Here is a 226168-nt window from a genome sequence, read left to right as displayed (position 1 = left end):
GGGTGACCGTCGCCCGGTGGATCTTGGCGTAGAGCATGAAGCGCTGCATCGTCAGGCCCCGGCGGAGTCGACGTCGGAGAAGACCTCGAGGGCCCCGCCGTTCGGACCCACCGAGATCGGCAGGTTGTCGATCAACCGGGTGGTGCCCACGCGCCCGGCGACGGCCAACAGCGCCTCGCCGCGATACCACTCGGGCACGTCCTCCAACGTGTAGGGGTGCACGAGGACGAGGTAGTCGATCAGGGCCAACGGCTCGCGCACGAGGACCGTGCGGGCGGCCCTGCGGATCGCCGAGGGGCCTTCGGCTGCGGCTGCCGCGCCGGCTCGCAGCGCCCGCGAGAGGCACAGCGCCGTCTCGCGGTCGGAGTCGGTGAGGTAGGTGTTGCGGCTGCTCATGGCCAGCCCGTCGGGCTCGCGCACCGTCGGCACCGACACCACCTTCACGGGGAAGTCGATGTCGCGGACCATCCGGCGGATCAGCAGGAGCTGCTGGGCGTCCTTCTGGCCGAAGTAGGCCGAGTCGGCCCGGGTGAGGTGGAACAGCTTGGCGACCACGGTCAGCATGCCGTCGAAGTGGCCGGGACGGGCCTGGCCCTCGAGCACGTTGCCCAGCGGTCCGGCCGAGATGCGCACCCCGGGATCGCCGTCGCGGTAGATCACGTCGGGGGTGGGCGCGAAGACGAGGTCCACCCCCGCGCGACGGCAGATCTCCATGTCGGAGTCGAAGGTCCGCGGGTAGCGGGACAGGTCCTCACGGGGCCCGAACTGCAGGGGGTTGAGGAAGATCGTCACCACCACGTGGGCGGCCCGCTGCCGGGCGGTCTCGATCAGGGTCGCGTGACCCTCGTGGAGGGCGCCCATCGTCATGACGACCGCGACGTCGCCGTCGGTCAGCGCCCGCCGGGCGACGTGCAGCTCCTCGCGGGTCCTGGCGACCACCGGCTCGACCTTCCCGGAAGGCGGCAGGTCGGTGACGGTCGCGCCCGCGGGTGCGGACGGCATACCGGGCTGTTCGCTCACTTATCGCTCCTGGTCGGTGGCGAGGATGTCCAACAGGGGTTCGGCCACGTGCGGCTTGAGCCGGCCGCTGGCCAGCGCCCGCTCGGCCGTCGCCCGCGCCAGCGCCACGTAGGTCGGACGGATGTCGGGGGTGAGGCTCTGGAGTTGTCGCAGGTGCTCGGCAACGGTACCCGCATCCCCCCGCACTACCGGCCCGGTGAGGGCAGCGTCACCTGCCCGCAGGGCGTTGTCGAGCGCGGCGGAGACCAACGGCCCGAGCACCCGCGAGGGCGACTCCACACCGGCCGCGCGCAGCGCCTGCAACGACTGGGCGATCAGGGTGACGAGGTGGTTCGCGCCGTGGGCGAGCGCCGCGTGGTAGAGCCCGCGCGCCGACTCCTCGATCCAGACCGGCTCGGCGCCGATCTCCAGGACCAGCGCCTCGGCCACCGGTCGCAGCGGCTCGGGCGCGGTCACCCCGAAGCAGCACTCGACGAGCCGGTCGAGGTCGAGACCGGTGCCGGTGAACGTCATGGCGGGGTGCAGGGCGAGCCCCAGGACGTGCTGGTCGAGCGCCGGGGCGTAGACCTCGAGCCCGTGGCGCCCGGAGGTGTGCGCGACGAGCTGGCCGGCCTGCCAGGTGCGCGTCGCCGAGAGCCCGGCGACCAGGTCGGCGAGCGCGTCGTCGGGCACGGCCAGGACCACCAGCTCGGCCTGCCGCACGACGTCCTCCGGCGCGAGCACCGGTGTCCCCGGCAGCAGGTGGGCGGCGCGGTCCCGCGACTCCTCACTGACCCCCGAGACGGCCACGACGCGGTGCCCGACGCGCTGCAGGGCCGCACCGAGGACGGCGCCGACCCGCCCGGCACCGACGACACCGACGTCAAGGCGGGCGGGACGCTCGTCGGCCGAAGTCACCGGCCCAACCTATCTCCCGAGCCGGCTGCCTGAGACGGGCCCGTGCCTCCGCCTCAGGCACACGACGCGCAATAGGTTGGGCGGGTGACCCCAGTGGCTTGGCAGGAGGCGTGGCAGGAGGCCCTCTACGGCTCCGCCGGCTTCTACCGGTCGGCGGCCGGCCCGTCCGGCCACTTCAGCACCGCGACCCACGGTGGCCCCGGTGCGGTCCTGGGCGCGGCGCTCGCCCGACTGGCCCGGGAGAACGGCCTGGGCCACGTCGTCGACGTCGGCGCCGGCCGCGGCGAGCTCCTCGACCACCTGTATGCCGCGGAGCCGGCGCTGCGGCTCACCGGCGTCGACGTCGTGGCCAGGCCGGAGACGCTCGCCGCGTCCGCCGCGTGGCTCGTCGCCCCCGGCGGGCCTGACCTCCCGGACGAGCTCCGCGACCTCGACGGGGTGCTCGTGGTCGCGCACGAGTGGCTCGACGTCGTCCCGTGCCCGGTCGCCGAGGTCGACGACCGGGGCGTCCTGCGCCACCTGCTGGTCGACCCGGCGACGGGTGCCGAGTCCCCCGGCGAGCCGGTCGAGGGCGACGACCTCGGCTGGGCGACCACCCACTGGCCGACCGGCGCTCCCGGCGAGCGCGTGGAGGTCGGCCGCCCCCGCGACCTGGCCTGGGCCGACCTCGTGAGCCGGGTGACCCGCGGGGTGGTCGTCGCCGTGGACTACGGCCACCGCGGGGGCGACCGGCCCACCGCCGGCACCCTCACGGCATACCGGCGGGGGCAACAGGTCGCTCCTGTGCCGGACGGCTCGTGCGACCTCACCGCGCACGTCGCGATGGACTCCCTCGACCACGACGAGCTGGTCGACCAGCGGACCGCGCTGCGCGGCCTCGGCGTCGACGGCCGCACCCCGCCGATCGAGCTCGCGGACAGCGACCCGCACGCCTACCTGAAGGCCCTCGCCTCCGGGTCCGCGGCGGCCGCCCTCGTGGCGCCGGGCGGCTTCGGCGACTTCCTCTGGGCCGTCAAGCGCGTGGGCTGACCGCTTCCGGGTCGGCCAGGTCGAGGAAGTCGGCAGCATCGACGGCGGGCTGGGTGGGCACCTTGGCAGCCTGCCGCAGATGAGCGAGTTTTGTCAGGCGCTCCGTGGAGGGCAGACTTGAGTGTTGCTGCCCCTCGAAAGGACCCCCGTCCCCATGAAGCTCCAGCACCACCTGCGCGCGACCACCGCCGCGGGATCCCTTGCGGCCCTCGCCGCTGCCGCCCTGCTGTCGGCTTGCGGATCCGACACCCCCGGCTCCGGCGGGAACGTCACCGTGACGGTCACCCCGACCGTCACGGCGAGTGCCCCGAGCGCGACCAAGACGTCGGGCCCCACGACCCCCAAGTCCGATGTGTTGGGCCGCAACTACGACTTCGGGGTCGTCACCAAGACGGGCGAGGTCGGCGGGGCCGCGTACCTCGAGCTCGACCGCTGGACCTGGAAGAAGCTCGACGACGGCAAGCTGGCCAAGGACGGCGTCCCCACCGGACCCTTCAAGGGTGAGGTGCCGTACGAGAACCAGAACGCCAAGCTCACCTACACGATCCCCCTCGCCGACGGCGCGCGGATCCTCTACCACCACTGCATCGCAGCCGACCAGCCGCTGCAGACCAAGTCGGTCGACGCCGGGGCGCTCAAGGGTCTCGCCAACCGCGAGAACACCGTGCTGGTCCAGATCGACGACAAGGGTGCTGCGACCACGGTCCAGAACATCCCCGGCTGCCCCGGCTGAGGGACGCCCCACCCAGCCACGGCCACTGACCGGGCGAGCCACGCGGCATACGGCAGACTGACGGGGTGACCACGACGGAAGGCCGGCGCGAGCTCACCGTCGGCATGGGCGCGGGCGGCCTGGCCACCGCCGACATGGTGCTCAACATCGGTCCGCAGCACCCCGCCACGCACGGCGTCCTGCGCCTGCGGATCGTGGTCGACGGCGAGCGCATCCTCTCCGCCGAGCCCATCGTCGGCTACATGCACCGCGGTGCCGAGAAGCTCTTCGAGGTGCGCGACTACCGCCAGATCATCGTCCTGGCCAACCGGCACGACTGGCTGTCCGCCTTCTCGTCCGAGCTCGGCGTGGTGCTCGGCGTCGAGCGGATGCTCGGCATGGAGGTCCCCGAGCGGGCAGTCTGGGCGCGGACCCTCCTGGCCGAGCTCAACCGGGTCCTCAACCACCTGATGTTCCTGGGCTCCTACCCCCTCGAGCTCGGTGCCATCACGCCGATCTTCTACGCCTTCCGCGAGCGCGAGGAGCTCCAGGCGGTCATGGAGGAGGCGTCCGGCGGGCGGATGCACTACATGTTCAACCGCGTCGGCGGCCTGAAGGAGGACCTCCCGGCCGGTTGGCTCGACCGAGTCGCGTATGCCGTGCAGGCCGTCCGCGGGCGGCTTCCCGACATCGAGGCGCTGATCGTGGGCAACGAGATCCTCGAGGCGCGCACGCGAGGGGTCGGCATCGTCACGCCGGAAATCATTGCAGCGTATGGCGTTTCGGGCCCGATCGCACGTGCCGCCGGGGTCGACATGGACCTGCGGCGCGACGAGCCGTACCTCGCGTACGGCGAGCTGTTCGCGGACGGTGGCCCCGGCCGAGTGGTGACCCGCACCGCGGGCGACTGCCTCGCCCGCCTCGAGGTGCTGCTCGAGCAGGTGCACGTCAGCCTCGACCTCGCCGAGGCCTGTCTCGACCGGTTGCGGACGCTCCCCCAGGGCCCGGTGAACGTCAAGCTGCCCAAGGTGCTGAAGGTCCCCGAGGGGGACCTCTACACCGCGACCGAGAACCCACTCGGCTTCAACGGCTACTACCTGGTCTCCCGCGGGGAGAAGACCCCGTGGCGGCTCAAGCTGCGGTCGGCGTCGTTCAACAACGTGGCGGTGCTGGCGGAGGTGCTGCCCGGCAACCTCATCGCCGACATGGTGGCGATCCTCGGCTCGATGTTCTTCGTGGTCGGCGACGTCGACAAGTAGCCGTCAGGGGCGTGGGTCGCGGTCGCGCTCCCGGTCACCGGGCGGGTCGACGCGGCACATCCGCTGGGTCAGCATCCCGGCTGCGGCGAGCACCAGGGACGCCACCGTGAGGGCGAGCAACCGCCACAGGAGGGCGCGGTAGCCGGGCAGGTCGACGTCGGCGAGGGCGTGCGCGACCTGGGCGGCATACCAGCCCAGCACGGCCGATCCGGTCAGCGCTGCCGCCTGGGCGAGCACCAGGGTGCGGGCGGCGCGGATCGGGCTGAGCGTCTTGCGGGCCTCTCCCCGCAGGAAGCGGCGCACCGGCAGGCCGGCTCCGATGACCAGGATCGCCATGGCGACGATCAGCACCGCGGAGACCCAGGAAGCCGGGCCGAGGAGGTGCCCCGCGTTGAGGTAGAACCGCCACCCGATCCAGGACACCAGGCCGACCACGAGGGCGAGCCCCACGAGCTGCGACCAGCGCAGACCCCTGCCGTCGTTCACCACGGGCCCTCCAGGAGGTCGACGTCGGGTCCGGGCCGGACGCCGGACACGTCCAGGTCGCTGACGAGGTCGGCGACCCGGCGCACCTGGCCTTCGACGCGCAGCACGGCCTCGCCGTCCGCCGCGAGCCACGGCACGAGCACGAACCCGCGCTCGTGGGCCCGGGGGTGGGGCAGCGTCAGCGTGGGGCTGTCCATCACCACGTCGGTGTCGAATACCGGGTCGCCGTACTGGATCAGGTCGAGGTCGAGGGTGCGCGGGCCCCAGTGCACCTCGCGGGTGCGGCCGTGGGCCCGCTCGATGTCGTGCAGCCCGGCCAGCAGAGACGAGGGCGCCAGGTGGGTCGTGCCCGTCACGACCGCGTTGAGGAAGACCGGCTGCTCAGGTCCGCCGACGGGGTCGGTCTCGACGGGGGCCGAGACCTCGATGATGTCGATCAGGCCGTAGAGCGAGATCGCGGCGTCGTGGAGGGTCTCGATCGAGTCGCCGATGTTGGAGCCCATCGCGATCACCACGTGGGACTGCCGCTCCCTCGTCACCCGGACCTGCACGTCGGTGAACGGATGTCCCACCGGTGCCTCTGGCTTGTGCACCACGACCTCGACCGCCTCGACAAGTGGCCGAGCCAGCACCCGGTCGGCGATGCGGGACGCCAGGGCCTCGATGAGGTCGAGCGGGTCGCCTTCGATCAGCGCCACGACGTCACCGGCCACCTCGGCGTAGTTGACGGTGTCGGCGAGGTCGTCGCTGGCACCGGCCGGCGCGAGGTCGACGTGCATGGTGACGTCGACGACGAACACCTGCCCGTCGCGTTTCTCGAAGTCGAGCACGCCGTGGTGGCCCTTGGCCGCAATGCCCTTGAGCACGATCTGGTCGGTCACTGCAGCGCCTCTGTCCTGGTTGTGGTCGTCACGGGGCGACCTCGCCGGCCGACGCCTCGGCCGAGTCGATGGCCTGGGCGACCCGCATCGCGTCGAGCGTCGACGGCACGTGGTGCACGCGCACACCCCAGGCTCCCAGCCTGGCCGCGTGCATCGACGTGGCGGCGGTGGCGATGTCGCGGTCGAGCGGCGGCCGGGGGTCACGGCCCGGAGCGACGCCAAGCCGTCCGAGGAACGTCTTGCGCGACGTGCCGACGAGGAGGGGGTGCTCGAGCTCGAGGAGGCGGTCGAGGCCACGCAGCAGCGACCAGTTGTGGGCCGTCAGCTTGGCGAACCCGAACCCGGGGTCGAGCACGATCCGGCTCGGCTCGAGACCCGCCGCGACGAGCTCCCGCGCTCGCTGGGAGAGCTCGGACACCACGTCGGCGACCACGTCGTCATAGACCGCCTTGGACTGCATGTCGGCGCTGTGCCCCCGCCAGTGCATCGCGATGAACGGCGCACCGGTGCCTGCCACGACACCCACCATGTCCTCGTCGGCGAGGCCACCGCTGACGTCGTTGACGATGGCGGCACCGGCTCGGAGGGCTTGCGCCGCCACCTCAGCGCGCATCGTGTCGACCGAGACGAGCGCACCCTCCTGGGCGAGCGCCGACACGACCGGCAGCACCCGACGGAGCTCCTCGGCCACCGAGGGGCGCTCGGCCCCGGGGCGGGTCGACTCGCCGCCGACGTCGAGGACGTCAGCCCCTTGGGCCAGCAGCTCCCGGCCGTGCTCGATCGCCGCCGCCGGCTCGAACCACTGGCCGCCATCGCTGAAGGAGTCGGGGGTCACGTTGACCACGCCCATGACGACCGGGAGCCCGTCGGCGCGCTGGAGGGGCCACTCGAGGGTGCGGGCACCCGGTGCGACGGTCACGCGCCACCCCCGAGCCGACCCAGCTTCGGCCAGGTCAGGAACGCCTCGGCCTCCAGGGCCGCGAGTCCCACCCGCGGTAGGTCCGACCCCGACGGGTAGACGAGGAACCGCGGCTGCCACTGCGGCTGGAACTTGGCGTTGAACCGGTAGAGGCTCTCGATCTGCAGCCACCGCGACGCGAACAGCAGCACCCGCCGCCAGGCCCTGAGCACCGGCCCCGCCCCGAGCTTGCCGCCGCGCTCGAGCACCGAACGGAACGCCGCGAAGTTGAGCGAGACGCGCTGCACACCGAGCCCGGCAGCCGCCGCCAGGGTCTCGGTGATCATCAGCTCGTTGACGCCCGCGTCGGCCGTCGCGTCGCGACGCATGACGTCCAGGGACATCCCGTCGGAGCCCCAGGGGACGAACTGCAGGAACGCGCGCACGACCCCATCCTGCCGTGCCGCCACGAAGACGCACTCAGGATCGCTGTCCTCCAGCAGCCTGCCGAGCGCCATCGAGAACCCGCGCTCGGTGGCACTGGACCGCCACGCCGCGGCGTCGGCCAGGGCCTTGTCCCGCACCTCGGCGGTGACGTCGCGGACGCGGCACACCTCCACGGCATACCCGGCACGCGCGACGCGGCCGACCATCTGGCGCACGTTGCGCATGGGGCGACCGGTGAGGGTGAAGGCGGAGGCGTCGACGACGGCCTCGTCGCCGAGCTCGAGCGCGGTGAAGCCGGTCTCGCGCACCCAGACGGTGCCGGCGTGCTCGGAGCAGCCGAGGACGGCGGGCGTCCAGGCGTGCGCGCGCGCCTCGGCCAGGAAGGCCTGGACCGCGCCCGGCCACGCCTCCGGGTCGCCCACGGGGTCACCGCTGGCCAGCATCACGCCCGAGACGACGCGGTAGGCGACGGCCGCCTTGCCGGACGAGGACCAGACCACCGACTTGTCCCGCCGGGTGTTGAAGTAGGCGAGCGAGTCACCGTGCAGCCCGACGAGCCGGCGCAGCGCCACCTCGTCGGCGTCGGTCAGCGCGGGCCTCGGCTCGGGTGGGCGCAGCGCGAGGTAGGCGGGCGTCAGGAGCGTCATCAGCCCGAGCCCCAGCAGCAGCGACCCCACGATGTCGGCCGCCCGGTCCTGGGTGAAGACCAGCGGTCCGTCCAGCCCGACCATCCCGAGCCCGAGCTCCCGCACCAGCGCACCAGGACCCGGGAACCCGCCCACGAGGTCGCGGCGGTTGAGCCACAGGACGACGCCGCCGATGGCGACGGAGACGACCAGGAGCAGCACGAAGGCCCGCACCGCCCGCCACCTCGTCGACGGGTCGCCGAGCGCCCGGAACTCCGCCCGGTGCCGCACGAGCAGCGCCAGCCCCACGAGGGAGATGACGGCCGAGGCTGGTTCGGTCTTGACGGCGTGCAGGACCACCGACAGGGTCAGCAGCGCGACGGCCGCTCGCCAGGCCCGCCGCTTGCGTCGCTTGAGCGAGTGGCCGAGCACGATGAGGAAGATGCCGGAGACGACGGTGGCCGCCGCGGCCGCGTCCGAGAGGGCACCGGGCAGCAGCTCGGTGAGCCCCTGCAGGTGCACGCGCCAGGAGTGCAACAGGCCGGTCAGCAGGTCGAGGGTGCCGACGACATAGGTGAGGCTGCCGAGCAGCCGTGGCGCCCGCGAGGCCGTGAGTATGCCGGGGAGCTTGGTGGTGTGGGGGCGCGCGAGATCGCGTCCGGTCACCGCTTGCCACCCAGGAGCAGCGCCATGGCCTCGGCCCGGGTGGCGCCGTCACGCAGCTGCCCGCGGACCGCCGAGGTGATGGTGCGGGACCCGGGCTTGCGGATGCCTCGCATCGACATGCAGAGGTGCTCGCACTCGACGATCACGATGACGCCCTGGGCGCCCAGGTGGGTGCACAGCGCATCGGCGACCTGCGTCGTGAGCCGCTCCTGCACCTGGGGCCGCCGGGCGTACATCTCCACGAGCCGGGCGATCTTCGAGAGGCCGGTGACCCGGCCGTCCTTGGCGGGGATGTAACCCACGTGGGCGACGCCGTGGAACGGCACGAGGTGGTGCTCGCACATGGAGTAGACCTCGATGTCGCGCACCAGGATCATCTCCTCGTGGTCGATCTCGAACGTCTTGGAGAGGACCTGCGCCGCGTCGAGGGACAACCCGGCGAAGAACTCGCCGTAGGCGCGGGCCACCCGGGCCGGCGTGTCGACGAGCCCATCGCGGTCGGGGTCCTCACCGATGGCGATCAGCAGCTCGCGGACCGCCGCCTCGGCACGGGCCTGGTCGACCACGTGCGTCCCGCGCTCAGTGGGCATTCGGATCGACCTGGCCACCCTCGGGGATCTCGATCACCTGAGTGGCTGGGTGCTCCTCCGGAGCCTTCACCGCGCCGGCCTCGGCAGCCTTGTCGATCGCCTCCGCGGTGGCGCGGTCGGTGCCCGCGGCCTCCAGGGGCGCCGCCGAGCCGTTCTGCGCGGCCTTCTCCGCCGGCGTGAGCACGGGGGGCTGGTCGGACAGGAAGCGGGTCTCGCTCGACAGCCAGGTCGGGCGCAGCGGCCGCTTGCGGATCGGGGCGAAGATCGTCGCGAGCTCCTTGGCGTTGAGGGTCTCGTGCTCGAGCAGGTCGAGGACGAGCTTGTCGAGGATGTCGCGGTTGTCGTTGATGACGTGCCACGCCTCGTCGTGCGCCGCGTCGATGAGCTTGCGCACCTCCTCGTCGACGACCCCTGCGACCTCTTCGGAGTAGTCGCGCTGGTGGCCCATGTCGCGGCCGAGGAAGACCTCACCCTGCGGCTGGCCCAGCTTGATGGCGCCGATCCGCTCGCTCATGCCGAACTCGGTGACCATCTTGCGGGCCATCCCGGTGGCCTTCTCGATGTCGTTCGAGGCGCCGGTGGTCGGGTCGTGGAAGACGACCTCCTCCGCGACGCGCCCGCCCATGGCGTAGGAGAGCTGGTCCAGGATCTCGTTGCGGGTCGTGGAGTACTTGTCGTCGGTCGGCATCACCATCGTGTAGCCGAGCGCCCGACCGCGGGGAAGGATCGTCACCTTGGTCACCGGGTCGAGGTGGTTCATCGCCGCGGCGACGATGGCGTGCCCGCCCTCGTGGTAGGCCGTGATCTTGCGCTCCTTGGCCGACATGATGCGCGTGCGCTTCTGCGGGCCGGCGATCACGCGGTCGATGGCCTCGTCGAGCGCGGCGTCGTCGATCAGCTTGCCGTCGCTGCGGGCGGTCAGCAGCGCCGCCTCGTTGAGGACGTTGGCGAGGTCGGCGCCGGTGAAGCCGGGCGTGCGCCGGGCGACGGCGAGCAGGTCGACGCCGGTGGCCATCGGCTTGCCCTGGGAGTGCACCTCGAGGATCCGGTGCCGGCCGATCATGTCGGGCGCCTCGACCGCGATCTGGCGGTCGAACCGGCCGGGGCGCAGGAGCGCCGGGTCGAGGATGTCGGGGCGGTTGGTCGCCGCGATGAGGATGACGTTGGTCTTGACGTCGAAGCCGTCCATCTCGACCAGCAGCTGGTTGAGGGTCTGCTCGCGCTCGTCGTGGCCACCGCCGAGACCGGCACCACGGTGCCGGCCGACGGCGTCGATCTCGTCGACGAAGACGATCGCGGGGGCGTTGACCTTGGCCTGCTCGAACAGGTCACGCACGCGGGAGGCACCCACACCGACGAACATCTCGACGAAGTCCGAGCCGGAGATCGAGTAGAACGGCACGCCCGCCTCGCCGGCGACGGCGCGCGCGAGCAGGGTCTTGCCGGTGCCGGGAGGGCCGTAGAGCAGGACGCCCTTGGGGATCTTGGCCCCGACGGCGAGGAACTTGGCCGGCTCGGCCAGGAACTCCTTGATCTCGTGGAGCTCCTCGACGGCCTCGTCAGCGCCCGCGACGTCGGCGAAGGTGACCTTCGGGGTGTCCTTGGTGGCGAGCTTGGCCTTGGACTTGCCGAACTGCATGACGCGGGAGCCGCCGCCCTGCATCTGCGTCATCAGGAACCAGAACAGGCCCAGCAGGATGATGATCGGCAGGAGGGAGCCGAGCAGCGAGAGCAGCGGGTTGGTGTCCTTGTTGACCTGGTTGATGCGGCCGGGCGGGGTGTTGTCCTCGAGCAGCTTGATGAAGGAGGGGCCGGCAGCCTCGACGTACTGGGTGCGGACCTTGGTGGCGTTCTTGACGTTCTTGCCGTCGGAGTAGGACTCGCCCTTCTTGAGGTCGAGGTCCACCACCTCGTTGTTGGTGACGACCGCCCGCTCGACCTTCTTCTCGGTGATGAGCTGCTGCGCCGCGGAGGTGTCGATCCGCGTGTAGCCACCGGCGTCGCTCAGGCTGAAGACCATCAGCGTGATCGCGATGACGGCGACGACCCAGAACAGGGGTGCCCGAAGGATGCGCTTGAAATCCATGTGTGTAGCGGGGCTGGGCGCCCCGTTCCTCCTGCTCGCTCACGCTCTGTGCCGTTGCCCGGCCTGGGCACGGCTCTGCCACGACGGTACTACGCAGTACCCGGGTGGTTCGTGCTGGACAACGACCCGGATGGGCCCGGTGTTCCGACTACGCCTCAGGCGTAGACGTGGGGCGCGAGGGTCCCCACTACACGCAGGTTGCGGAACTTCTCCGCGTAGTCGAGGCCGTAGCCCACGACGAACTCGTTGGGGATGTCGAAACCGACCCATTTCACGTCGATCTCGACCTTGGCCGCCTCCGGCTTGCGCAGCAGGGTGCAGATCTCGACCGAGGCCGGGGAGCGCGACTCGAGGTTCGACCTGATCCACGACAGCGTGAGCCCGGAGTCGACGATGTCCTCGACGATCAGCACGTGCTTGCCGGTGATGTCGGTGTCGAGGTCCTTGAGGATGCGCACCACGCCGGACGACTTGGTGCCCGATCCGTAGGACGACACCGCCATCCAGTCGACGGGGGCCGTGCCTGGCAGCGCGCGCGACAGGTCGGCCATCACCATGACGGCCCCCTTGAGCACCCCCACCAGCAGGAGGTCCTTGCCGTCGTACTCCGCCCAGATCTCCGCAGCCAGCTCGTCGAGCCGGGCGAGGATCTGTTCCTCGGTGATGAGGACCTTCTCGAGATCGGCTCCCATGTGGGCAGCGTCCACGGCTCAAACTCCCTCAGTTGTCGGCTCGGGGTGCGGGGCTATTCAACCCGAGCGGGTGGGGCGATGGATACCCGGCCGTCGGAGCGAGTGGCCTGCAGCGGTCCGGGGAGGCTCACCGGCCCCTGTCCGTGCCAGTCCGTGAGCAGTGCGTCGCACGCCTCGGTATGCCGCGTGCTCACCTGTCCGGCCGGCGCCCCGGCCGCGACGGCGAGCCTGCGCCACACCCGTGTCCGCACCGGGCGCGGCAGCGCGAGCAGGTCCTTGGTCGGCCACGGCCCCGCCCCCAAGGTCGCGACCGCGTCGTCGGCGAGCGCGTCGAGGTGGTCGGCGTCCTCGCGCAGCTGGTCCGCCGTGCGGGCCAACGCCGGGGCAACCCCCGGACCCAGGTCGCGCTCGAGGTCGACCAGCGCCCGCCGGGCCCGCACCCTCGTGAACGCGGGGTCCTCGTTCATCGGGTCGTCCCACCACGTCAGTCCTTCAGCGGCACAGGACGCACGGGTCTGCTCCCTCGTCACGCCCAGGAGGGGACGTCGGAAGCGGTCGCGGGCCCGCGGCATACCGGCCAGGGAACGGGCGCCGGAGCCCCGGGTGAGGCCCAGGAGGACCTGCTCGGCCTGGTCGTCGAGCGTGTGGCCGAGGAACACCAGTCGGGCTCCATGGCGCAGGGCTGCTTCGTCGAACGCCGCGTACCGGGCGGCGCGGGCGGCTGCCTCGAGCCCGTCGGCCCCGGCGCGGACCTCGACCGGGACGGTGCCCACGGGCGCCAGCCCGAGGGCCGCGCACTGCTCACCGGCCTGGTGCGCCACGACCGTCGAGTTGCGGTCGAGGCCGTGGTCGACGACGACCGCGCCGGGGCGGACGGCGAGCTTCGGGGCCTCGAACGCCACGGCGGCGGCGAGCGCAAGCGAGTCCGCTCCCCCGCTGCAGGCCACCAGGACCAGGTCGCCGGGGTCGCACTCGCCGAGTGTCTCGCGGACGGCGAGCCTGATCGCCGCCGTCGCCGGGTGGGGGCCGGTCACGAGGTCAGCCGTGGACCCGTGCGACCCAGGCCGAGGGCGTCTCGATCTCGGTCGGCTTGGGCAGGGTCTGCGGCGACTCCCAGACCCGGTTGAAGCCGTCCATGCCGACCTGGTCGACCACTGAGCGCACGAAGACGGCGCCGTCGCGGTACTGCCGCATCTTCGCCTCGAGGCCGAGCAAACGGCGCAGCACCCGGTCGAAGGCACCGACGCCCTTGCGGCGCTCGTTGAACCGGCTGCGGATCTGGGCGACGGACGGGATCACCTGCGGACCGACCTCGTCCATGACGACGTCGGCGTGACCCTCCAGGAGGGACATCACGGCCGTGACCTGGGCCAGCTGGGCGCGCTGCTCGGGCGTCGCGATGAGGTCGGTCAGGCCCGCGCCGCCACTCTTGAGCGACTCCGGCAGCTGCTTGCCGAGTCGCGACAGGGTCTCCTGCAACGACTCCGGGTCGGGCACCATGTCGGCCGCGAGCGTGCGCACCCGCTCGATCATGTGGTCGCGCAGCCACGGCACGGCGGTGAACTGCACGCGGTGGGTCTCCTCGTGCATGCAGACCCAGAGGCGGAAGTCGGCGGGGTCCACCTTGAGCTCGCGCTCGACCTGGACGAGGTTGGGGGCGACCAGCATGAGCTGGGGCGTGCCGCCGGGGGCCAGGTCGTACTGGCCGAGGACCTTGCTCGACATGAAGGCCAGCAACGCACCGGCTTCACCGCCGGTCACCTTGCCACCGATGGCCTGCACGGTCGGGTTGGGGGCGGATTTCTGGGCGTCGACGAGCTTGCCGAACACGGGGTCCATCAACGCCGACATCGAGTCGGCGTTGAGCGAGATCCAGGTGCTGCGGTCGACGACCACGGGGCCGGGGGCGTCCCCGGGCGCGTGGAGCCGGGCGGTCTCGGCGACCGGCTGCTGGGCGGCCAGCGCGGCCGCGCGCACCGAGGCGACGACCTCGGCGGCCTCCGCACCGGTCACCTTCGGTCCGGCCGGGACGAGCCGGGCGCCGGTGGTCTTGGCGAACTGCCAGTCGACATAGCGGGTGACGTGCGGTGCTGCGGCGTCGGACACGGTCATCCCCTCACGGTAGGTCAGGGACACCCGCAGGTCGCGAGCACCGCCACGAAGCGGTCCAACGCGGCCCGTGCGTCGAGGGTTCCGACGCCGCCGGGGAGCCCGTCGGCCTGCACCACGTAGGACAGCACCCGGCCGTCGGCGTCCATCACCGTGCCGGCCATCGCGCTGGTCCCGGTGAGGGTGCCGGTCTTGGCCCGGGCGAGCCCGGCCACGGCGTGGGTGTTCTTCGCCTGGAACCGGGTGGCGAGGGTGCCGGTCAGCCCGGCGACCGGGAGCCTCGAGAGGGTGTCCTGCAGCGCGGGCACGGAGCCGTCGGCCCCGAGCTGGAGCACGTCGGACAGCACCTGGGGCGGGATCGCCTGGCCGGCGGTCAGCCCGCTGGTGTCCTTGAGCCTCACCCCGGTCAGGTCCACCCCCTCCGCCTGCACCGCCTTCCGCACGAAGGCGACCGCCGCGGCGAAGGTGGCCGCGCCCCCTTCCTTCACCGTGGCCTGACGCGCCAGGCCTTCGGTGAGGGCGTTGTCGCTCTCGTCGAGCGCCAGGGCCAGGAGGTCAGCCACGGGCGCGGACTCCACGCGCCCCAGCTCGGTGGCGCCGGCCGGTACGGGCGTCGACCAGGAGCTCTCGCGGGTCAGCGTCGCGGTGATCCCCACCTTGGCCAGCGCGGCCACGAACGCCGCACCGGTGGCCGCCTCCGGGTTCCGCGGGGCCGGGCGATAGGGAATCGCCCGCTGGCCGGCGAGGCCGAGCATGGACACGCCGCCCGTGAAGCCCGCGTTGACATCGGCCTGGCTCCAACCGGGAGCCCACCGAGCCCCCTTGGCGTAGGTGGTGTCCAGCCGCAGCGTCACCTTCGTGGTGCCGGCGGCCTGCAACGCTGCGCCGACCTGGGCGGCGAGGTCGCCGAGCCCAGCCCGTCCCTCGACGGCGGTGGGTGAGCCCTTGCCCTTGGCGAGCATCGTGTCGCCGCCCGCCACCAGGACCACCTGGTCGGGACCTGCCCCCTGGACCACCCTCGTGGGCAGGGTCGACAGCGGGTCGAGTGTGGTCCCCACCGCCAGCGCGGTGAGCAGCTTCGCGGTCGAGGCGGGTATGCGCGGGGTGGTCGCGGCCTTGCTGAACAACGTCTGACCCGTGAACGCGTCGCGGACCACGACCCCCGGGCCCGGGCGCAACGCCGGGTCGGCGACGACCGGGGCGAGGACCGTGGCCAGCCCTGCCGGGCTCGGGATGGGGGCACTGGCCGAGGCCGGCTGGAGCGGCTGCGCGGCGTCGTCGACCGTCGGGACGGCGACGCTGGTGGGCGTCGCGGTGCCGGTCCGCGTGGGGGTGGTCGGAGCCGCCTGCGGCTGCTCCCTGGTGAGGATCCCCGGCACGACGTCGAACACGTCCAGCGCGGCGTACGCGACGGCGAGCAGCACCACCACCAGCAGGGCGGCCAGGAATCGACGCACTCGACCCCCTCAGCGCTGGACTTGCGTCATACGGAACACTTAGCCGCGAGCCTAGGTCATAGGCGCGCGCAGCACGTCTCAGGTATGCGCACTACGGAAGGGACATCGTCGTGGAGTTCGACGTCACCATCGAGATCCCGAAGGGTCATCGCAACAAGTACGAGGTGGACCACGAGACCGGTCGGATCCGGCTGGACCGGCTGCTGTTCACCTCCACCCGCTACCCGGCTGACTACGGCTACGTCGAGGACAGCCTCGGCGAGGACAGCGACCCGCTCGACGCGTTGGTCCTGCTGGAGGAGCCCACCTTCCCCGGCTGCCTGGTCAGGGTGCGCCCGATCGGCATGTTCCACATGCGCGACGAGGCCGGCGGCGACGACAAGATCCTCTGCGTGCCGGCCGGAGACCCGCGCCAGGCCCACCTCGTCGACCTCGAGCAGGTGAGCAGCTTCGACCGCCTCGAGATCCAGCACTTCTTCGAGACCTACAAGGACCTCGAGCCCGGCAAGTCCGTCGAGGGTGCCCACTGGGCGGGCCGCGAGGAGGCCGAGCGCGTGGTGCGCGAGGCGATCCAGCGCGCCAAGGAGGCCGGCATGACGACCGCTCGCTGGCGTATGCCCGACATCTCCGCGGAGCCGATGTCCGAGGCCAAGCCCCCCACCGAGTGAACCCGCGCGCTTCGGCGCGCACGCGGCATACCCGAGCCCCAGGCGACCTCGCGTCGTCATGGGGGCTCGGTGCGTCGCTCCTGCAGCCAGCTAGTCGTTGTCGTCCCAGGTGCGGTAGAGCTTCGGGACCAGTTCGTCGTCCGCGTCACGTTGTGGCCAGGGAGGGTCGTCGTCCTGGGGATTGTCGGTGGCGTCGATGGGCTGCACGGTGTGGAGGTGGCGGTGCCGGTGCGCGAGGTGGTCGGGGAGGATCTCGATGTCGTGCCAGCGGGCGCGCTCGCCGGTCGGTGGTTGGTATGCCGCCGCCCCGGGTGGTGCGGGCGGGTCGCCGCCCGGTGGCGCGGCGAGCTCGACGGCCGTCGGGGGTCGCACCGGCAGTCCGTGGCGGGTGGTGACGACCAGGCCGTCGGGGCGGGTCGGGTCGCCGGCGATGGTGTAGTCGCCTCGGCCGACCGCGTCGTGGTGGAACGGGCAGAGGCTGACCTGGTTGTCGTCGTCGGTGGCGCCGCCGCTGGCCCACTCGTGCAGGTGGTGGATCTCCACGAACCGGGTGGCGGTGCAGCCGGGGAACCGGCAGCCGCGGTCGCGGTCCTCGATCAGCCGGCGGGACCGGGCCGGCAGGATCCGCATGGCCCGGCCGACGCTGACCGGCCGTCCCTGGGTCTCCCAGACCGGCTGGACCACGCCGTCGGAGAGGAACCGGTCGAGCAGCCGCCGAGGGATGGCTGCGCCGCCGTTGACCCAGCCGCCGTCGGTCGACAGGTGCAGGTAGACCCGGTAGTGGCTGGCCCGGCCGGTCGAGGTCACCGACGACAGCGACCGCTGGGCCAGCTCCTCGAGGGCGTCGGCGTAGGTCGGGCGGTCCGTGGCCGCGATGTGGTGGAGGGCGGGTGCGTCACCCGCACCGGTTGCCTCGCCCTCGCCGGCGGCGGACGCCGCGAGGAACAGCGCGTCCTTGGCTTCCTTGAGCGCCTGCTCGACGAGCGCCCCGACCGGTGCGGGGGCGCTGTAGCGCAGCTGGAAGCGGCCGTCGTGGTCGTAGTGCATCGACAGGTCGGGGCGCGCGCAGGCGCGGCGCTCCGAGTCCTCCTGCCCGGGCAGGCCGGAAGCGGGCACCTCGGGCGGGGTAGCGGCGAACGCGTGGCGGCTCAGCGCCCGGCGCAGCTGGGGCACGGTGGCGTGCTGGGCGAAGTCGGCCGCGGACTGCTGGTGGCTCGCCGGCGCGTGGTGGGCCACGACGGCGGTCTGGTCGAGCGACAGGAGTCCGTCCCGCAGGGCCTCGGACACCGCAGGCAGCTCATGACGACGCTTCGCGATCGCGACCACGTCCCGCGCGTGCGAGGGCGACAGCCCGGCCCGGACGACGAAGTAGTGCTCCGGAGACCGGAACCCGCCGTCACCCCAGTGCTCGCCCTCGATGAGCTCGACAGCGAGGTCGACCAGCTCGCCCTGCACCCGGTTGAGCCGTCCCGCGACCTCGGCCGTGCGCGTCCAGAGGTCACGCTGCGCCTCGTCTCGCTGCACGGCCGCCGGGCTGATCGACATAGCCTCATCGTACACTTGTTCGAATGCGTGGTGCCAGTCATCCACAAGGGAGAACCATTGGCACGCAATGGTTTTCGCCCGGAGTCACCCGCAGAGCAGTCCTCGGGCGGACGGGCGTCGCGCTCTCGTCAGGAGCGCGCCCCGGCGGTCTGCCGGGGCTGTGCCGTGCTCAGGGACGGCCGCCATAGGGCACGAGGTCCGAGCGGTAGATCGAGGCGTAGCGGACGTTGGCGCCGGTGTAGGGCGCCTCGATCATCTGGCCATCGCCGACGTAGAGGCCGACGTGGTGGCTGTCGGCGCCCGAGCTGCCGTAGAAGACGAGGTCGCCCGGTCGCAGGTCGCTGATCGCCACGCGGGCGGTCTCGCCCCACTGGGCGCCGGTGTAGTGCGACAGGTTCACGCCGGCCCGCTGCCACGCACGCATCGTGAGGCCGGAGCAGTCGAAGCTGTTCGGGCCGTCGCCGCCCCACTGGTAGGGCTTGCCGACCTGGGCGCGGGCGTAGGCGAGGACCGCGGACACGCCACCATTCGTCGAGGGCGGCGGGGGCGGCGGGTTGTCCGGCTGGGGCGTGGGCCGGGGATGGTTCTGCGAGGCGGCCAGCTCGGCAGCCTCGGCGGCGGCCTTCTGGCGCGCGGCCTCCTCGGCAGCACGGGCGGCGGCGGCGCGGGCGGCCCGCTTCGCGGCTGCCGTCCGGGCGGCCTGCGCGCGCTCGGCGGCCAGCCGGGCCTGGCGGGCAGCCTCGGCGGCGGCGGCGCGAGCTGCGGCGGCGGCAGCCAGTCCGTCCTGGCGCTGCCTCTCGAGCGTGACCGATGTCTTGCGCAGGGTGGCGAGCTGCGTGGTGAGCGAGCTCTGCTGCTTCTGGATCTGGGTGGCAGTCGCCTTCGCCTCGTCGGCCTGCGACTGGGCGGCGTTGCGGGCCGCCTCCGCGGCGCGGGCGGCCTTGGCCTGAGCGGCCTCGGCCTGCGCCGCCTGCTGACGCATCGTGTCGGCCACGATCGAGGCGGCGGCGGCCTTCTGGAGGTTCTGTGCGCGGGCGTCGCTCACGGCCTCGAGCGCGGTGGCGCGGTCCATGAGGTCCTGGGGACCCGTGCTGGACAGGTACGCCTCGAGCTCACCGAGGTTGCCGCCCTGCTGGTAGACGCTGGCGGCGTAGCGGCGCACCTGCAGGCCGGCGGAGTCCGCGACCTGCTGGGCCTGCGCTGCGCGCTTCTTGGCTGCGGTGGTCTCGGCCGAACGCTTGTCGAGCTCGTAGCGAGCCCCGTTGTAGGCCTCCGCGGCCGCTGCGGCCCGGTCCTGCACCTGGGCGAGGCGAGCGCTGGCGGCCACGTACTGCGCGTCCAGGCTGGCGATCTTGCCGCTGGTCGTCGCGACCGCGCTCTTCGCCTTGGCCACCTGCGACTTCGACGGGTACACCGGGTCGGCGGCAGCGGACAGGGACAGGGACACCGCGAGGACGCCGACCATCGACAGCGTCGCGCCGGTGCGCAACACGCGGCGTACGGGGAGGGCGTTCGGCACGGGGGGATGCCTCTCGAGTGGGGTGTCCGGGGTCAGTAGGTGGCAGCCGCACGAGACTAGAGCCGCCTTTTCACTCGAAACCCTTTCGTCACACAAATCCCACGCCTTACAGACCATTCCGGGAAATGACAGGCTTGTGATTACCCGAGTTACACGAATGTCTTTCAGCAGGTGATGACGCTGCTTCGATCAGGTGTCCAGAGTTGGTCTCGAATCGGTAACGAAATCCGCATTTTCGCAGGTGAGAGCACCTGAGGACCGGGTTTGGCCGAATCCCGCACTCGCCGGTTTGACCCGGTTTCCCGGCCGTCCGGGTCCACCAGCCACCAGCTCCCGGCGGGCTCCCCTCGAGCCGCGGCGAGGGCCCGGGTCAGGGGGTGATGGTCTCGCCGGAGCGCAGGGCCTCGTAGGCCTCCGGATCGCTCTCGCGCAGCCCGCGCCGGGTCTTGCGCCGGTAGCGCAGGATCTGCACGACGCCGGCCCCCCAGACGAGGTACTGGACCGACATCGCGGCCCGGAAGGTGTCCACGTCGTAGGTGCTCGGACCACCCGGCGCGACCCGGTCGAGGATGATGCCGATCAGCGTCACGGTGGACAGCGAAGCGAGGAAGCCACCGACGTTGACGATGCCGGTCGCACTCCCGAGCCGGGTCGGCGGGTTGAAGGTCCTCGCCAGGTCGAAGCCGACCAGCGAACCCGGACCCCCGACCGCCGTGATGACGACGAGCAGCACCAGCAGCGGCAGCGGGGCCCGCCCTGGCCACAGCAGCACCACCGCCCAGACCGCCATGATGGCGAAGACGATCCCGAGGATGAGGGTCGAGCGCGAGAACGGGTACTTCGTCACGAACCCGCCGATCAGCGGGCTCGACACCACGGTCGTCACCGTCATCAGCATCAGCAGGGTGCCCGCCGTGGAGGGCGAAAGCCCTTGTCCCGCAACGAGGAACGGGTAGCCCCACAGCAGTGCGAACACCGTCGCGCCGAACTGGGCGGAGAAGTGGGACCAGAGGCCGAGCCTGGTGCCGGGGGTGCGCCAGGCGGCCCGGACGCTCCGGGCGAGGGCCCGGACCTTGATCTGGTCGAGCTCGTGGTCGGGGTTCGGGGAGTCCCGCACGACGACCAGGACGATGGCGCCGAGGGCGACCCCGAACAGGGCGGCTACCCGGTAGGACGGCGTCCAGCCCCAGGTGTGCAGCGCGTAGACCAGTGGCGTGGCCGCGACCAGGGCACCGAACTGGCCGAGCAGCCCGGTCAGCTGGGACACCATGGGGATGCGCAGGGGCGGGAACCACAGCGCGACGATCCGCAGCAGGGGGATGAAGATCATGGCGTCGCCGATCCCCACGAAGACGCGCGCCAGGATGCCGATGGCGAACGAGTCGGCGTAGGCGAACCCCAGCTGGGCCACCGTCATCAGCGTCACGCCACTCAGCAGCAGCCGCTTGGACCCGAAGCGGTCGAGCAGCGCCCCCACCGGGATCTGCATGGCCGCGTAGACGAGCAGCTGCACCATGGTGAACACCGACAGCTGGGTGGCCGCGATGTCGAAACGCTCGGTCGCAAGGAGACCGGCCACGCCGAGCGAGCTGCGGTGGAACACCGCCAGCACGTAGACCGACACCGACGCGGCATACACGATCCAGGCCCGCCGTCCACCGAGGGGGAACTGGGGGGCGGGCTTGGTCACACCCCATTGTCCCGCACCCCCGCGCCCCGTCTGGCCGGGGGTGAGCGCCGGGTAGGTTCACGGGGTGCAGGAGTTCACCAGAGACGGCCTGGTCTTCGACGTCAGCGACAGCGGCGCGGACCGCGGCACGGGCGACCCTGCTTCAGAGGTGGTGCTGCTCCTGCACGGCTGGCCGCAGGACCGCCACACGTGGTCGCAGGTGGCGCCGCCGCTCCTCGAGGCCGGGCTGCGGGTCGTCACGTTCGACCAGCGCGGCTACTCGCCTAGGGCGCGGCCCGGTGGACGCCGGGCGTACCGGATGGAGGAGCTGGTCGCCGACGTCCTTGCCCTGCTCGACGAGCTCGGGACGGCGCGGGTCCACCTGGTCGGCCACGACTGGGGCGGCTCGGTCGCCTGGGCCTTCGCCGAACGTCACCCGGAGCGGCTGCGCAGCCTCACCGTGCTGTCGACCCCGCACCACCACGCCCTCGCGTGGGCGATGCGACATGCGGACCAGGCCCGGCGCAGCTGGTACCTGGCCGCCTTCCAGCTCCCCGCCCTCCCCGAGCTGGTCCTGCGGCGCCGGTTGGTGTCGGTCCTACGCCGCTCCGGGCTGCCCGAGTCCCACGTGCAGAGGTATGCCGCGCGCTTTCGTGAGCCCGGCGCGGCCAGTGGCGGCTTGGCTTGGTATCGAGCAATTCCCTTGCGGCGCAGCGGATCCGGCGACTACGTCTCGCGCCGGATCTCCACCCCTACCGCGTACGTCTGGGGTCGGGACGACCCCGCGCTCGGACGGGCGGCGGCCGAGCGGACCCGCGCTCACGTCGCCGCCGACTACACCTTCACCGAGCTCGACGCCGGCCACTGGCTCCCCGAGACCCACCCCGGAGAAGTTGCGGCCGCGATCCTGGAGCGGCGACGCACACTCCCGCAGTAGATTCTCGCCAGGAGGTGGGTGATGACGGCTGGCACGGGCCTGGCCCAGGTGGCCCAGTACGCGCAGGACCTCGACCGGGCGGCAGCGTTCTACGAACGCCTGCTCGGCACACCGCCGCTGGCCCGCTTCGACCCCCCGGGGCTGCTGTTCTTCGGCCTCGGAGACGGCACCCGGCTCCTGCTCGAGGAGGGCGCGAGCTCCGCGATGCTCTACCTCAAGGTGGACGATGTCCCCACCCGCATCGAGGAGCTCCGGGCCGAGGGCGTGGTCATCGAGGCCGAGCCGCACATCATCTTCAGCCACACCGACGACAGCCTGGGGCCGGCGGGGCAGGATGAGTGGATGGCGTTCATCCGGGACAGCGAGGACAACCTCGTCGGGCTCGTGAGCCACGCTCCGAGGGCAGAGAGCTGACCGCAGCGGGACCCGGTCCCGACCATGCGCTGGTCGTGCTGGTCGGGCCCAGCGGTTCGGGCAAGTCGACCTGGGCCACGCAGCACTACCGGCAGCAGGAGATCGTGTCGTCGGATGCGCTGCGGGCGGTGGTGGGCAGTGGCGAGTTCGACCTCGATGCCTCGGCCGACGCCTTCGCACTGCTGCACCAGATCGTGGCCGGCCGGGCCCGGCGTGGTCTCACCGTGGTCGTCGACACCCTCGGCCTCGACCCCGACCTGCGCGACCGGCTGCGGGAGCAGGGTCGCATCGCCGGGCTGCCCTGCGTCGCAGTGCTCTTCGAGACGCCAGAGACCGTCTCCCGCCAACGCAATGCGATGCGTGACCGACCGGTGCCGGCCAGGGTCCTGGGCCAGCAGCACGCCGCGTTCGCCCGGGCGCGCGAGGCGGTGGCCGCCGAGGGCTGGGACGACGTGCAGGTCGTCGTGGACTCTGCTGCGCCGGCGCAGGGACCGGATGTCGCGGGCGGTCCGGCACCACGTCCCGCGCCCGAGCCGGACGGCGGCCGGCGGCAGGCCGGACCGGAGGTCGTGCTCCAGGTGTCCCGGTTCCCGTGGGGCGACGACCCGGCCGGCTGGCTCCGCTCGATCGCACTCGCCGCGGACCACCACGGCTTCGCGGGGATCGCGCTGATGGACCACCTGATCCAGATCCCCCAGGTGGACCGTGCGTGGGAGCCGATCCCGGAACCATGGGTGACGCTCGGGATGCTCGCCGGCCTCGACACCGACCTGCGGCTCGGGACCCTCGTCTCACCCGTCACGTTCCGCGCGCCCGGGATCATCGCGAAAACCGTTGCCACGCTTGATGTCCTGTCCGGCGGACGGGCCTTCGTCGGGCTGGGCGCGGGGTGGTGGGAGCGCGAGCACCAGGCGTTCGGCCTCCCCTTCCCGCCGGCCGCCGAACGGCTCGACCGGTTGGAGTCCTGCATCGAGACGCTCCACGCGCTGTGGGACAAGGGGACCAAGGCGTACGACGGGACCCGCGTCACCCTGCCCGAGACCACGGCATACCCACGGCCCGTGGGGCGACCACAGGTGATCGTGGGCGGCTCCGGGGAGCGACGCACGCTGCGGATCGCGGCGGCCCAGGCCGACGCGTGCAACCTGCCCAGCGACGAGGAGGTGCTAGCACGCAAGGTCGCAGTGCTGCGGGCGCACTGTGCGGAGGTCGGCCGCGACCCCGAGGAGGTGGCGGTGACCGTGCTCGACCTCCCGGTCGTGGGGACCGACCGCGACGACACCTGGCGCAGGGTCGAGCGGTTGCGGGGTCGGACGGCCGCAGCAGCGTTCGCCAGGCGTCACCACGCCGGCGAGGCCGTGAGCCACCGCGACCGGTACCGCCGCCTCGCTGACGAGTTCGGGGTCAGCACCGTGTTCGTCGGGCTACCCGACCTCGAGGGCCCGGACGACGTCGCCCGCCTTGCCGCGGTGCTCGACCCGGGCTGAGCCGTTCCACACACGACGGAGCCCGGCAACCCCTCGGGCGGCCGGGCTCTGTCGATGGTGCGGGGTCAGGCCGAAGCCTTCACCCCGGTGAGCTGGGTCAGGGCGAACTCCGTGATCCGGACGAGCGCCTGCTTGGCGGACTCACGGTCGCGGGCGTCGACCTCGATGACAGGGATGTGCGACGGGATGGCCAGCGCCTCCCGGATGTCGTCGGGGCCGAACTCCTGCGAGCCGTCGAACTGGTTGAGCGCGACGATGAACGGCAGGCCCTTGGCCTCGAAGTAGTCGACAGCGGCGAAGCTGTCGTCGAGGCGACGGACGTCGACCAGCACGACGGCGCCGATGGCGCCCTTCACCAGGTCGTCCCACATGAACCAGAAGCGACGCTGACCTGGGGTGCCGAACAGGTAGAGCACCAGGTTCTCGGCCAGGGTGATGCGGCCGAAGTCCATCGCCACCGTGGTGGTGTGCTTCTGCTGCACCTTGGAGATGTCGTCCTGGCCCTCGGACTCGTTCGTGACGAGAGCCTCGGTGCGCAGGGGGTCGATCTCGGAGACGGCACCAACGAAGGTGGTCTTGCCGACGCCGAAGCCGCCGGCCACGACAATCTTCGTCGAGGCGCTGTTGCGGTTAGAGGGCGCGTAGTCCACTGAGTGTCCTTTCAATCAGTTCACGTCGTTCGTCGGATGTCGTGTTTTCGGAGATGGTGGTGCGCGTCTTCAGGTGACCCGCGGTGACCAGGTCACCGAGGAGCACCCGGGCGACGCCGAGCGGGACGTGCAGTTTTGCCGAGACCTCAGCCACCGACTCGGTGTCCGCGCAGAGCTCGATGATCCGGCCCGAGAGGTCTCCCTCAGGCCAGGTTGCGGTGCGGCCGGACGGCAGCACCTCGAACGTGGCCTCGATGGGGAGATCGACCACGGACTCGGTCCGTCCTGACGTCAACGCGTATGGCCGGACCAGGCGGGGGCCTGCCGACACGTCGCGTCCGTCCGGGGCCATGGGACTAGCCCGTCATGGGGGTCCGGGCAGACGCGTCGATCATCTTGCCGACGCGGTCAACCAGAACCGCCATCTCGTAGCCGACCTGACCGATGTCAGAGTCGGTGCTGGTGAGTGCCGCCAGGTGCGAACCGTCTCCGACACTCATGAGGAGCAGGTAACCCAGCTCCATCTCGATGACGGACTGGAGCACCGTGCCACCCTGGAACAGGCGAGCCGCACCAGAGGCGAGGCTGGCCATGCCCGAGGCCACGGCTGCCATCTGCTCGGCCCGGTCCACGGGGAGCTGCTCGCTGGCGGCCATGGGAAGCCCGTCGGCCGAGACCAGGATGGCGTGTGACACGCCAGGGGTCTCCGTCGCGAACTTGGCCACGAGCCAGTCGTACTCGCCCTTGGGCTGGGCCATGGCGTCAGTGGTGAACATCGGCTTCCTCTCGGTGTGTTCCATCTTGTGCCTCGGTGCGAGCGGAGCTCACACCGTTCTTGTGGCGGTTGAGGTTGCGGCGGATCGCTTCGGGATCGCGTCGCGATGCTGCGGGGGCAGCGGGCTTCTCGTCGGTCTCGTCGACCGCACCGGGGATCAGGTAGTTCCCGGGGCGTCGCTTGGGGAGACCGGCTGCTGACTCTTCCAGGGGTTGGGTCTCCTCGATCCGTGCTGCGGCAGACCAGGCCTGGTCCGCTTCGTTGGTGGACCACGACGTCCCTGCGGCTGCCGAATCGGTGTCATCGGTCAGCCAGCGCGACATCATCGCCCGGAAGATGGGGGTGTCGTTGAGGTTGCCGCTCGGCGCCTGCGCCGGCTCGGCCTGCGTGTCGACGTCAGCGTGGGCCACGACCGGCTCGACCTGCTCAGCCTCGACCTGCTCAGCCTCGACCTGCTCAGCGTGGACGTGCTCAGCCTCGACGTGCTCAGCGTGGACGTGCTCAGCCTCGACGCGCTCCGGCTCCGCCAGCTCGGCCGCGACCGGCTCGACCTGCTCGGGCTCGACCTGCGCGGGCTCGACGGCGGCGAGGACCTCGGTGGACTCCTCGGCGACCTCGGCGGCGGGCGCCACGGTCTCCTCGACGGCCACGGTCTCCTCGACGGCCACGGTCTCCTCGACGGCCACGGTCTCCTCGACTGCCACGGTCTCCTCGGCGAGCTGAGCCGACTCGGCGACCTCGGTGGCGGGGGCCTCGACCACCGGGGTGGGCTCGGTAGCCGCCACGTCGCGGGCCCGGCGCGCGCCGAAGAACGACGTGTTGTGGGCACGCACCCGCGGGCGGGAGCTGGGCGCCTCGGTCTCCGGCAGACCAGCCGTCGCGGAGGCGGTCGCCCCGGGGATGCGGGTCGGGAGGTGACCGGCTTCCTCGGTGACGGGGGCCTCGAGGACCTCGGTGCTGTCGACGGACGCCGCGACCTCGGTCTCGGCTGTGTCGACCACAGCCTCCACGGCGTCAGCGACCACGACCTCGTCAGCGGCGACCTCCGGGGTGGCCTCCGCAGCGTCGACCTTGGCCTCGGCGACCCACTCGGCGGGCACGTGGATCTCGGTGCCCGAGTCGGTCGCAGCGTCAGTGGAGTCGGTGGAGTCGGTGGTGTCGGTGGTGTCGGTGCTGCCGCTGGTGGCGCTGGCCTCGGCCGGCGCGTCGGCCCCGAGCTCGCGAGCCTTGGTGGCCTCGACGATCTTGGCGCGGTGGTCCAGCCAGGCAGACAGGTTCGACGGCATCTGGCGGGGCTCGTTGGCCTCCGCCTCAGCCTCGAGGCGGGCAGCCTCGGCCGCCGCCTTGGCGCGACCCGGGAGCCAGCTGAGCCGGCCACCCTTGGCTGCGGGCGCGTCGGCCTTCCCTGCGGCCTTGTCGGGGGTCGCGTCCTGCTGCTCGGTGGACGGGGCGTCCTCGAACTCGCGGTACTCGGTGATCCCGGTGGCGCGCGGCTTGCGGACCGGCAGGCCGGCCGCGGAGCGCTTGGGCTCGGTCGTCTCGGCCTGGGGAGCGTCAGCCTTCGTGTCGGCCGGCAAGTCAGCCACGTCGACCGTGGGCTCCACCGGAGCGTCGGACTTGGCCTCGGGGGTGGCGTCGACCTTCGAGTCCGCCTCGGCGTCCTTGGCGTCGGCGTCGTTGACCGTGGCGTCGTTGACCGTGGCGTCGTTGACCGTGGCGTCCTTGGCCTCGACGGCGGCCGGCGTCTCCGCGGGGGCGGAACCGTTGACCTGGGTGTCGGAGGCCTGGTCGGCCTTGGCCGCGTTGCCGTTGACCGCGGGGGTCTCGGCGTGGCCGTTGGTGGCAGCCTTCTCCTCGGCGGCCTCGGAACCCTCGATGACGGGCTTGGCCGAGGGCGCCTGGATGGCGTTCGCGGCGGTCGGGCCATGGGCGCCCGGCGTGCGGGTCGGGAGCTTCTTGGCGGCGTCGGCGACCGGGCTGGGCGTGGCGCCACTGGCTCCGCGGACCCGGGTGGGCAGGCCGGCCTTGGTCGTGCCACCCACGGCGGACGTCGGGGTCGTCGGGGCGGGGGCAGCAGACGCGGGGGCCGCGGCAGCAGCCGGTCGGACCGGACGCTCGCCCTTGGTGCTGTCGGCCAGCAGGCCGGCCGGCAGGTGCACCGACACGGTGACGCCCTGCTTGTCGTCGCCGTTGCGACGCAGGCGGACGGCGATGCCGTGCCGCTTGGCGAGGCTTCCGACCACGAACAGACCCATGCGGCGCGCCGTGTCGGCGGTGATGTCCCCGCCGTGCGCGAGCTGGTCGTTGAGCGCCGCGAGGTCCTTGGGCGGCATACCCAGGCCACGGTCGGCGACCTCGATGAGGAGCCCGCCCTCGGGGGTACGGGCACCACGGATGGCCACGCGGGAGGTGGGCGGGGAGTAGGACAGGGCGTTGTCGACGATCTCCGCGACCAGGTGGATGAGGTCGGAGCCGACGGCGCCGAGCACGTGGTCGTTCGAGGTGTCGCCGATGTCGATGCGCTCGTAGTTCTCGACCTCGGACACGGCCGCGCGGACGGCGTCGGAGACCGAGACCGAGCCGGACATGCCGCGCCGGGTCGAGGTGCCGGCGAGCACCAGCAGCGAGTCGCTGTTGCGGCGCATACGGGCGGCGAGGTGGTCGAGGCGGAAGAGGCTCTGGAGGCGCTTCGGGTCTTCCTCGTCGCTCTCAAGGCGCTCGATCAGGCTGAGCTGCTGGTCGATGAGGGAGGTGCTGCGGCGCGACAGGGTCTCGAACATGTGGCCGACCTGGACCCGGAGGCGGGCCTGGTCACCGGCCAACGTGCGGGCCTGGGTGTGGAGGTCGTCCACGGCGCGGGCGAGCTGGCCCATCTCCTCGGTCGTGTGGACCGGGATCGGCACGAACTCGGGGAGCTCCTCACCGTCACGCATCGCGGCAACGGCCTCGGGGAGGCGGGTGTTCGCCACGTCGAGGGCACCCTGACGCACGGCGCGGATGGGGACGAGCAGGGAGCGCATGAGCGCGAGGACGAGGACCAGGGCGAGGGCCAGCGCGATGACCACGATGGCGGCGTTCAGGATGGCCTCGGCGCGGTGCTGGGCGGCCCGGTCACGCAGGTTGGTCTCCAGGGCCCGGAGCTGGCCGTCCATCAGCTTGGCGTAGCCGGCATTGCTCGACTCGATCACGACGCCGAGCCCAGCGATCTGGGCCTTGTCCGGGGGCTGCTGCTGGAGCGTGTAGTTGCGGCGGCCGTTCTCGTTGAGGAGCTGGCGGGCCTGGCCGACCTGGTCGCTGGGCGCGGTCGACAGGAGTCGCGTGAGGGCCGCGGTCTCGGCTCCGACCTGGCCGATCGCGCGCAGGCTGGCGGACGCGTCGTCGGTGTTCGAGAGGTTGAGCTGCTCACCGGTCATGGCGCGCTGGGCGGCGATGGAGTCCTGGAGGGCGACGACGATCTTGGCCGAGGCCGAGTCGTCGCTCAGGCCGAGGTCGCTGACGGCCGCGGACATGAGGGTCGCGATGTTGCCGGACTTGTCGATGACGATGTCGGAGAAGGGACTCTGGGTCTTCGCGTTGCGGACGGCCTGGCCGAGGGACAGGGCGCTCTGGCCGCTGGCCCTCACGGACGCCGGGACCCCGTCGGCCTTGAGGGCGATACGGAGGTCGGCCGCTGCGGACTCGTACTTGGTGATCGCCGCGATGACACCGCCGCCACCGACGCTCTCGGCCGCGGCGAGCCGCTGGACGGCGAGGTTGTAGTCGACGACGGGGCGGATGACCAGGACCGTGTCGGCTGCCTGGGAGAGCTGGCGTGAGGAGTCGAAGTCGTTCTTGACGCGCAGGCCGCCGAACACGAAGGCGAGGACCACGGGCAGGACGATCGCGGCTGCAAGCTTCCGACGCAAGGGCCAGTGACCGAACGACCAGCGTTGGGGGACACGGCCAGCCGCCGACTGCAGTCTGGACACGGAGCCACCTTTCCTCACGACACGAAAACTTGAATGAACGGAAACATACGGGTGCCCACACAGAGGCTGGATAGCCCTGAAGGGGCACTTGGCACGTTTGGCCTCCGCACAACTGACCGAACGGACTAGACCACCTCGGAGAGCCAAACCAGCCTGCCATCGGGGTCGGCGGTATAGGAGGGGTCGGCCACAAAAAATGACGGCCCGGCTGTGCCGTTTGACTTCGGTTGCCTGCGACGGGTTCCGGTGGACAACGGGACCGCCCGCGCCGGCACCCGCGCGGGTCACTCGACGGGCACGACCAGCCGATACCCCTGGCCCGGCTCGGTGACGACGTAGCGCGGGACGGCGGGGTCCGGCTCGAGCTTGCGGCGGAGCTGGTTGGCATACACCCGTAAGTAGTTCGACTCCCGACCGTAGCCGGGGCCCCACACCTCACGAAGCAGCTCGCGCTGCGACACCAGGTGTCCTGGTCGCCGGGCCAGGACCTCCAGCAGGCTCCACTCGGTGGGGGTCAGGCGCACCTCGGCCCCGGCCGCCACGGCACGTCGCTCGGCGAAGTCGAGGGTGAAGTGCGGGGTGTGCACCGCCGCCACCGACGACCCACCCCCCTCGGCACGGCGACGGAGCGCCACCCGCACCCGTGCGAGCAGCTCGTCCATCGCGAAAGGCTTCGTGACGTAGTCGTCAGCGCCCAGGTCGAGCGCCTCCACCTTGTCCACCGAGTCGGTGCGAGCGGACAGCACGATCACCGGCACGTCCGAGACCTGCCTGACTCGTCGCAGCACCTCCACCCCGTCGAGGTCCGGGAGTCCGAGGTCGAGGACCACCAGGTCGGGAGGCGCATCGTGGAACGACTGCAGGGCGGTCCGCCCATCGCCCGCCGTCTCGACCGTGTAGTCGCGCGCCCGCAGGTTGATCGCGAGCGTGCGCACCAGGTGGGGTTCGTCGTCGACGACGAGGATCGAGCTCACGGCGCCATCCTCGCAGCGGTGTCGGCCGGGCCACCGTCCTTCGGCCCGACACCGTGGCCGTGCCGCCCGAGCTCGATCACGACGGTCAGCCCTCCGCCGGGAGTGTCCTCGGCGAGGATCGACCCGCCCATCGCCTCCATCAGGCCCCGGGCCACCGCCAGCCCCAGCCCCACGCCGGTGCCACGAGGCGTGTCACCGAACCGCTGGAACGGGGCGAAGATCGTCTCCTTCGCGCCCTCAGGCACGCCCCTCCCCCGGTCGACGACACGCAGCTGCACCCGGCTGCCGGTCGCCGCCGCCTGCACGACGACCTCTGCCCCGGAGTGCTTGAGGGCGTTCTCGAGGACGTTGGCCAGCACGCGGTCGAGCAGACCGGCGTCGGCCTCGGCCGGCGGCAGTGCGGCGTCCATGCTGATCCGCACGCGGTCGGCATCGAGGAGGGGCGCAGAGGCGAGCGCGACCGCGCCCTCGACGTCGACCGCACCCAGCCTCGGCACCACCGAACCGCTCTGCAGCCGCGACATGTCGAGGAGGTTGGCGACCAGCCCGGTGAGGCGGTCGGTCGACTCCTCGATGGTCTCGAGCAGGTCTGCCCGGTCGTCCGGGCTGAACACGACGTCAGGTTGGCGCAGGCTCGACGCCGCAGCCTTGATGCTCGCCAGCGGGGTGCGCAGGTCGTGCGACACGGCCGCGAGCAGGGCGGTCCGGGCCCGGTTGTCCTTGGCGAGCACCTTGGCTTCCCGGGCCAGCTCCACGAGCTCGTCGCGGTGGAGGATCGCCCCGGCCCGCGAGGCGAACGCCGACACCAGGCGACGATCCGCCCCTGACAGGGTGCGACCGGTGAGCACCAGCACCCGGGTGTCGTCCACCGGTGCCCGCACCGAGGCGGTGGCCACCGACGCCAGCTCGAAGCCCTCCGTCGCCGAGACCACGGTCCACGGCGAGCGCACGTCGTCGCGCGCGACGACCGCGGCGGTGTCGACCGCGAAGAAGTCGACGGCCTGGCGCAACAGGGCGGGCATCGGGTCGCGTTCGCCCAGGAGGGTCTCCGCGGTGGCCGCGAGCGCGTCGGCCTCGCGCCGGGCTGCGCCGGCCGCTGCTGCCCGCCGCTCGCTGACGTGCACCACCGAAGACACGGCGGCCGCGACGACGACGAAGACCAGCAGGGCGACGAGGTTCTGCGGGTCGCTGATCGTGAGCGTGTTGACGGGTTCGGTGAAGAACCAGTTGATCGCGAGGCTCCCCAGGACCGCCGAGGCCAGCGCCGGCCACAGCCCACCGACGAGGGCGGTGAGGACGGTGACGAGGAGGAAGAGGAGCACCTCAAGGGGCAGGTCGTGCCACCCGGGCGTGGCCCGGAGTATGCCGGCCAGGGCGCCTGTGCCGAGCACCGCCAGCGCCCAGCCGAGCGCCGAACGCTGCGCACCGAGCGCAGGCCCCAAGCGCAACGGTGCGCGCACGGTGCGGGTCAGCTCGTGGGTGACCAGGTGCACGTCGATGTCGCCCGAGCCCTCCACCACGCGCTGACCGACGCCAGCTGACAACAGCTCCTGCCAACGTCGGCGACGCGAGGCGCCGATGACGACCTGCCGGGCGGAGACGCCCCGGGCGAACTCGAGGAGCGCGGACGCGACGTCCTCCCCCTTGATGGTGTGGAAGGTGCCGCCGAGCTCGACGGTCAGCTGGCGCAGGTCGGCCAGGCCCTCGAGCCGGGCGTCGACCAGGCCGTCGGGCGGGGTGACATAGACCGCGAGCAGCTCACCGCCGGCCCGCGAGGCGATCTGGGCGCCGCGACGCAGGAGCGTCCGACCCTCCTGCCCACCGGTGAGGGCGACGACGACGCGCTCCCGGGTCGGCCACAGCTCGGTGATCTCGTGGTCGGCGCGGTAGCGGTCGAGGCCCTCCTCCACGCGGTCCGCCACCCACAGGAGCGACAGCTCGCGGAGGGCCGACAGGTTGCCTTCGCGGAAGTAGTTGGCGAGGGCGGCGTCGACCTGTTCGGCGGCATACACGTTGCCGTGGGCGAGGCGGCGGCGCAGGGCCTGCGGCGACATGTCGACCAGCTCGATCTGGTCGGCCGACCGGACCACGTCGTCGGGGACCGTCTCCTGCTGCCGGACGCCCGTGATGGCCTCGACGACGTCGTTCAGTGACTCGAGGTGCTGGACGTTGACCGTGGAGATGACGTCGATGCCGGCGACCAGCAGCTCCTCCACGTCCTCCCAGCGCTTGGCATGGGGGCTCTCGGGGGCGTTGGTGTGGGCGAGCTCGTCGACGAGCACGACCTCCGGTCGCCGGGCCAATACCGCTGGGACGTCCAGCTCCTCGAGGGCGCTGCCGCGGTGGGTCACCGAGCGCAGGGGGATCCGCTCGACCCCCTCCATGAGGCCGGCTGTGAACGAGCGGCCGTGGCTCTCACACACACCGATGACCACATCGGTGCCGCGTGCGCTCCTGCGCCGGGCCTCCGACAGCATGGCGACGGTCTTGCCGACGCCTGGTGCGGCACCGAGGTAGACCCGAAGCACTCCCCTGCTCATGAGCCGATTGTCGCCCCTCGGTCGGACCGCGTCGCGGACGAGCGGGTCATCGTGCGGCAGCGTCCTGCACGGCCAGGTTGAGCTCGAGCACGTTGACGCGGGGTTCGCCGAGGAAGCCGAGCGAGCGGCCCTGGGTGTGGGTGGCCACGAGGCGCAGGACCTCGGCCGGGTCCAGGCCGTTGGCCTTGGCCACCCGACCAGCCTGCGCGCGGGCGTTCGCCGGCGAGATGTGTGGATCGAGGCCGCTGCCGGAGGCGGTGAGCGCATCGGCCGGCGCCTGGCCCGAATCCGTTGCAGCATAAGCGGCCCTGCGATCCCCCACGGCTTTGAGCTGGTCGTCGGAGTCGCTGGCGAGGTTCGAACCGCCACTCACCCCACCGGCATACTCGCTGGCCGAGGGGCGGCCCTGGAAGAAGCGCGGGTCGGTGAACTTCTGGCCGAGCAGGCTCGAGCCGACGACCTGACCGTCGCGACTGACCAGCGACCCACCCGCCTGGTCCGCGAAGCCGACCCGTCCGACGCCCCACACGACCGCGGGATAGAGCACGCCGAGGAGCACCGTGAGGACGAGCAGCATCCGCAGGGATGCCACGAGCTGACGAAGACTTGAGGACATGTGATCAGGCCAATCCGGGGAGGAGGGAGACACCGAGGTCGATGAGCTTGATGCCGATGAACGGAGCGATCACGCCACCGATCCCGTAGACGACGAGATTGCGGCGCAGCATGGCGGCCGCGCTGGACGGCTTGTAGCGAACTCCTCTGAGCGCCAACGGAATCAACGTCAGGATGACGAGCGCATTGAAGATGACTGCGGACAGCATCGCCGACTCTGGTGACGACAGCCGCATGATGTTGAGGCCATCCAGGCCGGGGAACAATGCGATGAACATCGCCGGGATGATGGCAAAGTACTTCGCGATGTCGTTGGCGATCGAGAAGGTCGTCAATGCGCCACGGGTGATCAGCAGCTGCTTGCCGATCTCGACGACCTCGATCAGCTTGGTCGGGTCGGAGTCGAGGTCGACCATGTTGCCCGCCTCCTTCGCCGCCGAGGTGCCGGAGTTCATCGCGACACCCACGTCAGCCTGAGCCAGGGCCGGGGCGTCGTTGGTGCCGTCGCCGGTCATCGCCACGAGCCGGCCGCCCTCCTGCTCCTTGCGGATGAGGCGCATCTTGTCCTCGGGAGTGGCCTCGGCGAGGAAGTCGTCGACACCTGCCTCCTTCGCGATGGCTGCGGCAGTGAGCGGGTTGTCGCCGGTGATCATCACCGTGCGAATTCCCATGGCACGCATGACATCGAAGCGCTCACGCATGCTCGGCTTGACGACGTCCTTGAGGTGGATGACCCCCAGCGCACGAGCCGGCGCCACATCGCCGGAGGACGCGTCCTGGCGGGCGACGACCAGGGGGGTGCCGCCGGAGGAACCGATGCCGTCGACCAGGACCTGGATCGCGTCGGGCACCTCACCACCGGTGTCCGCGACCCACGCGCGGACCGCCGACGCCGCGCCCTTGCGGATGCGGGTGCCGTCTGGGAGGTCGACTCCGGACATGCGGGTCATGGCGCTGAACTCGACGAACTTGGCACCTTCGCGCCCCAGGGTCTCAGCGGTGCGGTCACCGTCGACCCCGTATGCCGTGTGGGCCAGCTCGACGATCGACTTGCCCTCCGGCGTGGAGTCCGCGAGCGACGACAGGTATGCCGCGTCGGCGAGGTCGTCCCCGGGCGTCCCGTCCACGACCCGGAGGAGCTCCGTGGCCCGGCGGTTGCCGAACGTGATGGTGCCGGTCTTGTCGAGCAGGAGGGTGGAGACGTCGCCCGCGGCCTCGACCGCCCGGCCGGACATGGCCAGGACGTTGCGCTGCACCAGGCGGTCCATGCCGGCGATGCCGATGGCGGAGAGCAGCGCGCCGATCGTGGTCGGGATGAGGCAGACGAGCAGGGCGACCAGGGTGACCACCGGCTGCGTCTGGCCCGAGTAGGACGCCAGCGGCTGGATGGCCATCACGGTGACGAGGAAGACGATCGTGAGGGTGGTGAGCAGGATCGTGAGGGCGATCTCGTTGGGGGTCTTCTGGCGCTGCGCTCCCTCGACGAGGGCGATCATGCGGTCGATGAAGCTCTCGCCCGGCTTCGTCGTGATCTGCACGACGATCCGGTCGGACAGGACCGTCGTGCCGCCGGTGACGGCGCTGCGGTCTCCGCCGGACTCGCGGATGACGGGCGCGGACTCGCCGGTGATGGCGGACTCGTCGACGGTGGCGACACCGTCGATGATCTCTCCGTCACCCGGCACGACCTGGCCTGCCTCGACCACCACGGTGTCGCCAATGGTCAGCTCTGATCCGGGGACCGACTCCTCGGTGCCGTCGGCCCGCAGCCGGCGAGCCGTCGTCTCGCGCTTGGCAGCTCGCAGGCTGGCGGCCTGGGCCTTGCCGCGTCCCTCCGCGACGGCCTCGGCGGCGTTGGCGAAGAGCACAGTCGCCCAGAGCCAGCCGGCGATGGACCAGCTGAAGACGCTGGGATCCTTGATGGCCAGCCCCGTGGTCAGGACCGACCCGACCCACACCACGAAGATCACAGGTGAGCGGAAGACGTGGCGAGGGTCGAGCTTGGCGAACGCCTGGGGTACGACGTTCATCAACGAGCGGGTCATGACAGTGCCTCCGCGATGGGACCGAGAGCGAGTGCCGGGAAGAACGTCAGACCGGCGACGATGACGGCGATGCCGGTCACGAGACCGACGAAGAGTGGCGTGTGGGTGGGCATGGTGCCGACCGTGGCGGGCCGCGCGCGCTGCTCGACGAGCAGCCCCGCGAGCCGGAGCACGAGGAGCATCGGGAGGAACCGTCCCAGCAGCATGCAGACCGCGAGCGTCAGGTTGTACCAAGGGTTGTCGGCAGTCAGGCCGGCAAAGGCGCTGCCGTTGTTGTTGGCGGCCGACGCATAGGCGTAGAGCACCTCCGTGAGTCCGTGCGGGCCCGACGCGAGCATCGTGGACCGCGGTCCCTCGCTGGCCAGCGAGATACCTGCGAAGACGAGCACCAGCACGGGCATGACGAGGATGTACAGCGCGGCGCAGGTCACTTCGCGCCGGCCGATCGTCTTGCCGAGGTACTCGGGTGTCCGCCCCACCATGAGGCCGGCGACGAACACCGCCAACAGGGCCACGATGACGATGCCGTAGAGACCTGAGCCGACCCCTCCCGGCGAGATCTCGCCCAGGGCCATGTTGGCCAGCACTGCGCCGCCGCCGAGCGGGGTGTAGCTCTCGTGCATCGAGTTGACGGCGCCGGTGGAGGTGCTGGTGGTGGAGGCCGCGAAGAGCGTCGAGGCCCATACTCCGAAGCGCTGCTCCTTGCCCTCCATGGCCCCCGTGACCGCGCCGGAGGCGTGGACCTCGGCCCACGCCGTCGCGGCGACACCACCGGCCCAGAGCAACCCGGCGAAGCCACCGAGCGCCCAACCTTGTCGTCGGTCGCCGACCATGAGGCCATAGGTGCGCGTGAGGGCGAACGGGATGACGAGCAGGAGGAAGATCTGGAAGAGGTTGGTGAGGGGGTTCGGGTTCTCGAAGGGGTGTGCTGAGTTGGCGTTGAAGTAGCCGCCGCCGTTGGTGCCCAGCTCCTTGATGGCCTCCTGGGAGGCCACGAGGCCGCCACGGACCACCTGCTCGACACCCGAGAGGCTGCGGATCGTCATCGGTGCGCTGAAGTTCTGGATGACCCCGCCGGCGAGGAGGAGCACGGCGGCGACGACGGAGCCGGGCAGGAGCACTCGGACCACGCCCCGGACCAGGTCGACCCAGAAGTTGCCGATGGCGGTGGCACTGTGGCGTGCCAGGGCCCGGATGAGGGCAACCGCCACGCCGAGTCCGACGGCGGCCGACACGAAGTTCTGGACGGTGAGACCCGCGGTCTGGAGGAGGGGTGTGGCGCCCACCTCACCGGCATACGACTGCCAGTTGGTGTTGGTGACAAAGGAGATTGCGGTGTTGGCCGCGGTGGTGACGCCCATGCCGCCCGAGCCCTGTCGGCCGGGAAGGTGCGTCTGGGCGACGATCAGGGCGAACAGGGCGACGATGCTCACGACCGAGAAGGCGAGCACGCTCGTGGCGTAGGCGCGCCAGCCCTGCTCGGAGTCGGGGTCGACCCGGACGAGGCGGTAGACCACGGCCTCGGCCCGCCAGTGGCTGGTGTCGGTGAACACCTTCGCCATCCACACACCGAGGGGGTGGTAGCAGAGTGCGAGGAGGATGACGAGCAGGCCGATGGTCAGGAGACCGCTGAGGGTGTCGGACATCAGAACCGATCCGGACGGATGAGTGCGTAGACGAGGTAACCCAGCAGGGCGAGGCCGAGGACTGCAGCAACGAGGTTTTCGATCACGGTGTCAGTCAACGACTTCCGTCGACGTTCAGGACTTCCCTTGACGCGGCCCTGACGACGCTTGACGCGATCTTGACGGCGCGGCGTTCAGATCGCGTCAAGGACCTTGACCGGGGCACCTGGCGAGAGGCGTGATGCAGACATGCAGATCGACCAGCTCGCGTACCGACGTCGGCCCTGGGTGGTGACTGCGGCGGCCGTCGCCCCTCTCGTCCTCTGCGCGGCGATCGGCGCGGCCCCCGACAGCGTGCCCGATGCAAGCGCTGCGGTGGGCCTCGTCCTCGTCATCGTCGCAGCCGCGGCGACCGGGGTCCGTGCCGCTGGCCTGGTCGCCGCGGTGTCGAGTGCGGTGGGGTTCGACTTCTTCCTCACCCAGCCCTACCGGAGCCTGGCCATCGACAGTGCCGAGGACGTCGAGGTGGCGGTGCTGTTGCTCCTCGTCGGGGTCGCCGTGACCGAACTGGCCCTCTGGGGTCAACGACAGCGGGCCGACGTGGGGCGGCAACGGGGCTATCTCGACGGCGTCATGGCCACGGCCGAGTCGGTGGCCCGCGACGGCGACCTGGCGAGGGTGACGACCTCGGTGGCCGCGCGCATCCGGGAGGTGCTCGACCTCGACCGGTGTGAGTTCGTGGCCAGCGCCCGGCTTCCCGGTGGGCCGGTCCTCGAGCGCGATGGATCGGTCACCCGTGGCGGCACGCCCCTCGACGTCGAGCGCTCCGGGCTCCCGGTCGACCGCGCGGTCCTCCTTCCCGTGCACGGAGGGCCCGCGCCGCGCGGCTACTTCGAGCTCACCAGCGCCTCGCACGTGGCGCACCCGACCCGGGACCAGCGACGAGTCGCCGCCCTGCTCGCCGACCAGGTCGCCGCGGCGCCCCCTGCCTGACATCGCGTCGCGTCACGGTTTTCCGCGCGCCGTGTCTCTTCCGGTGACCGGTCACCCTCCGGTCGAACCCACGGCACCCGCCGGCGGAGCACCTCCACGTCCACCGCCGGCGGGTGTCACCTCGGTGTCACCCCGGCTCCACCAAGATCGCCGGCGCGCCTCGGCTCCTGCCCGAAAGAGACCGCCATGAAAGACCACCGCACACCGGCGCAGGTGTGGCGCCAGCGCCGACTCCGTCAGGTGCTGCTGTTCGTCACCGTGCCCGGGGTGCTGCTCGGGACCGCCAGCATGACCGCGGCCTACTCGGCCGGCTGGATGGACCCGCCGACACCGACACCGGCGTGTCGGCCGGTCGTCGCACCGGCGCCCGCGCGGGCGTCGTTCACGGTCAACGTCATGAACGCCACTGGCCGCGACGGTGTCGCCGCACGGGTCGCCGCCGGGCTGGCCAGGCGGAAGTTCTCGGTCGGCGGGACCAGCAATGCCCCCGAGGCCTGGTACGTCACGCAGTCGGCGGTCGTGCGCCACGGCCCCGAAGGCCTCGACCAGGCCCTGCTGACCGCGGCACAGATCCCCGGCGCGAAGCTGTTCACCGACTCGCGCACCGGCACCTCGGTCGACGTCGTCGTCGGGCTCGGCTACCAGGCCCTGGCGCCGCTGCCGTCCGAGGTCGCACCAGCCTCGACCGGACGCAGGTCGGCCGGCAACGCGGTCGTCACGGTGACCCGCCCCTGTCCGTGACCGCCGTCGTTCGGCGCCTCAGGCCTTCATGAGCGTGCCGATGAGCCAGACCGACTCGGTGCGCAGACGATCCGCGGCGCCGGTGTCGCCGGCGAGGTGCCGGATGAGGGAGTTCTCGAAGAGCCCGTCGAAGACCGAGTAGGCGGTGACCGACGGCACGGCCGGCACGGTGTCACAGAGCTCGGCGTGACGGGAGACGACCCGCCAGATCATCTCCTCCAGCTGGCGGTCGAGGTCGACGACAGTCGGCTGCAGGGCGACCTCGAACATCGCCTGCGAGCGCATGTCGTACCAGAGCCGGTGCATCGCGGTGTCTTCGAGCATCGTGCCCACCAGCGCGTCGGCGAAGAGCGCGGCGAGCTCCTCGCCGCTGGCCGCCTGCTCGACGATCTCGTCGTAACGCGTGACGCAGTGCTCCTTGTAGCGGCGCACGCAGAAGGTGATCAGCTCGATCTTGTCGCGGAAGTAGTAGTGCAGGACGCCATGGGAGAAGGCGGTCTTCTGGGCGATCTCGCGCAGGCTGGTGCGGGCGAACCCCAGCTCACCGAGGGTGGCCAGCGTCGCATCGGCCAGCTCGCCACGGCGTGCCTCGAACTTGTCGACGCGGACCCGGTCGAAACGGTCGGTCTGCGGCTCCACGACCTGCGTCACGCCCACCCCTCCTTCCGTGTCGGACCATCCTGGCGACCACCGCGCGAGCCCCCTGAGGCGCTCCGCCTGGCCCCCGAGCATAGCGATTGCGGTGTTCTTGACGAGTGTCAAGGAAACTCTTGACACTCGTCAAGGGGGAAGAGCACGCTGAGCCCACGTCGGCCGGCTGCAGTCCCTGATGCGCAGCCGGCCGGCGTCCCACCCGGGCGGTCGACCCGCGCCGCCCCGCAGGCAAAGGAGCCCGCCATGACCTCGATCGACCTCACCGGCCGCAAGGCGCTCGTCACGGGAGGGGCCCAGGGCCTCGGAGAGGGCATGGCGGTCGCGCTGGCCGCGGCCGGGGCGACGGTGATGATCGCCGACATCCAGGACGAGGGCGAGCAGACCGCCAAGCGGCTGGGCGACCAGCACGGCTTCGTGCGGCTCGACGTGACCGACGACGCGAACTGGGAGGCGGCCGTTGCGGAGACGGTCGAACGCCTTGGCGGGCTCGACATCCTCGTCAACAACGCGGGCATCGAGATCACCAGCCTCATCACGGAGGTCGACGCCGACGACATCCGCAAGATGCTCCACGTCAACATCCTCGGCACGACCCTCGGCCTCAAGCACGGGCTCCGCGCGATGCGCCCGGGCGGCGCCGCCGGTCAGGGCGGCAGCATCACCAACGTCGCCTCGGTCGCCGCCACGATCGCCTTCCCCGGCATCTCGGTCTACTCCGCCACCAAGTCCGCCGTCGACCGACTCACCCGCGTGGCGGCGATGGAGTCCGGCAAGCTCGGCTACGGCGTGCGGGTCAACTGCATCTACCCCGGACTCGTCCCGACGGCCATGGGTGCCGGACTGGCCAACGACGTCGCGGCGCTGGGCCTGTTCCCGTCCCCGGAGGCCGCGGTCGGCGCGGTCATCGAGCTCACGCCCGCGGGTCGGCTCGGCCAGGTCGACGACATGGCCGACGCCGTCGTCTTCCTCTCCTCCGACGCCGCGAAGTTCATCACCGGGGCCGGCCTGCCGGTCGACGGAGGCATGGGCATGTAGTCGCGCACACGGCATACAACTCTCCGAAACCCCTTGCCCTGAAAGGAATTCCCATGAGCGACAAGCCCGTCATCGTCTACGGCGCGTCCGGATACACCGGCCGACTGATCTGCGAGTACCTGCGCGAGTACACCGTCCCCTTCACCGCGGCCGGCCGCGACGCCGGGAAGCTCAAGTCGTCGATGGAGACCAACGTCGCGGGGATCGAGACCGCGCAGTACGAGGTGGCGACGACCGAGCACACGGTCGAGGCGCTGACCGAGCTGTTCCGCGGTTCCTCGGTCGTGTGCAACACGGTCGGTCCGTTCGCGCGGTACGGCCCGGAGGTCGTCGAGGCTTGTCTCGCCGCAGGCGTCCACTACCTCGACACCACGGGCGAGCAGGACTGGGTCATCACCTGCGACGAGAAGTACGGCGCCGACTTCGCGGCGGCAGGCCTGCTCCTCGCGCCGGGCGTGGCGCAGATGTACACCACCGGTGAGATCGCCGCCCAGCTCTGCCTCGAGAAGCCGGGTCTCGACACCCTCGACATCGCCGTCTTCTGGGGCGGCAGCCCGACCATCGCCTCGACGCAGACGATCCTCGTCAACGCAGCCATGTCAACAGCGCACTACCTCGAGCAGAACACCTACCAGGCGTGGGACCCCGAGGCAGGCCTCTACAGCCTGTCCATCCCCGGCCAGCACGAGCTCGCCCTGGCCCTCCCGTGGGGCGGCACGTCGCATCCGGTGTGGTTCAGGAAGGACCCCCGCGTCGCCACCGTCCGCGCCCTCGGCGGTGTCTTCAACCGACCGCTCATGCTCGGCGTGCCGCAGATCGTGGCAGCCGCCCTGGAGGCCACCAAGGACATGGACCTCGACGCCAAGTACGACGCCCTCGACGCGACGGCGGCCCAGGTGATGAACCAGATGCCGCCGCGCGAGAACCCCCGCCTCAACAAGTCCCTCGACTCGGTGCACGCCTCCGGGCCGCTCGGGCGCGCGCACTGCGTCATCCACGGCAACAGCAACTACAAGCAGACCGGGCTCCTCCAGGCGTACGCCGCCTACTCGCTGCTCCAGCAGCCTCCGCTCCGAGTGGGCTTCGCCTCGGCCTCGCAGGCCTTCGGCCACCGCGAGCTGCTCGGCGCCCTGCGCGCCTTCGGCCTGGTGATGGAGCCGGTCCTCACGGTCGAGAGCTGACCCGCATGCGGGTCGTCGACTACCTCGACAAGGGCGCCTCTCTCGACCCCGAGGCGGCCTGCCTCACCACCGACGGCCAGACGATGACGTATGCCGCGGTGCAGGCGTTGTCGCACCGCGTCGCCTCGGCGCTCCGCGCCAGCGGGGTGGAGCCGGGCGACAAGGTCGCGATCCTGTCGGCCAACGACCCGGTCGCGTTCACCTGCGTCTTCGGGATCAGCCGGGCGGGCGCGGTGTGGTGCCCGATCAACCCGCGCAACGAGGCCGCGGAGAACCGCGAGCTGCTCGACCTGTTCGACTGCTCGGTCGTCGTCTTCCAGGAGTCCTTCGCCCCCCTGGTCGACCGGATCCGCGCCGACCTGGCGAAGGTGCACACCTGGGTGTGCCTCGACGCCGCGCCAGCTGCGTCCGACGGCGCCATCGACGGCGCCATCGACAGGGCCATCGACGGGGCCCTGAACTGGGACGAGTTCCTGGCCCGGGGCGCCGACGCCTCGGAGGTCGACGGCGAGCTCGACCTCCCGGCCGTCGACGACCTGGCCATGATCGTCGGCACGGGCGGCACCACCGGACGGCCCAAGGGCGTGATGCTCACCGGCACCAACCTGGAGACCATGACGGGGTTGACCTTGATGGGCTACCCGTTCGAGGGTCGGCCGGTCTACCTGGCCCTCGCCCCACTGACCCACGCGGCAGGCGTGCTCTGCTTCCCCATCCTGTGCCGCGGCGGCGAGGTCGTCATCATGCGCCGCCCCGATGTCGGCGGCTTCCTCGAGCTGCTCGAGCGGCACCACGTCACGCACACGTTCCTCCCGCCCACCCTGATCTACATGGTGCTCGGCCACGACGCCCTCGACACGACGAACCTCTCGTCGTTGCAGTGCTTCTGGTACGGCGCGGCACCGATGTCGGCCGCGCGGCTGGAGGAGGCGCTGACCCGCATCGGGCCGGTGATGGCGCAGCTCTTCGGCCAGACCGAGGCGCCGATGATGGTGTCGATGATGCCGCCGGCCGACCACTTCAGGTCCGACGGCTCGGTGGCCGTCGAGCGGCTGTCCTCGGCCGGCCGCCCCGCACCGCTCGTGACCGTCGCCATCATGGACCTCGACGGACGACTGCTCCCCCGAGGCGAGCGTGGCGAGATCGTCGTCCGGTCCTCACTCGTGATGCCGGGCTACTACCGCAACCCGGACGCGACGGCCGAGGCCTCGCGGTTCGGCTGGCACCACACCGGCGACATCGGCTACCTCGACGCCGACAACTTCCTGTTCATCGTCGACCGGGCCAAGGACATGATCATCACCGGCGGCTTCAACGTGTACTCGACGGAGGTCGAGCAGGCGCTCATGCAGCACCCCGACCTGCAGGAGTGTGCCGTCATCGGGCTCCCCGACGAGAAGTGGGGTGAGCGCGTCGAGGCAGTCGTCCAGGCCCTGCCCGACCGCACGGTCGACCCTGCCGAGGTCATCGCCTTCGTCAAGGCGCGGATCGGAGGGGTCAAGGCCCCCAAGGTGGTCCACGTGTGGGCCGACCTGCCACGCTCCAGGGTCGGCAAGGTGCTCAAGAGCGAGATCAAGGCCGACCTGAGGACGCAGGGCGACGGTCAGCAGGCGGTCACCTGAGGGTCGCGGCCACCACCGGGCACTGTCACGATCGAGCGGGTGCCGGGTCTCTTGGTGCATGCCCGCACACCAGACCACGACGCACGCCAGCGCACCGCGCCCTCGATATCAGTCGCCGTCCCAGGCGCGGCGCATGCAGGGCATCGGCGACATCGCCCTGACCCCGGACACGGTGGCCACCCCGAGCGGTCTGTCGTCCACCACGCAGGTCGAGTGGCAGATCGACGACGGCAGCACCCCGTCGGACTGGTCCGGGTCGGAGACCGACCCCAGCGCAACCCCCGGCGTCGTCGGGGCCGTCCGCGTCACCGCGACCGCCCCCGGATGGAAGCACGTCACCGCCGTGCCGGTGTCCACGCTGGCCGAGGTCACCGCCATCTACGCCAAGGTCCTGCACGCGCGCCGGCTGGCCCACCAGCGCTGAGCCGACCTCGTCCGCGGCCAGCACCACGACGAATCGGGCCAGCTGGCCAGTCACGTCTCGTCACGTCCCAGCCGTTGCCGCGTCTCACCAGGAACGGAAGACGACGAGAGGAGCGGGAGTGCGCGCCGTGGGCGACCCAGGGGTCGACAAGGTGGACTGGCCCCCCGAGCTGCGCGTCTTCAAGACCGCCGACACGACGCACTACGTGGTCGCCACAGCGACCTCGGCCCGCGCCTGCGCCACGTGTGCGAGGCCGTTCGAGGTCGACGACCGTCGGTCCCTGACCGTCGAGGTGAGGGTCCCCGACCCACCACCGCCTGCGCCCGGGTTCCGGTACCGGCAGTTCGCGGCCGAGGTCCACCACCGGTCCTGCCAGCCGCCCCGGCTGCGGGTCGTCACCGCGGCCATCGAGGCGACCACCGCGGACCCCCACACCGGGGATTCGGACGTGCACTACGTCCTGATCGCGCCCTCCGGCGACGACGACCTGCCGGGCGTCGTCTTCACGACGCCCGACCCGATCGTCGTCCGCGAGCTGGAGCAGGCGGAAGGTCGCTCGGCCTGGATCTCGACCTACCTCGAGCTCGGGTTCGAGCTGTTCAGCCTCGACGAGCTCGGCTGGATCGCGGCGCACGCGCCCATCGCGACCGCGGTCCAGGGCACGCTCGACGGCGCGCTCTTCTCGCTGACGGGCACCGTCGACGGCCGGGAGGTGTCGCTCCTGGAGTGGACCCGCAACGCGGACCACCCGGCATACCGGCGCTGGCGGCGAGCGGTGGCCGTCTCCGGGGCGCTCTTCGTGCTCTACGGCGAGTACGTCCACGTCGACCCTGAGTCGGGGGCCGTGGACCTGGCGCCCGGAGGCCGGCTCGGGGACATCGCGGCCGCCGTGGTGCGCGTCGCGTCACACTCTGGCCGCTGAGCCGTCTCCACCATTGACCTGTCATCGGGGGATGCGGGTTGCCGGAAACGGCGGGCGGGCCTGCACCCGCCCGCCGTTTCCTACCCCGCTCAGGGGACCCGTAGCGGGCCGTCGACCAGACGCGTGCCTGAGACCCCACCAGCGGCGTCACGAATCGCCCGCTGGGGAGTCTCCATGCATGTAGGGCAGGCTTTTCGGCGATCGAGGATGTGGGTAGGTAGTGAGCGAGTCGCAGTGTCCGCACGGCGCGGGCGACCTGGAGCGCATTGCGCGAGTCATGTACTCGATGGAGATCGACGAGATCGACATGCCCCACGTCGTCGTCACCACCATGTCCGGGAGCAGGCTGGCCACCTACTCCGGCCCCTACGCCAACGGCCTGGCCGCCCTCGTGGTCGCGGAGGCCGAGTGTCGTGCAGACCTCGCGGCGGGGGGAGCCGGCGACGTCCACTTCAGCGTGGCGCCGCTCTATCCCGGTGTGGACCTCCACGAGCTGCAGGAGCTTCCAGTGGCCCACGCCGAGCCCGAGGTGGGGCCCGACCGTGGATGACCCCGAAGACCAGACTCCCGACGCGGTCCTGCTGGACCGACTCCGAGCCGGGGACCGCGAGGCTGCCGTAGACCTCTGGACGAGGCACTACCCGTCCGTGCTGCTGGCCGCCCGACGCGTGACGCGGCAGCCGCGCGACGCGGAAGAGATCGCCTCGGACGCCTTCTCCGGGATGCTGGCGGCCCTGTCCGGTGGTTCCGGACCCACGACATCGGTCCGCGCCTACCTCGTGACCTCGGTGCGCAACCTGGCGGCGAGCCGGGCCACGCGCTCGTCGGCCGGCGATGTCATGACCGACGACGTCGCCCTCTTCGACAAGCCGACCGCCGACACGACCGCCCACATGAGCGAGCTCCAGCTCGTGCGGGTCGCCTTCGCCGAGCTGCCCCAGCGGTGGCAGATCGTGTTGTGGCGCACGGCGGTCGACAGGGACAGCAACATCGAGGTCGGTCGAGCCATGGGGCTGTCCGCCAACGGTGTCGCGGCGCTGGCCAAGCGCGCCCGACGCGGCTTCCGCGTGTCCTACCTGCGTGCCCACCTCTCGGACCGGGGGGTGGAGGTCCAGTGCAAGCCGTTCATCGACGGGCTCGCAGACCTGTCCATCTCCGAGGTGGCCTCGCCACCCGCACTGGTGGCCCACGTGGCGAGCTGTGTCGCCTGCACGCACCGCGTCGACGAGCTCCGGGCGGTCAACCTCAACTTCGCCGGCGTCCTCGGCCCGGCAGTCTTCGGCCTCGTCCCGTCGAAGCTGCTGCTGGGCGCGGCAGGCGTGGGCGCAGGCGGTGGCGCAGGCACGCTCCTCGGCGCCGGCGGGCGGTCGGTGAATCGCCTGGGCTTCCGGCCGGGCGCTCGATGGGCGCTGGGCTCAGCCGCCCTCGCCGCAGTCGCCGTCGCGATCCTGCTGGCCGCGGGACCCGAGGTGACCCCGCCGGTGGCGCAGACCCTGCCGAGCTCACCACAGCCATCAGTCACCTCGTCGTCCACCACCGCTCGCCCCAGCCCCGCCACGAGCACGACGACACCCCCGAGGTCGTCGACCATCGTGCCGTCCGTCGTGCAGCCCACGACCAAAGCACCGGCGCCCACCAGGACCGTGGCCGCCCCCGCACCCGCACCCAGGACCACCACCGCGCCTCGGACCAGCCCGCTGACCGTCGACCTCGGGATCACGGGCCCTCGGTCCGACACCTCGATCGAGGTGTCCGCGGCCGCCCAGGGCATCGACGGTCCCCTTCGCCTGACGCTCCAGCTACCCGGCGGTGTGACCGTGGCGGCGGCCGCCGGCGACTGGGGCTCGTGTGCCCAGAGTCAGGCCGTCGTGACCTGCACCGCCAGTGCGGCCTCAGACGGCCGATGGAGCGGCGTGATCCACACCGTGTGGGCGGCCGACGCTCAGGGCCTCGTGCGCGCCACGGTGGAAGGCAGGTACGTCAACGGGTCGCCCGCGACAGGCACGGTCGGGACCACGTGGCCTCCGTGAGGTCCGGCTCCCGGCGCCCACCGTCGGCGCGATCCTCGTCTCGCGGCATGCGTCGCCAAGAAGGAGGGCGCCATGCCGGCAGCTGAACGCACCTCCGTGTCGACCCAGGACCTGGAGTCCCTGAAGCAAGCCGTCGAGTGGGCGAACTTCCTCAACGCCGACTCCACCGGGACCGACCTCTTGGACCCGTGCTGCATGCTCGAGGCCCTCTCCGACGTCTACCGAGCCGCCCACCACCTGGTGCGCGAGCGCAACCAGTGGCCGGCCAACCTGGCCTCGGACTCCGCCCCCTGAGCTCTCCCCGTGGCGCGAGGGTCAGCCCGGCTGACGCGCGGTGTACCGACGCAGGGCCAGCGCGGCGACGTCGTCGTCCTGCGTCTCGTCCCGCACCTGGTGCACCAGGGCGCCCAGGGCACCCTCCAAGTCCGGCTGCGCGAGGGCGTTCAGCGCCCCGCTGAGACGGTCGCGGCCAGCGTCGATGTCCTCGGTGCGTCGTTCGATCAGCCCATCCGTGAAGAGCAGGACCAGGTCACCTGGGCAGAAGTCGATGCGGTGGTGCCGACGAGGGCCACCGGCGATCCCGAGAGGGCCTTCGTCCGCGCACGGGAGGTGTTCGACCGAGGAGTCCGCCCTGAGCAGGACTGGCGCCGGGTGCCCTGCGTTGGCCACGAGGAGCTCGTCCCTGGACCGGTCGACGAGCAGGTAGACCAAGGTCACGAGCTGGTCCTCGCCGGAGGCAGACATGAGCATGTCGAGCTTGGTGAGCACCAGGTCCGGCTGCGGGTCGACGGCGATGTAGGCCCGAACAGAGGCGCGCATCTGGGCCATCGAAGCCGCCGCCTCAACGCCCCGGCCCATCACGTCTCCGACGAAGAGCGCGACCCGTCCATCGGGGAGGGCGAGCACGTCATAGAAGTCGCCACCCACCCCGGTGCGGCCCGAGGGCGAGTAGTGCGCGGCCGCGTCGTAACCGTCCAGCTCAGGAAGGGCGAGCGGGAGGACCGCGTGCTGGAGCCGGACTGCGACGGCCAGGGTCTGGCTGTGCAGATCTGAGTTGTCGATCGACACGGCCGCCCTCCGCGCGAGCTCCTCGGCGAACTCGACGTCGTCCTGGGAGTACCGGATCTGGGACTCGGCCCTGACCCACGAGATCACACCAAGCGTCCTCCCCCGCGCGATCAGCGGGACGGTGATCGCACTGTGCAGCGCCAGCTCCCGAGCGATGCGAAGGTGTTCGTCGTCGCGCGCGGCAGCGACGAGCATCTCGTCGGTGATCTCGGCGATGAGCTCGCTACGACCGGTTCTCATCACCTGCCACGGGCCAGCGCCCGAGTCCGGGTCGCTGGGGTATCGCTGGGCCAGCTCGTGCGCGTACTCGACCTTGGCGGGGTCGACGTGGGCCACTGCCAGGCGGCGCAGGCGGTTGTCCTTGACCAGGTCGATCGCACACCAGTCGGCAAACGTCGGGACGGCGAGCTGTGCCACCCGCGCCAGGGTCGACTCGTAGTCCAAGCTGCTCGCGAGCTCGGCTGAGGCCTCCGCCAGGAAGGACAGCTGGGCCTGTCGCTCCGATGCCTTGCCCTCGGCCTGGATGCGAAGGAGCGCTTGCGCGCAGCTGTCGGCGAGGATGTCGAGGAAGTCCAGCTCGGCTGCTTCGAACTCACGCCGCCCCGGAAAGGACAGACCGATGGCTCCCAGAGTTCCGTTCGCGGTGTTCAGGGGGAGAGCGAGGATGGAGCGCTCACCTCGGTCGATCCGCGGCAGGTCCGGATAGGCCCGGAGGATCTCCTCACGACCGACGAGGATGAGGCGGCGTCGCGAGCGGATGACATCGGTGGCGGGGGTGGAGGTGCTCAGCGGGTACGAGGCGTAGGCCTCCGCATCTCCGTCCATCCCGCCCCACAGTCCGGCGAGACGAACCTGGTCGGGTTCGACGCGCAGGCTCAGGGAGGCGATGGTGGCCCCCACGGCCGCGGCGCTGTGCTCGACGACGATCTTCGTGACGGCCTCGGCGTTCGACGCCTCGATGAGCTCGGCCGTGACTCGGGCCAGCCCGGTCAGCCGGTGGCCCAAGGGGTCGTCTGGTGCCGAAGTCATGCCGCATGATCGCACCCCCGGCACCGAAGGATCTGACCTTTCGCAGAACTGTGCCGGCCACCGATCTCGCGAGCCTCGTGGGGTCCGCCGCGGGGTCGGCAACAGCGCGCAGGTGCACCCGTGGCCAGCGAATCCAGGGACTTCCGACCCTCCCCCTTTCCCGCGCGCAGCCGAATGCTCTGAGCAGGCCGGACGACAGTCCAGCAGTCCGGCGAACCAGCTGACTCACAGCCTCGGAGGCGCGTCATGGTCGACCAGTCAACGAACCACCAGCCCAAGGGGATCGTCGTCGGGTACGACGACTCCCCCAGCTCCGTTGCAGCCGTGGAATGGGCTGCCGCGACGGCACTGGCGTGGGGCACGACCCTGACGGTGCTGCACACCGTTGACGTCGCGTCACCCCTCGCACAGGCATACGACGTCTCTCGGCTCCCTGAGTCGGTCGCCGAAGCCGGCCGAGAGGTGTTGGCCGAGGGCGTCGCCCGCGCCCAGAAGCTCGTGACGGATGCTTCACGCGTCGCTGGTCTGCTCGTCGTCGGTTCCCCTGCCGCCGAGCTGGTCCACGCATCCAAGGACGCCGACATCGTCGTCACCGGTAATAGGGGCCGCGGCCCGCTGGCGGCGGGGGTGTTGGGCTCGGTCGCCTTTGCCGTCACCGCCCACGCTGCGTGTCCAGCCGTGGTGGTGCGCGCCGACCATCCAGCCCACCCAGACCCCGACCATCGAGTCATCGTGGGCGTGGACGCGTCGCAGCCCTCGGAGCGTGCCTTGGACCTCGCGGCCGAGATGGCCGCGATCTCCGGCGCTGCCCTGCACATCGTCCACGTGGCCCATGGCTCCTTCTCCTCGGATGCGCAGGCGTACGTCGAGAGCTCCAGTGCCGGCACCGAGCACACGAATGCGGTGCGCACCCACGCGGAGGACACCGTCCAGGGCGCTGCCGAACGGGCGCGGGCAGCCTTCCCGGAGCTACCCATCGAGACCGAGGTCCTCTATGGGAGCGCGGGACACGTCCTCAGTCCGCTCGGGGCGCACGCAGCGCTCATCGTCGTGGGCAGCCGTGGACGGGGCGGGTTCGCAGGGCTGATGCTCGGCTCGGTCAGCCACACCGTCATCCACGAGGCACCGTGTCCGGTCATGATCGTGCGCGCCTGACAAGCCCGGTCGTGCCTTCGACGACCGCATCGGCAACGCCGGCCACCCTGGGCACAACCTTTGCGGGTTCCGGCGCGTCGAAGTGGTGAGGCGTTCCTTCGAGCCAAGGTGGTGGTCCCCGTGCGGACCCGTTCCCGTCTGATCCGTGGCCTCGCCATCGCCTTGGCCACGCTGGTGGTCTCCGTCGCCGCCCCCGCCGTCCCTCGAGCGCAGGCGGCGACGGCAGCAGAACTGGCCCAGGCGGCATACCTCCGGATGAGCACCGCTCAGCGCATCGGCCAGCTGTTCATGGTCGGCACGCCGGCCACCGGCCTGTCCTCCGCGGCGGCGACTGCGATCGGGACCTACCACGTCGGCAACGTGATCCTCACCGGCCGGTCCACCGCCGGCGCCGCACCGATCCGTGCGCTGACTGCTCGCCTCGAGCGGCTGGCGACGGGCCCCGCGACGGCCAGCGTCCCGCTGTGGATCGGCACGGACCAGGAGGGCGGTTACGTCCAGGTGCTGCAGGGCAGTGGTTTCTCGCGGATGCCGACCGCGCTCACCATGGGGACGTGGTCGACGACCACGCTGACGTCGTCGGCGCGCACGTGGGGTCGGCAGCTGCGCCGCTCAGGCTTGGACATGGACCTCGCCCCGGTGCTCGACACCGTGCCCGCGGCGACTGCGTCGACCAACGCGCCAATCGGCAACTGGCAGAGGGAGTTCGGCCACACGCCGACCGTCGTGACAGCCAAGGGCGGCGCCTTCCTCTCCGGCGAGCGAGCGGTCGACCTGGCGATGACGGCCAAGCACTTCCCGGGGCTGGGCTACGTGACCGCCAACACCGACACGACGGCGGGCGTCAAGGACACCGTCACGACGAGCGCGTCCGGGTCGATCGCGCCGTTCAGGGCGGCGGTCGCGAACGGCGTCCCGGTCGTCATGATGTCGTCGGCGATCTACACCAAGATCGACGCATCGCGACCGGCGGTCTTCTCGCCCACGGTGGTCACCGGCCTGCTGCGCACCAGCCTCGGCTTCCGCGGCGTCGTCATGAGCGACGACCTCGGCAACGCCAGAGCCGTTGCTGCGTGGTCGGCGGGCGAGCGCGCCGTCCGCTTCCTCGACGCCGGCGGCGACGAGGTCCTGACCGTCAACGCCTCGACCATCCCGGCGATGGTGGCTGCGGTGAAGGCGCGGGCCGCGTCGGACTCGGCGTTCCGCGGCAAGGTCGCGGCGGCTGTCATGCGGGTGTTGACCGCCAAGGCCGCCGAGGGGCTGCTCGGCCCTCGAGTCGCGCTGGACGGATCGCTCGGTGCACAGACGATCTCGGCACTGCAGCGCTGGCTCGGCGTCACCGTCACCGGTTCGCTCAGCTCGACGACGATCCGGGCGTTGCAGTCCAGGATCGGCACGACGGCCGACGGGGTGTGGGGTCCCGCGTCCGCGCGGGCCCTCCAGCTCTACCTGGGCATCGCGACCGATGGCGCGCGGACGTGGAACACCCGGACCGTGGCGCAGCTGCAGGGCTACCTCAACACCCAGCTCTGAGTGGGCAGGGAGGACCCGTTGTCCCGGTCCGCGACGCAGGTGAGGATGGGGTGGTGACAACACGGATGGTGCTGCTGGGGTGCCTGCTGCTGGCGACCGCCGGCTGCGGCGCAGCAGGGGACACTCCCGGGCGTGGCGCGAGTCCGACCACTCCCCCGCCGGCATCGTCCAGCTCGCCGACGTCCACACCCACTGATTCCTTCACCGAGGACCTCACCCCCACCTCACCGTCGGGCCGTGGGCGCGTGGTCACCGTCCGTGGCACCATCGCCGACGGGGCGGAGGCCGGCTGCCTGACCCTGACGGAGGCGGAAGGCTCGTGGCTGCTCGTGGGCCAGACGTCCGGGCTCAAGGCCGGAGACACGGTCACCGTCCGCGGGGCCGTGATGGAGGACCTGGTGACCACCTGCCAGCAGGGGCAGCCCCTCTGGGTGGACGAGGTGCTGGAGCGCTGACCCCTTGGTATGCCGCGGCGAGACCCATGCGTCGCGGCCGCCGGGCCTCGGCCGGCCGCACGCCATGCCTGGGCGGGACGCACTGGACCCCGCGGCCATGACGGTCGCGGGGTCCAGTGGTGAGGCGAGCTACGGGGTGACGGAGCCGACCACGACCGAGCCGGTGCCGAGCACCGCGCCCTGGCCAGAGAGGACACGCATCTCACCGAAGAGCTGACGACCTGCAGCGGGTGCTGCGTTCGCCGTGATCTGGCCCGTGACCGGTGCCGAGGCACCGGGCGCGAGGTCGAGGGCGGTCGCGGGGACCGTCAACGAACCGAGCGCGGGACTGAAGAACACATCGAGGTAGTCGTAGTCGGTGCTGCCGCTCGGGACGGCGTAGCCGTCGACCCGCACGGTGTAGGTGGCCGCCACCGGGTTGGTGATCGTCACCGACTCCTCGGAGTCACCGTCGGCCTGCTGGGCGACGACGGCGCCGCCGCGCAGGACGAACAGGTCGAGGTCGGCGCCCTGGTCGGACGGCTTCCCGATCGTCGCCGTGAGGCGCGTGGCGCCCGCAGGCACGACGACCTGGAACTCCTGCACCGCGTGGTTGGCGATGGTCTTGCGGCCGGAGACCGCGCTGCCGAGGACCCCGCCCTGCGGCGTGGCGGTGACCTGACCGAACTGGTTCGTCACCGTCCACGACACCGGAGCCGGCTGGCCCGCCGTCACCGAGGCGAGGGTCTGGGACGCCGGGTCGACGACCACGCCCTGGACCGCAGCCGCGATGGTGAACGGGTTGGCGAGGGTCGGCGTGGTGCGCCGCGCCTCGATCTCCATCTCCCAGATGCCCGGCAACGGGTTGGCGTACGACCGCGACGTGCTGTTGCACGACGGGTCGCTGAAGTTGGTGAAGCACACCAACGACGACGTGGACTCGACCGGAACGCCGTACGGGTTGAAGGCGATCCAGCGAACCTGGCTACCCGCCTGCACACCGCTGAGGTTGACCTGCAGGGCCTTGGCGCCCTCCGGGACCGTCACGTAGAACTTCTTCGTGAGGTTGCGCTCGACCGAGCCGGAAGTGGTCTTGGCGTAGGACGGTGCCACGAGGTCCTGCGAGAGGACCACGGTCAGGAGCACCCGCTGGTCGACGACCTTGGTCGCCGGGTCGTCGATCTCGAGGATCGCCGAGTGGGTGCCCGGAGTGCTCGTCCGTGCCTTGACCGGGATGTCGACCGACTCGCCCTTGGGCAGCGGCCGGCTGGTGGTCGGCAGCGAGAACGTGCCGTCGTTGCCGACGAGGCGCACGGTGTGCGCCACCCTGCCGTTCGCGCCGCTGGTGCGGGTCGCCTTGACGATGTACGTCTTGGACTCGCCCGAGACCTGGCCGCCGTGAGCCGCGTCGCAGCGGTTGTAGACGCCAGGGCCCTGGTTGGGCGTGGCCAGCAGCTCCGAGATCGGGGTGCAGACCGGCGCCGTCGTCGTGATGTCCTGCGCGAACGGCGTGGTCTTGAGCAGCTCCCACGCGCCGGGGATGTCGACCTGTCCCGCGCCCTGGCCGATGGCCTCGACGTTGTTGGCGTAGTCGGCCGAGCTGTAGAGCGAGTCACGCAGCTGACGAGTGGTCACCTGCACGCCGGTGGCCTTGGCGGCCGAGAGCAGCAGCGCCACGCCACCCGCGGTCTGCGGGGAGGCCATCGACGTGCCGTTGAAGTGCGCGTAGCCGGGCGGGAGTGAGTAGCCGGTCTCCGGGACCGCTCCGCCGGGCTGCCAGGTCGGGATCGAGGAGACCGCCGATCCGGGAGCCATCACGTTGGGCTTGAAGCCGCCGTCCTCACGCGGGCCGCGCGAGGAGTAGTTGTGCAGGGCAAGGTCAGACGAGACCTCGGCGCCGTAGTTCGACAGCCAGGTCTCCTTGGTGACCGAGGAGGCGACGCTGACGACCTTGGAGGCCACCGACGGGTCACCGATCGTGTTGATGCCGGGACCACTGTTGCCTGCCGAGATGACGAGCTGGACGCCACCGTCGATCAGGGCGTCGTAGAGCCGCGCCCGGGCGTTGTTGCCGTCGTTGAGGGCCGGCAGGCCACCGATCGACATGTTGATCACGTCCACACCGCGGTTCTCGGCGAGGTCGACCATCCCGTCGGTCAGCGCGACCGCGGTACAGCCACCGCCCCACGAGCAGGCCCGGGTCGAGACGATCTTGGCGCCGGGCGCCTGACCGTCCATCGCACCGCCGAACAGCCCGTGTCCGGCCGAGATGCCGGCGACGTGGGTGCCGTGGGCGGCCTCGACGACGCCGATGTTGACGAAGTCAGCGGTGCCCGGCAGGCCGGCCGGGGCCAGGCTGACGTCCTCGCGGTACTCGACGACGAACGGCATGGACTCGGCAATCGCGGTCGCCGGGTTGTCCGTGCCGAAGTGCCCGATGTCGAAGTTCTCCTTGTAGGGCCGCATCTTCTCTGCCGCCGCGAAGGTCTGGTCCTGGTTGGCATCGACCCAGATGTCGTGCGTGGTCTCGTTGTAGAGGATGCCCCAACGGTCGGTCGTGTCGCCGTCACGGTTGAAGTCACCGCCCGCCTCGTCGTTGAGGGAGATGCTCTCGGACACGCGCTGGAACTTGTAGCTGCCTGCGGGCGCGGTCCACGTGCCGGCACCGCTGATCGTGAAGGTCGGGCCGGTGACGGTGGTGAGCATCGCGCGCCAGGACCCGTCGCTCTCGAGCAGCGGGTCGGTGCCCGTCACCCAGTCGACGATCTTGCGCTCGCCGGTGCTGGTCGTCTGCAGGGCCGGGTGGTCCAGGTCGACACCGGAGTCGATGACGCCGATGGTGGTGCCACGACCGTCCCAGGTGTTGTGGGCGCTCTTGAAGGCGATGGAACCGATGTCGCGGGTCGGCATGTAGGGGTTGTTGTCCGGGGTGCTGGCGCCGGGCGCCGGCTGCGGCGCTGCCAGGGATGCGGCGGAGGGCTTCTCCGCCTCGGGCCTCGGAAGGGGGATCGACTCGTTGAGGTCGACCGCCAGGACGGCCGCGGACTTGGCCAGTGCGTCGACCTGGCCGGTCGGCACGCTGGCGCTGACGTAGCCGTACTTGTCGCTGACCTTGGCGACCCAACCGCCGGCGGCCTTGATGCTCTTGGCTGTCGCCGTCGCCTGGCCCTTGCCGGTGGCGACCATGATGGTCACCCGCGGGGTGCCCTTGTGCTGAGCCCGGGTGAGCAGCTCGCGGTCGTGCTGACCGAGCTTGTCGTTCGCCTTGGCCTTCTTGATCTTGCCCTGAGCGGACAGGGCGGTGGGGGCCTTGTCACTTCCTGCGCGGTCTCCGGGGGCTGCGCCCGCCATGGGGGCGCTGGCTGCTGCGACAAGTCCTGCCGCAGCTATCCCAGCGATCGTCGTGAGGCCGCGGCGCGTAGCGCGTGGTCTGGTCACGGTGGTGTCCCTTCAGTCGTCCTGCAGGTCCTCCTGAGCTGCAGGCGTCCGCGCTCCGGGGTGGCCGGGGGCGAACCGGGTCAGTGTGGCCCGGCAGGGATGGAGTTGGCTTCGTCCGTTGGGTAAAGACTTGGTCTGAACTGCAGGTCGACCGGCCTCCAAGAGGAGAGACACCTCTTCAATCGTGCTCCGTCGCCGCTGCTACCGCCGGAGCCACCGCTGCGTCACTGCTTGAGGTGGGCCGGGTCGCCCATGACGACGACGGGACTCGCCTCGACCCTGAGGTGAAGCAACAGGTAGCGCAGACCCGCTTCGGGTATTGATATGCAGCCGTGCGTGGGCCCGTCGTGGTCGACGTGCAGCCAGATGCCGCCCCCGCGTTGGGCGCCCATCGGACGCGCGACGTCCAGGGGTGACCTTCCGGGGACACGGTTGTAGTCGACGGCGATGACGTAGTCGAACGCGTCGGCCATCGAGTCACCAAAACCCGGTTGCCTGGGAGGGGGGAGGAAGGCTGTCGACCGGTGGTACGGCAGGTCTGATCCGGGGTTGGGTTTGCGGCCGCCAGCGTCGCTCAGGGCGAAGGTACCCACGGGGGTCTTGAGGTCTCCTTCCACGTGACGGGTGGCCCAGCCCTCCTTCCCGACGTGTCCCTGCCATGCGGCCACGCGGAGCCAGCTGGCATCGACGTCTTGGTAGAACTCGACAGTGGCTGCGCTCGACGTCGGTCCCGCTCCGCGGACCACGATCACCTGGGTGGTCCCTGCTGAGATGGTGCTGAGCGTTCGCGGTCCGAGGGGCAGTGCCCGCGGACGTGCCGCGGTTTGTTTGGGGGCCGGCACGGCGGAGTTGGCCGCATCCCCGGACGATCCGTCTGTCGCGCTGGGCTCGGCGACCTCGGTGGATGCCGGCCGCTCGAAACGGCCTGGGGGATCGTGGAAGGGCCCGATCCCGAGGAGGGCGAAGGCAGCCAAGCCAATGGCTGTCCCGCTTGCCAGCGCGGCCAGGTTCGCGACCCACCGCAGCAGGGTTGGGGGTCGCTTGCTCGGTGCGCGATGTGATCCGGCGGAGCGGGTGCGCCGAGCTGTCCTGGAGCGCCTGTCACCCGACATGCCGCGAGTCTACGGCCGCGTGGAGAAAGGAAACGGCTCCCGACCTGTTGGTGCAGGTGGGGAGCCGTTTCGTGCTGAGCCGCCTATCGGAATCGAACCGATGACCTATTCATTACGAGTGAATCGCTCTGGCCGACTGAGCTAAGGCGGCGGGTGCCCGAAGGCACGGACGATGAGTATACGGATGACCCGGCAGATTTCCGAACCGGCCCGAGGGCCCCGGCGAACCTGCCACGGAACCGAGCCACGCGGCACACCGTCCCACCCCCATGAGCACCCAGCAGATGTCCCGTGGAGCGGTCGCCGCGGCGACCGCGGCGATGCTCGGAGCGGCCTTCTGGGTCGGCTCCCACTCCGGCCGGGAAGCCTCGGCCGCACCACTCGTCTCCTACCCGATCGCCACCAACCCTGGCACTCCCGGCTATCCGGCCAGCACCCCCGGCATCACGGTCACCGGCACCTCGGAGGTGGCCGGCAAGCCCGACACGCTGCGCCTCGACCTCAGCGTCCAGACTCGCGCCGACACGGTCGCCAAGGCCCTGGAGTCGGCCAACTCGATCACCGCCCGCGTCCAGTCCTCCCTGACGAGGAACGGCGTGGCCGGCAAGGACATCCAGACCTCCAACCTCCAGGTCCAGCCCGAGTACTCCTACCCCACCAACGGCAACCCGGTCGTCAAGGGCTACACCGTCAGCGAGGGCGTCACCGCCACGCTGCGCAACCTCGGCAAGTCGGGCAACGCGATCTCCGCGGCCGTCACCGCGGGTGGAAATGCCGTGCAGGTCAACGGGATCAGCCTCGACCTCGAGGACAACGGCAAGCTCCTCAGCACCGCCCGCGACCGCGCGGTCGCCAACGCCAAGACCAAGGCCGAGCAGTACGCCAAGGCCTCCGGACGTGACCTCGGCGCCGTCGTCAGCATCTCCGAGACCATCTCCGACCCGCCGCCGGTGGCCTACGACGTCCGCGCCATGGCCAGCAAGGACAGCGCGTCACCGGTGCCGATCCAGCCAGGTAGCGAGAACGTCGGCGTGACGGTCACCGTCGTCTACGCCTTCCGCTGAGGGGAGCCGCAGCCCGACTCAGCCAGTGGGTATGCCGGGTGGTCACCGCCGAGGTGACCACCCGGCATACCTCAGCGGGCAGTTCGTTCAGCACCGCGTGTGGTCGGCGGGGACCTTGCCCTTGGTGTAGTAGTCGTTGACGGCGTTGTCGATGCACTTGTTGGACTGGGTGTAGGCCGTGTGGCCGTCGCCGTCGAAGGTCAGCAGGCGCGCGTTGGCGAGCTGGTCACGCTCGCGCACCGCCCACTCGTAGGGGGTCGCGGGGTCGCGGGTCGTGCCGATCACGACGATCGGGCCGCTGCCCTCCGCGCTGATCTTGCGTGGACCGCTGCCGGCCTTGACCGGCCAGCTGCTGCACGTGGCCGCACCCCAGGCCAGGGCCGGGCCGAAGACGGGGGCCTTGACGCTCGCCTTGGCGACGAGGTCCTCGTAGTACTTCGGGTCAGGGCTACCCGGGTTGTCGAGGCAGCTGATGGAGTAGAACGCCTCGAGCAGGTTGGAGGTGTACTTGCCAGTGGGGTTGCGCCGGGCGTACTCGTCGGAGAGCAGCATCAGCTTGGTGCCGGTGTCCTGGGTGACGACCTGGCGCAACGCCTCGGTGAGCGGCTTCCACAACCGGGTGTCGTACATCGCCTGGGCGACGCCGAGGGTCGCCCAGCCCTCGGTGAGCTCGGACTCCCGCCCGTCGCGCATCGGCACGGGAGTGGTGTCGAGCCGCTTCAACAGGTCGCCCAGCCCTGACATCACCTCGGACTCGGAGCCGCCGAGGGGGCAATTGCCCCGCCTGACGCAGTCCCTGGCCCAGGAGTGCGCTGCACGCTCGAACCCCTCTGCCTGGCCGACGGCCGTCTCCGTCCAGGTGAGGTCCGGAGGGAGCACACCGTCGAGGACGAACCGCCCGACCAGCTGGGGGAACAGCCCGGCATAGACCGCCCCGAGCTGCGTGCCGTAGGACTTGCCGAGGTAGTTGAGCTTGGCGTCGCCGAGGGCCGACCGCAGGATGTCCATGTCCTTGGCCGTCTCCTCGGTGGAGATGTGGCCGAGGAGGGGGCCGGTGCGCTGGAGGCAGCCCTCGGCGAGCACCTTCATCGAGCCGAGGTACTTGTCCACCTCGCCGGAGTCGTCGGGCGTGGGGTCCTGGGCGAGGAAGCCGTCCATCTCCTGGTCGGACAGGCAGTCGACCGGGCTGGAGCGCTGCACGCCACGAGGGTCGAACCCGACGACGTCGAACCGCTGCCGCACCGGCTTGCCGACGATGATGTCGGCGGCGCGGGCGTAGTCGATGCCCGATGCCCCGGGACCCCCGGGGTTCACGACGAGGGAGCCGAGCCGCTGCGCCTTCTTCGTGGCGCGCATCCGCACCACCTGCACACTGATCGCCGGACCGTCGGGCTTGGCGTAGTCCAGCGGGACGGACAGGCCGGCGCACTCCCCGACGACGCAGCCCTTCCAGGCCAACGTCTGCCCGTAGAACTTCGCGAGCGCCTCGGACCCGGCCGGGGGCGTGCGTGCGGTGCTCGGCAGTGGCGTGACGGCGGGCCCGGAGTCGCCACCGGGCACCAGGGAGCAGCCGGTCAGCCCCATCGACAGCCCCATCGACAGAGCGGCTGCCGCGGCTACCAGGACTCGTCGCCTCGCAGTCATGCGGTCGACCGTATCCCGAGCTGCTGGGGAGCCCTCACCGCGGCACGCGCAGCGAGATCGCCATGGCCTCCAGGGTGAGCAGGGGCGCGACGTTGAGACCGATGCGCTCGCGGGCGGTGCCGATGGCGTCCATCGCCTGGAGCAGCTGCTCCGCGCTCATCGACCGGGCGACGCCCTGCACGATCGGCAGGCTGTCCTGGTTGACCAGCCCCAGGGCTGCTCCGCTGTGCAGGATCAACGCGTCGCGGTAGACCGAGAGGAGGTCGACGAGCGACCGGTCGAGCACGTCGCGGGAGTGTCGCGTGGCCCGCGCCTTCTGCTCCTTCTCGAGGCCCGAGAGCTGGCTGCGGATGTGGGGCGGCTGGGTGCGCGCGGAGGGGTCGGCCCCCAGCACCTCCATCAGCCTTTGCCGCTCCGCGGTGTCGCGCTCGGCTGCGGCGGCCGTGGACTCCTCGTCGGCGATGGACGCGAGGTCGGCGGCGGCGCCGATCGCGTCGCCCACGCCGTGGATCCTCCCCGCGAGGCTGATCACGTCGCGGCGACGGATGCGGGCACCCTCGTCCCGAGCCAGCCGGCGCGCGAGGCCGACGTGGCTCTGGGCCGCTCGCGCGGCATACATGGCCATCGGCATCTCGACACCGTCGCGGCGGTGGAGGAGCTCGGCGACCGCTTCGGCGGGAGGGGTGCGCAGGCGCACGTGGCGCGACCGCGAACGAAGGGTGATGACGACGTCCTCGAGCGAGGGGGCGCAGAGGATCCAGACGGTGCGCGGCACCGGCTCCTCGATCGCCTTGAGCAGCGCGTCGGCCGCCCGCTCGGTCAGGCGGTCGGCGTCCTCGACGATGATCACCCGCCACGGTCCGACCGAGGGTCGCAGCGCCGACATGGCAGCCAGCTCACGGGCCTGCTCGACCTTGATCGACAACCCCTCGGTGGCGATGACGTCGACGTCGGCATGGGTGCCGTCGACCGCGGTGCGGCACTCGCGGCACTCCCCGCAGCCGTCGAGGGGACACTCCAGGGCGGCCGCGAAGGCGCGGGCCGCCACGGACCGCCCGGACCCCGGCGGACCGGTCAGCAGCCAGGCGTGCGTCATCGACGCGGGGTCGGTGACCGCGCGCCGGAGCGTGGCGACCGCCGAGTCCTGACCGATGACGTCGCGCCAGACGGTCACGGCAGGACCCCCATGCCACGCAGGCGCTCGACGACCCGTGCGTGGATCTCGGCGGGGCTGAGTGTGCCGTCGACGACGACATAGCGCTGCGGGTTGCCCTGGGCCATCGCGAGGTAGTGGGCCCGGATCGCCTCGTGGAAGGTGTCTTCCTCGGCCTCCAGCCGGTCGTGCACGTCGCCGCGCCTGCGCCGCCCCTCCTGTGCCGAGACGTCGACCACCACGGTGAGGTCGGGCACCAGGTCGTCGACCGCCCACATGTTGAGGTCGTGGATCTCCTGGGCGCCGAGATCGCGCCCCGCTCCCTGGTAGGCCACCGAGGAGTCGGTGTAGCGGTCGGTGAGGACGACCTCGCCCCGGTCGAGCGCCGGCTTGATGAGCTGGTCGACGTGGTGGGCCTTGTCGGCGGCGAACAGCAGGGCCTCGGCCCGCGGGGCGACGTGGTCGCCGTGGAGCACCAGGTCGCGGATCTCGCGACCCAGCGTGGTGCCGCCGGGCTGACGGGTCACCGTCACGGTGCGACCGGCGGCCTCGAGAGCTTCGCGCAGCAGGGCCACCTGGGTGGACTTGCCGGCGCCGTCGCCGCCCTCGAAGGCGATGAAGAGTCCGTCGGTCACGGGCCGAGCCTAGGCCAGCGGGCGGACAGGGCATGCGCGCGAGGTATGCCGCGTGGCCGGCCTGGCCACGCGGCATACCTCCGTGGGTGGAGCGGGTGGGTCAGGAGGTGCGGCGACGGACGCCGTAGGCACCCGCACCGACCAGCACCAGGGCGGCACCGAGGCCGGCCAGGGGCAGGTTGTCCGAGCCGGTCTCCGGCAGGGTCGGACGGGCTGCGGCGGCAGGAGCCGGAGCGGCGACAGCCGCGGCGAGGACGGTGAAGTCACCGACACCGAACGCGGTCGGGAAGTCCGCCGAGTCGGGGTCGCTGAGGGGACGGACAGTGTGACGGACGAGCGGCACAGGTATGCCGCGTGGCCGGCTCAGCCCGCGGCACACCGGGGTCGGCCCAGGTGCGCCTTGACGGTCGGTCAGGCGTCGAGGTGCCGTCGCCCACCACCCCCGTCACGACGAGCCGGCTACGACGATCCGGAGGTGGCCCACTCGGCCGCGGTCACGGCATACAGGTAGTCGTCCATGCGGGGGTGTCCCCCGCCCTCGCTGCCCGCGGCGGTGACCCCGATCTGACGCAGCCCGACCTTCTCCAGCACCCGTTGCGACGCGACGTTGGGCACGAACACGTCGGCCTGCACCATGACCACTCCGAGCTCGCTGAAGCACAGTCGCACGAGCGCCTCGGCCACCTCGGTGGCCAGCCCTCGGCCGGCGCTCGCGGGGTGGAGCGTGTAGCCGATGAACGCCGTCCGCATGCCGTTGTCGTCGGGCTCGAACCGGACCATACAGTCCCCGACCACAGCGCCCTCCACCTCGATCACGAGTCCCAGCAACGGTTTCGGGTGTCCGGGCTGGGAGCGCTCGAGGTTCTCGGCGATGCGCTCGTCGACGTCGGACGGGGTCAGCGGACCGCGCCCGAGGTAGGTCGTGACGTCCGCACGGCTGCGGTAGGAGTGCACCGCGTCACGGTCGCCCGGGACGACCGGCCGCAGCGACGTGCGACGGGTGCGGAGCGGCCACGACAAGGCCGCGAAGCCGACCGGTCCAGTCACCATCGTCCGAGCGTAGGACAGCGCCGGGGCCGCTGCTGCCCGGCGCCTCCCCCGATCTACTGCTCCTGGCGGTCGGCGTTGGCGTAGATCGCGTCGCGGACGTAGAGCGCCATGCCGGGCCGGATCTCGTCGTAGGTCGCCGTGAACCTCGGGTCGCTCGTGTACATGTCCGCGAGGTTGCGGTGGAACTGGGGCGAGCAGTCGTAGAAGCGCTCGTTGATGTTGCGCCGGTGGGCTTCGGCGGCATCCATCGCCGCGGCGCTCGTGGGCGGCTCGCCGGCGTCCATCGCGTCGGTGAACCCCTGGTGCAGGGCGTCGCTCTCGGCCTTCACCGCTGCCCAGTCGGCCTTGGTGTAGTTCTTGGTGCGGCGCTGCGACTGCTGCCACGCGTCGCTGTCACCCCACCGCTGCTCGGCTTCCGCCTGGGCGTCCTCGAACCCGTCGCCGAAGAGCTCCTTCAGGTCCTCGGCGGTGGCTTGTTCGTCGTTCATCTCTCTCTCCAGTGCTCGGTCGATGGCCGTGACGAGGTCGCTCATCTCGTCGAGCCGTTGCTGGACCGCTGCGCGCTGACGACGCAGGTGCTGCTCGACGCTCTCGGGGTGGTCGAGGAGGAGTGCGATCTCCTCCAGGGCGAACCCGAGGCGGCGGTAGACGACCACGTGCTGCAGGCGGGTGAGGTCGTCAGCCGTGTACAGCCGGTAGCCCGCCGGCGATCGCTCGCTCGGCCGGAGCAGCCCGATCTCGTCGTAGTGGTGCAAGGTCCGCACCGTGACGTCGAGCCGCTCGGCTACCTGCCCCACGGTGAGCAGCGTCTGTGTCCGCTCGGTCATGCGACCACTGTGACGCCTCACGCCGCGTGAGGGTCAAGCCCTTCCTCCGACGCGCACCTTTATCGGGTTTAGGGGGAATGTTGCGCTTCACCCGACTTCCCTTCTCGGGTGAAGCACAACCAAGTCCCTAAACCCGATAAAGGGGCGGCGGGGGGTCAGAGGTCGCGGACGTGACGGCGCTTCCGGAGCCAGGAGTTGAGCCCGTTGCGGGCCGTGCCCCAGATGCCGTGCCGGAACGCCAGCACGATGATCACGAAGATCGCGCCGGTCACGATGCCGATGCCGTTGAAGCCCGACGACGCCAGCTGGTCCTCGAGGGTCACCACGAGGGCAGCGCCGACGACCGCTCCCCACAGGGTGCCGATCCCGCCCAGGACCGTGATGAGCACGACCTTGCCGGAGGTGGTCCAGATGAGCTCCTGCAACGACGCGAACCCGTGGCTGATCGAGAAGACGCCACCGGCGAGCCCGGCCAGTCCGGCCGACAGCACGAACGCCATGATCTTGTATCGCTCGACGTCGTACCCCAGGGCCCTGGCCCGGGCCGGGTTGTCGCGGATCGCGACGAGCACCCGTCCGAACGGGCTGTTGACGGTGCGCCAGGCGATGAACACCCCGAGCAGGATGATCGGCAGCGCCGAGTAGTAGAAGTAGAACGAGTCGGCGTTGATGGTGTCGGTGGCGGGGCCGAGGTTCTTCGGGATGCCCTGCAGCCCGTTCTCGCCACCGGTGACCGAGCGCCACTGGTTGGCGATGAAGTAGACCATCTGCGCGAAGGCCAGCGTCACCATGGCGAAGTAGATGCCGGTGCGCTTCACGGACAGGTAGCCGATCGGCACGGCCAGCACCATCGCGGCGACGGCGCCTCCGAGGACGGCCAGCGGGAAGGGCACGCCGAAGTGGGTGGCGATGAGGCCGGTCGTGTAGGCCGAGGTGCCCCAGAAGGCGGCGTGCCCGAACGACAGTAGCCCCGTGTAGCCGAGCAACAGGTCGACCGAGATGGCGAACAGCGCCCACGCGGCGATGTCCATCGCCACCGGCGGGTAGATGAACCAGGGCAGCGCGAGCGTCACCAGCAGGCCGACCGCCAGCATCGCCCAGCGGATGGCGGGACGACGCTCCGTGACCACCGGACCGGCCGGCAGCTCGACGTCGACCTTGTTCTCCAGCTGTGAGCTCATGATGCGGCCTCCTCTCGCCCGAACAGCCCGGAGGGCCGGACCAGGATCACCAACGCCATCAACATGAAGATGAACACCTGGCTGAACCGACCGGCATACCCCTGGCCGTAGGCCTCGACGAGGCCCACCAGGAAGCCGGCGACGACGGCGCCGAGGATCGAGCCGAGCCCGCCGATCACGACCACGGCGAACAGGATGATGATGAAGAAGCTGCCCATGTCGGCGGTGACCGACCCGGTCGGCGCCCGTAGCACCCCGGCCAACCCGGCCAGAGCGATGCCGAAGCCGAAAACCGGTGTCACCCAACGGCTCACGTTGATGCCGAGCGCCCGGGACCGTTCGGCGTCCTCGGTGGAGGCGCGCACGATCATGCCGACGCGGGTCTTGGTGAGCACCAGCCAGACCGCGAGGCAGACCACGATCGAGAAGACCGCGGCGAACACCTGGTAGGTCGACAGCGAGACCGAGCCGACGGTGATCCGGCCGTCGAGCCCGGACGGCAGCGGGTAGGGCAGACCGGAGACGCCGTACTTGCGCTTGACCACGTCGACGAGCAGGAGCGTGAGCCCGAAGGTCAGCAGGAAGTTGTAGAGCGGGTCGAGCCGCAACAGCCACTGGACCAGCAGCCGCTCCATCAGCACGCCGAAGAGGAACATCGCGATCGTCATGAGCGGCAGCGCCCACCAGAACCCGAGGCCGGTGGCGTCGAGCAGGACGGCCGCGCCGACCGCGCCGAGCATGTAGCAGGCGCCGTGGCTGAAGTTGACCACTCCGAGGACACCGAAGATCACGGCCAGTCCCAGCGCGGCCAGCGCGTAGAAGCCACCGAGGGCCAGGCCCTGGAGCGTGTACTGGATGAAGGCGGTCATGTGGCTTCCCGTTGCGGTCGGTGCGGTGCGGTGTCCCTGAGCCACCGGCGCCGGGAGGTATGCCGCCCGCCTGCGGGCGCGGGCGGCATACCTCTCCGTGCTGGCTCAGTAGTGCGTCATCGGTGACAGGACATCACATCTTGCAGGCGGTGTTCGCAGGACCGTAGGCGTCGGCGGCGGGGATGGTCTTGACGACCTCCTCGTAGTCCCAGTCCTCCTTGACCTGGTCCTTGCTCTTGACCTTGACCTGGTATACGTCGTGGATGACGTTGTGGTCGGCTGCGCGGACCTCTCCGTTGCGCAGGAACATGTCGTTGATCTTCTTGCCCTCGAGCTGCTTGACGATGTCGTCGGACTTGTCGGTGCCAGCGGCCTGGACGGCCTCGAGGTAGTTGAAGGCGGCCGAGTAGTTGCCGGCGTGGGCGAACGACGGGCGGGTGTTGGTCTTGGCCTTGAACTTGTCGGCCCAGGCCTTGTTCTGCGCGTCGAAGTTCCAGTACCACGCATCGGTGAACGTGGTGCCCTTGAACTGGTCGACGCCCAGGCTGTGGATGTCGGTGATGAACATCAGGCCGACGGCGAGCTTGGCCTTGTCGGCCATCCCGGCCTGGTTGTACTGCTTCACGAAGTTCACGAGGTCGCCACCGGCGGCCATGATCCCGATGACGTCGGGCTTGGACGAGCCGGCCTTGGTGATGAAGGTCGCGAAGTTCTCGTTGGGGAAGGGCGTGGCGATCTTCTGCTGGACCGTGCCACCGGCGCGCTCGACGGCGGCGGTGAAGGACTTGGTCATGTCCTGACCGAAGGCGTAGTCGGGGTAGACGATCGACCAGTTCTTGCCGCCACCCTCGACCAGTGCCGCACCGGTGCCCGACGCGAGCATGTAGGTGTCGTAGGCCCAGTGGAACGTGTACTTGTTGCACTGGGCGCCGGTCAGCGCGGTGGTGCCGGCGCCGATGTCGATGAACAGCTTCTTCTTCGCCTTGGCCTGCGTCGCGACGGCGAGCGCGGCCGACGAGGTCGGCACGTCGAGGATGATGTCGGCCTTGTCGCGGTCGTACATCTCCTGCGCCTTGGTGTTGGCGACGTCCGGCTTGTTCTGGTGGTCGGCCGAGACGATCTCGATGTTCTTGGCGACGGCCTTGTCGCCGTACTTGGCCTTGTAGTCGTCGATCGCCATCTGGATGGCGACCTTCGAGTTCGGGCCGGACAGGTCCTTGTAGACGCCTGACTGGTCGTTGAGCAGACCGATGACGACCTTGTCGTCACTGATCTTCCCGCCGCCGGAGCTGGGGCCGCCGGCCCCACCGCACGCGGCGAGCACGAGGCTGCCGGTGACAGCAGTGGCCAGGACGGCCAGGGTCTGTCGGGACGTGGTGCGCTGCATGTTCCCCTCCTGGGGTGTGGTGCCGGACGTGCGGATGTGGTGCGGCTGGGCGCTTTCGATCGGCGTCACATGCCGAGGTACTCGAGGAGCTCGGAGGTGCGGGACTGGAAGGACTCGTTGTCGAGCGACTCCACGACGCGGCCCTGCGCGAGCAGGTAGTGGCGGTCGGCGACTGTGGAGGCGAAGGTGACGTTCTGCTCGACGAGGAGCACCGAGACGCCCTGGTCCTTGATCTGGCGGATGATGTCGCCGATCTGCTGGACGATGACCGGCGCGAGTCCCTCGGACGGCTCGTCGAGGAGCAACAACCGCGAACCCGTCCGCAGGACGCGGGCGATCGCGAGCATCTGCTGCTCACCGCCCGACAGCTTGGTGCCGGGGAAGTCACGGCGCTCGTGCAGCACCGGGAACTGCTCGTAGACGCGCTCGAGGCTCCACGCGTCGGCCTTGCTGGTGATCGGGGGCAGGAGCAGGTTCTCCTGGACCGAGAGCGTCGCGTAGATCCCGCGGTCGTCGGGCACCCAGCCGATGCCGGCCTTGGCCCGCTTGTCGGCACTCGACCGCCCGAGCACCTGGCCCGCCCACGAGACCGAGCCCTCGACCTGCCGGTGCAGCCCCATCACCGAGCGCAGCAACGTCGTCTTGCCTGCGCCGTTGCGTCCGACGAGGGTGACGACCTCGCCCGGCGCGACGCGCAGGTCGACGTGCGTCAGGACGCGCGCTTCCCCGTACCACGCGGACAGGCCATCGACCTCGAGGATCGCTCCGGACATCGGGGTCACCCCGCCTGTCCGAGGTAGGCGGTGACGACGCGCTCGTCGTGGCGCACCTGGTCGTAGCTGCCCTCGGCCAGCACCTGACCGGACTGCAGCACCGTCACGGTGTCGGCCAGCGAGCCGACGACGTGCATGTTGTGGTCGACGAACACGACGGTGCGTCCCTCCGAGACCTTCTTGACGAGTGCGATGGTGCGGTCGACGTCCTCCAGGCCCATGCCTGCGGTCGGCTCGTCGAGGAGCAGCAGCTGCGGGTCGAGCGCGAGCGCGAGGGCGAGCTCGAGGGCCCGCTTCTGCCCGTAGGCCAGCGACCCGGCCGCGGCGCCCGAGCGGTCCGCCAGCCCGACCTGGTCGAGCAGGTCCATGGCGCGGTCGCGGAACTGCCGCATCTGCGCGGAGGACCGCCAGAAGCGGTAGCCGAGCCCGGTCGGGGACGCGAGCGCCAGCTCCACGTGGTCGACGGCACTCATCTGGTCGAACAGGCTGGTGATCTGGAACGACCGGGCGATCCCGAGGTGGGCGATCTGCTCAGGCTGGCGGCCGGTGATGTCCTGGCCGCGGAAGAGGATCCGGCCCGACGTCGGCGACAGGAAGCCGGTGAGCAGGTTGAACAGGGTGGTCTTGCCAGCGCCGTTGGGGCCGACGAGCGCGTGGACGGTGCCGTCGGCGACGCTGAGGCTGACGTCGGAGACCGCGCGGAACCCGCGGAACTCCTTGGTCAGCCCACGGGTCTGGAGCAGTGCTCCTGCCGTGGGCGCGCTGGCGTCGCTGGGCACCGGGCACCTCCTCGTGCGGTCGGTGCGACGGTGGGGGATCCGTCGCGTTCTGGAGAACCCTAGGGCGACCGGAGGGGGCCGGACATGTCCGGGTTCGCCACACAACCGTGCCAGAACATGTCCTCGGCACACACCCGGCGGTTGTCATGGTTTGGCCTGTTTTCGCGTGGTTGTCGCAGGTGGCCAGAGTATGCCGGGTGGTTCAGTGCCAGCCGGCGGGATGGACCTCGCCCGGGATGTCGGCGGCCGGGTCGTAGGGCGTCCGGCTCAGCCGGAAGGACCCCAGGTCGAGGTGGCCCGGGCGACCGTCGGCGTCACGCACGACGGTGAGCGGCTCACCCTCGAAGTAGCCGTCGAGACCCACCCAGCCGGTCTCGGTCGGTCGCAGCCGCGTGCCCCGGAGCTTGCCGGGCTCACCCAGCACGAGGTGGCCATCGGCGGCGAGCCTCACGTCGTAGCCGGTCGTGCCCCAGTACCAGTCGCCCACGAGGTCGAGCGCGGACGCGTGGTCGGCGTCCGCGTGCCAGGGCCGCACCGGGCGCGGCTCCGCGGCGAGCAGCTCCAGCAGGTCGGGGCCGAGCGGGCCCATGCCCGAGGTCGCGTTCGCGAAGACGACGAAACCGTCGCCGGTGGACAGGTTGACCCGCAGCCCGGCCAGGAAGCCCGGCATCGAACCCCCGTGTCCGGCGAATCGGACGCCATCGACGTTCCAGACCTGCCAGCCGAGGCCGTGCGCCCCGGTCCAGGCCTGCTCGGGCACGTCGCTGACGACGAGCGGCAGGCACATCTCTTCGAGCGTGGCCGCGTCGAGCAGCCCGGCCGTGTCGCCGGCCAGGAAGGTGGCCCAGCGCGCCAGGTCCTCGACCGTCGACCACAGCTGCCCGGCCGGGGCCATCGCCCCGGCGTCGTGCTCGGGCTCGACGTGGAGCAGGTCCGCCATCGGGTGCACCCCCCAGCCGGGTGCCGCCGGGGCGACCGGCCGGGTCGTCGTGCGTGACATGCCGAGCGGCTGGAGCAGGTTCGCGGTCACGGCGTCCTGCCACGACACACCCCGGAGGCGCCCCACGAGCTCGCCCAGCACGGCATACCCGAGGTTGGAGTAGTGGAACCGCGCGCCGGGACGGAAGCGCAGGCGCGGCCGACTCGCCAACAGGTCGCTCCAGCTGCCGCCTTCGACCCGCTCCCACCACGGACCCGACGTCTCGGCCTGGAGGCCCGACGAGTGCGAGAGGAGCTGCGCGACGGTGACCCCTGCGAACTCGGCATCGGCGGTCTCGGGGAGGAGGGAGTAGATCCGGTCGTTCAGCTCCAAGCGCCCCTCGTCACGCAGGCGCAGGACCTCCACCCCGACGAAGGTCTTGGTGATCGAGCCCATGCGGTACTGCGTGTCGGTGCTCGACGGCTCGCCGTCGACCCGACCGGAGAGGGTGCCGACCGCACCCGACCACACCAGCTCGCCGTCGCGGACCAGGCCTGCCGCCGCCGAGGGCAGCCGGCTCTGCGACTGCTCGGTGGCCAGGCGCAGGTCCAGTGCGCGGGCCGTGGTGGGGTCGATCGGCATCCGGCTACGCCTTCTTCGTCGCGGCCTTCTTGGCCGTCTTCTTCGCAGCCGTCTTCTTGGTGGCGGCCTTCTTGGTCGTCGTCTTCTTGGCCGCCCGCTTGCGCGTGGTGGGGCCCTTGGCCCGCTTCTCGGCGAGCAGCTCGGCGCCCCGCTCCGGGGTGATCGCCTCAGGGTCGTCGCCCTTGCGCAGCGTCGAGTTCGTCTCGCCATCCGTGACGTAGGGCCCGAAGCGACCGTCCTTGACCACCATCGGCCGACCCGACACGGGGTCGTTGCCGAGCTCCTTGAGGGGAGCCGTGGAGGCACGACCGCGCTGCTTGGGCTGGGCGTAGATCGCCAGGGCCTCCTCGAGGGTGATGTCGAAGAGCTGCTGCTCGGTGGTCAGCGAGCGCGAGTCGGTGCCCTTCTTGAGGTAGGGGCCGTAGCGACCGTTCTGCGCGGTGATCTCGACCGCGGTGCCGTCCTCCTCGGTCGACATGCCGACGACCCGGGGCAGGCTGAGCAGCTTGAGGGCGGTGTCGAGGTCCATGGTCGCGAGGTCCATGTCCTTGAACAGGCTCGCGGTGCGCGGCTTGACCTTGGCCTTGCCCTTGAGCGCCGCGGTCTCTTCGTCGAGCACCTCGGTGACGTAGGGGCCGTAGCGACCGGCCTTGGCCACGATGTCGCGCCCGTTGGCGGGGTCCTGCCCGAGCACCTTGCCGTCGTCCGCGGACTGCTCGAGCAGCTCGCGGGCCTTGGCGGGGGTCATCTCGTCGGGGGCGATGTCGTCGTTGATCGTCGCGCGGCGGGGCGTGGTGGAGGCGTCGTCGCGCATCTCACCGGTCGACAGGTCGACGCCCTGCGGGACGGTCTCCTCGACGTAGGGGCCGTAGCGGCCCACGCGCACGACGATGCCCTCACCGATCGGGATGGTGGAGATCTCGCGGGCGTCGATCTCGCCGAGGTCCTCGACGAGGTGCTTGAGGCCCTGGCCGGAGCGGCCGATGTTGGGCAGGCCACCAGGCGACCCAGTGGCGGCGCCGGTTCCGAGTCCATCACCGAAGTAGAAGCGCTGGAGCCATGCGGCCCGCTGCTCGTCTCCCCCGGCGATCCGGTCGAGGTCCTCCTCCATCGAGGCGGTGAAGTCGTAGTCCACCAGCTCGCTGAAGTGCTCCTCCAGCAGCCGGGTTACGGCGAACGCCAGCCAGGTGGGGATGAGGGCGTTGCCGCGGGTGTTGACGTAGCCGCGGTCCTGGATCGTGCCGACCGTGCTGGCATAGGTGGAGGGACGACCGATCCCCTTCTCCTCCATGGCCTTCACCAAGGTCGCCTCGGTGTAGCGCGGCGGCGGTGAGGTCTCGTGGCCGTCGGCGTCGGCGCGCAGCGTGGTGATGTCCACGCCCTCGCTGAGCTTGGGCAGCCGGCGCTCCTCGTCGGCCTCCTGGGCGCGGCTGATCTGCTCCTCGTCGCGGCCCTCCTCGTAGGCCGCGAGGAACCCGCGGAACGTGATGACCGTGCCGGACGCGCTGAACTCGACCACCCGGCCGTCCTCGAGGGTGCCGCCGAGCTTGACCGTGGCCGTCGACCCGCGGGCATCGGCCATCTGCGAGGCGACGGTGCGCTTCCAGATCAGCTCGTAGAGCGCGAACTCGTCGCCGCGCAGCTCGCCAGCGACCTGCGCCGGGGTGCGGAACCGGTCGCCCGCGGGACGGATGGCCTCGTGCGCCTCCTGGGCGTTCTTGACCTTCTTCTCGTAGCGGCGAGGGGCGTCGGGGACGTACTCCGCGCCATACAGGTCACGGGCCTGCTGGCGTGCGGCGGTGAGGGCGGCCTCCGACAGCGTGGTGCTGTCGGTACGCATGTAGGTGATGTAGCCGTTCTCGTAGAGCCGCTGCGCGACCCGCATCGCGTTCTTGGACGAGAGCCGCAGCTTGCGCGACGCCTCCTGCTGGAGGGTGCTCGTCGTGAACGGGGCGGAGGGGCGCCGTGTGTAGGGCTTCTCCTGAACGCTGGTGACCTTGACCTGGGCCGAGATCACCTGTCGCGCAATGGAGTTCGCGGTCTCTTCGTCGAGGTGGACGACATTCTTGGACTTGAGCATGCCGTCGTCGGCGAAGTCGCGGCCGGTGGCGACGCGAAGGCTGTCGACCGCGCTCAGCCGGGCTCCGAACTGGTTGGACGTGCCGTCGGGCGTGAAGTCGCCCTCGACGTCCCAGTAGGACGCCCGGACGAACGCCATCCGCTCGCGCTCGCGCTCGACGACCATGCGGGTCGCGACCGACTGCACGCGACCGGCGGACAGGCCGGCCTTGACCTTGCGCCACAGGACCGGGCTGACCTCGTAGCCGTAGAGGCGGTCGAGGATGCGGCGGGTCTCCTGCGCGTCGACCATCGCGACGTCGAGGTCGCGGGTGGTGTTCGCGGCCCGCTGGATCGCTTCCTTGGTGATCTCGTGGAAGACCATCCGCTTGACCGGCACCTTGGGCTGGAGCACTTCGAGCAGGTGCCACGCGATGGCCTCGCCCTCGCGGTCCTCATCAGTGGCGAGGTAGAGCTCGTCGGCACCCTTGAGCAGCCGCTTGAGCTCGGAGACCTTCTTCTTCTTGTCGGCGTCGACGACGTAGTAGGCCTCGAAGCCGTTGTCGACGTCGACGCCGAACCGGCCGAACGGGCCCTTCTTGATGTCGGCGGGCATCTCCGACGGGGTCGGGATGTCGCGGATGTGCCCGACCGACGCCTCGACGTCCCAGTCCTTGCCCAGGTAGCCGCCGATCGTCTTCGCCTTGGCAGGCGACTCGACGATGACGAGCTTGCGCCCCTCACTCATGGTTCAACCTCAGTTCCTGACCCCATGTGCAGCGGATTCGTCGCTGCATGGACACGGCATCGCCGATGACGGTAGCCGAGCGCGTCAAGTTCGCGTCACACCGCCCGCGGTTCGGCCGGTCACCTCGTCGGCGTGTCGAACAGGCTCAGGTCGGGAGGCAGGAGGTCGAAAGCCGTCGTGCGAATGGTCACCGGGCCCCGCAGACCGTCCGCGGACAGATCGAGGACGCACCCGGTGTCCGCGTCCGCGACGATGCGGAGGTTGAGCTTCGGCCACGTGCTCACGAAGCAAACGACGCCAAGAATCGGATGGGCCTCTAGGGTGCGCAAGGCTGGGTCACCAAGGATGTCGAGCCACGCGGCTGCGTTGTCTGCGGACTCGAGAGAGTCGGCTTCCTGCGCCGGATGGCGGAACACCGCATCCGGCTCAATGGGCGTCAACGAGCCGCCCCCGAGTTGCCCGAACAGACCCTCAGGACCATCGAGCCACAGCACCTGCCCGGCCTGCTCAACGCGCAGCCACCGCCCGAGTCGCCAGTACGTGACCGTGCGCGGAGCCCCGGTGGCCGCACCAGTGAGCAGGTACGTGGCCCGCACCGTGACGTCCTCCCTCACGAACTGACCCCCACCCCCGGGACCCATCGACCACGTGTGATGCGACGGGGCCATCAGCAGAGCGTCGCGCTGTAGGAGTAACGAGTGACCGACTGCCAGCGCACACCGTCCGGCCATGCCAACCCGTACGCGGCACTTCGAAATGTGCCGTGCTCGGCCTGCGAACAAAGCACAGACCTCCCCTTGAACGCCTGCGGCATCACCGTTTGCACTGAGCACTCATAGTTCGTCCGATTGTAGAAATTGCCGAAGTAGTCCTTCTCCTGGAGCTTGACGCATACCTGCTGGACGTCAAAAGTCCCGACGCAGTTCTGGAAGGCCGAATACGAAATCCAGTTCCTGTGCGAGGAGTCCACCACGATTCCCGGCGTATTCGCGTGGCCGGTGCATTCCCACACAGAGGCAGCCGCAACATCCCCCTCGTGGCCGGCTCCTTCTGACCCTTCGCGTCCCCAGGTCGCTCCGCGATCGTGTTGACCTCCTTTGCCAACTTCGCCTTGCCCACCCCGGCCTCCCGACGGGGCAGGAGACCCCCATGCGACTTGGGGCACGCTCCCAAGCACTCCGACGAGGACGATAATGGCTACGCACGGGCAAAGTCTGTTGCGTGTCATGACACTTCCCCGGTCCGAATCAGCCGCCTCCTGCGGCTCCTCCTGTCGGGACGCCTTGAGGAAGCCGAGGTGACGCGAGTGTCCAATTGAGTTTAGTTGAAGGTTCAAGTAATGTCAGGTATGGTTCCCCCATGAGCGAGACCGCGACCACCACCCGCCAGCCCGTGTTGTACCTGAGCCACGGCGCACCCCCGCTGGCCGACGACCCGGTGTGGACCGACCAGCTCTCGACGTGGTCGACGCAGTTCGCCAAACCGGCGAACATCCTGATGGTCTCCGCGCACTGGGAGGAGGCGCCGCTCTCGCTGTCCGCGACCACCGGCGACGTCCCCCTCGTCTACGACTTCTACGGCTTCCCGCGGCACTACTACGAGGTGACGTATGCCGCTCCGGGCGCGCCTGAGCTCGCCGCCGACGTCGCGAAGCTCGTGCACTCCACCGACACGCCGGTCCAGCGGGACAAGACCCGTGGCCTCGACCACGGCGCCTACGTGCCGCTCGTGGAGATGTACCCGGAGGCCGACATCCCGGTCCTCCAGATGTCGATGCCGACCCTCGACCCGCGGGCGCTGTTCGACCTCGGCCGCAAGCTCGCTCCCCTGCGCGACCAGGGCACCCTGATCGTCGGCTCGGGCTTCACCACGCACAACCTGCGCTGGTTCAACCCGGCCGGTGGCCCTGACGGCACGCCCCCCGCGGCCTCGTCCGAGTTCGACAACTGGGCCGCCGAGGCGCTCGAGCGCCAGGACGTCGACGCCATCCTCGACTTCATGCAGAAGGCCCCTGCCGCCCGTGAGGCTCACCCGCGCACCGAGCACTGGGCGCCGTTGTACGTGAGTCTCGGCGCGGCATACGAGTCCGGCAGCCTGGACAACAAGAGCGTCATCGACGGCTTCTGGTTCGGGCTCAGCAAGCGCTCCTGGCAGTTCGCCTGACCCGGACCCTGCCTCAGGGGATGACGACGGACTTCCCCTTGGTGTGGAACTCGCCCTGCACCCGCAGCGCCTCCGGCGCGTCCGCGAGGGCCCACCGTCGGTCCATGACGGGGGTCACCAGCCCGCGCGCCACGAAGTCGGCCACGAGCTCGAGGTCGTCCGTGTTGCGCGCGGCGACCTTGAAGGCCGGGGCCCGCTGGCTGCCGAACGCGAAGTAGACCGGCACCCTGAGCAACCGCGGCAGCGGGTGCAGCCACTTCGACTTCGGCGACGTGACCATGACGTAGCTGCCCTCGGCGGAGACCAGGCGACGGCTCTCCCGGAGGGTCAGGCTGCCGGCGTTGTCGAAGAACACGTCGAACGTCTCGCCCAGCTCCCGGAGGTCGTCGCGGGTGTAGTCGATGACCCTGTCGGCGCCGGCTCGACGGGCTGCCTCGACGTTGCCGGTGCTGCACACGGCCGTCACGTGAGAGGCCCCCAGTGCCTTGGCGAGCTGGACCGCGAAGCTGCCGACGCCACCCGAGGCGCCGTTCACCAGCACCCGCTGCCCCGCCTTCAGCTGGCCCCAGTCGCGCAGGCCCTGCAGCGCGGTCTCGGCAGCGACGCCGATGGTGGCCGCCGTCTCGATCTCCATCCCCTCGGGCACCGGCACCAACCAGTCGGCCGGCGCCACGACGAACTCGGCGAACGCTCCGCCCGACACCTCGCCGAAGACCCGGTCGCCCGGCTGGAACCGCGTGACCGCCGACCCGACCGCCTCGACGACGCCAGCGACGTCGGCCCCCGGCACCTGCCGCTTGGGTCGACGCAGGCCCAGGGTGGGGCGCGCGAACATCGGCAGCCCGGTGACGTAGTGCCAGTCGAGGGCATTCACCGAGGCGGCCCCGACCCGGACGAGCACGTCGTCGGGCCCGACCTCCGGCACGGGCACGGTGCGCAGCGTCACCACGTCCTCGGGACTGCCGTAGCGCTCGTGCACCGCCGCGCGCATCGTCCTGGGTGTCGGACGGGTATGCCGCGGGGCCGGCTCAGCGGCTGCGCGCGGCGCGGCGACCGAGGAGAGGGTGTGGTCGAGGTCGGTCATGGTGGCTCCCAGGCTCAGGTCGAACTTACGGTGTAAATATACGGTGTAAGTTAGCCCTACGGCGTAAGTCTGTCAACGGCCGAGAGCTAGCATTCGTGACAGCCACGCAGTCGACCCGGAGGCAGCCTTGACCGACACCCTCGCCCCTGGCACCGAGAAGGGGACCCCCCGCCTGCCGCTCAGTCGCGAGCGCATCCAGCGCGCCGCGGTCGACGTGGCTGACGCGGAGGGCATCTCGGCGGTCTCGATGCGCCGGATCGGGCAGGAGCTGGGCGTCGAGGCGATGTCGCTCTACAACCACGTCGCCGGCAAGGAGGCCCTGCTCGACGCGATGGTGGAGCAGGTGGCCACCGAGATCGTCGCCGCCGTGGCGTCGCTCGCCTCCCCCGACCCGGCGACCGACTGGCGTGGCGCGCTGCGGGCCCGGGCCCTGGCCGCCCGCGAGGTGATGCTCGCGCACCGGTGGTCCCCGGGGGTCCTCGAGACCCGCACCACGATGAACCTCGACATCGTCCGCTACTACGACGGCGTCGTGGGCATCCTGCGCGCGGGCGGGTTCAGCCACGACCTCGCGCACCACTCCCTACACGCCCTCGGCAGCCGCGTCATCGGCTTCTCACAGGAGCTCTTCGACCCCGGTGACGCCGCGGCCGGCGACGCCTCCGAGGAGATGCTCGCGGCGATGGCCGGCCAGATCCCCCACCTGGTCGAGATGCTCGGCGAGGTGGCCCATGACGACCCCGGGTCGACGCTCGGGTGGTGCGACGACCAGACGGAGTTCGAGTTCGGGCTCGACGTCGTGCTCGACGGGCTGGAGCGCCGCCGGGCTTCTACCGTGGTCCCATGATCACTGCCCTGCACACCCTGGTCTACGCGCACGACGCGGCTGCAGCCCGCGACTTCTTCCGCGACGTGCTCCGTTTCCCCGCCACCGACATCGGCCGCGGCTGGCTCATCTTCCGCACCGGCCCGAGCGAGCTCGGGGTCCACCCCTCGGCGTGGGACCACGGACCGGGCAACTCCGGTAGCACCGACCAGCGGTTCGACCTGTCGCTGGTGTGCGACGACCTCGAGTCGACCATGGCCGAGCTCGAGGAACGCGGCGCGGAGTTCGAGGGTGGCGTGACCGAGGAGTCGTGGGGCACCACGGTGCAGCTCGTCGTCCCCGGCGCGGGCACCATGACGCTCTACCAGCCTCGGTACGACCCCCCGGCGCTGGGAAGGTCCGAGCTCGAGGCGATGTGGTGACGAGTGGCGATGTGGTGACGAGTGGCGATGTGGTGACGGGTCGCGATGTGATGACGGGTCGCGATGTGCTGACGGGTGGCGTGGTGGTGACGGGTCGCGATGTGATGACGGGTGGCGTGGTGGTGACGGGTCGCGTGGCGGCCCGCGGTCCCGCGGTGACGCTGGCGTGAGGGACCTCCCAGGCTGGGTCCGGTGGCTGCTCGTCGGACGGTTCGTCAACGCCCTGGGCTCGATGGCCTGGGTCTTCATCCCGCTCTACCTGGTCTCCGACCGCGGCCTGAGCGCGGGCGCCGCAGGGTCCGTCGCGGCAGTGTGGGGCCTGGGCATGATCGCTGGCAACCTTGCCGGCGGGTCGGTCGGCGACCGCTTCGGCCTGCGTCCGACGCTGGCGCTGGCCTCGCTCGCCTCGGCAGTCGGCTGTCTGCTGGTACCCCTGACGCCCACTCCCGCGCTGCCCGTCGTGTTAGCTCTCATGGGTGCTCTCGGCGGCATCGGCCGTCCCGTGTCGTTCGCCCTCGTCACGAGCGCCCTGCCGACCGAGCACCGCCGCCAGGCCACCGCGTGGATGCGGGCGGTCAACAACGCCGGCACCGTCCTCGGCCCACCGCTCGGAGGCCTGCTGGCCGTGCACCACTTCGGCGCGATCTTCGTCATCGACGCGGCCGCGAGCCTGATCATGCTGGGCGTCGTGCTGTTCGTCGTGCCGACCGCCGCCCGCGTCCCGCTGCCCGACGGCACCCCCACCCGGCTGCTCGCGGCACTGCGCCAGGACCCGCGCTTCGTCCTGCTCCTGCTCACGGTCGTCGCCGCCGACACGGCCTACCGCTTCGCCTACTCGGCCGTGCCCTGGCAGCTCGACGCCCTCGGCGCCGCTCCCTGGATCTACGGCACGACCATCTCGCTCAACTGCGCGCTCATCGTGCTGTTCGAGCCGTGGCTGGCGCACCGGCTTCGCGACCGTGCCCCCGAACGCCTCATCGCCCTCGGCTTCCTGCTCGTCGGTGTCGGCTGGCTGGTCGTCGCGCCGTCCCCCGGCATCATGCTGGTCCTCGTCGCCGTGGCCGTCGTCACCGCGGGCGAGATGCTCTACAAGCCGACGGCCACTGCGCACGCGTCAGACCGCGCGCCCGAGGGGATGCACGGTCGCTACCAGAGCCTCTACGGCGCGGCCTCCATCGGCGGCACCGTCCTCGCCCCGCCCCTGGCCGGAGCGCTCTTCGAGCTGAGCCCGCGGCTCATGTGGGTGTGCGGGGGTGCCCTCGGCGTGGCCGCAGCGGCCGTCCTCGCTTTCACGGGCAGCCAATCCCTGAGTCGCTCACCCATGCAAAAGGCGAGCTGAGTCGCTCACCCATGCAAAAGGCGAGTTAGCGCCGCCCGATCGCGGCGCTAACTCGCCTTTTGCATGAGATGGCGCCGGGTGGTGACCACGCGGCATACCTGTCGGTCGTGTCAGTCGTGGTCGTGGTCGTGGCTGAGCAGCTCAGTGGCCGCCGGGGCGGCGACGCGGGGCCGGGCGAGTCGGGTCGTCGTCGACGCGCTCCACGTCGGGCGGGACGATGATCGGCTTGAGCCGCGCCCAGAGGAGGAAGACCGCGCCAGCGACTGCGAGGGCGAGACCGGTCCAGAGGTTGGCGTTGACGCCGCCGGTCTTGGCCTCCTCGGTGTCCATGAAGAGTCCCGCGAGGAGAAGCAGGACGCCGTAGATGCCGAGCAGGGCACCGATGATGTTGCGGATGTCGAAGGCGCCAGCGGTGTGGCCACCCGATGACTTGGTCGAGGTGTCGGTCTTCTTGTCGGACATCTGCAGCCTCCCTTAGAACGCGAAGTTGAGGACGAGGACCATGACCAGCGCGATGCCCGCGAGGGGAATGGTGCGCTGGTACCACGGCATGGCGGCTTCCTCGGGGTCGACGAGGTCCTCCCTGGGCGTCTCGGAGTAGACGAGACCCTTGAGCTCGGAGGCCGGCTTCGGTTGGGTGACCAGGCTGACCACGACGCTGAGGACGATGTCGACGACGAAGGCGGTCGAGGCCGCGACGAAGCTCGCCCCCTGCCCCGAGAGGGGGATGACTCCCTGGCTCGCCGAGCCGAACGCGTCCTCGGAGAGGAAGGCCACGAGGACCGCCGAGAGGGTGCCGCTCGACAGCCCCACCCAACCGGCGGTGGCCGTCATCCGCTTCCAGAACATGCCGAGGATGAAGGTCGCGAACAGGGGCGCGTTGAAGAACCCGAACAGCGTCTGGAGGTAGTCCATGATGTTCGAGAAGCTGCTCGCCAGCGTGGCCGTGAAGATGGCGATGAGGGTCGCCGCCACCGTGGCCAGCCGGCCGATGCGCAGGTAGTAGTCGTCGCTGTGGTCCTTGCGGATGTAGCGCTGCCACAGGTCATAGCTGAACACGGTGTTGAAGGCCGAGATGTTCGCCGCCATGCCGGCCATGAACGCGGCCAGGAGACCAGCGATGGCCAGCCCCAGGAGCCCGTTCGGCAGGATGTCGCGCATCAGCAGGAGGAGGGCGTCGTTGTACTTCACCCCTTCGCCGGAGGCACCTCCCGGCGGGCTGCCCCCACCCTTGAGGTCGATCATCTCCTTGACCAGCACCGCCGAGACCATGCCGGGGAAGATGACGAGGAACGGCACGAACATCTTGGGGAAGGCGCCGATGATCGGGGTCTTGCGGGCCGCCGAGATCGACTTCGAAGCCATCGCCCGCTGCACCTCGACGAAGTTCGTCGTCCAGTAGCCGAAGGACAGCACGAAGCCGAGGCCGAAGACGATGCCCACGACCGACCAGAACGGGGAGTCGAAGCCCGACAGGGCCTGGCCGGGCCAGGACTCGAGCTGCTGCGCCGCCGGTGCCACCTTCGCGTCGGCCGGTGCGGAACTGGCGAAGGCCTCGATCTTGTCCTTGAGGCCGCCGTAGCCACCCACCCGGTGCAGGCCGATGAGGGTCAGCGGCAGGAGCGAGGCGACGATGACGAAGAACTGCAGGACCTCGTTGTAGATCGCCGCCGACAGGCCGCCGAGGGTGATGTAGGACAACACGATCGCCGCGGCCACGATGAGCGCGACCCAGAGCGGCCACCCGAGCAGGGCGTGCACGATGGAGCCGAGCAGGTAGAGGTTCACCCCCGCGATGAGCAGCTGGGCGAAGGCGAAGCTGATCGCGTTGACCAGGTGGGCCCCCTTGCCGAACCGGCGGAACATGAACTCCGGCACCGACCGCACCTTGGAGCCGTAGTAGAACGGCATCATCACGACGCCGAGGAAGAGCATGGCGGGGATCGCACCGACCCAGAAGTAGTGCACCGTCGGCAGGCCGATCTCGGCACCGTTGGCCGACATGCCCATGATCTCGACGGCACCCAGGTTGGCCGAGATGAACGCGAGTCCGGTCACCCACGCGGGCAGCGAACGCCCCGACAGGAAGAAGTCGATCGAGTCGGAGACCGACCGTCGGGCCATGACGCCGATGCCCAGCACGAACGCGAAGTAGATCGCGACGAACGTGTAGTCGAGCCAGTTGGCGTCGATGAGAGGTTCGGCAGCGGGGAGGACGAAGGGGGCTAAGGCGTTCACGAGCGACTCCTGGGGTGCGTCGACGGACCTCAGGCCAACCTAGGGCGTATGCCGCGAATCGGCACCCGGGCCGGCGTCGCCTCCCGACCGCGGGTCGCTCCGCCCCGGCTCCGGGCCGTCGTCGCGTTGCTAGCATCTGGCTCGAGATGGAGATCGCTGAGCAGGTCGAGGCGTACCTCGCCAGCCAACCCGACGCCAAGCAGTCCGACCTCCGGCAGCTGCACGCTCGGGTGCTGGCCGAGTTTCCGACGTGCCGGTTGTGGTTCACCGACGGCACCAACGACGAAGGCAAGGTCGTGGCCAACCCGAACGTCGGCTACGGCGCCTACCTGATCACCTACGCCGATGGCTCCTCGCGCGAGTTCTATCGAATCGGCTTGAGCGCCAACACCGCTGGCATCTCGGTCTACGTGCTCGGCCTCGACGACAAGGCCTTCCTCAAGCGCACCTACGGCGACTCGATCGGCAGGGCGAGCGTCACGGGCTACTGCATCAGGTTCAAGCGCCTCGCCGACATCGACGTCGACGTCCTCCAGTCAGCCATCCGCCACGGCATGTCCCTCGACGACAGCAGCTGAGAACGGTTCAACGTGGGTCTGCGCTACTGATGCGCGTGCGATTCCGGCGCGCGTGCTCGTTCCGCCCTTAGCTGCTTGACCGCTCCGATGGTGAACAGGACGAGGACTGTCATTGCAGTACAGCACGGGTGGCACCCGCCGGAGCGCCAGCCACGGCATTCGGCCGGCCGTCAGACCGCAGGGATGCCAAGGGCGCAGGATCGCGCGCCCTTGGCATCCCCGGGCGACGCTTGGATCAGACCTTGGCGCCGGCCAGGTCGGGCGCGGGGGCCTCGCCGGTGTCGACGTCGACCGCCGCGCCGCTGAACTGTGCGGCGTAGAGCTCGGCGTAGGCGCCACCGCTGGCGAGGAGCTGCTCGTGCGAACCCTGCTCGACGATCTGGCCGTCGCGCATCACGAGGATGACGTCGGCGTCGCGGATCGTCGACAGCCGGTGGGCGATCACGAAGCTCGTCCGGTCGTGGCGCAGCGCCGACATCGCCTGCTGCACCAACAGCTCGGTGCGGGTGTCGACCGAGCTGGTGGCCTCGTCGAGGATCAGCAGCGCGGGGTCTGACAGGAAGGCCCGCGCGATGGTGATGAGCTGCTTCTCGCCCGCGCTGATGTTGCCGCCCTCGGCGTCGAGCACCGTGTCGTAGCCGTCGGGCAGCGAGTGCACGAACCGGTCGACGTAGGTGGCCTTCGCCGCGGCGAGGACCTCGACCTCGCTCGCACCCGGCCGGCCGTAGGCGATGTTGTCGCGGATCGTGCCGCCGAACAGCCAGGTGTCCTGCAGCACCATGCCGATCTCGCGGCGCAGGTTGTGCCGCGTCAGGTCGGTGATGTCGACCCCGTCGAGGGTGATCCGTCCCGCGTCGAGCTCGTAGAACCGCATGATCAGGTTGACCAGGGTCGTCTTGCCGGCCCCGGTCGGCCCGACGATCGCGACGGTCTGTCCCGGCTCGACGCTGAGGTCGAGGTGCTGGATCAGCGGCTTCTCGGGGTCGTAGGAGAAGGACACGTCCTCGAACTTCACCAGCCCGTGCGGGTCGCCGAGCGCAGTCGGGGCGACGGCGTCAGCACGTTGCTCCGGCGCATCGAGCACGTCGAAGACCCGCTCGGCCGAGGCCACCCCGGACTGGAGCAGGTTCGCCATCGAGGCCACCTGCGTGAGCGGCTGCGTGAACTGGCGGGAGTACTGGATGAACGCCTGCACGTCACCGAGGCTCATCGACCCGCTGGCCACCCGCAGTCCACCGACGACCGCGATGACGACGTAGTTGAGGTTCCCGATGAACATCATCGTCGGCATGATGATGCCGCTGATGAACTGCGCGCCGAAGCCGGCGTCGAACAGGTCGTCGTTCTTCGCCTTGAACGAGGCGCGCACCTCGTCCTCGCGACCGAAGACCTTGACCAGCTGGTGGCCCGTGAAGGTCTCCTCGACGATGCCGTTGAGCTCACCCGTGCTCTTCCACTGCTGCACGAAGTGTTTCTGCGACCGCTTGCCGATGGCCGCGGTGACGAACATCGAGATCGGGATCGTGACGAGCGCGATCAGCGCCAGGAGGGGCGAGATGTAGAGCATCATCGCCACCATCGCGACGACGGTCAGCAACGACGTGAGCATCTGGCTCAGCGTCTGCTGCATGCTCTGCGCGACGTTGTCGATGTCGTTGGTGACACGGCTCAGGAGCTCACCGCGCGGCTGGTTGTCGAAGTAGGGCAGCGGCAGCCGGTTGAGCTTGTCCTCGACGTCGCGGCGCAGGTTGAAGATGGTGCGGTTGACGGCCCCGGTGAGGATCCAGCCCATCGCCCACGACAGCACGCTCGCGACGGCATAGAGCGCGAGTACGAAGAGCAGCACCCGCCCCACTGCACCGAAGTCGATGCCGAACCCGGGCCTGAGGTCGTCCATCCTCGCGATCAGGTCGGCCTGCTTGTCCTGCCCTTGGGCCCGCAGCCCCTCGACGACCTGGGCACGCGTCGCGGTGGACGGCAGCTGCTTGCCGACGAACCCCGCGAAGATCAGGTCGGTCGCCCGCCCCAGGATCTTCGGCCCCACTGCGTTGAGGGCGACGCTGCCGACGGCCAGTGCCAGCACGGCATACAGCGACGCCCGCTCGGGCTGGAGCAGCGAGAGCAACCGCTTGGCTGACGGGCCGAAGTTCTGCGACTTCTCGGTGGGCATGCCCAGCGACATCGGGCCGCGCCGCTGACCGGCGTTCGCACCCGGCCCCCGGCGCGCTTCCGCCGCCTTCTCCTCCTCGGTCTTCACACCTTCGGCGCTCATGCCGCGGCCTCCTCTGCAGATCGCTGCGACTCGACGATCTCGACATACGTCGGACACGTCTCGAGCAGCTCGTCGTGGCGGCCTGCGCCGACCACCTTGCCGTCGTCGAGCACGACGATGTGGTCGGCGTCGATGATCGTCGAGACCCGTTGGGCCACCACGATGACGGCGGTATACCGCGTGACCGGCCGCAGCGCGGACCGGAGCCTCGCGTCGGTGGACAGGTCCAGGGCCGAGAAGCTGTCGTCGAAGAGGAACACCTCTGGCTTGGCCACCAGGGCTCGGGCGATGGCGAGCCGTTGGCGCTGGCCGCCCGAGACGTTGGTGCCACCCTGGGCGATCGGCGAGTCGAGGCCCTGCGGCATGGCTCGCACGAAGTCCTCGGCCTGGGCGATCCGCAAGGCGTCCCAGAGCTCGTCGTCGGTCGCGCCGGAGTCGCCGTACCTGAGGTTCGACGCGACGGTGCCGGTGAACAGGTAGGGCTTCTGTGGCACGAGCCCGATGCGCGACCAGACGTCCTCGAGGGCCGCATCGCGCACGTCCACACCGCCGAGGCGCACCGAGCCGCCGGTCACGTCGTAGAGGCGAGGGATGAGGGACACGAGGGTGGACTTGCCGGCACCCGTGCTGCCGATGATGGCCGTTGTCCGGCCAGGCTCGGCGGTCATCGAAACCCCTTGCAGGACAGGCACGTCGGCGCCAGGGTAGCAGAACTCGACGTCGCGCAGCTCCACCGTGGTGCCGGTCCGGGGGATCAGCACGGGAGCGGTCGGCTGGACGACGGTGGAGTCGGTGTCGAGGACCTCGGTGATGCGTCCGGCGGAGACGGTCGCGCGCGGGATCATCATCGACATGAAGGTCGCCATCATGACCGACATGAGGATCTGCATGAGGTAGCTCATGAACGCCGTGAGCTCACCGATCTGCATCTGGCCGTTCTCGACGCGGTGCGAGCCGAACCAGAGCACGGCCACGGTCGAGGCGTTGAAGATCAGCATGACGATCGGGAAGATCATCGCCATCAGCCGGCCGACGGCCAGCGCTGTGCCGGTGTACTGGGTGTTGGCCTCGCCGAAGCGGGCCTGCTCGTGCTCCTCGCGCACGAACGCCCGCACGACGCGGATACCGGTGATCTGTTCCCGCAGAACGCGGTTCACCCAGTCGACCGACTCCTGCATGAGCCGGAACTGCGGGATCATCTTGCGGATCACCAGCGCGACCGACAGGGCCAGCGCAGGCACGGCGACGGCCACCAGCCAGGACAGCCCGACATCCTCGCGCAGCGCCATGATGATGCCGCCGACCATCATGATCGGGGCCGACACCATCATCGCCGCACCCATGAAGACGACCGTCTGCACCTGGGTGACGTCGTTGGTGTTGCGGGAGATCAGGGTGGGGGCGCCGAACCGGGAGGCCTCCTGCGCCGAGAAGTCGCCGACCCGGGCGAAGATGCCGGCCCGCAGGTCACGGCCCAGTCCGGCGGCCGACTTGGCGCCGAGGTAGGTGGCCGCGACGGTGGCGACGATCTGCACGAGCGAGACCGCGAGCATCCAGCCCCCGGTGCGCACGATGTAGCCGGTGTCTCCCTTGGCCACGCCCTCGTCGATGATCTTGCCGTTCAGGCTGGGCAGGTAGAGCGAGGCCATCGTGCCGATGAGCTGAAGCCCGACGAGCACGGCGACCAGGCCGCGGTACGGCCTGAGGTAGTCGCGGATGATCCGGATGAGCACTAGTTCTTCCCCCTCGTGGAGCGCGGCGTGGAGCGTGGTGACGAGCGTGGTGCCGAGCGTGGTGCGGTGCCTGGCGCGGTGTGTGGTGTGACAGGGCGGGCGAGCGCGCCCTCGAGCACGACGTCGACCAGCTCGGAGGCCGTCGAGTCCTGGCCGTCGAGCATCGGGTGGACGCTGGAGAGCGTGAGCATGCGCAGGTAGCCGATGAAGTTGAGCACCGGGATCCGCAGCAGCGCCGCGTCGTCACCGATGAGGTCGGTGAAGGCCTGGTCGAGCTCGGCCGTCCCCTCCTGGCGACGGCGCAGCGCCTTGGCGTCCATGGGGCGGTGCAGTGGCTGGCCGGACGACTGCAGCACGCTCATCAGCGCGAAGATCCCCTGTAGGTGGGTCTGCATCACGGTGACTGCGGCGGCCAGGCGCTCGCGCAACGGCAGGTCGCGGTCCACGGCCGCCAGCTCCGCCTTCACGGCGGCGGTGTCGAACGCCTCGTGGACGCAGGCGTGGATGATCTCGTCCTTGCTGTCGAACACCCGGAAGATCGTGCCCTCGGCGATGCCCGCCGCCTTGGCGATCTCCTTCGTGCTGATGCCCCGACCCTTGTCCCGCAGCAACGGGATCGTGGCGGCGATGATCGAGGCCCGGCGGTCGTCGGGGGCCATCGCGGGAGCGCGAGGTGACATGGGAAACAGTATGAGTGAGTGAGCACTCACTCACAACTGTGTTTTCCACCTGCACAAACGCCCGCGCGGATGACAGATGTCCCGGACCTCACTCACTCGGTTCGAGGTATTCCGCGACCGGATTCCGGTTGCGGAATACCTCGAACCGCGAGGGCGGCCCACCGTCAGACGAGCAGGCCGTCGGCCACCAACCCCCGGAGCAGCGGAACGGCCGAGCCGCGGACCGCAGCCGCGTCCTCGCCGAGCAGCTCCGCGATCGCGTCGAGGGCCACCCCGGCGGGCAGCGAACCGTCGCACACGCTGACGAGCGCGGCGCCGACCGTGTCGAGCCGGACCACGCGACCGAGGCCCACGCCCTGGCGCAGCTGGATCACCCCTGGCTCCTCGTCACCCGGTCGGCCGTGCCGCTCCTCCACCACGTCGTCAGCACACCGCCAGGCCACCGCGAGCAGCTCGGCGTCGTCGTGCTCGGCGAGCCAGGTGCGGGCGCGCAGTCCCGAGAGCACGTGCGGACCCATCGGCGCCGTCACCGGCCCGGTGGCCTCGGTGAGGTCGACGAAGGGCTCCCGCGCCCCCATCGGCTTCTGGAGCGTGATGACCCCGAACCCGATCGCGCTCACGCCGCGCGAGGCGAAGTCGTCGAGCCACGCGGCATACATCGTCGCGAACTCGGTCGTGGCGCTGTGGTGACCGCCGTCGCGCGACCAGGTCTCGGCGTACTCGGCAGGGTCCTGCACGTCGCGCTGCACGATCCAGGCGTCGAGGCCGGTGCCGGCCACCCAACCGCGTACCCGCTCGCGCCAGTCGCGGTCGCCGACGACCTCCCAGTTGCCGAGGAACTGGGCCACCCCACCCGGCTCGAGGTGGTCGCCGATCGACCGCACGAGGTCGGCGACGATGCTGTCGCCCGACTGCCCGCCGTCGCGGTACTCGAAGAGCGGGACGTCGGGGCTGCGTGGCGTGATGACGAAGGGCGGGTTGCTCACGATCAGCCCGAACCGTTGTCCTGCAACGGGATCCAGCATCGAGCCCTCGACGACGTGCCAGTCGAGTCCGTTGAGGACCGCGTTGAACCGGGCGAACTCGAGCGCGCGCGTCGAGATGTCGGTGACCGTGACCTGCGTGGCGTGGGACCCGAGGTGGAGCGCCTGGACGCCGCATCCGGTGCCGACGTCGAGGGCTCGCTCGACCGCGGGTCGCGGCGTCCACGACGCCAGCGTGGTCGAGGCGCCGCCGATGCCGAGGACGTGGTCCTCGCGCAGGGGCGCGCGGGTGGCGAGCTCGGTGAGGTCGGAGGCGACCCACCAGGAATGGCCCTCCTCGCCGTACGGACGCAGGTCACAGGTCGCGACGACACCGGGCCCTTGCTCGCGCACGAGCCGCAGCGCGCTGGCGCCATCGAGGCCGAGGGTCGGCAGCGCGGCCGCCGCCTCCTCGGTGTCGACCGCATCGCCGAGTCCGAAGAGCCGCACCAGCGTGGCCAGCGCGCCGTCGGCGCCGGCCGTCACCCGCTGGGCCGGGATCACCTGCTCGCGAGCCAGGGCCGCCGCGGCCAGGGGTCCGAGGAGCGCGCCCACCGCGTCGACCGTGTAGGCAGCTGCCGTCAGGTCAGCCCGCAGGCGGGCGACGAGCTCGGGCTCGGCTGCCGGCGTCGGGGTGCTCATCCGTCGAGCAGGCCGCCGAGGTTGAAGCCGCCACCCCCACCGCCACTGCCACCCGCGGCCGGCGGGGTCCACTCGCTCGGCTGGACGATGACGAACCCGGGGCCGGAGAAGGCGTACTGGAAGGCCTCGCCCGAGCCGCCGCGGAGCATCGACCGGATGTTCATGCTCGAGACCACCTGGGGGACGAGGTTGGCCGACCAGCCCACGCAGGCCTGCACGTCGACGTAGGTGGGCTGCTGGCTGCAGTCGAGGATCACCGGCTGGCCGACGGTGTGGATCGCGGCCGTGCCGGTGCCCTGGAGGGTCGTGTTGAACAGGCCGCCGCTGAGCATTCCGGCGCCCTGCACCCGCTTGATGTCCCACTCGATGGTGGAGTCGAAGGCGAGCAGGTTGCGGGCGTTCACGCTCAGGGCATCACCGGTCAGCTCGATGAGGAAGACGAACCCGGCCTCGGACGCGAAGAAGACGTCGCCCTCGCCCGAGACCCGCATCAGCGAGACGTCCTCGCCCGTGACGACCTTCTTGAACAGCTTGCTGACGCTGCCGGCCTTCTCGTGGTCGAAGCGGATCTGGCCCTGGTAGGAGACCATCGCGCCCTTGACGGCCAGCACGTCGCCGCCGAGGTGGACGCGGAGCATCTGGGGGTTCTGCAGCGCGAACCGCTGCTGCGCCTGGACTTCGAGGTTGGCCTGGTCAAAGAGCGGACTCTGCATGGCTCCAGCCTAGGTCGCCGGGACCCCGGTGGGCAGGCGATAGGCCAACCACGTCCCGGCCCGCTCGGCCAGCCCGTCGTAGAGACGCTGGGCCGTGGCGTTGTCCGGCGCGGTCTCCCAGGCCAGCAGCTGGACGCCCCGCTCGGCCGCCAGCTGCCGGCACGCCTCGATGAGCGCCGCACCCACGCCCCGGCCCCGGGCCGCCTCGGCGACGAAGAGGTCCTCCATCACGGCGAGCCGCTGACCGAGGGTGGTGTCCCAGCTCGAGAGCACGGTGGCGTGGCCGAGGACCTGCCCCGAGGCGTCGCGGGCGATCAGCTGTGTGCCGCCCGACCCCTCGTCGAGGAACGCGGTCGCCATGGCCCGCAGCTCGTCATCCGCCGGGGCGCTCTCGTAGAACGTGCAGTAGTCCCGCAGCAACGGCAGCAGGTCGGGCAGGTCGTCCGGCGTGACCCGCCTGATGTTGACGGCCCCCGTGGTCACCGGTCCGGTGTCGATCGTTCCCAGCTCGCCCATGGCGTGACCCTACGCGCGACGGTGAGCAGGCGGCATACCCCCGGAACGCGGAGCGGGCCGGCTCACCCGTGTGGGTGAGCCGGCCCGCCTGGCGTATGCCGCGTGGTGCTAGCGGTTCACGGGCTCCTCGATGACGTCGGTCGCGTCGTCGACAGCCTGACCGGGGGCGGTCTCGGCCTCACCGGCGTCGGGCGCAACCGCGTCCACGCGAGCGACGCTCTGGCCGTCCTCGTCGCCACCGATGGCCAGGTCACGCGCCTTGGAGACGGCGACCGCGGCGATCACGATGATGATCGCGGCGGCAGCGATGCCGTAGCGGGCGAGGTTGTTCTTGTCGCCACCGATCGACAGGGTCACGATCGCCGGGGCGATGAGCACCGAGACGAGGTTCATGACCTTGATCAGCGGGTTGATGGCCGGGCCGGCGGTGTCCTTGAACGGGTCACCGACGGTGTCACCGATGACGGTCGCGGCGTGGGCCTCACTGCCCTTGCCACCGTGGGTGCCGTCCTCGACGATCTTCTTCGCGTTGTCCCAGCTACCACCGGAGTTGGCGAGGAACACCGCCATGAGGCAGCCGGTGCCGATCGCACCGGCGAGGAAGCCGGCGAGCGGGCCGATGCCGAGGCCGAAGCCGACGGCGACCGGCGTGAGCGCGGCCAGCAGACCAGGAGTCGCCAGCTCGCGCAGCGAGTCCTTGGTGCAGATGTCGACCACGCGGCCGTACTCGGGCTTCTCGGTGTAGTCCATGATCCCCGGGTGCTCGCGGAACTGGCGACGCACCTCGAAGACGATGGCGCCGGCAGCGCGGGTCACCGCGTTGATGGCCAGACCGGAGAACAGGAAGACCACCGCTGCACCCAGCAGCAGGCCGACCAGCACGCTCGGCGTGACGATCTGCAGGTCGAACGGCGCGTTGGCCTTCTGCAGGATCGCGGTGTACTGCGCCTGTGCGGCCTCCTGCGTCAGCGCGCCGCTCTGGATCTTGGCCACCAGGTCGGTCTCGGTCGACTTGGCCAGCGCCTGGATGATCGGCTCGAACTTCGCCTTCCAGGCGTCGGAGTAGGAGCCGAACAGCGCGGTCGCCGCGAGGACGGCCGTCGCGATCGCGATGCCCTTGGTGATCGCCTTGGTGGTGTTGCCCACCGCGTCGAGGTCGGTGAGGATCTGCGCGCCCTCGCCGTCGACGTCACCGGACATCTCGGCGATGCCCTGCGCGTTGTCGGAGACCGGGCCGAAGGTGTCCATGGCCACGATGACGCCCACCGTGGTCAGCAGGCCACAGCCGGCGAGCGCGATGAGGAAGAGCGACAGGATGACCGAGCCGCCACCGAGCAGGAACGCGGCGTAGACGGCCGCACCGATGATGACCGCGGTGTAGACCGCCGACTCGAGGCCGACGCCGATACCTGACAGGACGACCGTCGCGGCCCCCGTGAGGGAGGTGCGGGCGACGTCCTTGGTCGGGCGCTTGTCGGTGCCGGTGAAGTAGCCGGTCAGCCAGAGGATGACCGCCGCCAGCACGATGCCGATGATCACGGCCATCACCGCGACGCGGCGCGGGTCTCCGCCCAGGGCGGCAATCCCCGCGTCGGTCGACTTGAGGGCCGCGAAGGTGTCCGGCAGGTAGACGTAGGCGGCGACGCCCGAGAGGACGGCCGCGATGCCGGCGGAGATGTAGAACCCGCGGTTGATCGCGGACAGGGCGTTCTCACCGGGCTTGACCCGGGTGATGAAGACGCCGATCAGGGCGGTCACCGCACCGATGGCCGGGACGATCAGCGGGAAGACCAGGCCGTACTCGCCGAACGCGGCGGAGCCGAGGATCAGCGCGGCCACCAGCATCACGGCATACGACTCGAAGAGGTCGGCGGCCATGCCGGCGCAGTCGCCGACGTTGTCGCCCACGTTGTCGGCGATCGTGGCGGCGTTGCGCGGGTCGTCCTCGGGGATGCCGGCCTCGACCTTGCCGACGAGGTCGGCGCCGACGTCGGCGGCCTTGGTGAAGATGCCGCCACCGACACGCATGAACATGGCGAGCAGCGCGGCACCGAAGCCGAAGCCCTCGAGCACCTTCGGGGCGTCGCCCTGGTAGAGCAGGACGACGACGGAGGCGCCGAGCAGGCCGAGGCCCACGGTCGCCATGCCGACGGTGCCACCGGTGCGGAACGCGATCCGCATGCCGAGGTCGCGGTCACCGCCGCGGGCGGCGGACGCCACGCGCACGTTGGCCTTGACGGCCAGGCTCATGCCGAAGTAGCCGATCGAGGCGGAGAACAGCGCACCGACGACGAAGAAGGCGGACCGACCCCAGCGGACCTCGGCCGTGTCGGCCGGGAGCAGGAGGAGCAGACCGAAGACCAGCACGACGAAGACGCCGAGCGTCTTGAACTGCCGAGCGAGGTAGGCCTGGGCGCCCTCTTCGACCGCAGCGCCGATCTCCTGCATCTTGTCGGTGCCGGGGTCGGCCGCCAGGACCTCCCGGCGGAAGAACACACCCATGACCAGCGCGATGATGGCGATGGCCAGCACCACATAGACCAGGGTGAGATTGGTGCCGTCCAGCTGCAGGTCAGCAGCTGCGGCGGCAGGCGCGAGGCGCGGCATTCCATCCTCCTCGATGGGGAAACATTCAGGACCGCCCACGGGCGCGCCACGATGGCGCACCGCAGAGGGGACGTTGCGTGCGAGGGTAATGCACGTCACAGGGTTTGTGACGCCGGGTGAGGATCGTCACACGGAATTCGTCAAGCGTTTGACGCTGCTGCAGCCTCGTCGACCGTGGGGTAGATGTGGAACACCTTGTCCAGGCCGGTGATCTTGAAGACCTTGAGGATCCGCTCCTGGGCGCTCACGATGCGCAGGGTGCCGTTCTGGCCGCGCACCAGCTTGAGGCGGCCCACGAGCACGCCCAGACCGGTGGAGTCCATGAAGGTGACCTTCTCGAGGTCGACCACGAGGTCGGTGCGGCCCGCGGCCACCTGCTTGTCGAGGACTTCGCGCAGCAACGGGGCCGTGTAGACGTCGATCTCGCCCGCGACGTGGACGATCGTCACCGCGCCCTGCTCACTGCTGGAGACCGAGAGGTCCACGTCCGCCCTTTCACTTGCGTACACAGGTGAGCAGGCGGTGAGACCGTCTGCTCTCGGGATTACGGTAGCGGCAATGTCCACCTCCGGCCCCACCCCACCCGGTTCCGCGGGGCCTCGTCGCGTCGCGTTCGACCCGGTGGCGGCGCTGGCGGGCCTCGCGGCCGGGACCAGGAGCGAGCGGCTGCTCCACGTCCACGAGGTGCCCGCCCGGGCTGCCGCGCTCGTCCCGTGGCCCGACTGGGTCGATCCGAGTGTGTATGCCGCGTGCGCCGGTGCGGGCGTGACCACGCTCTGGTCGCACCAGCGGGCGGCGGCCGACCTCGCCCACGACGGGTCCCACGTGGTGATGGCGACCGGCACCGCGTCGGGCAAGAGCCTGGGCTACCTGCTGCCGGTGCTGTCGGCGCTCGTGGAGGGGTCGGCCGCCCCGTCGGGCCGCGGCGCGACTGCCCTCTACCTGTCTCCGACCAAGGCGCTCGCGGCCGACCAGCTGGCCCGGGTGCAGGCGATGGCCGTTCCGGGCGTGCGGGCCGCGACCTACGACGGTGACACGGCCACCGAGGAGCGCCGCTGGATCCGCGACCACGCCCAGCTCATCCTCACCAACCCCGACCTCGTCCACCACTCGCTGCTGCCCCTGCACGAGCGGTGGGCGCCGTTCCTGCGGGCCCTGCGCTACGTCGTCATCGACGAGTGCCACACCTACCGCGGCGTGTTCGGCTCGCACCTCGCCGCGCTGCTGCGGCGCCTGCGCCGGGTCTGCGCCCGCTACGGCGCACACCCCACGTTCATCCTCGCCTCCGCGACCGTGCGTGACCCCGGGCTGCACGCCTCCCGCCTCGTCGGTATGCCGGTCGTGCCGGTCACCGAGGACGGCTCGCCTCGCGAGGCGATGACCTTCGCGATGTGGGAGCCGGGCCCGCTCGGAGAGGGCGACGGTCGTCGCTCGGCCACGTCCGAGGCCGCCGACCTGCTGGCCGACCTGGTCACCCGGCGCGTGCAGACGGTGGCCTTCGCCAAGTCCCGAGCGGGGGTCGAGGCCCTGGCCACCAGCGCCCGCCGCACGCTCACCGAGGTGGCGCCGGGGCTGGCCGGTGCCGTCGCGGCATACCGAGGCGGTTACCTGCCCGAGGAGCGCCGCGAACTCGAACGCTCGCTGCGGGCCGGGTCGATCGTTGGGTTGGCGGCCACCAACGCCCTCGAGCTGGGCATCGACATCAGCGGTCTCGACGCGGTGTTGTTGGCCGGCTGGCCGGGCACCCGCGCCTCGCTCTGGCAGCAGGCCGGTCGCGCCGGTCGTGCCGGCACGCGATCGCTGGCGGTGTTCGTCGCCGCGGACGACCCGCTCGACACCTACGTCGTGCACCACCCCGAGGTGGTCTTCGGGCAGCCGGTCGAGGCCACCGTGCTCGACCCCGACAATCCCCACGTCCTCGGCCCACACCTGGCCGCCGCAGCGGCCGAGCTGCCGCTGAAGGAGGACGACCTCGCGCTCTTCGGTGACCAGGCCCGCTCCCTCGTCGAGGCCCTCGTGGCGCGCGGGATCCTGCGTCGACGGCCCACCGGCTGGTACTGGGCGCGCACCGACCGGGCCTCCGACCACGTGTCGTTGCGAGGTGCCGGTGAGGTCGTCGGCATCGTCGAGCAACGCACCGGACGGGTCCTGGGCACCATCGACGAGGCGTCCGCGCACACCCAGGTCCACACCGGTGCGGTGCACGTCCACCAGGGCAACACCTACGTGGTGACCGAGCTCGACCTCGAGAACGGCACCGCGACGGCGGTGCGCGGCGACCCCGGCTGGAGCACGTTCGCGCAGTCGGTCAGCGCCTTCGACATCATCGGGGCGCAGCGCAGCGTGGCCTGGGGGCCGGTGCAGGTGTCGTTCGGCACGGTCCACGTGCACACCCAGGTCACGTCGTTCCTGCGGCGGCTGCCCAGCGGTGAGGTCCTCGGCACCCACCCGCTCGACCTGCCCCAGCGCACGCTCAACACGCGGGCGGTCTGGTGGACCATGCCGGTCGAGTGGCTGGCGGCGGCCGGGGTGCCGGAGGTCGACATCCCCGGCTCCGCACACGCGGCCGAGCACGCGGGGATCGGCATGCTGCCGCTGGTCGCGACCTGCGACCGGTGGGACATCGGTGGCGTGTCGACCGCGCTGCACCCGGACACCGGACTGCCCACGATCATGGTCTACGACGGCCACCCGGGCGGGGCGGGCTTCGCCGAACGGGCCTACGAGTCCTTCGAGGAGTGGCTGCGCTCGACGCTCGAGACGGTGAGCGCCTGCCGCTGCGAGAACGGCTGCCCCGCCTGCGTGCAGTCGCCGAAGTGCGGAAACGGGAACGAGCCGCTGGACAAAACGGGCGCGATCCGGCTGCTGCAGGCGGTGCTTGCATGCGTTCCGGACCCGCCCTCCGGTGCGGAGCCACCCACGGGTCCGCGGGAGGTTCCGACGGTGACGAATCGGGCAAACGCGCAGGCCAGCGGCTAGGGTCGACTGCGGACGGTGCACCACGCACCCCTCATCGTCGGAGGTTCCTTCCGTGATCGTGCTCGGCCTGATTCTCGTCCTGCTCGCCGTGGGAGCAGGTGTCATCCTGTTCCTCACCACCGATTCACTCACCACGCCCGTCGATCTCGAGTTCGCCGGCTACAGCTGGGGAATGACCCCGCTCGCCCTGCTCATCACCGGTGCAGCCGTGCTGCTGCTCCTGTGGCTCGGGCTCGCGATGATCCGCGGCAGCGCCAAGCGCCGACGTCGCCCTGCCCGTGAGGCCAAGGAGGCCGAGCGCCAGGCCAAGATCGAGGAGAGCATCCGCGCCGACGAGCGGGCCCGCGCCGAGGAGTCGCACCAGAGCGCCCTGGCCGAGCGTGACCGCGTCCGGGACGAGGAGTTCGAGGCTCGGATGGCCGAGCGCGACCGCGAGCGCGAGAGCGAGTTCGCCACCCGGCAGCAGGATGCCGAGGAGCGGGCCCGCGCCTACGAGCGCGACCGGCTGGAGCAGGAGCACGCAGCTCGCAGCTCGGCCACCGGCGGGTCGGCCACCGCTGCCGGTGCCGGAGCCGGAGCCGGAGCGGGCGTCACCGCCAGCCACGACGACGACCACGACGCCGACCGGGCCGACGTCGACCAGGCCGACGACGAACGCCGCGCGACCGGCGATGACTTCGCCGCTCGCCACTCCGCGAATGCACCTGCCGACTCGGGCTACCCCACCGCCGCTGGCACGACGACGGCTGACGCGGCGACCAGGGATGACGCGGCGACCACCCATGACGCGAGCACCGGGGCCACGGCGTCGGGTGAGGCGTCGGACGACGGTGTGCACGCGCACGACGACTCCTCCGCGACCGATGACTCGACCCGCGTGATCGCGGCCGAGGACTCGGCCACCCCTACCTCCGACGGGCGCGACAGCGACACCTCGGACGACCCGAACCACCCCGGCTACCGCACCGTGGCGGACAAGATCATGGGTCGCGACCCCGCCGACGCTGCTGACTCTGCTGACTCTGCTGACTCTGCTGACTCTGCTGACTCTGCCGACCAGGCCGAGGGGACGCAGGGCACCGACGGCGACCGCACGGAACGGGGCGACCGGGCGGCCCGCGAGTAACCGGCGACTGACCGCTGCCGCCGACTCGGGCGGCAGCAGCTCCATCACGGCGACGGCCCAGCTCGGGCCGTCGCCGTCGTGGTTCGGCGCAGGGTCCCCGGCAGGATGAACGACGGCCGCGCCGTCGCCCGACACGTCACCGACCCGTCGTCGGCCACCACGCAGTCAGCGGACTCGGCTCCGTTGCGCGACGCCACCGAGGCCCCGGACGCGCAGGCTTCGGACGGGTCGTCGCCGGCCTGCAGGGCCTGCGCAGCCGCGAGCGCCCCCAAGTCCGCGGCCGCCCGGGCCCGGTGGGTCGCGACCACGGCGCTGCCCAGCGCCAGACCCGCGACGAGGACCACGAGCAGCACTCCGACGGCCGCCAGCACCAGCACCGTCGTCGCCCCTCGCTCACCGCGCCGGGTCATCGGCTCCCACCGCCTCCCTGGCGGCCACCGCACGTCCCGTCGGAGTCGCCCGCTCCCCGAGCCACCCCAGCCCCGGCGCCGGGCGGCCTCGCACCACGACCGTGACCTCTGACCCCGGACCCGGCCCCTGACCTGGCCCCGGACCTGACCCCGGACCTGACCCCGGACCTGACCCGGCTCCCGAGACCGCGAACACGGCACCCGGTGGAGCCAACCGCCGGCCTGCTGACAGGGCAGCGGCCGGGTCGTCGCCGCGGGCCAAGGCTCTGGCCGTCGCCCTGGCCGCGTCGATGCACCGCACCTGGTCGGTGACCGTCGTGAGCGCCGACAGGGCGACGAACAGCACCAGGATGAGCGTCGGGAGGGCGACCGCGAGCTCCGCCGTCGCCATCCCCGTCTCGCCCTCTAGCCGACCGAACCCAGCGCGGCCGTGATGACGGACGCCAGTGCCGACTTGACCGAGTCCGACCGCACGATGGTGAGCAGGACGGCGGCGAAGGCGCACGCGGCCAGCGTGCCCACGGCATACTCTGCTGTCGTCATGCCGGCCTCGGCCGAGTGGCGGATCGTCGAAAACCTTGTGACCAGTGTGCATTTCACGCTGTGCTCCTCGGATGGGTGATGGGCGTTCAGCCCGTTCACCCGAGTCCACCGGACCTTGCGTCGCGTCGCCACGCACCTCCGGCCTGCTTGTGGACCACCACCGGGCCAAGAGCTGGGTGTGGACGAACTGCCCACCTGCGTGAGCGATCCGGCACCTCACCCAGCTCCCGTGCTCGGGCGTGGTCGCCTCAGGCGAGCGCTGTCACGGAGACGTGCGCGGGGTCAGGCGGCTGCCTGCCGGCACGGGGGAAGGGGAAGCCGAGGGTGGCGAGGCGACCCTGCACCTGGTTCTGGGCCTGGCAGTCCTGGACACAGTTCGTGGGTGGTTGGCCACCTCGGTCGCATCCTCGCCCGTGACGAAGCCCATCCGGCCGCCACTGGCCACGTCCCAGATGGACACGCCACCGCAGTGCCGCGCGCTGGGTGCCCTGCGTGTCATGTCTGCTCTCGAGGTCGTGAGATGGCGTGGGTGGGTGCAGCCCTCACCCTCCGATCGGCGGAGCACGAGCAGCAATTGCTCTTTGGTACTAGGACCAGACCACTCCCGACCCGCGCGACAGCTCACGAACCACCCGCGAGGACCCGGGAAGCGAGGGTGACGACCACCGGCACGACAGCGGTGCAGGCAAAGGCCGGGAGGAAGCCCAGACCCAACGGCAGCACGAGCAGCACGCCGGCTCGGGCGGCGGCGCCCTCGCGGGCTCGCTCACCCTGCTCGCGCATTCGAGTCGCCGCATCCTCGAGGAGCTCGGCCGCCGCTGCCCCGGTCTGCTCGGACAGGTGGGTTGCGGTGGCGGCCTGGCGCCAGCGGGCACCGGCGTGGGCCCACGCCTCTCGCGCCGGCAGGCCCCACTGCAGCGCGGCCACGACAGAGGCGAGGTCGTCGCGCACGACGCCGGTGGCCCCCGACTGGACGTGCCGCAGGGCAGCGGTCAGGGGTAGCCCCGCGCGCAGGCAGAGCGCGACGAGCACGAGGGCATCGGCAACGGCACCGTCCGCTGCCTGGTCCGGTCGCCGCCCACGCCATCGCGCTGTTCGTTCCCGGCCACGCCACCGAGGTCGGGCATCGCCCCCGCGGGCGAGGGTCGGCCCCGGCGGAGGTCGTGCCGGCCACAGGACGGGGACGAGACCTGCCAGCACGCAGACCACCAGCGTCGTCACGCGGCCCTCCGCAGGATGCGTCGGCTCCACCACCACGCGCTCAGCCCCAGGCCGACGCCCAGGACGAGGCTCCCGGTGGCCACCGACGAAGAGAAGTAGAGCGTCAGCGGGTCCACCCCCATCGCAGTCCCCACGACGGGACCCGAGGCCGGGAGGAGGCACAGGACCGCCATCGACGCCTTGGGACCGGCCGCTGCCGCCGACAGCCGCTCGCGCGCCCGAGCCCGGTCGCGCAGCACCCGCTCACCGCAGGCCAGGGCGTCGGCGAGCGGCGCACCGGTCAGCTCGCTGAGGGCCCACGCCTGGGCGACGAACGACAGGTCAGGGCTGTCGCGGGTCCGGGCGTGCGAGTGCCACACCTCCGCGAGGGGGGCCCCACGTCGTGCTGCCATCGAGAGGTCGCCCACCAGGGGACCGAGCGCCGTGTCGTCGCGGAACATCTCGGCAGTCGCAGCCACGGCGACTGCCGGTGGCACCCCGGCTCGCAGCGGAGCCGCGAGCGCAGCCACCAGGTCGGCGAGCGCCCCTTCCAGGGCGTCGCGGCGCGCGGCGGCGCGCACCCTGCTTCGGAGCGAGACCGTGGACCGTGAGCCAGCCCCGACCTCCGGGGGACCGCCAGGATGAGCGAGGGCCGGCCCGCTGGCACTCGGCAGCCGGTCAACGCCCGCGGGCCACAGGGCAGCGGCTGCCACCAGCAGGACCAGCCCTGCGAGGACCAGCACCCCAGTTGGTGGGGCGCCCGCAGCTGTCACGGGTCGACCCCGGTCAGGGCAGCGAGCGTCGGCCAGCCCGGGCCGACCCGGTCTGCCACGGCGTCGAAGGCGAGGTCGCAAGCGGTCTCTGATCCGGTCCACCGCAGCACCGAGATCGAGGCCACCCGCCGCGCCCCGCCCTCCCGACCGAGGTGCACCACTGCTTCGACCGCGCTGGCCAGCTGGGTCTGGATCGCGTCGCGAGGCAACCCCGCCAGCGCGCCCAGCGCGTCGAACCGACGGGGCACGTCGGCGGGCGCGTTCGCGTGCAGCGTGCCGCAGCCGCCGTCGTGCCCGGTGTTGAGGGCGGCGAGCATCTCGCGCACCTCCGCTCCACGCACCTCACCCACCACGAGGCGGTCCGGCCTCATGCGGAGCGCCTGACGGACGAGGTCGACCAGCCCCACCGCTCCTTGACCCTCCACATTGGCCCCCCGGCCCTGCAGCCGGACCACGTGGGGGTGGCCGATGGCGAGCTCTCGAACGTCCTCGACGACGACGATGCGCTCGCCTGCCGCCACTTCGGACAGCATCGCCGCGAGGAGGGTGGTCTTGCCGGAGCCGGTGCCACCGGTGACCACGAACGAGCAGCGGCGACCGACCAGCCCGCGGAGCAGCGCCTCGACCCTCGGCCCGAACATCCCGCGGGAGCCCAGCCCGGCCAGGCCGGAGCCGACGGCCCGAGGCACGCGAAGGCTGACGTGGGCACCCCCGTCGACCAACGGAGGAAGGATGGCGTGGAGTCGGATCCCCCCGGGGAGGAGCCCATCGACCCAGGCCTGGCTCTCGTCGAGCCGACGGCCGGCCAGGGCGGCCAGCCGGACCGCCAGCCGTCGCGCGTCGGACGGGTCGAGGGCGAGGCCGGCCGGCATGAGCGCTCCTTCGCCGCGGTCCACCCAGACGGACCCGTCGCCGTTCACCAGGACGTCGGTCACGCGCGGGTCGCCGACCCACGGCTCGAGCGGACCCAGCCCGAGTACCTCAGAGGCCAGGAGTGCGTGCGCGGACTCGACGCCGGCATCACCGAGCCGAGCCGCGTCGGCCGCCGCGATCTCCCGCACCGCCCCAGGATCGGGCGCCTCGCCCCGGCGGATCCGGTCGACGATGAGGGCGTCGCGCCTCACCGGCCCACCACCTCGGGCGTCGGGGCTGACAGCAGCGCGTCGACCGCTCCCACCAGGGCGCCGGACGGGCGACTGCCCGGTGGTCGCCCGCGGTCGGCATCGGCGGGCACCCGCGGGTCGTCGCGCACGGTGCCTGCCAGCGGGAGGTCGAGGTGCGCGGCCACCTCCTCCGGACTCAGCGCGTCGCCGCGACTGCAGCGCAGCACCAGGGCGGCCGGCACGCCGAGGTCGTGGAGTCGGTCGGCCACCCCGGCACCGTCGGCCAGCTGGCGAGCGGTCGACCCGACGACGAGCAGGAGGTCGGTGCACACCTCGGCCCACCACGTCGAACCCGCCAGGTCGAGGACCGTCAGCCCGCAGACCCGGGCCAGCCCGGACACGGCAGCACGGACGACCGGGTCGGGAGGCGCCGGGCCTCGTCCGGCGAGGACCCGTGCCGGACCGTCGGCAGGGAGTTCCCGGAGCAGGGCCGCCCCGTCGATCCGGCCGTCGGCACCGGCGAGGTCGGCCCAGCGCAGCCCCGGGAGGTGCTCCACGCACGCGGTGACGTCGAGGGCGCCGCCACCCGGAGCGCCGTCGACCGCCACCGTGGCACCCACCAGCCCTGAGGCGCGCACGGCCAGGGCGACAGCGAGGGTCGACACGCCCAGGCCGCCCGACGCCCCGATCACTCCCAGCACCCGATGGTCCATCCGCCAAGCCTGTGGTGGCCCACGGCGCTGGGCGAGCGGCCGACGGCAAGCCTGTGGAGCGGGATCAGCCGATCAAGGAGCTGTGGACGGAGGACACCGCATCGGCAGCCGTGCGGCACGACGGCGGTGAGGGAGCGTCGGGTCGAGGTATTCGCCTACCAGGATCCGGTCGCCGAATACCTCGAACCGGGGGGAGGCTCGAGAATCCGGGTGGAGAAAGGGGACGGCCCCGGTCGGGGGGACAACCGGGGCCGTCGACGCGCCAAGCTCCGGGGGGGAGGAGCCGGTGCGCCGATCCGCTCTACCCACAAGGGGGAGCGGACGCCTTCATGGTGGACCATTTACCCTTCAACCGCAACTCGTTCCTGACGCGTTTCGCCCACGAGATTCGAGATTTTCCGGGGACACCACGGCCCATTACGGACAAAACACCGCCACAGGGGGATGGCACCCCGCGTTGCGGGGTGCCATCAGCCGTGATCCGCCACGGGTTACCAGGCGTGCATTCTGTAGTTGTCGCACCGGGACAAGCCCGTCACGATCTGTCCACCAGGGGACTGGCTTCGCGTGGGTGCCCGATGGGGTCACGGTGGCCGTCGGACTCTCGTACGTCGACTTGCCTCCATGTGTACCCCCGCCCGGACGCAAAGGAAAGCCTTGACATCCGGGCGAAGCAGGAAATCCAGTACCGTCGGGCGAAGTAGGAAACCAGTACCGTCGGGCGAAGCAGGAAGACCACGTGCGGTCGCGCGCAGCAGGAAGACCACGTGCGGTCGCGCGCAGCAGGAAGACCACGTGCGGTCGCGCGCAGCAGAGCAAGCCACGACGGGCGCGGCAAAGGTCAGGTGAGTCGGCCGGCGCGCACGGCGTCGCAGATCTGGACCCCCTGAGCCGCGCCCGCGACGACAGCGTCAGCACAGTGCCCGATCCACAGTCCCAGCCCCTCGGGGGTGCCCGTTCCGTATGCGGCGAGCGCGCCGAGGTAGGCCGGCCCACCCTGGGTGGCGTGCCCGGCTTCGGTCACCACGACACCGGTCGGGTCGAGTCCGGTGGCCTGCACCAGCGCTCGCTCGACAGCGCGAGCGACGACCCCGTTGGCGCGGACGAACGGCCTGGCGGTGGCGATCTCGGCATGCGCCACGGCAGCCACGACGAGGCCCGGGACAGCGGAGCCGGCGGTCATCACGGTGACGAGGAGGTCGAGCCGCTCGCGAAGGGCAGCCGAGTCCGGGGCCGCACCGAGGTCGCGGAACTCGGCGCAGGTCTCGCCGGCCACCCTGGGTCGTCCGACCTGCTCGGCGGGCAGCAGCTCGGCAGCAGCGGCCACGTGCAGCCTGGCCAGCGCCTGCAACGGCGCCTTCGTGACGAGGCCCCTCACGTGCTCGCTCTCGGCCGTGGCGGTCACGGCTCCCCGAGCGACGAGCTCAACCGGGTCGGGCTGCAACGGCCATTCAGCAGCGCCGCGCATCACGTCCCGGACGAGGTCGAGAGGGACCGTCGCCCCCTCGAGGGCTGCGCTCGCCTGCGCCCCTCGGACGCGTGACTCGGCCGACGCCTCGGGGATGCGGCGCCGCAAGGCTTCGTGCCAGCGCAGCTGCTCACACGCGTCCCGGGCAGCCGCGATCCGCTCGGGGACGCCCGGCAGCTCGGCAAGGGCGCTGAGTGAAGCGATGACGTCGACCACGCAGTGCAGCCTAGAGTTCGCCCTGTGTCGGGCAGCTTCCACCTCCCCACCGCGATCTTCGTCGCGGGAGCGATGGGGCTGCTCTACGCCCTGATCCGTCTGGTCCGCCACGGTCGCAGCGCCTCGCGCGGTTTCGTGTCCGAGGTCGACCAGGCCACCCACGCCACCCTCCACACCGCGTCACTGGCGGCCCGCCACCTGCAGGACGGGCTGACCGAGGAGGGCACCGGCCGCGCCGCCAAGCACCTGCGCGAGCTGCTCGGCTCCTCCGCGGTGGCGATCTGCGACGCCGGTGGGTTGCTCGCCTGGGACGGCGCAGCCGACCACCACGCGGCGGATGCGGCCGACCACGCGCAGGAGGTGCTGCGCACCGGGCGGACCATCGTCCTGCGTCCGGGCCAGGTCCAGTGCCCGGACCCCGACTGCCCGGTCCGGTCGGCGGTGATCGCCCCGGTGGTCACCGATGACCGCGTGGTCGCGGCGCTCGCGGCATACGGTCCCAACGCGTCGGCGGGTCTCGCTCGGGCGACGGAGGAGGTCGCGGGGTGGATGGCCACCCAGGCCGAGCTCGCAGACCTCGGTCACCAGCGCACCCGCACCATGGAGGCCGAGCTGCGCGCCCTCCGGGCGCAGATCAGTCCGCACTTCATCTACAACTCCCTGGCCGCCATCGCCTCGTTCGTGCGCACCGATCCCGACCGGGCGCGCGAGCTGCTCCTGGAGTTCGCCGACTTCACCCGCTACGCCCTGCGCCGCGGCGGGGCCTTCACGACCCTGGCCGAGGAGCTCCGCAACGTCGAGCGCTACCTCGTGCTCGAACAGGCGCGGTTCGGCGACCGGCTGCGGATCTCCCTGCTCATCGCGCCCGAGGTCCTGCCGGTCACGGTCCCCTACCTGGCCATCCAGCCCCTGGTCGAGAACGCCGTCCGACACGGGTTGGCAACCAAGGAGGGTGGTGGACACGTGAGCATCACCGCCAGCGACGAGGGGGCGGAAGCCGTCATCACGGTCGAGGACGACGGGGTCGGGTCGGACCCGGTCGCGATCCGCACCGTCCTCGACGGCCACTCCGACGGGGACAACGTCGGGCTCGGCAACGTCGACGCCCGGCTCCGACAGGTCTACGGCGACGACTACGGACTCGTCGTCGAGACCGCCCCGGGGGCGGGCACGAAGGTGACTTTTCGGGTGCCCAAGTATGCCCCCGGTGTCCACGCGACGACGTAGTCTCTCCCCCATGGCTGGCGCCCCCTCCGGCGACCCGGAGCACCGCCGCCCGCAGGACGCCACCGGCGGCTCCACGGGTGCAGCCCTGCGTGCCCTCGTCGTGGACGACGAGGCGCCCGCGCTCGAAGAGCTGAGCTGGCTCCTGCGCCAGGACCACCGGATCGCGGAGGTCGTCACGGCGTCGAGCGGCGCGGATGCGTTGCGGTCGCTCGACAGCGGCGACATCGACGTCGTCTTCTCCGACATCTCGATGCCCGGCCTCGACGGCATGGAGCTGGCCCGGGTCATCGCCCGGTTCGTCGAGCGGCCCCAGGTCGTCTTCGTGACCGCCCACGACCAGCATGCCGTCGACGCGTTCGCCGTCGACGCCACCGACTACGTGATGAAGCCGGTGCGCAAGGACCGTCTGGCCGAGGCGGTGCGCAGGGTCGTCGCCGCCGTGGAGCCGGGAGGCAGCGCGCCGCAGGGGGCGGGAGAGCCGGAGGACGAGACCATCCCGGTGGAGCTCGGCGGTGTCACGCGGTTCATCACGCGAAGCCAGGTCCGCTACGCCCAGGCCCAGGGCGACTACGCGCGGCTGCACACGGCCACCGGCAGCCACCTCGTCCGCATCCCACTCAGCACCCTCGAAGAGCGTTGGGCCACAGCGGGATTCGTCAGGATTCACCGCAGCACGCTGGTGTCGCTGGCGCACGTCAGGGAAGTGCGCATGGAGCACGGTCGGTGCAGTGTCGTGCTCGAGGACGCCGAGCTGCAGGTGAGCCGACGCCACACCCGCGAGCTGCGCGACCGCCTGCTGCGCGCGACCCTCCGCTCCTCCTCGTGAGCTCGGCGTCGTGAGCTCCGGCCCCGGTCGACCCCCCGAGCCTCCTGGACCGACACCGTCCTCGGTGCCGGCACGAGTCAGGGTCACCAGCACCCGCCGTGACGCCGCCACCCGGCGCGACCTACGCCCGCTCACCCGTGACATCGACGAGCAGAGCACACTCGGCGAGGTCTACATGGCCGGGCTGATGTCCGCCCAGCTGCGGCTGGCCCTGCGCGTGCTCGCCTTCGGGGCAGTGGGTCTGGGCGGGCTGCCACTGCTGTTCCTGTTCGTGCCCGCCACACGGACGATGGAGATCGGGCGGTTCCCCCTCCCGTGGATCGTGCTCGCCGTGGTCGTCTACCCGGTCGCGATCATCGTGGCGCGGGTCTACGTCCGGGCCTCCGAGCGCATCGAGGCCAAGTTCTCCGACGTGGTGGGTCGCCGGTGAACCCGGCCTACGGCGTCGTCGCCATCGTCCTGGTCTGCACGGTGACGCTGGCGATCGGCGCCTTCGGGCTCCGGCTGTCGCGGACGACCAGCGACTTCTACGTGGCCGGCCGCACGGTCACCCCCTACCGCAACGCGAGCGCCATCGGCGGCGAGTACCTCTCTGCCGCAAGCTTTCTCGGCATCGCGGGACTGGTCTACACCAACGGCCTCGACATGCTGTGGTTCCCAGTCGGCTACACCGTCGGCTACGTCGTCCTCCTCGTCCTGGTCGCCGCGCCGTTGAGGCGCTCCGGGGCCTACACGTTGCCCGACTTCGCGGAGGCGAGGCTCGAGAGCACCGTGATCCGACGACTCTGCTCGGTGCTCGTGGTCGGCATCGGCTGGCTCTACCTCCTCCCCCAGCTGCAGGGGGCTGGCCTAGCCCTCGGGACGGTCACCGGGGCGCCGACGTGGGTCGGTGGGCTGATCGTCGCCGTAGTGGTGGTCGCGAACGTCGCCGCTGGCGGGATGCGCTCGATCACCTTGGTGCAGTCCGTGCAGTACTGGGTCAAGCTCACCGCCATCGCCGTCCCCGCCTTCGTGCTGCTCGGCGCCTGGGTCGGCGACGGCGCTCCGGGACCGGCGGCGGCACGGGAGGCCAAGTGGATCGAGCCGTTGAACGGGCTTGCAGGGCAAGGACATCCGGTCTACGCCACCTACAGCCTCCTGCTGGCCCTCGCCCTGGGGACGATGGGTCTGCCCCACGTCCTCGTCCGCTTCTACACGAACCCCGACGGCAAGGCTGCCCGGCGGACGACCGTCACCGTCGTCGCGCTGCTCGGCGCGTTCTACCTCTTCCCCCCGCTGTACGGCGTGCTGGGTCGCGTCTACCTGCCCGACCTGGCGAGCGGTGCCGCCGACACCCTCGTGCTCAGGCTGCCCGGCGCCATGGTGCCCGACCGACTCGGCGAGACGCTGTCGGCGGTGCTTGCCGGCGGCGCCTTCGCCGCCTTCCTGTCGACCGCCTCCGGACTCACCATCTCGGTGGCGGGGGTCATCGACCAGGACCTGCTCCGCCGGCGGCTGGGCCGGATGACCGGCGACGACTTCACCGTGGCGCAAGGCTTCCGGCTCGCGACGGTGCTGTCCGTGCTCGTCCCGTATGCCGCCTCGAGACTGATCGAGCCGGTCGGCCTCGCGACGATGGTGAGCCTGGCGTTCGCCGTCGCCGCCTCGACGTTCTGCCCCCTCTTGGTGCTGGGGTCGTGGTGGCGTGGGCTGAGCACGGTGGGTGCGGCCGCCGGGCTCGTGGTCGGCGGGACCCTGGCAGCAGCCGCCGTGGGCCTGACCATCTTCGCCGGGCCGATCCCGGGGTGGCCCGGCGCGCTGCTCGGGCAGCCCGCCGCGTGGACGATCCCGATCGCCTTCGCGACGGCCGTGGTCGTGTCCCTCGCGACCCCCGGCCGGATCCCCCGCCACACCGCCCGGACCATGGTCCGGCTGCACACCCCCGAGGACCTAGCGCTCGACCGCAACTAGCCAGACTGCAGTCCGAGCCGCTCGACGATCTCCGGAGGTCTGCATCGCCGGTCGCCACGTCCATGACCAGCGCGAAGGCCTGGCATCTTCGCCGAAGAGGGAGGCCCGGGGGCGCGCCGCTGCGGCTTCGAGGAGCCCGAGGTCGCGGACCGGTGCCGACGACAGCCGCTGGGCGCACGTGGACGACCGTTCGGCGCAGCGGACCCGGCCACCCGGCGACCCTGCCTTCCGCACGGCGCGTGGGCGCGCGGCATACCTGCTGCTCAGAGGCCTGCAGGAGCACAGTGGCGACGACCGCGGGACAAGCCCGCGCCACCACTGGAGGTGTCCCGTGAGCAACGACGCTCGCACGGAGCACGACCCGTACGTCGCACTCCAAGACTCCGCGGACTTCGCAGAGCTCAGGTCCCGGTTCCGCCGGTTCGTCTTCCCGATGACCGGTCTCTTCCTCGCCTGGTACTTCCTCTACGTGCTGCTGTCCGTCTACGCCTCGGACTTCATGAGCACGAAGGTGTTCGGCAACGTCAACGTCGGGCTCCTGCTCGGCCTCGGCCAGTTCGTCTCGACCTTCGTCATCACCATCATCTACGTGCGCTGGGCCGACCGTGAGTTCGACCCGCGCGCCGCCGCACTCGCCACGACGATCGGGGAGGACCACCGATGAGCCTGACCACCCTGGCCCCCGCTGCGACCGAGGTCGGCAGCCCGGCGCTCAACATCAGCATCTTCGGCGTCTTCGTCCTCATCACCCTCGCGATCGTCATCCGGGCCTCGCGGAACAACCGCAGCGCCGCTGACTTCTATGCCGGCGGCCGCGCCTTCACCGGGCGACAGAACGGCATCGCCATCGCCGGTGACTACCTGTCGGCAGCCAGCTTCCTCGGCATCGCCGGCGCCATCGCCCTCAACGGCTACGACGGCTTCCTCTACTCCATCGGGTTCCTCGTCGCCTGGCTGGTGGCACTGCTCCTCGTCGCCGAGCTGCTGCGCAACGCCGGCAAGTACACGATGGCCGACGTCCTGTCATTCCGGCTGAAGCAGCGGCCGGTCCGCATGGCCGCGGCGATCTCGACCCTCGCCGTCTGCTTCTTCTACCTCCTGGCGCAGATGGCCGGCGCCGGTGGCCTCGTCGCCCTGCTGCTGGGGATCGACGACAAGGCCGGGCAGTCCGTCGTCATCGCCGTCGTCGGCGTCATCATGATCGCCTACGTCCTCATCGGCGGCATGAAGGGCACGACCTGGGTGCAGATCATCAAGGCCGTGCTTCTCATCATCGGCGCCGGCGTGATGTTCGTCTGGGTATTGAGCCGGTTCGGGCTCAACCTCAGCTCGCTGCTGGGCAAGGCAGTCGAGCAGTCGGGCGGCAAGAAGGTGCTCGACCCGGGCCTGCAGTACGGCAAGAGCGGTCTCACCAAGGTCGACTTCATCTCGCTGTCGCTGGCCCTGGTGCTCGGCACCGCCGGCCTGCCGCACGTGCTGATGCGCTTCTACACGGTGCCCTCGTCGAGGGAGGCCCGGAAGTCGGTCGAGTGGGCGATCTGGCTCATCGGCATCTTCTACCTCTTCACACTGGTCCTCGGGTACGGCGCCGCCGCCCTCGTCGGGCCGAAGGCCATCGCGGCGGCGCCGGGCAAGGCCAACTCCGCTGCACCACTGCTCGCCTACGAGCTCGGTGGTGAGCTGTTGCTCGGCCTCATCTCGGCGGTGGCGTTCGCGACGATCCTCGCGGTCGTCGCTGGGCTCACCATCACGGCGAGCGCCAGCCTGTCCCACGACATCTACAACTCGGTCATCAAGGAGGGCACCGCTTCGGCGGAGGACGAGGTCCGGGTCGCCCGCATCACCGCGGTCATCATCGGCATCTTCGCCATCCTCGGCGGCATCCTCGCCAACGGACAGAACATCGCGTTCCTCGTCGCCCTCGCCTTCGCCATCGCGGCATCGGCGAACCTCCCGACGATCCTCTACTCGTTGTTCTGGAAGCGGTTCAACACCCGCGGTGCGCTCTGGTCCATCTACGGCGGTCTCACCACGGCCCTGACGTTGATCGTCTTCAGCCCGGTCGTCTCCGGCAAGCCGGTCGACCCGGTCACCGGCAAGTCGCTGTCGATGTTGCAGGGCACCGACTTCCACTGGTTCCCGCTGGACAACCCGGGCATCATCTCGATCCCGCTGGCCTTCGTCCTCGGCTGGCTGGGCACCGTGACGAGCAAGGAGTACAACGCTGCCAAGTACGCCGAGATGGAGGTCCGGTCGCTGACCGGCCACGGCGCCGAGAAGGCGGTCGCGCACTAGGCGGAACTTCGCCGCGCAAGCACGCGGCATACCCAGGACCACGGTGCCGTGTCCCCGCAGGTGGGGGCACGGCACCGTGCCGTCCCGGCCCGAACCCCTTCGTATGCCGCGTTTTCCAGACACAGCCGACCTTTGCGGACGACACGGTCACCGTTGGCACGGAGGTCAACCGGACGGTCGCGGTGCACGTCAGTGCGGTGTCCGGAAGGAGGACGCCATGAACATCACCCGCACCGCGATCACCCGGTCGCTCCTCGTCGCAGCACTCGTCGGGGCCGTCCCGGCCACCACGGCCACCACCTCGGCGCAGGCCGCTCCGTACTGCGGCATCACCTGGGGTTCGCTCGCCAAGACGAAGGCCTTGTCCCCGACAGGCTCCGTCACGGGCGTCCGCTCCGGACGCCACGCCTGCTTCGACCGGCTGGTCATCGACCTGAAGGGGAAGGCACCCGGCTACACCGTCAGGTACGTCACGACGTTCACCAGCCAGGCGTCGGGTCTGCCGATCGCGCTGCGCGGTGCGGGCAAGCTGCAGGTCACCGTCAACGCCCCCGCCTACAACCCCGCCACCGGGGCCCCCACCTACACGCCGCGGAACCCGAACGAGATGGTCAACGTCACGGGCTACACCACCTTCCGCCAGGTCAAGTGGGACAGCAGCTTCGAGGGCTACACCAGCCTCGGCCTGGGCGTGCGGGCACGGCTCCCCTACCGCGTCTTCACGATCCAGGACGGGACCGCGAGCCGACTCGTCATCGACGTGGCCCACCACTGGTGAGCCGCGCCGGGTGAGCGGTCGGGCGCCTGACGGGGGCCCGGCCGCTCAGCCGTGCCGGCCGGTCCGGTCAGCCGTGCCGGCCCCTTCAGCCGTGCCGGCCGGACCGCTCAGCTGCGGCGGGCTATCCGCTCCTCGTCCGACGCCGCGGCCCTGCGCTTGCGTTCGGCCACCATCCGGGCGTTCACGAGGCGCACGCCGACGAGCACGGCGGCCACTGCCAGGGTGAGCCAGAGCCACGGCAGCAGCTCCTGCAGCTGCGTCTGGGAGTAGGTCCACCACTGGGTGCGCACGAAGTCCCATGCGGGCTCGGCGACCCGCCTGGCCTGCTCCTGCAGGGTCAACCCACCGCCAGTCCCGGGCCGGAGCACGTCCCAGCCGTACTGCAGGGCGCGGGCGAGCAGGGCGAAGAGCAACCAGGTCACGGCCAGCCGGGCCACCGAGAGGATCGTGGGGGCGACCCGCTGCCACGTGGCGACGGCGAACGGCAGGGCGAGCGCCACGGCGACGGCCGCCTCGGTCGGCCAGGAAGCGGGTGACAGGCCGGCGACCACGACCAGCACGCTGGCTGCGGCGACGGGCCCCTTGGCCCCGCGGGCGCCGAGCGCGATGCCGAGGAACGCGGCCGCCCCGAGCAGCACCGCCAGCACAGCCCGCTCGTGCGGGTACTCGTCAGTGGCCGGGGCGTCGAGCAGCCACCCGAGCCCGCTGAGCACCACGACGATCGCGAACCGGGGCCAGGGCGAGCGGACCAGCAGCGAGACCGAGGCTGCGGCCGCGGTCGCGCCCAGGAAGAGCACGTCACCGTCGAAGACACTGAGCGGCAGGTGCAGCCACGACGTCACCCCGGCGAACCCCACCGGCCACCAGAGCAGGGCCGCGAGCAACAGGGCGACCTCGGGCCAGACCTTGCGCGCCATCGCCCGGCCCCGGTCGAGAGCGGGCTGGGACGGGGCGCCGGAGCCGGCGGTGGGGGTGGTGCTCCTGGGGGTGCTCACGCCGCCCAAGGCTAGCCGTTGGCCGCGCGCAACGTCCGCCGACCGATCATGGCGACCACTCCCCTTGATGCGAGAGCCGGATGCAGGTTGGCTGGGGTCGTCACCGCGACCTCGACCGCACCTGCTGCGAGAGTTGCCTGCCGATGCCGCCAGGAGGAACCACCGTGTCCGAGCCCACGACGACGAGCCACACCGAGGGTCTGGACCTCGCACCCACCCCCGAGTTCGCCGCGCAGGCCAACGGCAAGGCCGACCTCTACGACGCGGCCGCAGCCGACTTCGAGGGGTTCTGGGCCGACCAGTCCCGGCAGCGACTGAGCTGGTCCAAGGACTTCGACCAGACCCTCGACTGGAGCGGGGCGCCGTTCGCCAAGTGGTTCGTCGGCGGAGAGGTCAACGCCTCCTACAACTGCGTCGACCGGCACGTCGAGGCCGGCAACGGCGACCGTGTCGCGATCCACTTCGAGGGCGAGGGTGGAGACACCCGCACGATCACGTATGCCGACCTGAAGCGTGACGTCGCGAAGGCCGCCAATGCCCTTGAGTCCCTTGGGGTCTCGAAGGGCGACCGGGTGGCGATCTACCTGCCGATGATCCCCGAGGCCGTGGCGGCCATGCTGGCCTGCGCCCGCATCGGGGCCCCCCACTCGGTCGTCTTCGGGGGCTTCTCCGCCGACGCCCTGCGCACCCGCATCGCCGACGCCGAGGCCAAGCTCGTGATCACCGCCGACGGCCAGTTCCGGCGGGGCAAGACAGCTCCGCTCAAGCCCGCGGTCGACGCGGCGGTCGAAGGCGAGTCCACCGTCGAGAAGGTCCTGGTCGTGCAGCGCACCAAGGACCCGGTCGACTGGAACGACGACCGGGACGTGTGGTGGCACGACGTCGTCGACTCGGCGAGCGACCAGCACGAGGCGGTCGCCCACGACAGTGAGCACCCGCTGTTCATCCTCTACACCTCGGGCACCACCGGGAAGCCGAAGGGCATCTTCCACACGACGGGCGGCTACCTGACGCAGGCGGCCTACACGAACTCGGTCGTGCACGACGTGCACCCCGAGACCGACGTCTACTGGTGCACCGCCGACATCGGCTGGGTGACCGGCCACTCCTACATCGTCTACGGGCCGCTGGCGAACGGCGCGACCCAGGTCATCTACGAAGGCACCCCCGACACCCCGCACCAGGGCCGGTGGTGGGAGATCGTCGAGAAGTACAAGGTCACGATCCTCTACACGGCACCGACCGCGATCCGGACGTTCATGAAGTGGGGTGACGACATCCCCGCGAAGTTCGACCTGTCGTCGCTGCGGCTGCTCGGCTCGGTCGGTGAGCCGATCAACCCCGAGGCGTGGCTCTGGTACCGCAAGAACATCGGCGGCGGAAGCGCCCCGATCGTCGACACGTGGTGGCAGACCGAGACCGGCGGCATCATGATCAGCCCGCTGCCCGGCGTCACCGACCTCGAGCCCGGCTCCGCGCAGAAGCCGATCCCCGGCATCAGCGCCGAGATCCTCGACGACGAGGGCCAGCCGCTGCACGACCCCGAGGCGGTCGGCTACCTGGTCCTCACCAAGCCGTGGCCGGGCATGCTCCGTGGCATCTGGGGCGACCAGGAGCGCTACAAGGAGACGTACTGGTCGCGGTTCGGCCCCAAGTACTACTTCGCCGGCGACGGTGCGAAGTACGACGAGAAGGGCAACATCTGGCTGCTCGGCCGAGTCGACGACGTCATGAACGTCTCTGGCCACCGGCTCTCCACGGCCGAGATCGAGTCGGCCCTGGTGTCGCACCCGTCGGTGGCCGAGGCGGCCGTCGTCGGGGCCACCGACGAGACCACCGGCCAGGCCGTGGTCGCCTTCGTGATCCTGCGTGGCGGCCACGAGGACCACGGCGACGAGACCGTGCAGGAGCTGCGCAACCACGTCGCCAAGGAGATCGGCCCGATCGCCAAGCCGCGCTCGATCATGGTGGTCTCCGAGCTGCCCAAGACGAGGTCGGGCAAGATCATGCGCCGCCTGCTGCGCGACGTGGCCGAGAACCGCGAGGTCGGCGACGTCACGACGCTGGCCGACTCCTCGGTCATGAACCTCATCAAGGAAGGCATGTCCACCGGCAAGGAGGACTGAACGCCCCACCCCGGTATGCCGCGGACGCACCTCGCGTCCGCGGCATACCCATGTCCCCCAAGGGGTTTGACGGGCTCCAGGCAGTTCTGCTCTGAACCGCACGGTGCTCGTCCAGGCCCAATGTGGCCCTGGGAACTCGCCCAGGGCCCGCTCGTCAGGGCAGCGCGCGGGCGGCGGTCCGAGAACGTGCCGGGCTATCGGCCTCGGAAAGCTGCCGGGCCGAGGCTCCGATGTCGTCGACCCTCGTGAGGTTGTAGGCCACGTCCTCGATCTTGAGCTCGACGTAGGTGAACGAGCCCTCGGGCGCAGGGGCGTCCCAGCGCGCCTCGCCCTCCAGGGGCACGAGGTGACCACGCACATCCAGGTGTCCGGCGAGGGGCGTGGACCACGGCATCGCAGTGAAGGACTTCCCATCAGAGGACGCCCGCGACCGGTCCTGCGAGACGAAGTCGACCAAGTGGTGGTCGTCGTCGAAGGTCAGTACTCCGGAGACGCTCTGCGCTCCGACGCTGAACACACCGTGCACGTGGGTGCCGTCGACGGCAGTCCATCGAATGGGGGCGTCGACGATCGCCCCGGGCGCGAAGGCCACGAGGTCGTTGAACACCGTGACCGTCTCTCCACGGTCCATCTCCGCACCGGCGGCGTTGACCACGGACACCAGTGACACCACCTTGGCGCGCATCGTCGCGGTCCCGTTGGCGTACTGGTGCAGGACCGTGACCGGCAGCCCTGATCGCCTGGCGTCCATGATGAAGTGCCGCTGTGGTCGCGGTCCGAACGTGTTGACCTGTCTACCCGTGAACGGCATCCACGCCTGGGTGGGCCCGCCGCGGATCCGGCCATGGAACGTGGCGGCAAAGCTGCTGATGTGGGGCTGACCCACTGCGCCCGACCTGCGCACAAAGTCGGCCAGGGGTTCGGGCAGGTCGGCGAGGTCGGCCTCCGTCACGAGGGCGATGCTGTGCTCGGCCTCGTCCAGGGCCTGCGCCGACTGGGTGGCCCACTGGGCGTGGAAGCTGGCCGGGCCGACCGAGGCGAAACCGTAGACCGCGGCGACGACCAGCAGCACGTTGACCACGGTGCCGAGCTTGGCGTCGCTCCACGAGGTGATGACGGCCACCTGTGAGACCGCGGCGGCACCGAGGGCAACGGCCCACCACCAGGTCGTCGGGGCTCTGGCGGCGATGAGACCGGCGGACAAGAGGACGAGCGCGGCTGCCAGCAGCCAGAGGATCCCGAGACCGGGGCTGATCGACCCCTCGAGCGCCGAGGCCTCTACCCACCCCAGGCCCTTGCCGGCCCCGAGCAGGTGGATGAGGCCGTGGCCCACGAGCACTACGACCACCGCCCAGCGGATCACGGGCGTCATCCAGCTCACCCCTCCACAGGGGCCCCAGGAGCGACCGCCAGGTCTGCCACCAGGACCTCCGGGTAGTCGGTGAACTCCAGGTCGGCGATGACGTAGGTCCGGCCATCGTCGTGGTGCACGTGGGCAAACACGTGGTGGTCGATCCCGGCCAACCGCAGCGTGAGCGGGTGAGTCGTCTCGAAGTTGCGCCACCACGTCTTGTGCTCGGCCATACCCACCGTGATGCGCACGGATCGCCCCTCGGCCACGTACCTCACCACGAGCCGGTGCGACTGGCCGGAGCGGCGTCCGACGTAGTCGAGCACGGCCAGTCGGCGTCCCAGCGTGTCCCCGAACGAGCTCTCGAGCAGGGGGACGAGCACCCGGTTCGCGACCTGGTTCGTCAGGGCCGCGAAGTGGGCTACCGAGAAGCTGCGCGTGCGGGGCGTGGTCATGGGGCCAGCCTGCGTCCGGCGGTTGCACCTGGCCAGAGGCGAAGGTCCCTGCCGCGAGACGATCAGCTCACCGATCCGCTGGCGCACCTGAGCACGTGCGGTCTGCCCGGTGGATCGACCTGGTCGTTCGGCGGCAGGCGCCTCCCCGGTCTCAGCTCGTGCAGAGGCAGAACGGGTGCCCGGCTGGGTCGAGCATGACGCGGAACGACGCGCCCGGTTGGTGGTCGTGCTTCCTCGCGCCCAACGCGACCACGGCTGCCTCGGCAGTGTCGAGGTCGTCGACGACGACGTCGAGGTGCATCTGCTGGGGCACGTCCTGGCCGGGCCAGACCGGGGCCTTGTAGTCCTCGACCCCCTGGAACGACAGGCACTGGCCGTAGTCGGCCTTCACGTCGATCCAGCCGTCGGACGCGTCGAAGTTGGCGGTGTCGACCGTCCAGTCGAGCATCGCGCCGTAGAAGGTGGCGAGCTCCAGGGGGTCGGGACAGTCGAGGACGATGCTGGGGAAGCGTGCGATGGCCATGCCCGGCACGCTAGCCGCGGTTCAGGACGATCGGCATCCTGTTCCGGCCACGGCCAGGCCACGACACCTGCCACGTCACCTGCCACGTCACCTGCCACGTCACCTGCCACGTCACCTGCCACGGCACCCGAGCCGGGCGCGCCTGCGGGACTATGAGGACGGGTTGGGCACGCGTCCCGGCATCGGGGTCCACTGCCCGCGCGCCAGCAGCACCTCGCGCAGCAGGTCCGGCCGGTCGGTGATGATGCCGTCCACCCCGGCGTCGAGGAGCCGCACCATCGAGGGCTGGTCGTTGACCGTCCAGACCACGACCTTGACGCCGATCCCGTGCGCGCCGGTCACCAAGCGTTCGACGAACACCTGCACCCGCCCCAGCCGATCCGGCACGTGCAGGAACTCGGCGGTCGCGAACCGGCGAGCGGGCGGCATACCGGCGCGGGCGCAGGTGACCACCGCGGCCAGCGCGCGCCAGCCCAGCGCGGTCCGCACGCCCGGCACCTGTGCGCGCACGACGTCGAGACACCCGTCCCACGCGCCCGCGATGCAGACCCGCTCGCGGAAGTCCTTGTGCTGCAACACCTTGGTGAGCGCAGGGATCGCCGTACGCTCCTTGAGGTCGACCGTGAACCTGGCGTCAGGGAAGGCTTCAAGGGCTTCGGTCAAGGTGGGGATCGGCTCGCGCCCCAGGACGCGCAGCTGCCGCAGCTGCGCGAGGGTATGCCGCGCGAGCGGACCGCGTCCGTCCGTCACCCGGTCGAGGGTCGCGTCGTGGAAACAGGCGAGCTCACCGTCGGCGGTGATGCGGACGTCGGTCTCCAGGTAGCGGATGCCGAGGGCGGTCGCGAGGCTGAAGGCCGCGATGGTGTTCTCAGGCGCAAGGGACGCGCCTCCGCGGTGGGCGAGGGCGATGGGTCCGAGCTCGGAGCCGTAGGCCATGACACCAGCGTGCCGAAGTCTCGGGGCGCCCAGCACCGAAAACGGCTCCTGGCACCACTGTTCACCCCATGGAAGGCAACCGTTCGCCCGATGCCGACCCGCTAGACGGTCGCGCCCCGCATTTCGGCCGAAATCGCCTCTGCCACAGCGTGCATCGGCGGTGCCGCACCCTCGATGAACGCGTCGGTCATGCGCGGCAGCGGACCGGACACTGACAGCGCCAGTGGTTGCGACGAGCCCGGGATCGCGACGGCCACGCACCGCACGCCGACCTCCTGCTCACCTTCGTCGAGGGCGTAGCCGCGGTCGCGGGTCCGGTCGAGCTCGGCGGCGAAGGCCTCGGGATCGGTGATGGTGTGCTCGGTGCGGGCCGGCATGCCGGTGCGGGCGAGGATGGCCTGCACGGCTTCGGGATCCATGCCCGCCATGATCGCCTTGCCGACGCCGGTGGAGTGCGGCAGCACCCGACGACCGACCTCGGTGAACATGCGCATCGAGTTGCGGCTGGCCATCACCTGGCCGATGTAAACCACCTGGTCGCCGTCGAGCATCGCCAGGTTGACCGACTCCCCGAGCTCGTGGGCGAGCCGCTCCATGTGGGGGCGAGCCCAGCGGCTGACCATCCGCGACGTCGTCTCCCCGAGCCGGATGAGGCGTGGGCCGAGCGAGTACTGACGGGAGGCCTCCTGGCGGACGTAACCGAGGTCGACGAGCGTCCGCACCAGCCGGTGGATCGTGGGCAACGGCAGCTGGGCGTCGTTGGCGAGCTGCGACAGGCTGATCACGCCGCCGGCGTCAGCCATCGTCTCGAGGATGGCGAACGCGCGCTCGAGCGACTGCACACCGCCACCGGTCCTCGCGGGGGGCATCGACCCGTCCTCGACGGTCGGTTCCGTGCTCATATATCTCTCCCCAGTCCTTCCCGAATGAGAAGAAGATTTCGTATCATGGAACAATCCTAGTCCGTAGGCCGCCACCGCGGCACGCGACACCACTGACTTCTCCCGAGGATGCGCATGTCCCAGCCCACCACGCCCACCATGCACTCCGTGCCCACCGTCGTCGTCGACGCACCCCACGAGGTCGAGCGCAGCACCGAGATCCTGACTCCGGCCGCGCTGGCGTTCCTCGGGGAGCTGCAGGCGAGGTTCGGGGCCCGCCGCGACGAGCTGCTCGAGGCCCGCCGGTCGCGTCGGGCGGAGGTGTCCCGGACCGGGCGTCTGGACTTCCTCGACGAGACCCGCGAGGTCCGCGAGGGTGACTGGACCGTCGCTCCTGCGCCCGCCGACTTCGCCGACCGCCGGGTGGAGATCACCGGTCCGACCGAGCGCAAGATGGCGATCAACGCCCTCAACTCCGGCGCCAAGGTGTGGCTCGCCGACCTCGAGGACGCCAACACCCCCCACTGGGACAACGTCATCGGCGGGCAGGTCAGCCTCTACGACGCGGTCCGCCGCACCATCGAGCTCACCACCCCGCAGGGCAAGCACTACGAGCTCAAGGACCCGGGCGGCATACCCGTCATCGTGCCGCGCCCCCGCGGCTGGCACTTCGACGAGGAGCACCTGACCCTCGACGGTCGTCCGCTGGTCGGCGCGCTGGTCGACTTCGGCCTCTACTTCTTCCACAACGCCGCCGAGCTGATCGAGCGCGGGAGTGGCCCGTACTTCTACCTCCCCAAGATGGAGTCCCACCTCGAGGCCCGGCTCTGGAACGACGTCTTCACGTTCGCGCAGGAGTCCCTCGGCATCCCGCAGGGCACGGTCCGCGCGACGGTGCTCATCGAGACGATCCCCGCGGCCTTCGAGATGGACGAGATCCTCTATGAGCTGCGCGACCACGCGGCCGGGCTCAACGCCGGTCGCTGGGACTACCTGTTCTCGATCATCAAGTACTTCCGGGACTCCGGGCCGTCGTTCACCCTCCCCGACCGGAATGCCGTGACGATGAACGCGCCGATGATGAAGGCCTACAGCGACCTGCTGGTCCAGACCTGCCACAAGCGCGGGGCGTTCGCGATCGGCGGCATGGCGGCCTTCATCCCGAGCAAGGACCCCTCGGTCAACGAAGCGGCCTTCGCCAAGGTGCGGGCCGACAAGGAGCGCGAGGTCGGGGCCGGCTTCGACGGGTCGTGGGTGGCGCACCCCGGCATGGTCGAGCTGTGCAAGGAGATCTTCACCGGGGTGCTCGGCGACTCCCCCAACCAGCTCGCCAAGCAGCGCGACGAGGTCTCGGTCACCGGAGCCGACCTGCTCGATGCGGCCTCCACCCCGGGTGACCGGACGCTGGATGGCCTGCGCGGCAACGTCTCCGTCGGCATCCAGTACCTCCAGGCGTGGCTGCTCGGCAACGGCGCGGTCGCGATCCACAACCTCATGGAGGACGCCGCGACCGCCGAGATCTCGCGCAGCCAGATCTGGCAGTGGCTCAACTCCGGAGCCACCCTCGCCTCGGGCGAGACCGTCACCCGCGAGCTCGTGGACGAGGTGGTGGAGAGCGAGTATGCCGCCCTGGTCGAGTCGGTCGGCGACGACGAGACCGCGCGGGATGCGTTGGAGACCGCGCGGAGGTTGTTCGTCGAGTGTGCGCTCGACCCCGACTTCCCCGACTTCCTGACGCTCCCGGCCTACGCCGAGGTCCTGAAGGCCGAGCGCGCCTGACCCCCCACCCCCGCGAGCAACCTTTGCTAGCACACATTGCTCGTTCGTGGACAGGTTGCAAGGCGTCCGTCAACGAGTTTCCTTTGCTAGCAAAGGTTGCTGGAGACGACCGAAGGGGGTCAGGTGCGGCGGGGCATCCGCCAACGCCCGGCAGCGATCTGGTCGCCACCGACCCAGACGCCACCGATGTCGGACGTCGTGCCGAGCGCGAACACCTTGGAGAGCGCGTCGTCGGCCGACTTGGCGTTGCCGAGACCCACGGCAAGGGGGTCGCCCGCCTCGGGGAGCAGCCAGATCGCGTCGAACTGCTTGCCCACCGAGAGGTCGCCCACCTCATGGTCGAGCCCGAGGGCTCGGGCGCCGGCGGAGGTGCACAGCCACAGGAGGTGCGCCGAGGTCAGGGGCAGCCCTTCGTCGCCCAGCAGGCGCTGCATGAAGTAGGCCTGCAGACCCTCCTTGAGCATCGAGAAGCCAGTGCCCGCACCGACATCCGACCCCATGGCGACCTGCACCCCGGCCTCGACGTGGCGTCGCAGGGGGAAGAGCCCACTGCCGAGCGCCGAGTTGCTCGTCGGGCAGTGCGCGACCGAAGCACCCCGCGCGGCGAGCGTTGCCAGCTCGGGGTCGGTGGGGTGCACGTTGTGGGCCAGCACCGAGCGCGGCGTGACGAGTCCGTGGCGGTCGTAGGTGTCGACGTAGGAGGCCCCGCCGAAGAGCTCTGCGACCTCCTTCACCTCGGCGGTGTTCTCGTTGACGTGGGAGGTGAACCAGGAGCCGTCGACCTCGCCGAACGTCGCCGCGCAGGACTCGAGGATCGCGTCGCTGGCCGACAGCGAGAAGCGAGGCGTCACGGCATACCGGAGACGCCCCTTGCCGTGCCAGCGCGAGGCGAGGTCGCGGGACTCCTGGTAGGCCCGCTCGGGCGTGGTGAGCAGCGGCTCGGGCAGGATCCGGTCGGAGCTGACCAGGCCGGTGGTGACCCGCAGCCCCCAGAGGTCGGCGGCCTCGAACATCACGTCGACCGCCGAGGCGAAGTGCGAGCCGAAGACGAGGGCCGTGGTGGTGCCCGCGTCCACGAGCCCGGTGACGAAGTCCCTCGCCACGCCACGGGCCATGTCGACGTCGGCCAGCCGCATCTCCTCCGGGAGCGCGCACTGGTCGAGCCAGTCGAGCAGCGGCATCCCGAGACCGCCGATGACCCGCACCTGCGGGAAGTGGACGTGCGTGTCGACCAGCCCGGGCAGGACCATGCCCTCCCGGAGGTCGAGGACATCCTCGTCAGGGTGCTCGGCACGCAAGGCAGTGAAGTCGCCGCGCGCGACGACCACCCCACCCTCGACGAGCAGCCCGCAGTCGTCCTGCGCGCGCAGCGCCCCTCCCTCGAAGGGGTTCTCGGGGGTGTCGAGCACGGTGGCCCGGAAGAGCGTCATCGCGCCACCTTCGACGCCTCGGACTCGAACACGCGGACCAGGTCGGCCGCGACGCTCAGGGCGATGGTGGCCGGGTCCTTGCCGGTCAGGTGCGCCGACCCGATCGGGGTCTGGATCCGCGAGAGGTCCGCGTCCGAATGTCCCTCTGCGGCAAGGCGCTGGCGAAATCGCGACCACTTGGCCGACGAGCCGATGAGCCCGATCGACCCGAGGTGCTCGCAGCGCAGGGCGCCGTCGCAGAGCGCAGCATCCTCGGCGTGGTCGTGGGTCATGACCAGCACGTGCGTGCCCCGGGGCACCTGGCCGAGGACGAGCTCGGGGACCGGTGCGTGGTGGACGTGCACCCGGGCCGTCGAGTCGTCGAGGACGCCGAGGCGGTCGGACGTGAGCTGGTCGGCGCGGGAGTCGACCAGGTGGAGCTCGAGGTCGTGGCGGGCTAGGATGCGGGCCAGCTCGAGACCGACGTGGCCGACCCCGAAGATCGCGACCGCGGGCACCACCGCGAGCGGCTCGAGGAGCACCTGCACCTCGCCGCCACAACACTGCTGTCCGTGCTCGACGGGCGCCTTGTCGTTGAGGGACAACGCGATCTGCTCCGGAGCTGCCGCCCCCTCGGCCAGCATCGTGCGAGCACGGGCGACCGCAGTCGCCTCGAGGTTGCCGCCGCCGATGCTGCCCCAGGTCGCAGCCACACCGACGACCATCTTGGCCCCGGCCGCGCGCGGCGAGTGTCCGCGCACCGAGGTCAGCGTGACGAGGACACCCGGCCGGCGCTCCCGCCGCAACCGTTCGACGGCAGACAGCCACTCCATGGTCAGGTCCCCGCCCTGGCCGGCTGGGCGGCCTGCTCGGAGCGCGGCCGCAGGGGTGCTGCGTCGGCGTCGGGCTGGTCGGGGACGACGCCCGGCGCGCCCTCGACCATCGCGGTCATGTGCGGGGGCTCGGCGCCGCCACGAGCCTCCTGGACCGCCCAGAAGACGGCTTCAGGGGTCGCCGGCGAGGCGAGGTCGACCGACGTCCTCGCCGGACCGAAGGCCGCAGCCGCCTCGCGGAGGGCCTCACGCACCGAGAACGCGAGCATCAGCGGCGGCTCGCCGACTGCCTTGGAGCCGTAGACGGCCCCGTCCTCGTGGGCGCGCTCAAGCAGCGCCACGTTGAAGACCTCGGGCATCTCGGAGAAGCTCGGCAGCTTGTAGGTGCTCGCCGCCTGGGTGGCCAGCCGACCCCGCGACGGCCGGTCGGACTCGTCCCAGCGCAGGTCCTCGAGCGTCAGCCAGCCGGCACCCTGGACGAAGGCACCCTCGACCTGCCCGATGTCGACCAGCGGCGACAGCGAGTCGCCCACGTCGTGCACGATGTCGACGCGCCGCAGCCGGTAGGCGCCGGTGAACTCGTCGACCTCGACCTCGCTGGCCGCCACGCCGTAGGAGAAGTACTTGAACGGCGACCCGTGCATGGTCGACGAGTCCCAGTGCAGTCCCTCGGTGCGGTAGAAGCCGGCGGCCCAGAGCTGGATCCGTTGGAAGTAGGCCTGGTTGACGAGCTCGGCCCACGGCACGGACTCCGCGCCGCCGACCTTGCCCACGTGTCCGTCGGTGAACCGCACGTCGGCCGGGTGCACCCCGAGCCGGCCGGCGGCGACGGCACGCAGGCGCTCGATGATCTGCTCGCAGGCGTCCTTGACCGCCCCACCGTTGAGGTCCGCCCCGGAGCTGGCTGCGGTGGCCGAGGTGTTCGGGACCTTGTCGGTGCGCGTCGGCGCGAGCCGGACGGTCGACAACGGCACGCCCAACGTCGTGGCCGCCACCTGGAGCATCTTGGTGTGCAGGCCCTGCCCCATCTCGGTGCCACCGTGGGTGATCAGCACCGACCCGTCCTTGTAGACGTGGACGAGGGCGCCGGCCTGGTTGAAGGACGTGAAGTTGAAGGAGATCCCGAACTTCACGGGCGTCATCGCCAGGGCGCGCTTGGAGTGCTCGTGCGAGGCGTTGTATGCCGCGATGTCGGCCTTGCGCGCCGCGACGTCACCGGTCGTGAGCACCTGCTCCCAGCAGGTCGCGACCCGCTCGGGGTGGCGGACCGGCTGACCGTAGGGGGTGGACTGCCCGTCGACGTAGAAGTTGCGGGACCGCAGCTCGATCGGGTCGATGCCCAGCTGCGGCGCGCACCGGCCGAGGATGTCCTCGATGACGAGCATGCCCTGGGGCCCGCCGAACCCACGAAAGGCCGTCTGTGACGTCTTGTGGGTCTTGGCGATCCGCCCGTTCACTCGCACGTTGGGGATCCAGTAGGCGTTGTCGATGTGGCACAGCGCCCGGGCCAGCACCGGCTCGGAGAGGTCGAGGCTCCAGCCACCGTCGGAGGTGAGTGTGGCGTCGAGCGCCTGGAGCAAGCCGTTGTCGTCGAAGGCGACCCGCCACTGCGCGTGGAACCCGTGCCGCTTCCCCGACATGGTCATGTCCTGGGTGCGGGTGAGCCGCAGGCGCACCGGACGGCCGGTGAGCGTCGCGCCGAGGGCCGCGATGGCGGCATACCCGTGGGGCTGCATCTCCTTGCCACCGAAGCCGCCGCCCATGCGCAGGCACTGGACGGTGACGGCGTGGCTGGGCAGGCCGAGGACGTGGGCGACGATGTCCTGCGTCTCGGTCGGGTGCTGGGTCGAGCTCTGGACGAAGATCTGGCCGTTCTCGTCGACGAGCGCGATCGAGCAGTGCGTCTCGAGGTAGAAGTGCTCCTGCCCCGCGAACTCGAACTCGCCGCTGTAGACATGGGCCGCTCCGGCGAACCCGGCCTCGATGTCACCTCGCTCCATGTGCGGCTGGCCGCCCTGGAAGCTCCCCGCCTCGATCGCCTCGTGCACCGTGACCAGTGACGGCAGCGGCTCGTAGTCGACCTCGACCGCGAGCGACCCCAGCCGGGCGGCCTCGAGCGTCTCGCCGAGCACCCAGCACACGGCGTGACCGAAGAACATGACCTCCGACGGGAAGAGCGGTTCGTCGTGCTTGACCCCTGCGTCGTTCACCCCTGGCACGTCGTCGGCCGTCAGGACCCGCACGACGCCGGGGACCTCCAGCGCAGGTGCCGTGTCGAGCCGGGTGACGCGGGCATGGGCGTGCGGTGCCTGCACCGGGTGGGCGTGGAGGATGCCGTGCGTGCGGACGGCGAGGTCATCGGTGTAGAGCGCCTCACCGGTCACGTGCAGCGACGCCGACTCGTGCGGGATCTCTTGCCCGACAACGGGATTGGCAGGGCGTTGGGACAGGGCGCTCATGCTCCGACCTCCTGCTGCGTCGCGGTCTCGGCATGCAGCTTGAGGAGCGCCGTGCCGAGTGTCGCCGTGCGGTATGCCGCGCTGGCGCGGTGGTCGTCCATCGGCGTGCCTTCGGCGCGCATCACCGCAGCCGCCTCGCGGACGACGTCGGCACGCCAGGCCCGGCCCTCGAGCGCGGCCTCGGTGGCCAGTGCGCGGATGGGGGTGGCGGCGACGCCCCCGAGGCCGATCCGCGCCTTGGCGACGATGCCGTCGCGCAGGTCGAGCGCGAAGCCGACTGCCACGCTGGAGATGTCGTCGAACCGGCGCTTGGCGATCTTGTGGAACGCCGTGACCTCGCTGAGCGGCAACGGGATCCGCACGGCCCGGATGAGCTCACCCTCGCGCTTGACGGTCTGCCGGTAGCCGGTGAAGTAGTCGGCCAGGGGCACCTCGCGCTCCCCGTCGGTGGAGGCGAGCACCACGACCGCCTCCAGGGCGAGCAGCGCGGGCGGGGTGTCGCCGATGGGCGATCCGGTGCCGAGGTTGCCGCCGATGGTCGCGCCGTTGCGGATCAGCCGGGAGGCGAACTGCGGGAACATCTGGTCCAGCAACGGGACTCGCCCAGCCAGACCCCGCTCGACCTCGCTCAGGCTGAGGGCGGCACCGATCTCGACCGAGTCGTCACCGACCGACAGGGTCCGGAGCTCCGGCAGCCGGTCGATGCCGATCGCGAAAGGAGTGCGGGCACCGCGGATGTTGACCTCGACCCCCCAGTCGGTGGACCCGGCGACCAACACGGCGTCGGGGTGCTCAGCCAACAGGGACAGCGCTTCGGTGAGGTCTCCGGGGCGGGCAAACGTCCCGGTGGGGCCGTCGAGCCGCGTGGCGCGGGCGGCGGGCGGGGCGGCGGCCAGCCGCGCGGCATACGGGTCGTCGTCGGCAGGCTCGCCGAGGGCGTAGGCGGCGTCGCGAATGGGTCGGTAGCCCGTGCAGCGACACAGGTTGCCCGACAGGGCGTGCAGGTCGAAGCCGTTGGGCCCGTGCTCGTGGTCGGGCGCGACGCCCGGGTCGTTGGCAGTGTGGCCCTGGGCGTCTGCCGACGCTGCCTCGTGACCGTTCTGCGACGGGTCGGGGGCCACCGAAGCAGGGGCGCAACGACCCTCGCGGTAGTACTCGGTGGCCATGCTGCAGATGAACCCCGGCGTGCAGTAGCCACACTGCGACCCGCCGCGGACGGCCATCTCGCGCTGCACCGGGTGCAGCGCGTCGGGGCGGCCGAGGCCCTCGGAGGTGACGACCTCCTGGCCGTCGAGTGCGGCGACCGGCACCAGGCACGCGTTCACCGCGGTCCACTGGGTGCCGGAGCCCTCGGTGGGGCGGGCCACCATGATGGAGCAGGCGCCGCACTCCCCCTCGGCGCAGCCCTCCTTGGCGCCGGTCAGGCCCTGGGCCCTGAGCCAGTCGAGGGTCGTGGTGCTCGGGTCGGTGCCGTCGAGCGCGCGGGGCGCGCCGTTGACCGTGACACTGTGCTCGCCGAAGACACTGTGCTCGTCAACAGCGTGAGTGTTGGTTGACACCATGGTGACTCCCGTCGCCCCGTCTTTGGGGACCATCATCCCCCAGGCGTCACCGCCAAGGGGCATGGTTGCTGACAGGAGTGGGTCCGCCGGTTATCCATGCCGAACGACGGCCCTGTCGTTCATTCCCGAGCAGGATAGATCTCAACAAACTGTTGAATCAAGGGTTTCCGCCGACCATTCCGCGCACTGGACGGTCGGGTCAGGCGCGGCCGAAGCCCTGCAGCACCCCGGTGAAGGCCTTCGGGGGCGGCGGGGCGAGCTCGCCGTGCGTCGAGGGTCGCAACCCGAGACGCACCACGCTCTCGGCGAGGAGGGTCCCGGCCGCGACGCCGTCGACGACCGGCACCCCGAGCTGCTCGGTGAGCAGCTCGGGAAGCCCCGCCATCCCGGCGCACCCGAGCACGATCGCGTCGGAGCCGTCGGCCGCGAGGGCGTTCTTCGCGAAGGCGAGGATCACGGCATACGTGCGGTCGCGGTCCTCCTCGAGCTCGAGCACGGGGATGTCGCACGCGTGCACGCCGGCGCACTGACGCTCCAGTCCGTAGGTGCGAGTGAGGTCCCAGGCCCGGCCCACCGTGCGGCTCATGGTGGTGACGACCGAGAAGCTCCGCCCCAGCAGCGAGGCGGTCTTCATCGCCGCCTCGGCGATGCCGATGACCGGCCTGGACGCCGCCTCCCGGGCGGCGTCCAGACCGGGGTCCCCGAAGCAGGCCAGGACGAACGCGTCCGCCTGCTGGTCCTCGCGGATGACCTCGAGCAGCCCCGGCACGGCCAGCGCCTCGTCGTAGTGGCTCTCGATCGAGGCCGGCCCCATCGACGGCGTCCGAGCCGTGATGACGGTGTCGGGGCCGGCCACCCGCCGCGCCTCCGCCTCGATGAGGGCGGTCATGGACGTCGTGGTGTTCGGGTTCACCACGGTGAGGTGGACGGTCACTTCACGCACGTCTTCGCGTCGAGCGGGCTGTCGCTGACACCCATCCGCGGGGCGAGGAGCGCGTAGGCCGCGAAACCGATCCCGCAGCCGATGAACCAGGAGTAGTCGTCGAACCGGTTGATGCCGGGGACGAACACTGCGGCGAGGGCGCCGACCGCGGCGAGCGCGGTGGCCCAGATCGCGGGCGGGTTGTAGCCCCGCTTGTAGTGGTAGGCGCCGGACTCGTCCATCGTGAACAGGTCGTCGACGCAGACCCGCTGCTTGTGCACGACGTAGTAGTGGGCGATGAGGACGCCGAACAACGGGCCGATGAAGGCGCCCAGGGTGTCGAGCGTGTAGTGGATCGTCTCGGGGCTGTTGTAGAGGTTCCACGGCGTCAGCAGCACCGAGCCGACCGCGGCGATCATGCCGCCCATCCGCCAGCTGATCTTCTGTGGGCTGACGTTGGAGAAGTCGAAGGCCGGCGAGACGAAGTTGGCGACGATGTTGATGCCGATCGTGGCCGTGGTGAAGGTCAGCGCCGCGAGGACCAGGGCGAAGGTGTTGTCGATGTGGCCGACGGTCTCCACCGGGTCGGTGATCAGCTTGCCGTAGACCGGCAGGGTGGCCGCGGCGGTGAGGACGGTCAGCAGCGAGAAGAAGACGAAGTTGATCGGCAGTCCCCAGAAGTTGCCCTTCTTCACGGCCTGGAAGGTGCGGCCGTAGCGGGAGAAGTCACCGAAGTTGAGCATCGGCCCGGAGAAGTAGGACACGACCAGGGCCGTGGCGGCGAGCATCGTCGTGAAGACCTTGCCACCCGACAGCTCGTGGTCGGAGAGGTTGAGGTTGACGCTCCAGCCGGCCTTCGACAGGAGGTAGACGCAGAGCGCGATCATGACGACGTAGACGGCCGGTCCGGCGAAGTCGATGAACTTGCGGATCGTGTTCATGCCGGTCCAGAAGACCGCCGCCTGAGCCACCCAGAGCACGGCGAACGTCGCGTAGCCGAGGGTCGAGAGGCCCAGGAACCCGTGCTGGCTCACGTCGGCGTACGGCTCGAGCCCCGGCCACATGCGGACCAGCAGGATGTCGAGCGAGGCCGAGGCGAGGTAGGTCTGGATGCCGTACCAGGCCACCGCGATCAGCCCTCGGATGATGGCGGGGATGTTCGCGCCCAGCACCCCGAAGACCGACCGGCAGATCACCGGGTAGGGAACACCGGTGCGCTGGCTGGGCTTCGCGACGAGGTTGCAGAAGAACAGCACGATCGTGATGCCGACGATCAGGCACACGAAGACCTGCCAGCTGGTGAGGCCCAACGCGAAGAGGCTGCCGGCGGTGATGTAGCCGCCGACGCTGTGCACGTCGGACATCCAGAAGGCGAAGATGTTGTACCAGGACCAGGTCTGCTCCTTGAGCGGAGCGAGGTCCTCGTTGGTCAGGCGCTCGTCGTACGACGGCTTGATCAGACCTGCGCCGGCGCCGTGGTCGTGCTCCCCGTGGTGGGTCGCGAACCCCGCCGCAGCGGCCGCTTCCTCGGTCTCGAAGGGCTTTTCAGTGGTGCTCATCCGGACTCCTTTGTCCACCGCGTGACCGCGGATGCTTGCGGAGAACGCTAGGAGCGGATCCGTTGGCACAGAAGGCTTTGAACCGTATATCTGGGTATATCCAGCCGTCCGTCGAACAGCTCCACAGCCGGTGGCGCCGGGAGCTCAGCTGCCGATGCGGGCGATGCATGCCGTGAGCCGGTCGTGGTGTGCCTCGGCGACCGCCTTGAGGGTCTCGGCGTCGCGCGCGACGAACGCGTCGAGCATCTGCTGGTGGTCCTCGCGCATGCCGGCCCGGTCCTGCTCGGTCGTGCGCATCATGGTCTGGACGGGCTCGGTGAGGTTCCAGGCGATGTCGAGCATGTGCAGGAGCCGCGGCATGCGACAGGGCGCCAGCAGGGCCTCGTGGAAGTCGCGACTGGCCCGCTGGAAGGCGGCCGCGTCGTCGGCGGCGACGGCACGGTCGAGGGCCTCGTGGATGGCGGCGGCGCGCGCATGGTCGGCTGGGGCGGACTGGCGCACCGCCACCTCGAGCGCGGCCGCCTCGAGGGCGCCGCGCACGACGTAGAGCTCGTCGAGCTCGGTCTGCGACAGGGCGGTGACCGTGTAGCCGAGCCGGGGCTGGTGTTCGAGCAACCCTTCACCGAGCAGCGTCTTGAGTGCCTCACGCACGGGGATCAGGCTCACCCCGAAGAAGGCCGCCACGTCGTCGAGCGGGATCGGGCTGCCTGGTGGCACGGCACCCGAGGCGATCACCCGACGCAGCTCGGAGAGCACCTGCGGGCCGGAGACATAGGCGTCCTCACGGGTGAGCAGGCTGACGATGCCCGACTGCCGCCTGGGCTGTGTCATCGCCGCACTCCTCGACCCGTCACAGGACCATCATGCCCACCTAGACGAGCTGACGGCTGAGGACCGCGTGGCGGTTGACGTCCTTGTAGAGCAGGTAGCGGAACCGACCGGGACCACCGGCGTAACAGGCTTGCGGACAGAACGCGCGCAGCCACATGAAGTCACCCTCCTGCACCTCGACCCAGTCGTTGTTGAGCAGGTAGACCGCCTTGCCCTCGAGGACGTAGAGGCCGTGCTCCATCACATGGGTCTCGGGGAACGGGATCGCCCCGCCCGGCTCGAAGTTGACGATGTTGACGTGCATGTCGTGCCGCACGTCGCTCGGGTCGACGAACCGCTGGGTGGTCCAGACCCCGTCGGTGCCGGGCATCTCGCCACCCTCGACGTCGGCCTCGTTCGTCACGAAGGCCTCGGGCACGTCGATCCCGTCGACGACCTGGTAGGCCTTGCGGATCCAGTGGAACGTCGCCGTCGCGTCGCCGCGGTTGTGCAACGTCCACTCCTGGCCCGGTGGGAGGAACGCGTAGCCGCCCGCACCCAGCTCGTGCGTCTGATCCCCGAGGGTCAGGGTCAGCCCGCCCGCCACGACGAAGAGGACGCCCTCGGCGCCAGGGTCCGCCTCGGGCCGGTCGGAGCCGCCGCCGGGCGAGACCTCGACGATGTACTGCGAGAACGTCTCCGCGAAACCGGACAGCGGCCGGGCGATGACCCACAGCCGTGTGGCGTCCCAGAACGGCAGGTTGCTGGTGACGATGTCGGTCATCGTCCCCCGCGGCAGGACGGCATACGCCTCGGTGAACACCGCCCGGTCCGTGGTCAGCTGCGTCTGCGGCGGCAGGCCGCCGGCGGGGACGTAGTAAGGAGTGGTCGGGTAGCGGGGGGTGGTCATCGCTGTCCTCTCGTCAGGAGCCGACCGCGCGGGTCGGCCTCGATGTCGACCGGTATGCCGTGCAGCCAGGTCTGGCGCACCGCCCCGGTGAGCGTGCGGCCGGCATACGCCGACACGGGGTTCTTGTGTCGAAGGGAGGCGACGTCGACGGTGAACGACTCGTCGGGGGCGAAGACGACCAGGTCGGCCGTGGCGCCGACGGCGATCCGCCCGCGGTCGCCGAGCTCCACCTGGTCGGCCGGCCCCACTCCCATCCAGCGCACGACGTCGACGAGTGAGTGTCCTCGCTCGCGGGCCTCGGTCCAGACGGCGGGGAGGCCGAGCTGGAGGCCGGCGATCCCGCCCCACGCCTCGCCGAAGTCGCCGGAGTCGAACCGCTTGAGGTCCTCGGTGCACGGCGAGTGGTCCGACACGACGGTCCGGATCACGCCGCTCGCGAGCCCGGCCCAGAGCCGGTCGCGGTTGTCGTGCTCGCGGATCGGGGGGCAGCACTTGAACTGCGTTGCGCCGTCGGGGATCTCCTCGGCGTCGAGGGTGAGGTAGTGCGGGCAGGTCTCGACCGACAGTCGCAGGCCCTCGGCCTGGGCCCGGGCGATCAGCGGGATCGCGTCGGCGTCCGACAGGTGCAGGATGTGCGCCCGCCCGCCGGTCTCGCGGGTCGCGTCGATCACCTCGGCGATGGCCCGCTCTTCGGCCTCCTTGGGACGCGAACCCAGGAACCCGGCATACCCCTGGCCGTGCGGCTGGGGTGACGAATCGATGGTCTGCTCGTCCTCGGCGTGCACGATGACGAGCGCGTCGAACGTCGCAGTCTCCGCCAGGGCTTCGCGCAGCTCGGATGCCGACAGGTGGGGGAACTCGTCGACGCCCGAGTGCAGGAGGAAGCACTTGAAGCCGAAGACGCCGGCCTCGTGGAGCGGACGCAGGTCGGGCAGGTTGCCGGGCACGGCACCGCCCCAGAACCCCACGTCGACGTAGGCCTGGTCGCGCGCGACGGCCCGCTTCTCCTCGAGCGCGGCGACCGTGGTGGTCGGCGGGATCGAGTTGAGGGGCATGTCGATGATCGTCGTGACGCCACCGGCCGCCGCGGCGCGGGTGGCACTGGCGAAGCCCTCCCAGTCGGTGCGCCCGGGTTCGTTGACGTGGACGTGGGCGTCCACCAGGCCGGGGAGCAGCACCTCGTCGTCGGCCAGCTCGACCACGCGGGCGCCGGGCACCTCGCTGTCGTAGGGGTCGACCGCGACGATCCGTCCGTCCGCGACGGAGACCGCGACCGCGATCTCCGCGCCGTCGACGACGGCACGCCTCGCCCGCAGGACCACCTCTGCCGTCACACCAGACCTCTTCCCGGAGCCGTGCACCGAACCTGTCATGACCGTAATCCCTGCCTCAGCTCGCCGCTGCCGGCGCGGCGGAACGAGCATGGTCCATGACCCGGCTCCGCTGGGTGCCGAGCACCCCGCCATCCGCGCACACGACGTCGCCGTGGCGCAGGTAGGGGCGCGGCTCCGGCTGGCCCATGGCCACTCCCGCCGGGGTGCCGGTGATGACCAGGTCGCCCGGCTCGAGCGTCATGATCCCGCTGACGTAGCAGAGCAGCTCGGCGACGGAGAAGAGCATGTCGCCGGTCGAGCCGTCCTGCCGCAGCGTGTCGTTCACCGACATTCGCAGCCGGACGTCGGAGGGGTCACCGAGCTCGTCGGGGGTGACCAGCCACGGCCCGACGGGGCAGAAGGTGTCGGCCGACTTGCCCTTGGTCCAGGTGCCGCCGCGCTCGAGCTGGAGCGCCCGGTCGGAGACGTCGTGCGCCAACACGTAGCCGGCGACAGCCCGCAGGGCTCGGGCCTGGTCGCGCTCGTCCTTGAGCGGCGAGCCGAGGACGACCCCCAGCTCCACCTCGTAGTCGGTCGTGACCGACTGCGGCAGCATCCTGATGTCGTCGGTCGGCCCGCACACCGAGGTCGGCGCCTTGAGGAAGACGACCGGCTCGGTGGGCAGCGGCACGCGGGCCTCGGCGGCGTGGTCGCGGTAGTTGAGCCCGATGCCGACGACCTTGCCGGGACGGGTGAAGGGGGCACCGAAACGCAGGTCGCCACCACCCGGGAGGCGGTGCAGCGCAGTGGTTTCGACCGTGTCGAGCCTGCCGAGGAAGGTGGCGTCGACATCCTGCGTCACGGTCGACAGGTCGAGAAGCGCGCCGTCGTCGGCGACCACCACCGGGCGCTCGGCCCCGGGTGGACCGACCCTGGCGAACCTCACCGCGCACCGCCCAGGTGCTCGCGCGCGATGCGCGCACCGATCCGCTCCAGCAGTGGCCCGGGCGCGTCCAGCGCCTCCTGCCGAGTGGCGCCTTCGTCGACGAGCGCGTATGCCGCGTGCAGGCCTGCCGCTCCCAGCTCGGCAGGCGTGAGCGAGACCTGACCGGCCACCGCGACGGCGGGTACACCCTTGTCGCGGGCCAGCGCGGCCACGGCCGCAGGGGCCTTGCCGTGCAGGGTCTGGGCATCCAGGGAGCCCTCGCCGGTCACGACGAGGTCGGCTCCGGCGACGGCGTCCGGCAGGCCGGTCAGCTCGAACACGAGCTCGGCCCCCGGTCGGGTCGTCGCGCCGAGGACGGCCATCAGCCCGAAGCCGACCCCTCCTGCGGCTCCGGCCCCTGGCTCGTCCCGTCGGTCGGCGCCGGTGGTCCGCCCCACGAGGTCGGCCCAGCGGGTCATCGCGGAGTCCAGCAGCTCGACGTCTCCGGGACCGGCGCCCTTCTGCGGGCCGTAGACCGCTGCGGCCCCACGACCGCCGGTCAGGGGGTTGTCGACGTCGCAGGCCACGACCAGCTCGGCCCCGGCCAGGCCGGGGTGGAGTCCGCTCAGGTCGAGCCGGCTCGCCTCGAGCAGCGCAGCCCCGCCTCCTGCGACCTCACCGCCGGTCGCGGTGTGGATCGTGGCGCCCAGCGCCTGCAGCAGACCAGCCCCGCCGTCGGTGCACGCACTCCCGCCGATGGCGACGACGACCCGACGCGCGCCCGCGTCCAGGGCAGCGGCGATCAGCTCGCCGGTGCCCCTGCTCGTGGCCGTGAGCGGCGCGGTCCGGCGGCCCGGCAGCTGCGCCAGCCCCGAGACCTCGGCCAGCTCGACCACCGCCTCGCTGCCGCGGACCCCGTAGGCCGAGTCACACGGCATACCCGTCGGGCCGGTGGCCCGCACCGACACCCGGGTGAACCCGGCAGCAACGGCCGCGGCGAGGGTGCCGTCGCCCCCGTCGGCGACGGGGACGACGACCACCTCGACGTCGGGCCGGACCGAGCGCAGGCCGTTCGACAGGTGCCTCGCGACCTCGGCGGCCGTCAGGGTGCCCTTGAACTTGTCGGGGGCGAGCAGGACGCGGGGCATCGACAGCCCTAGTCCAGGTTGGCGAAGAGCGCGGTCGGGGCGTCGGCGCCGCCGGCGGCCAGCTCCTCGAACTCGGTGACGCCGTCGATGGACAGACCCATCGAGACGTTGGTGACGCGCTCGAGGATGACCTCGACGACGACCGGCACGCGGTATTCCTGCGCCATGGCCTTCGCCTTCTCCAGGGCGGAGTGGATCTCCTCGGGGTCGAAGACGCGGATCGCCTTGCAGCCCAGTCCTTCGACGACCTTGACGTGGTCGACGCCGTAGCCGGCGACCTCGGGGCTGTTGATGTTGTCGAACGACAGCTGGACGCAGTAGTCCATGTCGAAGCCGCGCTGGGACTGTCGGATCAGGCCGAGGTAGGCGTTGTTCACGAGGACGTGGATGTAGGGGATGTTGAACTGCGCCCCGACCGCCAGCTCCTCGATCATGAACTGGAAGTCGTAGTCGCCGGAGAGGGCGACGACGGTCTCGTCCGGGACCGCCGTGGCGACCCCCAGCGCGGCCGGGACCGTCCAGCCGAGCGGGCCCGCCTGCCCCGCGTTGATCCAGTGCCGGTCCTTGTAGACGTGCAGCAGCTGGGCCGCCTGGATCTGGGACAGGCCGATCGTCGAGACGTAACGGACGTCCTTGCCGAAGGCGCGGTTCATCTCCTGGTAGACCCGCTGCGGCTTGATCGGTGTGACGTCGAAGTTGGTCTTGCGCCACATGGTCGCCTTGCGGTCGCGGCAGGACTGCGCCCACGCGGTGCGGTCGGCCAGGCGACCGGCCTCGCGGCGCTCGCGCGCCACCTCGACGAAGAGCTGCAGCGCCGCCTTCGCATCGGAGACGATCCCGTAGTCGGGCGCGAAGACCCGCCCGATCTGGGTCGGCTCGATGTCGACGTGCACGAAGGTGCGGCCCTTCGTGTAGATCTCGACGTCACCGGTGTGGCGGTTGGCCCAGCGGTTGCCGATGCCCAGGACGAAGTCCGACTCGAGCATGGTGGCGTTGCCGTAGCGGTGGCTGGTCTGCAGACCGACCATGCCGGCGTTGAGCTCGTGGTCGTCGGGGATGGTGCCCCAGCCCATGAGGGTGGGGATGACGGGGACACCGGTCAGCTCGGCGAGCTCGACCAGCAGGTCGGCGGCGTCGGCGTTGATGATCCCGCCACCCGCGACGATCAGCGGTCGCTCGCTCGCCGCCAACAGGTCGAGAGCCTTCTCGACCTGGGGGCGGGTGGCGGCCGGCTTGTAGGTCGGCAGCGGCGCGTAGGTCTCGACGTCGAACTCGATCTCGGCCATCTGGACGTCGATGGGCAGGTCGATCAGCACCGGGCCGGGGCGTCCCGAACGCATCAGGTGGAATGCCTGCTGGAACGTGCCGGGGACCTGGGCCGGCTCGAGGACCGTGACGGCCATCTTGGTGAGCGGCTTGGCGATCGAGGCGATGTCGACGGCCTGGAAGTCCTCCTTGTGCAGCTTGGCGACCGGCGCCTGGCCGGTGATGCACAGGATCGGGATCGAGTCGGCGCTGGCCGAGTAGAGCCCGGTGATCATGTCGGTGCCGGCGGGACCGCTGGTGCCGACGCAGACCCCGATGTTGCCCGCCCTGGCCCGGGTGTAGCCCTCAGCCATGTGGGAGGCGCCCTCGACGTGGCGGGCGAGCGTGTGGTGCAGGCCGCCGTTGGTCTTCATCGCCTTGTAGAAGGGGTTGATCGCGGCTCCGGGCAGGCCGAAGACGTTCGTCACGCCTTCCTTCTTGAGGATCTCGACGGCCGCTTGGGCCGCAGTCATGCGTGCCATGGTGGTGCTCCTGGTTCTGGCCCCACTTTCCCCGGTTCGAGGTAATCCGCTGCCGGATCTGGGTAGCGGATTACCTCGAACGGGGAGAGCAGGTCGGGTGGGACGGGAGGTTCAGGGACGTTCGGGGAGGGTCAGGTGGTCTGCCCGGAGAGGCGCTGCACGCCACGCAGGAGGGCCGAGTGGTCGAGGCCGCCGTCGCCGTTCGCACGGGCCGAGGCCATCAGCTGGGCCACGAGCCCGCCGAGGGGTACGACCACCCCGGCCTCACGCGCGGCACTGGTCACGATCCCGAGGTCCTTGTGGTGCAGGTCGATCCGGAAGCCCGGCTCGAAGGACTTCTTCGCCATGTTGTCGCGCTTCTGGTCGAGCACCTTGGAGCCGGCCAGCCCGCCGCCGAGCACGTCGAGGGCAGGGCCGAGGTCGACGCCATAGGCCTCGAGGAAGACGACCGCCTCGGCCAGGGCCTGGATGTTGGCCGCCACGATGAGCTGGTTGGCGGCCTTGACCGTCTGCCCCGCTCCGTTGCCGCCCACGTGGACGATCGTTGTTCCGACCGCGTCGAAGAGCGGCTTGGCCTCGGCGAAGTCGTCGGCCGAGCCACCGACCATGATGGACAGGGCGGCGTTCCTGGCGCCCGCCTCACCGCCGGAGACCGGAGCGTCGAGGAGCCGGAACCCCTTGTCCTGAGCGGCCTTCGCGAGGTCGACGGTCACGTCGGGGCGGATGCTGGAGAAGTCGATCACCAGGGTGCCCTCCTTGGCGTTGGCGAAGACGCCGTCCTCACCCAGCAGGACGTCCTGCACGTCGGGGCTGTCGGGGACCATGACCGCGACCACCTGGGCGTCGCGGACGGCGTCGGCGACCGACGCCGCTGCGGTGCCACCGGCGTCCACGAGCGGCTGGGTCTTGTCGGGATGCAGGTTGTAGCCGATGACGTCGTGCCCGGCAGCCTGGAGGTGGACAGCCATGGGGCTGCCCATGATGCCGAGTCCGATGAAGGCGATGGTGGTCATGTCGTGCTCCTTGGTGGTCGTGCTGGTGTGACTGGGGTGGGTCAGGCGCCGCGGCGTTCGCGCGGCAGCCAGCCGAAGCTCTCGGGGGTGGTCGCGGTGGTGGGCTTGTACTCCAGACCCACCCACCCGGCATACCCGCGCTCGGCGAGCGCGCCGAGGTGGCGCTGCAGGTCGAGGCCTCCGGAGCCGGGCTCCCCGCGTCCGGGGGCGTCGGCGATCTGCACGTGTGCCGTGCGGTCGGCGAAGGCGGTGATGGCGGCGTCGAGGTCGTCGCCGTTGGCGGCCAGGTGGTAGAGGTCGAGGAGGAAGCCGACGTTGCTCGCGCCCGTCGCGCGCACGTCATCGACGACCGCGACGGCGTTGGCCGCGGTGCGCAGCGGGTAGGGCTTGGGACCGCTGACCGACTCGACGAGGACGGTCGCCCCGATGCGGTCTGCAGCCTTGGCGGCGAAGGCGATCGACTCGCGGCCGAGCTCGTCCTGCTCCTGCGCCGACGCGCCCTCGACGCGGTTGCCGAAGAGGGCGTTGAACGCCCCGACGCCGAGCCGCTCGCCGATGCCGACCGTGACGTCGACGTTGTCACGGAACTGCTGCACGCGGTCGGGGATGGAGAGGACTCCACAGTCAGGACCGGCCAGGTCGCCGGCGAAGAAGTTGAGGCCCACCAGCTGCACCCCCGCGTCCTCGATGGCGCCGACGAAGGCATCGACCTCGCGGTCACCGGGCGCCGGCTGGTCGGGCCAGGGCCACCAGAACTCGACGGCGTCGAAGCCTGCGGCCTTCGCGGCGGCGGGCCGCTCGAGGAGCGGCAGCTCGGTGAACAGGATCGAGCAGTTCACCTCGTAACGCAGTCCGTGGTCCGTCACGATATCTCCTTCATTTCCGTATTGTGGAATTGCTTTTCCGATTAGTGAGAGAGTAAGCGTCATTCCGCCCGAGCGTCAAGACCGCACGGGCGGTCGTCTCAGCGCGTGGCGGAGATATATCCGGAGGCGTCGCGGTGTCGCGCGAACCACCGCTCCCCCCATGAGACCGCCTGTGCCGCAAGCGATTGCTCGTCGGCCGTGACGGCGGTCGCCATGGTTACGACCCTCGGTAGGTGGAGTAGCCGAACGGGTTGAGCAGGACTGGCACGTGGTAGTGCTGGTCGGCGTCGGCGATGGTGAAGACCACCACCACCTCCGGGTAGAAGGCCTCGACGCCGCGCGCCGCGAAGTACCCACCCGAGGCGAACCGGAGCCGGTAGTCGCCGGCCTCCAGCCGCTCCGGCCCGATGGTGCCGATACGACCGTCCCCGTCGGTGATGCCGTCGCCGATCGCCTGGGCGTCAACGGTTTCCAGCACCACGGTGATGCCGGCGGCGGGCTTGCCGAGGCTGGTGTCGAGGACGTGCGTGCTGAGGGTTCCCATCAGAAGGCCACCTGTCGGAGTCGGAGCAGCGCGATCTCGCGCAGCTGGGTCACGGTCTCTTCACGCTCGGCGTCGTCGTCGTTGCCGAGCCGTCGGTCGAGCTCGGCGAGGATCTCGGCAGCGGATCGACCGGCGGCCCGGATGAGGAACACCCGGTCGAAGCGTGCCTCGTATGCCGCGTTGCCCGCTGCGAGCGCGCTGGCCACCACGGCATCGGCCGGGTCCACCCCGGCCTGCTCGCGCGCACTGGCGGCCACGTTGTGGTGCCGGCTCGCAGCCCGCTCACCGATCCGCGGGTGCCCGGCCAGCGCCGCCTCCAGCTCCTCGTCGTCGAGGTGCTGGGCGGCGGCGCCGGCGGTCGCTTCGAGCTCCGGCCACGCGGCATACGGTCGACCGTCGCGGACGGCGGCCACCCACCTGGGCACCGGGAGGCACGCGGTCAGCTGCTCCTCCAGCTCCGACGCAGGCAGCGTGTTGAGGCGCTCGAGGGTCATCAACCCTCCACGAAGCGGGTGCGGGCGGAGTGGATCGGATTGGCGTCGGCCACGAGGTCATCAAACCGGTAGCCGGCGATCTTGGCGATCTCCACGAGTGCCGAGGCGTGTTCCTGCGCCTGGGAGTTGTTGAGCCGCTCCCAGCCCGTGCGCACGACCTGGTCGAAGGAGTCGCGGTCGCGCACACACGTCACGAGGGGGAACCCGAACCGGTCGCGGTACTGGGAGGTGAGCTCGGCCAGCTCGCCGTGGCCCTTCTCGTCGAGCCGGGTGAGGCCGAGCGAGGACTGGTCACGGAGGGAGTCGGGCCCTTCGTCACCCTCGGCCACGCTGTCGGCGCCGAGGTCGGGGTAGGAGTCGATCAACTGGCGCTGCTCGTCCTCGTTGGCCGAGAAGAGCGCCTCCTGGAAGGCCCGCCGCAAGTCGCTGGTGTCGCTGAACGGCCGCGAGTCGAAGGCCCGCTCGACCACCCAGCGCGGCCCCTGGAAGAGGCTGCCGAACGTGTCGGCGAAGTCCTCGCGCGACATCTGGTTGACCTCGCTGAGGCGCACCAGGGAGCCCGGCGCGCCGGCCACGGCCGGACCACGGTTGGACCCGATGTGGTGGAAGAGGAAGTTCAGCACGATGGCGGTGATCGAGCCGAGGGTGATCCCCGAGCCGAGGATGATCTGAGCCCAGTCCGGGACCGCCTTGGCGACGTCGGGCTGCGCGGTGACGTACATCGCGAGGCCGACCGCGGTGGCGACGATGACGACGTTGCGGTGGTCGTGGAAGTCGACCCGCGACAGGGTCTGGAAGCCCACCACGGCCACGGTCGCGAACATCGCCAGTGCGGCCCCACCCAACACCGGGTGCGGGATGCCGGCCACGATGGCACCGGCCTTGGGGATCAGGCCGATGACGACCATGATCAGCCCGGCGGTTGCGACGACGTAGCGGCTCTTGACCCGGGTCAGTCGCACCAGGCCGACGTTCTCGGCGAAGCAGGTGTAGGGGAACGAGTTGAAGACCCCACCGATCGTGGTGGCCAGGCCGTCGGCGCGCAGGGCGCGGGCGATGTCGTCCTTGCCGATCCGCTTCTCGACGATCTCACCGGTCGCGAACACGTCGCCCGTGGTCTCGACGGCGGTGATGAGCATGACGACGATCATCGAGATGATCGCGGCCACCGAGAACCTGGGCCAGCCGAAGTGGAACGGCGTGGTGACCCCGATCCAGCCCGAGCCCGACACCGAGTCGAAGTGGGCGTCACCGAGGATCCAGGCGATGACGGTGCCGACCACCAGGCCGATGAGGACGGCCACGGTGGCCATGAAGCCCTTGAAGATCCGCTGGATCGCGACGATGAGGGCGAGGGTGCCCAGGGCGTAGGCGAGGTTGCGGCCGCTCGTGGGGTCGAGGGTCGGGCCGGCGCCACCGGCGGCGTCTGCAGCCGCGACCGGCAGGAGCGCCAGGCCGATGATCGTGATCACCGATCCGGTCACGACCGGCGGGAAGTAGCGGATCAGCTGGCTGAAGTAGGGGGCGACGAGGAAGGTGAACAGACCCGCCACGATCACCGCCCCGTAGATCACGAGCAGGCCGTCGGTGCCACCGCCCGCGGCCATGCCGATGGCGATCATCGGCGAGACGGCGGTGAACGTGACCCCTTGCAGGAGAGGCAGTTTCACACCGACCTTCCAGAACCCGATGGACTGGATGATCGACGCGATGCCGCACGTGAAGAGGTCGGCGTTGATGAGGTGGATGAGCTCCTGGGTCGACAGGCCGATGGCGCTGGCCAGGAGGATCGGCACGATGACCGCGCCGGCGTAGAACGCCAGCACGTGCTGGAAGCCGTAGATCGCGAGCTTCGGGATCGGCAGGACCTCGTCGACCGGGTGGCGGGAGGCGCGCTGGGACTGGGGTGTTGCGGTGGCTGCGCTCATGACAGGCACCTTTCGGGAGGCTCCGGGAGGAGGGGGTGCAGGAGGGCGTGCAGGAGGGGGTGCAGGAGGGCGTGCAGGAGGGGGTGCAGGAGAAAGGCGTGCGGGAGAACGGCGTGCTCGACGTCGTGACCGGCCGGTCGGGGTTCCCTGCGAGGAGCTGCGAAGCGACGCGGGCGGTGGTCAGATCGTGGTGCGGTGGTGCGGTGGTGCGGTGGTGCGGTGGTGCGTTGGTGCGTCAGCAGAATCCGGGCACGGTGAGCCAGGCGTCGCCGGCGTCCGAGCCGTTCTCACGCTGGACAGTGGCCTCGATCAGCCCGTAGGGACGGTCGGCGGCGATGAACACCTCGCCCGGGTTGTCCAGCCCGAACGGGGCCAGGTCGACCAGGAAGTGGTGCTTGTTGGGGGCGGAGAACTTGATCTCGGCGACCTCGGGGTGGGCGGACAGCACGGCCGAGCCCATCGCATAGAGGCTCTCCTGCAGCGCGCGGCTGTAGGTCGTCGCAAACGTCTCGAGGAGGAGCGACCGCACGTCGTCGAACGACTTGTTCCAGTCGACGCCCTCGGTGGACTCGTAGCGCCAGCGCGCCACGAGGGACGTCGCGAGGATCCGGTCGTCGGTCTCCTTCAGCGTCGTGTACTCGTCCCTGAGGTAGCCCTTGAACTCCGAGCCGGTCGACTTGAGGACGACGAGGTCCTTCACGCCGGACACGACCCAGGCGCGCGGCTCGTCGCCCCTGCGGTCGCGGGTCACGACCGTGGTGCGTACCTCGCCGCCGCGCTTCACGAACGCATGGTCATGGCCGGTGCCCCCGACCTCGATGCGGTCCCACGCGTACTCCTCGACCTCGATCCGGCTGGCGGTCGCGGCGGGGGTGACGTCGAGGAAGCGCTGTCCGAGGGTGAGGGCGTAGTCCTCCGGGGAGGTGACGCCGTGCTCCTTGGCGAACGCGAAGGCGGTGTTCTTCTGGGTGTCAGTGGGCAGGACGCTGGCCTGGTCACCGGTGGTGTGCGCCTCGGTGAAGTCGCCGCGCAGGGCGGTCGACACGTTGAGGTCGCGGATCTCGTGGCGGGCGGTGTCGCGGTAGACGCGGACGACGCGGTTCTCCGCCTTGCCGTACTGGTTGGGTCCGAGGACGAAGCTCATGGTGCTCCTTGCGGTGCCCGTCGACCCTGGGGTGGGTCGGCAGTGGGTGCGCGGTGGCTTCCAGGAGATCCGGAGGTCTTCCGAATGGTGGAAACCCGTTTACGAATGATGGAACAATAAACGCCGCGTTGTGACCGAGTCAACACTTTGTTGAAAATCAGGGTGGTGAAGTTCAGGGGCGTGCGACGAGCGGTCGCCCAGGTCCCAGCTCTCGGGCTCGCGGCCGCCCGGAGCCCGAGAGCTGGGCTCTCGCGGCACCAAAGACCACCGAGGTATGCCGCGTCAGCCGGTGGGCTCGGCCGCGGAGTCGCGGATTCGGTTGAGGTAGTTGTAGACGGTGAAGCGGGTCAGGCCCAGGGCCTCCGCGACCGTCTCCGCGCTGCGGCGCATCTCGAAGGCCCCGCGCTCCTCCAGCAGCCGCACCGCGTGCTGCTTCTCGGCGCGTGGCAGGGTCGCCAGCGAACCCCCGAGCTCGCGCTCCACGTCGGCGATGAGGCGCGACAGCCCGTCGGTGAAGTCCGTGGCACCAGCCGCAGGCGCACTGGCGGTGACCGCGTCCACGTCACCGAGGGTGAGGGTCACCCGGGTCGCGCCGTGGGACAGCGCCTCCTTGAGCGCCACGGCCACTGCGTCGACGACCACTTCGGCCTCGCCCTCGACCGACGTGCCGAGCGGTCCCAGGTCGGGTGACAACCCGGCATACCGGAGCGCGTCGGCGGACGCGGTGACGTGGGAGGGCAGCTGGTCGTCCTCGCCGTGGAACGGCTCGGTCGTGAACTCCACCCGCACGCGCATGCGGCCAACCTACCCGCGTCGCCCGCGGAGGTCAGCGAGGCGCAGTCAGCGAGGCGCAGTCAGCGCCGCCGCGGCGGACGGGGCGGTCAGGCGGACGGGGCGGTCAGGCGGGCGAGCGGTGGGCCAAGCGGTCGATGGCAGCACGGTCCAGACCGGTCAGGGCCTGCACCTCCTGCTCGTCGGTGGCGCCGCAGTCGAGCGCGCGGACGACGAAGTCGGACAGGGCACGGGCCGTGGCGGGCTCGTCCATGACCCCCGAATCCACTTGTCCCACATAGTTCTTCAGCCGTTGGCCGGCCACGGGCAGGCCTTCGCGGTAGAAGGCGTAGGTCGCGAGGAACCGGCTCGGCAGCTGGGCTGGATGCAGGTCCCAGCCCTGGTAGTAGCCGCGCTCGAGCGAGCGTCGCACGAGGCGTCCGTGCAGCCGCCAGGCCGCCACCACCTGGTCGTGGTCGCCGACCGGCAGCACGTTGGTGGAGCCGTCGGACAGGTGCACCCCGGTGCCGGCCGCGGCGACCTGCATGACCGCCTTGGCGTGGTCAGCGGCGGGGTGCTCCATCGACTGGTAGGCCGCGGCGATGCCGCAGGAGGCGGAGTAGTCGTAGGTGCCGTAGTGCAGGGAGGTGCAGCGGCCCGCCGAGGCGTGCACCATGCGGGCCACCAGCGCGGTGCCGTCGGGCCCCCCGATCGCCTGCGGGGTCTCGACCTGGATCTCGAACCGGATCGCCCCGGGCGACAGCCCGACGCCCTGCTCGACCTGCTCGCAGGCGACGACCATCGCCTCGACCTGGTCGACGGACGTGACCTTGGGGAAGGTCACCACGAACCCCTCCGGCAGCGCACCGTCGCGGGTCACGGCCTCGACGAACCGGGCGAACGTGCGCAGCCCCCGCCGCCGGGTCGGCGCCTCGAAGCTCTTGAAGCGGATGCCGTTGAAGGCAGTCGCGTTCCCGGTGTCGACGGCGTGCAGGAGAGCCGCGGCCGCGGCGTCCACGGCTGCATCCTCCTCGTCGTCGGACCGCGCGCCGTAGCCGTCCTCGAAGTCGATCCGCAGGTCCTCGACGGCTTCGCGGTCGAGCTTTGCGCGCACCCGCTCGAGCAGGTCCGCCGCGAGGCCATCGGGCAGCCCGAAGGCCTCCGCGACGCCCTCGGCGCCCCCACCGTGCTCGTCCAGGGCAGCGACCGCCTCCTTCTGCCACCGGCCCACCAGCTCGGCGTCGTAGCGGTCGGCCGGCACGTAGACGGTGTGGACGGGCTGGCGCACCGGCCGCTCGCCGGGGAACCGCGCGGTCAGCTCGGCATCCGCATCCCGCAGGCGCTCGTCGAGGGCGCTGCCCAGCGCGGCCAGGTCCACGGTCATCGGGTCGACGCCTCACTGCTGGCGGCGGAGCCGGTATGCCGGGCGGCCGGGTCGGCGTGCCGCCCTCCGGCTGCGTGTCGCACCGCAGCAGCCACGGCTGGTGCGACGTTGGCGTCGAAGACGCTCGGCACGATGTAGCTGGCATTGAGCTCGTCGGGGTGGACGCAGTCGGCGATGGCCGACGCTGCGGCGATCATCATCTCGTCGGTGATGTCCCGCGCGCCGGCGTCGAGCAGGCCCCGGAAGAACCCCGGGAAGGCCAGCACGTTGTTGATCTGGTTGGCGTAGTCGGACCGGCCCGTGGCGACCACGGCGGCGTGGTGGCTCGCCGCGACGGGGTCGACCTCGGGGTCGGGGTTGGCCATGGCGAAGACGATGGCCTTCTCGGCCATGCCCGCGATGTCGTCGCCATCGAGGAGGTTCGGTGCCGAGACGCCGATGAAGACGTCGGCCCCGCGCAGCACCTCCTTGAGCGTCCCCGTCGTGCGGGAAGGGTTGGTGTTGCGGGCGATCCAGCCCCGGAACTCGTCGGCGTGGTCCGCTTCCGGGTCCAGGGCACCGCGGCGGTCGCAGCCGATGATGTCGGTGGCCCCCTGGGCGTCGAGCAGCCGGATGATGGCGTGTCCGGCGGCACCCACCCCGGAGACCACGATCCGCACGTCCTCCAGCTTCTTGTCGACGACGCGCAGCGCATTGCGCAGTGCCGCGAGGGTGACGATGGCGGTGCCGTGCTGGTCGTCGTGGAAGACGGGGATGTCGAGCTCATCACGCAGGCGCCGCTCGATCTCGAAGCAGCGGGGCGCGGAGATGTCCTCGAGGTTCACGCCACCGTAGACCGGGGCGAGCGCCTTGACGATCAGGATGATCTCCTCGACATCCTGGGTGTCGAGGCAGACCGGCCAGGCATCGACTCCGGCGAACTGCTTGAAGAGCGCAGCCTTGCCCTCCATCACCGGGAGGGCTGCGGCGGGGCCGATGTTGCCGAGGCCGAGGACCGCCGAGCCATCCGTCACGACGGCGACGGTGTTGCGCTTGATGGTGAGGCGGCGCGCGTCCTCGGGGTTCTCCGCGATGGCGAGGCAGACGCGAGCCACCCCGGGGGTGTAGGCGCGGGACAGGTCGTCGCGGTGCTTCAGCGGCACCTTGGGCACGACCTCGAGCTTGCCGCCGAGGTGCAGCAGGAAGGTGCGGTCGCTGACCTTGCGGACCGTGACCCCGGGGACTGCCGCGATCTCCGCGGTGATCCGGTCGGCGTGGTCGGCGTCGGAGGCGTTGCAGGTCACGTCCACGACCAGCTTGTCGCCGTGCGACTCCACGACGTCGAGGGCGGTGAGCGCCCCTCCCGCCGCAGCGACCGCGGCAGCGAGGACCCCAGTGGTGTCGATCGCGGCAGGCGCGTCGGCGCGCACGGTGATGGAGTATCCGGGGCTCGGTGCGGACATCACTCGACCTCAATCTTCCACGATACGGATTTCAAGTTCTGTGAAACGGAACTTTAGGACTGGTCGGCGTCAAGGACAAGTCTCGACCGGCTGACGGATACATTGCGTTCGTGACGACGACCGAGCTCGACGGTGGCACGGAGCGGGGGCCACTGCCACCGCGCGCGCTGATCGTCACCCTGCTCGGGCTCTACGTCCGCGAGTTCGGCGGCTGGATCAGCGTGAGCGCCCTGATCCGGCTGATGGCCGCGGCCGGGGTCGACGACCAGGCCGTGCGCTCGTCGCTGTCGAGGCTCAAGCGGCGCGGCATCGTCGATTCCGAGCGCCGCGGCGGCATGGCCGGCTACGCCCTGTCGGAGTACGCCCGCCACGTGCTCGAGGTCGGTGACCGCCGCATCTTCGCCCGCCCCGAGCCGCAGTCGCGCGACTGGGTCGTCGTCGTGTTCTCGGTGCCCGAGTCCGAGCGCCAGAAGCGGCACGCCCTGCGAGCCCGGCTGGCCTGGCTCGGCTTCGGCACGGTGTCCTCCGGCGTGTGGATCGCTCCCGGCCACCTCGCCGACGACGCGCGGGAGGTGCTCGTCGCCAACGGGCTCGACCTGTACGTCGACCTGTTCCGCGCCGAGTACGTCGCCTTCGGCGACCCCGCCGATAAGGTCGCCCAGTGGTGGGACCTCGATGCGTTGGGGCAGCTCTACACGGACTTCCTCGACGCCCACGAGCCGGCGCGCACGGAGTGGGCTGCGCACGACACGGTCGAGCCCGGGCCGCAGGCGTTCGCCGACTACATCCGGGCGCTCACCGCGTGGCGGCGGCTGCCCTACCTCGACCCCGGCCTGCCGGCCGACCTGCTCCCGGACTCGTGGTCCGGGACGAGGGCGGCCGAGACGTTCTTCGCCCTGCACCGGCTGCTCGCGGGCCCGGCCCACGACTTCGTCACCGCTGAGGCCGGAGCCGCTCGTCCGGGATGACTGCGACGCCGACGATCTCGATCAGGGCCTCGGGCTGCCAGAGGGCCGTCGTGCCGATGCCGGCCATCGCGGGGTAGACGGGGCCGGCCAGCTCGCGCCAGGCGCGGCCGATCTCGCGCCCGTGGGCCTGGTAGTCGGGGATGTCGGTGAGGTAGATCGTGATGCTCACGAGGTCCTCGGGGACGCCGCCGGCCTCGGCCAGGGTGGCGAGGACGTTGGAGAACGCCTGCCGGAACTGCTCGACGATGCCGCCCGGCACGATCTGCATCTGCGCGTCGAGGGCGGTCTGCCCGCCGAGGTAGAGCGTGTTGCCACTCAGCGTGCCGTGCGAGTAGCCGCTCGGCGCGGCCAGGGACGCGGGGTTGACGGGCACGGGGGTCAGCGGCTGGGACATCGAACCTCCAAGGTGTGGCCGGCGCGGATCGGGCTGGGCGTGCTTCGAGCCTAGCCCATCTATTGACGTTTGGCGACGATCGTGAAAATCTCGCTATATGCAGTTCGGCACCGTCGCCCACGAGGGGACCACGCACGCCGCGGCCCGCACCGCCGACGGCTGGCGGGCCCTCCCGGCCACCGACCTGTCCGCCCACCTCGCCGCGGGAGGCACCCTCGGCCCGGACACCCCGCTGGGCAAGCTGCTGTCCGGTGCCGAGCCGGTGGCCCCGCTCCCCCAGCCCGCCAAGGTGATCTGCTGCGGGCTCAACTACCGCGAGCACATCCTCGAGACCGGACGCGACCTGCCGAGCCACCCCACGCTGTTCGTCAAGTACGCCGACAGCCTCGTCGGGCCGGTCGACGACGTCTGCCTCCCCGCCGGCACCGACGTCGACTGGGAGGCCGAGCTGGCCGTCGTGGTCGGGGCGACGATCCGTGACGCCGACCGCACGACGGCCGCAGCCGCCATCGCCGGCTACACCGTGGCCAACGACGTGTCCGTGCGCGACTGGCAGTACCGCACGTTGCAGTGGTTCCAGGGCAAGGCCTGGGACGACTCGACCCCGACCGGCCCCGTGGTCGTCACCCCCGACGCGGTCGACCCCACGCAGGGCCTGACCATCACCTGCCGCGTCAACGGCGAGCAGGTGCAGCGCGACAGCACCGCCACCCTGGTCTTCGACTCCGCCGACCTCCTGGCCTACATCTCGACCTTCACGGTCCTGCGCCCCGGCGACCTGGTCCTCACGGGCACGCCCGGTGGTGTGGGCGTCGCCCGCGACCCGAAGCGGTTTCTCGCCGACGGCGACGTCCTCGAGACCGAGATCGAGGGGATCGGCCTGCTACGCAACACGATCCGCCTGACCAAACCCCGCCTGACCGCCACCTGACCGCACCTGCCCGACCGCACCTGCCCGACCGCACCTGCCCGCGACCGACGAAGGAGAGCCACCCGTGGAACCTGACTTCAGCAAGTACCAGCTCGAGGGTGACAACTCGATGTACGCCGACGCCAGCGGCCTCGTCGTCCCGGTCGTCACCCGGGGTGGGCTCGAGGTCGGCGACACCGGCCAGTCGGAGGGCGCCAGCCGGATCTCGGGCGTGAGCATCCAGCACACCCCGGCGACGCGGTTGTGGTTCGGCAAGGTCAGCAACGAGGCCGGCTACCGTTCGGCACCGCACCACCACGGCGAGGCTGAGACCGGCGGCTACGTCCTCTCGGGTCGGGCCCGCATCTACTTCGGCGAGCGGTTCGAGGACTACCTCGACCTGACCGAGGGCGACTGGGTCTTCGTGCCGCCGTTCATGCCGCACGTCGAGTGCAACCTCGACCGCAACAACCCGCTCACCTGGATGACGACCCGCACGCCGGAGAACATCGTCGTCAACCTCCCCCAAGTCTCTGACGACGAGCTGCGCCACTGGGCGGACCGCCCGTGACGAGCACCCCGGGCGAGACGCAGGCGCCGACCTCGGAGATCGTCACCAGAGCGCTGGAGCTCAACACCGTTGCGGCGCAGCACTTCGACGTCGCGTTCACCGCGACGACGCAACCCTGTCCGTGGCCCAAGGCCTATGGCGGCGACATGGTCGCGCAGGCCGCCGCGGCAGCGATGCTCACGGTCACCGACGGCAAGACCATGCACTCGATGCACAGCTACTTCATGCGCCCCGTCGACATCGGCGCGCCGGTCACCTACGAGGTCGAGGTGCTGCGCGACGGCCGCAGCTACGCCACCCGCCAGGTTCGCGCCTTCCAGAACGGCAAGGCCGCGTACACCTGTCTCGCCAGCTTCGCCGCCGGCGAGCCCGGGGGACGGTATGCCGCGTCGGCGCCTGCCGACGTCGCCGCACCGGACGCGCTGCCCAGCTCCGCGGCATACCTGCTCGACCGGGAGCCGGGCGGCAACTCGACGATGACAGCGGAGTCGAAGGAGTACTGGTCCGGCGGGCGCAGCTTCGACATGCGGCACCTGCCCGGCCCGGTCTACCTCGAGGTCGACGGCGGCCGCACGCCTCAGCAGGCCTTGTGGGTCAAGCCATTTGACGCGCTACGGCCGGTCGAGGGGCTCACCGACGCCCAGCGCGACCTCGCCGTCCTGGCGTACGTCTGCGACTACACGATCCTCGAGCCGGTGCTGCGCGTCCTCGACCTGCCCTGGGCCCAGCCCGGGCTCGTCACCGCGAGCCTCGACCACGCCATGTGGTTCCACCGCGAGCCGGCACCCGGGGCCCTCGACGGCTGGTTGCTCTACGCACAGGAGGCCGTGGCCGCCGACTCCGGTCGCGGTGTCGGCCTCGGCCGCTTCTTCACCCCCGACGGCGAGCACCTCGCGACCGTCGTCCAGGAAGGCATGATCCGCGCCACCACCGGAGGTCAGTGATGTCGAGCTCGCCCGCCGCGCTCTCCCCGAGCGGCTACACCGACACGTTCGCGCGTGACCACCTGCCACCGGCAGGGGACTGGCCGACGCTGGAGTTCACGACCCCCGAGCTGCAGTACCCACCGCGGCTCAACGCGGCGGTCGAGCTGCTCGATGCGACCATCGCGCGGCACGGTGCCGACCGGCCCGCCCTGCGCACCCCGGACGGCACGGTCTGGACCTACGGCGACCTGCTGCTCCGGGTCAACCAGATTGCCGCCGTCCTGACCGAGGACCTCGGCCTCGTCCCGGGCAACCGCGTGCTGCTCCGCTCGCCCAACAACCCGTGGACCGTGGCCGCCTGGCTCGGCATCCTGAAGGCCGGCGGTGTCGTCGTCACCACCATGTCGGCCCTGCGCGCCCGCGAGCTCGGCCCCATCGTCGTGAAGACGAAACCGTCGATCGCCCTCGTCGACCTCCGCTCGGTCGTCGACGCCATCGAGGTCCGCGACACCGTGGCGCCCGACCTCGTCGTCGTGCCGTACGGCGACGGAGGGCCGAACGACCTGCTGGCCGCTCGCTGCGCCACGAAGTCCGGCGACGCTGCCACACTCAACTACGCCGCCGTCGACACCGCCGCCGACGACGTCGCCCTGTTCGGTCCAACTTCGGGCAGCACCGGCGTCCCCAAGATCACGACGCACTTCCACCGCGACATCCTGTCGATCGACAACACCTTCGGCCGCCACACGCTGCGGCTCACCGAGGACGACGTCGTGGCCTGCACCGCTCCGTTCGCCTTCACGTTCGGGCTGGGCATGCTCGTGGTCTTCACCCTCCGCGCCGGCGCCTGCGCGCTGGTGACCGAGCAGGCCACGCCGGCCCAGCTCGCCGAGGTCGTGGAGGAGCACGGGGTGACGGTCCTCGCGACGGCCCCGACGGCCTACAAGCAGATCATCAAGGCCGGCCACCTCCCCAGGCTCAAGGGACTCCGTATCGCCGTCAGCGCCGGCGAGCACATCCCGCAGGAGGTGTGGGAGACCATCCGCTCCGAGCTCGGGCTGGCCATCGTCGACGGCATCGGCGCCACCGAGATGCTGCACATCTTCATCTCGGCCGCGGGCGAGGACATCCGGCCGGGGAGCACCGGCAAACCTGTCCCCGGCTACCGCGCCGCGATCCTCGGCCCCGACGACCAGCCGGTGGCCCCCGGCACGGAAGGCCGGCTCGCGGTGATCGGGCCGGTCGGGTGCCGCTACCTCGACGACGACCGGCAGCACGCCTACGTCGTCGACGGCTGGAACGTCACCGGCGACACCTTCGTGCAGGACGAGGACGGCTACTTCTTCTACCGGGCCCGCACCGACAGCATGATCGTGTCGTCCGGCTACAACATCGGGGCCCCGGAGGTGGAGGCCGCCATCGACGGCCACCCCGACGTGGTCGAGGCCGGCGTCGTGGGTGAGCCCGATCCCGAGCGCGGTTCCATCGTCAGCGCGTTCGTCGTGCTGCGGGAGGGCGTGGTCGGCGACGACGCCAAGGCCCGCGAGATCCAGGACCACGTGAAGGCGACGCTGGCGCCCTACAAGTACCCCCGGCGGGTCCGCTTCGTCGACCAGCTGCCACGCAACACCAGCGGCAAGCTCCAGCACTTCAAGCTCCGCGACCTGACCCAGCCCCACCCCGCAGAGGAGTCGACCCCATGAGGATCGCGATCGTGGGCGGAGGCCCCGGCGGCCTCTACCTCGCCGCCCTGATGAAGCAGCTCGACGCGAGCCACGAGGTGACCGTCTGGGAGCGCAACGCCCCGGACGACACGTTCGGCTTCGGGGTGGTCTTCTCCGACGAGACCCTCGGCGGTATCGAGAGCGCCGACACCACCATCTACCGGGCGATGGAGAGCCAGTTCGCCCGCTGGACCGACATCGACGTGGCGATCGACGGCCGGTCGTCGACGATCGGTGGCCAGGGCTTCGCGGCGATGAGTCGCAAGGAGCTGCTGCGCATCCTGCAGGCTCGGGTCGCCGAGCTCGGGGTGCAGGTCCACTACCGGACGGTGGCGCCCGGCGCTGACGAGCTGCGCGCGTCGCACGACCTCGTGGTCGCCGCCGACGGCCTCAACTCCCAGGTGCGGGGGCAGTACGCCGACGCGTTCGGGCCGAGCCTCGACCCGCGCCACAACAAGTACATCTGGTTCGGCACCGACCTGGTCTTCGAGGCCTTTCAGTTCATCGTGCGCAACACGGAGTTCGGGACCATGCAGATCCACGGCTACCCCTACTCCGACAAGGGATCCACCTTCATCGTGGAGATGCACGAGGACGTCTGGCGGCGGGCCGGTTTCGACCGCACCGAGGACGAGGTGTTCCCTCCCGGGGTGTCGGACGAGTATGCCGTCGAGCGGGTCGCGGAGATCTTCGCGGACGACCTCGGTGGACACCGGATCCTCACCAACAACTCCAAGTGGCTGAGCTTCACGACGGTGCGCAATGCCAGCTGGCACCACGACAACGTCGTCCTCATCGGCGACGCCGCCCACACCGCGCACTTCTCCATCGGGTCGGGCACCAAGCTGGCGATGGAGGACGCGCTGGCCCTGGCCGCCTGCCTGCACGAGCACCAGTCCGTGCCGAAAGCCCTTGCTGCATATCAGGAAGAGCGCAAGCCGGTCGTCGAGTCGACCCAGCGCGCGGCCCAGGCCAGCCTCGAGTGGTTCGAGAACATCGGCATGTACGCCGACCAGGACCCCGACGAGTTCGTCTTCAACCTGCTCACCCGCTCACGCCGGATCACCTTCGAGAACCTCAAGGATCGCGACACCGAGTTCGCCGCCCGCATCCAGGGCGCGTTCGCGCGCGGTGCCGGTGCGGCCGGTGCGACCGGCGCGGAAGGCGCGAGCGCGAGCGCCGCAGCCGTCGAGCCCGACGAGCTGGCCCCGGCGATGTTCCAGCCGGTGCGGATCGGTTCCCTGGAGCTGAAGAACCGCGTCGTCCTCTCCCCGATGGACATGTACTCCGCCGTCGACGGGCTGCCGGGTGAGTTCCACCTCGTGCACCTGGGGTCCAAGGCCCTCGGCGGGGCCGGCCTGGTGATGTCGGAGATGACCTGCGTGTCACCCGAGGGCCGGATCACCCTCGGGTGCCCGGGGCTGTGGACCGACGAGCAGCGCGACGCCTGGGCGCGGGTCGTGACGTTCGTGCACGAGCGCAGCACCGCGAGGATCGGGCTCCAGCTGGGGCACTCCGGCAGGAAGGGCTCGACCAAGCTGATGTGGGAGGGCATGGACGAGCCGCTGCCCGAAGGCAACTGGGAGGTCGTCGGACCGTCGGCCCTCCCCTACGGCGAGGACTGCCACCTGCCCCGGGTGATGACCCGCGCCGACATGGACCAGGTCGTCGCCGACTTCCGTGCCGCGGCCCTACGTGGCGTCGAGGCGGGGTTCGACCTCGTCGAGGTGCACGCCGCGCACGGCTACCTGCTGTCCTCCTTCCTGTCGCCGATCTCCAACGTCCGCACTGATGAGTACGGCGGCTCCCTGGAGAACCGGCTCCGCTTCCCCCTCGAGGTGTTCGACGCCGTGACTGACACGGTCCCCGACCACGTGCCCGTCACCGTGCGCATCTCGGCGACCGACTGGATGCCGGACGGCAACACCGAGCACGACGGTGTCGAGATCGCGCGGGCCTTCATCGCCCATGGCGCCGCGGCCATCGACGTCTCGACCGGACAGGTCACCAAGGAGGAGAAGCCGGCCTTCGGGCGGTCCTACCAGACCCCGTTCGCCGACCGGATCCGTCACGAGGTCGCCCGCCCCGCCGGGGTGGCGGTCATCGCGGTCGGCGCGATCTCCTCGCACGACGACGTCAACTCGATCCTGCTCGCAGGGCGCGCCGACCTGTGCGCCCTCGGCCGGACCCACCTCTACGACCCGATGTGGACCCTGCACGCCGCCGCCGAGCAGGACTACTCCGGACCGGCGGCGCAATGGCCGGACCCCTGGAAGGCCGGCCGGCGCCGACCCCCCACGTCGCGCACCGACAAGATCCCGCCGCGGCTGGCACTGCTGCGCGAGGGCACCGAGGACGAGGTGCACCTGCGCTGGCGTCCCGGCGCGGCCGAGGCCGCGGCGCCGACCCCCGCCCCCGTGTCCGCGTGACCCCGTCACGCGGGGCCGACGGGACCGACGGGAACGACGGGAACGACCGGGGCGCACCCACCCTCCTCGCGACCCAGACGCTGCGGTCGCGGATCGAGTGGGTGGACACCGACGCCGCCGGGATCTACCACAACAGCACCGTGATCCGGCTGGTCGAGGCCGCCGAGGCCGCGCTCGCCCGGGCACACGGCATGGACGGCTACTTCCCCGTCGCCCCGCGCGTCCGCTACGAGGCCGACTTCGAGGCGCCGCTCTACTTCGGCCAGGAGGTGACGACGACGGTCTCCGTGGTCGAGCTCGGCACCTCGTCGATGACCTTCGGGTTCGAGGTCTGGGGCGAGGAGTTCGAGCAGGCCCCGCGGGTCCGGGCCGCGCGCGGTCGCTACGTCACCGTGCACCTCGACCGCAGCGGTCCGGGTCGGGCCACCAGCGCGCCGTGGCCCGCCGAGTGGGTCGAGCGCCTCACCGCCGGCTGACACAGCGCTAGCCGAGACCGCTGACCGGGCGCACCCCGACGGCATCCCGGTCCCGGCCTAGGCTTCCGCCATGGCTGCCCCACGCGTGTCCGTCATCATCGCCAGCACCCGTCCGCACCGGATCGGCCACCGGGTGGCGCAGTGGGTGCTCGACGCGGTGCCTGCCGACCTCGAGGTCAGGGTCCACGACCTGCGCGAGCGCGGACTGCCCTTCCTCGACGAGCCCGGCCAGCCCGCGGACGGCCACTACGCCCACGAGCACACCCGCCAGTGGTCCGCGGCGATGCTGGCGACCGACGCGCTGGTGCTGGTCATGCCCGAGTACAACCGCGGCTACAACGCGGCCCTCAAGAACGCCATCGACTACCTCTACGCCGAGTGGGAGGGACTGCCCGTCGGGTGCGTCGGCTACGGCTGGCACGGCGCGAGCTACGCCAAGTCGGCGCTGCGCCAGACCCTCGAGCGGGTCAAGATGACGGTGGTCGACGGTCCCGGGCTGGCCTTCAACAAGACCCTCACCCTCGACGGCGTGGTGAGTGCGAGCCAGGCCGACGACCAGGCCCTCGCCGCGATGTTGGAGGAGCTCCGCGCCAAGGCGCGCACCACAGCCCCCACTGTCGCCCACGACTAGGATGGACCGCAGGTGAGCCGGGAAGTCTGGTCGGCGGCGTCCGCGGACGTCTGTGCCCGCTGCCGACCCCCGAGGAACCCATGAGCCTCAACCCCTTGCGGCCCCGCCTCTTCGCCCGCACCACGTGGCAGGAGGCGCAGCCCGTCGCCGGGGCACTGCGCACCGAGACGGTCGGGGGCGCCTTGCTGCTCGTGGCGGCCGTCGCCGCCCTGGCCTGGGCGAACTCACCGTGGCACGCGGCATACGCGGGCTTGCGCGACACCACGCTCGGCCCCCTTGCGCTGCACCTCGACCTGACCCTCGGGCAGTGGGCGGCCGACGGCCTGCTGGCCCTCTTCTTCTTCGTTGCCGGTCTCGAGCTCAAGCGCGAGTTCCTGGTCGGCGAGCTGCGCACCCCGGCCAAGGCCGCTCTTCCCGTGGCCGCCGCCCTGTGCGGCGTCGCCCTCCCTGCCCTCGGGTATGCCGTGACGGTCACCTTCCTGGGCGCGGAGGGTGATGCGTTGCGCGGGTGGGCGATCCCGACGGCGACCGACATCGCCTTCGCGCTGGCCGTGCTGGCGGTGATCGGCACCCACCTGCCGTCGGCGCTGCGCAGCTTCCTGTTGACGCTGGCGGTCGTCGACGACCTGGTCGCGATCACGATCATCGCGGTCTTCTACACGCAGAGCCTCGACCTCCCCCTGTTCGTGCTCGCGCTGGTGCCGCTCGCGCTGTTCGCGGCGCTGGTGCAGCGGCGGGTGGCGCACTGGTGGCTGCTGCTGCCCCTCGCCGCCGTCACGTGGGGGCTGGTGCACGCGTCGGGCATCCACGCCACGGTGGCCGGCGTGCTGTTGGGGCTGGTCGTGCCGGTGAAGCCGCGGCCACGGGCGTCCCGGGTGTCACGGGTGCCCGCCGTGAGCCCACTGGCCGCCGACGTCGATGTGGCGCAACGGTTCGAGCACCGGCTGCGACCGCTGTCAGCCGGGGTGGCGGTGCCGGTGTTCGCGTTCTTCGCGGCGGGGGTGCGAGTGGTGGGCGGCGGGTTCGGCGACAGCGTGGCCGACGAGGCCGCGCTCGCGGTGGTCCTGGCCCTGGTGCTCGGCAAGCTGGTCGGGGTGTTCGGCGGCACCTGGGTCTTCGCGCGGTTCACCCGGGCCGAGCTCGACGAGGACCTCGCGTGGTGGGACGTCGTGGGCCTGTCGTTGCTGGCCGGCATCGGGTTCACGGTCTCGCTCCTCGTGGGGGAGCTCGCCTTCGGCGCCGGCAGCCCGCGCGACGAGCACGTCAAGCTGGCCGTCCTGGTCGGCTCGCTTGCCTCCGCGGTCCTGGCCACCGTGGTGCTGCGCGCCCGCAACCGGGTCTATCGGAGGCTCTGGGAGCTGGAGTCGCGCGACGACGACGGCAACGGCATCCCCGATTGCTTCGAGACGTCCGTCGCGGCACCGGGTGCGGCACCGGCTGCCCTGCCTGGTGCAGCGCTCTCCGCGGCCCCCGACGCAGCATCCGACGAGGTCACGGGTGTGGACGACCAACGACGCCGTTAGGGTTGGGAAGCCGGCAGACCGGACACGAGGAAGCGAAGGTGAGGCGCATGGCTCCCAACCAGCTGAACAGCGACGGCACCGAACGGACCATCGGACAGCTCGTGGCCGATGCCACCCACGACGTCTCGACCATCGTCCGTAGCGAGATCGCCCTGGCCAAGGCCGAGATCGCCGCCGACGCCAAGCGGGCCGGGGCAGGAGCCGGGATGTTCGCGGCGGCCGCCTTCGTCGCCTTGCTCGGGCTGATCTTCCTGTTCCACACCATCGTCGCCGTGATCGACATCTGGCTCCCCGAGTGGGCGGGCTACCTGATCACCACCGGGCTGCTGTTCCTCGTCGCCGCGATCCTTGCTCTCGTCGGACGGAACAGCATGAAGAAGATCAAGGGCAAGCCGGAGCGCACCATCAAGAACGCGCAGGACACCGTCACCGCCGTCAAGTCAGCGTCCTGACCCGGACCGGGCCCTCACCAGGACCCGTGCCCTCACCCGGCCAGCGCGACCCGGGACCCATCCACCGACACCCAGCCGAACGGCATACCCAGCCATGAGTCTCGACGCCTCGATGGCCCTCATCGAGGGCCCGTGGGAGCACCGCTTCGTCGCCGCCAACGGCGCGCGCTTCCACGTCGCCGAGCAGGGTGAGGGCCCGATCGTCTTGCTCCTGCACGGTTTCCCGCAGTTCTGGTGGGCCTGGCGGCACCAGATGGCAGCCCTGGCTGAGGCGGGCTACCGCGCGTGCGCGATGGACCTGCGCGGGTACGGCGCGTCCGACAAGCCGCCGCGCGGGTACGACACCCGCACCTCGGCGACCGACGTCGCGTCCGTGCTGCGTTCGCTCGGGGGATCGCGCGCGGCGGTCGTCGGCCACGGCTGGGGTGGCTGGATCGCGTGGAGCATGCCGACGCTGCAGCCCACCGTGACCCGGGCCATCGCCTCGCTGTCGATGCCCCACCCGCTGGTGTTCCGGAAGGCGTCGTTCGCGAACCCGCGTCAGCTCAAGGCCAACGCCTACCTCGGCGGGCTGCAGCGACCGTTCGTCCCGGAGCGGCAGATGACCGTGCACGGCGGGTACGTCCAGCGGCTGCTGCGGGAGTGGGCCTCACCCGAGGGGATCTGGCCCTCGCCCGAGGAGGCCCGGATCTACTCCGACGCCATGGCGCTGCCGTTCGTGGCGCACTCGGCGGCGGAGTACTACCGCTGGGTGGTGCGCAGCCAGGTGCGGCCCGACGGCTGGAAGTTCGCCGCCCGGATGAAGACGCCGATCAGCCTGCCGGTGCTGCAGCTGCACGGTGAGCACGACGGGGCGGTCCTGGCCGACACGGCCGGAGGCTCGGCGGCCTACGTGACCGGCCGCTTCGACCGACACCTCGTGCCGAACGCGGGCCACTTCCTGCCCGAGGAGGCGCCCGACGTGGTCAACCAGCACCTGCTCGACTGGCTCGCCAGCCTCCGCTGACCTTCCGCCGGCCCTCCCCTCCCGCGACCTCTGGCCACTGATACCTCATCAGCAGCAGGTTTCCGCCCCCGCGTGCCACACCGCTGGCCAGAAGTCGGACGGGAGAGGGGTATGCCGCGTGGGTCAGCCGGCGACGCAGGCGCCGGTGTCGACCGGGGTCGAGGCGCTGGACGCGGCGTCGAGGACGGGCTTGGCCTCGTCCATCGTGAGCGCGTACCCGGTGCTGGGGTCGTCGAGCGACTTGGCGAAGACGACCCCGACCACGCGGCCGTCGGTCGACAGCAGCGGGCCACCGGAGTTGCCGGGACGCACCTGCGCGTAGAGCGAGTAGACCTCGCGACTGGTGCCGGGCTGCCCGTAGATGTCCGAGCCCCGGGCGTTGACGACCTCACGGACCCGGGCGGCGTCGAGCCGGTAGGGACCGTCGAGCGGGAAGCCCGCGACGACCCCGCTGTCGCCCCGGGCCAGGTCGGGCCCCTGGCTCAGCGGGTCGGCAGGCAGACCGGGCACCGCGAGGACAGCCAGGTCGCGCTTGGCGTCGAAGATGACCACGCGGCCGACGTAGGACCGTCCGGTGCCGTGGATGCGCAGGGTGGCGGTGTCCATGCCGGCGACGACGTGGGCGTTGGTCACCACGCGCTCGCGGGCGACGACCCAGCCACTGCCTTCCTGTCCACGGTTGCAGGCATCGGCGACCCCGGTGATCTTGATGACCGAGGCCGCGGCCTGCCGCACCCCGGCGGTCTGGGCGACGGAGGGGTCCGGAGGAGCGACCGGCGCGATCCGCTCGCTCTCGAGACCGTCGAACACGCGCGGGAAGCCCTCGCGGTCGAGCACCTCGCGGAACGACGCGAAGAGCCGCGACGTGCCCGGGGGCACCACCCTGTCGATGGCGCGCAGCACGCGCGACTCACCGATGGCCTTGGCGATCGGGGCCGGCGCGCCGCCACGCAGGGCGCCGGCCATGAACCAGACGAGCACGGCCGCCGACAGGACGACGGCGACGGCCCCCAGGCTGGCGTCGAACCACTGGGCCGGCTTGATCTTCAGCTTGGACCGCAACGACCCACCGATCGCCACGGCGATCGCCTGCCCGCTGGACGCCAGGATGAAGACCCCGGCGATCAGCACGACCGAACGCAGCAGGGGAGAGGACTCCAGCTCGGTCCAGTGCTCGATCCCCAACGGGATCAGCCACATCGCGAGCGCACCCCCGGTGAGGAACCCGGCGAGCGACAACACGCTGACCACCAGACCCTGCCGGAACCCGGTGAAGGCGTAGCTGATGAACAGCAGGATCAGCAGGTAGTCGAGGACGGTCAGTCCGAGGAACATCAGGCTCGGCCTTCCGTCGCGGTCCGGGTCAGCGCGTCCTGCGAACCCCCTGGCCGGTAGCGGGCAGGAAGCGGACGCTCGAGGCTACGGTCCCACGGAACGGTCAAACCACCGAAATCGAGCACAGCGGACAGCAGTCCCGCCGTGAACCCCCACACGAACAGCCCGTCGAACTCGAACCCCGGCCCGCGGTAGCCGCTCGGGTGGGACACCGTGAACCGGGCGGCCGGGTCGAGCAGGTCGGCCAGCGGTGCCCGGACGGCCCGATGCACCTCGGTCGGATCGACCGTGTCGAGCGGGCTCGGCTCGCGCCACCACCCGAGCACCGGCGTGACGACGAACTGGCGCGGGCTCAGGTAGATGTCGGGCAGCTCGGCCACGACGTCGATGGTGTCGGGGTCGATCCCGACCTCCTCCTGCGTCTCGCGCAGGGCAGCGGCAGCGTCGGAGGCGTCGGACGGCTCGCGCTTGCCGCCGGGGAAGGAGATGTCGCCCGGCTGGGTGCGCAGGGTGTGGGCGCGCTCGGTGAGCACCACGTCCTCGCCCCCACCCTCGGACGGGCCGAACAGGATCATCACGCTGGAGCGCCGACCGCCCTCCGGGGGTGGGGCGAACGTCTCGAAGTAGCCCCGGTCGGCCGCGGCGATCGCGTCGCGGGCGCGGTCGACCCAGGCGGGACGAGCGACGGTCACGGCGCGGCGGTCCCGGTCACGTCGGTCCCCGACGCCGCGGCATACGGGTTGGTCGCCCCGGGGGCGAGCTCGAACTTGAGCAGCTTCTCGGCCTTGACCGGGTCGGTCTCGCCCACGCCGTAGGAGGGGCACAACCGGGCGACGGGGCACGCGCCGCAGGCGGGCTTCTTGGCGTGGCAGGTGCGACGGCCGTGGAAGATCAGGACGTGCGACAGCATCGTCCACTCCTTGCGCGGGATCAGCGCCCCGACGGCGTGCTCGACCTTGACCGGGTCGTCCTCGGCGGTCCAGCCGAACCGGCGGACCAGCCGGCCGAAGTGGGTGTCGACGGTGATGCCGGGGATGTCGAAGGCGTTGCCGAGCACGACGTTCGCGGTCTTGCGGCCGACGCCGGGGAGGGTCACGAGGTCCTTCATCCGCGGCGGCACCTCACCGTGGAAACGCTCGACCAGGTCGGCGCCGAGCTTCATGACCGAGTTGGTCTTGGCCCGGAAGAAGCCGGTCGGCTTCAGCAGCGTCTCCAGCTCCTCGCGGTCGGCTCCGGCGAGGGCCGCGGCGTCGGGGTAGCGCGCGAACAGCTGCGGCGTCACCTTGTTGACCATCACGTCGGTGGTCTGGGCGGACAGCACGGTCGCCACCAGGAGCTGCAACGGGGTGTCGAAGTCGAGCTCGCAGTGGGCGTAGGGGTAGTGCTCGTGGAGCATCCGGTACATCCGCCGGGCACGTCGGGTCAGGGCGACGGGGGACTCGTCGCCGGCAGCGCGCGCGGGAGCTCCAGACACCAGCACAGACTACGGGGCGGGGCAGACATCCGACGTGGCACACTGTCGCCCGTGGATCACGACGTGGTGAAGAAGGCCCCGCTGTTCGCAGCGCTGGACGACGAGGCGTCGACGACGCTGATGGCCTCGATGACGCAGACCCGCCTCGAGCGCGGCGACGTGCTGTTCACGGAGGGTGACCAGGGCGACCGGCTCTACGTCATCCGCGAGGGCAAGGTGAAGCTCGGGCGCCGCAGCGCCGACGGCCGCGAGAACCTCGTCGCCATCCTCGGCCCCGGTGAGATGTTCGGCGAGCTGAGCCTCTTCGACCCCGGCCCGCGCACCATGACGGCGACCGCCGTGGCCGAGACCCAGCTGCTCGGCATCGGCAACGACGACCTCAACGGCCTGCTCGAGGGCCGTCCCAGCGTCGCCAAGGTCCTGCTCGCCGCGCTGGCCAAGCGCCTGCGGCGCACCAACGAGAACCTCGCCGACCTCGTCTTCACCGACGTCCCCGGCCGGGTCGCGAAGGCGCTGCTCGACCTGTCCGCCCGGTTCGGCCGGCCCGTCGAGGAGGGCATCCTCGTCGCCCACGACCTCACCCAGGAGGAGCTCGCCCAGCTGGTGGGCGCCTCCCGCGAGACGGTCAACAAGGCGCTCGCCGACTTCGCCAGCCGTGGCTGGCTGCGACTCGAGGCGCGCGCGGTGCTGCTCCTCGACGTCGAGCGACTCAAGCGCCGCGCCCGCTGACCTTCCTGAGGTAGTCCAGCTGGGCCGCCACGCTCTGGGCCGCCGCCGGCCAGACCTCGCGGGGCACGTCGGCATACACCCTCTCGACCACGGCCTGCACCGGGTCGGGTGACGTGGCCGCTCCGTCCGCGAGTGCCTGCCGCACCTGCTCGAGCCGTTCGGCGCGGTGGGTGCGGTAGAACGCGACCATCGCCGACGCGTCCGGCACGACGGGCCCGTGCCCGGGCAGGATCGCGGTCACCTCCCCGTCGCCGGTGAGCTGGGCGATCCGCTCCAACGACGCGAGGTATGCCGCGAGCTCACCGTCGGGGTGCGCGACCACCGTGGTGCCGCGGCCCAGGACCGTGTCGCCGGTGAGGAGGGCGTGGTCGGCGGCGAGCGCGAACGACAGGGAGTCAGCGGTGTGGCCGGGGGTGGCGACCACCCGCAGGTCGAGGCCACCGGTCGTCACGACGTCGCCGTCGGCCAGGTCGTCGTGGCCGCGACCGACGGCCCGGGTCGGGGCGCCGGTCAGCTCGGCGAACCGGCTCGCGCCCTCGGCGTGGTCGGCGTGGCCGTGGGTCAGGATGGTCTGCGCGACGCGGGCGCCCCGAGCGGTGACCGCGTCGACGACGGCGCGGAGGTGGCCTTCGTGGAGGGGGCCGGGGTCGATGACGACCGCGTCGGTCGAGCCGGGCTCGAGCAGCACCCAGGTGTTCGTGCCGTCGAGGGTCATCGGGCTCGGGTTGGGGCACAGGACGCAGCGGGCCCGCTCGGTGACCGGTCCGCCGTGCCAGTCGCCGAACGCCGCCGAGGGTTCAGGCGCCTGCGCGGGAGTCATCCCCACCCACCCCTCGAGGAACCTTTGCTAGCACACGTTCCTCGTTCGCGGACAGGTTGCAAGCTGTCCGTCAGCGAGTTTCCTTTGCTAGCAAAGGTTGCTTCAGTCATCGCGGGAGGTCTGCCCGCATCACCAGGCCGTCGCCGGTGTCGACCAGCTCGGGCTGCACCGGCGCGATGACCGGCGACTCGGCGATGAACGCCGCCGCCGACGTCGCCGCGGCCACCTCCTCGACCGCCACGATGGTGGGCGGCAGCATCAGCGCCCGTCCATCGCGCCAGGCCTCCAGCAGGTCGGCCGGTCGCACCCAGTCGGCCACGTCGGCCTCGGTGGTGTCGTCGTCGGCCCGCTGCCCCTGCGGCACGGCGGCGCTGAAGAACCGGGTGTCGTAGCGACGCGACTCGAACTCGGGGGTGATCCAGTGGGCGCGGTAGCCGAGCAGGTCGGACCGCAGCACCAGCCCGTGCTCCTGCAACACCTCGCACAGCGACGCCTCGCGGTCGAGGAGGCGGCGCCGTTGCTCGTGCCAGTGCTCGCCGCTGACGTCAGAGATCACCTCGTCGGGTGACGGTCCGGCGAGCAGCACGCCGGACTCCTCGAACACCTCACGCACGGCCGCAGCGACCAGCACGCGGGCGGTCGGCTCGTCGACCTCGAGCCGGTCGGCCCACTCCGCCGGGCTCGGGCCGGCCCACGGCAGCGCCGCATCGGCGTCGCGCGGGTCGACCCCGCCGCCGGGGAAGACCATCATCCGCGGCGCGAACTCCATCGTCGCGACCCGTCGCAGCATGAAGACCTCGACGCCCGCGCCACCGTCACGGACGAACATCACCGTGGCGGCGCGCTTGGGCGTCACCGGTCCCGACGGGTCGGGCGCACTCAGCCAGGAGTCCGCCCGGGCCCGCAGCGACGGGGAGTCGGCGATCGGGAACTCGCGCCTGACCACCGGGACCACCCCGGGGCTACTCGTCGGCGAGGGCGACGACGATCTCGACCTCGACGGGGGCGTCCAGCGGCAGCACGGCGACCCCGACAGCCGACCGGGCGTGGATGCCGGCGTCGCCGAAGGCCTTGCCCATCAGCTCGCTGGCGCCGTTGATGACGCCGGGCTGACCGGTGAAGGCCGGGTCGGACGCGACGAACCCGACGAGCTTGACCACCTGGGTCACCTTGTCGAGGTCGCCGACGATGCTCTTGACCGCGGCGATCGCGTTGAGCGCGCAGATCTCCGCGAGCTTCTTCGCGTCCTCCGGCGGCACGAGCCCGTGGCCCTCGCCGACCTTGCCGGTCTGCACGATCGCCCCGGACACCATGGGCAGCTGGCCCGACGTGTAGATCCGGCGCCCGTCCTGGATGGCCGGGACGTAGGCGGCCACCGGCTTGGCGACCTCGGGCACGGTCAGGCCGAGCTCGGCCAGACGGTCCTCAACTGCGCTCATCAGGCTTTCTCCCGCTTCAGGTAGGCGACCAGACCGTTGCCGTCAGGACCGGTGAGGACCTGGACGAGCTCCCAGCCGTCCTCGCCCCACTGGTCGAGGATCTGCTTGGTCGCGTGGACGATGAGTGGCACCGTCGCGTACTCCCACTTGTTCATGAGAGGCAGGGTGTCAGGGGCTCGAGGTTCATGCCCTGCAGCCTAGCCACCACTGGCAGGATGGCCGCATGGCCCGTGACCCGATCCAGGTGCTCGACGAGCGGGCCGGCCCGCCGACCCGCACGACGACCTACGGCGACGACCCCGCCCAGGTCTACGACGTGCGTCTGCCCGAGCGCGTCACGCGAGGCCTCACGGTCGTCGTGGTCCACGGCGGTTTCTGGCGGCCGGAGTACGACCGCGCCCACGCCGGCCGCCAGGCGCAGGCCTTCGCCGACGCCGGCTACCCGACGGCCGTCCTCGAGTACCGCCGCCCCGGCATGCCCGGTGGTGGGTGGCCGGGCACCCCTGACGACGTCGCGCACGGCATCACCGCGGTCCGCCGCGACCCCGATCTCGACCACCCCTGGGTCCTGGTCGGTCACTCCGCCGGCGGCCAGCTGGTGACCTGGGCCGCGGCGCAGTCGTGGGCGCACGGCATACGCGGCGTCGTGAGCCTCGCCGGGGTCGTCGACCTCGGCCACGGCGTGGCGAACGGCGTGGGCGGCGACGCGATCACGACGTTCCTCGGCGGCCGGCCGGCCGACGTCCCGGACGCGTATGCCGCGGCCGACCCCGCGGGGCTCCCACCCGCCATACCCACGCTGTTGCTGCATGCGCGCGACGACGACGTGGTGCCGTTCGAGCTGAGCGAGCGGTATGCCGCGGCCCACCACGCGCCGAACGTGCGCCTCACGCCCGTGGAGGGCGGCCACTACGGGCTCATCGACCCCGAGCACCCGGCGTTCGCCCGGGTCCTCGAGGCCGTCGACCTGCTGGCCTCCTAGGCTGAGGTCATGCCCGAGGCCCCCGACCTGTCGAAGGTCCGCCTGCACGTCGTGACCGGCAAGGGTGGCACGGGCAAGACGACGGTGGCCGCGGCCCTGGCCCTCGCCCTGACCCGACAGGGCAAGCGGGTGTTGCTCGCGGAGGTCGAGGACCGGCAGGGGATCTCGCAGACGTTCGACGTGCCACCGCTGGGTCACACCGAGACCCGGATCCTGCAGGACCGCAGCGGCGGCCAGCTGTGGGCGATCTCGGTCGATGCCAAGGACTCCCTGCGCGAGTACCTCCAGAAGTTCTACAAGGTCGGCAAGGCGATGACCGTGCTCGATCGCTTCGGCGCGGTCGACTTCGCGACGACGATCGCGCCCGGCGTGCGCGACGTGCTGCTGATCGGCAAGATCTACGAGGCGGCTGGACGACGGTCCGGCAAGGGCCCGGCCGCCCCGACCTACGACGCCGTGGTGCTCGACGCCCCACCCACCGGCCGGGTCGTGCGGTTCCTCAACGTCAACGCCGAGGTCGCCGACGTCGCCAAGGTGGGCCCGATCCGCTCGCAGGCCGACTCGATCACGCGGATGCTGCGCAGCCACACCACTGCGGTGCACGTGGTGACCCTGCTCGAGGAGATGCCCGTCCAGGAGACCGTCGACGCGCTGGCCGAGCTGCGCCGCACCGACCTCCCCCTCGGCGCGATCGTCGTGAACCAGCTGCGCGACCCCCTGCTGACCGACAAGGCGCTGTCGGCGGTGCGGCGCTCCCGCACCGCGAGGCTGACCAACGGCGTCGCGGCCGACCTCACCACCGTCGGGGTCAAGGTCACCGACGGCATGGTCGCCGGGCTGCTGGCCGACGCCGGCCACCACGCCGACCGGATCGCCCTCGAGCGCGAGCAGGACGCCATCCTCGCGCAGGAGGGTCGGCTGACCGTGCGGCTGCCACTGCTCGCCGAGGGCACCGAGGGCGGCGGCATCACGGTCCTGGCCCAGGCCGTCACCGAGCAGGGGATGGTCTGATGCCGCCCCGCACCCGCTCGTCCAGGCCCAAGGCCTCCGCGAAGTCCGATGCTCGCCCCGCCACCGCGCGGCTCGACCTCGCCGCGCTGCTCACCGACCCCGAGACGCGGATCGTCGTCTGTTGCGGTGCTGGTGGCGTGGGCAAGACGACCACCGCCGCCGCGATGGGGCTGTGGGCGGCCGAGCACGGGCGTCGGGTCGTCGTCCTCACCATCGACCCGGCCCGTCGGCTGGCCCAGTCGCTGGGGCTCACCGAGCTCGACAACACCCCGCGACCGGTGGCGGGGGTGGGCGGCTCGGGTGACTCGGGCGGCCCCGGCGACCCGGGCGGCACCGGCGACCCGGGCGGCACCGGGGACCCGGGGGGCTCGCTCGACGCCATGATGCTCGACATGAAGCGCACCTTCGACGAGGTGGTCGAGCAGCACGCCACCCCCGAGAAGGCCGCCCAGATCCTCGCGAACCCGTTCTACCAAGCGGTCTCGAGCTCCTTCGCGGGCACGCAGGAGTACATGGCGATGGAGAAGCTCGGCCAGCTCCGCGCCGAGGCCGGGCGGGCCGGCCGCTGGGACCTCATCGTCGTCGACACTCCCCCGTCGCGGTCCGCGCTCGACTTCCTCGACGCCCCCAAGCGGCTCGGCTCGTTCCTCGACGGGCGGTTCATCCGGCTGCTCTCCGCACCGGCCAAGGCCGGCGGTCGGGCCGGCTTCAAGGTGTTCAGCGTCGGGGTCAACGTCGTCACCAGCACCCTGTCGAGGGTGCTCGGCGGGCAGCTGCTCCAGGACGTCCAGACCTTCGTGGCCGCCCTCGACACCATGTTCGGCGGCTTCCGCGAGCGCGCCGACCAGACCTACGCGCTGCTCAAGGCCCCCGAGACCGCGTTCGTCGTGGTCGCCGCGCCCGAGCGCGACGCGCTGCGCGAGGCCTCGTTCTTCGCCGGTCGCCTCGACGAGGAGGGTATGCCGCTCGCCGGGCTCGTCGTGAACCGGATCCAGCGCGTGGCCGCACCGTCCCTGACGGCCTCCCGAGCCCTGGCCGCGGCCGACCAGCTGGCCGACGCGGAGACCCGGTCGACCACGGCCGCCACCACCGAAGGGCTGCTGCGCCTGCATGCGTCGTTGGCGGAGACGGCAGACCGGCAGGAGCGGCTGGCGGCGCGGTTCACGGCCGGACACCCCGGCATACCCGTGGTGGAGGTGCCGGCCTCGGCCCAGGACATCCACGACCTCGACGGCCTCCGCGAGGTGGCCGCCGCCCTCACCGCCACCACCCCCACCTGAACCCCACCCGCCCCACCTTTATCGGGTCTAGGGGGAAGGTTGACCTTCACCCCGGAATCGTTCCGGGGTGAAGGTCAACCTTCTCGGGTGAGGCCTCCCGGTCCCCCGGCTGGAGACCCACGACGCAGTCCCTGACCCGCGGGGGATGGGTCAGGGACTGCGTTCGGGGGGTCCGCGGGAGCCGCGGCGTTCTCAGGTGAAGGAGGTCAGGCGCTCTCGGCCTCGGCCGGGGTCTGGTTGCGGGCCTGCGCGAACAGGGCGGCCCAGGAGGTGATGTTGGGGCGACGCTTGAGCAGGGCCCGACGCTCGCGCTCGGTCATCCCACCCCACACGCCGAACTCGGTGCGGTTGTCGAGGGCGTCGGCCAGGCACTCGGCGATGACGGGGCACCGCTGGCAGACGACCTTGGCGGTCTGCTGGGCCGCGCCCTGGACGAAGAGGGCATCAGGGTCTGACTTGGAGCAGGAACCCAACGGGGCCCAGTCATCCATCCACACGGTCCCCGCAGGCCCGCTGTTCGGCCGCTCCGGTGCGATAGTCATTCTCAGTGCCTCCAGATACTCCTGCTTCAGACGCTTCACCGTGCGTCTTATGTCCGTATCGACGTGTGGAAACGATAGGAACTGAAGGCACTCCGACGACATGGCCCATTCGTGTAGTTCTGGCATGACCAAAGGGACTAGTCATTCCGAGCCATCTCGTCTCGCTCCAACGGGCGGTGCGAAAACTAGGCCGTAACCGGGCGCAAACACCCCATTCCGCATCCGTAGTCGCGGGAAACGGGCTGCTCAAGGTTCGGCAGTTACCCTGTCGGCATGCAAGGACGCGCCACCAACCTGGGAAATGTCGTCAGCCTGCTCGGAGCCTTCGTCGCCACGGCGATGGTCATGGGCCTGCTGACGGCCGGTCTGCTGATTCCCGCAGTGGGCGCCACCGGCAGCGCAGCGACCTCCGGCGTGAAGATGTTCGACGACCTGCCGGGTGAGTTCACGGCCACCCAGCTGTCGCAGCAGTCGACGATCAAGGACGCGCGGGGCGGGATCCTGGCGACTCCGCAGCAGGAGAACCGCATCATCGTCAACCTCAAGCAGGTCGCGCCGATCATGCAGAAGGCGCAGATCGCGATCGAGGACAGCCGGTTCTACGAGCACGGCGGTGTCGACCCCCGCGGCATCCTGCGCGCGGTGGCGTCGAACGCCCAGGGCGGCGACGTCCAGGGCGCGTCCACGCTGACCCAGCAGTACGTCAAGCTGACGCTGCAGGAGAACGCACTGCGCAACAACGACGAGGAGGCCGCGCAGGCGGCCGTGCGCAAGAGCGCTGCCCGCAAGATTCAGGAGATCAAGTACGCGGTCACCCTCGAGAAGGAGATGACCAAGGACCAGATCCTGCAGGGCTACCTCAACCTCGCCTACTACGGCGACCTCGCGTACGGCGTCGAGGCGGCCGCGCAGCACTACTTCAGCGTCAGCGCGTCGAAGCTGAACATCCCGCAGGCGGCCCTGCTCGCCGGCCTCGTGCAGAACCCGGGCCGGACCGACCCGCGCAACTACCCCGAGAAGGCCCAGGCCCGTCGCGACGTGGTCCTCGACCGGATGTACGCCCTCGGGATCATCTCGGCCAAGCAGCTCAAGGCGTCGAAGGCCATCCCGGTCAAGAAGATGCTCAAGCTGAAGAACCCGCTGAGCAACTGCGCCGCGTCGTCCGAGCCGTACTTCTGCAACTACGTCATGGAGTACCTCAAGGACATGGACAACCATGCTCTCGACGTGCTCGGCAAGACCCGCCCGGAGCGGATCAAGAACATCACCGGCGGCGGCCTGACCATCCAGACGACGCTCGACCCGCAGGTGCAGGAGCAGTCGCTCAAGGACCTGACCAAGCGGGTGCCGTTCGCCAACACCGCGATGGGGAAGGACCCGAAGGACAAGACCAAGGCGGGCTACTCCAGGATGGTCGGCAGCGCCGGCACGATCATCGAGCCCAGCACCGGCCGCGTGCTCGCCATGGTGCAGAACACCAAGTACCCGACGACGAAGGCCCAGCAGAACGCCTACGGCTACACCGAGGTGAACTGGAACGTCGACGAGAAGTACAACGGCACGGCGGGCTTCCAGTTCGGCTCGACGGCCAAGATGTTCGCGATCGTGCGCGCGCTGGAGACCGGCACCCCCGTGAACGGCACGGTGCCGTCGAAGTTCGCCAGCACCACGAAGGGCGCGGTCTACACCCCGCAGGAGATCGGCTCCTGCGCCCCGGGCGGGCCCTACACGATCCACAACGACTACGCGATCGGCGGGAAGCCGCTGCCGCTGAAGAAGGCGACTGCCGACTCCATCAACACCGCCTTCGCGTCGCTGACCTTCAAGCTGGGCACCAGGAACGTGCTCAACACGATGACGAAGATGCACCTGCACACCGGCTCGGGGACCAACCTCCCGTGCTACGCCAGCACCGTCCTCGGCACCGGTGACGTCACCCCGATGACGCTGGCCAGCTCCTACGCGATCCTCGCCAACAACGGCAAGTACTGCCCCCCGAACCCGATCCTGTCGATCACCACCGCCGACCGGAAGCCGCTCAAGATCGGTGCCACCACCTGCAAGCAGGTCATCGACCCCGACGTCGCCAAGGGCGCGACCGAGCTGCTCACGGGCGTCATCAAGGACGGCACCGGCAGCCGGGCCAAGCTCGGCTCCCGCCCGGCAGCGGGCAAGACGGGCACCACCGACAAGCACGTCGAGTCCTGGTTCGTCGGCTACACCGCGCAGCGGGCCGCGGCTGTGTGGGTCGGCACGCCGTACTCCCAGCGTGGGATGAACGGCATCCAGCTCGGCGGCAGCTACTACAGGGGCGTCTTCGGTGGTGACATCGCCGCACCGATCTGGAAGAACCTGATCGAGAACGCGTCGAACGGCCTGCCCGAGCGGCAGTTCGACGACCCGAGCAACAAGATCGTCAACGGCGACCGCATCTCGGTGCCCTTTGTCGGCGGCATGTCCGTCGCAGAGGCCACCGCCAGGCTCAAGGAGGCCGGCTTCCTCGTGCAGGTCGCCGGACAGGCCAACAGCGGCTACCCGCAAGGCATCGTGGTCTACACCAACCCGAGCGGCTCGGCGCTGCGTGGGTCGACGATCGGCCTCTACACCTCGAGCGGCTTCAACCCGCCGCCCAAGCCCGATCCGACCAAGACGCCTGACCCCAAGCCGACCAAGACCAAGCCACCGCCCGGTCATGGGTGACAGACCGAAGGGCCCCCCACCGATGGTGAGGGGCCCTTCGAGTGTGCGGTATGCCGCGGAGCCGGCCGCGTGGGCAGCTCACCCACGGCAGGCTCAGCCCTTGGTCAGGGCCGCCTTCACGGCGGCAGCCACCCGACCGCCGTCGGCGCGGCCGGCCACGACGCCCTGGGCGACCTTCATGACCTGGCCGAGCTGCGGCATACCGGTCGCCCCGGTCTGCTCGATCGCGGCGGCGACGATGGTCGTGAGCTCGTCGTCGGAGAGCTGGGCGGGCAGGTAGGCCTCGAGGACCGCCAGCTCGGCCTCCTCCTTGGCGGCGAGCTCTGGACGACCCGCACCGGCGTAGGCGGTCGCGGCCTCCTTGCGCTTCTTGGCCTCCTTCGCCAGCACCTTGAGCACCTCGTCGTCGCTGAGATCCCGCGCTTGCGTGCCCGACACCTCTTCGTTGGTGATGGAGGTGAGCGCCAGGCGCAGCGTGCCGGACCGCACCGCATCACGCTGACGGATGGCGTCGGTGAGGTCGCTCTGGACGGTGGCCTTGAGGCTCGGCTGGGTCATGGCCCCAGTCTCGCAGGCGGATGGTGGTCCGACCCGCCGAGATCCGGTTTGCAAGGATGGCGGGGATGAATACTCCCCTGGGCGCCGCGTTGGGCACGGTCGCCGGTGTCGCCGCGCTGGGCGTGGCGGGCGTCGGCTACGCCAGCGTGGTCGAGCGCAACTGGTTCGCGCTGCGCCGGTTCACCGTGCCGGTGCTGGCTCCCGGGTCGCCGCCCCTGCGGGTCCTGCAGGTCTCCGACCTCCACCTCGTGCCCCGCCAACGGCGCCGCATCGAGTGGGTGCGTGGGCTCGCCGCGCTGTCGCCCGACCTGGTCGTCAACTCCGGCGACAACCTCGCGGCCCTCGATGCGGTGCCGGGAGCGCTCGAGGCGATGGAGCCGTTGTTCGCCTTTCCCGGCGTGTTCGTCATGGGCTCCAACGACTACTACGCGCCGGTGCCGAAGAACCCTGCGCGCTACCTGACCCGGCGCCACGCCCATGCCCCGCCCGGGCGGGTGCGGCTGCCGATCGAGGACCTGCGGGCCGGCCTGCGCGACGGTGGCTGGGTCGACCTCGACAACGCGCGCACCACCCTGTCGGTCGGCGGGGCCGAGGTGGAGCTCGTCGGCACCGACGACGCCCACATCCGGAAGGACGAGTATGCCGCCGTGGCCGGCCCGGCCTCGACATCCGCCGCCGTGACGATCGGCGTCACGCACGCCCCCTACCAGCGCGTGCTCGACCCGATGGCCGCCGACGGCGCCCGGCTCCTGATCGCCGGTCACACGCACGGCGGCCAGCTCGCCCTTCCCTTCTACGGCGCGCTGGTCACCAACTGCGACCTGCCGACCAACCGGGCGAAGGGGGTCTCGCGCTGGTGGCCGGGGGCGGGGTCGGCCCCGTCGTCCGACGCCCCCGCGGACGCCGCGTGGCTGCACGTGTCGGCCGGGCTGGGCACGTCCCCCTACGCGCCCGTGCGGTTCTGCTGCCGCCCCGAGGCCACCCTGCTCACCCTGGTGCCGCGCTCCTGAGCCCAGGCCTGCGTGCGTGGGCCGCGCAGGCGGCATACCGATTGGGAGTGGCCGGGTCGGGTGGGCTATCCTTCACTGTCGCTGCTCCCGTCGAACTGGCGTGGGTGGCGATTGCCACGGGGTGTGGCGCAGCTTGGTAGCGCGCTTCGTTCGGGACGAAGAGGCCGCAGGTTCAAATCCTGTCACCCCGACCAGACACAGGGCCGGACCGGCGTCAGCCGGACCGGCCTTCGTCGCGTTCGGGGCCGCCCTAGAGGGCCCCGCCCCTCCGATGCCAGTCACTGCCGGGGTTGCGTCGGATGTCACGGTGCAGGCGCAGGTCGTCGCGCAGCTGTGGCGGGACCGGCAGCCGGCGTGCGATCAGCTCATCGGAGTAGACCTGCATGACGCGCAGCAGCTCCTGACGGGCCGACAACAAGCTGGCCTGGACCACTGGCGACATTCGCTGTGCGGCCACCTCCTCGCGTGCCACGCGGACGTCGTCCGCCATCTCGGCCAAGGAACGTCGCGGTGCTGGGACGGCAGTGGCGGTGTCGATCTTCATGGCGGGACGACCTCAACTCGGCGCGGACCCAGCGGATCCCAACGCGGCATGCCTGACACTACGCCGAATGTTCCCTCATCGGGGGATGCACCGAAGGCCCTCAGCCACAGCAGTGCCCCCGCGTCGAGACGCAGGGGCACTGCCTTTCGGTCGACGCCGCCAGCTCCCCTGTGGTGCCAGACGACGACCGGACGGCTTGGTCTCCCCGAGCCACGCTGCTGGACCCGGACCTGCGCCATCGAAAGTGGCGATTGCGGGTCCGGGCAGGCGCCAGGAGTGATGTTAGCCGCCGCAGCCCTCGAGCGCCACGAGCGGGTTCGGCTTCTCGCGGGGCATGAGCCTGACCCCAGCCAGTGATGCCGCCCGTCGAGCCGAGGCATCCGCCTCGCACGGACAGTCGGCCCGTCAGCGGACGATCTTGAAGTTGAACGACGACGTGCCCAGGGCGCCCATCAGCCGCAGCCACACGGGGAGCAGCATCTCCGGGCCACGCGCGGTGGTGATGTCGCCGAGGTCGATGACGTCCGTGTGACCGAAGCTCTGGAGCAGCTCGGTGACCGTCGCCTTGGCCGCCTCGTCGTTGCCCGAGACAAAGACCGACGAGTCCGCGCCGAGGTCCGCGGGGTTGACCATGAGCGAGGCGGTCAGCGTGTTCAGGGTCTTGACCACGCGGGCCTCGGGGAACGTGCGCTGGATCTGCTCGGCGAGCGAGTCGGTGTCCTTGACGAAGAGGGTGGGAGGGAACCCGGCTGAGAAGTCGAGCGGGTTGGAGATGTCGATGACCACCTTGCCGGCCAGGTTGTCGGCGCCGGCGGACTCCAGGGCCGGTAGGGCCCCGGGGCCACTCGTCGCGTTGACGACCAGCTCTGAGGCTGCGGCGGCCTCGGCGAAGGTGGCCAGGCTCGCGGCGGGATGGGCGTCGAGCCAGCTGCCGAAGGACTCGCTGCGGCTGCGGGTGGTGTCGGGGTCGCGGGTGCCGACGACGACGTCGTGGTCGAGCTCGAGGAGGCGGCCGGCGAGGGCCTGCCCCACGCTGCCGGTGCCGAGGACTGCGATCTTCATGGTGACTCCTGGGTGCAAGGCTGCGCGCGAGGTGGACGGGTGCGTCCATCTCGTCGCGCAACGCACCTCCGCGACGTTCTATGCCCGGGCGCGTCGGTCCGCTTCCGCGCAGCCTGCCCTGCCCGCGGCATACCGGCATCGGGGTGGGACGCCAGCCCTCGGTGCACTGTGGGGCTGACCCGGCCGACCTGCGTCACGGTTGGTCGGCCGGGTCAGGACTGGAGGGCAGCCTCGGTGGCTGCCACGGCACCGCGCTCGTGCAGGTCGGTGAGGGCGCGGGTGTAGGCCTCGGTGAAGCGCGGGTTGTCGGCGAGGTCGCCGAAGAGGTCCGGGTCGCGCAGGAACGCGCACGGGTCCTCGTGCTGGCGCGCGGCTCGGGCGACCACGGCGTCCTTGCGGCGATCGACGACCTCGATCGGGTTGCCCTGCTCGTCCGTGCCCTCGGCGTAGCGGGCCCAGGACGCCACGATCAGCGCGGAGACGTCGACCGCGCCACCGTTGCCGAGGTTGTGGCGGATGACCGGCACCAGCCACTTGGGGATGCGGTCGCTGGACTCGGCACACAGCCGGGTGAGCGGGTCACGGATCTCGGGGTTGGCGAACCGCTCGAGCAGCTGGCGCCGGTACTCCGCGAGGTCGACGCCCGGCACCGGCTGGAGGGTCGGGCTGGCCTCCTGTTCCATGAACGTCGCGAGCATGCGGACGAAGAGCCGGTCCTGACAGACTTCGTGGGCATACCGGTACCCGGCCAGGTAGCCGAGGTAGCACATGGCCTGGTGGCTGGCGTTGAGCAGCCGCAGCTTCATCAGCTCGTAGGGCACGACGTCCTCGACCAGCTGCACCCCGGCGCCCTCCAGCGGCGGACGCCCCTGGGTGAAGTTGTCCTCGAGCACCCACTGGCTGAACGGCTCGCAGACCACCGGCCACAGGTCCGTCACGCCGAACTGGTCGGTGAGCCGCTCGATGTCCTGCTCGGTCGTGACCGGCGTGATCCGGTCGACCATGCTGTTGGGGAAGGCGACGTTGGACTCCATCCAGTCGGCCAGGTCGGGGTCCTTGAGCCGCGCGAAGGCACAGATCATCCGCTTCGCGACGTCGCCGTTGTCGGGCAGGTTGTCGCAGCTCATCACCGTGAAGGGCTCGCGACCCTCGGCGCGGCGCCGGGCCAGGGCGGCGACGACGTAGCCGAAGACGGTGTGCGGCACCGCATCCGGCTCGAGGTCGAGCCTGATGTCGGGATCGTCCGCGTCGAAGTCACCCGTCTCCTGGTTGACCAGGTAGCCGCCCTCGGTGATGGTCATCGACACGATCCGGGTGCGCTCGTCGACCAGGCGGTCGACGACGTACTCGCGGTCGGCGGGCGCGAAGACCACCTCCACGATCGAGCCGACCACCGAGGCGGACCACTTCCCGTCAGGGTGCTTGACGATCAACGTGTAGAGGCCGCGCTGGGCGTCGAGGGTGTCGATGACGCGACGGTCGTGCGGCAGCACGCCGACCCCGCAGATGCCCCAGTCGAGCGCCTCACCCTGGTTCATCAGGGTGTCGAGGTAGACGGCTTCGTGGGACCGGTGGAAGCCGCCGACGCCGAAGTGGACGATCGAGGCCGTCACCTGCGAACGGTCATAGGTGGGCTGGGAGACCCATTCGGGCACGACGGGGAGCAGGGTCGCCCCGGCCGCGGCACGGTGGTGGACGGTGGGTTCGTGTGTCACGGAAGTAGTCCTGGCCGTCGGTTACTTGATGGCGCCCATGGACAACCCGCGCACCAGCTGCTTCTGCGCGACCCACCCGGCGAGGATGACTGGCAGCGCCGCGATCGTCGCAGCCGCGGAGAGGACCGCGAGGAACTGTCCACGTCCGTCGACGAAGCTGCCGAGGAACGGCGGCGTGGTCCGGGCCGCGTTGCTCGTCAGCAGCGTGGCGAGGAAGTACTCGTTCCAGCTGAAGATGAAGCTGATCAGCGCCGCCGCGGCAACGCCGGGAAGCACCAGCGGAAGGACGATCCGCACGATCTCGCGGTACAGGCCGGCCCCGTCGACCCGGGCCGCCTCCACGATCTCGAACGGCACCTCGAGGAAGAACGACCGCATCATCCACACCGTGACGGGCAGGTTCACCGCGCCGTAGACGACGGCCAGCATGTAGATGTTGTCGAGCAGACCGAGGTTCTTGAGGATGATGTAGAGCGGCAGGACCACCGCGGCCATCGGCATGAAGCGGGTGGAGATGAAGAACGACAGGGCACCTTCGACGTTCTTCACCCGCCGGATGCTGAGCGCGTACGCAGCCGGGATGGCGAGCACCACCGCGATGATCGTCGCGGTCACCGACGCGGTGACCGAGTTGAGCAGGTAGCCCTTCATCCCTCGGTCCATCGCGAGCTGGTAGCCGGTGGTCACCGGGCTGAAGAAGACCTTCGGGTTGATGGACGAGGCGACCGACTCGGGCTTGAAACCGTTGATGATCATCCAGAAGACGGGAAAGAAGAAGACCAGCACGAGCACCCACGTGAGTGCGGTGACGAGGCCTCCCCGGGCAGTGCGTGTCATCGACTTCCTCCAGCCATGAAGACCTTGAACAGGGTGCGGAGCGCGACCGTGGCCACGATGATCGTGAGCACGACGGTGATGACTCCGTATGCCGCGGCCTGACCGACGTCGAGCCCGATGAAGGCGCGCTCGTAGAGCAGGTAGGCGAGGGTCTTGGTCCCGCCGGTGCCCTTGGTCAGGATCGCGATCGGGTCGAAGACCTGGATGATGATGACGGCGCCGAGCAGGACGCCGATCTCCACGTACATCCGCAGGTGCGGCAACGTGATCCACGTGAAGGTGCGCCACGGGCCGGCGCCGTCGACCTGGGCCGCCTCGAGGATTCCCGTGTCCTGGCCCTGGAGCCCGGCCAGCAGGATGAGCATCATGAACGGCGTGAACTCCCACGTCAGGACGATGACCACGGCCAGGAGCGGGTGCTCGGTGCTCCACGAGACCACCGGCAGGTGCAGCGTGCGCGAGAGCCAGTTGAGGATGCCGATGTTCGTGTCGAACATCGAGTACTTCCAGATCAGCGCGGAGGCCGCGGGCATGATCAGGAACGGCGTGATCATGAGCGTGCGGGCCAGCGCCCGCCCGTGGAACGGACGGTTCAGCAGGAGCGCGAACATCATGCCGAACAGGAGCGAGAAGATCACGGCCGACGCGGTGATGACGACGGTCGCGACGATCGAGGGCCACAGGTCACCGGACGACAGCGCCGTCCCGTAGTTCTTGAACCAGGTGAAGCCACGGTCGTTGGGGTAGAGCAGGTTCCACCGGATCGTCGAGTAGCCGACTGTCGTGAGGAACGGGATCTGGGTCAGCAGGATGAGGAAGATGACGGCCGGCAGCAGGAGCCACCGTGCGGTCCACACTTCCTTCGAGGTGGTCTTGACGCGCCGCTTGTCGGTGGCGGTCTCGGCGACCACGGTGTCGAGCTCGGTGACAGCCATGAGGGAACTCCCCCTTGCAATGGGCGGGATTTGGGGTGGACGGGGGTAAGGCGGTGGGCGGTCCTGGGGTGGTGCCGGGGTCGTGCGCGAGTCGCGACCCCGGCACCCTGTCCGTTTCCTCCGTGCGAGACGGGACGGACGTCCCGGAGGACCGGGCAGGCACTACTTGTGTGCGTCGCCCGCCTTCTTGGCGATGCCCTGGCACTTGCCGAGTGCGTCGTCCACCGTGCCGCGGTTGGCGAGGTAGTCGGCGATCAGCTGGGCGCACTGGTTGCCGACGTCCTGGAACTCAGGGATCGACACGTACTGGATACCGACCCAGGGCTGCGGGTTCACGCCCGGCTGCTTGGGGTTGACCGACTTCATCACGTCCAGGGTGATGGGCGCGTAGGCCGCGGCAGCCTGCTTGTACTCCGGCAGGTCGTAGGTCGACTGGCGGGCACCCGGGGGCACCAGGGACCAGCCGAGCTTCTCGCCGACGAGCTTGTGGTAGTCCTTGCTCGTCGCCCACTTGATGAAGTCGATCGCGGCGTCCTTGTTCTTCGTGGTCGCCGGGACCGCGAGGTTCCAGCTCCACAGCCAGCCCGACTCCTTGGTCTTGTCGACCGGCATGTGGGCATAGCCCATCTTGCCCTTCACCGGGGAGTCGTCGGCCTCGAGCATCGAGGCAGCCACCGAGGCGTCGGCCCACATGGCCGCCTTGCCCTCCTTGAGCGCGGTCAGGCACTCGTTGAAGGAGTAGGAGACCGGGTCCTTCTCACCCGAGGTGTCGAGCAGGGTCTTGTAGAACGTGACCGCCTGCTTCCACTCGGGCGAGTTGACCGTGGCGTTCCAGCTGGTGTCGTACCAGTTCCCGCCGAAGGTCTGCACGACCGTGGTGAGCGGCGCGAAGAGGTCACCCCAGCCGGGCTTGCCGCGCATGCAGATGCCGGCCCGCGAGGAGGTGTTGACCTTCTTGGCCGCGTCCGCGACCTGCTGCCAGGTGGGGTTGGCGGAGAGGGTGACACCCGCCTTGTCGAGGATCTCCTTGTTGTACATGAGGATCGACGACTCGCCGTAGAACGGGACGGCATACTGCTTGCCGTCGTTGGAGATCGCCTCGCGCACCGGCGCGAGGAGGTCGTCGACGTCGTATGCCGCGTCGGACTTGAGCGGCCCGGTCAGGTCCACCAGCCAACCGTTCGCACCCCACTGCGGGGTCTCGTAGGCGCCGATGGTGACGATGTCGTACTGGCCGGCCTTGCTGGCGACGTCGGCGGTGACCGCTGCGCGCAGGTCACCCTCCTCCATCACCTGGAAGTTGATCTTGGTGCCGGGGTGAGCAGTCTCGTACTCCCCCTTGAGCTTCTCCATGTCCTTCATCTGGCCGTTGTTCACGGTGGCCAGGTTGAGGGTGACGTTCTTGCCGTCGCCTCCGCCGCCGCCACTGGATACGTTGCCCGACGAGCAGGCCGCCATGGCGAGCGCGGCCGCCACCACGCCCGCACCCGCGGTCAGGGCGCGCTTCGAACAGAGCATGCCTAACTCCTTTGGTAGGTGAGCCTTTGGTACTCGAGGTCCCGCCGTCCGCAGGGGACGAGGTGGGCTCACCTGGTCCTGGCCGCAGTGCCGGGATGAGTTCAGCGTGGCCGCGACGCAGGCGACCGGACAATGACGCCTTCGCCAGTCTTTCGATACTTTCCCATTCCGCTCATCTGAGCAGGGCACTTCACGTCTGAGCATCCGTGCGGCACACTGAGGTGTCAATCGGGTCTGACCCACGGCGGAGCAGATGGAGGTGAGGACTTCGTATCAGTCGACGGGCACGCCGAGGCGCCCCCTCGCGGGCTTCGCGCCCCCGGACGTGGTCGAGCTCCACTCGGCCCACCGCCCCGGCAGCCCCTACCCAGCCGCCCCCCGTCGCGAGGTGATCCCCCCTCACCCGCAGCACGCCTTCCGCGCGCTCACCCACGACTTCCCCAGTGAGATCTGTGGATGGGGCGCCCACCCCGAGTACGAGATCCACCTCATCACCAAGACCCACGGCAGCTTCATCGCCGGCGACCACGTGGGCACGTTCGCCCCGGGACACGTCAGCATCATGGGCCCGCTGCTCCCGCACGACTGGGTGAGCGACCTGCCTCCCGGGCAGGTCGCCCCCGACCGCGACGCCGTCATCCAGTTCACCGACGAGTGGGTGCGTGAGTGCATGCGGCTCATCCCCGAGCTGCAGGAGATCGACGACGTCCTCGCCCAGTCGGCGAGGGGCATCGTCTTCTCGGGCGCCACCGCCTGGCGCGCCGCCGAGAACATCCTCGAGGTCGTCCACACCGAGGGCACGCAGCAGGTGGCGAGCCTGTTCCGCCTGCTGTCGATCTTCGCGCGCGCCCCGCAGGAGGAGCGTGAGGTCGTGGCCAGCGAGTGGCTCGGTCGCCCCACCGACCCGAACTCGCTCAACGCCGTCGAGGTCGGCCTGGCCTACATCTTCGAGAACCTCACCGACGACATCCGGCTCTCCACCGCTGCCAAGCTCGCCTACATGTCGGAGCCGACGTTCTCGAAGTACTTCCGCAGCGCCACCGGCATGACGTTCAGCAACATGGTCAAGAAGCTGCGCATCGCGCACGCCCGCCGCCTCCTCGACACGACCCCCGCCTCCATCGCCCAGGTGGCGGAGCTGAGCGGCTACCGCAACATGGCCAACTTCAACCGCCAGTTCCTCGCGGAGGTGGGCGCTACCCCCACGGCCTACCGCAGGCTCGAGTCGTCGCAGAAGCCGCCCGCCGAGGTGTTCAGCCTCGGCCTGCGCGCACGTATCGCCGCCGGCAACCACGCCTGACCACGCCTGACCACGCCTGACCGCGCGGCATACCCGGCTGGTGGCTCACCAGGGCGCTGCTGCACCCTGGTGCGCGGCAAGAAAGGATCGAAAGGCGCGAGGTTCATACCGACCGGCACGAAACTCGGTATCCAACGGCCGTCGCGGGCTGGTAGACAGCCGGGGTGCACACGACGCCGGAGTTCCCCGACCTGCTGCGACTGATCGACGAGCGATCGACCGCCTTCCTCGCCCTGGTGGCCGCGGCGCCCGATCTCGACGTGCCGGTGCCGACCTGCCCGGGGTGGACGCTGTTCGACCTCGCCGAGCACATCGGCCAAGGGCGACAGCGCTGGGCGACGATCGTGGCCGTCGGCCCGTCCGACGAGCGACCGGCGGGCACGGCCCCTGGGGATGGCGCGGATGCGCCCCGGGACCGTGCGGCCCTGCAGGCCTGGCTGGCCGACTCGGTCGCGGAGCTGGACTCCGCCCTGCGCGAGGCCGGACCGGACCGCGGGTGCTGGGCCTGGTGGGACGAGTCGCAGTCGCCGCTCACCGCTGGTGCCGTGGCTCGACACCAGCTGCAGGAGGTGGCGGTGCACACCTACGACGCCCAGGTCGCCCTCGGCGCTCCGCAGCCCCTACCTGACGAAGCGGCAGTCGACGGCGTCGAGGAGTTCCTCTCCTCCTGCAACGCCACCACGTACGCCTGGCCGCACGAGCCGGCGACGCTCGACTACGTGTCGACCGAGGGCCCCGCCTGGCGGCTCGAGCTCGACGCCGACGGCGCCCGCTTCGCCCGCCTTCCTGACGGGGGCGCAAAGGACGCGGCAACCATGACGGGCCTGGCCTCGGCGAGCGAGATCGTCCTCACGATGTACGGCCGGATCCCGCTGGAGACACTGGAGATCACTGGCGACCGGGCCGTGCTCGACGGCCTCGTCGAGTGGATCCCGGGCGACTGACGACGCACCGCGTCGGGGCCAGACCGACTGCGGCGACGCTACCGGCGCAGGGCGTAGACGAAGGCGCACACATCCGCACCGCTGTGCAGGTGCACCGTCGTCAGCACCCGGTCGTAGCCCTCGCCCTCGAACTCGTCGAGCCGGTCCCAGTGCGCCGGCAGGTCGTCCGAGCGGAACAGCAACCCCGGCACCTCCGGTCCGTCGTCCTTGAGCACGATCGCGGGGTAGCCAGCAGCTGCACCCCACCCGTCCGGCAGCAGGTCGCCCCGGGCGGTGGCCGGGTCCCACGTGCCGACCATGCCGTCCATCACGTGCGCGTTGGGGCGGCCGGGAGCGAGCGTGCCGTAGACGAAGAGGCCGGGCTCGGTGGCGGCCGACGAGGCCTCAGCTGCCACTGCTGCGCAGGACCTTGTCCATCGCCTTGCCCTTGGCCAGCTCGTCGACGAGCTTGTCGAGGTAGCGGATCTTCTGCATCAACGGGTCCTCCACGTCCTCGACCCGGATGCCACAGATCGACCCGGTGATCAGCGAGGCGTCGGGGTTGAGGCTGGCCGCCGCGAAGAAGTCCTCGAAGGTCGTCTCCCCCTCGAGGTGGCGGGTCAGCGACGCCTCGTCGAAGCCGGTCAGCCACTCGATGACCTCGTCCAGCTCGGCCTTGCTGCGGCCCTTCTTCGCCACCTTGTTCACGTAGTGGGGGTAGACCGCGGCGACGCTCGTCGTGAAGATCCGGCTCACCTTCGCGAGCCTAGCCGCGATGGGTGAGGATGGGGGTATGCCGGACATCGCACCTTCCCCGGGCGGCGTGCGCGTCGCGCGCATCGTCACCGCAGGCACCTTCGACAGACCCGAGGGAGCCTGGACCCTCGAGAACAACACCTGGGTGATCGGCGACGACAAGGAGTGCCTGGTCATCGACGCCGGCCACGACGGCCGCGCTATCGTGAAGTCGATCCCGCGCGAGCAGCGCGTGCAGGGCGTCCTCATCACCCATGGTCACTTCGACCACATCGACGCCGTGGGAGAGGTCTGCGACGGCACCCGCGCTCCCGCGCACCTGCACCCGGACGACCGCTTCCTGTGGGACGAGCTCTACCCCGTCACCCCCGACGGCGCCCTCGCCGACGGCCAGGTCCTCACCGTCGGCGACGTCGAGCTGCAGGTCATCCACACCCCGGGCCACACGCCGGGGTCGTGCTGCTTCCACGCCCCGTCGCTCGGGGTCGTCTTCACGGGCGACACCCTCTTCCCGGGTGGTCCGGGAGCCACCCGCCACGACTACAGCGACTTCGACACCATCATCGAGTCGGTGCGCACGCGGCTGTTCACCCTGCCCGAGGACACGGTGGTGCTCCCCGGCCACGGCGACTCAACCGTGATCGGGCACGAGCTGCCCCACCTCCAGGATTGGGTCGACCGACGCTGGTGAGGCGTCAGGCGAAGAGCAGCACCCCGGCCAGGACGAGCAGGACGGCTGCACCGTAGATCATCAGTGCGGCGGTCGCGACGGCCACGAGGCTGTGGCCCAGCCACCACGTCGGTTCGTGGTGGGCGACGTGTGGGTGAGGGACGTGCAGGTGGGCAAGTGTTGTGCGCATGGCGCACCCCCTTGTGTCGGGTTCCGGCCTCCTTCGAGGGTAGAACTCCTCACCGAGGTGTCCAGTCCGCCACGCCGAACGCCGGGTGAACGGCGGGTGGCTCAGCCCCGGTAGTTCTCCACGGTGCCGGCGTCACGCACCTCAGCGGCGGCCGGGTCCTCCCCGAACTCGCGTTTGGCCCGACGCTGTCGCAGCAGGTCCCAGCACTGGTCGAGCTCGACCTCGATGCTGCGCAGGCGCTGGTTCTCCTCGTCGACGCTGATCTCGCCGGCGCCGAGCTTGCTGCGCAGGCCGTGCTCCTCGTCGATGAGTCCCTTGATGTGCTGCTGGATGTCGATGTCGTCGGCCACCTCCTCACTATGACATCGCCCCCTGTCGCTCGCGAGGGCGCGCTGGTTACATGGACGGGTGGCACCCCGCGGCGTGCCGAGCCGGGACCCGCTGGCCTGCATCGTGGTCGGTGGTGGGGCGGCCGACACCCTCGGCCCGGCGGTGTCCGCCCTCGCCCCGGAGCTCTCCGGGGCCGCGGTCGTGATGGTGCGGTTGCGCCAGCCGACACCGGTCGCCGCCACCGTCGTCCACGCGGTGGTGGACCTGTTGCAGGACAAGGGATGTAGCCCTGTTGTCGTCGGTGCGACCGTGCACGCCTACGACCGCGACCGCGGACACCACTCGGTGCAGGAGCTGGCGCGGCTGGCCGGTCTCACGGGCCGCACCGCGACCGGCACCGCGTACGACGTGGTCGACCTCGGCAGCGACCTCGTCGCCGCCCCGGTGCCGGACACGAGTGTCCTGTCCGGCCACCTCGCCTCACGTGCGTGGGTCGAGTCGCCCACGCGGGTGGTCGTCGGCCGCGCGGTCACCGACCTGACGGACGGGTATGCCGCGTGCCTCACGACGCTCCTCGGCGCGGCTCCCGAGGTGGCCGGCGCCGAAGCCGCCGACGTCGCGGCCGACCTGCTCAGCCACCTCCCGCCCACGCTCGTCGTCGTCGATGCCCTCGAGGCGAGCGTGGGACCGGACGGCGGCCGCCTCGCCCAGCCCCTCGACAGCCGCGTGCTCGTCGTGGCCAACGACCTGCTCGCGGCCGACGGCAGCACCGCGGCACTCCTGGGTCTGGACCGGTCGACGTCACCGCTGTTCGAGCGCGCCCTGCTCGTCGTCGGTCCCTCCACGGGACGCACTGAGGGGCGGTTGACACAGCTCGAAGGCGCCCGCACGGCCCATCCGCTGTCGCGTGCCGCAGCGCGGGCGGTGGCCGCCGAGCCGCGTCTCGCCCGCGTCCTCAGCGCGGCCACGGGCGGACCGGACGAGGGTGGCACCGCCTCGGACCCGGTGCTGTCGACGGTGCGCGCCGTCCTCACGCCGCTCGTCGTCGCCGCGGACGACCCTGCCGGGCACCTTCCCCTCACGGCCGTCCTCGGTGGCGTCGGCGCCGCCCGACAGGGCGCGCTGGCCTGGTCCACCGGGGTCGACAAGGACACCGTCGACCGGCGCGAGGTGCCCCTCGGCTTCGACCCCGCGGCATACCCGGTCAGCGCCTATGACGCGCTGCCGACGTTCTTCGCCGCGTTCGACGCGATGGTGGAAGGCATGCCGGAGAACGGCGACGGGATGCGCTGGCGGCTCGTGGACGGGGCGACCGTCTTCGAGGTGGCTCGCGAGGTCCGGGCCGACTTCGACGAGTGGGTGGCCCGGGTTGACGTGGCCGCGGGCATCAGCCTGATGGCCGACTACATCGGCGGTCGGAGGGTGACGGTCTCGTCGGCGTCCTCGGGCGGCACCACGCGCACGCGCCAGGCCGAGCGAAACCTCTACCTGCCCCAACCCAACTACCTCGCCGCCTGGGGTGGCGAGCCGATCGACGTCTGCAAGGTCGAGCTGGTCGAGCGCAGCGCCGACCGGCACCGCCTCACCTGGCGAACTGTCAGCAGCCCCAATGGTTCTGCGGAGTTCGACGATGGCAGCCTGACCTTCACGCGCACGCCGTCGGGCACGCTGGTGGTGGTGCGCGGGCGGCAGCTCTTCGCGCTACCCCCGACCTGGGCGGGCATCGACCTCGCCGCCGTGCCCGAGCTGCGAAACCCGTTGCTGGAGGAGGCCTACCGACGCTTCTTCACGACGACTTTCGACAACCTGGAGGCCTGCTTCGAGGGTCGCGAGTTCCGGATCGGACGACCTCCCATGGACCCGACCGAACCCCTCCTGACGCAGGCGCTCGACCTCGTCCTCGGTGCGGTCACCGACTGGCTCGGCGACCGCCCGGCGGGCCCCGACCTCGACGGCCCCACTGGTGCGGCGAGGACGACCGGTCCCGAGGTCGACGCCCACGGCTTCCGCCACGTCCGGGGTGCGCGGTGAAGGTCGCCGTGACCGGCGCGACCGGCATGGTGGGTGGCCAGGTGGTGGCGGCTGCCCTTGCCGCCGGCCACGAGGTGCTCGCGATCGCGCGGCCCGACCCCGACCACCGCAGGACGCAGGTGCGGGTCGGGGTCCACCGCGTGCCCGCCGTGACCGCGGCCCTCACCGACCCGACCGCCCTGCGCAGCGCGATGAAGGGGTGTGACGCCGTGGTCCACTGCGCCGCCGTCTACGCCTTCGGTGACTCGCGGGCCGCTGAAGTCGACCAGGTGAACACCGACGGCACCCGGGCCGTCCTCGAAGCAGCCGCAGCGGCCGGGGTCTCGCGGGCCGTCGTCACGTCGTCGTCGGCCACCCGCGGGTCGAGCCTGCTCCCCCGCGCCCGCTCCGAGCTAGACCGCCTCGGGTCCGAGCCAGCGCCGGCCTACTACGCCAGCAAGGTCGCCCAGGAGGAGATCGCCCTGGAGACCGGTCGCCGGCTCGACCTCGAGGTCGTGCTGGCCCTGCCCACCGTGGTCCTGGGTGGACCCTTCACGCGGCTCGCGCCGAGCAACGCCATCGTCCTGCGCTACCTGCTCGACCCGACCCGCAGCACCTTTCCCGGCGGCTGCAACGTCGTCGACGCGCGGGACGTCGGTGCAGGTCACCTGTGCATGCTCGAGCGCGGGGAGGCCGGCGAGCGCTACCTGCTCGGCGGCGAGGATGTCAGCTGGCGCATGCTCCACACCCTCGTGTCCGACCTCGCCGGGCTCCCCGGCCCGTTTGCCGAGATGGACGCCGGCAGCGCGTGGGCCGTCTCGGCAGCGACCGAGTGGTGGGCGCAGCTGCGCGACGCCACCCCCCTGACCACCCGCGACGAAGCCTCCACCGTGGGCCGGTTCTACTGGTACACCTCGACCAGGGCCCAAGCGCTGGGGTATGCCGCGCGGCCGGCCCGGGCGTCGGTGGCCGCCTCACTGGCGTGGCTGGCGGTGAGCCCCCACCTGCCCCGATGGGCGCGCGAAGGACTGCGCCTGCACCCCGAGGTGCGCGCCGCCCGAGACCTGGTCGCCGCACCACTGGCGGATCCGGAGGAGGTCAGTCCGCGACCTCGACGGTCACCTCCAGCATGGCCTCGTCGCCGCCGCTGACCGTCACGCCCCCGACGTACTGCTGGCCGGGCTGGACGACCGCCTCCTCGAGGTCGACCGTGAGCCGGACCTGGTGCTCCTCGCCGGCCGGGATGGTGACGTGCTCGGGGTCGACCTCCAGGCTGAGCGCGACCACGGTGCCGGTCGCGTCGCGCAGGTCGCTCGGCTCGAGCTCGACCCGACGGGTGCGCGGATGCCGGTTGACCACCGTGACCGTGCCCTGGGCCGTCTGCCCCACGGCCGCACGCAGGTGCACCCGCGAGCGCCTGACCCCGTCGTCCGGCTCGGCGGGTGGCGCGGGGGGAGCACCGTTGCGGAAGGCGGTCGTGCCGCGACGCACCCTCGTCCCCCCTGCGGCGGATGCATCGCTGATGATCCGGGCCGCGCTGCGGGTGCCCAGCGCCATGAGCTCGCTGGCGTAGTCGAGCCCCAGGGCGCTTGCCTCACGCCAGTAGCGCGCGCCCTCGCGGCTCACGGCGTCGAGGTAGGCCTTGCTGGTGGTGGACCGGTCGACATCGCCCGACAAGGCTGCCCGGCCCAGCTCCAACGACTGCTTGGCCAGGGTCGACTGCGACTGCAGGGCCTGGCGCGCCAGCTCGGTGATCCGGGCCAGGGTCTCGTCGGTGCTGTTCGTCTCCGTCATGACACTCCTCCTAGCAGCAGCATCCGCAGTCACACCCCACGTCGACCGCGTCACACTCGGCGGGCAGCACGACCACGGCGACCCGTTGCGGGCGCGCACAGCCCTCGAACCGGACGTCGGCGTAGGCACTCACGCACGAGTCGACGTCGCCGGTCCGGCTCCTCGAGCTGACCACCACGTCCAGGGGCTCACGCACCGCAGTCGCAGCTGCGGCTGCCTTGGTGGGCTTGGTGGGTGCGTCGGATGCCGGGTCCTTCGGCTCCTGCTTGTCGACGACGTCGGCCGACCTGCTGGTCGACGAGCCGTCGCCCCGGGTCGAGATCAGCAGCCTGACCACCCGGTCCTCGCACGGCTTCAGGACGACCTTCTCCTCCTCCAGGACCGCGCGGATCTCGAGGTCGTCACCGTCGCAGCCGTGCCAGGGCCCGACCTCGAGGGAGACCTCGCGCTCGCGGCGCCACGGGTTGTGGAGCAGGAAGGGCACCACGCGCACCTCACCGGCCCGGGCGCGGACGATCACGTCCGCCGCGGGCACGCAGCAGCCGCAGACGTCGCCGCATCCGCACTGGTCGTGACAGCCGCAGCCCTGGTGGTCGTGCTGGCCGTGGTGGCCGGAGTCGTGCTGGCCGTGGCGGCCCCTCGCCGAGTGGTCGTGGCCGTGCTCGCGACAACCGCCGGATCCCGCACAGCCGCACCCCTTCTCGCCGTGCCGGTGGTCGTGCCCGTGTTCGTGGTGGTGGCCATGGTCATGGCCGCGGTCGGCTCCACCCTTCGACCTGCGACCCGGGGCCGCGCCGGAGCCACCCGGCATACCGAGCCCGGCTGCCTCGACGACCGGCGACCAGGCCTGCTGCCACTGGTCCCAGGCTGTGGTCGACTGGTCCATCCACTGCTGCACGGCGTCGGCGAAGCCGTCGCGCAGGGAGGTGAGGTACTCGGGTGCGGTGGTGCTCATGGTGATCACTCCGATGGGTCGCGAGGCAGGATGATGACGTCGAGGTCGGCCGTGCCGACGGGGATGCGGGCGAGGTGCCGACGGGTGGGGTCGAGGTCCTCGGGGACGCTGAGGCTGCCCCGGAGCGTGGTGGTGGTGCCCGGCGTGGCCGTGGTCGCGTCGGTCAGGGTGAGGGTGACGTCGGGGCCCGGGTCGGGCCCTCCGTCATCGGTGCGGGCGCGCACGACCGCGGCCAGCGGGATCGGGAGGTTGCCGTCGTTGGTCACGGTGATCGTGACGGCCGTGCTGCCGACCTCAGCCAACACCCGTCGGGGCGAGACGTGCATCGAGAGGTCGGGCTCGACCCGCAGCACCGCCTCCCGACGGATGCCGCCGACCTCCACCTCCGCGGGGTACTCACCCGGCGGGGTGTCGGGCTCGAGGCGGAAGGACACCGGGACCTGGGCCGTGGCCCCCGGGGCGATCACCGCAGCGCCGGCACCCGAGAGGGCCTGCTGCCCGGTGCGGTGCAGGGTAAGTCCCCGCACGGCGACGCGCTGGTCGACGGCGTTCTCGACCGAGACGGTCGCCCTGAGCAGTCCCGGCGGACCGGTCAGCACGATGGCATCGGGAGACGCCGGGTCGACCGCGGCACCCCTGGTCGCACGGGCTTTGGTGGCAGGGGACTTCGCGGCGGATGCCTTGGCAGCCTTGCGTGCGCCCCCACCTGCGGAGGCGGCGGCTGGTCGGCGACGGGCGGTGGTCATGACGCGCTCACCCGTCGATCACGACGGGGCCGTGGTGTTCGGGCCGGATGTGGGCCGTCGCGCTGCCACGGACGGTGAGCGCGAACAGCTCCAGGCCGAGCACCGACCACCCCCACGTCTGCTCGTAGGGCGTGCACACCTCGGTGGCCGGTGGTGGACCGAGCTCGAGTCGCACGCAGGTGTCGACCGCCACCGGCTTGAGGTCGACGCTCGACGTCGTGGCGACGGTGGAGTTGGACGTGACGTCGGAGCTCGACTCGAGGCTCGACGTCGTGTTGACCGTCGATGTCGTCGTGACCGGCTCGAGGGTGATGGTGGCGTCGCTGTGGACGGTGTTCTCGCCGTTGTTCGTGTTCGTCGTGCCGCCGGCAAGGGTGAGCTTCATGGTGTCGAGCCCGGTGAGGGTCGAGGTCACGTCGGCCGTGACGTCGGAGCTGAACGTGTTCCCGCCGAAGACGGTGGTGTCGATCGTGTAGTCGGCCATCAGAGAGCTCCTGCGGGACTGGGTGCGTCGGACGAGGACGGGTCGGGACTGACGAGGTAGGAGTGGTGGAACCCCAGCCGGGGGTCACCCCAGGCGGCCAACCGTGGGTCGAACTCCTGGAGCTCCGGCATGACGATGCGGTCGCGGACCTCCAGGGACGGGTAGTCGTAGACGGTGATGTGGTTCTGCCCTCGGTTCGCGGTGAAGAGCAGGGTCTGGTCGGCCGAGAGCTGGCAGGCGTAGATGCCGTCGACCAGCGCGCCGCGGCTCACGCGCAACGACTCGGCATACAGGTTGGAGTTGCTGAAGAAGTTGCCGCGCATGACCGACTCCGCGACGGTGCTGGCCGACTGACGGGTGAGCGCGAGGCTCTCGAGCGCCCCCGGGTGCTCGTCGATGAGCCGGTGCCGGCTCAGCGTGAGCAGGTCGACGAAGACCACCGTGTGGCTGCCACCGGTGCAGAAGATCAGCTCGGAGTCGGAGATCGTCACGTCGGAGTTGATGTGGGCCGGCAGGTCGCGATCGGCCGCCCAGTGACGCACGACCCGACCGTCCTCGGCGTCGATCTCGAAGGCGTACTGGCGCAACCAGGCCATGCCCCAGTGTGCGTAGTCGGAGCGGTCGGCAGCGTTGACCCTGAACGAGATCGCGTAGAAGACGTCGAGCACCGGGTGGCAGACAACGTGCCAGCAGGTGGTCGGCAGGGTGATCCGGCGGACCTCCCCTGTCACCGTGTCGAGGATCCCGACCTCCTTGGCCTCGCCGCGGCTCGGGTGGTCCATCCCCCCGTAGACGATGTAGCGGCCGGAGGCGGTGCGCTTCATCGCGTGCGGGATCTTCAGCCCGTGCGGCGCGACCTGCTCGGCCTTCGTGAGGCGGTTGACGTCGAACTTCCACAGGTGTTCGCCGATCGAGGTGACGAACTGGGTGTCGTCGAGCCAGACGAGGTGGGTGCTTCCCTTGATCGTGGTGTCAGGCACCTCGAACCGCAGCGTCGAGACCCGGTCGGCCTCCTCCAGCGTCGCGAGGTCGTAGAAGAGCAGGTGCTGACCGGTGTTGCCCAGGAAGCCGATTCGCCGGCTCGGGTCCACGCTCGGCGCGTGCCCTCCAGACGCTCCGCCGAAGTAGGTGACCTTGTAGGCGTGGTCGCCGGTGACTGGGTCGTAGTGGAACAGGCACACGCCCGCCCTGCCCTCGAGACCGTTCAGTCCGTTGCCGTCGAGGGCGACGTGAAAGGCATATGGGTAAGTCCGCACTGGCAGCCCCGGCCCGCTCTGGTACCCCAGCGGACCCGGCGGACCGCCGATTTCACGGTACTCGGGGTCCAACGGCCTCGAAAGCCCTCAACGACCATCCACTGAGACCAACCACGACCACTGGCACCCAGATGCCCGTAATGGCCGGAATGCCCTTGCCAGACTGGGATCGCGCGAGGCGGCGTCAGGACAACAGGTCGGGGAACTGGTCGTCGCGGAACTCCTCGGACAGCGAGGTCCCGCCGTCGAAGGCGTGCTGCTCGCGCTCGCGGAGCTCCACCCGCCGGATCTTCCCGGAGATCGTCTTGGGCAGCTCGAAGAACTCGATCCTTCGCACCCGCAGGTAGGGCGCCAGGTGGCCTCGGGCGTAGCCGAGAATCGCCTTGGCGGTCTCCGCGTCGGGCTCCCAGCCCGGCGCGAGGGCGATGTAGGCCTTGGGCACGGCCAGCCGGGTCGGGTCGGGAGCCGGGACCACGGCCGCCTCCGCGACCGCCGGGTGCTCGATCAGCACGCTCTCGAGCTCGAAGGGCGAGACCTTGTAGTCACTCGCCTTGAACACGTCGTCGGTGCGGCCGATGTAGGTGATGTAGCCGTCCGCGTCCCGCTGGGCCACGTCGCCCGTGTGGTAGTAACCGCCGGCCATCGCGTCGGCCTGCCGCTCGTCGTCGCCGAGGTAGCCGGTCATGAGGTTGACCGGGTGCTTCGACAGGTCGAGGACGATCTCCCCCTCGTCGGCGAGCTCGCCGGTGAGCGGGTCGACCAGGGCCACCGGGACGCCCGGCATCGGCCGGCCCATCGACCCGGGCTTGAGCGGCTCGCCGGCGATGTTGCCCACCTGCAGGGTCGTCTCGGTCTGCCCGTAGCCGTCACGGATCACCAGGCCCCACGCGCGCTCGACCTGGGCGATGACCTCGGGGTTGAGCGGCTCCCCGGCGGCGAGGAGCTCGCGCAGCTCACCCTTGCCCCCGCTGAGGTCGGCCTGGATGAGCATCCGCCACACCGTCGGCGGGGCGCAGAAGGTCGTCACCTCGGCCCGGCGGATCTGGTCGAGCAGCGCCCCGGCGTCGAACCGCGTGTAGTTGTAGACGAAGATCGTCGCCTCCGCGATCCACGGGGCGAAGAAGCACGACCACGCGTGCTTGGCCCAGCCCGGCGAGCTGATCGCGAGGTGGACGTCACCCGGCCTCGCGCCGATCCAGTACATCGTCGAGAGGTGACCCACCGGGTACGAAACCTGGGTGTGCTCAACGAGTTTGGGCTTGCTGGTGGTGCCTGAGGTGAAGTACACGAGCATGGGGTCGCTGGGTGCCGTGACCGTCTCGAAGGGCAGCGGTTGCACGGCATACGCATCGGTGTAGGTGTGCCAGCCATCCGCCTCGCCGACGCTCACCCGCAGGTAGTCGCCCGGCACCTCGTCGAACTTGGGCGCGTCGGAGGCGTTGGCCACGACGACCTTCGCGACGCCGCGGTCGACGCGGTCGCGCAGGTCGGCCGGCCCGAGGGCGGTCGTGGTGGGCATGACGACGGCGCCCAGCTTGAACACCCCGAGCATCGCCTCCCACAGCTCCAGCTGGTTGCCGAGCATGAGGAGCACCCGGTCGCCCTTGGCCACCCCGAGCCCGGAGAGCCAGCCGGCGACCTGGTCGGACCGGGTCGCGATCTCGTCGAAGCTCTGCTTGCGCTCGCTGCCGTCCTCCTCGACGATCCAGAGGGCGGTCGCGTCGTTGCCCCGGGCGATCGCGTCGAACCAGTCGACCGCCCAGTTGAACCGCTCCCCCACGTCGGGCCAACGGAACTCTCGCACCGCGCGGTCGTGCTGGCCGGAGAGTGCGACGAGCGTGTCCCGCGCTTCCCGGTATGCCGTGGTGCTGGGTCCTGGGGCGCGGTGAACGGGGCTGGGCCAGGTGGGTGCCATGCGCCCGACCCTGCTACGACTGGCCGATGTCGGCAAGCAGGGCGGTGTACCAGTCCGTCGTGGGGTCGAAGGCCTTGCCGCCCTTGATCCGGTCGAACTCGATGGCCCGCAGCGCGTCGTCCTGGTCCTCGTCGTGGCCGACCACCCCGGACTCGCCCCGCAGCGCCGCGTCCACGGCATACGTCGTGCAGTCCCGGATCAGCGCGAGGTCGGCGTCGTTCGCGGCAGCCGACCGGGAGAAGTAGCCGCTCTTCTGGACGAGCACCTTGTCGGCGCCGAGCTGGTCGGCGAACTGCTTCGCGAACCACGCACCCGGGTTGACCTTGTCCAGCTGCACGTGGCCGAACGGGTCGCGCGGCACGTCCTGCCCGGCCGCCTCCATCGCGGCGACGATCTCGGTGACGCCCGCACCTTCGGACACGAAGAGGTTCACGCCGTCGAGCTCGTCCATGACGGTGCGCAGACGCTTCGCCTCGCTGTCGATGTCGAGCGGCTGCTCGGGCACGAAGACGCCGTGCACGTCCCAGCGCTCGGGCGAGTTCTCGAGCCAGCCGCTGAACTCGGTGCCCTGCACCCACTGGTGGTGGGCCAGCGCCGTGGCCGCCGTCAGCCACCCGCAGTTGCGCCCCATCACCTCGTGCACGATGAGCATGCGGGGGTTGGCGGAGTGCTCGGCGATCACGTTGCGCGCGAAGACCGCGCCCTGCTCGGCGGCCGTCCACGCCCCGAGCGACTGGCGGATCGGGATGACGTCGTTGTCGATCGTCTTGGGCAGCCCGACGACAGTCAGCTCATAGCCGTTGGAGTGCAGGTATGCCGCGAGGTCGGCTGCCGTGCCGTTCGTGTCGTCACCGCCGATCGTGTGCAGGACGTCGACGCCGTCCCGGGTCAGCTGCTCGGCCGCGACGTGGAGGGGGTCCTGGCCTTCCTTGACCAGCCCGCGCTTGACGCAGTCCTTGACGTTGGTGAGCTTGACCCGGCTGTTGCCGATCGGGCTGCCACCGAACCGGTGCAGGAGGTGCGCGGTGGCGCGCACCTCGTCGGTGACCTCCACCGAGTCACCGGTGAGCAGGCCGGCATACCCGTTGCGGTAGGCCATGATCCGCACGTCCGGGGCGACCTCGGAGTAGCGCTCGATGAGGCCGCCGACGGCGGAGGACAGGCAGGGGGCGAGGCCACCGGCGGTGAGCATGGCGACGGTCTTCACGGTCATGCGGCCCACTCTGCCGTGTCGGGGGTGGCGCTGCCAGCGTGGTCTCAGGAGTGGGGCTCAGCTGATCGACATGACCGCGCCCGAGCGCTCCCACCGGAGCACCGCCAGGAGCGACGAGGTCGGCAGCGAGACGCAGCCCGCGGTCCCGCCCCCGGTGTCGACGTGGAAGAAGATCGCCGAGCCCTTGCCCGGCGTGCGCGACTCGTTGTAGCCGATCACCTGGGCGTAGTTGTAGGCGGGTGTGTTGAGCAGGTTCTCCGCCGAGTCCCACCGACCGGAGACCGGCTTGCGCTGGTGAGTGTTGTAGAGGCTCGACTGGCTGTCGTCGACCCAGACGTCGTTGCTGTCGACGCGGAACCAGCCCTGGGCCAGGCCCGGGTTGGCCCTGGCGCCGAAGCCGCCGCGCAGGGGGTAGGTGCCGGCGGGGGTCTTGAGGTCGCCCTCGCGCTTCGACCAGCTCACCCCGTTGCGCCCGACGTGGCCATAGAAGGGACCGAGGTCGCGGATGTAGCCACTCGAGGTGCGGCGGCAGGCCCGGACGGTCGCGCTGGAGCCGGACGACGTCACGAGGACGACCTGCGCCGCCCTGACCCCCGACGGCACCGTGCAGGTCGCGCCGGTGGGCTTGGACGTGGGCTTCGGGCTCGGCTTGGGCCTCGACGTGGGGGTCGCTTTGCGCGTGCTCGTGCTGGGCTTGGGGACCGGCTTGGTCGTCGTCGTCGCTGTGGTCGTGCTCGTGGTCGTTGCGCTCGTGGTGGTCGACGAGGGCGTGGTCGCCGTCGGGGCTGACGTGGGGGCGGCTGCCTCGGGCTCGCCCCCACCGCAGCCGGCCACGAGGGCCGTTGCGACGCCGAGCGCGCCGACCAGCTGGAGCCGGAGCCGGGTCGTCGGGGGCCGGGTCATCGGTCGAAGTGCTGGTAGTCGGGGTTGTTCCAGAGCCCGCCCCAGCGCAGGCCCTGGCTCGTGAACGCCCGCACGGCAGCGCTCCCGCTGGAGGAGAAGACCCCCGGAGCAGGGCCGCGACGGTGCAGCCAGTAGCGGTCGGGGTAGACCGTGCCGTCGTCAGCGACATAGGGGTTCTCGAAGTCGTTGACGTCGATCGCCGTGCCGTAGGCGTGCTTGCTGTAGACCTTGCTGGCCTCCTCGCCGCCGACGTAGCGACAGTTGAAGGCAGAGGTGTTGTCGGCCTCCATCGCGGCGTAGTCGTTGGCCCCCGGACCCTTGGGGTTCTTGCCCCAGGTCGAGTCCATCGGCTTCATCTGACGGATCCGGAACTGCACGGAGTAGAGCCGGGCGAAGGCTGCGGCGGTCTCGTCGGCGATCGATGCGTTGACCACGAGCGAGCCCCGCGAGCGCTTGCCATCGAAGCCCCAGAAGTTCACGCGGACGTAGCGCAGCTGGGAGCGGCCGACCGGGCAGCCCTGGGTCCACGAGACCCCGACCATGCGGTTCCAGACCGAGTCCGGCACCCGCGCGATCGAGGCGTTGGCCCCCGAGCCGACAGCGGGCTCGTTCCTCGGGAAGCGGACGGTCGGCTCGGCCCCGGCCCGCGGCACGGGAGCGAGTGCAGTGACCGGCTTGGGCTTCGGTGGTGCCACGGTGGTGCTGCGCGGCGCGGCCTTGGTCGTGGTCGTGGTCGTCGAGGGCTTCGTCGTCCGGCTGGTCGTCGTAGTCGTGGACGTGGCCGTGGTGGTCGCGCCGCTCGGGGTGGTGGTGGCCACCGAGGTGGGGGCGACGGAGCCGCCCGGGTCACCCCCGCACGCCGCGAGGGCGAGACACACGAGGGACACCAGGGGCACGGCATACACAGGGCGAGGCGTCATCGGGCACCCACTGTGCCCTGTTCGTCCCCCTCGAATCCAGTCCGGGCGCGCCGCGCTCTCAGCAGCTGGTCACCCGGTGGGCCCTCGGCGGGCTCGACCGAGTAACACCCGCAAGACGAAGACCTCGCGTCATCAACATCGCAGTTCGACGTCCTGACGGGTAGGGAGTCCTTTCACGGAGACACGCGTTGAGCAGAAGTTGGACTGGTGACTGCCATGGCCCATCGTCGAACAGCGGTATCCCGGTGCTGACCCCGGCAGCGTTCGCCTTTCTCTCAGGCGCGCTCGTCGTCCTCTCCCCATGCACACTCCCCGTGATTCCCGGCCTGCTGGCGGTGGTTGCACGCACGTATGCCATCGATCCCCGCACCAGGTGGTCGAAGGTCATTGCGATCGTGGTCTTTGCGTCATCGATTGCCCTCGGCCTGGCTGCCGTGGTGGCCGTGGGGGCGGCGCTTTCGACGGGTGTGTCACTGCTCCGGCCGCCTTGGTCGCTGGTCCCCGCCGCCTTGCTGGCGCTTGCTGGGCTCCTGGTCCTTGGCGTCCTGCCGAACCGCGGGGGCACGCTGACCTACCGAGCAGCACGAGCAGGGGCCGAGCGGTGCCACTCCTGACCGGACTGGCGGTGGGCGTCGGATGGACACCGTGCGCAGGTCCCGCGGTGGGCCTGGGCGTTGTCGCGGCATCACATATCCACTCCCTCGGCCTTGCCTGCCTCGTTCTGACGAGTTATGTGCTTGGTGTGGTCGCCCCACTCTGCGCTGTCCTGCTCGGTCTGATGAGCTTGCCGCGCATACGCACATTCATCGGTCAGGTCAGTCGGGGCCTGCAGGGGGGCACCGGGGCACTGCTGCTCATCGTCGCCGGCTTGGTTGCGACAGGTCACTGGGACCGGCTGCTCCAGTCGGTCATCCAGGCCATCTGAACCCACGCCATCGGAGCGCGCCCCAACCATTCGACAGAACAACCCGCACGAGTGTCACGTGCAGGGTCGGGCAATGGTGGGCGTCTGCTGCTTGGGACGGGGCGGCAGCGGGGGGACCTCACTGGTGGGGGTCAGCGCTGTGTAGGCGTTGCCGATGACGAGGTCGAGGGTCGCGTCGAGGCGGTCGTCCTTCACCAGCTGCGCCCCCGGCACGTGGCCCTTGAGCAGGGCTGCCGCGAGGTCGCCCTGCTCGCCGTAGCGGATCACGGCGGTGCCGAGCTGCATGGTGCGCTGGGGGTCGTTGGAGACGTCCTTGACCTTGAAGCCGCGGCCGGCGACGTCGTCGGCGACGGTCTTGGCCAGACCGGTCTTGTACGTGGTGTTGTAGACGTTGACCTTGACCTCGCTCGGGATCGGCTTGAGCCGGGGCGGGATCGCGACCATGTCCTTGTAGGCGAGCCCGACGACGACGTCGACCGAGGTGCCCTTGCGCGAGTCGGCGAAGAGCTTCGCGCCGGGGATCTGGGACGCGGTGAGCAGGGCCTGGTCGAGACCGTCGGGTCCGTGGTGCACGACCGCCGACTGGGTGACGTACCAGGACTCGGGGGCGTTGCTGATGCCGCCGACGGTGAACTTCCGCTTGCCCAGGCCGGACGCGACCTGCCCGGCGACGCCGGTGCGGCCAGTGGCGTTCATGACGTTCACGGTGAACGACGCCCTCGCTGGCGCGGGCACGACGACGGGGCTGCACACAGGCTTCGGAGCCGGCGGCGTCATCCACCCGGCCGAGTAGGCGGCGGTGATGCTCGCGGTGCCGAGGATCACGCCGGGGATCGTGACGAACAGCATCACCTGGCGCATCCGGTGCTTGCGCCACAGCTGCGTCGGTGTGAGGTTCTCGTCCTTCATGGCTGCCCCCTGGCTCGTGCTCCCGTCGAGTCCCAATAGTCACATCAGTCACATCTGTCACAGGTCAAGCGACACGCTGACGACCCGTTTCGTCACCGAGCCGTGATCGCCGGGGCGGCCGTGCACGAGGATGTCGCCCCATGACCGCCTCCGACCGCACGCCCGCGCGAGCGCTGCCCGTCCGAGCCCCGGGAGGCCGCCGGCTCGTCGGCGCTGCCACGGCCGTCCTGCTCGCCGTCCCGGTGCTCGCGGGGTGCGGCGGCCCGGACCGCCTCGAGGGCAAGGTCGTCGCGGTCGACGACACGGGCAAGGGCGACCGACCGCTCGGCGGCGGCTGGGTCGCGGCCTTCGGGGACGACGCCCTGCTGGGGTTCCTCTCCGGGGCCGGCCTCGACGTGCCGAGCACCGGTGACCTGCCCTACGTGGGCGGGCGCGTCCTGCACGACGACGTCACCCGCGCCGGAGGGACCTTGGCCACCATCGACGCGGACGGGACGTTCACGCTCACGGCGACCGGACGGCATACCGTGTGCCGGCTGGTCGAGGCGCCCCAGGTCGACATCCTCAAGGGCTGCGCCGTGGTCGACCTGCCCGCGAAGGGCAGGCTCCAGCTCTCCGTGGGCGAGGCAGGCCTGCGGGCCACCCTCGACGACTGAGGATCAGCGGACGACGGCCAGGTCCTTCGCCACGAGCTCGGCGACCTGCACCATGTTGAGCGCGCCGCCCTTGCGCAGGTTGTCGCCGCAGATGAAGAAGTCCAGCGTGTTCGGGAAGTCGAGCGCCTGTCGCAGGCGCCCGGCGAACCGCGGGTCGGAGCCCACGATGTCGGACGGCGTCGGGAACTCCAGGCTGCCGGGGTCGTCGAGCACGACCACTGCCGGGGCCTCGACGAGGGCCTGACGTGCCTCGGCGACGTCGATGCGTCGCGCGAACGTCGCATGGACCGCAACCGAGTGCGTGGTGATGACGGGCACGCGCACGCAGGTGGCGGAGACGCGCAGGTCAGGCAGCCCCAGCACCTTGCGCGTCTCGTTGCGGATCTTGAGCTCCTCCGACGTCCAGCCGTCCTCGGCCGCGGTGCCGATCCACGGCACGACATTGAGGGCCAGCGGCGCCGGGAAGGGCGACATCGTGCCGAGCTCGTGCTCGATGAGTCGACGCACGTCGCCGGACTGGTGTCCCAGCTCGCGGTGCCCGGCCACGACCTCGAGCTCGTCGTAGAGCCGGGCCATGCCGACGCGACCCGCTCCTGAGGCGGCCTGGTACGAGGCGACGACCAGCTCGGTGAGCTCCCACCCGGCGTGCAGCACCCCGAGGGCGTCGATCATCGTCAGGGTCGTGGCGCCCGGGTTCGCGATGATCCCCTTGGGCCGGTTGCGGATCTGCAGCGGGTTGACCTCGGGCACGACCAGCGGGATGTCGGGGTCGCCACGCAGGGCCGAGCTGTTGTCGATGACGACCGCGCCGCGCGCGGCAGCGATGGGCGCCCAGTGCGCAGCCACGGGAGGCGGCACGTCGACCAGGGCGATGTCCACGCCGTCGAAGAACTCCGGCGACAGCTCCTGCACGACGACCTCACGGCCACAGACGGTGAGCACCGTGCCGGCGTCCTCGGGCGCGGCGGCGGCGCGGATCTCGCCCCAGATGTCGGCCCGCATCGCGAGCACCTGCTGGGTCACCGCCCCCACGGCTCCGGTGGCACCGACCAGGGCGAGGGTCGGGCGCGGGGCCTTCGAGGCGAGTGAGGTCACCGGCCGGTGCCTCCGTAGACCACGGCTTCGCCTTCCGTGGAGTCCAACCCGAACGCCGAGTGCACGGCCCGGACGGCGTCGTCGAGCACGTCGGCCCGCGTCACGACCGAGATGCGGATCTCCGAGGTGGAGATCATCTCGATGTTGACGCCGGTGTCGGCCAGCGCCTTGAAGAAGGTCGCGGAGACACCGGGGTGTGACCGCATGCCGGCCCCGACCAAGGACAGCTTGCCGATCTGGTCGTCGTACTGGATGGACGCGAAGCCCACCGCTTCCTGGACCTTCTTCAGGGCGTGCACCCCGGTCTGACCGTCGGTCTTGGGGCAGGTGAACGAGATGTCGGTCAGGCCGGTCTCGGTCGCCGACACGTTCTGGACGATCATGTCGATGTTGATCTCGGCGTCGGCGCAGGTCTGGAAGATCGCGGCAGCCTTGCCCGGGTGGTCCGGGACTCCGACGACGGTGATCTTGGCCTCGCTGCGGTCGTGTGCGACACCGGCGATGATCGGGGCTTCCACGGTGTCTCCTTCAGCTGGTTTGTCCGTGACGATGGTGCCCTCCTTCGCTGAGAAGGAGCTGCGGACGTGGATCGGGATGTCGAAGCGGCGGGCGTACTCGACGCTGCGCAGGTGCAGGACCTTGGAGCCGGAGGCCGCCAGCTCGAGCATCTCCTCGTTGGAGATGCGGTGGATCTTCTTGGCGGACGGGACGATTCGCGGGTCGGCGGTGAAGACGCCATCGACGTCGGTGTAGATCTCGCACACGTCGGCGTTGAGGGCAGCGGCGAGCGCGACGGCGGTGGTGTCGGTGCCCCCTCGACCGAGGGTGGTGATCTCCTTGGTGTCCTGGCTGACGCCCTGGAACCCGGCCACGATGACGATGTGCCCCTTGTCGAGCGCGTCGGTGACGCGGCCCGGGGTGACGTCGATGATGCGCGCCTTGCCGTGGCTGGAGTCGGTGATGACCCCCGCCTGGCTGCCGGTGAAGGAGCGCACGGTGTAGCCGAGGTCGGCGATCGCCATGGCCACCAACGCCATCGAGATGCGCTCGCCTGCGGTGAGGAGCATGTCCAGCTCGCGCGGGGGTGGCTGCGGGCTCACCTGGTTGGCGAGGTCGAGCAGCTCGTCGGTGCTGTCGCCCATGGCCGAGACCGCCACGCAGACGTCGTTGCCGGCCTTCTTCGACTCGGCGATCCGCCTGGCGACGCGCTTGATGCTCGCGGCATCGGCGAGCGAGGAGCCGCCGTACTTCTGGACGACGATGGGCACGGTGCTTCTCCTGGGACCACGGCGGGCAGTGCGGGTGGATCGGGCGGTCAGTCTATCTACCGTCCTCATCGTGGGACGCGAGTGCCGTATGCCGGACGCGCAGGTGAGTACGAAAGCGGAGGTCCCGGGGGACGCGCGCCGCTAGCCTTCGCGCATGAGCATCGAGGTGCAGGGGGTGCGGCGGGCATTCGGGGACGTGCTCGCCGTGGAGGACATCAGCCTCACGGCTGAGCCGGGCGAGGTCACCGCCCTCATCGGTCCCAACGGTTCCGGCAAGACCACGCTGTTGCTGATGTTGGCGACCTTGCTGGTGCCCGACCACGGGCAGATCCGGGTCGACGGGCTCGACCCGGTCACCCAGCCGACCGAGGTCCGGGCGAAGATCGGCTGGATGCCCGACGGCTTCGGCACCTGGGACGCGCTCACCGTGCGCGAGGTGCTGCTGACCATCGCCGCGGCATACCGGATCGCGCCTGGCCAGGCGCGCACTCGCGCCGACGAGCTGCTGCACACCGTGCACCTCGATGACCTCGCGGACCGCCGCGCCCGGGTCCTGTCGCGGGGGCAGAAGCAGCGTCTCGGGCTGGCCCGCGCGCTCATCAACGACCCCTCCGTCCTGCTGCTCGACGAGCCGGCATCCGGGCTCGACCCGCGCAGCCGCATCGAGCTGCGTGACGTGCTCCGAGGACTGGCTGCCCAGGGCAAGACCGTCCTGGTCTCGAGCCACATCCTCACCGAGCTGCAGGAGGTGGCCGACCGCGCCGTCATCGTGGCGCGCGGACGCAGCCTCGAGACGCAGAGCCTCGACGCCGGCTTCATCGCGACGGCCACCGCGTCGTGGCGGATCGACTCGCTCGACCCCGAACGGCTCGCGAGCTGGCTCGAGGAGAAACACGTCCCTGCCACCAAGGTCGGTGGTGGCCTCACCGAGGTGGAGGTGGCCGGCGAGGAGAACGCAGCCCGCCTGCTGGCCGACCTGGTCGGCGACGGCATCCGCGTCATCGCGTTCGCCCCGAGCCAGGGCGCCCTCGAGTCCGCCTACCTCGCAGCGACGGAGGACCGACGATGAGCTGGCACGGGATCAAGACCATCGCCGCCCTCGAGCTGCGTCAGCGCCTGCGCACGTCGCGGTGGCCGATCGTCTTCGGGATCTGGGTGCTGCTCATCGCAGGCATCAGCTTCCTCTCCTACTGGGCCACCAACGACCCCGACCTCAGGTCCGGCTCCGCGATGTACGACATCGTCGTCTTCTTCGTGCTCGGCCTGTCGATGCTGATCGTCCCGTCGCTCACCGCGACCTCGGTGAACGGTGACCGCGAACACGGCGTGCTCGCCACCCTCCAGACGACCCTGCTCACGGAGTGGGACATCGCGCTCGGCAAGCTGCTGTCCGCGTGGGTGGTCGCGCTGGCGTTCCTGGCGACCGCCCTGCCGTTCCTGGCGTGGGCGTGGGCCGAGGGCGGGATCTCCGGCGGCCGGATCGCGCTGTCGCTGCTCGTGCTGGTGCTCGTGCTCGCGGTCGTCTGCGCCGTCGGCCTGATGTTCTCGACGCTCACGGCACGCCCGGTCTCCTCGGCGGTGCTCACCTACCTGACGATGGGCGCGCTCGTCTTCGGCACGACCATCGGGTTCGGGCTCAGCGCCTTCCTGGTGACGCAGGAGGAGCAGCAGCAGGTCTTCGGCGTCCCGGACTCGTGGTACGAGGAGCACCAGGCGCCGGCCTTCGACCCCGCCGACCCCAACCTGACCCCCGAGCAGCTCGAACAGATCCAGAAGAGCCAGGCCGAGCCCACCCGGGCCGACTGCGTGACCTTCACCCGCACGGCGACAGTCGCGCACACCGAGCGGATCTGGTGGATGCTGCCGCTCAACCCGTTCGTGGTGGTGGCCGACGCAGCCCCGTCACAGCCGCCCAAGGACGAGGGGATGTACTCCATGGGGTTCACCCCGATGCGGTGGATCAGCGCCGGGGTGCGGGCCGCCCGCAACGGGCCGAGCGACGTGCACGACGAGTGCACCGGCTACGTGTCGGGGAGTCGCGGCGGCTTCAGCGAGGAGAACTCCGGGGACCCCCTGGAGAGTGCCCTCGACACCGCCCCGGTGTGGCCCTACGGCCTGGCCTTCCTGCTGGTCGCCGGCGCCGGCGCGACGGTCCTGGCCGGCAGCCGCTTGCGGACGCCGATCCGCCGCCTCCCCAACGGCACCCGCATCGCCTGACGGCTCACCGCTCGACACAGGTATGCCGCGTGGCCGCCTCGGCCACGCGGCATACCCATCGCTCGCGGGGTCAGCCGAAGTAGTCGGCCAGCACCTCACAGAAGTCGAGGTAGAACCCCGGGTGGCTGCCGTGGTCGGCCAGCAGCTCGAAGCTGCCCTCGATGAACACGTCGTTGTCGAGGTCGTTGTCACCCATGGTGTCGACGAGGAAGGCGGTCTTGAGGACGCCGCGGTCATGGAAGAGGACGGCACCGGTGTCGTCCCGCACGACGAACGGCTGACCCGACTCCTGGGCCTCGAACCGGTACGTCGTGCCCGAGACCAGCGTCGCGTGCAGGTCCTTGTACAGACCGTTGTGGTCGATCGTCAGGCTCCTGTCGTTGGCCGTCAGGACCTCGTGAACCTCGTAGTTGTCGAAGTAGCGGGGCGGCGCACCAGGCTTCGTGGGCGCCTTGAGCATGAAGACGCCTTCGAACGTCGTCTCGTTGTGGATGAGCGGGCCACAGTCGTCGAAGTCGAAGGAGTCGGAGCCGCTGTAGTGCTCGCGCTCCAACGGTGCGGCCTGGGCCGGCAGGGCCATCGTGAAGGCCAGAGCCAGGACGCCACAGGCAGAGATCAGCAACTTCCTCATGGGACTTCCCTTCAGTCGTCCCTGCGGTGCCTACGATCCCTTGGGCGGCCCCGGCTGCGAACCTTCGATTGGACTAATCCGGGCGTCGAACCGGGTCAGGGGTGGAGGGCGTCGAACTCGGCCTCGGAGATGGTCTCCTCGTCGGCGTCGAGCCGGATGTGGCCGAGCAGGGACTGGAGCACCCGCAGGGCGGAGGCCGCCCGCTCGCCCCAGTCGGACAGGTAACTGAACTGCCACCACCACAGCGCCTCGGAGATGCGTCCCTGGTCGTAGTGACGCAGGCCGTGGGCGAGCGCGCCGGCAACCACGGTGATGTCGTTGGACAGCGAGCCTGTCGTCAGCTCGGTCGAGGTGACCGGGTCGACCAGGTCGGCGTACTCGTCGAGGCCCTCGAAGAGGTTGGCCACCCCAGTGCGCAGGGGGTCGAGCTCGGCCTCCACGGTGTCGGTCTCGAACCGCTCGGCCGGCACGATGTCCTCGATCGCCCCGAGACGCGCACCCATGACGAGCACCTGTGAGAGCGCCAGCAAGGTCATGGGGATGGCGGCGTCAGGGGCCGAGCCGGACGCGACCTCGGTCAGCGTCGTGAGGTAGGCGCGGGCGTCAGCAGCCGACTCGTCGGCCAGCACCTGCAGATCGTCAGACATCGAGAAGCCTCCTGCCTTCGAACGCGCGACCAAGGGTGACCTCATCGGCATACTCCAGGTCGCCACCCACGGGCAGACCTGAGGCGAGCCGCGTGACCCGCAGACCCATCGGGCGCAGGAACCGCGCGAGGTAGCTCGCGGTCGCCTCGCCCTCGAGGTTGGGGTCGGTGGCGATGATGACCTCGGTGACCTCGGCCGACGCGAGCCGGGTCATCAGTTCCTTGATGCGCAGGTCGTCGGGACCGACGCCATCGATCGGGCTGATCGCCCCGCCGAGCACGTGGTAGCGGCCGCGGAACTCGCGAGTGCGTTCGATGGCCACCACGTCCTTGGGCTCCTCGACGACGCAGATCGCAGTGCTGTCGCGGCGCGGGTCGGCGCAGATGCGGCACTGCTCGGACTCCGCAACGTTCCCGCAGGTCTCGCAGAACCGCACCTTGGCCTTGACCTCGGTGAGCACCTCGACCAAGCGCTTGACGTCGATCGCGTCAGCCTGCAACAGGTGGAAGGCGATCCGCTGGGCACTCTTGGGACCCACGCCGGGCAGCCGGCCGAGCTCGTCGATCAGGTCCTGGACCACACCTTCATACACGTCCGTGAGCCTATGCCCTCGGGGTGTCACCGCCGGCGACGCCGCCCCGTCGTTCGGAACAACCGCCGGGTCCTGGCCCGGGGGATCTTCCGAACTACCGGGGTTGGCTCAGGATCTGTCGCCGCCCCGGACCCGCTCACGCAACCCGGCGGCCAGCCCCATCACGGTGAGCCGGTCGACCAACCCGCCCAGGTGCTCCGCCACCCACGGGTGCTTGACCGGCGCCAGTCGCAGCCGCAGGTGCAGGCGGGTGCGGTCCCCCTCGACGGCCGACAGCTGGAGGCACCAGGTGAGGTGGGTGCGGCCCCGCGTCGACCCGTAGAGCAGGTGCTCGGCGGGCGCCAGCTCCACCACCGTGAAGGTCGCGTCGGCACCACCCCAGTCCGGCACGACGTCGCCGACCGCGAGCGCCAGGTGTCGTGGTTCGACCCGGCGCAGCCCACGGCGGGAGGGCGGGACCAACCGCTCGAACCACGCGGGGAAGTACCAGCCGGCCCGTCGCTTGCCGAGCTGCACGATCCACGGCCACACGGCGTCGGGCGGGGCGTCGAGCGTGCAGGCGCGGTCCATGACGACATCGGCGGGGGCGACCACCTCGTCGCCCGGCATCGGGGAGGAGCGCTCGGCCGAGGTCGGGCGGGTGAGCAGCTCGGCGGACCTCATCGCGGCGGTCAGGGTCCTTCGTCGATGACCTTGCCGCCGAGGAGCCGCTCGATCACCGGACGGCCCACCTCGCCGAGCTCGGCGATGTCCTCGTCGTCGGCGCTGGCCGCGCTGTCGTCGGCGACGTAGGTGTCAGGGGTGCGGGCTGGCTCCTCCGCCGCCACCGCAGCCTTCGCGGCGGCCAGTCTCGAGCCCGTGCCCGGCTCGGCGAGTGCACCGGGCGCGGGCGTGGCAGGTGTGCCGGCCGACGGCGCCGCGCCTCCCGGGGCATCGTCAGTGGCCCAGCTCGGACCGCTCGACGGACCCGACGACGCGGTCGCCCAGCCGCCGCCGGTCTCCGGCGGGGGGCTCGAGGCCGCGATGCCTGCGTATGCCGCGGTGCCGCCTCCGCCGCCTGCCGCACCGCCTCCGCTGCCCGCCGCACCGTCATCGGTGGTGCCGCGCGGGCGTGACGGCGCGGGGTTGTCACCCTTCACCGCCGGGTCGTCGGACGGGTAGCGGTTGGCCGGGACGACGGTCGGGTGGGACTCCCCGCTGGGGGCGGACTGCCCTGCGTCGGGGGTCGGGATGCCCTCGACCCGGGCGTCCACGCCGAGGACGTCGATCAGGGCCTGACGCACGAGGTCGGCGTGCGGACCGTGGCGGAAGGTGTTCGCGATGCCGACGGTGGAGATGCCGAGCACCACCTTGGAGCCGTCGTAGTCGTGGACGGTGGCGTGCTCCGAGAGCAGGGTCCAGGTCGTGCGCTTGTGCTTGAAGATCCAGCCGAGGATGTCGGGCCAGGCGCGGCGGATGGCCGCGACGTCCATGCCGCCGGCGATGGCGCCCGGCTGCGCGACCGCAGTGGTCGGCGCGGGATCCTCGACCGGGCTGGCGTCCGGCGCGGTGGGCGCTGCCACCGGCTCGGCGGGCTCGGCGACCGGCTGGGGCGCCACCGCAGCGGGCGCAGCTGCCGCTGGCTCGTCGTCGACCGGGTCTGATGACCTGCCTGCACCCTGCTCGGAGGGGGAGTCCGATGGCCGGTGGCTCGCGTCCGACGGGGCGCTGGAGGAAGGAGCGGCGGGCTCCGGGACCCCAGCGGGAGCCGGCGCGGCAGCAGGAGCCGACGCGGCCACAGGAGCGGCCACCGGGGCAGGCGCGGGGGCAGGAGTCGACGCGGGCGGTGCGGCCGCGCGTGCCGCCGACGGCACTCCCTCGACGTCGAGGCGACGCTCGAGGCGATCGAGCCGCGCGGCATACCCACTCTCGCCGGAGGCGGCAGGGAGCAGGACGCGCGCGCAGATCAGCTCGAGCTGGAGCCGTGGCGCGGTGGCGCCGGTCATCTCGGTGAGCCCGGCGTTGACGATGTCGGCGGCCCGCGAGAGGGCACCGCCGCCGAAGGCTGCGGACTGCTGGCGCATCCGCTCGAGCTGGTCTTCAGGCACCCCGCGCAGCACGGAGGAGGCCCCGTCGGGGACGGCGGCCACGACGATGAGGTCACGCAGGCGCTCGAGCAGGTCTTCGACGAACCGGCGGGGGTCGAGCCCGGTCTCGATCACCCGGTCGACCTGGTGGAAGACGCCGGAGGCATCGGCGGCCGCGAACGCATCGATGATGGCGTCGAGCAGCTCGGCGTCGGTGAACCCCAGCAGCGCGGCGGCCCCTTCGTAGGTGAGGCCCTCGTCGCCCGAGCCGGCGATGAGCTGGTCGAGCACCGAGAGCGAGTCACGCACCGACCCCCCACCCGCGCGGGTCACGAAGGACAGGACTCCCGGCGCGACGGCGACCCCCTCCTGCTGGCAGAGCGAGGCCATGTAGTCGGACAGCTGGCCGGGCGGCACGAGGCGGAACGGGTAGTGGTGGGTGCGCGAGCGGATCGTGCCGATGACCTTCTCGGGCTCGGTCGTCGCGAAGACGAACTTCACGTGCTCCGGCGGCTCCTCGACGATCTTCAGCAGGGCGTTGAAACCCTGCGGGGTGACCATGTGGGCCTCGTCGATGATGTAGATCTTGTAGCGGCTCTGGGCCGGACCGTAGGACGCGCGCTCGCGCAGGTCGCGGGCGTCGTCGACACCACCGTGGCTCGCCGCGTCGATCTCGATGACGTCGACGCTACCCGCGCCGCCGCGAGCCAGCGCGACGCAGGAGTCGCAGGTGCCGCAGGGGGTGGGGGTCGGGCCCTGCTCGCAGTTGAGGCAGCGGGCCAGGATGCGGGCGCTGGTCGTCTTGCCACAGCCACGCGGACCGGAGAAGAGGTAGGCGTGGTTGACCCGGCCCGTGCGCAGCGCCTGCATGAGCGGCTCGGTGACGTGCTCCTGGCCGATCACGTCGGCGAAGGACTCGGGCCGGTAGCGGCGGTACAGGGCGGTGCTCACCTCGGGAACCCTAGTCGCCCCCGCGGACATCCGCGTCCCCCTCCCGCGGGCCCCTCCCGCGGGCCCCGGCGGGCCCGCGAAGTCCTCGGTGGCAGACTGGCGCGGACGAGGGAGGCAGATGTTCGCGCGCCGCAGACATGACACCACCGAGCCGCCCCCCGGCGGGTCCGAGGACGCTGCACCCATCCGCCTCGAGGCAGCCGGGGTCGGCAAGCACATCGACGGCAACGTGCTCCTCTCCCCCATCGACCTCGCGGTCTCCTCGGGCGAGTGCGTCGTGGTCCGGGGGGAGAACGGCAGTGGCAAGACGACCCTCCTGCGCATCCTCGCGGGCACGCTCGAGGCGTCCGAGGGGAGCGCGACCCTCGACGGCGGCCGTGTCGACGAACGCGACCGGGCCACCCGCGCTCGCGTCGCCGCGCTGATCGGCTACCCCACGGCATACCGCGACCTGACGGTCGTCGACCACCTCGTCCTCATCGACTCGACGTGGGGCGGCGCGATCGGCACCGCGGACGAGCGGGCCGACGACCTGCTCGTGAGCCTCGAGATCGACCACCTCTCCGAGCGGTTCCCGCACGAGCTGTCGTCGGGCCAGCAGCACCTCTTCCACCTCGCACTGGTGCTCTTCCGCCCGTCGCGGGTGCTGCTCCTCGACGAACCAGAGCAGCGGCTCGACACCCACAAGCGCGGCCTGCTCACCGAGATCCTGGTGGCCCGCAAGGCTGCTGGTGACGCGCTCGTCGTGGCCTGCCACGACCCCGAGATGACGGCCGCGATCGCCGACCGCGTCATCGACGTGGTCGCCCCGTGACTGCGGAGCCTGCCCGCGAAGTCGGCCCCACGAGCGACCGGGAGCGCCTCGACCAGGCGCGTCGGGTGATCCGCGGCGGGTTGCCCGAGGAGGGCAACGGCAACGTCGTGTATGCCGCGTACGTCGCCGTGATCGCCTCCCTGACCTACGGTGTGCCGGCGTCGCGGGCGTTCTTCGAGTTCGTCGACCCGGCCTGGCTCTCCCGACACCTGACCGGGATCCAGGGCGTGCTCGTCGTCGCCGTCCTCGTCGTCGCCGTGTGGCTCGTCGGGCACCGGCTCGGGTCGCTCCGCGGGCCGGTCGTGCCGGACCTGCCCTACCTCGACCACATCGCCGTCAGCTCGCTCGACCGCGCAGTCGTGCTGCGTCGCTGGTGGCGGCTGAGCCTGCTCGGCTGCCTCATCGGTGGTCTGCTCACCGGTGCCGTCATCGGCACCGGGATGGTCGTCGCCGACGTGTCATCGCCGTGGGCCCTGCTGCCGTCGAGCCTGGGTGGGCTGGCGGTCGGGCTCGGGTTCGCGGGGTCGTGGCTGTGGGGCCAGGTGCGGTCGTGGCCGACCGGACCCCGGGGTGCCTCGACCGTGCTCCGGGGCGCTCGCTCGCTGCGGGCGCTGCACCACGTCGGGCTGCGCACGCAGTCCTCACGGGCGGTGACGATGGGTGGTGCGGTGCTGGCCGGCGACCTGCGCGCGGCCCGGCTCGACGTCGCCTCCCCGTCCACCCGGCTACGTCGCACGCGGCTCCGCGCCAGGGGTCCGCTCGCCGTCGTCGCCGAGCGCGACCTGCTGGGGCTCCGGCGCTCACCCGGCGCGCTGGTCGTCGGCCTGCTGCTCGTCGGCGCCGGTTGCTGGTCGCTCGCCCACGCGACGATCCCGGGCGTGCCCAACATCGTCGCGTTCGTGGGGACCCTGTCCTGCTACCTCGGCTACGGCGCCTGGGCCGAGGGGCTGCGGCTCCAGGGCGACAACGCCGGCACCCCGCCACTGATCGGGCTCGCCTACGGCAAGGAGGCGCTGGCCCACCTGGTGACGCCCTCGGCGCTGTACTCCGTGGTCGCGCTCCTGTCCGGGGCCACCGTGGTGCTCACCGCGCCGGGCGCCGGCCTCGCCGCAGTGGTCTGGCCGCTCGCGATGGTGGCGCTCGTGGCCGGGGCCCACCTGATGGCGGCGTTCCGAGGGCTGCCGCCGGTCAGCCTCTTCTCACCGGGTTCGGCCGTGGTGTCGGTGGCGTTCTGGTACTCCCGGCCCCTGCTGCTCACCATCATCGGCGGCGTCGCCGCGACCGCGCTGCTGACGAGGTCGAGCGCCTCGAACGCCCTCATGGTCCTCGTGCTCGCCTCGTATGCCGCGGTGGCGTTCGGGCGGCGACGCGTCAGGCTGCTCGACGAGGGCCACCGCACCTGAGTCGTGCGGCGCCGGCCCTTCGGCCAGTCGGCCGAGGTCGCGAGCCGGCCACGCGGCATACCCCCGCGGCGTTGGGACAAAGCCGTCGGGACATAAGCCGTCGGGACACAAGCCGTCGGGACATAGAGGGACACCCCGCGTACCTGGAAGAGCTCTCCTACCCTTGCTGCATTCCTGCCCTGGGGGAGTTCGGAGAGGTACCACCACGCGGGGTGCCTGCGACAAGTGTAGACGGGCCCCGGGCGACTCAGCGAATCCCCGTCCTGCGACGATGGCCCACCGCCCGACCACCGCCTGGAGCACGCGATGTCCCCCTTGCACCTCTTCCGTCGTCTCGCCATCGCCGAGGCGGTGACCTGGGCCCTGCTCCTCGTCGGGATGTTCCTCAAGTACGTCACCGAGACGACCGAGCTGGGCGTCCGGGTCTTCGGCATGGTCCATGGAGTGGTCTTCATCGCCTACTGCCTGGGCGCCGTCTTCGTCGCCGTGAACCAGCGGTGGCGGCTCGGCACCACGGTGCTCGCCCTGGCGAGCGCCGTGCCGCCCTTCATGACCGTGTGGTTCGACCGCCGGGCCGAGCGGCGTGGTCAGCTCGACGGCCCGTGGCGACTGGCCCCTGGCGGTGAGGCACCGAAGAGTGCCCCGGAGCGGGTGCAGGCGTGGATGCTGGCGCGACCGATGGCCGCGGCGGGCGCCGCTGCCCTCGCGGTCGGCGCCCTCACCCTGCTGGCCCTGCTCGTCGGTCCGCCCCCGTCGTCGCCGAGCTGACGACCGTCGTCGGAGCGGTCTCGACCCGGCCATCCGGGAGCGATTTCAGTGGTGGGCTTCGGCTCAGGTAGCCTCCTCGGCGGAGGATTCGCATAGTGGCCTAGTGCGCACGCTTGGAAAGCGTGTTGAGTGAAAGCTCTCAGGGGTTCGAATCCCCTATCCTCCGCCACAAACCAGGTCCCGTGCTCGGGTGCGTGACGGGTCGACCACGCTCGACGAGGCCGACCCGTCAGGCACCGGCGTCGTCCGGAGGAGCCGCACCGCATGGCCCGACAGATCAACTGGCGCGGAGTCCTGAGTCCCGACGGTCCCGGCGACGGGCGTCCGGACGACACCACGTGGCGTCCCGGCTCACCGTTGGTCCCGCCACGGTCGATCATCGACGCGGTGCGCCTGATGCAGTTCGGTGCGGCGCTCGAGGTGCTCGAGGTGGTGCGCGGCTTCCTCACCCGTGGTCAGCTGCGCGACGCGATCCGTCACGAGGTGGCGGTGGGCAAGCTGCCGGCCACCAACGCCGACATCGAGGGCGTGCTGCGGTTCACCCTCGGCCTGACGACCGCGGTCGCCATCGTCAGCTGCCTCATCTGGCTCGCCATGGCCCGGGCCACGGCCCGCGGGTCACGGTGGGCGCGGATCATCGCCAGCGTGCTGTTCCCCCTGTCGCTCGGACTGTTCGCGGGTGCCCTGCTGCCCACCGCCGGGCTGTTCGCGCGCACCCTCGCCCTCGGGCTGCTCCTCGTCGGCGCCTGGACGCTCGTCCGCCTGTGGCACCGCGACTCCAGCGCCTACATCCGCTACCAGAGCACCCCGAAGGACTGACCCACCGACCACCGGGGCGCCGCGCCGATCACCCCGACCGGCTCGGCCACGAGGCAGCTAGAGGCACGGTGGCCCGTTCGCTCTGGCGGGTCGCGGCGTGGTGGCCCACGATGGCGACATGGGCAACGGTGACTACCGCGCGGCATACCGGCAGAGCCTCGAGGACCCCGAAGCGTTCTGGGGCCGGGCCGCCGAGGCGATCGACTGGATCACTCCCCCACCGCGGGTGCTCGACGACGACCGGCCGCCGTTCTACCGCTGGTTCACCGGCGGCACCCTCAACACCTGCTTCAACGCGCTGGACCGGCACGTGGCCGCGGGGCGTGGTGACCAGCCGGCGCTGCACTACGACTCCCCGGTGACCGACACCCACCAGACCATCACGTATGCCGCGTTGCTCGACCGCGTCGCGACGTTCGCCGGCGCGCTCGCGTCACTGGGGGTCGGCAAGGGCGACCGGGTCGTCATCTACATGCCGATGGTGCCCGAGGCGGTCGTCGCGATGCTCGCCTGCGCCCGGCTGGGGGCGGTGCACTCCGTGGTCTTCGGCGGCTTCGCGCCGGCCGAGCTCGCGGCCCGCATCGAGGACGCCAAGCCGGTGGTGATCGTGGCCGCGAGCTGTGGTGTCGAGCCGACGCGAGTGGTCGAGTACAAGCCGCTGCTCGACGCCGCCCTCGACCGCAGCTCGCACAAGCCGGAGTCGGTGATCGTCCTGCAGCGCGAGCAGGCTCGTGCCGCCGTCGGCGAGCGCGACACCGACTGGGAGGAGCTCGACTGGGACGAGCTGGTCGCCGACGCCGAGCCCGCCGACTGCGTCGAGGTGGGGGCCACCGACCCGCTCTACATCCTCTACACGTCAGGGACGACGGGGCGGCCGAAGGGGATCGTCCGCGACAACGGCGGTCACGCGGTCGCCCTGCGCTGGTCGATGGGCAACGTCTACGGCATCGAGCCGGGCGACACCTGGTTCACCGCCAGCGACGTCGGCTGGGTGGTGGGGCACTCCTACATCGTCTACGCGCCTCTGCTGACCGGCGCGACAACCGTTCTGTACGAAGGGAAACCGGTCGGCACGCCGGATGCGAGCGCGTTCTGGAAGGTGATCGCCGACCATGGGGTGAAGGCGATGTTCACCGCGCCCACGGCATACCGGGCGATCAAGCGCGACGACCCAGACGGCGAGCTGATGAAGGGTCACGACCTCTCCACGCTCGAGACGGTGTTCCTCGCCGGCGAGCGCCTCGACCCCGACACCTACGCGTGGGCGACCGATCGACTCGGGGTGCCGGTCGTCGACAACTGGTGGCAGACCGAGACGGGCTGGCCGATCGCCGCGAACCTGCGCGGGCTCGAGCCGATGCCGATCAAGCCGGGGTCGCCGACCGTGCCGACCCCCGGCTTCGACGTGCGCATCCTCGGGGAGGCCGGCCAGGAGCTCGGGGCCGGCGAGGAAGGCGCCATCTGCATCCGGCTGCCCCTGCCCCCCGGCACCCTGCCGACCCTCTGGGGTGACGACGACCGGTACGTGTCCGGCTACCTGTCGGCGTTCGATGGCTACTACCTCACCGGCGACGGCGGCCTGGTCGACGAGGACGGCTACCTCTACGTGATGGGTCGCACCGACGACGTGCTCAACGTCGCGGGCCACCGGCTCTCGACCGGCTCGATCGAGGCGGCACTGGCCGGGCATCCCGCCGTGGCCGAGTGCGCGGTGATCGGCGTCCACGACGACCTCAAGGGACAGGTGCCGCGGGCGCTGGTGGTGCTCAAGGCCGGCGTCGACGGCGAATCCGACGGAGAGCGCATCCGCACCGAGCTCAAGCAACGGGTGCGCGACGAGGTCGGTGCCATCGCGTCGCTGCAACGGGTCGACGTCGTCGCCGCGCTGCCCAAGACGAGGTCGGGCAAGATCCTGCGCAAGACCATGCGGGAGATGGCCGACGGCAGGACACCCACGGTCCCCGGCACGATCGAGGATGCCTCGGTCCTTGAGACCCTCGGACCCGTGTTGTCCTCGCCCGCCTAGCCTGACGGGGTGCAGGGAGTCCTCAACGGTTTCACCACCATCGGCCTGGTCATTGCCGTGGGCGCCCTGCTGGCCCACCTGAGGATCGTCGACCTCGGCGCGCAGCAGGTCCTGTCACGGCTGGCCTTCTTCGTCGCCAGCCCGGCCCTCATGGTGGTCACGCTCTCGCGGGCCGACGTCCACCAGGTGCTCTCCGCGAACCTGGGCGCCTCTGCTGCCGGCGTGGTGGTCGCCGGTGGCGTGTACGTCGTGCTGGCGCGCACGCTCTGGCACCGCTCGATGGGTGACACGACCATCGGCGCCCTCTCGTCGTCCTACGTCAACGCCGGCAACCTCGGGATCCCGGTTGCCAGCTACGTGCTGGGCGATGCGGCCTTCGTGGCGCCGACGCTGCTCTTCCAGCTGCTCGTGTTCCAGCCCGTGGCCCTGGGCTTCCTCGACGCCGATGCCCGCGGTGGTCGCTCGTCCTGGTGGCAGCTGCTGACCAAGCCGTTCCTGAATCCCCTGACCGTCGGCTCCCTCATCGGCCTCGGGCTGTCACTCACCGGGTGGACCCTGCCCACGATGGTCTCCGCGCCACTGGGGCTGCTCGGCGACATGGCCGTGCCCTCGATGCTGGTCGCCTACGGCATCGCGTTGCGGCTGGGCCCCGGGCTCGGGCGCACCGGTTCGGTGGCCGAGCTGGTCACCACGTCGTCGCTCAAGCTATTCGTGCAGCCCCTGGTCGCGTGGTTCGTCGCCAGCGTGGTGCTGGGAGTCGACGGCCACGCGCTGCTCGCGATCGTCGTCACCTCGGCGCTGCCGACCGCCCAGAACATCTTCGTGCACGCCACCCGCTACGACCGGGCGACGGTCCTGGCCCGCGACACCATCCTCATCACCACGATCGGCGCCGTCCCCGTCATCCTGCTCGTGGCCGCCCTCCTCGGCTGAGGCGTCGGCGGGTGGGGATGGGTCGTCCGGTATGCCGCGTGCTAGCGCGAGCGGCGCGCGGTGCCGAAGATCGAGCGGGTGATCTCGCGACCGATGACCGTCCCGGCCGAGCGAACCATCGACTTGAACGCGCTCGACTTCACCACCTGCTCGACGATCCCCGGCTCAGGCTTGGAGGACTGCCGTGCCTGAGTCGGCCTGGACGTGCTGGCTTGCGTCCCGGCACCGCTCGGAGCGGGCGCGGGGGCCTGCTCGGGCGTCGGCGCCTGCTGGAGCCTGGCCTGGAGCTTCTCGTAGGCGGACTCGCGGTCGACCATCGCGGCATACTTCGAGCCGATCGCGGACGCGGCGATGACCTGCTTGACGGTCGCCTCGTCCGACGGCGCCATCAGCGACTGCGGGGCGATCATGCGGGTCCAGGCGACCGGCGTGGGGGCGCCGCGTTCGGAGAGCACGGTCACGACTGCCTCACCGGTGCCGAGCGAGGTGAGCAGCTTGGCGAGGTCATAGCCGCTGTGCGGGTAGGTCGACACGGCGGCCTTGAGCGCCTTGGCGTCGTCGGGCGTGAACGCGCGCAGGGCGTGCTGCACGCGGTTGCCGAGCTGCGCGAGCACGTCCGAGGGCACGTCCTTGGGCGACTGCGTCACGAAGAAGACGCCGATGCCCTTCGACCGGATCAGCCGCACGGTCTGCTCGATCGCGTCCTGGAACGCCTTGCTCGCATCGTTGAACAGCAGGTGCGCCTCGTCGAAGAAGAAGACCAGCTTCGGCTTGTCGACGTCGCCCACCTCAGGCAGGTCGTGGAAGAGGTCGGCCAGCATCCACATGAGGAAGGTGGAGAAGAGGGCCGGTCGATCCTGGACGGCCGGCAGCTCGAGGCACGTGACGAGGCCCTTGCCGTCGGCGGCCGTTCGCAACAGGTCCTGCGTATCGAACTCGGGCTCGCCGAAGAACGCCTCGGCGCCCTGGTCGGAGAACGCGATGAGCTCGCGCAGGATGACGCCGGCCGTCGCCGAGGACAGTCCACCGAGCGACTTGAGGTCGGCCTTGCCCTCGTCGGAGCTGAGGAACGCGATGACCTCGCGGAGGTCCTTGATGTCGAGGAGCGCGAGGCCGTTCTTGTCGGCGTAGTGGAAGACCAGTCCGAGGCTGGACTCCTGGGTCTCGTTGAGCCCCAACACCTTCGAGAGCAACGTGGGCCCGAAGGACGTGATGGTGGCGCGAATCGGGATGCCGTTGCCGAGGCCGCCCAGCGACAGGAACTCGGTCGGGTATGCCGTGCCGACCCACTGCTGCCCCACGTCCGCCGCGCGGGCGGCGACCTTGTCGTTCGCCTGCCCGGCCGTCGCGAGACCGGAGAGGTCACCCTTGATGTCGGCGAGGAAGACGGGCACGCCTTGGCCCGAGAGCTGCTCGGCCATGAGCTGCAACGTCTTCGTCTTGCCCGTGCCGGTCGCGCCCGCCACCAGGCCGTGCCGGTTGAGGGTGGACAACGGGATGCGCACGGGGGCATCGGGATACGCCTTGCCGTCGATCACGGTGGCGCCGAAGTGGAGGGCCCCACCCTCGAAGGAGTACCCGGCGCGGATCTCGTCGAGCTGCGCGTTGTTCGCGCCAGCCGGCTCTGAGGGGGTCTGCGAAGGTGTCGTCTCGGTCACCTTCGGCACTCTAGTGGCGCGTCCACGCACCCGGGCAGGTGTACGGCAGACCCTGCCGGCGACGCCTCGACCCACGCCACCGTGCGGGCACGCCTCGGGCCGCGCACGCGGCATACCCTTATGGTGGCGGGGTGATCTTCAAGAAGGTGGGCGAAGGGCGTCCGTACCCGGAGCACGGGAAGCAGACCCCTCGCGACTGGGCTGACGTCCCTCCGCGCATGGTGCGGCTCGACGAGCTCGTCACCACGAAGCGCACGCTCGACCTCGGCCACCTGCTCGCGGAGGACTCCACGTTCTACGGCGACCTCTTCGCCCACGTGGTCGAGTGGAAGGGCACGCTCTACCTCGAGGACGGTCTGCACCGCGCGCTGCGAGCCGCGCTTCAGCAGCGACCTACCCTCCACGCGCGCGTCCTCGTGCTTGACTGACCCCAGGCATGTCGGGGCCGCGCTGACGCGGGCGGAGGTGGGTACATGAGTTACGTCGTCGAGTCGGGGTCGTCGCGCGCCCGCCGGGCGCGCCGCCGCAGGGCGCTCATCACCCTCGGCGTCGTCGCGCTGATGCTGTTCTTCGCGTTCTGGTACGCCTACTCCTACTACCAGGACAGCAACAAGGCGAAGGCGTCGCCCGCGCCCACCTGCACCGCGACCTCGACCGTGAAGACACCGGCCCAGGTCACCGTGAACGTCTACAACGCCACCGAGCGCAGCGGCCTCGCGGCCAAGACGGCAGCCGACGTGCGCAAGCGTGGATTCAAGATCTCCACGGTCAGCAACGACCCGCTGCAGCGCGACGTCACGGTGGCGGCCGAGGTCCGGTACGGGCCGACCGGGGCGTCCTCCAGCAAGTTGGTGCTGGCCCTGGTGAAGGGGGCGAAGGCGGTCAAGGACAGCCGCACCGACTCCTCGGTCGACCTCGTCCTCGGTGCGAAGTTCACCGCCCTGACGGCCCCGCCGAAGAAGCCGGCGGCGTCGGCCACCACCCCCACCTGCTGATGCCGGTCCGCTGACGCCGGTCCGCTGACCCGGACCGCTCGGCGCGGCAGGTCGCCGCTGGGCTGACCCAGTCCGGACGACCGTGGACAGGTGCCTGAGCCCCACGCACACTGATGCGGTGGAACCGATGACGGCGGTGCGCGCCCAGGTGGCCGACTCCTGGGTCAGGTCCGCCGCAGCCGGGGTGGAGGCCGACTGCGTGGAGGCGCCGATCACGCTGCCTGCCGACGCGCTGCGCGACCACCGCGAGGCACACCCGTTGGCCCAGGTGTTCCCGCTTCTCGACGACGTGCTCGGCCGGGCCGCCCGCGAGTGCGACGCGATCATGGCGGTGTCGGACGCCGCCGGGCAGCTCCTCTGGGTCTGCGGCACGCCCAGCGTGCTGCGGCGGGCGGAGAGCATCGGGTTCGTCGAGGGCAGCAACTGGGACGAGCGGCTCGCCGGCACCAACGCCCCCGGCATGGCGCTGGCCCTCGACCAGTCGGTCAACATCATCGGGGCCGAGCACTTCCGCCGCTCCGTCCAGCGCTGGAGCTGCGCCGCGACACCGATCCACGACCCGACCACCGCGTCCCTGCTCGGCGTCCTCGACATCACCGGGGGCGACCAGATCGTCGTCCCGCAGACGATGGCGATGGTCCGGGCTGCGGCCCGGATGGCCGAGGCCGAGCTCGCGCGCGAGCTGCTCACCCGGGGCGCCGACCAGCCGCACCAGTCGTCGTCACGGCTGACCGCAGCCGTCCACGCCCTCGGTCGCGACGAGGCCCTGCTGACCGTGGACGACGGTCGCGGCCACCCGCGCACGGTGCGGCTCAGCCGCCGGCACAGCGAGATCCTGCTCCTCTTGGCGTCCGCACCCCGCGGCCTCTCGGGCGACGAGCTCGGGGTGCTGCTGTACGAGGAGGACGTGACGTCGTCGACGTTGCGGGCCGAGCTCAACCGGCTGCGGTCGCTCCTCGGTGACGACCTGCTGGCCTCGCGGCCCTACCGGCTCGCGGCCGAGGTCACGGCGGACTGGCTGGCCGTCGAGGCCCATCTCGCGGCGGGCGCAGTCGGCGCCGCACTGCGCACCTATCGGGGACCGCTGCTGCCTGCCTCGACCTCACCGGGGGTCCGCCGGCTGCGGGGCAGCGTCGAGGGCCAGCTGCGACGCGCCTTGCTCGCCAGTGGTGAGCCAGACCTGATGTCGACCTGGACGCGCTCGGCGTGGGGCACCGACGACCACGAGATGTGGACCGCCCAGCTCGCCAACCTCGGCAACACCTCCCCGTTGCGGCCGCTGGTCGTCGGCCAGATCGCGCGCCTCGACCGCGAGCTCGGCGCCTGACCCGTCCGCGACTCGACGTCTCCGAGCAACCTTTGCTAGCAAAGGTTGCTGCTGGGGGGGCGTGCAACGTGGTCGCAACGTTGCGTTGCCTACCGTCACGGCAACCCCCACACGCGGGGCACCACCAAAGACGTTGGGAGAACAGCGATGACGGTCTACGCACCCCCCGGAACCGAAGGCTCGAAGGTCACGGTCGAGCCGCGCTACGGGCACTTCATCGGCGGCAACTGGGTCGAGCCGAAGAAGGGCGAGTACTTCGAGAACATCTCACCGGTGACCGGCCGGGCCTTCACCGAGGTCGGTCGCGGCACCGCCGAGGACATCGAGGCAGCCCTCGACGCAGCGCACGCCGCAGCGCCGGCCTGGGGCAAGACTTCGCTCGCCGAGCGCGCGCTCGTCCTCAACAGGATCGCCGACCGCCTGGAGGAGAACCTCGAGGCCCTGGCGATCGCCGAGACCTGGGACAACGGCAAGCCGGTCCGCGAGACCCTGGCCGCCGACCTGCCCCTCGCGATCGACCACTTCCGCTACTTCGGTGGCGTGCTGCGCGGCCAGGAGGGCAGCAGCTCGGAGATCGACGAGAACACCGTCGCCTATCACTTCCACGAGCCCCTGGGCGTCGTCGCCCAGATCATCCCGTGGAACTTCCCGATCCTGATGGCCACGTGGAAGCTCGCTCCCGCGCTCGCGGCCGGCAACGCCGTCGTCCTCAAGCCGGCCGAGCAGACCCCGTGGTCGATCCTCAAGGTGCTCGAGCTGATCGGCGACCTCATCCCGGCCGGGGTGCTCAACGTGGTCAACGGGTTCGGCGTCGAGGCCGGCAAGCCGCTCGCCAGCTCCAACCGCGTCGCCAAGGTCGCCTTCACCGGTGAGACCACCACGGGCCGACTGATCATGCAGTACGCCAGCCAGAACATCATCCCGGTCACCCTGGAGCTCGGCGGCAAGAGCCCGAACGTCTTCTTCGACGACGTGGCCCAGAGCAGCGACGCGTTCTACGACAAGGCGCTCGAGGGCTTCACGATGTTCGCGCTCAACCAGGGCGAGGTCTGCACCTGCCCGTCGCGCGCCCTCGTCCAGCAGTCGATCTACAGCGACTTCGTGGGTGACGCGATCGAGCGCGTGGAGAAGGTCAAGCAGGGCAACCCGCTCGACACCGACACGATGATCGGCGCGCAGGCCAGCAACGACCAGCTCGAGAAGATCCTGTCCTACCTCGACATCGGCCGTCAGGAGGGCGCCAAGGTGCTCACCGGTGGCGAGCGCAACGTGCTCGACGGCGACCTCGCCGAGGGCTACTACGTCACCCCCACCGTCTTCGAGGGCAACAACTCGATGCGGATCTTCCAGGAGGAGATCTTCGGACCGGTCGTGTCGCTCACGAGCTTCACCGACGAGGCTGACGCCCTCGCGATCGCCAACGACACCCTCTACGGCCTCGGCGCAGGCGTGTGGACCCGCGATGGCGCCCGTGCCTACCGGATGGGCCGCGGCATCAAGGCGGGTCGGGTCTGGACGAACTGCTACCACCAGTATCCCGCGCACGCTGCGTTCGGCGGCTACAAGCAGTCGGGCATCGGGCGTGAGAACCACAAGATGATGCTCGACCACTACCAGCAGACCAAGAACCTCCTGGTCTCCTACTCCCCCGACGCCCTCGGCTTCTTCTAGATCGATGACGTCACCGGAGGCTGCCCCCGACGCCGACACCGATCCCAGCTCGGTCTCGGCGCCGGACCCGCAGCTCACCCGGGTCGACTTCACGGGTGCGGCGGCGGACCTGCTCCGCCGCCTCACCGTGAAGCACGGCCCGCTCATGTTCCACCAGTCCGGCGGCTGCTGTGACGGCAGCGCCCCGATGTGTTACCCCGAAGGCGAGTTCATCACCGGCGACGCCGACGTCCACCTGGACAACCTGACCGTGGGCGGGCTGCTCGACCCGATCGAGTTCTGGATGTCGGTCTCGCAGTATGAGTACTGGAAGCACACCCACCTCACCGTCGACGTCGTCAAGGGACGCGGGAGCGGCTTCTCGGTCGAGGCGCCGGAGGGGGTCCGGTTCCTGATCCGGTCACGCCTGATGAGCGAGGACGAGCTGCGCGCCTTCGACCTGCTCTGACGCCACCACAGACCGAGGTATGCCGCGTGGGCCACTGGCCGCGCGGCATACCTCCGGTTCGCGGAGCGGCGCCCCCACGGGGCGCACCGTAGGCTCGCTGCATGATCACGGTGGAGCTGTCGCGCAGCCTGAACCACGGCGGTGTGCTGTGGGAACCCGCTCCCGGCGACCGGTTCACCATCGACCAGCCCAACGTGGTCGGCGAGGTGTTCTGGATCAGCCACCTGACGATCGACGTGCACACCTTCAAGGGGCAGCCCCTGCTCGGCTTCAACGGCACGACGGAGTGGGCCCTCGACTCGGTCACGCTCGACACCGCGCTCTGGATGCCACGCGAGGACCAGCTGCGCGACCTCATCGGCGAGCGGCTCGTGTCGCTGAGTCGCGAGGACGGGCAGTGGCTCGTGACGGTGGAGACCGAGGAGGGGCGCGAGACCTACACGGATCCTGACCCCGAATGCGCCTACGCGCTGGCCCTCCTCAGCCTCACCTGAGGGCGCCTCAGTGGGAGGTCGCCATCGTCCCCTTGTGGTGCGACCGGGTCACCTGGAGGTCGGCTGCACCGACCACGAGGACGACCGCGCCGACGATCCAGGCGGTCCACGCCATCGGCCGGGTGCCGCTGAACCCCATGACCCAGGGAGCCGCGATCATGCAGGCGCCCAGGAGGACCGTGAGTCCCTCGACGGACATCATGTCCGGCCTGAACAGCTCGATCAGAGCCAGGACTGCGGTGACGGCACCCAGCACGACCATGGTCATGGTCGCCCGGTCAGTCGTGGTGGTCCACCACGGCGAGAGGGCTGCGTAGGCGCCGGCGATCAGAGCAATGAGATCCTGTGGATGGTTCCATCGCTTCATGGTGGTCACAACCACCTTTCCTTGAAGGCGGTCCGTCGATCCGAGGCGGGCCGAACACCTTGATTGTCCTCCCGCCCAACGCTTTTGGCTATCTTCGGCCGTCTCCGTAGGACGGGGCGCGCACGCCCTGTCGCGAGTCGCTTCCGGTCCGGGTCATGACGACCCCATCCGCTTGAGGGTGGCGAGCCGGCGCTCGTACTCCTGCTCGTCGATCTCACCGGCCGCGTAGCGCTCAGCCAGCTTGGCCTCGCCGGCGCGGGTGCCGGCGTAGCCCTGCACCTGGCGCCACCGACGGATGCCGAAGAAGCGGAAGCTGGCGAAGATCCCGATGATGAAGAGCAGCCACAGGAAGGGGAAGATCGGCCACCAGGGACCGGGTCCGTTCCAGGAGGGGTCGTGGGCGGCGAGGGTGTTCGCAGTGGCGATGACGGTGGTCATGGTGACTCCTTGGTCGGATTGAGCTGACTCCTCAATCCTTCGGCGGGAGAACGCTTTCCGAATCCCACAGGGGGCGGCACCTCAGCTGCTCCCCCGGGCGTACGCCACGGACGGCAGCTACTCCTGCGACCACCCCGGGCGCACCAGACCGGACTCGTAGGCCAGCACCACGAGCTGGGCGCGGTCGCGGACGTGCAGCTTGATCATCGACCGGCTGACATGGGTCTTGGCGGTCGCGGGGCTGAGGAAGAGCCGCTGGGCGATCTCGTCGTTGTTGAGCCCCTCGCCCACGAGGGCGACGACCTCACGCTCTCGCTCGGTCAGCTCGCCGAGCCGGTCCGCGGCCGGGGCCACGTGGGGGCGGCTGCGGGTCGCGAACTCGCCGATGAGGCGCCGCGTGACGCCGGGCGACAGCAAGGCGTCGCCCGCGGCCACCGCGCGGATGCCTCGCAGGAGCTCGGCCGGCTCGGTGTCCTTGACGAGGAACCCGCTGGCCCCGATGCGCACCGCCTCGAAGACGTACTCGTCGAGGTCGAACGTCGTGAGCACGACCACCCGCGTGCCTGAGAGGCGCTCGTCGGCCGCGATCTGCCGGGTCGCCTCGAGCCCGTCCGTGCCGGGCATCCGGATGTCCATCAGCACGACGTCCGGCACGGTCTGCCGGACCAGCGCCACCGCCTCGGCACCGTCGGCCGCCTCGCCCACGACCTCGATGTCGTCCTCGGCGTCGAGCAGCGCCCGGATCCCGGCCCTGAGCAAGGCCTGGTCGTCGGCCAGCACCACCCGGATCATCGTGGACCGCCGGTCGGGAGGTCGGCCTCGACCCGGAGGCCTCCGCCGGCCGCCGCCTCGACCCGCAGCTCGCCGCCGAGCGCTCGCGCCCGCTCCTGCATGCCGCTGATCCCGTTGCCCTGCCTGAGGTTCGGTAGCCCGGCTGCGCCGTTGCCCTCGTCCTCGATCGTCAGGGAGAGCACCTCGTCACCGTAGTGGAGGGTCACGGCGGCCCGGGTCGCGTGCGCGTGCCGGACGATGTTGGTGATCGCCTCCTGCACGATCCGGTATGCCGCGAGCTCGACTGCCGCGGGAAGGGCCCGCGCCTGCCCGCTCACCGTCTTGGTGACCTGGAGGCCCGCATGGCCGCTGCGCTCGACGATGTCGTCGAGCCCAGCCAGGTTGGCGACCGGTGAGCGCGGGGCCGGTGCGCCGTCGAGGCGCAGGACGTCGATGAGCGACCGGAGCTCGGTGAGCGCCTCCTTGCTGGCGTCGCGGATGGCGACGAGCGCCGGCTCGACCTGCTCGGGCCGCCGGTCAGCCAGGTGGAGGGCCACTCCGGCCTGCACGTTGATGAGCGACATGTGGTGCGCCACGACGTCGTGCAGCTCCTGGGCGATGCGCAGGCGCTCCTCCCCGGCCTGCCGCAGCCTCGTCTCGCGGGCGGCCTGCCGGTAGGTCGCGGCCCGGTCGCGCCAGCTCCGCCCGACCTCGGCGACGGCCAGCACGACCAGGGTCCAGGCCAGCAGCCCGCCGATGGCCTGCCACGACCACGCTGCCGAGTCGAAGACGAGGCGCCCGACGGCGTCACCGGCCAGCACCGCGACGGCGCCCGACCAGGCCGCTGTCCGGTGGCCACGCACGACCGTCACGACGAGCACGATCGCGAGGCCGAGGAACACGGGACCGTAGGCGTATCCGCGCGCGAGGTACACAGAGGCCGCGAGCGCGGTCGCCCCCAGGGCCAACAGCGGAAGCCGCCGCAGCACGGTGATGGCCACCGGCGCCACCAGGAGCAGGACGACGGCAAGGGCGTCGAGGGGGCGGCGGTCGGGCTGCCCGTGGGAGGCACCGAAGCTGCCACCGACCTGGATCAGGGCGACGGCGAAGGCGAGGAGGTAGCGCGCGGCGGGGTGTGCGCTGCCGGATCGGCCCCGCGGACCTCGCATCCACGGGGGACCCCAGGCCAGGTCGTCGGGCTCGCGCATGCCTGCCAGCGTAGGCATCCCCGTCAGGGCGTGGCGTCCCACGACGGTGGCAGCGCGGCATACTCCCGCGGACGTAGGCCCGCACCGCCCGCGGGAGGCAGGACGCGACATGCCGCGTGCTGTCACCCCGGACCACTCGGGCGACCCATGGCGGACGGCGACCATCTGCGGGACGCTTGGAGTCGGGCCGCGCGCTCGGCGACGGCGCCTCGTGAGGAGCTGCCATGACCTCGACCCTCAGCACCCCTGAGCCGCACGGCGAGACCGGCGACCAGCCACCACCGAAGTGGCACCTCCCGCGGTCGCCCTTCCCGCCGATCGCGGACTACGCGTTCATCTCCGACTGCCAGGTGACGGCGTTGATCGCGCCGAGCGGCAACGTGGAGTGGATGTGCCTGCCCCGCATGGACTCCCCGAGCGTGTTCGGGTCGATCCTCGACCGCGACGCCGGGGGGTTCCGGCTCGGCCCCGCGGACATGATGGTGCCCACCGCCCGGAGATACCTGCCGGGGACGTTGATCCTCGAGACCTCATGGGGGACGCCGACCGGCTGGGTCATCGTCCGGGACGCCCTGCTGATGGGACCGTGGCACCACGAGACCGAGCGCTCCTACCGCTACCGGCGGACGCCGACCGACTACGACGCCGAGCACGTGCTGCTGCGCACCATCCGCTGCGTGAACGGCGAGGTGCAGCTGGTGATGAACTGCACGCCGGTCTTCGACTACGGGCGGCAGCAACCGACCTGGTCCTACACCGGTGACGGCTACCACTCGGCCGTGGCGGAAGCCGACGGCGAGGACCACAAGGTCTGGCTGACCACCGACTTCCGGCTGGGCTTCGAGGGCCCACAGGCCGGCCTGCGGACGCTGGTCAAGGAGGGCGACACCCACTTCATCGCCCTGTCGTGGAGCGACCACGAGGCACCCCAGAGCTACGAGGAGGCCTACCGGCGACAGGTCTGGACCGCCCACCACTGGCAGCACTGGCTGGCCCGGGGAAGGTTCCCGGACCACCCGTGGCGCACCCACCTCGAGCGAAGTGCGTTGACCCTCAAGGGACTCACCTATGCACCGACCGGTGCCATCGTGGCCGCCTCCACCACCTCGCTCCCGGAAACCCCCAAGGGCGAACGGAACTGGGACTACCGCTACACGTGGGTGCGCGACTCGACTTTGGCCTTGTGGGCGCTGGACACCCTCGGCTTCGACTGGGAGGCCAACGACTTCTTCTGGTTCATCGCCGACCTCGCCGAGTCGTCCGACGACGTGCAGATCATGTACGGCATCGACGGCGCCACGGACCTGACCGAGTCCTTCCTCGACCACCTCACGGGCTACGACGGAGCGCGGCCGGTGCGGATCGGCAACGGCGCGTTCGACCAGAAGCAGCTCGACGTGTGGGGCGCCATCCTGGACTCGGTGTGGATCCACACCAAGTCGCGCGACACCCTCGACGAGCGGCTCTGGCCGATCCTGACCGGGTTCGTCGAGTCGGCCATCAAGCACTGGGGCGACCCGGACCGGGGCATCTGGGAGGTGCGGGGCGAGCCCAAGCACTTCACCTCGTCGAAGGTCATGTGCTGGGTCGCGGCTGACCGTGGGGCCAAGCTCGCCCGGGTACGTGAGGACGACGAGCTGGCCCAACGGTGGCAGACCGCCGCCGACGAGATGCACGCGGAGATCTGTGAGCGCGGCACCGACGACCGAGGGGTGTTCACCCAGCACTACGAGACGGACGCACTGGACGCATCGAACCTGTTGTTGGCGCTGGTGGGCTTCTTGCCCCCGGACGACCCACGACTGCACGCAACAGTGCTGGCGATCGCTGACGAGCTGACCGACGACGGCCTGGTGCTGCGCTATCGCGTGGAGGAGACCGACGACGGGCTGGCCGGCGAGGAGGGCAGCTTCACCATCTGCTCGTTCTGGCTGGTGTCGTGTCTGGCCATCGTCGGCGAGATGGAGCGCGCCCGGTCCCTGTGCGAACGGCTCCTCAGCCTGGCCACCCCGCTGGGGCTCTACGCCGAGGAGATCGACGCCAAGAGCGGCCGTCACCTCGGCAACTTCCCCCAGGCATTCACCCACCTCGGGCTGATCAACGCGGTGCTCAGGGTGATTGCCGCTGAGGACGACTGAAGCGCAGGGTCCGCACCTCGAACGGTCCGAGCTCCACCTCCACGACAGCAGTGCCATCATCGCCTGACCACGCGGAGCTATCCCATGCAAAAGGCGAGTTGGCGCCGCCGGCCGCCGGTACACCGGGACCATCCGCGGTCGCCACGTCGCGAGCCGGCTGACCCAGGGGTTCCTCGAGGAGGGTGACCGCGGAGACCGACGCCACATCGGCGTCGACGCGGACGGAGCCCGATGCCCTGCCCCCCAGCACCTCGTGCACCCTGACGACGAGGTCGCCGGACCGGTCGGCCGCGAGCTTGACGCTCGAGAGCGCGACGCCCAGACCCTCGACCCGCACGAGGGGCTCGAACCCGTGGGCGCCCTCCACGTCGCGCGCCGGGGTGTTCAGCCAGACACCCTCCCGCGCGGCCCCTTCCACGCCGGTGCCGATGACGAGCCCGTAGCGGTGCGTGTGCGGTCCGTGGTCGGTGTCGGGGTCGGGGAACCTCGGCGCCCGCAGGAGCGAGAGCCGCACGGTCGTCGCGAGCGCGCCGTCCTCGACCCAGTCCCGCGTGACGTCGTATCCGTAGGTGGAGTCGTTGACGAGGGCGACGCCGAACCCGGGCTCGTCGACGTGCACGAACCGGTGCATCGAGGTCTCGAAGCGTGCCACCTCCCAGCTGGTGTTGACATGGGTCGCCCGGCGCTGGTGGCCGAACTGCGTCTCCGCGCTGGTGTGCTCCGCGCGCACGTCGAGGGGGAAGGCCACCTTGAGGAAGGTCTCGACCTCGTGCCAGTCGGTGACCTGCTCGACGTGCACCGTCTGCGATCCCGGAGCGAGTGAGAATGCTTGTCGCACAGTCGAATCCGCCGAGATGGTGCGCTGGACGACAACGTGCGCGACGCCGCGCTCGTCCACCGATGCCTCGAGGCTGTCGGCCTCGCGGAGGTCGCGGACCCGGTTGCGGTAGAAGCGGTCGACGTCCCAGGCGTCCCACTTGTTCGGCAGGTCTGGGTGCAGCTGCAGCAGGCCGGCAGACCCGCCCGGCGCGATGGCGTCGCGTCCCGAGGTGAGGTCGACGGCGGACGTGACCAGGCCCTGCGCCGAGAGGGTCACGCGCACCACGCCGTTGTCGAGCACGAGGTCCGCACCATCCCGGGTGACCTGCACGGGTTTGGCCCCCGCTTCTCCGCGGACGACCGCTGCCCCCGCTAGGACGCCCTGACGCTCGGATCCCGCGCCATTGACCGCGATCCGCTCACGCCCCTCACCGACCAGGGCCGCGAGCGAGCCGCGCACCAGCTCCTCGGCGGCGCGCTCGACCCGCGCGTACTGCTCCACCGCCTCGCGGTGCACCCAGGCGATGGACGTGCCGGGCAGGATGTCGTGGAACTGCTGCAGCAGCACCTGCTTCCAGAGCGCGTCGAGCTCGTCGTGCGGGTATGCCGTGCGCGTCCGGACCGCGGCAGTGGTGGCCCACAGCTCGGCCTCGACGAGCAGGTGCTCACACCGCCGGTTGCCCGCCTTGGTGCGGTGCTGCGAGGTGAGGGTGGCGCGGTGCAGCTCGAGGTAGAGCTCACCGACCCAGACCGGGGTTCCTGGACGGGGTTGCCCGTCGTCCCCCACCAGCTCGTCGCGGGTGCGCGCGTAGAAGTCGTCGGGGTGCTCCCACCGCACCCGCGGGCTGCCCTCGAGGTCGGCGAGGCGCTCGGCGCGACCGGTCATCTCGCGGGTGGTCCCTCCTCCGCCGTCGCCCCAGCCCACCGGCGCGATCGATCCCGACGCGATGCGGTGGTCGCGGAACTGCCGGTCGGCGAGGGCCAGCTCGGTGCCGGACAGCTCGGAGTTGTAGGTGTCCATCGGGGGGAAGTGGGTGAGCACCCGCGAGCCGTCGATGCCCTCCCAGAGGAAGGTGTGGTGGGGGAAGGTGTTGACCTGGTTCCAGGAGATCTTCTGGGTGAAGAACCACTCGAAGCCGGCCCGCCGCACGAGCTGGGGCAGTGCCGGTGAGTAGCCGAAGCTGTCGGGGAGCCAGACGCCCTGCGAGCGGAGGCCGAACTCCTTCTCGAAGAGAAGTTGCCCGTAGAGGAACTGGCGCACCATCGACTCGCCGGACGGCATCACGGTGTCGCTCTCCACCCACATCCCACCCAGGGGGAGGAAGCGTCCGGACTGCACCGCCGCGACGATCCGCGACCACACCTCGGGACGGTGCTCCTTGACCCAGGCGTACTGCTGGGCGCTCGACATGCCGTAGACGAAGTCCTCGGTCTCGTCGATGAGCGCGGCCATCGAGGCCGTCGTGCGGGCCACCTTGCGCACGGTCTCGCGCACCGGCCACAGCCAGGCCGAGTCGATGTGGGCGTGGCCGACCGCCGACACCAGGTGGGCGGACGCGCTCGCGGGGCGGGCCAGCACCTCGACCAGCTGCTGCCGGGCTGCACTCGCGGTGCCGGAGACGTCGCGGAGGTCGAGTTCGTCGAGCGCATCGTCGAGGGCCTGGAGGATGCGGCTGCGCCGTTGTCCCGCAGGCAGCTCCGCCTGGAGCCCGAGCAACACGTCGAGGTCCAGCGCGAGGGCATGGACCTCCTCGTCGAAGACCGCGAGGTCCATCCGCCTGGTGGTGTAGAGCAGGTCGGGTGATGCGGTGAGCAGGTCACCCTGGGTCGTCGGCTTGAACCGAACCGGGCCGAACACGACCGGGTTGGACGCCGCCTCCACGTAGAGCTCCACCTGCTCTCCGCCGTCGGCCGCCGCAGCCACGAGCGCCCAGTGGTTGAGCGGGTTCACGGCTTTCACCGGTGAGCCATCGGGACGATAGACGAGCCCCTCGCACTGGAATCCAGGCCCGGGCACGTCGAACCCGAGGTCGACGACCGCCTCCACGCGGCGACCAGCCCACTCGGTCGGCACCGCACCGGTCAACCGGAACCACGTGGTGCCCCAGGCCGCACCCCACGGCGAGCCCACGGCATACGGCTCGAAGGGGAGGGCGAGGCCCTCGGACGGTGACACCGGTTCACCCGGGAGGGTGTGTGCCTCGACGGTGAACGGCACGGACACCGCGTGGACCGCGGGCCAGATGCGTTCGGTGAGGACGCGGGTGACGCGACCGGTCGTCAGGGTGGTGTCGTCGTGCATGGGTCCACCCTTGCGTGCGGATGGACGACGTGCGACCCAGGGTCACACCGACCGGTATGCCGTGTGCCCCGGCGTGCGCGGGCTCAGCGCCCGCGGCGACCCGCGGAGAAGGCGGCGATGCCGCCACCGGAACGGGAGGTGCCCTGCGAGCCGCCACCCTGCCGCGCGCCGCCGCGCGACGACTGCGAGCGGGCGCCCTGCGAGCCGCCCGACCTCGGGGTCTCGGTGCGGTAGGACTCGGTGCTCGACGACTGCGAGCCACCGCGACGACCACGAGCGCTGCCGCCCGAGGCGCGACCAGCTCCGCCCGAGGCGCGACCGGCGCCGCCCGAGGCGCGGCCGGCGCCACCCTGCTGGCGAGGTTGGCTGGAGCCGCCACGACCACGCTGCGAGCGTCCGCCGTTGCCACTGTTCGACTGCTCGACCACAGGGGCCGGCGTGACGAGGTCGGCCGCCGGTCCGGTCAGGTCGCCGATGGCCGGGTGGCCGGGGGTGACGTCGACGGCGGTCGGCTTGATGCCGGCCTGGCGCATGAGGGTGCGGGTGTCGCCGCGCTCCTCGGGGGTGCTGACGGTGACCACGACGCCCTCGGCGCCGGCGCGGGCGGTGCGACCTGAGCGGTGCAGGTAGGCCTTGTGCTCGGCCGGCGGGTCGACGTGCACGACGAGGGTGACGTCGTCGACGTGGATGCCACGGGCCGCGATGTCGGTGGCCACGAGGACGCGGCTGTGGCCTTCGCTGAAGGCGGCGAGGTTGCGCTGGCGGGCGGCCTGGGACAGGTTGCCGTGCAGGTCGACCGCGGGGATGCCCGAGGCCGTGAGCTGCTTGGCCAGCTTCTTGGCGGCGTGC

Annotated in this window: 212 protein-coding genes, 3 tRNA genes and 1 other RNA gene (2 of these 216 only partly in view); 79 read left to right on the top strand and 137 right to left on the bottom strand. The window is 70.8% G+C overall.

Going from position 1 to position 226168, the window contains the following annotated elements; all coding sequences use genetic code 11:
• The 3 genes in view from panD to AC1DWJ_RS06430 are tightly spaced (at most 18 nt apart) and all read right to left on the bottom strand, a layout consistent with a single transcriptional unit that may run on beyond the window.
• Positions 1–49, bottom strand: the 5' portion of a protein-coding gene (gene panD, locus AC1DWJ_RS06440; RefSeq protein WP_477620292.1) for an aspartate 1-decarboxylase. It extends 377 nt beyond the left edge of the window; the window shows 49 of its 426 coding nt (coding positions 1–49); the start codon lies at positions 47–49; its stop codon lies beyond the left edge, outside the window.
• Between the two features lie 2 nt (positions 50–51).
• Positions 52–1002 carry a pantoate--beta-alanine ligase gene (gene panC / locus AC1DWJ_RS06435; RefSeq protein ID WP_457254176.1) on the bottom strand — a complete coding sequence of 317 codons (951 nt, stop codon included), beginning with the start codon at positions 1000–1002 and terminating at the stop codon, positions 52–54.
• Between the two features lie 18 nt (positions 1003–1020).
• Positions 1021–1917: a Rossmann-like and DUF2520 domain-containing protein gene (locus AC1DWJ_RS06430; protein ID WP_477620291.1), complete on the bottom strand. Its 897-nt coding sequence runs from the start codon at positions 1915–1917 to the stop codon at positions 1021–1023.
• Between the two features lie 84 nt (positions 1918–2001).
• Between AC1DWJ_RS06430 and AC1DWJ_RS06425 the strand changes: the two genes are divergently transcribed.
• The 3 genes from AC1DWJ_RS06425 (at position 2002) to AC1DWJ_RS06415 (ending at position 4917) form a co-directional block, all read left to right on the top strand.
• The gene (locus AC1DWJ_RS06425; protein WP_477620290.1) at positions 2002–2946 is read left to right on the top strand and encodes an SAM-dependent methyltransferase; all 945 of its coding nucleotides are present in this window, start codon (positions 2002–2004) and stop codon (positions 2944–2946) included.
• Positions 2947–3100: 154 nt separating this feature from the next.
• Entirely contained in the window at positions 3101–3679 is a 579-nt protein-coding gene (locus tag AC1DWJ_RS06420) for a hypothetical protein (protein ID WP_477620289.1), read from the top strand.
• A gap of 104 nt (positions 3680–3783) precedes the next feature.
• Positions 3784–4917 carry an NADH-quinone oxidoreductase subunit D gene (locus AC1DWJ_RS06415; protein WP_457254177.1) on the top strand — a complete coding sequence of 378 codons (1134 nt, stop codon included), beginning with the start codon at positions 3784–3786 and terminating at the stop codon, positions 4915–4917.
• Positions 4918–4920: 3 nt separating this feature from the next.
• Here AC1DWJ_RS06415 and AC1DWJ_RS06410 read toward each other — a convergent pair whose 3' ends face one another.
• The 10 genes from AC1DWJ_RS06410 to AC1DWJ_RS06365 all read right to left on the bottom strand — a co-directional run bounded on the left by AC1DWJ_RS06410 (position 4921) and on the right by AC1DWJ_RS06365 (position 15855).
• Positions 4921–5403, bottom strand: a complete 483-nt coding sequence (locus AC1DWJ_RS06410; protein ID WP_457254138.1) for a DUF3180 domain-containing protein — start codon at positions 5401–5403, stop codon at positions 4921–4923.
• The gene (gene folK / locus AC1DWJ_RS06405; protein ID WP_457254139.1) at positions 5400–6284 is read right to left on the bottom strand and encodes a 2-amino-4-hydroxy-6-hydroxymethyldihydropteridine diphosphokinase; all 885 of its coding nucleotides are present in this window, start codon (positions 6282–6284) and stop codon (positions 5400–5402) included. Before folK ends, AC1DWJ_RS06410 begins: the two co-directional genes overlap by 4 nt.
• A 28-nt stretch (positions 6285–6312) precedes the next feature.
• Positions 6313–7134 (bottom strand): dihydropteroate synthase, encoded by an 822-nt coding sequence (gene folP / locus AC1DWJ_RS06400; protein ID WP_477620370.1) that lies wholly within the window; start codon positions 7132–7134, stop codon positions 6313–6315.
• A gap of 65 nt (positions 7135–7199) precedes the next feature.
• Positions 7200–8921 carry a phosphatidylglycerol lysyltransferase domain-containing protein gene (locus tag AC1DWJ_RS06395; protein ID WP_477620288.1) on the bottom strand — a complete coding sequence of 574 codons (1722 nt, stop codon included), beginning with the start codon at positions 8919–8921 and terminating at the stop codon, positions 7200–7202.
• The gene (gene folE / locus AC1DWJ_RS06390) at positions 8918–9511 is read right to left on the bottom strand and encodes a GTP cyclohydrolase I FolE (protein WP_457254141.1); all 594 of its coding nucleotides are present in this window, start codon (positions 9509–9511) and stop codon (positions 8918–8920) included. Before folE ends, AC1DWJ_RS06395 begins: the two co-directional genes overlap by 4 nt.
• Positions 9501–11597, bottom strand: coding sequence for an ATP-dependent zinc metalloprotease FtsH (gene ftsH, locus AC1DWJ_RS06385; RefSeq protein ID WP_457254142.1), 2097 nt, complete (start codon positions 11595–11597; stop codon positions 9501–9503). The genes folE and ftsH overlap by 11 nt, the downstream gene beginning before the upstream one ends.
• Before the next feature lie 155 nt (positions 11598–11752).
• The gene (hpt, locus tag AC1DWJ_RS06380) at positions 11753–12304 is read right to left on the bottom strand and encodes a hypoxanthine phosphoribosyltransferase (RefSeq protein ID WP_477620287.1); all 552 of its coding nucleotides are present in this window, start codon (positions 12302–12304) and stop codon (positions 11753–11755) included.
• A gap of 38 nt (positions 12305–12342) precedes the next feature.
• Entirely contained in the window at positions 12343–13323 is a 981-nt protein-coding gene (tilS, locus tag AC1DWJ_RS06375) for a tRNA lysidine(34) synthetase TilS (protein WP_477620286.1), read from the bottom strand.
• A 4-nt stretch (positions 13324–13327) separates the two neighbouring features.
• A complete protein-coding gene (locus AC1DWJ_RS06370; RefSeq protein WP_477620285.1) occupies positions 13328–14401 on the bottom strand; it encodes a zinc-dependent metalloprotease in 1074 nt (357 codons plus the stop codon).
• 14 nt (positions 14402–14415) lie between these two features.
• Complete coding sequence (locus AC1DWJ_RS06365) at positions 14416–15855, bottom strand: D-alanyl-D-alanine carboxypeptidase/D-alanyl-D-alanine-endopeptidase (protein ID WP_477620284.1); 1440 nt, start codon at positions 15853–15855, stop codon at positions 14416–14418.
• Between the two features lie 110 nt (positions 15856–15965).
• Here AC1DWJ_RS06365 and AC1DWJ_RS06360 point away from each other — a divergent pair, with 110 nt between their 5' ends.
• Positions 15966–16523, top strand: a complete 558-nt coding sequence (locus AC1DWJ_RS06360; protein ID WP_344129279.1) for an inorganic diphosphatase — start codon at positions 15966–15968, stop codon at positions 16521–16523.
• 90 nt (positions 16524–16613) lie between these two features.
• On the opposite strand, the gene AC1DWJ_RS06355 is transcribed toward AC1DWJ_RS06360, so the two are convergent.
• The 3 genes from AC1DWJ_RS06355 to AC1DWJ_RS06345 all read right to left on the bottom strand — a co-directional run bounded on the left by AC1DWJ_RS06355 (position 16614) and on the right by AC1DWJ_RS06345 (position 21277).
• Positions 16614–18068: an HNH endonuclease signature motif containing protein gene (locus AC1DWJ_RS06355; RefSeq protein ID WP_477620283.1), complete on the bottom strand. Its 1455-nt coding sequence runs from the start codon at positions 18066–18068 to the stop codon at positions 16614–16616.
• 169 nt (positions 18069–18237) lie between these two features.
• Entirely contained in the window at positions 18238–19587 is a 1350-nt protein-coding gene (locus AC1DWJ_RS06350; RefSeq protein WP_477620282.1) for a C40 family peptidase, read from the bottom strand.
• A gap of 370 nt (positions 19588–19957) precedes the next feature.
• Positions 19958–21277, bottom strand: a complete 1320-nt coding sequence (locus tag AC1DWJ_RS06345; RefSeq protein WP_477620281.1) for an MFS transporter — start codon at positions 21275–21277, stop codon at positions 19958–19960.
• 64 nt (positions 21278–21341) lie between these two features.
• On the opposite strand from AC1DWJ_RS06345, the gene AC1DWJ_RS06340 reads away from it, so the two are divergent.
• The 3 genes from AC1DWJ_RS06340 to AC1DWJ_RS06330 are packed head-to-tail and all read left to right on the top strand — an operon-like array spanning position 21342 to position 24094.
• Complete coding sequence (locus tag AC1DWJ_RS06340) at positions 21342–22193, top strand: alpha/beta fold hydrolase (RefSeq protein ID WP_477620280.1); 852 nt, start codon at positions 21342–21344, stop codon at positions 22191–22193.
• 21 nt (positions 22194–22214) lie between these two features.
• On the top strand, positions 22215–22607 hold the full coding sequence (locus AC1DWJ_RS06335; RefSeq protein WP_457256399.1) for a VOC family protein: 393 nt from the start codon (positions 22215–22217) through the stop codon (positions 22605–22607).
• A 35-nt stretch (positions 22608–22642) separates the two neighbouring features.
• Positions 22643–24094, top strand: coding sequence for an LLM class flavin-dependent oxidoreductase (locus AC1DWJ_RS06330; RefSeq protein WP_457256397.1), 1452 nt, complete (start codon positions 22643–22645; stop codon positions 24092–24094).
• 65 nt (positions 24095–24159) lie between these two features.
• Here AC1DWJ_RS06330 and AC1DWJ_RS06325 read toward each other — a convergent pair whose 3' ends face one another.
• From AC1DWJ_RS06325 to kdpF, 10 genes are all read right to left on the bottom strand, one after another.
• Positions 24160–24744 (bottom strand): GTP-binding protein, encoded by a 585-nt coding sequence (locus AC1DWJ_RS06325; protein ID WP_057378434.1) that lies wholly within the window; start codon positions 24742–24744, stop codon positions 24160–24162.
• Positions 24725–25015: a DUF742 domain-containing protein gene (locus AC1DWJ_RS06320; protein ID WP_457256396.1), complete on the bottom strand. Its 291-nt coding sequence runs from the start codon at positions 25013–25015 to the stop codon at positions 24725–24727. Before AC1DWJ_RS06320 ends, AC1DWJ_RS06325 begins: the two co-directional genes overlap by 20 nt.
• Before the next feature lie 85 nt (positions 25016–25100).
• A complete protein-coding gene (locus AC1DWJ_RS06315; RefSeq protein WP_255358340.1) occupies positions 25101–25520 on the bottom strand; it encodes a roadblock/LC7 domain-containing protein in 420 nt (139 codons plus the stop codon).
• Entirely contained in the window at positions 25507–29487 is a 3981-nt protein-coding gene (locus tag AC1DWJ_RS06310; protein ID WP_457256395.1) for a sensor histidine kinase, read from the bottom strand. Before AC1DWJ_RS06310 ends, AC1DWJ_RS06315 begins: the two co-directional genes overlap by 14 nt.
• Positions 29488–29771: 284 nt before the next feature.
• Positions 29772–30461, bottom strand: coding sequence for a response regulator transcription factor (locus tag AC1DWJ_RS06305; RefSeq protein WP_457256393.1), 690 nt, complete (start codon positions 30459–30461; stop codon positions 29772–29774).
• Positions 30458–33001 (bottom strand): DUF4118 domain-containing protein, encoded by a 2544-nt coding sequence (locus AC1DWJ_RS06300; protein WP_457256392.1) that lies wholly within the window; start codon positions 32999–33001, stop codon positions 30458–30460. Before AC1DWJ_RS06300 ends, AC1DWJ_RS06305 begins: the two co-directional genes overlap by 4 nt.
• A gap of 46 nt (positions 33002–33047) precedes the next feature.
• Complete coding sequence (gene kdpC / locus AC1DWJ_RS06295; RefSeq protein ID WP_457256390.1) at positions 33048–33617, bottom strand: K(+)-transporting ATPase subunit C; 570 nt, start codon at positions 33615–33617, stop codon at positions 33048–33050.
• Between the two features lie 4 nt (positions 33618–33621).
• Positions 33622–35661, bottom strand: a complete 2040-nt coding sequence (kdpB, locus tag AC1DWJ_RS06290; RefSeq protein ID WP_477620279.1) for a potassium-transporting ATPase subunit KdpB — start codon at positions 35659–35661, stop codon at positions 33622–33624.
• Positions 35658–37307, bottom strand: coding sequence for a potassium-transporting ATPase subunit KdpA (kdpA, locus tag AC1DWJ_RS06285; protein WP_477620278.1), 1650 nt, complete (start codon positions 37305–37307; stop codon positions 35658–35660). Before kdpA ends, kdpB begins: the two co-directional genes overlap by 4 nt.
• Positions 37307–37405 (bottom strand): K(+)-transporting ATPase subunit F, encoded by a 99-nt coding sequence (kdpF, locus tag AC1DWJ_RS06280; protein ID WP_457256385.1) that lies wholly within the window; start codon positions 37403–37405, stop codon positions 37307–37309. Before kdpF ends, kdpA begins: the two co-directional genes overlap by 1 nt.
• Before the next feature lie 130 nt (positions 37406–37535).
• Between kdpF and AC1DWJ_RS06275 the strand changes: the two genes are divergently transcribed.
• Positions 37536–38279 carry a DUF4118 domain-containing protein gene (locus AC1DWJ_RS06275; RefSeq protein WP_457256383.1) on the top strand — a complete coding sequence of 248 codons (744 nt, stop codon included), beginning with the start codon at positions 37536–37538 and terminating at the stop codon, positions 38277–38279.
• Between the two features lie 186 nt (positions 38280–38465).
• Positions 38466–39020 carry a LytR C-terminal domain-containing protein gene (locus AC1DWJ_RS06270; RefSeq protein WP_457256381.1) on the top strand — a complete coding sequence of 185 codons (555 nt, stop codon included), beginning with the start codon at positions 38466–38468 and terminating at the stop codon, positions 39018–39020.
• An 18-nt stretch (positions 39021–39038) separates the two neighbouring features.
• On the opposite strand, the gene AC1DWJ_RS06265 is transcribed toward AC1DWJ_RS06270, so the two are convergent.
• Positions 39039–39671, bottom strand: coding sequence for a TetR/AcrR family transcriptional regulator (locus AC1DWJ_RS06265; RefSeq protein ID WP_457256379.1), 633 nt, complete (start codon positions 39669–39671; stop codon positions 39039–39041).
• Positions 39672–39917: 246 nt separating this feature from the next.
• Here AC1DWJ_RS06265 and AC1DWJ_RS06260 point away from each other — a divergent pair, with 246 nt between their 5' ends.
• The 8 genes from AC1DWJ_RS06260 (at position 39918) to AC1DWJ_RS06225 (ending at position 47182) form a co-directional block, all read left to right on the top strand.
• Positions 39918–40709 (top strand): SDR family NAD(P)-dependent oxidoreductase, encoded by a 792-nt coding sequence (locus AC1DWJ_RS06260; RefSeq protein WP_477620277.1) that lies wholly within the window; start codon positions 39918–39920, stop codon positions 40707–40709.
• Positions 40710–40762: 53 nt separating this feature from the next.
• Entirely contained in the window at positions 40763–41890 is a 1128-nt protein-coding gene (locus AC1DWJ_RS06255) for a DUF5938 domain-containing protein (RefSeq protein ID WP_477620276.1), read from the top strand.
• Between the two features lie 5 nt (positions 41891–41895).
• Positions 41896–43512 carry an acyl-CoA synthetase gene (locus AC1DWJ_RS06250; RefSeq protein ID WP_477620275.1) on the top strand — a complete coding sequence of 539 codons (1617 nt, stop codon included), beginning with the start codon at positions 41896–41898 and terminating at the stop codon, positions 43510–43512.
• Positions 43513–43645: 133 nt separating this feature from the next.
• Positions 43646–43936 (top strand): hypothetical protein, encoded by a 291-nt coding sequence (locus AC1DWJ_RS06245; RefSeq protein WP_457256371.1) that lies wholly within the window; start codon positions 43646–43648, stop codon positions 43934–43936.
• A gap of 127 nt (positions 43937–44063) precedes the next feature.
• Positions 44064–44858 carry a hypothetical protein gene (locus tag AC1DWJ_RS06240; protein WP_477620274.1) on the top strand — a complete coding sequence of 265 codons (795 nt, stop codon included), beginning with the start codon at positions 44064–44066 and terminating at the stop codon, positions 44856–44858.
• A gap of 220 nt (positions 44859–45078) precedes the next feature.
• Positions 45079–45408 carry a hypothetical protein gene (locus AC1DWJ_RS06235; protein WP_477620273.1) on the top strand — a complete coding sequence of 110 codons (330 nt, stop codon included), beginning with the start codon at positions 45079–45081 and terminating at the stop codon, positions 45406–45408.
• On the top strand, positions 45401–46888 hold the full coding sequence (locus AC1DWJ_RS06230) for an RNA polymerase sigma factor (RefSeq protein WP_457256366.1): 1488 nt from the start codon (positions 45401–45403) through the stop codon (positions 46886–46888). Before AC1DWJ_RS06235 ends, AC1DWJ_RS06230 begins: the two co-directional genes overlap by 8 nt.
• 72 nt (positions 46889–46960) lie before the next feature.
• The gene (locus AC1DWJ_RS06225; RefSeq protein ID WP_457256364.1) at positions 46961–47182 is read left to right on the top strand and encodes a hypothetical protein; all 222 of its coding nucleotides are present in this window, start codon (positions 46961–46963) and stop codon (positions 47180–47182) included.
• A 21-nt stretch (positions 47183–47203) separates the two neighbouring features.
• Here the strand turns inward: AC1DWJ_RS06225 and AC1DWJ_RS06220 are convergent, their stop codons facing one another.
• On the bottom strand, positions 47204–48985 hold the full coding sequence (locus AC1DWJ_RS06220; protein WP_477620272.1) for a GAF domain-containing SpoIIE family protein phosphatase: 1782 nt from the start codon (positions 48983–48985) through the stop codon (positions 47204–47206).
• 246 nt (positions 48986–49231) lie between these two features.
• Between AC1DWJ_RS06220 and AC1DWJ_RS06215 the strand changes: the two genes are divergently transcribed.
• The 3 genes from AC1DWJ_RS06215 (at position 49232) to AC1DWJ_RS06205 (ending at position 52128) form a co-directional block, all read left to right on the top strand.
• Positions 49232–50140: a universal stress protein gene (locus AC1DWJ_RS06215; protein ID WP_477620271.1), complete on the top strand. Its 909-nt coding sequence runs from the start codon at positions 49232–49234 to the stop codon at positions 50138–50140.
• Between the two features lie 120 nt (positions 50141–50260).
• On the top strand, positions 50261–51673 hold the full coding sequence (locus tag AC1DWJ_RS06210; RefSeq protein WP_477620270.1) for a glycoside hydrolase family 3 N-terminal domain-containing protein: 1413 nt from the start codon (positions 50261–50263) through the stop codon (positions 51671–51673).
• A gap of 53 nt (positions 51674–51726) precedes the next feature.
• Entirely contained in the window at positions 51727–52128 is a 402-nt protein-coding gene (locus tag AC1DWJ_RS06205) for a hypothetical protein (protein ID WP_457256356.1), read from the top strand.
• 129 nt (positions 52129–52257) lie between these two features.
• On the opposite strand, the gene AC1DWJ_RS06200 is transcribed toward AC1DWJ_RS06205, so the two are convergent.
• From AC1DWJ_RS06200 to AC1DWJ_RS06190, 3 genes are all read right to left on the bottom strand, one after another.
• On the bottom strand, positions 52258–55458 hold the full coding sequence (locus AC1DWJ_RS06200) for a S8 family serine peptidase (RefSeq protein WP_477620269.1): 3201 nt from the start codon (positions 55456–55458) through the stop codon (positions 52258–52260).
• Between the two features lie 311 nt (positions 55459–55769).
• Positions 55770–56657, bottom strand: coding sequence for a L,D-transpeptidase family protein (locus AC1DWJ_RS06195; protein ID WP_477620268.1), 888 nt, complete (start codon positions 56655–56657; stop codon positions 55770–55772).
• Between the two features lie 77 nt (positions 56658–56734).
• Positions 56735–56808: transfer RNA gene (locus AC1DWJ_RS06190), tRNA-Thr, on the bottom strand.
• A 118-nt stretch (positions 56809–56926) separates the two neighbouring features.
• Between AC1DWJ_RS06190 and AC1DWJ_RS06185 the strand changes: the two genes are divergently transcribed.
• Positions 56927–57721 (top strand): SIMPL domain-containing protein, encoded by a 795-nt coding sequence (locus tag AC1DWJ_RS06185; RefSeq protein ID WP_477620267.1) that lies wholly within the window; start codon positions 56927–56929, stop codon positions 57719–57721.
• An 87-nt stretch (positions 57722–57808) separates the two neighbouring features.
• Here AC1DWJ_RS06185 and AC1DWJ_RS06180 read toward each other — a convergent pair whose 3' ends face one another.
• The 15 genes from AC1DWJ_RS06180 to AC1DWJ_RS06110 all read right to left on the bottom strand — a co-directional run bounded on the left by AC1DWJ_RS06180 (position 57809) and on the right by AC1DWJ_RS06110 (position 73359).
• On the bottom strand, positions 57809–59365 hold the full coding sequence (locus AC1DWJ_RS06180; RefSeq protein WP_477620266.1) for an alpha/beta hydrolase: 1557 nt from the start codon (positions 59363–59365) through the stop codon (positions 57809–57811).
• A 34-nt stretch (positions 59366–59399) separates the two neighbouring features.
• Positions 59400–60539: a DNA polymerase III subunit delta' gene (locus tag AC1DWJ_RS06175; protein WP_477620265.1), complete on the bottom strand. Its 1140-nt coding sequence runs from the start codon at positions 60537–60539 to the stop codon at positions 59400–59402.
• On the bottom strand, positions 60536–61153 hold the full coding sequence (tmk, locus tag AC1DWJ_RS06170; RefSeq protein ID WP_477620264.1) for a dTMP kinase: 618 nt from the start codon (positions 61151–61153) through the stop codon (positions 60536–60538). Before tmk ends, AC1DWJ_RS06175 begins: the two co-directional genes overlap by 4 nt.
• Positions 61154–61253: 100 nt before the next feature.
• Positions 61254–61496, bottom strand: coding sequence for an LPXTG cell wall anchor domain-containing protein (locus tag AC1DWJ_RS06165; RefSeq protein WP_457256346.1), 243 nt, complete (start codon positions 61494–61496; stop codon positions 61254–61256).
• Positions 61497–61612: 116 nt separating this feature from the next.
• The gene (locus AC1DWJ_RS06160) at positions 61613–62203 is read right to left on the bottom strand and encodes a GNAT family N-acetyltransferase (protein WP_457256344.1); all 591 of its coding nucleotides are present in this window, start codon (positions 62201–62203) and stop codon (positions 61613–61615) included.
• Positions 62204–62256: 53 nt separating this feature from the next.
• Positions 62257–63030 carry a MerR family transcriptional regulator gene (locus tag AC1DWJ_RS06155; RefSeq protein WP_457256343.1) on the bottom strand — a complete coding sequence of 258 codons (774 nt, stop codon included), beginning with the start codon at positions 63028–63030 and terminating at the stop codon, positions 62257–62259.
• Between the two features lie 155 nt (positions 63031–63185).
• Positions 63186–64211, bottom strand: a complete 1026-nt coding sequence (locus AC1DWJ_RS06150) for a branched-chain amino acid ABC transporter permease (RefSeq protein ID WP_477620263.1) — start codon at positions 64209–64211, stop codon at positions 63186–63188.
• On the bottom strand, positions 64208–65080 hold the full coding sequence (locus AC1DWJ_RS06145) for a branched-chain amino acid ABC transporter permease (RefSeq protein WP_457256340.1): 873 nt from the start codon (positions 65078–65080) through the stop codon (positions 64208–64210). The genes AC1DWJ_RS06150 and AC1DWJ_RS06145 overlap by 4 nt, the downstream gene beginning before the upstream one ends.
• A gap of 133 nt (positions 65081–65213) precedes the next feature.
• Positions 65214–66467 carry an ABC transporter substrate-binding protein gene (locus AC1DWJ_RS06140; protein ID WP_457256339.1) on the bottom strand — a complete coding sequence of 418 codons (1254 nt, stop codon included), beginning with the start codon at positions 66465–66467 and terminating at the stop codon, positions 65214–65216.
• 65 nt (positions 66468–66532) lie between these two features.
• Entirely contained in the window at positions 66533–67240 is a 708-nt protein-coding gene (locus AC1DWJ_RS06135) for an ABC transporter ATP-binding protein (protein ID WP_477620262.1), read from the bottom strand.
• Positions 67241–67245: 5 nt separating this feature from the next.
• A complete protein-coding gene (locus AC1DWJ_RS06130) occupies positions 67246–68019 on the bottom strand; it encodes an ABC transporter ATP-binding protein (protein WP_457256336.1) in 774 nt (257 codons plus the stop codon).
• Between the two features lie 202 nt (positions 68020–68221).
• Positions 68222–69580, bottom strand: coding sequence for a serine hydrolase domain-containing protein (locus AC1DWJ_RS06125; protein WP_477620261.1), 1359 nt, complete (start codon positions 69578–69580; stop codon positions 68222–68224).
• Between the two features lie 4 nt (positions 69581–69584).
• A complete protein-coding gene (topA, locus tag AC1DWJ_RS06120; RefSeq protein ID WP_457256332.1) occupies positions 69585–72386 on the bottom strand; it encodes a type I DNA topoisomerase in 2802 nt (933 codons plus the stop codon).
• A 119-nt stretch (positions 72387–72505) separates the two neighbouring features.
• On the bottom strand, positions 72506–73000 hold the full coding sequence (locus AC1DWJ_RS06115; protein ID WP_477620260.1) for a hypothetical protein: 495 nt from the start codon (positions 72998–73000) through the stop codon (positions 72506–72508).
• A 53-nt stretch (positions 73001–73053) separates the two neighbouring features.
• Positions 73054–73359 (bottom strand): hypothetical protein, encoded by a 306-nt coding sequence (locus AC1DWJ_RS06110; RefSeq protein WP_477620259.1) that lies wholly within the window; start codon positions 73357–73359, stop codon positions 73054–73056.
• Positions 73360–73745: 386 nt separating this feature from the next.
• Here AC1DWJ_RS06110 and AC1DWJ_RS06105 point away from each other — a divergent pair, with 386 nt between their 5' ends.
• On the top strand, positions 73746–74549 hold the full coding sequence (locus tag AC1DWJ_RS06105) for a dioxygenase family protein (protein WP_477620258.1): 804 nt from the start codon (positions 73746–73748) through the stop codon (positions 74547–74549).
• 13 nt (positions 74550–74562) lie between these two features.
• Here the strand turns inward: AC1DWJ_RS06105 and AC1DWJ_RS06100 are convergent, their stop codons facing one another.
• Positions 74563–75633 carry an NAD(P)-dependent alcohol dehydrogenase gene (locus tag AC1DWJ_RS06100; RefSeq protein WP_477620257.1) on the bottom strand — a complete coding sequence of 357 codons (1071 nt, stop codon included), beginning with the start codon at positions 75631–75633 and terminating at the stop codon, positions 74563–74565.
• Between the two features lie 127 nt (positions 75634–75760).
• On the opposite strand from AC1DWJ_RS06100, the gene AC1DWJ_RS06095 reads away from it, so the two are divergent.
• From AC1DWJ_RS06095 to AC1DWJ_RS06080, 4 genes are read left to right on the top strand one after another with little or no spacing between them, the layout of a single operon-like run.
• A complete protein-coding gene (locus tag AC1DWJ_RS06095; protein WP_457256325.1) occupies positions 75761–76480 on the top strand; it encodes a TetR/AcrR family transcriptional regulator in 720 nt (239 codons plus the stop codon).
• The gene (locus AC1DWJ_RS06090) at positions 76477–76881 is read left to right on the top strand and encodes a VOC family protein (RefSeq protein ID WP_457256324.1); all 405 of its coding nucleotides are present in this window, start codon (positions 76477–76479) and stop codon (positions 76879–76881) included. The genes AC1DWJ_RS06095 and AC1DWJ_RS06090 overlap by 4 nt, the downstream gene beginning before the upstream one ends.
• Positions 76878–77051: a hypothetical protein gene (locus AC1DWJ_RS06085; RefSeq protein WP_477620256.1), complete on the top strand. Its 174-nt coding sequence runs from the start codon at positions 76878–76880 to the stop codon at positions 77049–77051. Before AC1DWJ_RS06090 ends, AC1DWJ_RS06085 begins: the two co-directional genes overlap by 4 nt.
• Complete coding sequence (locus AC1DWJ_RS06080) at positions 77048–78220, top strand: MFS transporter (protein ID WP_457256322.1); 1173 nt, start codon at positions 77048–77050, stop codon at positions 78218–78220. Before AC1DWJ_RS06085 ends, AC1DWJ_RS06080 begins: the two co-directional genes overlap by 4 nt.
• A 141-nt stretch (positions 78221–78361) precedes the next feature.
• Here the strand turns inward: AC1DWJ_RS06080 and AC1DWJ_RS06075 are convergent, their stop codons facing one another.
• Both AC1DWJ_RS06075 and AC1DWJ_RS06070 read right to left on the bottom strand, forming a co-directional pair.
• Complete coding sequence (locus AC1DWJ_RS06075; protein ID WP_457256321.1) at positions 78362–78682, bottom strand: hypothetical protein; 321 nt, start codon at positions 78680–78682, stop codon at positions 78362–78364.
• Positions 78683–78694: 12 nt separating this feature from the next.
• Positions 78695–80458, bottom strand: a complete 1764-nt coding sequence (locus tag AC1DWJ_RS06070; RefSeq protein WP_457256320.1) for a sodium:solute symporter family protein — start codon at positions 80456–80458, stop codon at positions 78695–78697.
• Positions 80459–80604: 146 nt separating this feature from the next.
• Between AC1DWJ_RS06070 and AC1DWJ_RS06065 the strand changes: the two genes are divergently transcribed.
• Positions 80605–81036: a DUF1801 domain-containing protein gene (locus AC1DWJ_RS06065; protein ID WP_477620255.1), complete on the top strand. Its 432-nt coding sequence runs from the start codon at positions 80605–80607 to the stop codon at positions 81034–81036.
• A gap of 235 nt (positions 81037–81271) precedes the next feature.
• On the opposite strand, the gene AC1DWJ_RS06060 is transcribed toward AC1DWJ_RS06065, so the two are convergent.
• The 8 genes from AC1DWJ_RS06060 to AC1DWJ_RS06025 form a co-directional block, all read right to left on the bottom strand.
• A complete protein-coding gene (locus tag AC1DWJ_RS06060; protein ID WP_477620254.1) occupies positions 81272–83308 on the bottom strand; it encodes an ABC transporter ATP-binding protein in 2037 nt (678 codons plus the stop codon).
• Positions 83305–85041: an ABC transporter ATP-binding protein gene (locus AC1DWJ_RS06055; RefSeq protein WP_477620253.1), complete on the bottom strand. Its 1737-nt coding sequence runs from the start codon at positions 85039–85041 to the stop codon at positions 83305–83307. Before AC1DWJ_RS06055 ends, AC1DWJ_RS06060 begins: the two co-directional genes overlap by 4 nt.
• A complete protein-coding gene (locus tag AC1DWJ_RS06050) occupies positions 85041–85721 on the bottom strand; it encodes a TetR/AcrR family transcriptional regulator (protein WP_457256311.1) in 681 nt (226 codons plus the stop codon). The genes AC1DWJ_RS06055 and AC1DWJ_RS06050 overlap by 1 nt, the downstream gene beginning before the upstream one ends.
• 164 nt (positions 85722–85885) lie before the next feature.
• A complete protein-coding gene (locus tag AC1DWJ_RS06045; protein WP_477620252.1) occupies positions 85886–87385 on the bottom strand; it encodes a DUF7059 domain-containing protein in 1500 nt (499 codons plus the stop codon).
• Positions 87382–88098 carry an AIM24 family protein gene (locus tag AC1DWJ_RS06040; RefSeq protein WP_477620251.1) on the bottom strand — a complete coding sequence of 239 codons (717 nt, stop codon included), beginning with the start codon at positions 88096–88098 and terminating at the stop codon, positions 87382–87384. Before AC1DWJ_RS06040 ends, AC1DWJ_RS06045 begins: the two co-directional genes overlap by 4 nt.
• 9 nt (positions 88099–88107) lie before the next feature.
• Positions 88108–88614 (bottom strand): GNAT family N-acetyltransferase, encoded by a 507-nt coding sequence (locus AC1DWJ_RS06035; protein WP_457256307.1) that lies wholly within the window; start codon positions 88612–88614, stop codon positions 88108–88110.
• A 108-nt stretch (positions 88615–88722) separates the two neighbouring features.
• Positions 88723–91221 (bottom strand): sodium-translocating pyrophosphatase, encoded by a 2499-nt coding sequence (locus AC1DWJ_RS06030; RefSeq protein WP_457256305.1) that lies wholly within the window; start codon positions 91219–91221, stop codon positions 88723–88725.
• 140 nt (positions 91222–91361) lie between these two features.
• Positions 91362–91706 (bottom strand): anti-sigma factor antagonist, encoded by a 345-nt coding sequence (locus AC1DWJ_RS06025; protein WP_056921833.1) that lies wholly within the window; start codon positions 91704–91706, stop codon positions 91362–91364.
• 73 nt (positions 91707–91779) lie between these two features.
• Between AC1DWJ_RS06025 and AC1DWJ_RS06020 the strand changes: the two genes are divergently transcribed.
• Together AC1DWJ_RS06020 and AC1DWJ_RS06015 are read left to right on the top strand one after the other, a co-directional pair.
• Positions 91780–94200, top strand: coding sequence for a DEAD/DEAH box helicase (locus tag AC1DWJ_RS06020; protein ID WP_477620250.1), 2421 nt, complete (start codon positions 91780–91782; stop codon positions 94198–94200).
• A 52-nt stretch (positions 94201–94252) separates the two neighbouring features.
• Positions 94253–95326: a hypothetical protein gene (locus AC1DWJ_RS06015; RefSeq protein ID WP_477620249.1), complete on the top strand. Its 1074-nt coding sequence runs from the start codon at positions 94253–94255 to the stop codon at positions 95324–95326.
• 44 nt (positions 95327–95370) lie between these two features.
• On the opposite strand, the gene AC1DWJ_RS06010 is transcribed toward AC1DWJ_RS06015, so the two are convergent.
• From AC1DWJ_RS06010 to AC1DWJ_RS05975, 8 genes are all read right to left on the bottom strand, one after another.
• Positions 95371–95736 (bottom strand): Rv3654c family TadE-like protein, encoded by a 366-nt coding sequence (locus tag AC1DWJ_RS06010; RefSeq protein ID WP_457256300.1) that lies wholly within the window; start codon positions 95734–95736, stop codon positions 95371–95373.
• Positions 95720–96127, bottom strand: a complete 408-nt coding sequence (locus AC1DWJ_RS06005; RefSeq protein ID WP_457256298.1) for a TadE family type IV pilus minor pilin — start codon at positions 96125–96127, stop codon at positions 95720–95722. Before AC1DWJ_RS06005 ends, AC1DWJ_RS06010 begins: the two co-directional genes overlap by 17 nt.
• Before the next feature lie 14 nt (positions 96128–96141).
• Positions 96142–96336: a DUF4244 domain-containing protein gene (locus AC1DWJ_RS06000; protein ID WP_457256297.1), complete on the bottom strand. Its 195-nt coding sequence runs from the start codon at positions 96334–96336 to the stop codon at positions 96142–96144.
• Positions 96337–96900: 564 nt separating this feature from the next.
• Positions 96901–97311 carry a type II secretion system F family protein gene (locus AC1DWJ_RS05995; RefSeq protein WP_457256295.1) on the bottom strand — a complete coding sequence of 137 codons (411 nt, stop codon included), beginning with the start codon at positions 97309–97311 and terminating at the stop codon, positions 96901–96903.
• 185 nt (positions 97312–97496) lie between these two features.
• Positions 97497–98252 carry a type II secretion system F family protein gene (locus tag AC1DWJ_RS05990; protein WP_457256294.1) on the bottom strand — a complete coding sequence of 252 codons (756 nt, stop codon included), beginning with the start codon at positions 98250–98252 and terminating at the stop codon, positions 97497–97499.
• The gene (locus AC1DWJ_RS05985; protein WP_457256293.1) at positions 98249–99376 is read right to left on the bottom strand and encodes a TadA family conjugal transfer-associated ATPase; all 1128 of its coding nucleotides are present in this window, start codon (positions 99374–99376) and stop codon (positions 98249–98251) included. Before AC1DWJ_RS05985 ends, AC1DWJ_RS05990 begins: the two co-directional genes overlap by 4 nt.
• Positions 99373–100068, bottom strand: a complete 696-nt coding sequence (locus tag AC1DWJ_RS05980; RefSeq protein ID WP_457256291.1) for a CpaE-like family protein — start codon at positions 100066–100068, stop codon at positions 99373–99375. The genes AC1DWJ_RS05985 and AC1DWJ_RS05980 overlap by 4 nt, the downstream gene beginning before the upstream one ends.
• 841 nt (positions 100069–100909) lie before the next feature.
• Positions 100910–101752: a Fic family protein gene (locus AC1DWJ_RS05975; protein ID WP_457256290.1), complete on the bottom strand. Its 843-nt coding sequence runs from the start codon at positions 101750–101752 to the stop codon at positions 100910–100912.
• A 24-nt stretch (positions 101753–101776) separates the two neighbouring features.
• Here AC1DWJ_RS05975 and AC1DWJ_RS05970 point away from each other — a divergent pair, with 24 nt between their 5' ends.
• From AC1DWJ_RS05970 to AC1DWJ_RS05940, 7 genes are all read left to right on the top strand, one after another.
• Positions 101777–102979 carry a sensor histidine kinase gene (locus AC1DWJ_RS05970; protein WP_457256289.1) on the top strand — a complete coding sequence of 401 codons (1203 nt, stop codon included), beginning with the start codon at positions 101777–101779 and terminating at the stop codon, positions 102977–102979.
• A gap of 10 nt (positions 102980–102989) precedes the next feature.
• Complete coding sequence (locus tag AC1DWJ_RS05965) at positions 102990–103805, top strand: LytR/AlgR family response regulator transcription factor (RefSeq protein ID WP_457256287.1); 816 nt, start codon at positions 102990–102992, stop codon at positions 103803–103805.
• A gap of 64 nt (positions 103806–103869) precedes the next feature.
• Positions 103870–104235, top strand: a complete 366-nt coding sequence (locus tag AC1DWJ_RS05960; protein WP_457256285.1) for a hypothetical protein — start codon at positions 103870–103872, stop codon at positions 104233–104235.
• Positions 104232–105755, top strand: a complete 1524-nt coding sequence (locus AC1DWJ_RS05955) for a sodium/solute symporter (protein ID WP_457256283.1) — start codon at positions 104232–104234, stop codon at positions 105753–105755. The genes AC1DWJ_RS05960 and AC1DWJ_RS05955 overlap by 4 nt, the downstream gene beginning before the upstream one ends.
• Positions 105756–106086: 331 nt before the next feature.
• Positions 106087–106419: a DUF485 domain-containing protein gene (locus AC1DWJ_RS05950; RefSeq protein ID WP_457256282.1), complete on the top strand. Its 333-nt coding sequence runs from the start codon at positions 106087–106089 to the stop codon at positions 106417–106419.
• Entirely contained in the window at positions 106416–108050 is a 1635-nt protein-coding gene (locus AC1DWJ_RS05945; protein ID WP_477620248.1) for a solute symporter family protein, read from the top strand. The genes AC1DWJ_RS05950 and AC1DWJ_RS05945 overlap by 4 nt, the downstream gene beginning before the upstream one ends.
• Before the next feature lie 217 nt (positions 108051–108267).
• The gene (locus tag AC1DWJ_RS05940; protein WP_457256280.1) at positions 108268–108828 is read left to right on the top strand and encodes an AMIN-like domain-containing (lipo)protein; all 561 of its coding nucleotides are present in this window, start codon (positions 108268–108270) and stop codon (positions 108826–108828) included.
• A gap of 107 nt (positions 108829–108935) precedes the next feature.
• Here AC1DWJ_RS05940 and AC1DWJ_RS05935 read toward each other — a convergent pair whose 3' ends face one another.
• The gene (locus tag AC1DWJ_RS05935; RefSeq protein WP_477620247.1) at positions 108936–109823 is read right to left on the bottom strand and encodes a hypothetical protein; all 888 of its coding nucleotides are present in this window, start codon (positions 109821–109823) and stop codon (positions 108936–108938) included.
• A gap of 143 nt (positions 109824–109966) precedes the next feature.
• On the opposite strand from AC1DWJ_RS05935, the gene acs reads away from it, so the two are divergent.
• Positions 109967–111949, top strand: a complete 1983-nt coding sequence (gene acs / locus AC1DWJ_RS05930; protein WP_477620246.1) for an acetate--CoA ligase — start codon at positions 109967–109969, stop codon at positions 111947–111949.
• A gap of 154 nt (positions 111950–112103) precedes the next feature.
• On the opposite strand, the gene AC1DWJ_RS05925 is transcribed toward acs, so the two are convergent.
• The 5 genes from AC1DWJ_RS05925 to AC1DWJ_RS05905 all read right to left on the bottom strand — a co-directional run bounded on the left by AC1DWJ_RS05925 (position 112104) and on the right by AC1DWJ_RS05905 (position 116116).
• Positions 112104–113321, bottom strand: a complete 1218-nt coding sequence (locus tag AC1DWJ_RS05925; protein ID WP_477620245.1) for a DUF6544 family protein — start codon at positions 113319–113321, stop codon at positions 112104–112106.
• A 5-nt stretch (positions 113322–113326) separates the two neighbouring features.
• Positions 113327–113755, bottom strand: a complete 429-nt coding sequence (locus tag AC1DWJ_RS05920) for a hypothetical protein (RefSeq protein WP_477620244.1) — start codon at positions 113753–113755, stop codon at positions 113327–113329.
• 151 nt (positions 113756–113906) lie between these two features.
• Complete coding sequence (locus AC1DWJ_RS05915; RefSeq protein WP_477620243.1) at positions 113907–114278, bottom strand: VOC family protein; 372 nt, start codon at positions 114276–114278, stop codon at positions 113907–113909.
• A 150-nt stretch (positions 114279–114428) separates the two neighbouring features.
• Positions 114429–115214 (bottom strand): glycerophosphodiester phosphodiesterase family protein, encoded by a 786-nt coding sequence (locus AC1DWJ_RS05910; RefSeq protein WP_477620242.1) that lies wholly within the window; start codon positions 115212–115214, stop codon positions 114429–114431.
• A gap of 101 nt (positions 115215–115315) precedes the next feature.
• Positions 115316–116116, bottom strand: a complete 801-nt coding sequence (locus AC1DWJ_RS05905; protein WP_477620241.1) for an IclR family transcriptional regulator — start codon at positions 116114–116116, stop codon at positions 115316–115318.
• Positions 116117–116254: 138 nt separating this feature from the next.
• Between AC1DWJ_RS05905 and aceB the strand changes: the two genes are divergently transcribed.
• The gene (gene aceB, locus AC1DWJ_RS05900) at positions 116255–117874 is read left to right on the top strand and encodes a malate synthase A (protein ID WP_477620369.1); all 1620 of its coding nucleotides are present in this window, start codon (positions 116255–116257) and stop codon (positions 117872–117874) included.
• Positions 117875–117993: 119 nt separating this feature from the next.
• Here the strand turns inward: aceB and AC1DWJ_RS05895 are convergent, their stop codons facing one another.
• The 21 genes from AC1DWJ_RS05895 to AC1DWJ_RS05795 form a co-directional block, all read right to left on the bottom strand.
• Positions 117994–119304: a guanine deaminase gene (locus AC1DWJ_RS05895; RefSeq protein WP_477620240.1), complete on the bottom strand. Its 1311-nt coding sequence runs from the start codon at positions 119302–119304 to the stop codon at positions 117994–117996.
• Entirely contained in the window at positions 119301–120116 is an 816-nt protein-coding gene (xdhC, locus tag AC1DWJ_RS05890) for a xanthine dehydrogenase accessory protein XdhC (RefSeq protein WP_477620239.1), read from the bottom strand. Before xdhC ends, AC1DWJ_RS05895 begins: the two co-directional genes overlap by 4 nt.
• A 2-nt stretch (positions 120117–120118) precedes the next feature.
• A complete protein-coding gene (xdhB, locus tag AC1DWJ_RS05885) occupies positions 120119–122575 on the bottom strand; it encodes a xanthine dehydrogenase molybdopterin binding subunit (RefSeq protein ID WP_477620238.1) in 2457 nt (818 codons plus the stop codon).
• Entirely contained in the window at positions 122572–124137 is a 1566-nt protein-coding gene (locus tag AC1DWJ_RS05880) for a xanthine dehydrogenase small subunit (protein WP_477620237.1), read from the bottom strand. Before AC1DWJ_RS05880 ends, xdhB begins: the two co-directional genes overlap by 4 nt.
• Before the next feature lie 199 nt (positions 124138–124336).
• Positions 124337–125080 carry an aspartate/glutamate racemase family protein gene (locus AC1DWJ_RS05875; RefSeq protein ID WP_457256262.1) on the bottom strand — a complete coding sequence of 248 codons (744 nt, stop codon included), beginning with the start codon at positions 125078–125080 and terminating at the stop codon, positions 124337–124339.
• Entirely contained in the window at positions 125068–126618 is a 1551-nt protein-coding gene (locus tag AC1DWJ_RS05870; protein WP_457256261.1) for an NCS1 family nucleobase:cation symporter-1, read from the bottom strand. The genes AC1DWJ_RS05875 and AC1DWJ_RS05870 overlap by 13 nt, the downstream gene beginning before the upstream one ends.
• Before the next feature lie 144 nt (positions 126619–126762).
• Positions 126763–127449, bottom strand: coding sequence for a GntR family transcriptional regulator (locus AC1DWJ_RS05865; RefSeq protein ID WP_457256260.1), 687 nt, complete (start codon positions 127447–127449; stop codon positions 126763–126765).
• A gap of 40 nt (positions 127450–127489) precedes the next feature.
• A complete protein-coding gene (locus AC1DWJ_RS05860) occupies positions 127490–128338 on the bottom strand; it encodes a bifunctional allantoicase/(S)-ureidoglycine aminohydrolase (protein ID WP_457256258.1) in 849 nt (282 codons plus the stop codon).
• Entirely contained in the window at positions 128335–129711 is a 1377-nt protein-coding gene (allB, locus tag AC1DWJ_RS05855; protein WP_457256256.1) for an allantoinase AllB, read from the bottom strand. The genes AC1DWJ_RS05860 and allB overlap by 4 nt, the downstream gene beginning before the upstream one ends.
• 16 nt (positions 129712–129727) lie before the next feature.
• Positions 129728–130597 carry a fumarylacetoacetate hydrolase family protein gene (locus tag AC1DWJ_RS05850; protein ID WP_457256255.1) on the bottom strand — a complete coding sequence of 290 codons (870 nt, stop codon included), beginning with the start codon at positions 130595–130597 and terminating at the stop codon, positions 129728–129730.
• Positions 130594–131724, bottom strand: coding sequence for a glycerate kinase (locus AC1DWJ_RS05845; protein WP_457256254.1), 1131 nt, complete (start codon positions 131722–131724; stop codon positions 130594–130596). Before AC1DWJ_RS05845 ends, AC1DWJ_RS05850 begins: the two co-directional genes overlap by 4 nt.
• 8 nt (positions 131725–131732) lie before the next feature.
• The gene (gene gcl / locus AC1DWJ_RS05840) at positions 131733–133511 is read right to left on the bottom strand and encodes a glyoxylate carboligase (protein ID WP_457256253.1); all 1779 of its coding nucleotides are present in this window, start codon (positions 133509–133511) and stop codon (positions 131733–131735) included.
• Positions 133512–133642: 131 nt separating this feature from the next.
• Positions 133643–134569: a 2-hydroxy-3-oxopropionate reductase gene (locus tag AC1DWJ_RS05835; protein ID WP_477620368.1), complete on the bottom strand. Its 927-nt coding sequence runs from the start codon at positions 134567–134569 to the stop codon at positions 133643–133645.
• Entirely contained in the window at positions 134566–135375 is an 810-nt protein-coding gene (locus tag AC1DWJ_RS05830; RefSeq protein WP_457256422.1) for a hydroxypyruvate isomerase family protein, read from the bottom strand. The genes AC1DWJ_RS05835 and AC1DWJ_RS05830 overlap by 4 nt, the downstream gene beginning before the upstream one ends.
• A gap of 232 nt (positions 135376–135607) precedes the next feature.
• Positions 135608–135934, bottom strand: a complete 327-nt coding sequence (gene uraH / locus AC1DWJ_RS05825) for a hydroxyisourate hydrolase (RefSeq protein ID WP_457256251.1) — start codon at positions 135932–135934, stop codon at positions 135608–135610.
• Positions 135934–136428 (bottom strand): 2-oxo-4-hydroxy-4-carboxy-5-ureidoimidazoline decarboxylase, encoded by a 495-nt coding sequence (gene uraD, locus AC1DWJ_RS05820; protein WP_477620236.1) that lies wholly within the window; start codon positions 136426–136428, stop codon positions 135934–135936. The genes uraH and uraD (AC1DWJ_RS05820) overlap by 1 nt, the downstream gene beginning before the upstream one ends.
• Positions 136428–138356 (bottom strand): 2-oxo-4-hydroxy-4-carboxy-5-ureidoimidazoline decarboxylase, encoded by a 1929-nt coding sequence (gene uraD / locus AC1DWJ_RS05815; protein ID WP_457256249.1) that lies wholly within the window; start codon positions 138354–138356, stop codon positions 136428–136430. Before uraD (AC1DWJ_RS05815) ends, uraD (AC1DWJ_RS05820) begins: the two co-directional genes overlap by 1 nt.
• 235 nt (positions 138357–138591) lie before the next feature.
• Complete coding sequence (gene pucL, locus AC1DWJ_RS05810) at positions 138592–139500, bottom strand: factor-independent urate hydroxylase (RefSeq protein ID WP_457256247.1); 909 nt, start codon at positions 139498–139500, stop codon at positions 138592–138594.
• Between the two features lie 282 nt (positions 139501–139782).
• Positions 139783–140295 carry a helix-turn-helix domain-containing protein gene (locus tag AC1DWJ_RS05805; RefSeq protein ID WP_457256245.1) on the bottom strand — a complete coding sequence of 171 codons (513 nt, stop codon included), beginning with the start codon at positions 140293–140295 and terminating at the stop codon, positions 139783–139785.
• A 103-nt stretch (positions 140296–140398) separates the two neighbouring features.
• Positions 140399–141655 (bottom strand): DUF6986 family protein, encoded by a 1257-nt coding sequence (locus AC1DWJ_RS05800; RefSeq protein WP_457256243.1) that lies wholly within the window; start codon positions 141653–141655, stop codon positions 140399–140401.
• Entirely contained in the window at positions 141652–143097 is a 1446-nt protein-coding gene (locus AC1DWJ_RS05795) for an NAD-dependent malic enzyme (RefSeq protein WP_457256241.1), read from the bottom strand. The genes AC1DWJ_RS05800 and AC1DWJ_RS05795 overlap by 4 nt, the downstream gene beginning before the upstream one ends.
• A 110-nt stretch (positions 143098–143207) precedes the next feature.
• Here AC1DWJ_RS05795 and AC1DWJ_RS05790 point away from each other — a divergent pair, with 110 nt between their 5' ends.
• Positions 143208–144065, top strand: a complete 858-nt coding sequence (locus AC1DWJ_RS05790) for a PaaX family transcriptional regulator (protein WP_457256239.1) — start codon at positions 143208–143210, stop codon at positions 144063–144065.
• On the opposite strand, the gene AC1DWJ_RS05785 is transcribed toward AC1DWJ_RS05790, so the two are convergent.
• Positions 144031–144459, bottom strand: a complete 429-nt coding sequence (locus tag AC1DWJ_RS05785) for a RidA family protein (protein WP_457256238.1) — start codon at positions 144457–144459, stop codon at positions 144031–144033. The two genes, AC1DWJ_RS05790 and AC1DWJ_RS05785, sit on opposite strands and share 35 nt — an antisense overlap.
• A 97-nt stretch (positions 144460–144556) precedes the next feature.
• Here AC1DWJ_RS05785 and AC1DWJ_RS05780 point away from each other — a divergent pair, with 97 nt between their 5' ends.
• The 10 genes from AC1DWJ_RS05780 (at position 144557) to AC1DWJ_RS05735 (ending at position 155107) form a co-directional block, all read left to right on the top strand.
• Positions 144557–145390, top strand: a complete 834-nt coding sequence (locus AC1DWJ_RS05780; protein WP_457256236.1) for a fumarylacetoacetate hydrolase family protein — start codon at positions 144557–144559, stop codon at positions 145388–145390.
• Positions 145391–145499: 109 nt separating this feature from the next.
• On the top strand, positions 145500–145940 hold the full coding sequence (locus AC1DWJ_RS05775) for a cupin domain-containing protein (protein ID WP_457256420.1): 441 nt from the start codon (positions 145500–145502) through the stop codon (positions 145938–145940).
• Positions 145937–146884: an acyl-CoA thioesterase gene (locus tag AC1DWJ_RS05770; protein WP_457256234.1), complete on the top strand. Its 948-nt coding sequence runs from the start codon at positions 145937–145939 to the stop codon at positions 146882–146884. The genes AC1DWJ_RS05775 and AC1DWJ_RS05770 overlap by 4 nt, the downstream gene beginning before the upstream one ends.
• On the top strand, positions 146884–148569 hold the full coding sequence (locus AC1DWJ_RS05765; RefSeq protein WP_477620235.1) for an AMP-binding protein: 1686 nt from the start codon (positions 146884–146886) through the stop codon (positions 148567–148569). The genes AC1DWJ_RS05770 and AC1DWJ_RS05765 overlap by 1 nt, the downstream gene beginning before the upstream one ends.
• Positions 148566–151019, top strand: a complete 2454-nt coding sequence (locus AC1DWJ_RS05760; protein WP_477620234.1) for a bifunctional salicylyl-CoA 5-hydroxylase/oxidoreductase — start codon at positions 148566–148568, stop codon at positions 151017–151019. The genes AC1DWJ_RS05765 and AC1DWJ_RS05760 overlap by 4 nt, the downstream gene beginning before the upstream one ends.
• The gene (locus AC1DWJ_RS05755; RefSeq protein ID WP_477620233.1) at positions 151016–151495 is read left to right on the top strand and encodes an acyl-CoA thioesterase; all 480 of its coding nucleotides are present in this window, start codon (positions 151016–151018) and stop codon (positions 151493–151495) included. Before AC1DWJ_RS05760 ends, AC1DWJ_RS05755 begins: the two co-directional genes overlap by 4 nt.
• A 70-nt stretch (positions 151496–151565) precedes the next feature.
• On the top strand, positions 151566–152126 hold the full coding sequence (locus tag AC1DWJ_RS05750) for an NADPH-dependent FMN reductase (RefSeq protein WP_477620232.1): 561 nt from the start codon (positions 151566–151568) through the stop codon (positions 152124–152126).
• A gap of 80 nt (positions 152127–152206) precedes the next feature.
• Positions 152207–153649, top strand: coding sequence for a Na+/H+ antiporter NhaA (gene nhaA / locus AC1DWJ_RS05745; protein ID WP_477620231.1), 1443 nt, complete (start codon positions 152207–152209; stop codon positions 153647–153649).
• A gap of 47 nt (positions 153650–153696) precedes the next feature.
• A complete protein-coding gene (locus AC1DWJ_RS05740; protein ID WP_457256226.1) occupies positions 153697–154101 on the top strand; it encodes a phage holin family protein in 405 nt (134 codons plus the stop codon).
• Between the two features lie 94 nt (positions 154102–154195).
• The gene (locus tag AC1DWJ_RS05735) at positions 154196–155107 is read left to right on the top strand and encodes an alpha/beta fold hydrolase (protein ID WP_477620230.1); all 912 of its coding nucleotides are present in this window, start codon (positions 154196–154198) and stop codon (positions 155105–155107) included.
• 123 nt (positions 155108–155230) lie between these two features.
• Here the strand turns inward: AC1DWJ_RS05735 and AC1DWJ_RS05730 are convergent, their stop codons facing one another.
• The 3 genes from AC1DWJ_RS05730 to nth are packed head-to-tail and all read right to left on the bottom strand — an operon-like array spanning position 155231 to position 157847.
• Positions 155231–156442 (bottom strand): MarP family serine protease, encoded by a 1212-nt coding sequence (locus tag AC1DWJ_RS05730; protein WP_457256223.1) that lies wholly within the window; start codon positions 156440–156442, stop codon positions 155231–155233.
• Complete coding sequence (locus tag AC1DWJ_RS05725) at positions 156442–157134, bottom strand: NUDIX hydrolase (protein ID WP_457256221.1); 693 nt, start codon at positions 157132–157134, stop codon at positions 156442–156444. Before AC1DWJ_RS05725 ends, AC1DWJ_RS05730 begins: the two co-directional genes overlap by 1 nt.
• Entirely contained in the window at positions 157131–157847 is a 717-nt protein-coding gene (gene nth, locus AC1DWJ_RS05720) for an endonuclease III (RefSeq protein ID WP_457256418.1), read from the bottom strand. Before nth ends, AC1DWJ_RS05725 begins: the two co-directional genes overlap by 4 nt.
• A 120-nt stretch (positions 157848–157967) precedes the next feature.
• Here nth and AC1DWJ_RS05715 point away from each other — a divergent pair, with 120 nt between their 5' ends.
• Positions 157968–158645, top strand: coding sequence for a Crp/Fnr family transcriptional regulator (locus tag AC1DWJ_RS05715; protein WP_457256220.1), 678 nt, complete (start codon positions 157968–157970; stop codon positions 158643–158645).
• Here AC1DWJ_RS05715 and AC1DWJ_RS05710 read toward each other — a convergent pair.
• The 4 genes from AC1DWJ_RS05710 to AC1DWJ_RS05695 form a co-directional block, all read right to left on the bottom strand.
• Positions 158626–159465 (bottom strand): MBL fold metallo-hydrolase, encoded by an 840-nt coding sequence (locus AC1DWJ_RS05710; protein WP_477620229.1) that lies wholly within the window; start codon positions 159463–159465, stop codon positions 158626–158628. The genes AC1DWJ_RS05715 and AC1DWJ_RS05710 overlap by 20 nt on opposite strands.
• A gap of 106 nt (positions 159466–159571) precedes the next feature.
• Positions 159572–160411, bottom strand: coding sequence for an NUDIX hydrolase (locus AC1DWJ_RS05705; protein WP_457256217.1), 840 nt, complete (start codon positions 160409–160411; stop codon positions 159572–159574).
• A 16-nt stretch (positions 160412–160427) separates the two neighbouring features.
• Positions 160428–160904, bottom strand: a complete 477-nt coding sequence (locus AC1DWJ_RS05700; protein WP_056921635.1) for a RidA family protein — start codon at positions 160902–160904, stop codon at positions 160428–160430.
• Entirely contained in the window at positions 160904–161059 is a 156-nt protein-coding gene (locus AC1DWJ_RS05695) for a DUF4177 domain-containing protein (protein ID WP_179421095.1), read from the bottom strand. Before AC1DWJ_RS05695 ends, AC1DWJ_RS05700 begins: the two co-directional genes overlap by 1 nt.
• Before the next feature lie 68 nt (positions 161060–161127).
• Here AC1DWJ_RS05695 and AC1DWJ_RS05690 point away from each other — a divergent pair, with 68 nt between their 5' ends.
• The 3 genes from AC1DWJ_RS05690 to AC1DWJ_RS05680 are packed head-to-tail and all read left to right on the top strand — an operon-like array spanning position 161128 to position 164177.
• Positions 161128–161886: an alpha/beta hydrolase family protein gene (locus AC1DWJ_RS05690; RefSeq protein ID WP_477620228.1), complete on the top strand. Its 759-nt coding sequence runs from the start codon at positions 161128–161130 to the stop codon at positions 161884–161886.
• A gap of 9 nt (positions 161887–161895) precedes the next feature.
• On the top strand, positions 161896–162897 hold the full coding sequence (gene bagA / locus AC1DWJ_RS05685; protein WP_477620227.1) for an ATPase BagA: 1002 nt from the start codon (positions 161896–161898) through the stop codon (positions 162895–162897).
• Entirely contained in the window at positions 162897–164177 is a 1281-nt protein-coding gene (locus AC1DWJ_RS05680) for an ArsA family ATPase (RefSeq protein ID WP_457256211.1), read from the top strand. The genes bagA and AC1DWJ_RS05680 overlap by 1 nt, the downstream gene beginning before the upstream one ends.
• Positions 164178–164383: 206 nt before the next feature.
• Here the strand turns inward: AC1DWJ_RS05680 and AC1DWJ_RS05675 are convergent, their stop codons facing one another.
• Complete coding sequence (locus AC1DWJ_RS05675) at positions 164384–164719, bottom strand: WhiB family transcriptional regulator (protein WP_457256209.1); 336 nt, start codon at positions 164717–164719, stop codon at positions 164384–164386.
• Positions 164720–164992: 273 nt separating this feature from the next.
• Between AC1DWJ_RS05675 and AC1DWJ_RS05670 the strand changes: the two genes are divergently transcribed.
• A complete protein-coding gene (locus tag AC1DWJ_RS05670; RefSeq protein ID WP_477620226.1) occupies positions 164993–167419 on the top strand; it encodes a transglycosylase domain-containing protein in 2427 nt (808 codons plus the stop codon).
• Between the two features lie 93 nt (positions 167420–167512).
• On the opposite strand, the gene AC1DWJ_RS05665 is transcribed toward AC1DWJ_RS05670, so the two are convergent.
• Positions 167513–167977: a GatB/YqeY domain-containing protein gene (locus AC1DWJ_RS05665; RefSeq protein WP_477620225.1), complete on the bottom strand. Its 465-nt coding sequence runs from the start codon at positions 167975–167977 to the stop codon at positions 167513–167515.
• Between the two features lie 65 nt (positions 167978–168042).
• On the opposite strand from AC1DWJ_RS05665, the gene AC1DWJ_RS05660 reads away from it, so the two are divergent.
• Together AC1DWJ_RS05660 and AC1DWJ_RS05655 are read left to right on the top strand one after the other, a co-directional pair.
• The gene (locus AC1DWJ_RS05660) at positions 168043–168987 is read left to right on the top strand and encodes a metallophosphoesterase (protein WP_477620224.1); all 945 of its coding nucleotides are present in this window, start codon (positions 168043–168045) and stop codon (positions 168985–168987) included.
• A gap of 117 nt (positions 168988–169104) precedes the next feature.
• Positions 169105–169181, top strand: a tRNA-Pro gene (locus AC1DWJ_RS05655).
• A 56-nt stretch (positions 169182–169237) separates the two neighbouring features.
• On the opposite strand, the gene AC1DWJ_RS05650 is transcribed toward AC1DWJ_RS05655, so the two are convergent.
• From AC1DWJ_RS05650 to AC1DWJ_RS05625, 6 genes are all read right to left on the bottom strand, one after another.
• The gene (locus tag AC1DWJ_RS05650) at positions 169238–169531 is read right to left on the bottom strand and encodes a hypothetical protein (RefSeq protein ID WP_457256202.1); all 294 of its coding nucleotides are present in this window, start codon (positions 169529–169531) and stop codon (positions 169238–169240) included.
• Positions 169532–169936: 405 nt separating this feature from the next.
• A complete protein-coding gene (locus tag AC1DWJ_RS05645) occupies positions 169937–170593 on the bottom strand; it encodes an NADPH-dependent F420 reductase (RefSeq protein ID WP_457256200.1) in 657 nt (218 codons plus the stop codon).
• Between the two features lie 212 nt (positions 170594–170805).
• A complete protein-coding gene (locus AC1DWJ_RS05640; RefSeq protein WP_477620223.1) occupies positions 170806–172308 on the bottom strand; it encodes a mannitol dehydrogenase family protein in 1503 nt (500 codons plus the stop codon).
• Positions 172309–172329: 21 nt separating this feature from the next.
• Positions 172330–173145 carry a carbohydrate ABC transporter permease gene (locus AC1DWJ_RS05635; RefSeq protein ID WP_477620222.1) on the bottom strand — a complete coding sequence of 272 codons (816 nt, stop codon included), beginning with the start codon at positions 173143–173145 and terminating at the stop codon, positions 172330–172332.
• A complete protein-coding gene (locus tag AC1DWJ_RS05630; protein ID WP_477620221.1) occupies positions 173142–174080 on the bottom strand; it encodes a carbohydrate ABC transporter permease in 939 nt (312 codons plus the stop codon). The genes AC1DWJ_RS05635 and AC1DWJ_RS05630 overlap by 4 nt, the downstream gene beginning before the upstream one ends.
• Positions 174081–174242: 162 nt before the next feature.
• Positions 174243–175598 carry an ABC transporter substrate-binding protein gene (locus AC1DWJ_RS05625; RefSeq protein WP_477620220.1) on the bottom strand — a complete coding sequence of 452 codons (1356 nt, stop codon included), beginning with the start codon at positions 175596–175598 and terminating at the stop codon, positions 174243–174245.
• A 259-nt stretch (positions 175599–175857) separates the two neighbouring features.
• On the opposite strand from AC1DWJ_RS05625, the gene AC1DWJ_RS05620 reads away from it, so the two are divergent.
• The gene (locus tag AC1DWJ_RS05620; RefSeq protein ID WP_477620219.1) at positions 175858–176898 is read left to right on the top strand and encodes a helix-turn-helix domain-containing protein; all 1041 of its coding nucleotides are present in this window, start codon (positions 175858–175860) and stop codon (positions 176896–176898) included.
• Positions 176899–177062: 164 nt separating this feature from the next.
• Entirely contained in the window at positions 177063–177842 is a 780-nt protein-coding gene (locus AC1DWJ_RS05615) for a maleylpyruvate isomerase family mycothiol-dependent enzyme (RefSeq protein WP_477620218.1), read from the top strand.
• A 38-nt stretch (positions 177843–177880) separates the two neighbouring features.
• Here the strand turns inward: AC1DWJ_RS05615 and AC1DWJ_RS05610 are convergent, their stop codons facing one another.
• Positions 177881–178237 carry a gamma-glutamylcyclotransferase family protein gene (locus AC1DWJ_RS05610; protein ID WP_477620217.1) on the bottom strand — a complete coding sequence of 119 codons (357 nt, stop codon included), beginning with the start codon at positions 178235–178237 and terminating at the stop codon, positions 177881–177883.
• Positions 178227–178577 (bottom strand): DUF2200 domain-containing protein, encoded by a 351-nt coding sequence (locus AC1DWJ_RS05605; protein ID WP_457256186.1) that lies wholly within the window; start codon positions 178575–178577, stop codon positions 178227–178229. The genes AC1DWJ_RS05610 and AC1DWJ_RS05605 overlap by 11 nt, the downstream gene beginning before the upstream one ends.
• Before the next feature lie 37 nt (positions 178578–178614).
• Between AC1DWJ_RS05605 and AC1DWJ_RS05600 the strand changes: the two genes are divergently transcribed.
• The gene (locus tag AC1DWJ_RS05600; protein WP_477620216.1) at positions 178615–179268 is read left to right on the top strand and encodes an MBL fold metallo-hydrolase; all 654 of its coding nucleotides are present in this window, start codon (positions 178615–178617) and stop codon (positions 179266–179268) included.
• A gap of 4 nt (positions 179269–179272) precedes the next feature.
• Here AC1DWJ_RS05600 and AC1DWJ_RS05595 read toward each other — a convergent pair whose 3' ends face one another.
• Positions 179273–179437: a hypothetical protein gene (locus AC1DWJ_RS05595; RefSeq protein ID WP_457256183.1), complete on the bottom strand. Its 165-nt coding sequence runs from the start codon at positions 179435–179437 to the stop codon at positions 179273–179275.
• Positions 179438–179538: 101 nt separating this feature from the next.
• Positions 179539–179787 carry a DUF2630 family protein gene (locus AC1DWJ_RS05590; protein WP_457256181.1) on the bottom strand — a complete coding sequence of 83 codons (249 nt, stop codon included), beginning with the start codon at positions 179785–179787 and terminating at the stop codon, positions 179539–179541.
• Positions 179788–179845: 58 nt separating this feature from the next.
• Here AC1DWJ_RS05590 and AC1DWJ_RS05585 point away from each other — a divergent pair, with 58 nt between their 5' ends.
• Together AC1DWJ_RS05585 and AC1DWJ_RS05580 are read left to right on the top strand one after the other, a co-directional pair.
• Positions 179846–181798, top strand: a complete 1953-nt coding sequence (locus tag AC1DWJ_RS05585) for a DUF362 domain-containing protein (protein ID WP_477620215.1) — start codon at positions 179846–179848, stop codon at positions 181796–181798.
• 8 nt (positions 181799–181806) lie between these two features.
• The gene (locus AC1DWJ_RS05580) at positions 181807–182928 is read left to right on the top strand and encodes an NAD-dependent epimerase/dehydratase family protein (RefSeq protein ID WP_477620214.1); all 1122 of its coding nucleotides are present in this window, start codon (positions 181807–181809) and stop codon (positions 182926–182928) included.
• Here the strand turns inward: AC1DWJ_RS05580 and AC1DWJ_RS05575 are convergent.
• The 9 genes from AC1DWJ_RS05575 to AC1DWJ_RS05535 form a co-directional block, all read right to left on the bottom strand.
• Positions 182876–183571, bottom strand: coding sequence for a hypothetical protein (locus AC1DWJ_RS05575; protein ID WP_477620213.1), 696 nt, complete (start codon positions 183569–183571; stop codon positions 182876–182878). The genes AC1DWJ_RS05580 and AC1DWJ_RS05575 overlap by 53 nt on opposite strands.
• Before the next feature lie 10 nt (positions 183572–183581).
• Positions 183582–184526, bottom strand: a complete 945-nt coding sequence (locus AC1DWJ_RS05570) for a hypothetical protein (RefSeq protein ID WP_477620212.1) — start codon at positions 184524–184526, stop codon at positions 183582–183584.
• 5 nt (positions 184527–184531) lie between these two features.
• Positions 184532–185272, bottom strand: a complete 741-nt coding sequence (locus AC1DWJ_RS05565) for a hypothetical protein (RefSeq protein WP_477620211.1) — start codon at positions 185270–185272, stop codon at positions 184532–184534.
• A 7-nt stretch (positions 185273–185279) separates the two neighbouring features.
• Positions 185280–185756, bottom strand: a complete 477-nt coding sequence (locus tag AC1DWJ_RS05560; RefSeq protein WP_477620210.1) for a hypothetical protein — start codon at positions 185754–185756, stop codon at positions 185280–185282.
• The gene (locus AC1DWJ_RS05555) at positions 185756–187012 is read right to left on the bottom strand and encodes an NHL repeat-containing protein (protein WP_477620209.1); all 1257 of its coding nucleotides are present in this window, start codon (positions 187010–187012) and stop codon (positions 185756–185758) included. Before AC1DWJ_RS05555 ends, AC1DWJ_RS05560 begins: the two co-directional genes overlap by 1 nt.
• Positions 187013–187196: 184 nt before the next feature.
• The gene (locus AC1DWJ_RS05550) at positions 187197–188927 is read right to left on the bottom strand and encodes an AMP-binding protein (protein WP_477620208.1); all 1731 of its coding nucleotides are present in this window, start codon (positions 188925–188927) and stop codon (positions 187197–187199) included.
• Positions 188928–188940: 13 nt separating this feature from the next.
• On the bottom strand, positions 188941–190140 hold the full coding sequence (locus tag AC1DWJ_RS05545) for a pyrophosphate--fructose-6-phosphate 1-phosphotransferase (protein WP_477620207.1): 1200 nt from the start codon (positions 190138–190140) through the stop codon (positions 188941–188943).
• A gap of 57 nt (positions 190141–190197) precedes the next feature.
• On the bottom strand, positions 190198–191043 hold the full coding sequence (locus AC1DWJ_RS05540) for a L,D-transpeptidase family protein (RefSeq protein ID WP_477620206.1): 846 nt from the start codon (positions 191041–191043) through the stop codon (positions 190198–190200).
• On the bottom strand, positions 191040–191963 hold the full coding sequence (locus AC1DWJ_RS05535; protein ID WP_477620205.1) for a M15 family metallopeptidase: 924 nt from the start codon (positions 191961–191963) through the stop codon (positions 191040–191042). The genes AC1DWJ_RS05540 and AC1DWJ_RS05535 overlap by 4 nt, the downstream gene beginning before the upstream one ends.
• A 778-nt stretch (positions 191964–192741) precedes the next feature.
• On the opposite strand from AC1DWJ_RS05535, the gene AC1DWJ_RS05530 reads away from it, so the two are divergent.
• The gene (locus tag AC1DWJ_RS05530; protein WP_477620204.1) at positions 192742–192888 is read left to right on the top strand and encodes a hypothetical protein; all 147 of its coding nucleotides are present in this window, start codon (positions 192742–192744) and stop codon (positions 192886–192888) included.
• 54 nt (positions 192889–192942) lie between these two features.
• Here the strand turns inward: AC1DWJ_RS05530 and AC1DWJ_RS05525 are convergent, their stop codons facing one another.
• Entirely contained in the window at positions 192943–193797 is an 855-nt protein-coding gene (locus AC1DWJ_RS05525; protein WP_477620203.1) for a LytR C-terminal domain-containing protein, read from the bottom strand.
• A gap of 140 nt (positions 193798–193937) precedes the next feature.
• Between AC1DWJ_RS05525 and AC1DWJ_RS05520 the strand changes: the two genes are divergently transcribed.
• Positions 193938–194453 carry a hypothetical protein gene (locus AC1DWJ_RS05520; protein ID WP_477620202.1) on the top strand — a complete coding sequence of 172 codons (516 nt, stop codon included), beginning with the start codon at positions 193938–193940 and terminating at the stop codon, positions 194451–194453.
• 3 nt (positions 194454–194456) lie between these two features.
• On the opposite strand, the gene AC1DWJ_RS05515 is transcribed toward AC1DWJ_RS05520, so the two are convergent.
• Together AC1DWJ_RS05515 and AC1DWJ_RS05510 are read right to left on the bottom strand one after the other, a co-directional pair.
• Positions 194457–195548 carry an aspartate-semialdehyde dehydrogenase gene (locus AC1DWJ_RS05515; protein ID WP_457256158.1) on the bottom strand — a complete coding sequence of 364 codons (1092 nt, stop codon included), beginning with the start codon at positions 195546–195548 and terminating at the stop codon, positions 194457–194459.
• Complete coding sequence (locus AC1DWJ_RS05510) at positions 195545–196816, bottom strand: aspartate kinase (protein WP_457256156.1); 1272 nt, start codon at positions 196814–196816, stop codon at positions 195545–195547. The genes AC1DWJ_RS05515 and AC1DWJ_RS05510 overlap by 4 nt, the downstream gene beginning before the upstream one ends.
• Before the next feature lie 154 nt (positions 196817–196970).
• On the opposite strand from AC1DWJ_RS05510, the gene AC1DWJ_RS05505 reads away from it, so the two are divergent.
• Both AC1DWJ_RS05505 and AC1DWJ_RS05500 read left to right on the top strand, forming a co-directional pair.
• Positions 196971–197885: an ABC transporter ATP-binding protein gene (locus AC1DWJ_RS05505; RefSeq protein ID WP_457256155.1), complete on the top strand. Its 915-nt coding sequence runs from the start codon at positions 196971–196973 to the stop codon at positions 197883–197885.
• Positions 197882–199033: an ABC transporter permease gene (locus AC1DWJ_RS05500; protein ID WP_457256153.1), complete on the top strand. Its 1152-nt coding sequence runs from the start codon at positions 197882–197884 to the stop codon at positions 199031–199033. The genes AC1DWJ_RS05505 and AC1DWJ_RS05500 overlap by 4 nt, the downstream gene beginning before the upstream one ends.
• 70 nt (positions 199034–199103) lie before the next feature.
• Here the strand turns inward: AC1DWJ_RS05500 and AC1DWJ_RS05495 are convergent, their stop codons facing one another.
• From AC1DWJ_RS05495 to AC1DWJ_RS05475, 5 genes are all read right to left on the bottom strand, one after another.
• Positions 199104–199664, bottom strand: coding sequence for a hypothetical protein (locus AC1DWJ_RS05495; protein ID WP_457256152.1), 561 nt, complete (start codon positions 199662–199664; stop codon positions 199104–199106).
• 95 nt (positions 199665–199759) lie between these two features.
• Positions 199760–200311: a DUF5063 domain-containing protein gene (locus tag AC1DWJ_RS05490; RefSeq protein ID WP_477620201.1), complete on the bottom strand. Its 552-nt coding sequence runs from the start codon at positions 200309–200311 to the stop codon at positions 199760–199762.
• Complete coding sequence (recR, locus tag AC1DWJ_RS05485) at positions 200304–200903, bottom strand: recombination mediator RecR (RefSeq protein ID WP_457256149.1); 600 nt, start codon at positions 200901–200903, stop codon at positions 200304–200306. The genes AC1DWJ_RS05490 and recR overlap by 8 nt, the downstream gene beginning before the upstream one ends.
• Before the next feature lie 108 nt (positions 200904–201011).
• Positions 201012–201566, bottom strand: coding sequence for a hypothetical protein (locus tag AC1DWJ_RS05480; RefSeq protein WP_457256148.1), 555 nt, complete (start codon positions 201564–201566; stop codon positions 201012–201014).
• Positions 201567–201574: 8 nt separating this feature from the next.
• Positions 201575–203920 (bottom strand): DNA polymerase III subunit gamma and tau, encoded by a 2346-nt coding sequence (locus AC1DWJ_RS05475; RefSeq protein ID WP_457256147.1) that lies wholly within the window; start codon positions 203918–203920, stop codon positions 201575–201577.
• Between the two features lie 118 nt (positions 203921–204038).
• On the opposite strand from AC1DWJ_RS05475, the gene AC1DWJ_RS05470 reads away from it, so the two are divergent.
• Both AC1DWJ_RS05470 and AC1DWJ_RS05465 read left to right on the top strand, forming a co-directional pair.
• On the top strand, positions 204039–204734 hold the full coding sequence (locus tag AC1DWJ_RS05470; protein ID WP_477620200.1) for an ABC transporter ATP-binding protein: 696 nt from the start codon (positions 204039–204041) through the stop codon (positions 204732–204734).
• Complete coding sequence (locus tag AC1DWJ_RS05465) at positions 204731–206137, top strand: hypothetical protein (protein ID WP_477620199.1); 1407 nt, start codon at positions 204731–204733, stop codon at positions 206135–206137. The genes AC1DWJ_RS05470 and AC1DWJ_RS05465 overlap by 4 nt, the downstream gene beginning before the upstream one ends.
• A 121-nt stretch (positions 206138–206258) precedes the next feature.
• On the opposite strand, the gene ffs is transcribed toward AC1DWJ_RS05465, so the two are convergent.
• Positions 206259–206357: signal recognition particle sRNA small type (gene ffs, locus AC1DWJ_RS05460), an RNA gene on the bottom strand.
• Between the two features lie 86 nt (positions 206358–206443).
• Here ffs and AC1DWJ_RS05455 point away from each other — a divergent pair.
• The 5 genes from AC1DWJ_RS05455 to AC1DWJ_RS05435 all read left to right on the top strand — a co-directional run bounded on the left by AC1DWJ_RS05455 (position 206444) and on the right by AC1DWJ_RS05435 (position 210683).
• Positions 206444–206905 carry a DUF3817 domain-containing protein gene (locus tag AC1DWJ_RS05455; protein ID WP_477620198.1) on the top strand — a complete coding sequence of 154 codons (462 nt, stop codon included), beginning with the start codon at positions 206444–206446 and terminating at the stop codon, positions 206903–206905.
• Between the two features lie 81 nt (positions 206906–206986).
• Positions 206987–207074: transfer RNA gene (locus AC1DWJ_RS05450), tRNA-Ser, on the top strand.
• Between the two features lie 95 nt (positions 207075–207169).
• Positions 207170–207724 carry a hypothetical protein gene (locus tag AC1DWJ_RS05445; protein WP_477620197.1) on the top strand — a complete coding sequence of 185 codons (555 nt, stop codon included), beginning with the start codon at positions 207170–207172 and terminating at the stop codon, positions 207722–207724.
• 118 nt (positions 207725–207842) lie between these two features.
• On the top strand, positions 207843–209750 hold the full coding sequence (locus tag AC1DWJ_RS05440; protein WP_477620196.1) for a propionyl-CoA synthetase: 1908 nt from the start codon (positions 207843–207845) through the stop codon (positions 209748–209750).
• 9 nt (positions 209751–209759) lie between these two features.
• Positions 209760–210683 (top strand): AEC family transporter, encoded by a 924-nt coding sequence (locus tag AC1DWJ_RS05435; protein ID WP_457256138.1) that lies wholly within the window; start codon positions 209760–209762, stop codon positions 210681–210683.
• A 41-nt stretch (positions 210684–210724) separates the two neighbouring features.
• Here the strand turns inward: AC1DWJ_RS05435 and AC1DWJ_RS05430 are convergent, their stop codons facing one another.
• Entirely contained in the window at positions 210725–212341 is a 1617-nt protein-coding gene (locus AC1DWJ_RS05430) for a helicase HerA-like domain-containing protein (protein WP_477620195.1), read from the bottom strand.
• A gap of 131 nt (positions 212342–212472) precedes the next feature.
• Between AC1DWJ_RS05430 and AC1DWJ_RS05425 the strand changes: the two genes are divergently transcribed.
• From AC1DWJ_RS05425 to AC1DWJ_RS05400, 6 genes are all read left to right on the top strand, one after another.
• Positions 212473–212769, top strand: coding sequence for a type II toxin-antitoxin system VapB family antitoxin (locus tag AC1DWJ_RS05425; protein ID WP_344135994.1), 297 nt, complete (start codon positions 212473–212475; stop codon positions 212767–212769).
• Between the two features lie 45 nt (positions 212770–212814).
• The gene (locus tag AC1DWJ_RS05420) at positions 212815–213336 is read left to right on the top strand and encodes a LytR C-terminal domain-containing protein (protein ID WP_457256134.1); all 522 of its coding nucleotides are present in this window, start codon (positions 212815–212817) and stop codon (positions 213334–213336) included.
• Between the two features lie 127 nt (positions 213337–213463).
• Entirely contained in the window at positions 213464–214663 is a 1200-nt protein-coding gene (locus AC1DWJ_RS05415) for a GAF domain-containing protein (protein ID WP_457256414.1), read from the top strand.
• A 147-nt stretch (positions 214664–214810) separates the two neighbouring features.
• Positions 214811–216334: an acetaldehyde dehydrogenase ExaC gene (gene exaC / locus AC1DWJ_RS05410; RefSeq protein ID WP_457256133.1), complete on the top strand. Its 1524-nt coding sequence runs from the start codon at positions 214811–214813 to the stop codon at positions 216332–216334.
• Positions 216335–216338: 4 nt separating this feature from the next.
• Positions 216339–216782, top strand: a complete 444-nt coding sequence (locus AC1DWJ_RS05405) for a DUF779 domain-containing protein (protein WP_457256131.1) — start codon at positions 216339–216341, stop codon at positions 216780–216782.
• 101 nt (positions 216783–216883) lie between these two features.
• On the top strand, positions 216884–217276 hold the full coding sequence (locus AC1DWJ_RS05400; RefSeq protein ID WP_457256130.1) for a hypothetical protein: 393 nt from the start codon (positions 216884–216886) through the stop codon (positions 217274–217276).
• A gap of 7 nt (positions 217277–217283) precedes the next feature.
• On the opposite strand, the gene AC1DWJ_RS05395 is transcribed toward AC1DWJ_RS05400, so the two are convergent.
• From AC1DWJ_RS05395 to AC1DWJ_RS05380, 4 genes are all read right to left on the bottom strand, one after another.
• A complete protein-coding gene (locus AC1DWJ_RS05395; protein ID WP_457256413.1) occupies positions 217284–217643 on the bottom strand; it encodes an SPW repeat protein in 360 nt (119 codons plus the stop codon).
• Positions 217644–217796: 153 nt separating this feature from the next.
• Entirely contained in the window at positions 217797–218081 is a 285-nt protein-coding gene (locus tag AC1DWJ_RS05390; protein ID WP_457256128.1) for an SHOCT domain-containing protein, read from the bottom strand.
• A 117-nt stretch (positions 218082–218198) separates the two neighbouring features.
• Complete coding sequence (locus AC1DWJ_RS05385; RefSeq protein WP_457256127.1) at positions 218199–218873, bottom strand: response regulator transcription factor; 675 nt, start codon at positions 218871–218873, stop codon at positions 218199–218201.
• Positions 218870–220060, bottom strand: coding sequence for a sensor histidine kinase (locus tag AC1DWJ_RS05380; RefSeq protein WP_457256126.1), 1191 nt, complete (start codon positions 220058–220060; stop codon positions 218870–218872). Before AC1DWJ_RS05380 ends, AC1DWJ_RS05385 begins: the two co-directional genes overlap by 4 nt.
• A gap of 224 nt (positions 220061–220284) precedes the next feature.
• Between AC1DWJ_RS05380 and AC1DWJ_RS05375 the strand changes: the two genes are divergently transcribed.
• Positions 220285–222198 carry a glycoside hydrolase family 15 protein gene (locus AC1DWJ_RS05375; protein ID WP_457256125.1) on the top strand — a complete coding sequence of 638 codons (1914 nt, stop codon included), beginning with the start codon at positions 220285–220287 and terminating at the stop codon, positions 222196–222198.
• On the opposite strand, the gene AC1DWJ_RS05370 is transcribed toward AC1DWJ_RS05375, so the two are convergent.
• Both AC1DWJ_RS05370 and AC1DWJ_RS05365 read right to left on the bottom strand, forming a co-directional pair.
• Complete coding sequence (locus AC1DWJ_RS05370) at positions 222170–225319, bottom strand: alpha-mannosidase (protein WP_477620194.1); 3150 nt, start codon at positions 225317–225319, stop codon at positions 222170–222172. The two genes, AC1DWJ_RS05375 and AC1DWJ_RS05370, sit on opposite strands and share 29 nt — an antisense overlap.
• Positions 225320–225402: 83 nt before the next feature.
• Positions 225403–226168: the 3' end of a DEAD/DEAH box helicase gene (locus tag AC1DWJ_RS05365; protein ID WP_477620193.1), read on the bottom strand. The gene runs 776 nt beyond the window's last position; the window shows 766 of its 1542 coding nt (coding positions 777–1542); the start codon falls outside the window, past its right edge; it ends in the stop codon at positions 225403–225405.

Source organism: Pedococcus sp. P2_D7 (assembly GCF_056404295.1).
Note: the sequence above shows the minus strand (reverse complement) of the source record. Positions and strands in the feature narration are given on the sequence as shown.

Bases quoted from the DNA above. Each gene is read 5' to 3' on its own strand.
- AC1DWJ_RS05670 (WP_477620226.1), top strand. From the start codon at position 164,993: ATGCAAGGACGCGCCACCAACCTGGGAAATGTCGTCAGCCTGCTCGGA.
- AC1DWJ_RS06220 (WP_477620272.1), bottom strand. From the start codon at position 48,985: ATGACTTCGGCACCAGACGACCCCTTGGGCCACCGGCTGACCGGGCTG.
- AC1DWJ_RS05570 (WP_477620212.1), bottom strand. From the start codon at position 184,526: ATGAGCACCACCGCACCCGAGTACCTCACCTCCCTGCGCGACGGCTTC.
- AC1DWJ_RS05775 (WP_457256420.1), top strand. From the start codon at position 145,500: ATGTACGCCGACGCCAGCGGCCTCGTCGTCCCGGTCGTCACCCGGGGT.
- AC1DWJ_RS05395 (WP_457256413.1), bottom strand. From the start codon at position 217,643: ATGAAGCGATGGAACCATCCACAGGATCTCATTGCTCTGATCGCCGGC.
- AC1DWJ_RS05470 (WP_477620200.1), top strand. From the start codon at position 204,039: ATGTTCGCGCGCCGCAGACATGACACCACCGAGCCGCCCCCCGGCGGG.
- panC (WP_457254176.1), bottom strand. From the start codon at position 1,002: ATGCCGTCCGCACCCGCGGGCGCGACCGTCACCGACCTGCCGCCTTCC.
- AC1DWJ_RS05505 (WP_457256155.1), top strand. From the start codon at position 196,971: ATGAGCATCGAGGTGCAGGGGGTGCGGCGGGCATTCGGGGACGTGCTC.
- aceB (WP_477620369.1), top strand. From the start codon at position 116,255: ATGCACTCCGTGCCCACCGTCGTCGTCGACGCACCCCACGAGGTCGAG.
- AC1DWJ_RS05525 (WP_477620203.1), bottom strand. From the start codon at position 193,797: ATGAAGGACGAGAACCTCACACCGACGCAGCTGTGGCGCAAGCACCGG.
- AC1DWJ_RS05880 (WP_477620237.1), bottom strand. From the start codon at position 124,137: ATGGTGTCAACCAACACTCACGCTGTTGACGAGCACAGTGTCTTCGGC.
- AC1DWJ_RS05530 (WP_477620204.1), top strand. From the start codon at position 192,742: ATGAGCTTGCCGCGCATACGCACATTCATCGGTCAGGTCAGTCGGGGC.
- AC1DWJ_RS06180 (WP_477620266.1), bottom strand. From the start codon at position 59,365: ATGACTGCGAGGCGACGAGTCCTGGTAGCCGCGGCAGCCGCTCTGTCG.
- ftsH (WP_457254142.1), bottom strand. From the start codon at position 11,597: ATGGATTTCAAGCGCATCCTTCGGGCACCCCTGTTCTGGGTCGTCGCC.
- AC1DWJ_RS05965 (WP_457256287.1), top strand. From the start codon at position 102,990: ATGGCTGGCGCCCCCTCCGGCGACCCGGAGCACCGCCGCCCGCAGGAC.
- AC1DWJ_RS05945 (WP_477620248.1), top strand. From the start codon at position 106,416: ATGAGCCTGACCACCCTGGCCCCCGCTGCGACCGAGGTCGGCAGCCCG.
- AC1DWJ_RS05925 (WP_477620245.1), bottom strand. From the start codon at position 113,321: ATGACGCCCGTGATCCGCTGGGCGGTGGTCGTAGTGCTCGTGGGCCAC.
- bagA (WP_477620227.1), top strand. From the start codon at position 161,896: ATGCCCGAGGCCCCCGACCTGTCGAAGGTCCGCCTGCACGTCGTGACC.
- exaC (WP_457256133.1), top strand. From the start codon at position 214,811: ATGACGGTCTACGCACCCCCCGGAACCGAAGGCTCGAAGGTCACGGTC.
- AC1DWJ_RS05550 (WP_477620208.1), bottom strand. From the start codon at position 188,927: ATGGCACCCACCTGGCCCAGCCCCGTTCACCGCGCCCCAGGACCCAGC.
- AC1DWJ_RS05750 (WP_477620232.1), top strand. From the start codon at position 151,566: ATGGCTGCCCCACGCGTGTCCGTCATCATCGCCAGCACCCGTCCGCAC.
- AC1DWJ_RS06035 (WP_457256307.1), bottom strand. From the start codon at position 88,614: ATGGGCGAGCTGGGAACGATCGACACCGGACCGGTGACCACGGGGGCC.
- AC1DWJ_RS06315 (WP_255358340.1), bottom strand. From the start codon at position 25,520: ATGTTCACCACTGACGCCATGGCCCAGCCCAAGGGCGAGTACGACTGG.
- AC1DWJ_RS06140 (WP_457256339.1), bottom strand. From the start codon at position 66,467: ATGCAGCGCACCACGTCCCGACAGACCCTGGCCGTCCTGGCCACTGCT.
- AC1DWJ_RS06225 (WP_457256364.1), top strand. From the start codon at position 46,961: ATGCCGGCAGCTGAACGCACCTCCGTGTCGACCCAGGACCTGGAGTCC.
- AC1DWJ_RS05860 (WP_457256258.1), bottom strand. From the start codon at position 128,338: ATGACCACCCCCCGCTACCCGACCACTCCTTACTACGTCCCCGCCGGC.
- AC1DWJ_RS05740 (WP_457256226.1), top strand. From the start codon at position 153,697: ATGGCTCCCAACCAGCTGAACAGCGACGGCACCGAACGGACCATCGGA.
- AC1DWJ_RS06370 (WP_477620285.1), bottom strand. From the start codon at position 14,401: ATGACCGTGTCCGACGCCGCAGCACCGCACGTCACCCGCTATGTCGAC.
- AC1DWJ_RS05695 (WP_179421095.1), bottom strand. From the start codon at position 161,059: ATGAACAAGTGGGAGTACGCGACGGTGCCACTCATCGTCCACGCGACC.
- AC1DWJ_RS06300 (WP_457256392.1), bottom strand. From the start codon at position 33,001: ATGAGCAGGGGAGTGCTTCGGGTCTACCTCGGTGCCGCACCAGGCGTC.
- AC1DWJ_RS05545 (WP_477620207.1), bottom strand. From the start codon at position 190,140: ATGACCGTGAAGACCGTCGCCATGCTCACCGCCGGTGGCCTCGCCCCC.
- AC1DWJ_RS05390 (WP_457256128.1), bottom strand. From the start codon at position 218,081: ATGACCACCGTCATCGCCACTGCGAACACCCTCGCCGCCCACGACCCC.
- AC1DWJ_RS05710 (WP_477620229.1), bottom strand. From the start codon at position 159,465: ATGACTCCCGCGCAGGCGCCTGAACCCTCGGCGGCGTTCGGCGACTGG.
- AC1DWJ_RS05915 (WP_477620243.1), bottom strand. From the start codon at position 114,278: ATGGCCATCGCACGCTTCCCCAGCATCGTCCTCGACTGTCCCGACCCC.
- AC1DWJ_RS06275 (WP_457256383.1), top strand. From the start codon at position 37,536: ATGCAGATCGACCAGCTCGCGTACCGACGTCGGCCCTGGGTGGTGACT.
- AC1DWJ_RS05805 (WP_457256245.1), bottom strand. From the start codon at position 140,295: ATGCGCGTGCGGGTGGAGTTCACGACCGAGCCGTTCCACGGCGAGGAC.
- AC1DWJ_RS05635 (WP_477620222.1), bottom strand. From the start codon at position 173,145: ATGACACGCACTGCCCGGGGAGGCCTCGTCACCGCACTCACGTGGGTG.
- AC1DWJ_RS05600 (WP_477620216.1), top strand. From the start codon at position 178,615: ATGCCGGACATCGCACCTTCCCCGGGCGGCGTGCGCGTCGCGCGCATC.
- AC1DWJ_RS06260 (WP_477620277.1), top strand. From the start codon at position 39,918: ATGACCTCGATCGACCTCACCGGCCGCAAGGCGCTCGTCACGGGAGGG.
- AC1DWJ_RS05495 (WP_457256152.1), bottom strand. From the start codon at position 199,664: ATGAGGAAGTTGCTGATCTCTGCCTGTGGCGTCCTGGCTCTGGCCTTC.
- pucL (WP_457256247.1), bottom strand. From the start codon at position 139,500: ATGAGCTTCGTCCTCGGACCCAACCAGTACGGCAAGGCGGAGAACCGC.
- AC1DWJ_RS06045 (WP_477620252.1), bottom strand. From the start codon at position 87,385: ATGAGCACCCCGACGCCGGCAGCCGAGCCCGAGCTCGTCGCCCGCCTG.
- AC1DWJ_RS05650 (WP_457256202.1), bottom strand. From the start codon at position 169,531: ATGAAGATCGACACCGCCACTGCCGTCCCAGCACCGCGACGTTCCTTG.
- folP (WP_477620370.1), bottom strand. From the start codon at position 7,134: ATGGGCGTGGTCAACGTGACCCCCGACTCCTTCAGCGATGGCGGCCAG.
- AC1DWJ_RS05660 (WP_477620224.1), top strand. From the start codon at position 168,043: ATGAATACTCCCCTGGGCGCCGCGTTGGGCACGGTCGCCGGTGTCGCC.
- AC1DWJ_RS05785 (WP_457256238.1), bottom strand. From the start codon at position 144,459: ATGTCCCAGCCGCTGACCCCCGTGCCCGTCAACCCCGCGTCCCTGGCC.
- AC1DWJ_RS06105 (WP_477620258.1), top strand. From the start codon at position 73,746: ATGAGCGAGACCGCGACCACCACCCGCCAGCCCGTGTTGTACCTGAGC.
- AC1DWJ_RS05540 (WP_477620206.1), bottom strand. From the start codon at position 191,043: ATGACCCGGCCCCCGACGACCCGGCTCCGGCTCCAGCTGGTCGGCGCG.
- AC1DWJ_RS05370 (WP_477620194.1), bottom strand. From the start codon at position 225,319: ATGCACGACGACACCACCCTGACGACCGGTCGCGTCACCCGCGTCCTC.
- acs (WP_477620246.1), top strand. From the start codon at position 109,967: ATGCCGCCAGGAGGAACCACCGTGTCCGAGCCCACGACGACGAGCCAC.
- AC1DWJ_RS06270 (WP_457256381.1), top strand. From the start codon at position 38,466: ATGAAAGACCACCGCACACCGGCGCAGGTGTGGCGCCAGCGCCGACTC.
- AC1DWJ_RS05645 (WP_457256200.1), bottom strand. From the start codon at position 170,593: ATGAAGATCGCAGTCCTCGGCACCGGCAGCGTGGGGCAGGCCCTCGCC.
- AC1DWJ_RS05565 (WP_477620211.1), bottom strand. From the start codon at position 185,272: ATGACCACCGCCCGTCGCCGACCAGCCGCCGCCTCCGCAGGTGGGGGC.
- AC1DWJ_RS05535 (WP_477620205.1), bottom strand. From the start codon at position 191,963: ATGACGCCTCGCCCTGTGTATGCCGTGCCCCTGGTGTCCCTCGTGTGT.
- AC1DWJ_RS05420 (WP_457256134.1), top strand. From the start codon at position 212,815: ATGAGTTACGTCGTCGAGTCGGGGTCGTCGCGCGCCCGCCGGGCGCGC.
- AC1DWJ_RS05665 (WP_477620225.1), bottom strand. From the start codon at position 167,977: ATGACCCAGCCGAGCCTCAAGGCCACCGTCCAGAGCGACCTCACCGAC.
- AC1DWJ_RS05760 (WP_477620234.1), top strand. From the start codon at position 148,566: ATGAGGATCGCGATCGTGGGCGGAGGCCCCGGCGGCCTCTACCTCGCC.
- AC1DWJ_RS06250 (WP_477620275.1), top strand. From the start codon at position 41,896: ATGCGGGTCGTCGACTACCTCGACAAGGGCGCCTCTCTCGACCCCGAG.
- kdpC (WP_457256390.1), bottom strand. From the start codon at position 33,617: ATGTCCTCAAGTCTTCGTCAGCTCGTGGCATCCCTGCGGATGCTGCTC.
- AC1DWJ_RS05700 (WP_056921635.1), bottom strand. From the start codon at position 160,904: ATGAGCGCAGTTGAGGACCGTCTGGCCGAGCTCGGCCTGACCGTGCCC.
- AC1DWJ_RS06020 (WP_477620250.1), top strand. From the start codon at position 91,780: ATGTCCACCTCCGGCCCCACCCCACCCGGTTCCGCGGGGCCTCGTCGC.
- xdhC (WP_477620239.1), bottom strand. From the start codon at position 120,116: ATGGAGTGGCTGTCTGCCGTCGAACGGTTGCGGCGGGAGCGCCGGCCG.
- AC1DWJ_RS05560 (WP_477620210.1), bottom strand. From the start codon at position 185,756: ATGGCCGACTACACGATCGACACCACCGTCTTCGGCGGGAACACGTTC.
- folE (WP_457254141.1), bottom strand. From the start codon at position 9,511: ATGCCCACTGAGCGCGGGACGCACGTGGTCGACCAGGCCCGTGCCGAG.
- AC1DWJ_RS05940 (WP_457256280.1), top strand. From the start codon at position 108,268: ATGAACATCACCCGCACCGCGATCACCCGGTCGCTCCTCGTCGCAGCA.
- AC1DWJ_RS05625 (WP_477620220.1), bottom strand. From the start codon at position 175,598: ATGCTCTGTTCGAAGCGCGCCCTGACCGCGGGTGCGGGCGTGGTGGCG.
- AC1DWJ_RS05905 (WP_477620241.1), bottom strand. From the start codon at position 116,116: ATGAGCACGGAACCGACCGTCGAGGACGGGTCGATGCCCCCCGCGAGG.
- AC1DWJ_RS05870 (WP_457256261.1), bottom strand. From the start codon at position 126,618: ATGAGCACCACTGAAAAGCCCTTCGAGACCGAGGAAGCGGCCGCTGCG.
- AC1DWJ_RS05680 (WP_457256211.1), top strand. From the start codon at position 162,897: ATGCCGCCCCGCACCCGCTCGTCCAGGCCCAAGGCCTCCGCGAAGTCC.
- AC1DWJ_RS06125 (WP_477620261.1), bottom strand. From the start codon at position 69,580: ATGCCGATCGACCCCACCACGGCCCGCGCACTGGACCTGCGCCTGGCC.
- nhaA (WP_477620231.1), top strand. From the start codon at position 152,207: ATGAGCCTCAACCCCTTGCGGCCCCGCCTCTTCGCCCGCACCACGTGG.
- AC1DWJ_RS05895 (WP_477620240.1), bottom strand. From the start codon at position 119,304: ATGACGCTCTTCCGGGCCACCGTGCTCGACACCCCCGAGAACCCCTTC.
- AC1DWJ_RS06200 (WP_477620269.1), bottom strand. From the start codon at position 55,458: ATGGCGGGCGCAGCCCCCGGAGACCGCGCAGGAAGTGACAAGGCCCCC.
- AC1DWJ_RS06090 (WP_457256324.1), top strand. From the start codon at position 76,477: ATGATCACTGCCCTGCACACCCTGGTCTACGCGCACGACGCGGCTGCA.
- AC1DWJ_RS05595 (WP_457256183.1), bottom strand. From the start codon at position 179,437: ATGCGCACAACACTTGCCCACCTGCACGTCCCTCACCCACACGTCGCC.
- AC1DWJ_RS06050 (WP_457256311.1), bottom strand. From the start codon at position 85,721: ATGTCACCTCGCGCTCCCGCGATGGCCCCCGACGACCGCCGGGCCTCG.
- AC1DWJ_RS06030 (WP_457256305.1), bottom strand. From the start codon at position 91,221: ATGCCGCGCCTCGCGCCTGCCGCCGCAGCTGCTGACCTGCAGCTGGAC.
- AC1DWJ_RS05865 (WP_457256260.1), bottom strand. From the start codon at position 127,449: ATGACACAGCCCAGGCGGCAGTCGGGCATCGTCAGCCTGCTCACCCGT.
- AC1DWJ_RS05845 (WP_457256254.1), bottom strand. From the start codon at position 131,724: ATGCCCCGCGTCCTGCTCGCCCCCGACAAGTTCAAGGGCACCCTGACG.
- AC1DWJ_RS06185 (WP_477620267.1), top strand. From the start codon at position 56,927: ATGAGCACCCAGCAGATGTCCCGTGGAGCGGTCGCCGCGGCGACCGCG.
- kdpB (WP_477620279.1), bottom strand. From the start codon at position 35,661: ATGACCCGCTCGTTGATGAACGTCGTACCCCAGGCGTTCGCCAAGCTC.
- AC1DWJ_RS05385 (WP_457256127.1), bottom strand. From the start codon at position 218,873: ATGATCCGGGTGGTGCTGGCCGACGACCAGGCCTTGCTCAGGGCCGGG.
- gcl (WP_457256253.1), bottom strand. From the start codon at position 133,511: ATGGCACGCATGACTGCGGCCCAAGCGGCCGTCGAGATCCTCAAGAAG.
- uraH (WP_457256251.1), bottom strand. From the start codon at position 135,934: ATGGGAACCCTCAGCACGCACGTCCTCGACACCAGCCTCGGCAAGCCC.
- AC1DWJ_RS06155 (WP_457256343.1), bottom strand. From the start codon at position 63,030: ATGACCGAGCGGACACAGACGCTGCTCACCGTGGGGCAGGTAGCCGAG.
- nth (WP_457256418.1), bottom strand. From the start codon at position 157,847: ATGTACCGGATGCTCCACGAGCACTACCCCTACGCCCACTGCGAGCTC.
- AC1DWJ_RS06075 (WP_457256321.1), bottom strand. From the start codon at position 78,682: ATGTCCGACAAGAAGACCGACACCTCGACCAAGTCATCGGGTGGCCAC.
- uraD (WP_457256249.1), bottom strand. From the start codon at position 138,356: ATGAGCGCAGCCACCGCAACACCCCAGTCCCAGCGCGCCTCCCGCCAC.
- AC1DWJ_RS06135 (WP_477620262.1), bottom strand. From the start codon at position 67,240: ATGTCCGGAGCGATCCTCGAGGTCGATGGCCTGTCCGCGTGGTACGGG.
- xdhB (WP_477620238.1), bottom strand. From the start codon at position 122,575: ATGAGCGCCCTGTCCCAACGCCCTGCCAATCCCGTTGTCGGGCAAGAG.
- AC1DWJ_RS05765 (WP_477620235.1), top strand. From the start codon at position 146,884: ATGTCGAGCTCGCCCGCCGCGCTCTCCCCGAGCGGCTACACCGACACG.
- AC1DWJ_RS05520 (WP_477620202.1), top strand. From the start codon at position 193,938: ATGACCGCCTCCGACCGCACGCCCGCGCGAGCGCTGCCCGTCCGAGCC.
- AC1DWJ_RS06245 (WP_457256371.1), top strand. From the start codon at position 43,646: ATGCAGGGCATCGGCGACATCGCCCTGACCCCGGACACGGTGGCCACC.
- AC1DWJ_RS05455 (WP_477620198.1), top strand. From the start codon at position 206,444: ATGTCCCCCTTGCACCTCTTCCGTCGTCTCGCCATCGCCGAGGCGGTG.
- AC1DWJ_RS05445 (WP_477620197.1), top strand. From the start codon at position 207,170: ATGGCCCGACAGATCAACTGGCGCGGAGTCCTGAGTCCCGACGGTCCC.
- AC1DWJ_RS06420 (WP_477620289.1), top strand. From the start codon at position 3,101: ATGAAGCTCCAGCACCACCTGCGCGCGACCACCGCCGCGGGATCCCTT.
- AC1DWJ_RS05920 (WP_477620244.1), bottom strand. From the start codon at position 113,755: ATGACCACGCCCCGCACGCGCAGCTTCTCGGTAGCCCACTTCGCGGCC.
- AC1DWJ_RS05380 (WP_457256126.1), bottom strand. From the start codon at position 220,060: ATGCGCGAGCCCGACGACCTGGCCTGGGGTCCCCCGTGGATGCGAGGT.
- AC1DWJ_RS06145 (WP_457256340.1), bottom strand. From the start codon at position 65,080: ATGACCGCCTTCATCCAGTACACGCTCCAGGGCCTGGCCCTCGGTGGC.
- AC1DWJ_RS06255 (WP_477620276.1), top strand. From the start codon at position 40,763: ATGAGCGACAAGCCCGTCATCGTCTACGGCGCGTCCGGATACACCGGC.
- AC1DWJ_RS06010 (WP_457256300.1), bottom strand. From the start codon at position 95,736: ATGACCCGGCGCGGTGAGCGAGGGGCGACGACGGTGCTGGTGCTGGCG.
- AC1DWJ_RS05500 (WP_457256153.1), top strand. From the start codon at position 197,882: ATGAGCTGGCACGGGATCAAGACCATCGCCGCCCTCGAGCTGCGTCAG.
- AC1DWJ_RS06005 (WP_457256298.1), bottom strand. From the start codon at position 96,127: ATGGCGACGGCGGAGCTCGCGGTCGCCCTCCCGACGCTCATCCTGGTG.
- AC1DWJ_RS05795 (WP_457256241.1), bottom strand. From the start codon at position 143,097: ATGTCCGCACCGAGCCCCGGATACTCCATCACCGTGCGCGCCGACGCG.
- AC1DWJ_RS05440 (WP_477620196.1), top strand. From the start codon at position 207,843: ATGGGCAACGGTGACTACCGCGCGGCATACCGGCAGAGCCTCGAGGAC.
- AC1DWJ_RS06060 (WP_477620254.1), bottom strand. From the start codon at position 83,308: ATGAGCGCCGAAGGTGTGAAGACCGAGGAGGAGAAGGCGGCGGAAGCG.
- AC1DWJ_RS06215 (WP_477620271.1), top strand. From the start codon at position 49,232: ATGGTCGACCAGTCAACGAACCACCAGCCCAAGGGGATCGTCGTCGGG.
- uraD (WP_477620236.1), bottom strand. From the start codon at position 136,428: ATGACCCTCGAGCGCCTCAACACGCTGCCTGCGTCGGAGCTGGAGGAG.
- topA (WP_457256332.1), bottom strand. From the start codon at position 72,386: ATGAGTGAGGGGCGCAAGCTCGTCATCGTCGAGTCGCCTGCCAAGGCG.
- AC1DWJ_RS05980 (WP_457256291.1), bottom strand. From the start codon at position 100,068: ATGGACCATCGGGTGCTGGGAGTGATCGGGGCGTCGGGCGGCCTGGGC.
- AC1DWJ_RS05800 (WP_457256243.1), bottom strand. From the start codon at position 141,655: ATGACCGTGGACCTGGCCGCGCTGGGCAGCGCCCTCGACGAGCGCCTG.
- AC1DWJ_RS06335 (WP_457256399.1), top strand. From the start codon at position 22,215: ATGACGGCTGGCACGGGCCTGGCCCAGGTGGCCCAGTACGCGCAGGAC.
- AC1DWJ_RS05780 (WP_457256236.1), top strand. From the start codon at position 144,557: ATGCAGTTCGGCACCGTCGCCCACGAGGGGACCACGCACGCCGCGGCC.
- AC1DWJ_RS05415 (WP_457256414.1), top strand. From the start codon at position 213,464: ATGACGGCGGTGCGCGCCCAGGTGGCCGACTCCTGGGTCAGGTCCGCC.
- AC1DWJ_RS05675 (WP_457256209.1), bottom strand. From the start codon at position 164,719: ATGACTATCGCACCGGAGCGGCCGAACAGCGGGCCTGCGGGGACCGTG.
- AC1DWJ_RS05910 (WP_477620242.1), bottom strand. From the start codon at position 115,214: ATGGCCTACGGCTCCGAGCTCGGACCCATCGCCCTCGCCCACCGCGGA.
- AC1DWJ_RS05405 (WP_457256131.1), top strand. From the start codon at position 216,339: ATGACGTCACCGGAGGCTGCCCCCGACGCCGACACCGATCCCAGCTCG.
- AC1DWJ_RS05375 (WP_457256125.1), top strand. From the start codon at position 220,285: ATGACCTCGACCCTCAGCACCCCTGAGCCGCACGGCGAGACCGGCGAC.
- AC1DWJ_RS05575 (WP_477620213.1), bottom strand. From the start codon at position 183,571: ATGACGGAGACGAACAGCACCGACGAGACCCTGGCCCGGATCACCGAG.
- AC1DWJ_RS06355 (WP_477620283.1), bottom strand. From the start codon at position 18,068: ATGTCGATCAGCCCGGCGGCCGTGCAGCGAGACGAGGCGCAGCGTGAC.
- AC1DWJ_RS05735 (WP_477620230.1), top strand. From the start codon at position 154,196: ATGAGTCTCGACGCCTCGATGGCCCTCATCGAGGGCCCGTGGGAGCAC.
- kdpA (WP_477620278.1), bottom strand. From the start codon at position 37,307: ATGTCCGACACCCTCAGCGGTCTCCTGACCATCGGCCTGCTCGTCATC.
- AC1DWJ_RS05730 (WP_457256223.1), bottom strand. From the start codon at position 156,442: ATGTTCCTCGGACTGACCGTCCTCGACTACCTGCTGATCCTGCTGTTC.
- AC1DWJ_RS06415 (WP_457254177.1), top strand. From the start codon at position 3,784: ATGGGCGCGGGCGGCCTGGCCACCGCCGACATGGTGCTCAACATCGGT.
- AC1DWJ_RS05690 (WP_477620228.1), top strand. From the start codon at position 161,128: ATGGCCCGTGACCCGATCCAGGTGCTCGACGAGCGGGCCGGCCCGCCG.
- AC1DWJ_RS06100 (WP_477620257.1), bottom strand. From the start codon at position 75,633: ATGACCGACCTCGACCACACCCTCTCCTCGGTCGCCGCGCCGCGCGCA.
- AC1DWJ_RS06040 (WP_477620251.1), bottom strand. From the start codon at position 88,098: ATGCAGAGTCCGCTCTTTGACCAGGCCAACCTCGAAGTCCAGGCGCAG.
- AC1DWJ_RS05480 (WP_457256148.1), bottom strand. From the start codon at position 201,566: ATGAGGTCCGCCGAGCTGCTCACCCGCCCGACCTCGGCCGAGCGCTCC.
- AC1DWJ_RS06065 (WP_477620255.1), top strand. From the start codon at position 80,605: ATGGAGATCGCTGAGCAGGTCGAGGCGTACCTCGCCAGCCAACCCGAC.
- AC1DWJ_RS06195 (WP_477620268.1), bottom strand. From the start codon at position 56,657: ATGTCGGGTGACAGGCGCTCCAGGACAGCTCGGCGCACCCGCTCCGCC.
- AC1DWJ_RS06160 (WP_457256344.1), bottom strand. From the start codon at position 62,203: ATGGTGACTGGACCGGTCGGCTTCGCGGCCTTGTCGTGGCCGCTCCGC.
- AC1DWJ_RS05400 (WP_457256130.1), top strand. From the start codon at position 216,884: ATGATCACGGTGGAGCTGTCGCGCAGCCTGAACCACGGCGGTGTGCTG.
- AC1DWJ_RS05490 (WP_477620201.1), bottom strand. From the start codon at position 200,311: ATGTCTGACGATCTGCAGGTGCTGGCCGACGAGTCGGCTGCTGACGCC.
- AC1DWJ_RS05630 (WP_477620221.1), bottom strand. From the start codon at position 174,080: ATGGCTGTCACCGAGCTCGACACCGTGGTCGCCGAGACCGCCACCGAC.
- AC1DWJ_RS06150 (WP_477620263.1), bottom strand. From the start codon at position 64,211: ATGAGCTCACAGCTGGAGAACAAGGTCGACGTCGAGCTGCCGGCCGGT.
- allB (WP_457256256.1), bottom strand. From the start codon at position 129,711: ATGACAGGTTCGGTGCACGGCTCCGGGAAGAGGTCTGGTGTGACGGCA.